Annotated in this window: 202 protein-coding genes and 3 pseudogenes (1 of these 205 cut by a window edge); 83 read left to right on the top strand and 122 right to left on the bottom strand. The window is 63.9% G+C overall.

From position 1 onward, the window contains the following. Positions 1-1,102 precede the first annotated feature (1,102 nt). Positions 1,103-1,552 (top strand): GNAT family N-acetyltransferase, encoded by a 450-nt coding sequence (locus M2427_RS05665; protein ID WP_280705223.1) that lies wholly within the window; start codon positions 1,103-1,105, stop codon positions 1,550-1,552. A gap of 139 nt (positions 1,553-1,691) precedes the next feature. On the opposite strand, the gene M2427_RS05670 is transcribed toward M2427_RS05665, so the two are convergent. From M2427_RS05670 to M2427_RS05690, 5 genes are all read right to left on the bottom strand, one after another. Then, on the bottom strand, positions 1,692-2,096 hold the full coding sequence (locus M2427_RS05670; RefSeq protein WP_280705224.1) for a YccF domain-containing protein: 405 nt from the start codon (positions 2,094-2,096) through the stop codon (positions 1,692-1,694). Positions 2,097-2,159: 63 nt separating this feature from the next. Next, a complete protein-coding gene (locus M2427_RS05675) occupies positions 2,160-3,245 on the bottom strand; it encodes a rhomboid family intramembrane serine protease (RefSeq protein WP_280705225.1) in 1,086 nt (361 codons plus the stop codon). Between the two features lie 88 nt (positions 3,246-3,333). Then, positions 3,334-4,128 (bottom strand): enoyl-CoA hydratase-related protein, encoded by a 795-nt coding sequence (locus M2427_RS05680; RefSeq protein WP_280705226.1) that lies wholly within the window; start codon positions 4,126-4,128, stop codon positions 3,334-3,336. A gap of 18 nt (positions 4,129-4,146) precedes the next feature. Continuing rightward, positions 4,147-5,691, bottom strand: a complete 1,545-nt coding sequence (locus M2427_RS05685; protein ID WP_280705227.1) for an acyl-CoA synthetase — start codon at positions 5,689-5,691, stop codon at positions 4,147-4,149. A 136-nt stretch (positions 5,692-5,827) separates the two neighbouring features. Then, positions 5,828-6,637 carry a crotonase/enoyl-CoA hydratase family protein gene (locus tag M2427_RS05690; RefSeq protein ID WP_280705228.1) on the bottom strand — a complete coding sequence of 270 codons (810 nt, stop codon included), beginning with the start codon at positions 6,635-6,637 and terminating at the stop codon, positions 5,828-5,830. 104 nt (positions 6,638-6,741) lie between these two features. On the opposite strand from M2427_RS05690, the gene M2427_RS05695 reads away from it, so the two are divergent. Further along, entirely contained in the window at positions 6,742-7,614 is an 873-nt protein-coding gene (locus M2427_RS05695; RefSeq protein WP_280705229.1) for an SDR family oxidoreductase, read from the top strand. Positions 7,615-7,876: 262 nt separating this feature from the next. Further along, the gene (locus M2427_RS05700; protein WP_280705230.1) at positions 7,877-9,454 is read left to right on the top strand and encodes a fatty acid--CoA ligase; all 1,578 of its coding nucleotides are present in this window, start codon (positions 7,877-7,879) and stop codon (positions 9,452-9,454) included. Positions 9,455-9,619: 165 nt separating this feature from the next. On the opposite strand, the gene M2427_RS05705 is transcribed toward M2427_RS05700, so the two are convergent. Then, positions 9,620-10,894, bottom strand: coding sequence for an acyl-CoA dehydrogenase family protein (locus M2427_RS05705; RefSeq protein WP_280705231.1), 1,275 nt, complete (start codon positions 10,892-10,894; stop codon positions 9,620-9,622). Positions 10,895-11,105: 211 nt separating this feature from the next. On the opposite strand from M2427_RS05705, the gene M2427_RS05710 reads away from it, so the two are divergent. Then, positions 11,106-11,885: an enoyl-CoA hydratase-related protein gene (locus tag M2427_RS05710; protein ID WP_280705232.1), complete on the top strand. Its 780-nt coding sequence runs from the start codon at positions 11,106-11,108 to the stop codon at positions 11,883-11,885. Positions 11,886-12,022: 137 nt separating this feature from the next. On the opposite strand, the gene M2427_RS05715 is transcribed toward M2427_RS05710, so the two are convergent. From M2427_RS05715 to M2427_RS05725, 3 genes are read right to left on the bottom strand one after another with little or no spacing between them, the layout of a single operon-like run. Beyond that, on the bottom strand, positions 12,023-12,400 hold the full coding sequence (locus M2427_RS05715) for a DUF6285 domain-containing protein (protein WP_280705233.1): 378 nt from the start codon (positions 12,398-12,400) through the stop codon (positions 12,023-12,025). A 2-nt stretch (positions 12,401-12,402) separates the two neighbouring features. Beyond that, positions 12,403-13,389: a phosphotransferase family protein gene (locus M2427_RS05720; protein WP_280705234.1), complete on the bottom strand. Its 987-nt coding sequence runs from the start codon at positions 13,387-13,389 to the stop codon at positions 12,403-12,405. Then, entirely contained in the window at positions 13,386-14,174 is a 789-nt protein-coding gene (locus M2427_RS05725; protein WP_280705235.1) for an enoyl-CoA hydratase/isomerase, read from the bottom strand. Before M2427_RS05725 ends, M2427_RS05720 begins: the two co-directional genes overlap by 4 nt. A gap of 190 nt (positions 14,175-14,364) precedes the next feature. On the opposite strand from M2427_RS05725, the gene M2427_RS05730 reads away from it, so the two are divergent. From M2427_RS05730 to M2427_RS42090, 4 genes are all read left to right on the top strand, one after another. Further along, complete coding sequence (locus M2427_RS05730; protein WP_280705236.1) at positions 14,365-15,144, top strand: SDR family oxidoreductase; 780 nt, start codon at positions 14,365-14,367, stop codon at positions 15,142-15,144. Between the two features lie 110 nt (positions 15,145-15,254). Then, positions 15,255-15,635 (top strand): VOC family protein, encoded by a 381-nt coding sequence (locus M2427_RS05735; RefSeq protein ID WP_280705237.1) that lies wholly within the window; start codon positions 15,255-15,257, stop codon positions 15,633-15,635. Between the two features lie 293 nt (positions 15,636-15,928). After that, positions 15,929-17,206, top strand: a complete 1,278-nt coding sequence (locus M2427_RS05740; RefSeq protein WP_280705238.1) for an acyl-CoA dehydrogenase family protein — start codon at positions 15,929-15,931, stop codon at positions 17,204-17,206. A 146-nt stretch (positions 17,207-17,352) separates the two neighbouring features. Then, positions 17,353-18,078 (top strand): N-acetyltransferase, encoded by a 726-nt coding sequence (locus tag M2427_RS42090; protein ID WP_348521908.1) that lies wholly within the window; start codon positions 17,353-17,355, stop codon positions 18,076-18,078. 47 nt (positions 18,079-18,125) lie between these two features. On the opposite strand, the gene yghU is transcribed toward M2427_RS42090, so the two are convergent. Further along, complete coding sequence (gene yghU, locus M2427_RS05755) at positions 18,126-18,998, bottom strand: glutathione-dependent disulfide-bond oxidoreductase (protein WP_280705239.1); 873 nt, start codon at positions 18,996-18,998, stop codon at positions 18,126-18,128. 369 nt (positions 18,999-19,367) lie between these two features. On the opposite strand from yghU, the pseudogene M2427_RS05765 reads away from it, so the two are divergent. Both M2427_RS05765 and M2427_RS05770 read left to right on the top strand, forming a co-directional pair. After that, positions 19,368-20,501: pseudogene (locus tag M2427_RS05765) on the top strand (nitronate monooxygenase). A gap of 140 nt (positions 20,502-20,641) precedes the next feature. Beyond that, positions 20,642-22,150: an acetyl-CoA acetyltransferase gene (locus M2427_RS05770; protein WP_280705242.1), complete on the top strand. Its 1,509-nt coding sequence runs from the start codon at positions 20,642-20,644 to the stop codon at positions 22,148-22,150. Here the strand turns inward: M2427_RS05770 and M2427_RS05775 are convergent. From M2427_RS05775 to ltnD, 7 genes are all read right to left on the bottom strand, one after another. Continuing rightward, a complete protein-coding gene (locus M2427_RS05775; RefSeq protein ID WP_280705243.1) occupies positions 22,147-23,343 on the bottom strand; it encodes an efflux RND transporter periplasmic adaptor subunit in 1,197 nt (398 codons plus the stop codon). The two genes, M2427_RS05770 and M2427_RS05775, sit on opposite strands and share 4 nt — an antisense overlap. Beyond that, positions 23,330-26,509, bottom strand: coding sequence for an efflux RND transporter permease subunit (locus M2427_RS05780; RefSeq protein ID WP_280705244.1), 3,180 nt, complete (start codon positions 26,507-26,509; stop codon positions 23,330-23,332). Before M2427_RS05780 ends, M2427_RS05775 begins: the two co-directional genes overlap by 14 nt. Positions 26,510-26,677: 168 nt before the next feature. Continuing rightward, entirely contained in the window at positions 26,678-28,372 is a 1,695-nt protein-coding gene (locus M2427_RS05785; protein WP_280705245.1) for a PAS domain-containing methyl-accepting chemotaxis protein, read from the bottom strand. Between the two features lie 232 nt (positions 28,373-28,604). Then, positions 28,605-30,296 carry a methyl-accepting chemotaxis protein gene (locus M2427_RS05790; RefSeq protein WP_280705246.1) on the bottom strand — a complete coding sequence of 564 codons (1,692 nt, stop codon included), beginning with the start codon at positions 30,294-30,296 and terminating at the stop codon, positions 28,605-28,607. 165 nt (positions 30,297-30,461) lie between these two features. Continuing rightward, complete coding sequence (otnK, locus tag M2427_RS05795; RefSeq protein WP_280705247.1) at positions 30,462-31,739, bottom strand: 3-oxo-tetronate kinase; 1,278 nt, start codon at positions 31,737-31,739, stop codon at positions 30,462-30,464. After that, a complete protein-coding gene (otnI, locus tag M2427_RS05800; protein WP_280705248.1) occupies positions 31,736-32,518 on the bottom strand; it encodes a 2-oxo-tetronate isomerase in 783 nt (260 codons plus the stop codon). Before otnI ends, otnK begins: the two co-directional genes overlap by 4 nt. Before the next feature lie 11 nt (positions 32,519-32,529). Further along, complete coding sequence (gene ltnD, locus M2427_RS05805) at positions 32,530-33,447, bottom strand: L-threonate dehydrogenase (protein WP_280705249.1); 918 nt, start codon at positions 33,445-33,447, stop codon at positions 32,530-32,532. A 117-nt stretch (positions 33,448-33,564) separates the two neighbouring features. Here ltnD and M2427_RS05810 point away from each other — a divergent pair, with 117 nt between their 5' ends. After that, positions 33,565-34,251: an aldolase gene (locus M2427_RS05810; protein WP_280705250.1), complete on the top strand. Its 687-nt coding sequence runs from the start codon at positions 33,565-33,567 to the stop codon at positions 34,249-34,251. Positions 34,252-34,353: 102 nt separating this feature from the next. Here the strand turns inward: M2427_RS05810 and M2427_RS05815 are convergent, their stop codons facing one another. The 6 genes from M2427_RS05815 to M2427_RS05840 form a co-directional block, all read right to left on the bottom strand. Further along, a complete protein-coding gene (locus M2427_RS05815; protein WP_280705251.1) occupies positions 34,354-35,058 on the bottom strand; it encodes an ABC transporter ATP-binding protein in 705 nt (234 codons plus the stop codon). Continuing rightward, entirely contained in the window at positions 35,042-35,773 is a 732-nt protein-coding gene (locus M2427_RS05820) for an ABC transporter ATP-binding protein (RefSeq protein ID WP_280705252.1), read from the bottom strand. Before M2427_RS05820 ends, M2427_RS05815 begins: the two co-directional genes overlap by 17 nt. Next, entirely contained in the window at positions 35,770-36,753 is a 984-nt protein-coding gene (locus M2427_RS05825) for a branched-chain amino acid ABC transporter permease (protein ID WP_280705253.1), read from the bottom strand. The genes M2427_RS05820 and M2427_RS05825 overlap by 4 nt, the downstream gene beginning before the upstream one ends. Beyond that, positions 36,753-37,631, bottom strand: a complete 879-nt coding sequence (locus tag M2427_RS05830; protein WP_280705598.1) for a branched-chain amino acid ABC transporter permease — start codon at positions 37,629-37,631, stop codon at positions 36,753-36,755. The genes M2427_RS05825 and M2427_RS05830 overlap by 1 nt, the downstream gene beginning before the upstream one ends. Before the next feature lie 150 nt (positions 37,632-37,781). Next, positions 37,782-39,026: an ABC transporter substrate-binding protein gene (locus M2427_RS05835; protein WP_280705254.1), complete on the bottom strand. Its 1,245-nt coding sequence runs from the start codon at positions 39,024-39,026 to the stop codon at positions 37,782-37,784. Between the two features lie 85 nt (positions 39,027-39,111). Next, positions 39,112-39,927 carry a putative hydro-lyase gene (locus M2427_RS05840; RefSeq protein WP_280705255.1) on the bottom strand — a complete coding sequence of 272 codons (816 nt, stop codon included), beginning with the start codon at positions 39,925-39,927 and terminating at the stop codon, positions 39,112-39,114. 119 nt (positions 39,928-40,046) lie between these two features. Between M2427_RS05840 and M2427_RS05845 the strand changes: the two genes are divergently transcribed. From M2427_RS05845 to M2427_RS05860, 4 genes are all read left to right on the top strand, one after another. Further along, the gene (locus tag M2427_RS05845; RefSeq protein ID WP_280705256.1) at positions 40,047-40,964 is read left to right on the top strand and encodes a LysR family transcriptional regulator; all 918 of its coding nucleotides are present in this window, start codon (positions 40,047-40,049) and stop codon (positions 40,962-40,964) included. Positions 40,965-40,995: 31 nt separating this feature from the next. Further along, complete coding sequence (locus tag M2427_RS05850) at positions 40,996-42,246, top strand: Zn-dependent hydrolase (protein WP_280705257.1); 1,251 nt, start codon at positions 40,996-40,998, stop codon at positions 42,244-42,246. Positions 42,247-42,258: 12 nt separating this feature from the next. Then, on the top strand, positions 42,259-43,170 hold the full coding sequence (locus tag M2427_RS05855) for an NAD(P)-dependent oxidoreductase (RefSeq protein WP_280705258.1): 912 nt from the start codon (positions 42,259-42,261) through the stop codon (positions 43,168-43,170). A gap of 103 nt (positions 43,171-43,273) precedes the next feature. Then, positions 43,274-44,347, top strand: a complete 1,074-nt coding sequence (locus M2427_RS05860; protein ID WP_280705259.1) for a malate/lactate/ureidoglycolate dehydrogenase — start codon at positions 43,274-43,276, stop codon at positions 44,345-44,347. Between the two features lie 65 nt (positions 44,348-44,412). Here the strand turns inward: M2427_RS05860 and M2427_RS05865 are convergent, their stop codons facing one another. After that, entirely contained in the window at positions 44,413-45,486 is a 1,074-nt protein-coding gene (locus M2427_RS05865) for a tartrate dehydrogenase (protein ID WP_280705260.1), read from the bottom strand. A 157-nt stretch (positions 45,487-45,643) separates the two neighbouring features. Here M2427_RS05865 and M2427_RS05870 point away from each other — a divergent pair, with 157 nt between their 5' ends. Both M2427_RS05870 and M2427_RS05875 read left to right on the top strand, forming a co-directional pair. Continuing rightward, positions 45,644-46,420 carry an SDR family oxidoreductase gene (locus tag M2427_RS05870; protein WP_280705261.1) on the top strand — a complete coding sequence of 259 codons (777 nt, stop codon included), beginning with the start codon at positions 45,644-45,646 and terminating at the stop codon, positions 46,418-46,420. Between the two features lie 47 nt (positions 46,421-46,467). Further along, on the top strand, positions 46,468-47,886 hold the full coding sequence (locus M2427_RS05875; RefSeq protein WP_280705262.1) for an amidase family protein: 1,419 nt from the start codon (positions 46,468-46,470) through the stop codon (positions 47,884-47,886). 145 nt (positions 47,887-48,031) lie between these two features. On the opposite strand, the gene M2427_RS05880 is transcribed toward M2427_RS05875, so the two are convergent. Next, positions 48,032-49,138, bottom strand: a complete 1,107-nt coding sequence (locus M2427_RS05880) for an amino acid ABC transporter permease (protein WP_280705263.1) — start codon at positions 49,136-49,138, stop codon at positions 48,032-48,034. A 2-nt stretch (positions 49,139-49,140) separates the two neighbouring features. Continuing rightward, on the bottom strand, positions 49,141-50,328 hold the full coding sequence (locus M2427_RS05885) for an ABC transporter permease subunit (RefSeq protein WP_280705264.1): 1,188 nt from the start codon (positions 50,326-50,328) through the stop codon (positions 49,141-49,143). Between the two features lie 86 nt (positions 50,329-50,414). Here M2427_RS05885 and M2427_RS05890 point away from each other — a divergent pair, with 86 nt between their 5' ends. From M2427_RS05890 to M2427_RS05905, 4 genes are all read left to right on the top strand, one after another. Beyond that, entirely contained in the window at positions 50,415-51,287 is an 873-nt protein-coding gene (locus M2427_RS05890; RefSeq protein ID WP_280705265.1) for a MurR/RpiR family transcriptional regulator, read from the top strand. Positions 51,288-51,290: 3 nt separating this feature from the next. Continuing rightward, entirely contained in the window at positions 51,291-52,640 is a 1,350-nt protein-coding gene (locus tag M2427_RS05895; protein ID WP_280705266.1) for an aspartate aminotransferase family protein, read from the top strand. Positions 52,641-52,652: 12 nt separating this feature from the next. After that, complete coding sequence (locus M2427_RS05900; RefSeq protein ID WP_280705267.1) at positions 52,653-53,666, top strand: amino acid ABC transporter substrate-binding protein; 1,014 nt, start codon at positions 52,653-52,655, stop codon at positions 53,664-53,666. Positions 53,667-53,831: 165 nt separating this feature from the next. After that, positions 53,832-54,482, top strand: a complete 651-nt coding sequence (locus M2427_RS05905) for an aspartate/glutamate racemase family protein (protein WP_280705268.1) — start codon at positions 53,832-53,834, stop codon at positions 54,480-54,482. On the opposite strand, the gene M2427_RS05910 is transcribed toward M2427_RS05905, so the two are convergent. Next, complete coding sequence (locus M2427_RS05910) at positions 54,479-55,126, bottom strand: TetR/AcrR family transcriptional regulator (RefSeq protein ID WP_280705269.1); 648 nt, start codon at positions 55,124-55,126, stop codon at positions 54,479-54,481. The genes M2427_RS05905 and M2427_RS05910 overlap by 4 nt on opposite strands. A 155-nt stretch (positions 55,127-55,281) precedes the next feature. Here M2427_RS05910 and M2427_RS05915 point away from each other — a divergent pair, with 155 nt between their 5' ends. From M2427_RS05915 to M2427_RS05935, 5 genes are all read left to right on the top strand, one after another. After that, a complete protein-coding gene (locus tag M2427_RS05915; RefSeq protein WP_280705270.1) occupies positions 55,282-55,491 on the top strand; it encodes a ferredoxin in 210 nt (69 codons plus the stop codon). 87 nt (positions 55,492-55,578) lie between these two features. Next, a complete protein-coding gene (locus M2427_RS05920) occupies positions 55,579-56,802 on the top strand; it encodes a cytochrome P450 (protein ID WP_280705271.1) in 1,224 nt (407 codons plus the stop codon). A 32-nt stretch (positions 56,803-56,834) separates the two neighbouring features. Beyond that, entirely contained in the window at positions 56,835-58,157 is a 1,323-nt protein-coding gene (locus M2427_RS05925; RefSeq protein ID WP_280705272.1) for an MFS transporter, read from the top strand. A gap of 18 nt (positions 58,158-58,175) precedes the next feature. Then, the gene (locus M2427_RS05930; protein ID WP_280705273.1) at positions 58,176-58,835 is read left to right on the top strand and encodes a sulfite oxidase-like oxidoreductase; all 660 of its coding nucleotides are present in this window, start codon (positions 58,176-58,178) and stop codon (positions 58,833-58,835) included. 25 nt (positions 58,836-58,860) lie between these two features. Then, complete coding sequence (locus tag M2427_RS05935; protein WP_280705274.1) at positions 58,861-60,084, top strand: bifunctional alpha/beta hydrolase/OsmC family protein; 1,224 nt, start codon at positions 58,861-58,863, stop codon at positions 60,082-60,084. Between the two features lie 4 nt (positions 60,085-60,088). Here the strand turns inward: M2427_RS05935 and M2427_RS05940 are convergent, their stop codons facing one another. Further along, positions 60,089-61,519, bottom strand: a complete 1,431-nt coding sequence (locus M2427_RS05940; protein ID WP_280705599.1) for a PLP-dependent aminotransferase family protein — start codon at positions 61,517-61,519, stop codon at positions 60,089-60,091. 100 nt (positions 61,520-61,619) lie between these two features. On the opposite strand from M2427_RS05940, the gene M2427_RS05945 reads away from it, so the two are divergent. Next, positions 61,620-62,537 (top strand): DMT family transporter, encoded by a 918-nt coding sequence (locus M2427_RS05945; RefSeq protein ID WP_280705275.1) that lies wholly within the window; start codon positions 61,620-61,622, stop codon positions 62,535-62,537. On the opposite strand, the gene M2427_RS05950 is transcribed toward M2427_RS05945, so the two are convergent. The 16 genes from M2427_RS05950 to M2427_RS06025 form a co-directional block, all read right to left on the bottom strand. Beyond that, positions 62,516-63,571, bottom strand: coding sequence for a YeeE/YedE family protein (locus tag M2427_RS05950; protein ID WP_280705276.1), 1,056 nt, complete (start codon positions 63,569-63,571; stop codon positions 62,516-62,518). The two genes, M2427_RS05945 and M2427_RS05950, sit on opposite strands and share 22 nt — an antisense overlap. A 2-nt stretch (positions 63,572-63,573) precedes the next feature. Next, on the bottom strand, positions 63,574-64,578 hold the full coding sequence (locus M2427_RS05955) for a zinc-binding alcohol dehydrogenase family protein (RefSeq protein ID WP_280705277.1): 1,005 nt from the start codon (positions 64,576-64,578) through the stop codon (positions 63,574-63,576). A 77-nt stretch (positions 64,579-64,655) separates the two neighbouring features. After that, a complete protein-coding gene (paaK, locus tag M2427_RS05960) occupies positions 64,656-65,987 on the bottom strand; it encodes a phenylacetate--CoA ligase PaaK (RefSeq protein ID WP_280705278.1) in 1,332 nt (443 codons plus the stop codon). A 35-nt stretch (positions 65,988-66,022) separates the two neighbouring features. Further along, positions 66,023-66,463 carry a hydroxyphenylacetyl-CoA thioesterase PaaI gene (gene paaI / locus M2427_RS05965; protein WP_280705279.1) on the bottom strand — a complete coding sequence of 147 codons (441 nt, stop codon included), beginning with the start codon at positions 66,461-66,463 and terminating at the stop codon, positions 66,023-66,025. A gap of 55 nt (positions 66,464-66,518) precedes the next feature. Continuing rightward, positions 66,519-67,601 carry a 1,2-phenylacetyl-CoA epoxidase subunit PaaE gene (gene paaE / locus M2427_RS05970; protein WP_280705280.1) on the bottom strand — a complete coding sequence of 361 codons (1,083 nt, stop codon included), beginning with the start codon at positions 67,599-67,601 and terminating at the stop codon, positions 66,519-66,521. Positions 67,602-67,603: 2 nt separating this feature from the next. After that, complete coding sequence (gene paaD / locus M2427_RS05975) at positions 67,604-68,107, bottom strand: 1,2-phenylacetyl-CoA epoxidase subunit PaaD (RefSeq protein ID WP_280705281.1); 504 nt, start codon at positions 68,105-68,107, stop codon at positions 67,604-67,606. Then, positions 68,101-68,877, bottom strand: a complete 777-nt coding sequence (gene paaC / locus M2427_RS05980) for a 1,2-phenylacetyl-CoA epoxidase subunit PaaC (protein WP_280705282.1) — start codon at positions 68,875-68,877, stop codon at positions 68,101-68,103. Before paaC ends, paaD begins: the two co-directional genes overlap by 7 nt. Positions 68,878-68,890: 13 nt before the next feature. Then, the gene (paaB, locus tag M2427_RS05985; protein ID WP_008136594.1) at positions 68,891-69,178 is read right to left on the bottom strand and encodes a 1,2-phenylacetyl-CoA epoxidase subunit PaaB; all 288 of its coding nucleotides are present in this window, start codon (positions 69,176-69,178) and stop codon (positions 68,891-68,893) included. A 10-nt stretch (positions 69,179-69,188) separates the two neighbouring features. Beyond that, on the bottom strand, positions 69,189-70,181 hold the full coding sequence (gene paaA / locus M2427_RS05990) for a 1,2-phenylacetyl-CoA epoxidase subunit PaaA (protein ID WP_280705283.1): 993 nt from the start codon (positions 70,179-70,181) through the stop codon (positions 69,189-69,191). A 77-nt stretch (positions 70,182-70,258) separates the two neighbouring features. Then, positions 70,259-71,125: a phenylacetic acid degradation operon negative regulatory protein PaaX gene (gene paaX, locus M2427_RS05995; protein ID WP_280705284.1), complete on the bottom strand. Its 867-nt coding sequence runs from the start codon at positions 71,123-71,125 to the stop codon at positions 70,259-70,261. Positions 71,126-71,232: 107 nt separating this feature from the next. Further along, positions 71,233-72,003 carry an alpha/beta hydrolase gene (locus M2427_RS06000; protein WP_280705285.1) on the bottom strand — a complete coding sequence of 257 codons (771 nt, stop codon included), beginning with the start codon at positions 72,001-72,003 and terminating at the stop codon, positions 71,233-71,235. Between the two features lie 201 nt (positions 72,004-72,204). Beyond that, positions 72,205-73,491: a DUF445 domain-containing protein gene (locus tag M2427_RS06005; RefSeq protein WP_280705286.1), complete on the bottom strand. Its 1,287-nt coding sequence runs from the start codon at positions 73,489-73,491 to the stop codon at positions 72,205-72,207. Between the two features lie 247 nt (positions 73,492-73,738). Next, positions 73,739-74,194: a phasin gene (locus tag M2427_RS06010; RefSeq protein ID WP_280705287.1), complete on the bottom strand. Its 456-nt coding sequence runs from the start codon at positions 74,192-74,194 to the stop codon at positions 73,739-73,741. Positions 74,195-74,457: 263 nt separating this feature from the next. Further along, positions 74,458-75,051, bottom strand: coding sequence for a GNAT family N-acetyltransferase (locus M2427_RS06015; protein ID WP_280705288.1), 594 nt, complete (start codon positions 75,049-75,051; stop codon positions 74,458-74,460). Next, positions 75,048-76,130 carry an alpha/beta fold hydrolase gene (locus tag M2427_RS06020; protein WP_280705289.1) on the bottom strand — a complete coding sequence of 361 codons (1,083 nt, stop codon included), beginning with the start codon at positions 76,128-76,130 and terminating at the stop codon, positions 75,048-75,050. The genes M2427_RS06015 and M2427_RS06020 overlap by 4 nt, the downstream gene beginning before the upstream one ends. Further along, the gene (locus M2427_RS06025) at positions 76,127-76,507 is read right to left on the bottom strand and encodes a hypothetical protein (RefSeq protein ID WP_280705290.1); all 381 of its coding nucleotides are present in this window, start codon (positions 76,505-76,507) and stop codon (positions 76,127-76,129) included. The genes M2427_RS06020 and M2427_RS06025 overlap by 4 nt, the downstream gene beginning before the upstream one ends. Before the next feature lie 164 nt (positions 76,508-76,671). Here M2427_RS06025 and M2427_RS06030 point away from each other — a divergent pair, with 164 nt between their 5' ends. Together M2427_RS06030 and M2427_RS06035 are read left to right on the top strand one after the other, a co-directional pair. Then, positions 76,672-77,586, top strand: coding sequence for an alpha/beta hydrolase (locus M2427_RS06030; protein ID WP_280705291.1), 915 nt, complete (start codon positions 76,672-76,674; stop codon positions 77,584-77,586). Positions 77,587-77,718: 132 nt separating this feature from the next. Further along, a complete protein-coding gene (locus M2427_RS06035) occupies positions 77,719-78,183 on the top strand; it encodes a nuclear transport factor 2 family protein (protein ID WP_280705292.1) in 465 nt (154 codons plus the stop codon). On the opposite strand, the gene M2427_RS06040 is transcribed toward M2427_RS06035, so the two are convergent. From M2427_RS06040 to M2427_RS06065, 6 genes are read right to left on the bottom strand one after another with little or no spacing between them, the layout of a single operon-like run. Beyond that, complete coding sequence (locus M2427_RS06040) at positions 78,180-78,854, bottom strand: spermidine synthase (RefSeq protein ID WP_280705293.1); 675 nt, start codon at positions 78,852-78,854, stop codon at positions 78,180-78,182. The genes M2427_RS06035 and M2427_RS06040 overlap by 4 nt on opposite strands. A 30-nt stretch (positions 78,855-78,884) precedes the next feature. Then, a complete protein-coding gene (locus tag M2427_RS06045; RefSeq protein WP_280705294.1) occupies positions 78,885-82,118 on the bottom strand; it encodes a cytochrome P450 in 3,234 nt (1,077 codons plus the stop codon). Between the two features lie 31 nt (positions 82,119-82,149). Then, positions 82,150-83,145 (bottom strand): alpha/beta hydrolase, encoded by a 996-nt coding sequence (locus tag M2427_RS06050; protein WP_280705295.1) that lies wholly within the window; start codon positions 83,143-83,145, stop codon positions 82,150-82,152. 22 nt (positions 83,146-83,167) lie between these two features. Further along, positions 83,168-84,718: a wax ester/triacylglycerol synthase family O-acyltransferase gene (locus tag M2427_RS06055; protein ID WP_280705296.1), complete on the bottom strand. Its 1,551-nt coding sequence runs from the start codon at positions 84,716-84,718 to the stop codon at positions 83,168-83,170. Between the two features lie 44 nt (positions 84,719-84,762). Then, entirely contained in the window at positions 84,763-85,563 is an 801-nt protein-coding gene (locus M2427_RS06060; RefSeq protein ID WP_280705297.1) for an alpha/beta hydrolase, read from the bottom strand. Further along, positions 85,564-85,821: a DUF6489 family protein gene (locus M2427_RS06065; RefSeq protein WP_280705298.1), complete on the bottom strand. Its 258-nt coding sequence runs from the start codon at positions 85,819-85,821 to the stop codon at positions 85,564-85,566. It lies immediately after the preceding gene. Positions 85,822-86,198: 377 nt separating this feature from the next. Here M2427_RS06065 and M2427_RS06070 point away from each other — a divergent pair, with 377 nt between their 5' ends. The 12 genes from M2427_RS06070 to M2427_RS06125 all read left to right on the top strand — a co-directional run bounded on the left by M2427_RS06070 (position 86,199) and on the right by M2427_RS06125 (position 99,920). Then, positions 86,199-87,800 (top strand): ABC transporter substrate-binding protein, encoded by a 1,602-nt coding sequence (locus tag M2427_RS06070; protein WP_280705299.1) that lies wholly within the window; start codon positions 86,199-86,201, stop codon positions 87,798-87,800. A 115-nt stretch (positions 87,801-87,915) separates the two neighbouring features. Continuing rightward, positions 87,916-88,896 carry an ABC transporter permease gene (locus M2427_RS06075; protein WP_280705300.1) on the top strand — a complete coding sequence of 327 codons (981 nt, stop codon included), beginning with the start codon at positions 87,916-87,918 and terminating at the stop codon, positions 88,894-88,896. A 1-nt stretch (position 88,897) separates the two neighbouring features. Next, on the top strand, positions 88,898-89,860 hold the full coding sequence (locus M2427_RS06080; RefSeq protein WP_280705301.1) for an ABC transporter permease: 963 nt from the start codon (positions 88,898-88,900) through the stop codon (positions 89,858-89,860). Between the two features lie 13 nt (positions 89,861-89,873). Further along, positions 89,874-90,860: an ABC transporter ATP-binding protein gene (locus tag M2427_RS06085; protein WP_280705302.1), complete on the top strand. Its 987-nt coding sequence runs from the start codon at positions 89,874-89,876 to the stop codon at positions 90,858-90,860. After that, on the top strand, positions 90,857-91,846 hold the full coding sequence (locus tag M2427_RS06090; protein ID WP_280705303.1) for an oligopeptide/dipeptide ABC transporter ATP-binding protein: 990 nt from the start codon (positions 90,857-90,859) through the stop codon (positions 91,844-91,846). The genes M2427_RS06085 and M2427_RS06090 overlap by 4 nt, the downstream gene beginning before the upstream one ends. An 82-nt stretch (positions 91,847-91,928) precedes the next feature. Beyond that, entirely contained in the window at positions 91,929-93,734 is a 1,806-nt protein-coding gene (locus M2427_RS06095; protein WP_280705304.1) for a gamma-glutamyltransferase family protein, read from the top strand. Between the two features lie 9 nt (positions 93,735-93,743). Next, positions 93,744-94,454, top strand: a complete 711-nt coding sequence (locus M2427_RS06100; RefSeq protein WP_280705305.1) for a DUF1028 domain-containing protein — start codon at positions 93,744-93,746, stop codon at positions 94,452-94,454. Continuing rightward, on the top strand, positions 94,451-95,440 hold the full coding sequence (locus tag M2427_RS06105) for an ABC transporter ATP-binding protein (protein WP_280705306.1): 990 nt from the start codon (positions 94,451-94,453) through the stop codon (positions 95,438-95,440). The genes M2427_RS06100 and M2427_RS06105 overlap by 4 nt, the downstream gene beginning before the upstream one ends. Beyond that, positions 95,440-96,546, top strand: a complete 1,107-nt coding sequence (locus tag M2427_RS06110; protein WP_280705307.1) for a dipeptide ABC transporter ATP-binding protein — start codon at positions 95,440-95,442, stop codon at positions 96,544-96,546. The genes M2427_RS06105 and M2427_RS06110 overlap by 1 nt, the downstream gene beginning before the upstream one ends. A 22-nt stretch (positions 96,547-96,568) precedes the next feature. Continuing rightward, positions 96,569-98,077 carry an ABC transporter substrate-binding protein gene (locus M2427_RS06115; RefSeq protein WP_280705308.1) on the top strand — a complete coding sequence of 503 codons (1,509 nt, stop codon included), beginning with the start codon at positions 96,569-96,571 and terminating at the stop codon, positions 98,075-98,077. A 10-nt stretch (positions 98,078-98,087) separates the two neighbouring features. Further along, positions 98,088-99,029, top strand: a complete 942-nt coding sequence (locus M2427_RS06120; RefSeq protein ID WP_280705309.1) for an ABC transporter permease — start codon at positions 98,088-98,090, stop codon at positions 99,027-99,029. A gap of 3 nt (positions 99,030-99,032) precedes the next feature. Further along, a complete protein-coding gene (locus M2427_RS06125; protein ID WP_280705310.1) occupies positions 99,033-99,920 on the top strand; it encodes an ABC transporter permease in 888 nt (295 codons plus the stop codon). On the opposite strand, the gene M2427_RS06130 is transcribed toward M2427_RS06125, so the two are convergent. From M2427_RS06130 to M2427_RS06175, 10 genes are all read right to left on the bottom strand, one after another. Next, a complete protein-coding gene (locus M2427_RS06130) occupies positions 99,917-100,663 on the bottom strand; it encodes a hypothetical protein (protein WP_280705311.1) in 747 nt (248 codons plus the stop codon). The genes M2427_RS06125 and M2427_RS06130 overlap by 4 nt on opposite strands. An 8-nt stretch (positions 100,664-100,671) precedes the next feature. Continuing rightward, the gene (locus tag M2427_RS06135; RefSeq protein ID WP_280705312.1) at positions 100,672-101,922 is read right to left on the bottom strand and encodes an adenylate/guanylate cyclase domain-containing protein; all 1,251 of its coding nucleotides are present in this window, start codon (positions 101,920-101,922) and stop codon (positions 100,672-100,674) included. Then, positions 101,919-102,308 carry a response regulator gene (locus M2427_RS06140; RefSeq protein WP_280705313.1) on the bottom strand — a complete coding sequence of 130 codons (390 nt, stop codon included), beginning with the start codon at positions 102,306-102,308 and terminating at the stop codon, positions 101,919-101,921. The genes M2427_RS06135 and M2427_RS06140 overlap by 4 nt, the downstream gene beginning before the upstream one ends. Beyond that, a complete protein-coding gene (locus tag M2427_RS06145) occupies positions 102,305-104,884 on the bottom strand; it encodes an ATP-binding protein (RefSeq protein WP_280705314.1) in 2,580 nt (859 codons plus the stop codon). Before M2427_RS06145 ends, M2427_RS06140 begins: the two co-directional genes overlap by 4 nt. 54 nt (positions 104,885-104,938) lie before the next feature. Further along, positions 104,939-105,922 carry an ABC transporter substrate-binding protein gene (locus M2427_RS06150; RefSeq protein ID WP_280705315.1) on the bottom strand — a complete coding sequence of 328 codons (984 nt, stop codon included), beginning with the start codon at positions 105,920-105,922 and terminating at the stop codon, positions 104,939-104,941. A gap of 123 nt (positions 105,923-106,045) precedes the next feature. After that, positions 106,046-109,141 carry a MexW/MexI family multidrug efflux RND transporter permease subunit gene (locus tag M2427_RS06155; RefSeq protein ID WP_280705600.1) on the bottom strand — a complete coding sequence of 1,032 codons (3,096 nt, stop codon included), beginning with the start codon at positions 109,139-109,141 and terminating at the stop codon, positions 106,046-106,048. A gap of 70 nt (positions 109,142-109,211) precedes the next feature. Beyond that, positions 109,212-110,405 carry an efflux RND transporter periplasmic adaptor subunit gene (locus tag M2427_RS06160; protein ID WP_280705316.1) on the bottom strand — a complete coding sequence of 398 codons (1,194 nt, stop codon included), beginning with the start codon at positions 110,403-110,405 and terminating at the stop codon, positions 109,212-109,214. A gap of 1 nt (position 110,406) precedes the next feature. After that, on the bottom strand, positions 110,407-111,108 hold the full coding sequence (locus M2427_RS06165) for a TetR/AcrR family transcriptional regulator (protein WP_280705601.1): 702 nt from the start codon (positions 111,106-111,108) through the stop codon (positions 110,407-110,409). Between the two features lie 142 nt (positions 111,109-111,250). Continuing rightward, the gene (locus tag M2427_RS06170) at positions 111,251-111,841 is read right to left on the bottom strand and encodes a thiamine pyrophosphate-dependent enzyme (protein WP_280705317.1); all 591 of its coding nucleotides are present in this window, start codon (positions 111,839-111,841) and stop codon (positions 111,251-111,253) included. Then, entirely contained in the window at positions 111,838-112,380 is a 543-nt protein-coding gene (locus tag M2427_RS06175; RefSeq protein ID WP_280705318.1) for a phosphonopyruvate decarboxylase, read from the bottom strand. The genes M2427_RS06170 and M2427_RS06175 overlap by 4 nt, the downstream gene beginning before the upstream one ends. Positions 112,381-112,486: 106 nt before the next feature. Here M2427_RS06175 and M2427_RS06180 point away from each other — a divergent pair, with 106 nt between their 5' ends. The 3 genes from M2427_RS06180 (at position 112,487) to rocD (ending at position 115,817) form a co-directional block, all read left to right on the top strand. Continuing rightward, positions 112,487-113,707, top strand: a complete 1,221-nt coding sequence (locus M2427_RS06180) for a cytochrome P450 (protein ID WP_280705319.1) — start codon at positions 112,487-112,489, stop codon at positions 113,705-113,707. Between the two features lie 6 nt (positions 113,708-113,713). After that, positions 113,714-114,391: a potassium channel family protein gene (locus tag M2427_RS06185; protein ID WP_280705320.1), complete on the top strand. Its 678-nt coding sequence runs from the start codon at positions 113,714-113,716 to the stop codon at positions 114,389-114,391. Positions 114,392-114,602: 211 nt separating this feature from the next. After that, entirely contained in the window at positions 114,603-115,817 is a 1,215-nt protein-coding gene (rocD, locus tag M2427_RS06190) for an ornithine--oxo-acid transaminase (RefSeq protein ID WP_280705321.1), read from the top strand. 36 nt (positions 115,818-115,853) lie between these two features. Here the strand turns inward: rocD and M2427_RS06195 are convergent, their stop codons facing one another. The 5 genes from M2427_RS06195 to M2427_RS06215 all read right to left on the bottom strand — a co-directional run bounded on the left by M2427_RS06195 (position 115,854) and on the right by M2427_RS06215 (position 121,109). After that, a complete protein-coding gene (locus tag M2427_RS06195; protein WP_280705322.1) occupies positions 115,854-116,717 on the bottom strand; it encodes a sugar phosphate isomerase/epimerase family protein in 864 nt (287 codons plus the stop codon). Further along, positions 116,717-117,907 carry a dihydrodipicolinate synthase family protein gene (locus M2427_RS06200; protein ID WP_280705323.1) on the bottom strand — a complete coding sequence of 397 codons (1,191 nt, stop codon included), beginning with the start codon at positions 117,905-117,907 and terminating at the stop codon, positions 116,717-116,719. Before M2427_RS06200 ends, M2427_RS06195 begins: the two co-directional genes overlap by 1 nt. 10 nt (positions 117,908-117,917) lie before the next feature. Further along, the gene (locus M2427_RS06205) at positions 117,918-119,069 is read right to left on the bottom strand and encodes a Gfo/Idh/MocA family oxidoreductase (RefSeq protein WP_280705324.1); all 1,152 of its coding nucleotides are present in this window, start codon (positions 119,067-119,069) and stop codon (positions 117,918-117,920) included. 301 nt (positions 119,070-119,370) lie between these two features. Then, positions 119,371-120,030: a TetR/AcrR family transcriptional regulator gene (locus tag M2427_RS06210; protein WP_280705325.1), complete on the bottom strand. Its 660-nt coding sequence runs from the start codon at positions 120,028-120,030 to the stop codon at positions 119,371-119,373. A 230-nt stretch (positions 120,031-120,260) separates the two neighbouring features. Further along, positions 120,261-121,109 carry a VOC family protein gene (locus M2427_RS06215; RefSeq protein ID WP_280705326.1) on the bottom strand — a complete coding sequence of 283 codons (849 nt, stop codon included), beginning with the start codon at positions 121,107-121,109 and terminating at the stop codon, positions 120,261-120,263. A gap of 218 nt (positions 121,110-121,327) precedes the next feature. On the opposite strand from M2427_RS06215, the gene M2427_RS06220 reads away from it, so the two are divergent. Then, entirely contained in the window at positions 121,328-122,221 is an 894-nt protein-coding gene (locus M2427_RS06220; RefSeq protein ID WP_280705327.1) for a sugar kinase, read from the top strand. Between the two features lie 75 nt (positions 122,222-122,296). Beyond that, a complete protein-coding gene (gene rbsK / locus M2427_RS06225) occupies positions 122,297-123,211 on the top strand; it encodes a ribokinase (protein ID WP_280705328.1) in 915 nt (304 codons plus the stop codon). Here rbsK and M2427_RS06230 read toward each other — a convergent pair whose 3' ends face one another. Further along, a complete protein-coding gene (locus M2427_RS06230) occupies positions 123,212-124,432 on the bottom strand; it encodes an FAD-dependent oxidoreductase (protein ID WP_280705329.1) in 1,221 nt (406 codons plus the stop codon). 239 nt (positions 124,433-124,671) lie between these two features. Here M2427_RS06230 and M2427_RS06235 point away from each other — a divergent pair, with 239 nt between their 5' ends. After that, positions 124,672-125,466: an enoyl-CoA hydratase-related protein gene (locus M2427_RS06235; protein WP_280705330.1), complete on the top strand. Its 795-nt coding sequence runs from the start codon at positions 124,672-124,674 to the stop codon at positions 125,464-125,466. Continuing rightward, positions 125,463-126,038, top strand: a complete 576-nt coding sequence (locus M2427_RS06240) for a histidine phosphatase family protein (RefSeq protein ID WP_280705331.1) — start codon at positions 125,463-125,465, stop codon at positions 126,036-126,038. The genes M2427_RS06235 and M2427_RS06240 overlap by 4 nt, the downstream gene beginning before the upstream one ends. On the opposite strand, the gene M2427_RS06245 is transcribed toward M2427_RS06240, so the two are convergent. From M2427_RS06245 to M2427_RS06260, 4 genes are all read right to left on the bottom strand, one after another. Then, on the bottom strand, positions 126,031-127,371 hold the full coding sequence (locus M2427_RS06245; RefSeq protein ID WP_280705332.1) for a TRAP transporter large permease: 1,341 nt from the start codon (positions 127,369-127,371) through the stop codon (positions 126,031-126,033). The genes M2427_RS06240 and M2427_RS06245 overlap by 8 nt on opposite strands. Continuing rightward, positions 127,368-127,946: a TRAP transporter small permease subunit gene (locus tag M2427_RS06250; RefSeq protein WP_280705333.1), complete on the bottom strand. Its 579-nt coding sequence runs from the start codon at positions 127,944-127,946 to the stop codon at positions 127,368-127,370. The genes M2427_RS06245 and M2427_RS06250 overlap by 4 nt, the downstream gene beginning before the upstream one ends. 126 nt (positions 127,947-128,072) lie before the next feature. Further along, entirely contained in the window at positions 128,073-129,080 is a 1,008-nt protein-coding gene (locus M2427_RS06255) for a TRAP transporter substrate-binding protein (protein WP_280705334.1), read from the bottom strand. A gap of 57 nt (positions 129,081-129,137) precedes the next feature. Next, positions 129,138-130,856 (bottom strand): IlvD/Edd family dehydratase, encoded by a 1,719-nt coding sequence (locus M2427_RS06260; protein ID WP_280705335.1) that lies wholly within the window; start codon positions 130,854-130,856, stop codon positions 129,138-129,140. Between the two features lie 174 nt (positions 130,857-131,030). Between M2427_RS06260 and M2427_RS06265 the strand changes: the two genes are divergently transcribed. After that, positions 131,031-131,711, top strand: coding sequence for a GntR family transcriptional regulator (locus M2427_RS06265; RefSeq protein ID WP_280705336.1), 681 nt, complete (start codon positions 131,031-131,033; stop codon positions 131,709-131,711). A gap of 79 nt (positions 131,712-131,790) precedes the next feature. After that, positions 131,791-132,474, top strand: a complete 684-nt coding sequence (locus M2427_RS06270) for a nitroreductase (protein WP_280705602.1) — start codon at positions 131,791-131,793, stop codon at positions 132,472-132,474. A gap of 32 nt (positions 132,475-132,506) precedes the next feature. Here the strand turns inward: M2427_RS06270 and M2427_RS06275 are convergent, their stop codons facing one another. Together M2427_RS06275 and M2427_RS06280 are read right to left on the bottom strand one after the other, a co-directional pair. Continuing rightward, positions 132,507-132,920: a hypothetical protein gene (locus M2427_RS06275; protein ID WP_280705337.1), complete on the bottom strand. Its 414-nt coding sequence runs from the start codon at positions 132,918-132,920 to the stop codon at positions 132,507-132,509. 239 nt (positions 132,921-133,159) lie between these two features. Then, positions 133,160-133,984, bottom strand: a complete 825-nt coding sequence (locus M2427_RS06280) for an NAD(P)-dependent oxidoreductase (protein ID WP_280705338.1) — start codon at positions 133,982-133,984, stop codon at positions 133,160-133,162. A gap of 89 nt (positions 133,985-134,073) precedes the next feature. On the opposite strand from M2427_RS06280, the gene M2427_RS06285 reads away from it, so the two are divergent. Continuing rightward, positions 134,074-135,051, top strand: a complete 978-nt coding sequence (locus tag M2427_RS06285) for an SMP-30/gluconolactonase/LRE family protein (protein ID WP_280705339.1) — start codon at positions 134,074-134,076, stop codon at positions 135,049-135,051. A gap of 195 nt (positions 135,052-135,246) precedes the next feature. Here the strand turns inward: M2427_RS06285 and M2427_RS06290 are convergent, their stop codons facing one another. After that, entirely contained in the window at positions 135,247-136,677 is a 1,431-nt protein-coding gene (locus M2427_RS06290) for an aldehyde dehydrogenase family protein (RefSeq protein ID WP_280705340.1), read from the bottom strand. Positions 136,678-136,959: 282 nt separating this feature from the next. Then, on the bottom strand, positions 136,960-139,323 hold the full coding sequence (locus tag M2427_RS06295) for a transketolase (protein ID WP_280705341.1): 2,364 nt from the start codon (positions 139,321-139,323) through the stop codon (positions 136,960-136,962). Between the two features lie 132 nt (positions 139,324-139,455). On the opposite strand from M2427_RS06295, the gene M2427_RS06300 reads away from it, so the two are divergent. From M2427_RS06300 to M2427_RS06310, 3 genes are all read left to right on the top strand, one after another. After that, a complete protein-coding gene (locus M2427_RS06300) occupies positions 139,456-139,917 on the top strand; it encodes an Lrp/AsnC family transcriptional regulator (RefSeq protein WP_275193333.1) in 462 nt (153 codons plus the stop codon). An 88-nt stretch (positions 139,918-140,005) separates the two neighbouring features. Continuing rightward, positions 140,006-140,926 carry a polyphosphate kinase 2 gene (ppk2, locus tag M2427_RS06305; RefSeq protein WP_280705342.1) on the top strand — a complete coding sequence of 307 codons (921 nt, stop codon included), beginning with the start codon at positions 140,006-140,008 and terminating at the stop codon, positions 140,924-140,926. Between the two features lie 51 nt (positions 140,927-140,977). After that, complete coding sequence (locus M2427_RS06310) at positions 140,978-142,405, top strand: TAXI family TRAP transporter solute-binding subunit (protein WP_280705343.1); 1,428 nt, start codon at positions 140,978-140,980, stop codon at positions 142,403-142,405. Here M2427_RS06310 and M2427_RS06315 read toward each other — a convergent pair. The 11 genes from M2427_RS06315 to M2427_RS06365 all read right to left on the bottom strand — a co-directional run bounded on the left by M2427_RS06315 (position 142,383) and on the right by M2427_RS06365 (position 157,196). Next, a complete protein-coding gene (locus tag M2427_RS06315) occupies positions 142,383-143,462 on the bottom strand; it encodes a zinc-binding dehydrogenase (protein ID WP_280705344.1) in 1,080 nt (359 codons plus the stop codon). The genes M2427_RS06310 and M2427_RS06315 overlap by 23 nt on opposite strands. Positions 143,463-143,522: 60 nt before the next feature. Further along, a complete protein-coding gene (locus M2427_RS06320; protein ID WP_280705345.1) occupies positions 143,523-144,464 on the bottom strand; it encodes a DMT family transporter in 942 nt (313 codons plus the stop codon). 188 nt (positions 144,465-144,652) lie between these two features. Continuing rightward, a complete protein-coding gene (locus M2427_RS06325; RefSeq protein WP_280705603.1) occupies positions 144,653-145,492 on the bottom strand; it encodes an aldo/keto reductase in 840 nt (279 codons plus the stop codon). A gap of 288 nt (positions 145,493-145,780) precedes the next feature. After that, positions 145,781-147,772, bottom strand: a complete 1,992-nt coding sequence (locus M2427_RS06330; RefSeq protein WP_280705346.1) for a methyl-accepting chemotaxis protein — start codon at positions 147,770-147,772, stop codon at positions 145,781-145,783. Between the two features lie 122 nt (positions 147,773-147,894). Beyond that, positions 147,895-150,597 (bottom strand): nitrate reductase, encoded by a 2,703-nt coding sequence (locus M2427_RS06335; RefSeq protein WP_280705347.1) that lies wholly within the window; start codon positions 150,595-150,597, stop codon positions 147,895-147,897. A gap of 15 nt (positions 150,598-150,612) precedes the next feature. Next, positions 150,613-151,830, bottom strand: coding sequence for an FAD-dependent oxidoreductase (locus tag M2427_RS06340; protein ID WP_280705348.1), 1,218 nt, complete (start codon positions 151,828-151,830; stop codon positions 150,613-150,615). 10 nt (positions 151,831-151,840) lie between these two features. After that, positions 151,841-152,269: a globin family protein gene (locus M2427_RS06345; protein WP_280705349.1), complete on the bottom strand. Its 429-nt coding sequence runs from the start codon at positions 152,267-152,269 to the stop codon at positions 151,841-151,843. Between the two features lie 121 nt (positions 152,270-152,390). Further along, positions 152,391-153,782: an MFS transporter gene (locus M2427_RS06350; protein WP_280705350.1), complete on the bottom strand. Its 1,392-nt coding sequence runs from the start codon at positions 153,780-153,782 to the stop codon at positions 152,391-152,393. Between the two features lie 336 nt (positions 153,783-154,118). Next, positions 154,119-154,913: an ABC transporter ATP-binding protein gene (locus M2427_RS06355; protein ID WP_280705351.1), complete on the bottom strand. Its 795-nt coding sequence runs from the start codon at positions 154,911-154,913 to the stop codon at positions 154,119-154,121. A gap of 12 nt (positions 154,914-154,925) precedes the next feature. Further along, positions 154,926-155,822, bottom strand: a complete 897-nt coding sequence (gene ntrB / locus M2427_RS06360) for a nitrate ABC transporter permease (protein WP_280705352.1) — start codon at positions 155,820-155,822, stop codon at positions 154,926-154,928. A gap of 57 nt (positions 155,823-155,879) precedes the next feature. Continuing rightward, positions 155,880-157,196, bottom strand: coding sequence for a CmpA/NrtA family ABC transporter substrate-binding protein (locus tag M2427_RS06365; protein ID WP_280705353.1), 1,317 nt, complete (start codon positions 157,194-157,196; stop codon positions 155,880-155,882). A 677-nt stretch (positions 157,197-157,873) separates the two neighbouring features. Here M2427_RS06365 and M2427_RS06370 point away from each other — a divergent pair. Beyond that, on the top strand, positions 157,874-158,713 hold the full coding sequence (locus M2427_RS06370; protein WP_280705354.1) for a formate/nitrite transporter family protein: 840 nt from the start codon (positions 157,874-157,876) through the stop codon (positions 158,711-158,713). Between the two features lie 67 nt (positions 158,714-158,780). Beyond that, positions 158,781-160,514 (top strand): bifunctional protein-serine/threonine kinase/phosphatase, encoded by a 1,734-nt coding sequence (locus tag M2427_RS06375; protein WP_280705355.1) that lies wholly within the window; start codon positions 158,781-158,783, stop codon positions 160,512-160,514. A gap of 16 nt (positions 160,515-160,530) precedes the next feature. Here M2427_RS06375 and M2427_RS06380 read toward each other — a convergent pair whose 3' ends face one another. Next, complete coding sequence (locus tag M2427_RS06380) at positions 160,531-161,448, bottom strand: dioxygenase (RefSeq protein WP_280705356.1); 918 nt, start codon at positions 161,446-161,448, stop codon at positions 160,531-160,533. A gap of 163 nt (positions 161,449-161,611) precedes the next feature. Between M2427_RS06380 and M2427_RS06385 the strand changes: the two genes are divergently transcribed. Next, positions 161,612-162,886 (top strand): serine hydrolase domain-containing protein, encoded by a 1,275-nt coding sequence (locus M2427_RS06385; protein ID WP_280705357.1) that lies wholly within the window; start codon positions 161,612-161,614, stop codon positions 162,884-162,886. Positions 162,887-163,042: 156 nt separating this feature from the next. Here the strand turns inward: M2427_RS06385 and M2427_RS06390 are convergent, their stop codons facing one another. Then, positions 163,043-163,276, bottom strand: a complete 234-nt coding sequence (locus tag M2427_RS06390) for a hypothetical protein (RefSeq protein ID WP_280705358.1) — start codon at positions 163,274-163,276, stop codon at positions 163,043-163,045. Between the two features lie 421 nt (positions 163,277-163,697). Here M2427_RS06390 and M2427_RS06395 point away from each other — a divergent pair, with 421 nt between their 5' ends. Further along, a complete protein-coding gene (locus M2427_RS06395) occupies positions 163,698-165,155 on the top strand; it encodes a sensor histidine kinase (RefSeq protein ID WP_280705604.1) in 1,458 nt (485 codons plus the stop codon). A 644-nt stretch (positions 165,156-165,799) separates the two neighbouring features. Here M2427_RS06395 and M2427_RS06400 read toward each other — a convergent pair. Both M2427_RS06400 and M2427_RS06405 read right to left on the bottom strand, forming a co-directional pair. Continuing rightward, the gene (locus M2427_RS06400; protein ID WP_280705359.1) at positions 165,800-166,531 is read right to left on the bottom strand and encodes a cytochrome c biogenesis protein CcdA; all 732 of its coding nucleotides are present in this window, start codon (positions 166,529-166,531) and stop codon (positions 165,800-165,802) included. 236 nt (positions 166,532-166,767) lie between these two features. Further along, a complete protein-coding gene (locus tag M2427_RS06405) occupies positions 166,768-167,034 on the bottom strand; it encodes a hypothetical protein (protein WP_027528892.1) in 267 nt (88 codons plus the stop codon). A gap of 471 nt (positions 167,035-167,505) precedes the next feature. Between M2427_RS06405 and M2427_RS06410 the strand changes: the two genes are divergently transcribed. The 5 genes and pseudogenes from M2427_RS06410 to fusA all read left to right on the top strand — a co-directional run. Next, on the top strand, positions 167,506-168,555 hold the full coding sequence (locus tag M2427_RS06410) for a LysR family transcriptional regulator (RefSeq protein WP_280705360.1): 1,050 nt from the start codon (positions 167,506-167,508) through the stop codon (positions 168,553-168,555). Between the two features lie 29 nt (positions 168,556-168,584). Then, positions 168,585-168,956 (top strand): helix-turn-helix transcriptional regulator, encoded by a 372-nt coding sequence (locus tag M2427_RS06415; protein WP_280705361.1) that lies wholly within the window; start codon positions 168,585-168,587, stop codon positions 168,954-168,956. A gap of 446 nt (positions 168,957-169,402) precedes the next feature. Next, positions 169,403-170,767, top strand: a complete 1,365-nt coding sequence (locus M2427_RS06420) for a L,D-transpeptidase family protein (protein WP_280705362.1) — start codon at positions 169,403-169,405, stop codon at positions 170,765-170,767. Positions 170,768-170,876: 109 nt separating this feature from the next. After that, complete coding sequence (locus tag M2427_RS06425; RefSeq protein ID WP_280705363.1) at positions 170,877-171,692, top strand: enoyl-CoA hydratase; 816 nt, start codon at positions 170,877-170,879, stop codon at positions 171,690-171,692. 254 nt (positions 171,693-171,946) lie between these two features. After that, positions 171,947-172,828, top strand: a pseudogene (fusA, locus tag M2427_RS06430) (elongation factor G); the annotation flags it as partial. A 68-nt stretch (positions 172,829-172,896) separates the two neighbouring features. Here fusA and M2427_RS06435 read toward each other — a convergent pair. From M2427_RS06435 to M2427_RS06475, 9 genes are all read right to left on the bottom strand, one after another. Continuing rightward, positions 172,897-173,436, bottom strand: a complete 540-nt coding sequence (locus M2427_RS06435; protein ID WP_280705364.1) for an isochorismatase family protein — start codon at positions 173,434-173,436, stop codon at positions 172,897-172,899. Positions 173,437-173,456: 20 nt separating this feature from the next. Continuing rightward, positions 173,457-174,536 (bottom strand): isocitrate/isopropylmalate dehydrogenase family protein, encoded by a 1,080-nt coding sequence (locus M2427_RS06440; protein WP_280705365.1) that lies wholly within the window; start codon positions 174,534-174,536, stop codon positions 173,457-173,459. 127 nt (positions 174,537-174,663) lie between these two features. Further along, the gene (locus M2427_RS06445) at positions 174,664-175,731 is read right to left on the bottom strand and encodes an alcohol dehydrogenase (protein WP_280705366.1); all 1,068 of its coding nucleotides are present in this window, start codon (positions 175,729-175,731) and stop codon (positions 174,664-174,666) included. Between the two features lie 80 nt (positions 175,732-175,811). Then, positions 175,812-176,783: an oligopeptide/dipeptide ABC transporter ATP-binding protein gene (locus M2427_RS06450; protein WP_280705367.1), complete on the bottom strand. Its 972-nt coding sequence runs from the start codon at positions 176,781-176,783 to the stop codon at positions 175,812-175,814. Further along, positions 176,780-177,772 carry an ABC transporter ATP-binding protein gene (locus M2427_RS06455; RefSeq protein ID WP_280705368.1) on the bottom strand — a complete coding sequence of 331 codons (993 nt, stop codon included), beginning with the start codon at positions 177,770-177,772 and terminating at the stop codon, positions 176,780-176,782. The genes M2427_RS06450 and M2427_RS06455 overlap by 4 nt, the downstream gene beginning before the upstream one ends. Then, positions 177,769-178,638 (bottom strand): ABC transporter permease, encoded by an 870-nt coding sequence (locus M2427_RS06460; protein WP_280705369.1) that lies wholly within the window; start codon positions 178,636-178,638, stop codon positions 177,769-177,771. The genes M2427_RS06455 and M2427_RS06460 overlap by 4 nt, the downstream gene beginning before the upstream one ends. Beyond that, a complete protein-coding gene (locus M2427_RS06465) occupies positions 178,625-179,575 on the bottom strand; it encodes an ABC transporter permease (protein ID WP_280705370.1) in 951 nt (316 codons plus the stop codon). Before M2427_RS06465 ends, M2427_RS06460 begins: the two co-directional genes overlap by 14 nt. Before the next feature lie 7 nt (positions 179,576-179,582). After that, positions 179,583-181,127, bottom strand: coding sequence for an ABC transporter substrate-binding protein (locus M2427_RS06470; RefSeq protein ID WP_280705371.1), 1,545 nt, complete (start codon positions 181,125-181,127; stop codon positions 179,583-179,585). A 127-nt stretch (positions 181,128-181,254) separates the two neighbouring features. After that, positions 181,255-182,451 carry a CoA transferase gene (locus M2427_RS06475; protein WP_280705372.1) on the bottom strand — a complete coding sequence of 399 codons (1,197 nt, stop codon included), beginning with the start codon at positions 182,449-182,451 and terminating at the stop codon, positions 181,255-181,257. Positions 182,452-182,672: 221 nt separating this feature from the next. Here M2427_RS06475 and glgA point away from each other — a divergent pair, with 221 nt between their 5' ends. Beyond that, on the top strand, positions 182,673-184,061 hold the full coding sequence (gene glgA, locus M2427_RS06480) for a glycogen synthase GlgA (protein ID WP_280705373.1): 1,389 nt from the start codon (positions 182,673-182,675) through the stop codon (positions 184,059-184,061). A 58-nt stretch (positions 184,062-184,119) separates the two neighbouring features. Here the strand turns inward: glgA and M2427_RS06485 are convergent, their stop codons facing one another. The 12 genes from M2427_RS06485 to M2427_RS06540 form a co-directional block, all read right to left on the bottom strand. After that, complete coding sequence (locus M2427_RS06485) at positions 184,120-185,070, bottom strand: oxygenase MpaB family protein (protein ID WP_280705374.1); 951 nt, start codon at positions 185,068-185,070, stop codon at positions 184,120-184,122. A gap of 69 nt (positions 185,071-185,139) precedes the next feature. Then, a complete protein-coding gene (locus M2427_RS06490) occupies positions 185,140-186,282 on the bottom strand; it encodes a patatin-like phospholipase family protein (RefSeq protein WP_280705375.1) in 1,143 nt (380 codons plus the stop codon). A 130-nt stretch (positions 186,283-186,412) separates the two neighbouring features. After that, positions 186,413-186,583 (bottom strand): cbb3-type cytochrome oxidase assembly protein CcoS, encoded by a 171-nt coding sequence (gene ccoS / locus M2427_RS06495; protein ID WP_128961986.1) that lies wholly within the window; start codon positions 186,581-186,583, stop codon positions 186,413-186,415. Continuing rightward, positions 186,583-188,772, bottom strand: a complete 2,190-nt coding sequence (locus M2427_RS06500; RefSeq protein ID WP_280705376.1) for a cation-translocating P-type ATPase — start codon at positions 188,770-188,772, stop codon at positions 186,583-186,585. The genes ccoS and M2427_RS06500 overlap by 1 nt, the downstream gene beginning before the upstream one ends. 8 nt (positions 188,773-188,780) lie before the next feature. Further along, entirely contained in the window at positions 188,781-189,266 is a 486-nt protein-coding gene (locus tag M2427_RS06505; RefSeq protein ID WP_280705377.1) for a FixH family protein, read from the bottom strand. Between the two features lie 16 nt (positions 189,267-189,282). Then, positions 189,283-190,749 (bottom strand): cytochrome c oxidase accessory protein CcoG, encoded by a 1,467-nt coding sequence (gene ccoG, locus M2427_RS06510; RefSeq protein ID WP_280705378.1) that lies wholly within the window; start codon positions 190,747-190,749, stop codon positions 189,283-189,285. 121 nt (positions 190,750-190,870) lie between these two features. Next, on the bottom strand, positions 190,871-191,746 hold the full coding sequence (ccoP, locus tag M2427_RS06515) for a cytochrome-c oxidase, cbb3-type subunit III (protein WP_280705379.1): 876 nt from the start codon (positions 191,744-191,746) through the stop codon (positions 190,871-190,873). A 6-nt stretch (positions 191,747-191,752) separates the two neighbouring features. Continuing rightward, the gene (locus tag M2427_RS06520; protein ID WP_280705380.1) at positions 191,753-191,917 is read right to left on the bottom strand and encodes a cbb3-type cytochrome c oxidase subunit 3; all 165 of its coding nucleotides are present in this window, start codon (positions 191,915-191,917) and stop codon (positions 191,753-191,755) included. Between the two features lie 14 nt (positions 191,918-191,931). Beyond that, positions 191,932-192,666 carry a cytochrome-c oxidase, cbb3-type subunit II gene (gene ccoO, locus M2427_RS06525; protein WP_280705381.1) on the bottom strand — a complete coding sequence of 245 codons (735 nt, stop codon included), beginning with the start codon at positions 192,664-192,666 and terminating at the stop codon, positions 191,932-191,934. An 11-nt stretch (positions 192,667-192,677) separates the two neighbouring features. Further along, a complete protein-coding gene (ccoN, locus tag M2427_RS06530; protein WP_280705382.1) occupies positions 192,678-194,327 on the bottom strand; it encodes a cytochrome-c oxidase, cbb3-type subunit I in 1,650 nt (549 codons plus the stop codon). Between the two features lie 207 nt (positions 194,328-194,534). Then, positions 194,535-194,960 carry a CBS domain-containing protein gene (locus M2427_RS06535; protein ID WP_280705383.1) on the bottom strand — a complete coding sequence of 142 codons (426 nt, stop codon included), beginning with the start codon at positions 194,958-194,960 and terminating at the stop codon, positions 194,535-194,537. 34 nt (positions 194,961-194,994) lie between these two features. Continuing rightward, a complete protein-coding gene (locus M2427_RS06540) occupies positions 194,995-195,828 on the bottom strand; it encodes a universal stress protein (protein WP_280705384.1) in 834 nt (277 codons plus the stop codon). A gap of 208 nt (positions 195,829-196,036) precedes the next feature. Between M2427_RS06540 and fixL the strand changes: the two genes are divergently transcribed. The 4 genes from fixL (at position 196,037) to M2427_RS06560 (ending at position 199,816) form a co-directional block, all read left to right on the top strand. Beyond that, positions 196,037-197,554, top strand: a complete 1,518-nt coding sequence (gene fixL / locus M2427_RS06545) for a sensor protein FixL (RefSeq protein WP_280705385.1) — start codon at positions 196,037-196,039, stop codon at positions 197,552-197,554. Positions 197,555-197,557: 3 nt separating this feature from the next. Further along, positions 197,558-198,175 carry a response regulator FixJ gene (gene fixJ / locus M2427_RS06550; RefSeq protein WP_280705386.1) on the top strand — a complete coding sequence of 206 codons (618 nt, stop codon included), beginning with the start codon at positions 197,558-197,560 and terminating at the stop codon, positions 198,173-198,175. Positions 198,176-198,218: 43 nt separating this feature from the next. Beyond that, on the top strand, positions 198,219-198,641 hold the full coding sequence (locus M2427_RS06555) for a response regulator (RefSeq protein WP_280705388.1): 423 nt from the start codon (positions 198,219-198,221) through the stop codon (positions 198,639-198,641). Between the two features lie 476 nt (positions 198,642-199,117). Continuing rightward, a complete protein-coding gene (locus M2427_RS06560; protein WP_280705389.1) occupies positions 199,118-199,816 on the top strand; it encodes a helix-turn-helix domain-containing protein in 699 nt (232 codons plus the stop codon). 37 nt (positions 199,817-199,853) lie between these two features. Here the strand turns inward: M2427_RS06560 and M2427_RS06565 are convergent, their stop codons facing one another. Genes M2427_RS06565 through M2427_RS06580 form a run of 4 tightly spaced genes read right to left on the bottom strand, consistent with a single transcriptional unit; the run spans position 199,854 to position 205,756 of the window. Then, positions 199,854-201,164, bottom strand: coding sequence for an MFS transporter (locus M2427_RS06565; protein WP_280705390.1), 1,311 nt, complete (start codon positions 201,162-201,164; stop codon positions 199,854-199,856). 19 nt (positions 201,165-201,183) lie between these two features. Next, positions 201,184-201,705 carry a PRC-barrel domain-containing protein gene (locus tag M2427_RS06570; protein WP_280705391.1) on the bottom strand — a complete coding sequence of 174 codons (522 nt, stop codon included), beginning with the start codon at positions 201,703-201,705 and terminating at the stop codon, positions 201,184-201,186. Between the two features lie 24 nt (positions 201,706-201,729). Then, positions 201,730-203,934, bottom strand: coding sequence for an amylo-alpha-1,6-glucosidase (locus M2427_RS06575; RefSeq protein ID WP_280705392.1), 2,205 nt, complete (start codon positions 203,932-203,934; stop codon positions 201,730-201,732). Positions 203,935-203,992: 58 nt separating this feature from the next. Beyond that, positions 203,993-205,756: an ABC transporter ATP-binding protein gene (locus M2427_RS06580; protein ID WP_280705393.1), complete on the bottom strand. Its 1,764-nt coding sequence runs from the start codon at positions 205,754-205,756 to the stop codon at positions 203,993-203,995. Positions 205,757-206,031: 275 nt separating this feature from the next. On the opposite strand from M2427_RS06580, the gene M2427_RS06585 reads away from it, so the two are divergent. Next, entirely contained in the window at positions 206,032-207,102 is a 1,071-nt protein-coding gene (locus M2427_RS06585; protein WP_280705394.1) for a glycosyltransferase family 4 protein, read from the top strand. Between the two features lie 185 nt (positions 207,103-207,287). On the opposite strand, the gene M2427_RS06590 is transcribed toward M2427_RS06585, so the two are convergent. The 6 genes and pseudogenes from M2427_RS06590 to M2427_RS06610 form a co-directional block, all read right to left on the bottom strand. After that, on the bottom strand, positions 207,288-209,222 hold the full coding sequence (locus M2427_RS06590; protein ID WP_280705395.1) for an alkyl sulfatase dimerization domain-containing protein: 1,935 nt from the start codon (positions 209,220-209,222) through the stop codon (positions 207,288-207,290). 68 nt (positions 209,223-209,290) lie between these two features. Further along, complete coding sequence (locus M2427_RS06595) at positions 209,291-210,439, bottom strand: GGDEF domain-containing protein (RefSeq protein ID WP_280705396.1); 1,149 nt, start codon at positions 210,437-210,439, stop codon at positions 209,291-209,293. A gap of 121 nt (positions 210,440-210,560) precedes the next feature. After that, positions 210,561-211,844 (bottom strand): TRAP transporter large permease subunit, encoded by a 1,284-nt coding sequence (locus tag M2427_RS42095; protein ID WP_348521914.1) that lies wholly within the window; start codon positions 211,842-211,844, stop codon positions 210,561-210,563. A gap of 243 nt (positions 211,845-212,087) precedes the next feature. Beyond that, positions 212,088-212,513 (bottom strand): annotated as a pseudogene (locus tag M2427_RS42100) (TRAP transporter small permease); the annotation flags it as partial. Between the two features lie 176 nt (positions 212,514-212,689). Then, on the bottom strand, positions 212,690-213,703 hold the full coding sequence (locus M2427_RS06605) for a DctP family TRAP transporter solute-binding subunit (protein ID WP_280705400.1): 1,014 nt from the start codon (positions 213,701-213,703) through the stop codon (positions 212,690-212,692). 229 nt (positions 213,704-213,932) lie between these two features. After that, the gene (locus tag M2427_RS06610; protein ID WP_280705401.1) at positions 213,933-214,703 is read right to left on the bottom strand and encodes a methyltransferase domain-containing protein; all 771 of its coding nucleotides are present in this window, start codon (positions 214,701-214,703) and stop codon (positions 213,933-213,935) included. A gap of 166 nt (positions 214,704-214,869) precedes the next feature. Between M2427_RS06610 and M2427_RS06615 the strand changes: the two genes are divergently transcribed. Together M2427_RS06615 and arr are read left to right on the top strand one after the other, a co-directional pair. Then, positions 214,870-215,613 carry an SDR family oxidoreductase gene (locus M2427_RS06615; RefSeq protein ID WP_280705605.1) on the top strand — a complete coding sequence of 248 codons (744 nt, stop codon included), beginning with the start codon at positions 214,870-214,872 and terminating at the stop codon, positions 215,611-215,613. A 52-nt stretch (positions 215,614-215,665) separates the two neighbouring features. After that, positions 215,666-216,082: an NAD(+)--rifampin ADP-ribosyltransferase gene (gene arr / locus M2427_RS06620; protein WP_280705402.1), complete on the top strand. Its 417-nt coding sequence runs from the start codon at positions 215,666-215,668 to the stop codon at positions 216,080-216,082. A 96-nt stretch (positions 216,083-216,178) separates the two neighbouring features. Here arr and M2427_RS06625 read toward each other — a convergent pair whose 3' ends face one another. Together M2427_RS06625 and M2427_RS06630 are read right to left on the bottom strand one after the other, a co-directional pair. Further along, positions 216,179-216,466, bottom strand: coding sequence for a hypothetical protein (locus M2427_RS06625; protein WP_280705404.1), 288 nt, complete (start codon positions 216,464-216,466; stop codon positions 216,179-216,181). Positions 216,467-216,776: 310 nt separating this feature from the next. After that, entirely contained in the window at positions 216,777-217,838 is a 1,062-nt protein-coding gene (locus tag M2427_RS06630; protein ID WP_280705405.1) for an isocitrate/isopropylmalate family dehydrogenase, read from the bottom strand. A gap of 136 nt (positions 217,839-217,974) precedes the next feature. On the opposite strand from M2427_RS06630, the gene M2427_RS06635 reads away from it, so the two are divergent. From M2427_RS06635 to M2427_RS06690, 12 genes are all read left to right on the top strand, one after another. Then, entirely contained in the window at positions 217,975-219,363 is a 1,389-nt protein-coding gene (locus M2427_RS06635; RefSeq protein WP_280705406.1) for an MFS transporter, read from the top strand. Positions 219,364-219,520: 157 nt separating this feature from the next. Then, positions 219,521-219,970 (top strand): 2Fe-2S iron-sulfur cluster-binding protein, encoded by a 450-nt coding sequence (locus M2427_RS06640; protein ID WP_280705407.1) that lies wholly within the window; start codon positions 219,521-219,523, stop codon positions 219,968-219,970. Between the two features lie 11 nt (positions 219,971-219,981). Next, positions 219,982-222,165, top strand: coding sequence for a molybdopterin cofactor-binding domain-containing protein (locus tag M2427_RS06645; RefSeq protein WP_280705408.1), 2,184 nt, complete (start codon positions 219,982-219,984; stop codon positions 222,163-222,165). 58 nt (positions 222,166-222,223) lie between these two features. Next, positions 222,224-223,489: an NAD(P)/FAD-dependent oxidoreductase gene (locus M2427_RS06650; RefSeq protein ID WP_280705606.1), complete on the top strand. Its 1,266-nt coding sequence runs from the start codon at positions 222,224-222,226 to the stop codon at positions 223,487-223,489. After that, positions 223,482-223,931: a sulfur oxidation c-type cytochrome SoxX gene (gene soxX / locus M2427_RS06655; RefSeq protein ID WP_280705409.1), complete on the top strand. Its 450-nt coding sequence runs from the start codon at positions 223,482-223,484 to the stop codon at positions 223,929-223,931. The genes M2427_RS06650 and soxX overlap by 8 nt, the downstream gene beginning before the upstream one ends. 4 nt (positions 223,932-223,935) lie before the next feature. Then, entirely contained in the window at positions 223,936-224,403 is a 468-nt protein-coding gene (locus tag M2427_RS06660) for a SoxY-related AACIE arm protein (protein ID WP_280705410.1), read from the top strand. Next, positions 224,403-224,720: a thiosulfate oxidation carrier complex protein SoxZ gene (soxZ, locus tag M2427_RS06665; protein WP_280705411.1), complete on the top strand. Its 318-nt coding sequence runs from the start codon at positions 224,403-224,405 to the stop codon at positions 224,718-224,720. The genes M2427_RS06660 and soxZ overlap by 1 nt, the downstream gene beginning before the upstream one ends. Continuing rightward, positions 224,717-225,496 (top strand): sulfur oxidation c-type cytochrome SoxA, encoded by a 780-nt coding sequence (soxA, locus tag M2427_RS06670; protein WP_280705412.1) that lies wholly within the window; start codon positions 224,717-224,719, stop codon positions 225,494-225,496. Before soxZ ends, soxA begins: the two co-directional genes overlap by 4 nt. Before the next feature lie 79 nt (positions 225,497-225,575). Continuing rightward, positions 225,576-226,901: an extracellular solute-binding protein gene (locus M2427_RS06675; protein ID WP_280705414.1), complete on the top strand. Its 1,326-nt coding sequence runs from the start codon at positions 225,576-225,578 to the stop codon at positions 226,899-226,901. Beyond that, entirely contained in the window at positions 226,898-227,836 is a 939-nt protein-coding gene (locus tag M2427_RS06680; protein ID WP_280705415.1) for a sugar ABC transporter permease, read from the top strand. Before M2427_RS06675 ends, M2427_RS06680 begins: the two co-directional genes overlap by 4 nt. After that, entirely contained in the window at positions 227,833-228,657 is an 825-nt protein-coding gene (locus M2427_RS06685) for a carbohydrate ABC transporter permease (protein ID WP_280705416.1), read from the top strand. The genes M2427_RS06680 and M2427_RS06685 overlap by 4 nt, the downstream gene beginning before the upstream one ends. 168 nt (positions 228,658-228,825) lie before the next feature. Then, a protein-coding gene (locus tag M2427_RS06690) for a S9 family peptidase (RefSeq protein ID WP_280705417.1) crosses the window boundary here: on the top strand, positions 228,826-230,686 show its 5' portion. The gene runs 86 nt beyond the window's last position; 1,861 of the gene's 1,947 nt are visible here — the first part of the coding sequence; its start codon is at positions 228,826-228,828; the stop codon falls past the right edge of the window.

The raw sequence follows: 230,686 nt of genomic DNA on the forward strand, positions 1-230,686 counted from the left end.
GGGAGACCGGGCCGGATCACGGCGTCAAGCGCCAAGGACCCAACGGCTTCCCGCCCACCGCCATCATGACAGACTTTCCACACACAGGGACCCAGGCGCTGCAGAGCGCATTGCCGCGATATGGGCCCCGGCTCTGCAGCGCACCACGCCGCGAAGACGCGGCGCGCTGCGCTGCGTCCGGGGCACGAGAATATAACTGGCGTCATCAACAGACACGCGTCATCGGTCTCGCGGCGCAGGCGCCCGAAGCTTTGCTGTCCGTTTCGCACCTCTCGAGAAGAAAGGGCGCAGGGAAGGCCGGGCGCCGGCTGGCACCCAGGGTCCGCATACGAAAAACGCACGCGGGGTGACCACAGGTGACGCCGGGACATCCCGGCCTTCCCTGCGCAATGGTTTTACGGCTTATGGCGCGCTCTCCCCGGGGAGCGATGCACTCTTGCCCCCGTCGCCTCGCGAATGACCGATGCGCGCGGTCCGGTCGGGCCGCCGCATCACCGCAAGGCTTGACGCACAGACTCCGGGCGCCAGGACCACACGCTTTTGCCGTCCGCGGACGCCCCTCCCGGAACATTCGGACGCTCGCGCGTGCTCGCCCCCGAAGCCGAAAGGAACGCTGTGACCGCGCCGTGTCGATCCCGCGGATCGTGATGGCTCACGGGGATTTCCCGCCCTGCCATCCCGTCACGCGCCGGCGCTGCCGCGTCCATCGCGTCCCGGCCTACGTATCGTGACGATCGCGAAACGTCCCTTTGACGGGCCGGGATGGAATGCGGTTTAACCGAAGACATGAATTCGGTCAATCAGAATATTTGCAGCACCGTCGTTGACCCACATGTGGCGTGTTTCGCCCGTCGGTCAACGCGAGGCATAGTGTGCATGGTGGGCTGGCATTGCGTGGCCGTCCCCCGTGAATTGCGCATTGTGCGGCAGAAATGCCGCGGCGTGATCGATGGGTTCAGCGCTCGGAGCAGATCCATTTGAGCGTTCAGCCGTCCCTGGGAAACGTACAGCGGCGGGTTATAAGTGACCTCGACATTCCCGAACCATCAGACAATGATCTCAGTTCTGGATCAGCTCAGTCCACCGCCCGCCAGGATCGCCTATGATGAAGCTCGTATCGAACAATCCTCCAGATTTCGACAGGCTAGGCGCGCTGCTCTTCGATAAGGACGATCTGCTGTTGGTGTGGCCGGAAGCGAGGTTCCCGTTCGATCGAGAGCAATGGGGCGAAAGGCTATCATCGCATCCCGGAAACCGATCGTATTTCGTGGCTTTCGACGGCCAGATAATCGGGCACGTTGCTTTGCTGGAGACTGATGAAGCGGAAACGTTAGCGCTGTCATACGTGTTCATCAAACCGCATTACCGCGGCCGCGGGCTTGGCATTCTGCTAATGACCCTGGTCGAGCTTGAGGCCAAGACACTCGGAGCTCGCGCTCTACGTCTTCGCGTCAGAACCTACAATCCTCGAGCGCGTCGCGTGTATGAGGCCGCTGGATTTGCCCAAAGCGACCAAACTGACACCCTCGTTATCATGCGCAAGCAACTATGAGCGTCACGCTCGGTTCACGGCTGCGCCGACGTCAGTAGCGTGTAGGATGGGTAGAGCGAAGCGAAACCCATCATGCTTCGTCATAGGCAGACGGATTGATGGGTTTCGCTTCGCTCTACCCATCCTACGAGGTCACGCCCTACGCCGGCACGATCACCTTGCCGATCGGCCAGAGCGCGATGCCCGCGAGCTTCAGATGCGCCCAGGCGAAGGGAAGGCCGATGATGGTGATCGCATAGAGCACGGCGGTCAGGAGGTGGCCGAGCGCCAGCCACCAGCCGGCCAGCACGAACCAGATGATGTTGCCGATCACGCCGAGGGCGCCCGTGCCGATATCGCTCATGCCGGTAACCTCGTCGCGGTTGACCGCGCGCGAGCCGAACGGCAGCAGCGTGTAAATGGCGATGTTGAACGCCGCCCGCGCCCAGGGCAGGCCGATGATGGTGATGGCCATGATGACGGACGCCACCAGCCAACCGAATGCCATCCAGGCACCGCCGATGAGAATCCAGATCAGGTTGAGCAAGATGGAAACTGGGGACATGAGTTTGAGAACCTTGGGACCATCCGGAGGGCAATGGGCCCTCTTATAGCACGACCTCCGCAGTCATAGTCCATGACGCCGGTTACGTTCAGCGCGCAGCGATGTTCCGACAAATCCAACATCTGCGATGCCGCGCGACATCTCGTTCGAACAGAGCCAAAGCGTGACCGCCGCGGCACAGATCGCCGCAAGGCCGGAAATGAGAACAAGATTAGGACAGAATGTGACAAGAAAATTATCCAGTGGAACGGACCCCGTCGGCCAGCGCGGTGTGCAAGACGATGCCAGAGTCCAACCGGAAAGCATCACGGCGGCAGCGTTCGCCACGGCCAAAGCCGTCACGACGATCGCAAGACCCTTCTTCATGGAGAGCGCGAGATCGGCCAGTTTCACGACTGCACAACACGCGATCACGGCGACGATGGCCATGCCCCAACCGGATACTCCGGCGGCGATGGCCTGAGCCTGACCGCTCCAGGCCCATAGTGCCGCGACACAGGCAAGCAGGGTCAGATTGACCTTCACGACTTCGGGGAACTTGCAGCGCAGCGCGTAAGGATTCGCCTTTTCGACGAGGTCGAGCAGTGCGCAGGCGATCAGCCCCGCCGCAAAGCCACCGAGATGGACGCCCCAGTCGATCCGCGAATTGCTGAACGCAAATGCGATGTTCAATCCGATATTGATCGCGAAGAAGTCGAAGCTGACGTCGAGCTTGCCGAGAATCCAGAGGCACAACAGCGCGCCCAGGACGCCGGACGTGGCGCCGGATGCGCCGACCGTCAAGTAAGGCGTGGAATGAATGCCGTTGCCAACGATGGCGCCGAATACCATCGCGCAGAGATAGATGATGAGGAAATAGGCCGGCCCCACCCGTCGCTCGAGATGTCCGCCCCACAGCACCAGACACAACATGTTCATGGTAAGGTGGACGAAATTGACGTGCAGGAAGCCGTAGGCGAGCAGGCGCCAATACTCATGACGCGCGATGGCGGTCGAATACATGCCGCCGTAGCGATAGAGCAGCTCCGACGAAGCCGCCGGACCGCCCGCCTGGATGAAGCAAAACCCCGACGCGAGGACCGTCACCGTCATCAGCGCGTAGACGGCCGCATGAGGGGTTTCGAAGAAGCTGGCACGATATGAGGGCATTGGCGATCGCAAGCAGGAGGAGACGTAGATGCCAACCTAGCCGAGCCGATCGATGATTGCTACTCCAGCGGGTGCCAGCCGCTGACGCCTACCGTCCCTCGAATTTCGGCGCGCGCTTCTCCATGAAAGCCTTCATGCCCTCGGCCATGTCCTGCGTCTTGAACAGCGGCAGCAGTTGGAGATAGACGTGATGGACGTGGTCGTGGAAGTTCTCGTTCAGGCCCATCCGCATCATACGCTTGGAGGCCTGCACCGCGAGCGGCGCGTTGGCGGCAATCTCGCGGGCGACGGCGTACGCGCGGGTCATCAGCTCGGCATCCGGCACGACCTCGTTGGCAAGGCCCCAGTCCAGGCACTCGCGCGCGCTCAGCGTGCGGCCGGTAAAAATCAGCTCGGAGGCCTTGGCCCAGCCGAGCATGCGCGGCAACAGCCAGGTGCCGCCGGATTCCGGCACCACGCCGCGCTTGACGAAGGCGGCGGCGAGCTTTGAGGATTCCGCCATGATGCGGATGTCGCAGCCAAGCGCGGTGTCCATGCCGTAACCGGCCGCGCCGCCATTGACGGCGCAGATGGTCGGCTTGTCCATCGCCTGCAACACCGTCGGCGGCGTGTTGCGCAGATTGATCGTCGTCGGCGAGGACGCCGCGCTGAGGCCATTGCCGTCGCGCTCCCTGCGGAGATCGAGGCCGGCGCAGAACGCCCTGCCCCTGCCGGTGAGAATCACCACGCGGACATTCTTGTCCTCATTGGCCTCGGTCAAGAGCCGCGCGAGGTCGTTCAGCATCGGGCCGGAGATCGTATTCATCCGCTCCGGCGCGTTCAGCGTGATGGTCGCGATGTGATCGGCGACCTCGTAAAGGACTTCGTTTTCGGCGTCGGTCATGTGTCGCTCCTCGAATTGTCAGATCCTGCGTCCCGCCTGCTCCCAATAGGGATCGCGGAGCCGGCGCTTGAAGATTTTTCCGGAATCTTCGCGCGGCAGTCCCGTGCGGATCTCGATGTGTTTTGGGACCTTGTAATCGGCGAGCGAGCTCTTGAGCCGCGCACGGATGCCCGCGGCGTCGAGCGTTACGCCCGGCTGCGGCTCGACCACCGCCATCAGCGCCTCGCCGAACTCGGCATCGGGGATGCCGAACACAGCGCAATCATGCACGCCAGGCACCGCGTGCAGCACCGACTCGATCTCGGCCGGATAGATGTTGACGCCGCCAGAGATCACCATGTCGCGCTTGCGGTCGCAGATGAAGACGTAGCCGTCCTCGTCGATATAGCCGACGTCGCCCGAGGTGATGAACCCGTCGCGGTCGATCTCTGCGCGCTTCTCGGGCTTGTTGTGATAGGTGAAGTCGGCCATTGCAGGCATGCGCGAATAGATCTCGCCGATTTCGCCGACACCAAGCACGCGACCGTCATCGCCGATGAAACGTAATTCGGCGCCGGGCGAGATCTTACCGACCGTACCGGGCTTCTTGAGTGCGTCCTCCGACGTCGCGAAGGTGACGGCGCTGGATTCGGTCGAGCCGTAGAATTCGTAGATCACCGGCCCCCACCATTCGATCATGGCGCGCTTGACGTCCGCCGGACAGGGCGCGGCCGCGTGGATGATGTGGCGCAGCGAAGAGACGTCGTATTTCTTGCGGACCTCCTCCGGCAGCTTCATCAGGCGGATGAACATGGTCGGCACCATGAAGATGGTGTCGACCTTGTAGCGCTCGATCAGCTGCAGAAAATCTTCCGCCTCAAAGCGCGGCATCAGCACCAGCACGCCGCCGAGCTTGCCGGCGCGGATGCCGAACGAATTCGGCGCGGAATGGTAGAGCGGCCCCGGCAGGATCGCGCGGGCTCCCGGCTTGAGCCCATAGATCATTGCGCGCATGCGCTCGCCGGCGGCCTGTTGCTCCGGCGTCGGCGCGTTACGCCGCACGCCCTTGGGATGGCCTGTGGTGCCTGAGGTGTAGATCATGTTCATCGGCTGCGGCACGACCGGGCCGTCATAGGGCTGGAATTGCGCGAGCCAGGATTCGAAATCGATCGCGAAGTCCGGCGTCTTCAGGTGATCGGGATCGATCTTGTAGTTTCTCAGGATTTCCGGCGGCGTCGGCACGCTGAGCACGGTCACGCCTTTCGGGATCGCGTCGCGCAAGGCATGCAACATGTCGGCGTGACCGATCAGCACGGATGTGCCGGTATCACCGAGGATGTAGTTGATCTCCTCGGGCTTGAAATGCCAGTTGATCGGCACGCCATAGGCGCCGAGCCGCATCGCGGCGTAGGCAGCCTCGAGGAAGGCGATGTCGTTGCGCATCAGCATGCAGACGCAATCGCCTTGCTGGACGCCGATCCTGGCGAGGCCGGATGCGATACGGTCGGCGCGAGCCGCGACTTCGGAATGGGTGCGGCGGCGATCGCCGGAGACGATGCCGAGGAATGGGGACGTTTCGCTCATTCTTGTTTTTCTTTGTTGTGAGTTGCTGTCATTCCGGGGCGACGCGAAGCATCGAACCCGGAATCCATTTCACAGCGGACGATGAGGCGCGATGGATTCCGGGCCTGCGCCTGCGGCGTATCCCGGAATGACGACCTCAATCCGCATACTTCGCCGCACGTTTCTCCAGATTCGACCGCACAGCCTCGGTCTGGTTCGCGCTGCCGATCAGCTTCTGCTGCTCGACGGACTCAGCCAGCAGCGCCGGACCGGGATCGACCGAGAGATTGTTCAGCAGCCGCTTGGCCGCGCGGATCGCATCGGGGCTCTTGCCGGCGATCTCGCGTGCGACTTCGAGCGCAGCTGCGCGCGGGTCATCGCAAATGCGGGTGGCGAGACCGTAAGTCATCGCCTCCTGCGCGGAGAAGATGCGCCCTGTATAGGTGAGATCGCGCAGGATGTCGTCGCGCACGAGCGAGGCCAGGATCGGCGTGCCTGCCATATCAGGGACGAGGCCCCATTTGATTTCCATGATCGACATCCGCGCATCGGGGCTGAGGAAACGCATGTCGGCGCCGAGCGAGAGCTGGAAGCCGCCGCCGAACGCGACGCCATGCACCGCCGCGATCACGGGAACCGGAAGCTGGCGCCATCCCCACACGGCCTGTTGTGGGAAGTTCGCCTGGCCATGCGTCCGCTTGGTGAGATCGCGATTTTCGCCACCCGGAATTCCGTTACCGCCCTTCTCCTTCATGGCTGCAAAACGTCCCATGTCGAGACCGGCGCAGAAGGCGCGGCCCTCGCCGGACAGCACGACGACGCGCACGCCTTTCTCCGTCGAAAGCCGCTCGGTTGCCGCAACAAGGGCCTCGAACATGGCCTGATCGAGCGCATTCATCTTGTCCGCGCGCACCAGGCGCACGTCGGCGACGCCTTCGGAGATCGAAATCGAGACGCGCTCTTCCATGGATGAATTCTCCCTGTTCTTGTTCGGTGCCGCTTTACAGAAAGCGGGCGGCCAGATTTAGTCAATCGACCAATTAACTGACAATCCGTACGGGAGATACAGCCATGTTCAAGGAAAATCTTCTGGCTGGCCGGCGCATTCTCGTGACCGGCGGCGGCACCGGGCTCGGCAAATCCATGGCAGCCCGCTTCCTCCAGCTCGGCGCCGAGGTGCATATCTGCGGCCGGCGCAAGATCGTCTGCGACGAGACCGCGATCGAGCTGATGGGTGAATATGGCGGCCGCGTCACCAGCCACGGTGTCGACATCCGCAATTCGCTCGCGGTCGAGGAGATGGTCGACAACATCTTTCGCGATGCGCCGCTCACCGATCTCATCAACAACGCCGCCGGCAATTTCATCTCGCGCACGGAAGAGCTCTCGCCGCGCGGTTTCGATGCCGTCGCCAACATCGTCATGCACGGCACGTTCTATGTGACCCATGCCGTCGGCAAGCGCTGGATCGCGCTGAAGCAGCCCGGCAACGTCGTGTCGATCACCGTCACCTGGGTGCGCAACGGCTCGCCCTATGTGGTGCCGTCGGCGATGAGCAAATCGGCGATCCACGCCATGACGATGTCGCTCGCGACCGAATGGGGCCGCTACGGCATCCGCCTCAACACCATCGCGCCAGGCGAGATCCCGACCGAGGGCATGAGCAAGCGCATCAAGCCGGGCGACGAGGCCGGCGCGCGCACCAAGGCGATGAACCCGATGGGCCGCGTCGGCACCATGGAGGAATTGCAGAACCTCGCCGTGTTCCTGATCTCCGGCGGCTGCGACTGGATCACCGGCGAGACCATCGCCATGGACGGCGCGCAGGCGCTCGCCATGGGCGGCAATTTCTACCAGCTCCGCGACTGGAGCGACGACGACTGGAAGACCGCGCGCGAAAGCATCATGGCGCAGAACGAGAAGGATCGCGCGAAGCGGGGGTAATCTCGTGCCCCGGACGCAGCGCAGCACGCCCCCGGCGATGCGAAGCATCGTCCGGTGCGGCGTGGTGCGCTGCTGAGCCGGGGCCCATCTCTCGGCGCACACAAAAGAATGGGTCCCGGCTCTGCGCAGCAGCGCAAAGGGCGCTGCAGCGCGTCCGGGACACGAGACCGCGCTTGTCCGGGACGACGGAGGAGTCCACCTTGTCTTCACCCGCGGATGACGCCACACTCCGCGACATAAGAACAGACGTCACGGGAGAAACATGTCCACACAGCCATTGGCAAACCTCGCCGAGATGGTGCGCCAGCGCGCGACGAGCCGCGGCAACGCCATTGCCTATGAGTTCGAGGGCCGCGTCACCAGCTTTGCCGAATTCGACATCAAGACCAACAAGGTCGCCAATGCGCTGATCGCGATCGGCGTGAAGAAGGGCGACCGCATCGCCTATCTCGGCAAGAACAGCGACATCTATTTCGAATTGCTGATGGGCGCGATCAAGGCCGGCGTGGTGATGGCGCCGGTGAACTGGCGGCTCGCCGGACCCGAGGTCGCCTTCATCGTTGGTGACTGCAGGGCGCCGGTGCTGTTCGTCGGGCCGGAGTTCATCACGCTGGTGCACCAGATCAAGGAAAAGCTGCCGGGCGTGCACACCATTATCACGACTGAAGGCGGCGCACCGGAATGGCAGGATTTTAAGCCCTGGCGCGATGCGCAGAGCGGTGACGACCCGAAGGTTGCGATCGACACCAAAGACATTGCGATCCAGCTCTACACGTCGGGCACCACCGGCAAGCCGAAGGGCGCGATGCTGAGCCACGCGAACTTCCTCAACCTGGTGCAGACGGGCAATGCCGAGGACAAGCCGGAATGGAACCGGTGGTCGACCGACGACGTCTCGCTGGTCGCGATGCCGATCTTCCATATCGGCGGCTCCGGCTGGGGCGTGATGGGGCTGTATCACGGTGCCCGCGGCGTCATTGCGCGCGAATTCGATCCGACCAAGGTGCTGGATTTCTTCGAGCAGTCGGGCATCACGAAACTGTTCATGGTGCCGGCGGCAATGCAGTTCGTGGTGCGGCAGCCGCGCGCCAAGACGGTCGACTTCTCCAGGCTGAAATACATGCTGTACGGCGCCTCGCCGATTCCGGCGGCGCTGCTGAAGGAATGCATCGAGGTCTTCAAGTGCGGCTTCGTGCAGATGTACGGCATGACCGAGACGACGGGCACGATCGTCGCGCTGCCGCCGGAGGATCACGTCGAGGGCCTCGAGCGGATGCGCTCGGCCGGCAAGGCGCTGCCGGGCGTCGAGATCGCCATCCTGGATGCCGACGGCAAGCCGCTGCCGCCGCGTCAGGTCGGCGAGATCGCGACGCGCTCGGGCTCCAACATGGCCGGCTACTGGAACCTACCGGAGGCGACCGCCGCGACGCTGCGCGGCGACGGCTGGCTGCGCACCGGCGATGCCGGCTACATGGACGAGGACGGCTACCTCTACATCCACGATCGCATCAAGGACATGATCATCTCCGGCGGCGAGAACATCTACCCGGCCGAGGTGGAGAGCGCGCTGTGCGACCATCCTGACGTGGCCGAGGCCGCCGTGATCGGCATCCCCGATGACAAATGGGGCGAGGCGGTGAAGGCCGTCGTGGTGATGAAGCCAGGCAAGGAGGCGACCGCCACCGACCTCATCAACTTCACCCGGACGCGCATCGCCGGCTTCAAGACGCCGAAGAGCGTGGAGTTTCTGCCGGCGCTGCCGAGGAATCCGTCAGGCAAGATTCTGCGGCGACAGTTGAGGGAGCCGTATTGGGCGGGGAAGGATCGGCGGGTGAATTGATGCCGCCTCATTCACATCGTCGTCCTGGACAAGCGTAGCGGAGCGAAGCGCAGATCCAGGACCCATTGTCACCGAATTGAGTTTCGCGAAGGCTGATGACTACCCGCCAGCCCCAAACTCCTCCCTGGGGTAATGGGTCCTGGCTTTCGCCAGGACGACATGGGGCTAATGCTTCCCCGGCCCCATATACCCGAACAGGAACCCCGCCACTTTCCGCATCTGGATCTCTTCGCTGCCTTCGGTGATGCGGTAGCGGCGGTGGTGGCGATAGATGTGCTCAAACGGCTTGTGGCGTGAGTAGCCCATGCCGCCGTGGACCTGCATCGCGCGGTCGGCCGATTCACAGCAAAGCCGGTTTGCCCAATAGTTGCACATGGAGACGCGGTCGGAGAGCGTGCGCTCGATCTGCTCCTCGTTGAGCTGGTCCATCTCCCAGGCGGTCTTGCGGATCAACAGGCGCAGCATCTCGGCCTGCGTGGCGAGCTCGACCAGCGGAAACTGGATCGCCTGGTTCTCGGCCAGCGCCTTGCCGAACGGCTTTCGCTCGCGCGCGTATTTCACGCTCTCGTTGATGCAGTAAACCGCAGCTCCCAGCGAGCTTGCGGCCTGGCGGATGCGATTCTGGTGGACGAAACATTGCGCCAAGGACAGGCCGCGGCCGACCTCGCCGAACTGCGCATCCTCGGGCACGAACACGTCGGTAAAGCTGACACGGGGATGATCGGTCGGCATGTTGAAGGTCCACATGTATTCCTCGACCTTCACGCCGAGGCTCTTGGCCGGCACCAGGAAGCAGGTGATGCCGCGGGCATCGCCGTCATTGCCCGACGTGCGCGCAAACAGCGCGCAATGCGTGGCGACATGCATGCCGGTGGTCCACATCTTCTCACCGTTGATGACCCAGCCCTTGACGTTGTCGCGGACAGCGGGCACCGCGCGGGTCTCCATGTGGGTGGCGTCCGAGCCGTGATGCGGCTCGGTCAATCCAAACGTGATGCGGTACTTGCCCTTGATCGAGCCGTCGATCATCGCCTTCTGGTCGTCGCGGCCGTAGCGGTCGAGCATGGTGACGACAGGGAAATTGCCGACGACGGAATGCTCGTTCTGAAGATCGTTGTGCAGGCCGAGGCCCTTCGCAGCAAAATGCTCGCGGATCACGGCCATCCAGAGATTGGAGCCGTCCTTGCCGCCATATTGTTTCGGCACGGGAAAGCGCAGATGACCCGCGGCATCGGCAAGATCCTTGGCCTTGCGCAGCAACGCCTCCCATTCGTGGCGCGGCAGGCCGCCATTCTCGAAATCAGTGCGCGCCCATTCGCGGCGATGATCGAAGAAGCGGATGTTGTCGTCGGCCAGTTCGAGCGGCTTGATCTCGCGTTCGATAAAACGATCGAGCTCTCCGAGATAGGCGACGAGATCGGCAGGCAGTGAGAAATCCACGGTTCTCTCCCGGATGATTTTATCGTTTTGCGTTAAGGCGCTAGGCGCGTTTCTGCTTCGCACGATTAAGGTGAGAAGAGCCGCATGAAGTCAAGCAAGCCGAGGCGTGTGAGGCACGCAAGGCGCATCAGCGCAATTCGATGGTGTCGAACAACGCCGGCGCGCTAGTATGGCCGCAACATTCCTTCACGAGAAAATGCGGGAGCGCGCGATGGAGCTGAAATTCTCAAAGGTGGAACGCAAGGGGCCGATCACGGTCGTCACGCTGTCGCGGCCGGAGGTCTACAACGCGCTGCACATCGATGCGCATTTCGAGCTCCAAAAAGTGTTCGACGATTTTTCGGCCGATCCCGAACAATGGGTCGCAATCGTCACCGGCGCCGGCGACAAGGCGTTCTGCGCCGGCAACGATCTGAAGTGGCAGGCCGCGGGCGGCAAGCGCGGCTGGGACAAGGGCGGCTTCGCCGGCCTCACCTCGCGCTTCGACTGCGACAAGCCGATCATCGCCGCGGTCAACGGCGTCGCGATGGGCGGCGGTTTCGAGATTGCGCTCGCCTGCGACCTGATCATTGCGTCTGACAATGCGACCTTCGCCCTGCCCGAACCGCGCGTCGGCCTTGCCGCACTCGCCGGCGGCCTGCATCGCCTGCCACGCCAGATCGGCCTGAAGCGCGCCATGGGCATGATCCTCACCGCGCGCCATGTCAGCGCCACCGAGGGTTTTGAGCTCGGCTTCGTCAACGAAGTCGTGCCGCAGGGCGAGGCGCTCGCGGGCGCGCTGCGCTGGGCGGAGATGATCACCAAGAACTCGCCGATGTCGATCCGGGCGTCGAAGCAGACCATCCGGAAGGGCCTCGCAGTTTCGCTGGAGCAGGCGATCGAGGAGCAGCGGGAATATCCGGCGGTGAAGGCGATGGTGGCGTCGCAGGACTACATCGAGGGCCCGAAGGCATTCTCGGAGAAGCGGCCGCCGGAGTGGGTGGGGAAGTGACCACGGACTGCGCGGTCATTCCGGGGCGCGCCGAGAGGCGCGAGCCCGGAATCCATCAGGCGGCAGAATGCGTGGATAAATGGATTCCGGGCTCGTCGCTACGCGACGCCCCGGAATGACAGTGGGGGTGGCCTCGCCTACCCGCCCCGCGACAGCTCGCGCTTGTAGGACGCGTAGTTCGGCTGATCGACGGCAAGCTTGTCCATCGTGGTCGCCCACAGATGCTCGGCGAGACCCGGCGTCGTCAGGTCAACCTCACCCTTCGCGATGCGTTCGGCGAGCGCGCGGTTGAGATCGGTTACCGAGCCGTCCATGCCAAGCAGCGCGCGCAGGCGCTCGACCTCCTTCGCATCGCTCCCCTCTTCCCGCGTCAGCTGCCGCGTGACGAGGTCGAGGATGTTGATAGCGACGCGCAGCTTGAACGCCTGGTGGCCCGAGATCAGCGGCGTGATATCGTTACGGAGGAAATCGGCGACGGCCTTGCTCAGCTCGATCGGTGTCGGTTCGTCCTGCATACTTAGCCTCCCCGCGGCGCCAAGAGCCGCAGCAGATCAATCTCGGTCTCGCTAGCGCGGCGGCCGATCATGGCGCGCTCCATGGAATGATCCGGCCCTTCGCGGAACCGCTGCATCATGCCGCCACACATGATGCCCCAGCGCAGCGTGCCCATCACTTCCCAGAATTTCACGCGCGACGGATCGACCTTGCGGCCTGCCGCCTCATAACCAGCGAACAGCTCCTCGCGTGAGCCAAAGCCGCCGACAGGCTTGTCGATCTCGCCAAAGCGCCAGGAGTTGACGCAGACCCAGCCGAGATCCTCCATGGGATCGCCGAGATGGGCGAGCTCCCAATCCAGCACCGCACGGACGCCGTCGGCGCCGATGATGAGATTGCCGTTGCGGAAATCGCCGTGCACCAGCGTGGTCTCGGCCGAGGGGCCGGGATCGTGGTCGCGCAGCCAGCGCAACGCCAGCTCGAACACGGGCTTGGGCCAATTCAGGCTGCGATAGTCGCGATCGAACTCGGAGATTTCCTGCGTCGCGGACCTGCTGCGCAGCTCGGGCAATTTGTCCTGCGGCAATCCATGCAAGCCGGCAAGCACGCCGCCGATCTGCCGCGCGAGCAATGGCCGCGCCGCCGCGAACTCGTCGTCGCGAAGAATCTTGCGCGCGATGGTCTCGCCCTCGACCCGCTGCATGATGAAGCCGGTGCCGAGATCCTCATCCGGCGTCAGCACATGCATCACGCGCGGCGACGGGACACCCGCCTCGTAAGCGAGTTGCATCAGCTGCGCTTCGGCCGCGAGACCGGCAGCGCGCGTCGGCGCCGCGCCATAACCCTTCGGCGAACGCCGCAGGATCGCGCCGATCGGCCCGTCGGGATGCGTGATGTCGAAGCGCCAGGTCTCCTGGCTGGCGCCGCCCGACAGTTTTGCGGCGCCAGTGACGCCGGTCGCACCGGGACACCAGCGCCGGACGCTGCGGGAAAGCTCCCCCTCGATCATTTGCCTTTGAACTGCGCGGGCCGCTTCTCCAGGAATGCGCCAACGCCTTCACGGAAGTCCTGCGTGTCGCCGGCGCGCAGCTGGCTCTGGAATTCGAGATTGAGCTGATCCTCGAAAGAATTTTCGGAGCTATCCCAATAGAGCTTGCGGATCAGCGACAGCGCGACCGTCGGGCCGCTCGCGAGATCACGCGCAAGCTTCATTGCCTCCTCCATCAGCACGCCGTCGTCGTAGACGCGGTTGACGAGGCCCCATTCGAGCGCCTTCTCGGCCGGCAGCCGCTCGCCCATCAGCGATAGCTCGACCGAACGTGCCTTGCCGATCAGGCGTGGCAAGAGCCAGGTCGAGCCGCAATCCGGCACGAGGCCGATGCGGCGGAAGGCCTGCAGGAAGTAGGACGATCGCGCGCACAAAATCATGTCGCCGAGCAACGCGAAGCTCATGCCGGCGCCGGCAGCCGGGCCGTTGACGGCGGTGACGATCGGACAATGCAGGTTGCGGATGCGGCGCAGGAACGGATGAAAGCCGGTCTCGAGCGTCAGGCCGGCCTTGGTCTTCTTCGACTGGTCGTTGCGGCCCTGGAGGTTCGCACCGGTACAGAACGCGCGCCCCGCGCCGGTCAGCACGACGCAGCGGACATCGTCCTTCTTCTCCTCGATCGCGTCGAGCGCATCGGAGAGCCCGCCCAGCATGTCCACGGAGACCGCGTTCATCACCTCCTGATGATCGAGCTTCAGGATCGCGACCGAACCATCGAATTCGAGCGTGACGTGTTTGAACTGCATCGTTTCCTCGTCGGTTGCGGTCCGCGATGTTTCGCAGGCCGGAATTAGTTTTGCCGGGCCGCATATTTGATTTTTGGCGCGCTCTTGTCCATGGTGACGAAAGCATACCCCACCGTCATATCGCACGATCTTGCGCGCACCGGCTGACGCGCGGCACACCGAGAACCTCGCCAAAAAAAGGAAACGCGCCATGAACCTTTTCGACCTCACCGGCCGCGTCGCCGTGATCACCGGCGGCAATGGCGGTATTGGGCTCGGCATCGCGCAGGCGCTCGCGGGCCAGGGCTGCAACGTCTCGATCTGGGGCCGCAATGCTGACAAGAACAAGGCTGCTGCCGCGAGCATGGCCGGGCTATCAGGCAAGGTCGACAGCCGCGTTTGCGACGTCACCGACCCTGCTTCCGTCAACGCCGCGATGAAGGCGACGCTGGACATTTTCGGCCGGGTCGACGGCTGCTTCGCCAATGCCGGCATCGGCGGCGGCGGCCGCAGATCCTTCATCGAGCGCACCGAGGAAGAATGGCGCACGATGTTCGCGACCAATCTCGACGGCGTGTTCCACGCCTTCCAGGCTGCCGCGAAGCACATGACCGAGCGCGCCAATGCCGGCGATCCATTCGGCCGGCTGGTGGCGACCTCGAGCCTCGCCTCGATCTTCGGCACGGCACGCAATGAGCACTATGCCGCGACCAAGGCCGCCATCAATGCGCTGGTGCGCGCGCTCGGTGTCGAGCTCGCCCGCCACGGCGTCACCGCGAATGCGATCCTGCCCGGCTGGATCAAGAGCGACATGACCGCGGGCATCATGGCCAACGAGAAGTTCGTCGCCAATGTGATGCCGCGCATTCCGATGCGCCGCTTCGGCGAGGCATCCGATTTCGGCGGCATCGCGGTGTATCTGATGAGCAAGGCCTCGTCGTATCACACCGCGGATACGTTCGTGATCGACGGCGGCTATACGGCGTTTTGAGATTGTAGGGTGGGCAAAGGCGCCCTTGCGCCGTGCCCACGCCGTCTAGAAGGGGTAGGCACGCTTCGCTTTGCCCACCCTACAGTTCATAACCGGGGAGGAAGAAACCAATGTTTTCGCACATCATGATCGGCACCAACGATCTCGACAAGGCTAAAGCCTTCTACGACAATTTGCTCAGCACGCTCGAGGTGCGGCCGGCAAAGGTCGACGGCCATCGCATCTTCTACTTCACCAGGACAGGCGTGTTCTCGGTGACAAAGCCGATCAACGGCGAGCCGGCGACCTGCGCGAACGGCGGCACGATCGGCTTCGCCGCCAACTCGCCTGAGCAGGTCGACAAATGGCACGCAGCCGGAATCGCCGCCGGCGGAACGCCGATCGAAAATCCGCCCGGCATCCGCGAGGGCGCGGGAAACAAGCTGTATCTCGCATATCTGCGTGATCTCGACGGCAACAAGATCTGCGCAATGCATCGGATGGCGAACTGATTGTTCTGGATGCTGTCATTCCCCGCGAAAGCGGGGAATCCAGTACGCCGCCGGCTTCGCGATTCAATCACCGCCGCCTCTGGAATACTGGATCGCCCGGTCTTCGCCGGGCGATGACAGCGGAGAGTGAGGCGCGCATCTGGCGCCTGCCTCCCCATTCAAACAACATTTCAAACGGCCCCACGATATTCCATCACATGGCATGGCTCACGTGAGAAAATCCGCGCTCGCGCTTTGAGCGCGACGCGACTATTCTCCCGGCCAACACGAACGCAGTGCCCACGGGAGGAACAATGACAAAGCACGCTTACATTCCCCGCACCACCAACTACACGCTCAATCCCGGCGACGAGCTCAATGACCTCAGAATGTCGGACCAGGTCCGGCCGCTCTACGATCACGTCAAGAAATTCATCCGCGACACCGTCGAGCCGATGTCGGTCGAATTCGCCAAGGCCGGCGAAGGCAAAGAGGATCGCTGGAGCTTTACGCCGAAGCAGCTCGAGGTGCTCGAGGTCGCCAAGAACAAGGCGAAGAAGGAAGGCCTCTGGAATTTCTTCCTGCCCGATGACGAGACCGGCCAGGGCCTGAAGAATCTCGACTATGCCTATATCGCGGCCGAGCTCGGCAAGAGCCCGCTGGCATCCGAGACCATGAACTGCTCGGCGCCCGACACCGGCAACATGGAGGTGCTGGAGCGCGTCGGCACCAAGGAGCAGAAAGAGAAGTGGCTGAAGCCGCTGATGAACGGCGAGATCCGTTCGGCCTATGTCATGACCGAGCCGAACGTCGCCTCCTCCGACGCCAAGAACATCTCGACCACCGCAAAGCTGGTCGGCGACGAATGGGTCATCAACGGCGAGAAATATTACATCTCCGGCGTCGGCGATCCGCGCTGCAAGATCCTCATCGTGATGGTGAAGACCAATCCGGATGCAGCGCCGAGCAAGCAGCAGTCGCAGATCCTGGTGCCGCGCGACACGCCCGGCGTCGAGGTGCTCGGTCCGATGTACGTGTTCGGCCAGGACCACGCGCCGCGCGGCCACATGCACATGCGTTTCAACAATGTGCGGGTGCCGAAGGAGAACATGCTGCTCGGCGAAGGCCGCGGCTTCGAGATCTCGCAGCTCCGCTTAGGTCCGGGCCGCATCCATCATTGCATGCGCACCATCGGCAAGGCCGAGAAGGCGCTGGACCTGATGGTGCAGCGTGGCCTCACCCGCGAGGCCTTCGGCAAGAAGATCGCCCATCTCGGCGGCAACATGCAGATCATCGCGCAGGCGCGCTGCGAGATCGAGGCGATGCGCTTGATGGTGCTGAAGGCTGCGAAGGCCATGGACGTGCTCGGCAACAAGGAGGCCCGCGTCTGGGTCTCCATGGTCAAGGCCATGGTGCCGGAGCGCGCCTGCAAAATCATCGACCAGTCGATCCAGATGCACGGCGCAACCGGCATCTCGCACTGGACGCCGCTTGCGGAGATGTACCAGGACGTCCGGCATCTGCGCTTTGCGGATGGTCCGGACGAGGTGCACTGGATGGTCGTTGGGCGCCACGAGCTGAGCATGGCGTAATCCACGAGATTCCGCAGGGTGGGCAAAGGCGCTCTTCGCGCCGCGCCCACCCTCTCGGCCTATGCGAGAGGTGGTGGTCACATGGACCGCCATCATCCGATCGGCCGCATGTTCGCCGATCGCTATTACCGCACCGGAGAGAGACGATGCCGGACGCCTTTCTTGACAATGACGAGCACAGCCGGTTCGAGCTCGATGTCGACGGAGTGATCGCCTTCGTCACCTATCGCAAGGCCGACGGCGCGATCACGCTGGTGCACACCGAGGTGCCGCCCGAACTCGGCGGCCGCGGCATCGGCTCAAAGCTCGGCCGCGCTACGCTGGATGCGGTGCGCGCGCAAGGACGAAAGCTGTCTGTTGAATGCGACTTCATCCGCAATTTCATGGGCAAGAACCCCGGATACAATGATTTGCTTGCGGAGGGCGAGAGCATGCATGCGGAGCCACTCGCGAGCTATCGGGCGGGCTGCTTTTGTGAAGCGGTCGAGGTCGAGGTCACGGGCAAGCCGGTGTTCGCCGGCTATTGCCATTGTGCCGACTGCCAGGCCTGGTCGGCCGCGCCGATCAACGCGTTCAGCCTGTGGAAGTCGGACAGCGTCCGCATCTCCAAGGGAGAGGCAGAGCTCGGGACCTTCAACAAGACCGAGCACTCCTATCGCAAATTCTGCAAGCGCTGCGGCGGTCATGTCATGACCGAGCATCCACGGATGCGTCTGATCGACGTCTACGCCAATCTGCTGAAGGGCTATAAGCACCAACCGACGCTGCATGCGAACTACGCAAGCAAGATGGTGTCGGTCAGGGATGGCCTGCCGAAATATGTTGATCTGCCGGCGGAGTTGGGCGGATCCGGGGAGATGTTGCCGGATTGATCCGTGCGCACCTCACCCCGCTTGCGGGGCGAGGTGAAGGAAGAAATCTACGTCGCAGGCGCGACCTTGTCCTGCGTCTTGGTCTCGAAATCGGATGCGTCGTGGCGCTCGTGGAGCTGGCTGGCGGGATCGCCGGAGACGCGGTTGACCATGCGGCCGCGCTTCACCGCCGGGCGCTTGGCGATCTCATCGGTCCAGCGCTGCACGTTCTTGTAGTCCTGCACCGACAGGAATTCGCCAGCGCCGTAGACCAGTCCTTTGGCGAGCGCTCCGTACCAGGGCCACACCGCCATGTCGGCGATCGTGTACTCCTTGCCGGCGAGGTATTCGTTGTCCGCGAGGCGGCGGTCGAGCACGTCGAGCTGGCGCTTGACCTCCATGGCGAAGCGATCGATGGCGTATTCGATCTTGAACGGCGCGTAGGCGTAGAAATGGCCGAAGCCGCCGCCGAGATAGGGCGCGCTGCCCATCTGCCAGAACAGCCAGGACATCGCCTCGGTGCGGGCCTTGATCTCCTTCGGCAGGAAGGCGCCGAACTTCTCGGCGAGATAGAACAGGATCGAGCCGGACTCGAAAATCCTGATAGGTTCAGGGCCGGAGCGGTCCATCAGCGCCGGGATCTTGGAGTTCGGGTTGATGTCGACAAAGCCGCTGCCGAACTGGTCGCCATTCCCGATCCTGATGAGCCAGGCGTCGTATTCGGCGCCCTTGTAGCCGAGGGCCAGAAGCTCCTCCAGCATGACCGTGACCTTCACCCCGTTCGGCGTCGCCAGCGAGTAGAGCTGGAACGGATGCTTGCCGACCGGCAGCTCCTTGTCGTGGGTGGGTCCGGCAATAGGGCGGTTGATGCTGGCGAACTGACCGCCATTCTCCTTGTTCCAGGTCCAGACTTTGGGCGGCACGTAGGGGGCGTCGGTCATGCGAAGGGCTCCGGCGAAAAGATGCGCCTGCATTAATTAGACCCCGATTTGCCCATGGCAAGCCCTTTGAGATGCATTGCAGGGTGGGGCACCTCACCGTTTCGTCATGGCATCCACTCGCCGTCGTTCCGGGGCGCCCACCGGGCGAGCCCGGAATCCATCGCGCCGCCGGGAATGCTCTGAAAAATGGATTCCGGGTTCTCGCTGACGCGAGCCCCGGAACGACAGCGTGACCTGGGACGCCTGTGGGAAGAGCACGACGTCTACACACAAGATGCCTCGCCAAATCCAGCATGTCATCAATCGGCCAGAGTTGCTTTGCTTCGCGAGCGAAAGCAGCGAGAATGCAGAGGCCGCCGGGAGAAGACCATGAAATCGCCGATCTGCGACATGCTGGGAATTGAGTTCCCGCTGCTCGCCTTCAGCCATTGCCGCGACGTCGTTGCGGCCGTCAGCCGCGCCGGCGGTTTCGGTGTGCTCGGCGCCACCGTGCACACACCCGACACCCTCGAACGCGAGCTGAAATGGATCGACGATCACGTCGACGGCAAGCCCTACGGCATCGATGTGCTGATCCCTGAAAATATCTCCACGGCTGGTGAGAAGCATGTCACGTAGAAGAGCCTCGAGGCGCGGGTGCCGCAGGAGCATCGCAAATACACGCGCGAGCTCCTGAGGAAATACGATATCGAGCTGACCACCACTGAAGTGGACGACAACCAGCCGCAGCCGTTCGACGCAGAGACCGCGCTGGAGCTGCTGAGAGTCTCCTTCAATCATCCGATCCGCCTGATCGCCAATGCGCTCGGCGTGCCGCCGAAGGCCATGATCGAGATGGGCAAGAAGCACAACGTGCCGGTCGCGGCTCTCGTCGGCGCCAAGGAGCACGCGTTGCGCCAGGTTGCGGCCGGTGTCGACATCCTCGTCGTGCAGGGCACCGAAGCCGGCGGCCATTGCGGCGAGGTTTCAACCATGGTGCTGGTGCCTGAAGTGATCAAGGCGATCAAGCCGATCCGCGACGTGCCGGTTCTCGCGGCCGGCGGCATCATGACCGGGCGACAGATGGCGGCCTGCATGGCGATGGGCGCCGCCGGCGCCTGGACCGGCTCAGTGTGGCTTGCCACCGTCGAGTCAGAAACAAGCGAGATATTCCGCGAGAAGATGATCGCGGCGTCCTCGCGCGACGCGATCCGCTCCAAGGGCCGCACCGGCAAGCCGGCGCGCCAGCTCCGCTCGGTCTGGACCGATGCGTGGGACCGCGCGCCGGAGAGCCCGGGCGCGCTGCCGATGCCGTTGCAGAGCATCATCAGCCGCGACGCATTCCACGCGATCGACCGGGCTGCTGCCGCCGGCAACGCCAGGGCACGCGATCTCGTCAGCTATTTCGTCGGCCAGGGCGTCGGCCTGATCGACAGCGTGAAGTCGGCGGGCGCCGTGGTCCAGGAATTCAAGGAAGAGTTTGCCGAAGCTGTCGAGCACATGAATGCGCTGGTGGCGGAGTAATGTGTAGCCCCTCATGGTGAGGAGGCGCGCAAGCGCCGTCTCGAACCATGAGAGCCCGCGGCCCATCCTTCGAGACGCCCGCTTCGCAGGCTCCTCAGGATGAGGTCGGAGATTTCTGAGAGAGTGAAGAAGCAAGAACAATGACGACAATTTCCCCTGACCGCATCCCCGTCATCGTCGGTATCGGCGAGATCGTCGACGGCCCGAAGGAAATCACCGAGGGCCTCGAGCCGCTCGACCTGCTCGAACAGGCGTTGCGGCGCGCGGAAGCTGACGCCGGTGCAAAGCTGCTCGGCGAGGTGCAATCGCTCGACGTCGTCAACTTCTTGAGCTGGCGCTATCGCGATCCGGAGAAACTGTTGGCAAAGCGGCTCGGCGTTACACCTGCGCATTGCTATTACGGCCCGGTCGGCGGCGAGAGCCCGATCCGCTACATCCACGAGGCCGCAAAGCGCATCGCGCGGGGTGAATGTACCGTGGCCGCTGTCTGCGGCGCCGAGGCACAATCGACAGCGACCAAGGCCGAACGCGCCGGCACCACACTGCCATGGACGCCGTTCGCGCACGATGTCGAGGAGCCCAAGCGCGGCGCGGCGTTCCAGAAGCCGCTCGCCGTGAAGCTCGGCGTGTTCCGCCCGGTGACGGTCTATCCATTCTACGAAGCCGCATCCTCCGCGCATTGGGGCCAGACGCCGCGCGAGGCGATGGCAGAATCAGGGACGCTGTGGTCGCGCTATTCGGAAGCCGCCGCGCAAAACCCCAATTCTTGGCTGAAACGGCGTTATGCGCCGGAGGAGATCACGACGCCGACCGCGGACAACCGTCTGATCGCCTGGCCCTACAACAAGCTCATGGTCGCCAACCCCAGCGTCAACATGGGCGGTGCGCTGTTGCTCACCAGCCTCGCCAAGGCGCGCGCGGCCGGGATCGCCGAGGACAGACTGGTCTATCCGCTCGGCGGCACGTCAGCCGAGGAACCGCGCGACTATCTCTTGCGCGACCAGTTCTATGAGAGCCATCCGCAGAATGCCGTGCTGAAGGCGGTGATCGATCTTGCGGGCGGTGACGGGAAAAAATTCGACGCGATCGAACTCTACAGCTGCTTCCCCTGCGTACCCAAGATGGCGCGGCGGACGCTGGGCCTCGGCGCCGACGTGCAGCCGACCGTGACCGGCGGCCTCACCTTCTTCGGCGCGCCGCTCAACACCTACATGACGCACGCAGCCTGCGCGATGGTGCGGCGTGTGCGCGATGGCGCAAAACTCGGCCTGCTCTACGGCCAGGGCGGCTTCGTCACCAAGCATCATGCGCTGGTGGTGTCGAAGACCGCGCCGCGCGAGGCGCTGGCGCAGGAGACGAGCGTGCAGAGCGAGGCTGATCGCAACAAGCGTGTGGTGCCGGAATTCGTCGATCAGGCCAATGGCAGGGGCAAGGTGGAGAGCTTTACCGTGCTCTATGGCCGCGGCGGCGATGTCGAGCACGGTGTGGTGATGCTGCGCACGGCAGATGACCGGCGTACCCTGGCGCGGATTCCGGCGCGCGATAGTGCGACGCTGGCGCACCTGCTGAACATGGATCGTACGCCGGTCGGTTCGCTCGGCGAGATCACGATGGCCGCGGATGGCGTGCCGGAGTGGCGTGTAGCTTAACTCTTCGGCGCCTGCTTCTCCGACGCGGTGGCCGGCTTGCTGCCGGCACCGACGACGCGAACCGCATCTCCGTCGGACAGGCCGTCCGGCGGCGCGGTGATGACGCGGTCGTCGGGCGCAATGCCCGAGGCGAGCTCGATCTCGCGGCCGAGATCGCGAGCGATGGTCACGGTCTTGAACTTCACCTTGTCATCCGCATCGACCGTTGCGACGCGCAGGCCGCTGCCGTTGAAGATCAGCGCGCTGGCGGGAATGCTGAGCGGCGCGGACTCGCGCTGCAGATTGAGTTTTACGCTGGCATAGCCGCCGGGCATCAGCTCGCCCGAGGAATTGTCGAGGCCAAGCTGCATGCGCGTGGTGCCCGAGGCGACGTCGACGGCTTGGGAAGAGGCCTCCACCGTCGCCTGGAACGTCCGGTTCGGGTATTCCGGCATCACCATGGTGGCCTTGGCGCCGATCTTGATCGCCGGCACGTAGTTCTGGGGCACGCTGACGTAGACGCGCAGCTTGGTGATGTCGGAGACCACGAACATCGCCGGGCCCGAACCGCCGCCGGCGTTGATCAGCGCACCGACGTCGGTGTCGCGTGCCGTGACCACGCCATCGAACGGCACGGTGATCTTCTTGTAGCCGGCAAGCGCCTCGAGCCGCTCGACATTGGCCTTGCCCGAATTGACGGCGGCATTCTTGTTGGAGAGATCGGCGGTACGCTCGTCGATCTCCTGCGCCGAGACGAAGTTGGAGGCGACCAGCGTCTTGCGCCGGTTGAGCGTTGCTTCCGACAGCCTGGCGCTGGCCTGCTGGCTGGCGAGGTCGGCTCTAGCCTGCAACAGCTGCTGGTCGAGATCAGGCGCCTCGATCTCGGCGATCACCTGCCCCGCCTTGACGCGCGCGCCGATGTCGGCGCTCCAGCTTTTGAGATAGCCGGAGACACGCGCGAAGATCGGGGCGCGATAATAGGCCTCGAGCCGGCCCGGCAGGTCGATGGTGGAATTGAGCGCCTTGGCGTTGGGCAGCGTCACCGCAACGCTGGGAATGGCCTGGTCGTCGGTCCATTCTTTCAGCTTGGAGCCCTGGTCTTCGCGGGCCCGGATGCCGGTGCCGACCACGAGTCCTGCCGCAATCAGCGCCACCACGCCGAAAATGCCCAGTTTCCGGCGCGACACCGGGGAGCGGGATTCAGTGGGCGACATCAGGAGTCTCCAATGGGGCGGCGACTTTGGCGCCTTGCTTCTTGTGTACCATACTGAACACCACGGGAACAAACATCAGCGTGGCGAAAGTTGCGAAGATCAGGCCGCCGATCACGGCGCGGCCGAGCGGCGCATTCTGCTCGCCGCCCTCGCCCAGCCCGAGCGCCATCGGCGCCATGCCGATGATCATGGCGAGCGCGGTCATCAGCACCGGGCGAAAGCGGACGAAGCCGGCTTCGAGCGCAGCCGCGATGGGGTCGCCGAGCGCCTCATAGCGCTCGCGCGCAAACGAGATCACGAGCACGCTGTTGGCCGTGGCGACGCCCATGCACATGATGGCGCCTGTCAGCGCCGGCACCGACAGCGTCGTCTGCGTCGTGAACAGCATCCAGACGATGCCGGCGAGCGCGGCCGGCAGCGCGGTGATGATCACGAACGGGTCGGACCAGGACTGGAAGTTCACGACGATCAGGAAGTAGATCAGCACGACGGCCCCCAACAGGCCGAACAGCAGGCCCGTGAAGGCGCTGTTCATGGTCTGCACCTGGCCGAGCAGCGCCACGGAGGAACCTTTGGGCACCTCCCTGGCGGTGTCAGCGATGATCTGGCGGATGTCATTGGACACCGCGCCGAGATCGCGACCCGAGGTCGTCGCAAAGATCTGCACCATCGACTGAATGTCGTATTGCGACACCACGGCGCTCGACACCGAGCGCTTGATGTCGGCGATACCGCCGAGGATCGGCGATTGCGAATTGCCGGCCGCGGTGATCGGCAGCGTCTGCAGCGCGCTCAGCGAGTCGATCTGGTATTGCGGCGTCTGCATCACGATCGAATAGGACACGCCGTTGTCGGGGTTGAGATAGTAGGTCGGCGCGACCTGCGATGAACCGGCGAGATTGACCACGAGGCTGTTGGTGACGTCGCGCTCGGTCAGGCCGACATATTGCGCGCGGGTCCGGTCGACATCGATGTTGAAGGTGGGATTGCTCGGCGATTGCTGGATGCGCGCGTCCGCTACGCCGGGGATCCGGCGGACCTTGGCCAGCAGCTTGTTGGCATAGGCGAAGTTGGCTGCGAGATTGGCGCCACGGATCTGCAGGTCGATCGGCGCCGGCGCGCCGAAATTCAGGATCTGGCTGACGATGTCCGCCGGCAGGAAGGCGAAGCTGACGCCGGGGAACAGCCGAGGCAGTTGCTCACGCAGCACGCGCACATGCTCCTCGGTCGGCTTGTGGCCTTCCCTCAGCTTGATCTGGATATCACCGTCTTGCGGACCGATCACGCCGGTGTTGTTGTAGGTCATGTTGATGCCGGAGATCGGCATGCCGATATTGTCGGTCAGGGTCTCGATCTCACCCGGAATCAGCTTTCGGACGGCCTTCTGCACGTCAGCGAGCTGATTGGCGGTCTCCTCGACGCGGGTGCCGACCTGGGTGCGGACATGCATCAGGATGTTGCCGGCGTCGACCGCAGGGAAGAAGTTGCGGCCGAGAAACGGCACCAGCGCGAAGGACGCACCGACCACGCAAAGGAAGCCGGCGACGAACACCATGCGATGCGCCAGCGCGAGTCCCAGGAGGTTGTGATAGCCGCCGCGAATGCGCTCGAACCTGGCCTCGAAACCGCGCTGGAACCACACCAGCGGATTGCGCGACTTCGGCGGCTCGCCCTCATGATGGACATGCGCGTGCAGCAGATAGTTCGCCATGGTCGGCACTAGCGTGCGCGACAGGATGAACGACCACATCATCGCGAACATCACCGCTTCCGCCATCGGCACGAACAGGAAGCGCGCCACGCCGGTGAGGAAGAACATCGGCACGAACACGATGCAGATACAGAGCAGCGAGACGAAGGCCGGCGTCACGATCTGGTTGGCGCCGTCGAGGATCGACTGCTCGACCGGCTTGCCCTGTTCGAGATGGTAATTGATGTTCTCGATGGTCACCGTGGCGTCGTCGACGAGAATGCCGACCGCGAGCGCAAGGCCTCCGAGCGTCATGATGTTCAACGTCTCGCCGATCGCCGACAGCATGACGATGGCGCCAAGCACCGACAGCGGGATCGACACCGCGATGATGATGGTCGAGCGCCAGCTGCCGAGGAACAGCAGGATCATGACGCTGGTGAGCAGGGCCGCGATCACGCCTTCGAAGGCGACACCCTGAATCGCGCCGCGCACGAACACCGACTGGTCGCCGATGAAGCCGATCTTCAGGGCGTCCGGCAGCTGGTCCTTGACGTCGATCACCTTCTGCTTGATGCCGGCGATGATGTCGAGCGTCGAGGTCGCGCCCGCCTTCAGCACCATCATCAGCACCGAGCGGTTGCCGTCGACATGGACGATGTTGGTCTGCGGCGGATTGCCGTCGCGCACGGTGGCGACGTCGCGGACATAGACCATGGCGCCGTTGACGGTCCTGATCGGCAGATTGCCGAGCTCGTCGATCCGAAGCGGCGAATTGTTGAGCTGGATGTTGTACTCGAACTGGCCGATCTTCTGGGTGCCGACCGGTGTGATCAGGTTTTGCGCGGCGAGCGCATTGGCGACGTCCTGGCCGGACAGGCCGCGAGCCTGGAGCGCGGTCGGGTCAAGGTCGATCTGGACCTGGCGCTGCTTGCCGCCGAACGGATACGGGATCGCCGCGCCAGGCACGGTGACCAGCGGCGTGCGCAACTGGTTGATGCCGATATCGGCGAGGTTCTGCTCGGTCAGGCCATCGCCCGACAGCGCCACCTGGAGGATCGGCACGGTCGAGGCGGAGTAATTCAGGATCAACGGAGGCGTTGCGCCCGGCGGCATCTGCTTGATCAGCGTCTGTGAGATCGCCGTCACCTGCGCATTGGCGGTGCGGATATCGACACTCGGCTGGAAGAAGATCTTGATGATGCCAAAGCCGTTGTAGGAATTGGCGGTGATGTGCTCGATGTCGTTGACGGTCGTCGTCAGCGCCCGCTGGAACGGCGTGGTGATGCGGCCGGACATCTGGTCGGGCGGCAGGCCGGTGTACTGCCAGACCACGCCGATCACGGGGATCCGGATATCTGGAAAAATGTCGGTCGGCGTCCGCAGCGCAGCCAACGGTCCAATGATCAGAAGCAGGAGCGCCAGCACGACAAACGTGTAAGGCCGGCTCAGGGCAATACGGACCAGAGCAATCATTCGTCAGGTGATTCCAGGTCAAACGAGAAAGCGGAATCCGCCCCCACGGCGATCCCGTCCTCCCTTTACCTGAGCACCGCCGGAAACGCTAACCTCCGGCGGCATGCCTGAATTCACTTCCCTGCTACCGCACTGCGAAATCTACATCGCAGCTATGCGAAAGTCCGTTCAGGCGGCGCGCACGGAGCCGAGGAACTTGCCGACTTCGAGCTTGAGCCGGTTCGAGTCGCGGGACAGCATTTGCGCAGCCGAAAGCACCTGCGACGAAGCCGCCCCCGTCTCTGAGGCGCCGCGCTGGACGTCACCGACATTGGACGAGACCTGCTCGGTGCCTTGAGCTGCTTGCTGCACGTTGCGCGCGATCTCCTGGGTCGCCGCGCCCTGCTGCTCGACGGCTGCCGCAATCGCGGAAGAGATCTCCGATAGGCGCGCGATGGTGCCGCTGATTTCGCTGATGGCTGTCACCGACTCCTGGGTCGCGGCCTGGATGCCTCCGACCTGCTGGCCGATTTCACCGGTCGCCTTGGCGGTTTGCTCGGCGAGCGCCTTCACTTCGGAGGCAACCACCGCGAAACCGCGGCCGGCCTCGCCCGCCCGCGCGGCCTCGATCGTCGCATTCAGCGCCAGGAGGTTGGTCTGGCCGGCGATGGCATTGATGAGCTCGACGACGTCACCAATGCGCGATGCGGCCCGCGACAGCTCGCTGACCCGCTCGGTGGTGGCCTGGGCCTGGGTGACCGCGTCGCCGGCGATCCTGGAGGAGTCCTGCACCTGCCGGCTGATCTCGCGCACCGAGGACGACATCTCCTCTGCGGCCGTCGCCACCGAATGAACGTTGGAGGAAGCCTCCTCGGAGCCGGCTGCAACGGCGACCGACAATTCCTGCGCACGCCCCGCCGTCGAGGACAGCGTCGATGCAGAAGCCTCGAGCTCGGTTGCCGCCGACGACACGGTCTCGACGATCTCGCCGATCGCGGCCTCGAATCCATCGGCCAGCTTGGTCATGTCGACCTTGCGCTGGCTCTCGGCACGGCGCTGCACCGCCTGCACCTCGTCGCGGCTGAAACGGATGATGGTCTGCACGGTCTGGAGATTGCGCAGCGCCTCGCCGATCTCGTCGTCCCGCGTGATGACGATACGGTTATCGAGCTTGTCCTGGACCAGGTTGACGAGCGTGTCGTTCAGGTGCTGCATGGGCTCCTGGATCGCCCGCATGGTTGCAAGGCCGGCGAAGCCGACGATGCCGGTACCGACGAGGCCCAGCAGCGACAGGATCAGGCTAGCCGAACCACTGGTGGACAACGCACCGCCGACCCCAAGCGCGAGCATGAACAAAGTCTGGAGCGTCATCGTCGTGACGAGCCGCGCCTTGAGCGTCCCGGTGAAGATGGCAAAGCGGTCAAGCCAGGAGCGGCGGCGGATGATGCCGGCATCGACCCGATAGCCGTGCGGCTTCTTTTCGCAGATCGCGGCGTAGACCTCTTCTGCGAGCTTGCGCTGGTCGGCCGGGAGCCTGGTACGTATCGAGGTATAGCCCTTGACCTGGCCGTTTTCGCGGATTGGAGAAGCCGTCGCCAGCACCCAGTAGAAGTCGCCGTTCTTGCGTCGGTTCTTGACAGCGCCGAGCCAGGGCTTGCCGGCCTTCAACGTATCCCAGAGGTTGTCGAACGCCTCCGGCGGCATATCGGGGTGACGGACGATGTTGTGCGGCTGGCCCATGAGCTCCGCCGACGTGAAGCCGGCGGCGGCGAGGAAGTCCTCGTTGAAATAGGTGAGCTTGCCCTTGAGGTCGGTGCGGGAGACGATCAGCGTCTCGTCGCTAACGGGATATTCGACATCGGTAACAGGGAGATTCTTGCGCATCGTGGGCCCCCAATGAATGGATCTGCTATTCCAATTCGGACGGCCGCTATTCGAGTCGCCTTGCCGCGATTTTCATAAACGGACTTTAACTATCCATGAAACGCGCTCCACGTAGGTTTACGGGGCTCCCCACGATGCTACCTGTAAACGACATCGGGTTACCGGCGCTGAAAAGAAAAAGAGCGGCGCCATACGACGCCGCTCTTTTTTGCCGCAACGAGTGTTCGAGACTTTACGCTGCCCGCACGTTGGTCAGGAACTTGCTGACCTCGCTCTTCAACCGGGTCGAGTCGTTCGAGAGCATCTGCGCTGCCGAGAGGACCTGCGAGGACGCGGTACCGGTCTCGGTTGCGCCGCGCTGCACATCGGTGATGTTCGAGGAGACCTGCTGCGTGCCCTGGGCCGCTTGCTGCACGTTGCGGGCGATTTCCTGAGTGGCTGCGCCCTGCTCTTCCACTGCAGCTGCGATCGCCGAGGAGATTTCCGACAGACGCTCGATGGTGGAAGAGATTTCCTTGATGGCGCCGACCGAATCGTTGGTCGCCGCCTGGATGCCGGAAATCTGCTGACCGATCTCGCCGGTCGCCTTTGCGGTCTGCTCGGCAAGCGCCTTCACTTCGGAAGCGACCACCGCGAAGCCGCGGCCGGCTTCACCGGCGCGCGCCGCCTCGATAGTGGCGTTCAGCGCCAGCAAATTGGTCTGGCCGGCGATGGTGTTGATCAGCTCGACGACGTCGCCGATGCGCGAGGCAGCCTTGGAGAGCTCGCTGACCCGCTCGGTGGTGGCCCGGGCCTGGCCGACGGCGTCGCCCGCCATCCGCGCCGATTCCTGCACCTGGCGGCTGATCTCGCCGACCGAGGAGGCCATCTCTTCGGTCGCCGAGGCCACCGACTGCACGTTGGTGGAGGCTTCTTCCGAAGCCGCGGCAACCGTGGTCGCCATCCGCTGGGAGCGGTCGGCGGTCGAGGTCAGCGTCGAGGCCGAGGCTTCGAGCTGGGTCGAGGCCGACGACACGGTCTGGACGATCTCGCCGATCATGGTCTCGAAATCGCGGGTGATGCCGTCGACGCGGCGGCCGCGCTCGATCTTGGCCTCGGCGTCGGCCGCGGCAGCTTCGTCGGCGGCCTTTTTGGCGATCAGCGCCTCCTTGAAGACCTGGAGCACGTCGGCCATCGCGCCGATCTCGGTCTTCTCGCCGCGATGCGGGACTTCGGCGGACAGGTCGCCACGGCCCAGCGCCTGCATCGGCTGAATGATCGAGTTGATGCCGCTGGAGACGTCTTGGACGAGGTAGAAGCCGACGCCGATGCCGACGATGACGGCCGCGCCGAGGATGATCGCGACCAGCATGAACGCGAAGGAATAGCTGTCGGCCGCATCCTGGGCGGCCTGATCGCCGCCCTTGGCGTTGAGCTCAATGTCCTTGGTCAGGACCTCATCCGAGGCAAGACCGATCTTGTTGACCGTCTTGGTGTTCAGCTCCTGTGCGTCGTGCGGGACCTTGCCGGCGTCCTTGCGCGACAGCGCCATCACCTCTTCGGTGCCCTTCTTGTAGTCGTCCCAGAGCTTGGCCCATTCGTTGTAGAGCTTTCGCTCCTCGGGTGAGGTGACCATCGGCTCGTAGGCCTTGCGGGACTTGGCGAGCGCCTCGATGACCGTGCCAGCCGTCTTTTCATTGGCGAGCTTTTCCTCAAGGGTCTCGGAGAGCATGTGCTGGCGGATCACGTTGCGGTAGGTGATGACGCTCGCCCGGATCTCGCCGAGCACCCGCACGCTCGGCATCCAGCTCGTCGTGATGTCCGTGGTGTTGGCGTTCATCGACCGCATCTTCATGACGGCGAGCAGGCCCATGCCAGTCATCGCAACCAGCAGGAACGCCACGACACTGATGATCTTGGCGCGAATGGAGATGGTGGCGAGCATATTCGGGTCTCTTTGCGTTGGCGCGCTGGCGCGTCTTGAAATCGGATCAAACCAAAGGCGCGGCGCCGATATCCAACAACAAAGCGACTCGGCAGTTGTTAACTACGACTCCGCACGAGTACGGAACCCTAAAGAAGTGAATGAGGAACTAAAAATGCTCTGCGCTCAGCGCATGAGCCCAATCGCATCTGCGAAAAACTCCGGCCCACCGAAATTGCCCGACTTCAGAGCGAGCAGCATGTCGCCTGCCTCGGCACCGACGGCACGAAGCACAGGCACACCCGCAGCAATCTCCGCTCCGACGAGGAAGCCAGGAATCCCGAGGCGGTCGACGACGGCGCCGGAGGTCTCACCACCTGCGACGATCAGTCGCCGCACGCCTGATTTTACGAGGTTTTCCGCAATGTCGGCCATCGTCTGCTCGATGGCGTGCCCTGCCGCGTCACGGCCGTGACGCGCCTGCAGTGCGGCGACGTCAGCCGGGGTCGCGCTCGATGCAATCAGCACCGGACCTTGAGCCAATCGCTCCTTGGCCCAGTCCAATGCGCGCTGCGCTTCATTCGCGCCCGTAAGAATACGGTCCGGGTCGACATGCAACACCGGCATGACACGTTCAGCGTTGGCGATCTGCTGCAAGGTGGCGTGCGAGCAGCTTCCGGCGAGACACGCCACCGCTCCGCCGACGGCGGCACCCTGCTCGCTGCTTGCGGCAACCGACTTGACCTTGCCGGTCGACACCAGCGCGCGGGCGAGCCCAAGGCCGATGCCGGAGGCGCCGACCGACAGCCGGTGCTCGGCAGCAACAAGGCCGATGGTCTCGAGGTCGCGATCGAACACGGCGTCGATGATCGCGGCGCCAATGCCCTTGCCTGATAATTCAGCAAGCCGGGCCCGCACAGCCTCGGCCCCGCGCGCGAGCGTCGCTAGGTCCACGAGACCGACCTGCGTCCTGCTCTGGCGCGCCAGCACACGCACCAGGTTGGAATCGTGCATCGGATTGAGCGGGTGATCCTTCAGCGGGCTCTCGTTCAGCGGCACGGCGCCGACGAACAGATTGCCCTGATAGACGGTGCGGCCGGTCTCGGGAAAAGCGGGCGTCACCAATACGATGCCCTCACCGCAATCGGCGCGCAGCGCACCCATGACAGGACCGATATTGCCGGCGTCTGTGGAATCGAAGGTCGAGCAGATCTTGAACAGCACGTGGCTTGCCCCGCGCCCGCGCAGCCATTTCTCCGCTGCACGCGAGCGCGACACCGCAAGCCCGGCTTCGATCGAGCGGCTCTTCAGCGACACCACGACGGCATCGACCTCGGGCAGCTTCAGATCGTCGGCGGGCACGCCGATGGTCTGCACCGTGCGCAGGCCCGCACGCGTCAACGTGTTGGCGAGATCGGAGGCGCCGGTGTAGTCGTCGGCGATACAGCCCAATGCAAGTGTCACGACTTCGCTCCCGCATAGGGCTTGAACCAGGCGAGGCCGTCGGTGGTCTTGCCGCGCGGGTTGTACTCGCAACCGACGAAGCCGGCATAGCCGAGGCGATCGAGCTCCTCGAACAGGAACGGATAGTTCAGCTCCTCGCCATCGGGCTCGTTGCGCGAGGGGATGCTGGCGATCTGGACATGGCCGATGATCGGCATCATCTCGCGCAGCCGCATGGTGACGTCGCCATGGATGATCTGGCAGTGATAGATATCGAACTGGAGTTTCAGGTTGGGAAGCCTCAACTCCTGGATCAGATCGCGCGCGAAGCCGAAATCGTTGAGGAAGTAGCCGGGCACGTTGCGCGGATTGATCGGCTCGAGCACGATGTCGATGCCATGGGGCGCGAAGAACTCCGCGGCCCACGCCACAGATTTGTAGAACGCCTCGATCGCGACCCGTTCGCCACGGTTGGCGATGCCCGCCATCAAATGCAGCCGCTTGACGCCGGTGGCCCTGGCATACGGCAATGCCGTCTCCAGGCTTGCCTTGAGATCGTTGAAACGCGAGGGGAGCGCCGCAAAGCCCTTCTCGCCGGCATTCCAGTCGCCGGGCGGCAGGTTGAACAGCGCCTGGGTCAAGCCATTGCGCTTGAGCCGCTCGCCGATGGCTTCGACCGGATGCTCGTAAGGGAAGAGAAATTCGACGGCGGTGAAGCCGGCCTTTGCTGCTGCATCGAAGCGATCGAGGAACGGCACCTCGGTGAACATCATCGAGAGGTTGGCGGCGAAACGGGGCATTTGAAATCCTCTTACTTGTCGCCTGGAAGTTTGACGCCGGTGACCTGCGCGTACATCCGCGCCACCGAGGCATCATCGTCGCGCCCCATGCCGGCGGCCGATGTCATCAGGAACATCTGGAGTGCGGCGGCGGAAACCGGCACCGGGAATCTGGCACTGCGCGCCATGTCCTGGATGATGCCGAGGTCTTTCACGAAAATCTCGACCGCGCTGCGCGGCGCGTAGTCGCCGTCGAGCACGTGCGGCATACGGTTCTCGAACATCCAGGAATTGCCCGCGGACGCCGTGATCACCTCATAGACCTTGCGGATGTCGAGGCCCTGCTTGGCGGCGAACGCCATCGCTTCGCTGGCGGCGGCGATGTGGACACCAGCCAGCAGCTGGTTGATCATCTTGAATGCGGCGCCCTGCCCTGCGGCATCGCCGAGCTCGTAGAGTTTTGCCGCCATGGCATCGAGCGCCGGACGCGCCTTTGCGAATGCGGCGGAGCTACCGGAAGCAAGGATCGTCAGCTCACCTTGCGCCGCACGCTGCGCGCCGCCGGAGATCGGCGCGTCCAGATAGTGCCGCCCGGTCGCCTCCAACTGCCTGGCGAGGCGCCGTGCCACGTCGGGATCCATGGTCGCAGACGAGATGAAGACGCTATCCTTCGGCAGGGTCTCCGCGACGCCGTCCTTGCCGAACAGGATCGCCTCGGTCTGCGCGGCATTGACGACGACGCTGACAACGATATCAGCGCCCTTGGCCGCCTCGGCTGGCGTTGTCGCGCCGGCACCGCCATCCCCAACGAAGCGCGCGACCGCGTCGGCCGAGACGTCGCAGCCGGTGACGTCATGGCCGGCGCGCTTCAGCGAGGTCGCCATGCCGTACCCCATCGAGCCGAGCCCGATGACGGCGATGCGCTGATTTTGTGACGTGGAGGCGGACATGCAACTCACCCTTCAACTAGACCTTGCGAACGTTTCCCGGACGGCCACCCTTTGCAGCGGCTCGTGACCTCGAATAACACGGCTTGGCCGCGCTGCCAAAGCGTGAGACAAGCGAGCATGACGGCCATGAGAACTGAAACGAGCAATGAGACAAGGCTGCGCGAGGATATCTGCCGGTTCGGACGGTCCCTGTTCGAGCGCGGGCTGACGCCGGGCTCCTCAGGCAATATCAGCGTCCGGCTGGACGGCGGCGGCTGGCTGGTGACGCCGACCAATGCCTCGCTCGGCTTCCTCGATCCGGCCAAGCTGTCGCGGCTGGATGAGCAGGGCCGCCTGGTTTCGGGCGATGCCCCGACCAAGGAAGTTCCGCTGCACACCGCACTCTACGATACGCGCGGAAGCGCGCGCGCGATCGTGCATTTGCACTCCACGCATTCGGTCGCGCTCTCGATGCTGCCCGAGATCGACCCACGCGCCGCGCTGCCGCCAATGACGGCCTATTATCTGATGAAGTGCGGCGCCACCGCACTCGTGCCCTATTACCGCCCCGGCGATCCTGCGGTCGCCGATGCGATCAAGGGGCTAGCGGGCAAGTATTCATCCGTGCTGCTCGCCAATCACGGCCCTGTTGTCGCCGGCGACACGCTCGAAGCGGCGGTGTTTGCGACGGAGGAGCTGGAAGAGACGGCCAAGCTGTATCTGCTGCTGCGCGGGATGAATCCGAGGTATCTGTCACCTGAGCAGGTGAAGGATTTGGTGAAGGTGTTCGGGGTGGCGTTACCGGAGCATGGGCATGAGCATTGAGCCCGACTCTCACCTCGTCATTGCGAGCGTAGCGAAGCAATCCAGAGTCTTTCCGCGGACGGATTCTGGATTGCTTCGCTACGCTCGCAATGACGGGTGGGGCTACAGCCCCAGATAGGCCTTCCGCACGTCCGGATTGCCCTTGATCTCCGCCGAGGGGCCCTGCATCAGCACGCGACCGGTTTGCAGGATGTAGGCACGATCGGCAATCTCCAGACACTCCGCCATGCGCTGTTCGACGATCAGCACGGTCATGCCGGAGTCGCGGATGAGCTTCACGGCCTGAAAAATCTCGTCGACCAGCTTCGGCATGATGCCCTGCGAGGGCTCGTCCAGCATCAAGAGCCGCGGCCGCGTCATCAGCGCGCGGCCGATCGCGAGCATCTGCTGCTCACCGCCGGAGAGCGTCTCGGCGCGTTGCTCCAAGCGTTCGGAAAGACGTGGAAACAGCTTGAAGACCAGATCGAGCGGTGCCTCGCGATCAGCTTCACCGCGGTAGAGGTAGCTACCGAGGCGCAGATTGTCGCGCACCGACAATCGTGGAAACAGGCGGCGGTTCTCCGGCACATAGGCGATGCCGGCCGCGGTGATGTGGTGCTGCGCCATGCCGTTGAGCCGCTTGCCGTCGAACGTCACCGTGCCCGAGCGCGGACGCTCGGCACCGGCGATCGACTTCAGCAGGGTCGACTTGCCCGCACCGTTTGCACCGGCGACACAGACGATCTCGCCCTTGGTGACCTCGATCGAGACCGCGGAGATCGCGACCAGACCCTGATAGGCGGTCGTGACTTCATGCACTGACAGCATGACGATCTCCCAGATATGCCTTGATCACCTTGGGATCGCGGACGACCTCAGTGGGCTTGCCCTCGACCAGCACCTTGCCGAGATCGAGCACGATGGCGCGGTCGACCAGCGGCATCACGATCTCCATGACGTGCTCGACCATCAGCACGGTGATGCCGGCATCGCGCACCTTTCGCACCAGCGCCACGCCGGTCTGCGCCTCGGTCGGCGTGAGGCCGGTGAGGACTTCGTCGAGCAGCAGCAGTTTCGGTTCGGTCGCGAGCGCACGGGCGACTTCGAGGCGCCGCTTTTCGGCCGGCACGAGGTCGCTCGCGAGCACGTCGGCGCGCGCGGCAAGGCCGGTGAACTCCAGCACCTCATAGGCCTTGCGGCGTGCCACGCGCATCACGGTGTTACGCACGAGCGCACCGACGATGACGTTGTCGATAACAGTCATGGTCTCGAAGCTCTTGACCACCTGGAAGGTGCGCCCGATGCCGCGCTGGCAGCGCTCGGCGGCCGGCAGATGGGTGACGTCCTGGCCGTCGAACCAGATCGAGCCTTGCGTCGGCGGCAACACGCCGGCGATGAGATTGAACAGCGTCGACTTGCCGGCGCCGTTGGGGCCGATCAGGCCAACGATCTCGCCCCGGCCAACCGAGATCGAGACATCGCTGTTGGCGACGAGGCCGCCGAACCGCTGCCAGACGCCGCGGGTCTCAAGGAGCGCGGTCATCGCGTGGCTCCTTTCGACTTCGCGCGGGAGAGCAGGCTGACCAGCCCCTGCGGCAGGGCGAGCGATATCAGCACGATCAGCGTGCCGTAGACGATGAGATCGACGCCGCGACCGGAGCCGCCGATATAGGAGCGGGTCAGCTCCGTCATCGGGATCAGGATGGCCGCCCCTAACACGGGCCCCCAGAGGGTGCCGATGCCGCCGAGCACGGCCGGCAGCGCCATCAGCAGCGAGAACTGGAAGCCCATGACGCTTTCAGGATCGATATAGGCCAGAAACTGCGCGTAGAACGCGCCGCCGACGGCAACGAGGAACGCCGACACCGCTGCCGCCCCCATCTTCGAGTTGAACACGACCACGCCAAGGCTCTCGGCCGCTTCCGGATTGTCCTTCACCGCGCGCCACCAGAAGCCCCATTTGGAGTCTTCCAGCCACCAGGTGACGAACCAGGCGATGCAGCACAGCGCCAGCGCGAAATAGAAATATGGCAGCTTGCTGCGCATGAACTGGAATTTCAGCCAGCTGTCGCCGCGCACCTGAATGGTGATCCCCAACGCAGCCCCCGCCCATTCCCAATTCTGGAACAGGAGCAACCCGATCTCGGCGATGACGATGGTCGCGATCACGAAGTAATGGCCGCGCAGACGAAAGAAGGGGTAGCCGAGCCCCATCGCGATAGCAGCCGCGATCCCGCCGCCGGCGAGCATGCCGAACCAGGGCAACACGCCGAACTTCGTGAACAGAAGCTCGGTGGTGTAGGCGCCGATGCCGAAATAGAGCGCATGGCCCAGCGAGATCTGTCCGCAATAGCCGGACAGGATGTTCCAGCTCTGCGACAGCGCCGCATACATCAGGGTCAGGACCAGGATGTTCTGGATGTAGACGTTCTTGACGAACAGCGGCGCGGACGCGGCGATCGCAGTCAGCACGGCGGCAATGATGAGGTCACGGCGGCGCCGCGCGGCAAAATTCTTGTCCATCACATCGACCCGAACAGGCCACGCGGCCGAATGAAGACGACGAGCAAGTACACCGCATAGATGCCGACCGACTTCAGCGACGGCGGCAGCATCAGCGCCGTCACCGCTTCGACCAGGCCGACAATGATTCCGCCGGCAAAAGCGCCGAACACGCTGCCGAAGCCGCCGAGCGCCACCGTGACATAGGCAATCAGCGCAAAGGACGCGCCAACGTCGGGATAGATGTAGAAGAACACCGCCATGATCGCGCCGGCGAGACCGACAAGCGCGGCGCCAAGGCCCCAGCCGAACGCGAACACGCGGTTCTTGTCGATGCCGACAAGCGCGACCGCGCCGGGATCCTCGCGGGTGGCTTCCAACGCGCGGCCGAAATCGGTGCGGTGGATGAAGAGGTAGAGGCCGGCAAAGGCCGCGATCGAGACCAGCGCACCGACCAACTGCGGCTCCGGCAGGAAGATGCCTGCAATCGAGACGGTTTTACCGCCGATCAAGGACGGCGGAATGCTGCGATAGTCTGGCGTGAAGAACAGTTGGGCCAGTCCGCGCATGACGATGGCGAGGCCAAAAGTCGTGAAGATCTGCACCATGCCGGCGTTGGCCTTGGCCCGCATGGCGAAGCGTACGATCAGGAGATAGACGATCGCTCCGAACACGAACAGCGCGGCGGCGACCAATGGCGCCGAGAGCAAGGGGTCGATGGCGAAGTACGAGAACAGGAAGAAGGACGCGTACATCGCGATCATCAGGAACTCGCCATGGGCAAAGTTCGTGACGTCCATCAAGCCGAAGATCAGCGCAAGGCCGACGGCGATCAATCCGTAGAGCAGGCCCATCAGCAGGCCGCTCGCGAGACTTTGGACAATTGTTTCGACTGTCAGCAACTTGTCCCCCAGAGAAATCCCTCAGCCCGAGGGGCATCATCGAACACGCATCGCAAAGAACGAGCCCGCCTTCGTCTTTCGCGACGCGGGCTTCGCCTTACTCTGCAGAATCAGGATCGGGAGCCGACCGAGCTCCCGGCTCCATCCTCACTTCATCGGCCAGACAGCCTCGGCCACCGCCGCCTGCGACGGGAAGATGGTGACGAACTTGCCGCCGATATATTGCAGCAGCACCGGATCGGCGTCGTTGTTCTGGCCCATGTCGTCGAACTTGACCCGCTTCCAGGGCATGATGGTCTGCTCGCCCGGAATGTCGGTTGCGGCCATCGCGTCGCGGATCTTCTCGCCGTCGGTCGACTTGGCGCGGTTGATGGCGTCCGCGATCACGATCATCGCCATGAACTGCCGCGAGGTGTTGTCGTTGAGGTCCTTGCCCGACTTCGCCTTGAACAGATCGTTGATCTTGCCGACCATCGGCCGCTTGGCGGCGAGATCGAGCGAGAAGCTGCCGCGCGTGATCGCGCCTTCGAGCTTGTCGCCGACGGCGTCGTAAAGCGCCTTCTCGGAGAAACCGGCCGCCTGGGCCAGGATCGCGTTCGGCTTGTAGCCGAGCTCGGCCATGGTCTTGACCAGCAGGATGCCGTCCGTGGTGTAGCTCGAGGGCAGCAGCACGTCGGCATTGGCGGCCTTGAGCTGCTGGACTTCGGCGGACAAGGACGGCGAGTTGGCGCGATACTTGATGTCGGAGACGATCTTGTAGCCACGCTCGGTTGCGAGCTTGGTCTGGGCATTGGCGGAATCGGTGCCGAAGATCGTGTCTTCGTGGAACAGCGCCAGCGTATCCGCCTTGACCCCCTTCTTCTTCATCGCGTCGAGGAAATCGAACATCGCGGCCGAGAACATCTCGTCATGCGGCGAAGCGCGGAAATAATACTTCAGTCCGCGGCGATGCAGGCTGGGCGAGGAATTGTCCGCCGACAGGAACGGGATCTGGTAACGCTCGCAGATCTGGCTGACCGTGACCGCGACAGCGCTCTGATAGGAGCCGAGCACGGCGCAGACCTTTTCCTGGGTGATCAATCGCTCGGCTTCGGCCCGACCCTTTTGCGGGTCGCCCTGATGGTCGGCATACACCATGCGGATCTTGGCACCACCAAGACCGGGCAAGCCGACGCCCTTTGCCAGCGGAAGGTCGAAGTCCTGATCATTGTTGATGATGTCGATTGCGGTCTCGAACGCGCGCTGCGCATCGACACCCACCTGGGCACCGGCGCCCGACAGGGGATAGGTCGCGCCGATTACCACCTCGGAAGTCTGTGCGCGTGCGGCTAGCGGCAGCAGCGCGGCAGCGGCGGTGGCTCCGAGCAGAACGTCGCGGCGAGTGATCGTCATTGGCAAAGTCCCCTGTTATTCGCGCGTATCGAATGAAACGATTGACAAACTGCGTAAAGCCCGAAGAAGCAGCAAACGCTGCCTACTAAATCACGGCCATGTTCCTGTTCTTCAGATCCGTCACCAGCATCAAGCCGGGCGAATGCGTGATCGCGAATGGGACCTTGGCGGCGTTGATCACCGATTGCGGCGTCACGCCGCAGGCCCAGAACACCGGGATCTCGTCATCGGCGACTGGTACGGGATCACCATAGTCCGGCTTGGCAATGTCCTTGATGCCGATCAGATGCGGATGGCCGAGATGCACGGGCGCGCCGTGCACGGCGGGATAACGCGAGGTGATCTGCACCGCACGGATCGCATCGGCCGGCTTGAACGGGCGCATCGACACCACCATAGGTCCCGCGAACGGACCGGCCTCACCGCAAGCGATATTGGTGCGGTACATCGGCACGCGCACATTCTCTTCAATATGGCGGATCGGCATGCCCTCGTCGAGCAACGCCTCCTCGAACGAGAACGAGCAGCCCAGCACGAAGGTCACGAGGTCGTCGCGCCAGTAGCTGGTGACGTCAGTCGGCTCGTCGACCACTTCACCATCGCGCCAGACGCGATAGCGCGGCACGTCAGTGCGGATGTCGAGATCGGCGCCGAGCGCGGGAATGTGGGGACTGCCGACGTCGGACATGCCGATGATCGGGCACGGTTTCGGATTGAGCTGGCAGAAGCGGTGGAAAGCGCCGGCGTATTCGGCCGGCAGGATCGCCAGATTGCCCTGGACGAAGCCGGGGGCGACCCCCGCGGTCGAACCGACCTGGCCAGCGCGATAGGCGAGCCGCGCCTGGCGGCTCGGGAGCGTGTCGGGTGTTTCAGTTTGCTGCGCTGCCACCAAAACAGTCATGCGATCGACCTGCCTATAAACTCGACAAAGACAGCCAACACCAAGCGTGCTATAAAGTCTAATCTTCCTTTCTAATCAAGATCGATAAATTCTATTTATCGAACTGGAAAATCTTTCCAATGCTGGACTTCAGGTCGATCGAAACCTTCCTCTGGGTTGTGAAGCTCGGCAGCTTCCGCGGCGCCGCAGCACGGCTCAATACGACCCAGCCTGCGATCTCCCAGCGCATCGCCCAGCTCGAGCGCGAGATGGGCGTAAAGTTGCTGAATCGTGACCATCGTGTGGCCTCGCCCACCCCAAGCGGCCGCCAGATGATGGTCTATGCGGAAAAGCTGATCGGCTTGCGCGCTCAGATGATGGCCGAGATCGGCGACCGCTCGGCGATGCGCGGCGTGATGCGGCTTGGCGTCGCCGAAACCATTGTGCACACTTGGCTGCCGCGGCTGGTGAAGAGCGTCAACGAAATCTATCCGAACCTGTCGCTGGAGATCGAGGTCGACATCACGCCGAACCTCACCGCGCGCCTGCTCGCACAGGAGATCGAGCTCGCCTTCGTGGTCGGACCGCTCTCCGCTTCAGGCGTGCACAACCGCAAGCTCGCCGACTATCCGATCGGCTTTCTCGCAAGCCCCTCACTCGGGCTCGGCCACGGCCCGGTAACCCCGGCAGATATCGCGCGTTTTCCGATCATCACCTTCCCGCGCAAGACCAGGCCCTATGAAGTTGTTCGCGAGGTCTTTGACCGGCCGGAGCTGCCGCCAATCCGCCTGCATGCCTCTGCCTCGCTTGCCACCGTGATCCACATGGCGGTGGAAGGCCTCGGCATCGCCGTGATCCCCGATGCCATCGTCGAGAACGAGCTCGCTGACGGTCGGCTGCAATTGCTCGACACCGACCTCGAGATCGCACCGCTGACCTTCACAGCAAGCTGGCTCGCCTCGCCCGACGTCGTGGCGGTGCAGCGCGTCGCCGAGCTTGCATGTCAGATTGCGCAGAGCAGCCTCGCGGTTGACGCGCCCGCGCTGGCGCGTCATTGAAAAAGGCGCCGGACCAACGAGAGACTGACGCATGAGCCGAGCCGCGACCAACCTGCAAATCGATTCCGCCCGCCTCTGGGGCTCCATCCATGAGACCGCGCAGTTCGGCGGGACGGCCAAAGGCGGTGTGCGGCGGCTGACGCTCAGCAGCGAAGACAAGCAAGTGCGCGACTGGTTCCGAAAGGCTTGTGAGGGCGCGGGGCTTGAGGTGCACACCGATGCGCTCGGCTCGCAATTCGGCCTGCGCAAGGGTCGCGACATGTCGAAGCTGCCCGTCGGCATCGGCTCGCATCTCGACACCCAGCCGACCGGCGGCAAGTATGACGGCATTCTGGGAACGCTCGGCGCGCTCGAAGTGATCCGCACGCTGAACGATGCCGGCATCGAGACCGAGGCACCGATCTGCATCGTCAACTGGACCAACGAGGAGGGCTCGCGCTTCGCGCCGGCGATGATGGCCTCCGCAGCCTATGTCGGCGATTTCACCACCGACGACATCCTCTCGCGCAAGGACATCGACGGCACTACCGTCGGCCAGGCGCTCGACAGCATCGGCTATCGCGGCGACAAGCCCGTCGGCTTCCAGAAGCTCGGCTGCTTTGTCGAACTCCACATCGAGCAGGGCCCGATCCTCGAAGCCGAGGGCAAGACCATCGGCGTGGTCGATTCCGGCCAGGGCGTGCTCTGGTACGACGGCAAGATTTCCGGCTTCGAGAGCCATGCAGGCTCGACCCCGATGCCGCTGCGGCGCGACGCGCTGGCGACGCTCTCCGAGATCGTGCTGGCGATGGAGGCCATCGCGAAGAAGCACGGGCCGAACGCGGTCGGCACCATCGGCGAGGCCGTGATCGCCAACCCCTCGCGCAACGTCATTCCCGGCGAGATCGCATTCACCATGGATTGTCGCAGCGCCGATGGCGCGATCATGGATGCGCTCGATCGCGATCTGCGCGGCGCGATTGCCGAGATCGCCGCGCGTCGCAAGGTCGATGTGAAAATTGACCTCGTCTGGCGCAAGCCGCCGACACATTTCGATCCCAAGCTGATCGCCGCCGTCGAGAATGCGGCCAAGACGCTCGGCTATTCCTCGCGCCGCATCACCTCCGGCGCTGGCCACGATGCCTGCAACCTCAACACAATCATACCAGCCGCCATGGTGTTCGTGCCCTGCAAGGACGGCATCAGCCACAACGAGCTGGAAGACGCGACGCAACCCGACTGCGCCGCGGGCACCAACGTGCTGATGCACACCGTGCTGGCCATCGCCGGCCTCGCGTCCTGATCGGAGACAGACATGCGCGGAGTTTTCGTCGACGCCAATGAGGCGCTTGCCGTGATCATGGAGCGGCTGGAGAAGCCCGGCGACCCCAAGGTGTGGATCCACAGGGATCCCGATATCACGCCCGAGCAATATCCTGAGATCCTCGACGGCGCCGAGATCGCCATCGTCGATCATACGGCGCTACCGACCGAAGTCGCGAAGAAGTGCACGGGCCTCAAGCACGTCGTGTTCCTCGGCACCGGCGCACGCAGCTACATGAACCCGGAGGAGCTCGCCGAGCTCGGCATCTCCGTGCATCTGATCAAGGGCTATGGCGACACGGCGGTGGCGGAGTCAGCAATCGCGCTGATGTGGTCCTCGGCCCGCGTCATCGCCATGATGGACCGCGAGATGCGCGCCGGAAACTGGTTGCGCGAAGACGGCATGCAGCTCACCGGCAAGACGCTGGGCTTGATCGGCTTCGGCGGCATCGCCGCCGAGGTCGCGCGCATCGCATTTGGCAGCGGCATGAAGGTGATTGCCTGGAACCGCTCACCAAAGAGCCATCCGGGGGTCGAGTTCACCGATCTCGACACGCTGCTGGCGCGGAGCGACGTCGTGTCGCTGCATCTGCTGCTCAATGACGAGACGCGCGGCATGATCACGCGGGAGACAATCGCGAAGATGAAGCCGGGCGTTATCTTCGTGAACACCGCCCGCGCCGCCATCGTCGACGAGCAAGCGATGATCGACGCGCTGAAATCGGGCCATATCCGTCACGCCGGCCTCGACGTCTTCAACATCGAGCCGCTGCCGGCGGACCATCCGCTGACCAAGATTCCAAACGTGACGCTGTCGGCGCATTCTGCTTTCCGCACGCCCGAAGCCAGCGAGAACCTGATTGAGGCGGCGTGGGTTCACTGCCGCCGGATCGTGAATTCGTAACCCACCACTGACTATTTCCGCGGAGACAGAAGAGGTGGGTTACGGCTTCGCCTAACCCACCCTACGCGCCCCGCCAGATCGTAAGAGGACAAGAGCAACAACAATGGCCGACACTCGCACCATCAAGGCAGAGCCGCTCACCAACGCCATCCGCGCCATCGTCAAGGCGGGTGGCTCCTCGGACCGCGAGGCAGAGCTCGTGTCCACCAACCTCGTCGAGGCTAATCTTAGGGGACATGACTCCCACGGCGTCGGCATGATCCCGCGCTATGTCCAGAGCGTCGTCAATGGCGGCCTTGCCGTGAACGCGCACGTCAAGACCGTACTCGACACCGGTCCCCTTCTGACCCTCGACGGCCTCACCGGCTACGGCCAGGTCATCGGCTATGAAGCGATGGAGCTGGCGGCCGAGCGCGCCAAGAAGAACGGTGTGTGTCTCGTCGGCCTCTCCAACGCACACCACATCGGCCGCATCGGCCACTGGGCCGAGCAGTGCATCGACCACGGCCTGGTCTCGATCCACTTCGTCAACGTGATCTCGCGCCCGATCGTTGCGCCCTGGGGCGGCAGCGACGCGCGCCACGGCACCAACCCGTTCTGCGTCGGCATCCCGCGCCGGGGCAAGGACCCGATCGTGCTCGACTTCGCCACCAGCCGGATCGCGCAGGGCAAGACCCGCGTCGCCCACAACAAGGGCGTCGAGCTTGAGCCCGGCACCATCATAGACAATGAAGGCAAGCCGACCGTCAACCCGCGCTACACCGTGATCCCGCCATACGGCGCCATCCTGCCGTTCGGCGAGCACAAGGGCTCGGGGCTCGCGCTGGTGTGCGAAATCCTCGGCGGCGCCCTTTCCGGCGGACAGGTCGTCAAGGGTCCGTCCGACGGCAAGTACAACGTCCTCAACGGCATGCTGTCGATCGTCATCGATCCGGGCAAGCTCGGCACCGGCGAGAACCTCGCGAGCGAAGTCGAGAGTTTTGTGGCCTGGCACACCGGCTCGCCGCCCGGCCCCGGCGTCGAGAAAGTGAAGATCGCCGGCGAGCCCGAACGCGAGACCAAGAAGAAGCGGCTCGCTGAAGGCATTCAAGTCGACCCGACCACTTGGCAGGAGATTCTGGAGGCCGGGAAGAAGTTCGGGATGGATCCGGGGGCGATCGAGACAATCGCAGGCTGATGGGCTACAGCATCACCGCGTCGTCCCCTTAAGCTGGGACGGCGCCGGGTGTGTGTTAGCGTCGCTTAGTCCACCATATCCGCAACCGCCTTGCCGCAGGCCGTGGTGTCCGCATTGCCGCCGAGATCCTTCGTCCGCAGCGTGCGCTCGGCGAGCGTACGCTCGATCGCCTCGACGATCGACTTGCCGGCTTCCTTCTCGCCGAGATGCTCGAGCATCATCGCGCCCGACCAGATCATGCCGATCGGATTGGCGATGCCCTGCCCCGCAATGTCGGGCGCCGAGCCGTGCACAGGCTCGAACACGGAGGGGAAATCGCCCTCGGGATTGATGTTGCCTGACGGTGCGATGCCGATGGTGCCGGTGCAGGCCGGGCCGAGATCGGAGAGGATGTCACCGAACAGGTTGGAGCCGACCACGACGTCGAACCAGTCGGGATGCAGCACGAAGTTCGCGGTGAGAATGTCGATGTGGTACTTGTCCCACTTCACGCCCGGGAACTTCTTGGCCATCGCCTCCACGCGCTCGTCCCAATAGGGCATGGTGATGGAGATGCCGTTCGACTTGGTCGCCGAGGTCAGATGCTTCTTCGGCCGCGACTGCGCTAGCTCGAAGGCGAACTTCAGGATGCGGTCGACGCCGGTGCGGGTCATCACCGTCTGCTGCGTGACGAACTCGCGGTCGGTATCGGGGAACATGCGGCCGCCGACGGAGGAATATTCACCTTCGGTGTTTTCGCGCACCACCCAGAAATCGATATCGCCGGGCTTGCGGTTCGCCAACGGCGACGGCACGCCGGGCATCAGACGCACGGGGCGGAGGTTCACATACTGATCAAACTCGCGGCGAAATTTGATCAGCGAGCCCCACAGCGACACGTGATCCGGAATTTTTGCCGGCCAGCCGACGGCACCGAAATAGATCGCGTCGTGCTTGCCGATCTTGTCCTTCCAGTCATCAGGCATCATCTGGCCGTGCTTCTCGTAATAGTCCCAGGACGAGAAGTCGAAATGGTCGAAATGCAGGGAGATCCCGTGCTTCTTCGCGGCTGCCTCCATCACCCGCAGGCCTTCCGGCATCACTTCCTTGCCGATGCCGTCGCCGGGAATGACTGCGATCCGGTATTGTTTCTTGCTCATCGAGAACGTCCCTGGTTGGTCCGGCAGCCGCCGTCTTTTTGACCGCACTGCAATGGACCAAACTCACCGGCAGTGCAACGCTGCACTGCAATGTTGACCGTGGCGCGGCCGACCGCCTACTGATTTCATCCTGGTTCCTCACCCGCGAGTACTTCACATGGATCTGCATCTGCGTGGCAAGCGCGTCCTGATCACAGGCGCGTCCAAGGGCATTGGCGCAGCCGCCGCCGAGGCGTTCGCCGAGGAAGGCGCGAACCTCCTGCTGGCTGCCCGCAGCGGCGATCAGCTCAAGGCGCTGGCCGACCGCCTGCGTTCAGCGCATCAGATCGATGCCGCGACGAGTGTCGTGGATCTGCGCAAGGCCGAGGACCTCGCGCGGCTCGCCAGGGAAGCCGCCGATATCGACGTGCTCGTCAACAATGCCGGCGATATCCCTGGCGGCTCGATCGACAAGATCGACGAGGCCACTTGGCGCCACGCCTGGGATTTGAAGGTGTTCGGCTATATCAACCTGACGCGGCAGGTCTACGCGCAGATGAAGGCCAAGGGCGGTGGCGTCATCGTCAACGACATCGGTGCTGCCGGCGAGAAGTTCGACGCAAATTACATCTGCGGCAGCGCCGGCAATGCCGCGCTGATGGCCTTCACCCGCGCGCTCGGCGGCAAGAGCCTCGCCGATAATATCCGCGTGGTCGGCATCAATCCTGGCCCCGTCGGCACCGACCGTCACGTCACGCTGCTGAAGACGCGGGCGCAGCACCAGTTCGGCGACGAGAACCGTTACAAGGAATTCCAGAAAGGCCTGCCGCTCGGCCGCCCCGCGCATGCGCGCGAGATCGGCGACCTCATGGCGTTCCTGGCGTCGGACCGTGCGGGCTATACGTCCGGCGTGATCTACACGGTGGACGGCGGTATCAGCGCCGGTTGGGGTTAAGTCTGTTTCCGTCGTTGCGAGCGAAGAGTAAGTCAGGAGTAGAATAGTTGTCTCAAGAGTTGATCCGCGAAACCGCCTGTGCTGTCGTCGACAAGCTGCGCTCCGGCGACGTCTCTCCACTCGAACTGCTTGAAGTGGTGGAGCAGCGCGTCAAGGAGGTCGACGGCAAAGTCAACGCACTGCCGACGCTATGCTTCGACCGCGCGCGGACGCACGCGAAGGCGCTGATGCAGAAGCCCGCCGGCGCACGCGGGCTGCTCGCAGGCCTGCCGGTGCCGATCAAGGATCTCACCGATGTCGCGGGCGTGCTGAACACCCAGGGCTCGCTGATCTTCAAAGACAACGTTCCCGCCACGTCCGACCTCATGGTCGAGAACCTCGAAGCCAATGGCGCGGTCGTCTACGCCAAGTCCAACACGCCGGAATTCGGCGCCGGTGCCAACACCTTCAACGAAGTGTTCGGCGCGACACTCAATCCTTGGGACACATCGAAGTCAGCGGCTGGCTCCTCCGGAGGCGCCGCGGCCGCACTTGCGACCGGCATGGCCTGGCTCGCGCAGGGCTCCGACATGGGCGGCTCGTTGCGCAGCCCCGCGGCCTTCTGCGGCGTCGTCGGCATGCGGCCGAGCATCGGCCGCGTCGCGCATACGCCTAAATCAAGCATTGATCGCAATCTCGGCGTCGTCGGCCCGATGGCCCGCAATGTCGAGGATCTCGCATTGCTGTTGGATGCCATGAGCGGCGATTATGCGGATGATCCGCTGTCGCTGCCGGCGCCCGCGACCTCGTTCCTATCCGCGGCAAAATCAGGCAAGAGGCCAAAGCGCATCGCCTATTCGCCCAATCTCGGCATCACACCTGTCGATCCCGAAGTGAAGGCAATCACGCGCAAGGCCGCCGAGCGCTTTGCCGAGGCCGGCGCCATCGTCGAGGAGGCGCATCCGGACTGGCGCGAGGCGCATGAATGCTTCCACGTGCTGCGCGCCTTCGACTTCGCGATCACCAAGGCCAATCTGCTGCGCACCAAGCGCGACCTGCTCAAGCCCGAGGTGATCTGGAACATCGAAGAGGGCCTCAAGCTCACCGTCGACCAGCTCGCGCGTGCCGAAGCGCAGCGCGTCGGCATGACCGCGCGCGCGATCGAGTTCTTCGAGACCTATGATCTGCTGCTAACGCCGACCACGATCGTGCCCCCCTTCCCGATCGAGCACCGCTATGTCGCGGAATGTGCGGGCAAGACATTCGAGAACTACGTCGAATGGCTCGGCATCGTCTACGCCATCACGCTCGCCTGCTGCCCGTCGCTGTCCCTGCCCTGCGGCTTCACCGCCTCGGGCCTGCCGGTCGGCGTGCAGGTGGTCGGCGCACCGCGCGCGGATGCACAGGTGATCGCGGGCGCGAGGGTGCTGGAGGATATTCTGGGGCTCCGCGGACAGACGCCGATTGACCCCAGGGTGAAGAAGTAACGGCTCCTGTGCCCCGGACGCAGCGCCTCTTCGGCGAATGCGCTGCAGAGCCGGGGCCCATCTCTCCGGGACCTCCCGCGCAACTTCTGGGTCCCGGCTCTGCGGCGCAGCACTTACGCGCTGCACCTTGTCCGGGACACAAACCTCACCTTCCGCTCGTGGCCTCCAGGCTCCGGCTGTAGCGCGACATCGCGAAGCAGAAGACGAAATAAATTGCGGCAACGAAGATATAGACCTCGACCGAAAACTGCTGCCAGGCCGGATCGATGATCGCGGTCTTGGCCGTGGTGAGCAGGTCGAAGATGCCGATGATCAGCACCAGGCTGGTGTCCTTGAAGAAGGCGATGAAGGTGTTGACCAGCGGCGGGATGACGTGGCGGATCGCCTGCGGCAGCACGATCAGCCGGTGCTTGCGCCAATAGGACAGCCCCAGCGCGTCGGCGGCCTCGTATTGGCCGCGCGGTACGGCCTGAAGACCGCCGCGGATCACTTCGGCCAAATAAGCACCGGCGAACAGGATGATCGCGATCTGCGCGCGTAGCAGCTTGTCGATGTTGAATCCGCTGGGCATGAACAGCGGAAACATCACGCTCGCCATGAACAGCAGGCTGACCAGCGGCACGCCGCGGATCAGCTCGACATAGAGCACGCTCAACGAACGGATCGCCGGCAGCTTCGAGCGTCGGCCGAGCGCCACCAAAATGCCGAGCGGAAAACCGAACGCCAATCCGAACGTGGCCAGGATCAGCGTCACCGGCAATCCGCCCCAGCGGTCCTGTGAAACGAAGGACAGCCCGAACACACCGCCCCACATCAGCGCGCTGATCAGCGCCAGCGCACCAATCCAGAGCAAGGCGAGCTCGCGCCGCCATAGCGCACGGCGGGTGGACAGATAGTACAGCGCAATGAACAGCGCGACCGACAGTGCCGGCCGCCACTGCTCGTCGAACGGGTAAGTGCCGAACAGGATGAAGCGGTACTTTTCAGGAATGATCGCCCAGCAGGCACCTAGGCCGCGCACCGCCTTGCAGGCGCTGGAATCATTGGCCGGCGTGAGCCAGACCGCGTTGGCAATGCCCCATTGCACGAAGCTGATTACGCCTTTCGCCAGCACCGCCAGCAGGACGACTGTAAGGATGCTGTTGGGGATCGAGGAGAACAGATTGGTGCGCAGCCAGCGCAGCACCGGGTTGCCGATTTGCGGACGGCGGGCAGCGCGCGGCAGGTCGGGCATGTCGGTGATCGCGGTCATGCTCACCGCTCCGCCAGCGCGATGCGCGAATTGTACCAGTTCATGAAGAAGCTGATGCCAAGGCTGATCGTGAGGAAGACCGCCATGATCAGCGAAATCGCCTCGATCGCCTGCCCGGTCTGGTTCAACGTGGTGTTGGCGACCGAGACCACGTCCTGGTAGCCGATCGCGACCGCGAGCGAGGAATTCTTGGTCAAATTGAGATACTGGCTCGTCATCGGCGGCACGATCACGCGCAGCGCCTGTGGCAGGATGATCTGCCGCAGCATGAAGCTGCGGCGCAGGCCCAGCGCACTGGCCGCATCCCACTGGCCGCGCGGCACCGACTGGATGCCGCTGCGCACGATCTCGGCGATGAAGGCCGAGGTGTAGGTCACGAGCGCAATCAGCAGCGCGAAATATTCCGGCGCGAGCGTCAGCCCTCCGACGAAGTTGAAGCCACGCAGCTGCGGCCATTCGATGGTCCAGGATACGCCGAGCAACAGCGACACCGCCGCCGGAAGCACGACAATCAAACCAAGCGCAAACGGCCAGGCCGGCCGCGGCTTGCCATCACGCATCTGCTGCGCCACCAGCCAACGCTGAATGAGATAGAACGCGACGCAGCCAAGAGCGGCCGTGCCGAGCACCCAAAGCTGCGGCGAGCCGAGCGGAATGGCCGGCAGGATGAGGCCACGATTGGAGAGGAACACCCCCTCGACCGGTCGCCACGCAGCCCGCGCGGCCGGCAGCGCCTGCATCAGCACGTACCAGAACAGCAATTGAAGCAGCAGCGGGACGTCGCGCAGGACTTCGACATAGACGGCGGCAAGCCGCGACAGCAGCCAATTCGCCGACAGCCGCGAGATGCCGATCAGCGTGCCCATGATGGTGGCCAGCATGATGCCGATCACGGCAACGCGCAGCGTATTGGCGATGCCGACGACGAAAGCCCAGAGGTAGCTATCTCCAGGATTGTAGGCGAGCAGGCTGTCGGCGATCGGCATGCCGGCCTCTCGGCCGAGAAAGGCAAAGCCGGTGGTGATGCGGCGGGCCGAGAGGTTGGTGACGGTGTTGGACCACAGGAAGACCACGACCGCGACGGCGATGCCGACCACCAGCACCTGCCAGAACAGGCCCTTCAATTCGTTCGGTCCGAGCGCGCCGAAAAGGCTGCGGCTCGGCGGCGGCCTGGGATCATCCGAGGTCACGGCACAAAAATCCTTCCTGAAACAGCGATTTCCGGCGGCGCGCGTCAACTGTTGCACCAATCCAAGAACCGTGCAACAAATGTTTCATGGCCGTATCAGCGAAATCCTCGCCGTTGAGCGAACTGCGCATTGCATTGCCATCGCTCCCCCTGCGCTTGCAGGAGGTCGGGCGTTTTGTCGCAGCCAACGACTACGACGCCACGACGCGCTCGATGCGCGATCTCGCCGCGGAAGCCGGCGCCGACCCTGCCGCGTTCACACGGCTTGCCAAAGCCATCGGCTATTCCGGCTGGGATGAATTGCGCGCCGCGCTGACCGAGGCACGACGCCCGTCGCAGACCTCACCGTTCTCCGGCCGCGCCAAGAACCGACGTCACGGTCCAAACGCCGATGTTGCGCTTATCACCGACAAGCTCGAGGCTGAGGCTGCGGGCCTGCCGCGCATCTCGGCGCAAACGATCGCGGAGGCAGCCCGCGCGCTGCACGAGGCCAAGCGGATCTGGATCACGGGCTATCGCAGCTGCCGGAGCGTCGCGGAATTGCTGAACTACGAGCTGCGGCTGTTCCGGCCCGAGCAGGTGCAGATCGTCGGCAGCTCCGGCCCTGACGATCTCGATCTCGGCGCGTTCCGCCCGGGCGAGGCCGTGATCGTGATCGGCTTCATGCCCTATACAAATGCGAGCGTCCGCGTCGCCCAGGCCGCTTATCGCGCCGGCGCGACGCTGATCGCGATCGCGGATAGCGTCGCCGCACCGATGGCCGAGGGCGCCGACCACGTCCTGCTGTTCGAAGCGGCGTCCTCGCCGGGCTTCTTCCCGAGTCTGACCGGCGCGCTCGCGATCGCCCAGTCGCTGGCCGCGGTGACGTTCTCGCTCGGCGGCGCGGCTGCCAAGAAGCGCCTTCAGGATACCGAGGCCCGGCTCGCCGCAGCCTCCACCTACGTCTCGGAGAAAGGTTGACCCATGAGCACCCGCACCAGCCGCGTGCTACATCGCTCGTTGCGTGAGACGCCACCGAAGGCAATCGGCGGCGAGGGTGTCTATCTCTTTGCCGAGGACGGCCGCCGCGTGATCGACGCCTCCGGCGGCGCAGCCGTCTCCTGCCTCGGGCACCAGCATCCGCGCGTGATCGCGGCGATGGCGAAGCAGGCCTCGACGCTCGCCTATGCCCACACCGCTTTCTTCTCCTCCGAGCCGGCGGAGCGGCTTGCCGAAACGCTGGTCGGGCACGAGCCCGGCGGCCTCGCCTATGCCTATTTCGTCAGCGGCGGATCGGAGGCAATCGAGGCCAGCATCAAGCTCGCGCGACAATATTTCATCGAGCGCGGCGAGCCGCAGCGACAGCATTTCATTGCACGGCGGCAGAGCTATCACGGCAACACGCTCGGCGCGCTCGCTGCGGGCGGCAATGCCTGGCGGCGCGCGCCCTACGCTCCGCTGCTCTCGGCGGCCTTTAGCCATGTGACGCCGGCTTTCGCCTATCACGAGAAGCACGACGGTGAATCCGATACGCAATTCGTGGCACGTCTCGCCGGCGAACTCGAAGCCGAGTTTCAGCGGCTCGGTCCGAATACGGTCGCGGCATTCCTCGCCGAGCCGGTCGTCGGCGCCACTGCCGGCGCAGTCACTGCGCCGGACGGCTACTTCAAGGCCGTGCGCGAGATCTGCGACCGGCATGGCGCACTCCTCATCCTCGACGAGGTCATGAGCGGCATGGGCCGCACCGGCACCACGCACGCCTGGGAGCAGGAAGGCATCGCGCCCGATATCCAGGCCATCGCAAAGGGTCTCGGCGGCGGCTACCAGCCGATCGGTGCGATGCTCGCCAGCGGCAAGATCATCGACACGATTCGCTCAGGCTCCGGCGCGTTCCAGCACGGCCACACTTATCTCGCACACCCCCTCGCCTGCGCGGCGGCGCTCGCGGTGCAGGACGTGATCCGGGAGGACAATCTGCTCGAGCAAATCAAGCTGCGCGGCAAGCAGCTCGAGCAGCGGCTGGTCGAGCGCTTCGGCAATCACCGACATGTCGGCGACATCAGGGGCCGAGGGCTGTTCTGGGCGATCGAGCTCGTCGCCGATCGCGCCAGCCGTGCTTCGTTCGATCCGGCGCTCAAACTCAATCAAAAGATCAAGGCGGAAGCCTTCGCCAACGGGCTCGGCTGCTATCCCGGCGGCGGCACCGTGGATGGCGTCCGCGGCGACCACGTGCTGCTGGCGCCACCCTATATCGTCTCCGCGGACGAGATCGATCAGATCGTCGACAAGCTCGGCACGGCCGTCGACAACGTGTTGCGTAGTTTCAATCACTGAGGGGAGAGTAGCATGACGAGGACAATGGTTATCGCAGCGGGCGTGCTCGCGGCGTCGGCGGTGGTCGCGCAAGCCGCGACGCTCGACACGGTCAAGAGCCGCGGCACGCTGGTGTGCGGCGTCAGTGCCGGCTTTGCCGGCTTCTCTGCGCCGGACTCGCAGGGCAATTACAAGGGCCTCGACGTCGACTATTGCCGCGCGCTCGCGGCCGGCGTGTTAGGGGATCCCAACAAGGTGCGCTACGTCTCGCTGACGGCGCAAAACCGATTCACGGCGCTTCAGTCGGGCGAGATCGATGTGCTCTACCGCAACTCGACCCAGACATATTTGCGCGGCGTCACGCTGGGGCTGCGGCAGGGTCCGATCAACTTCTACGACGGCCAGGGCTTTGTCGTGAAGAAGGACCTCGGCGTGAAGGAGCTGAAGGATCTCAAGGGAGCCACCGTTTGCGTGGCGCAGGGCACCACGCATGAAGTCACGCTCGGCGATTACGGCCGCGCCAACGGCATCGATTGGAGGCCGCTGGTATTCGACCGCGTCGACACCATGTACCAGACCTTCTTCGGCGGCCGCTGCGATGCCATGACCCAGGACGCCTCTGCGCTCGCGGGCGCCGTGACGACCGCGGCACCGAACCCGGCCGATTACGTCGTGCTGCCGCAGACCATCAGCAAGGAGCCGCTCGGCCCCTTCACCCGCAACGGCGACGAAATCTGGAGCGACATCATCACCTGGCTGCATTACGGCCTGATCGAGGCCGAGGAGCTCGGCGTCACCCAGGCCAATGTCGACGAGATGACGAAGTCGCAGACGCCGGCGATCCAGCGCCTGTTAGGTGCCTCCGGCGATCTCGGCTCGCGGCTTGGGCTCGACAACAAATGGCTGGTGACGGCTCTCAAGGCCACCGGCAATTACGGCGAGATCTTTGAGCGCAATGTCGGCAAGGCAAGCCCGCTCAAGCTCGAGCGCGGCCTCAACGGCCTCTGGAGCAAGGGCGGCTTGATGTACGCGGTGCCGTTCAAGTAAACGTCTCCCGTGTCCCGGACGCGCTGCGGCGTGCAACGCCGCTGCGCTGAGCCGGGACCCAGGAAGCCACGGCTTCTGGCGCTCCAAAAGAATGGGCCCCGGCTCAGCAGCGCATCACTTCGTGCTGCGCTGCGTCCGGGGCACGAGACTAGGTAGTTACCTTCAATGACGACACCCCCTCGCATCGCCCTGATCCACGCCCTCAAGCATTCCATCGCCCCGATCGAGGCGGCTTTCGCGGCGGCGTGGCCCGACGCGCGGCTGATGAACCTGCTCGACGACAGCTTGTCGGCAGATCTGGCACGCGACGGCGCGCTCAACGAGGCCATGACCGAGCGCTTCCTCGCACTCAGCGATTATGCAGCGGCGACCGGCGCGAACGCCATTCTGTTCACCTGCTCTGCCTTCGGCCCTTGCATCGAGGCCGTCGCACAGGCTCACGCACCGATGCCGGTGCTCAAGCCGAACGAGGCGATGATCGAGCGCGCGGTGACGATGGGCAAGAAGATCGGCCTGCTCTCCACCTTCCCGCCGACGCTGGTCTCGATGCCGCCGGAGTTTCCGGCCTCCGTCCAGATCGTGCCGAAACTTGCAGAAGGTGCGCTGGCCGCACTCGACCGCGGCGATCGGGCCACGCATGACCGCCTGATTGTCGAAGCGTCAAAGGATTTGCGCAACTGCGACGTCATCGCGCTGGCCCAATTCAGCATCGCAGCGACGGCGCCGATGGTCGCGGAGGCCACCGGCCGCCCCGTTGTGACGACACCGGACAGCGCGGTTGAAAAACTGATGGGGCTGCTGAAACCGAAAGCCTAGGCTCCGACCTTTTTCTGCCGCCGCGCGTCCTTGATCGCGACCGCGAGCGCGGCCTTGGTCTCGTTCACGAAATCCTCAACCAGTTCCTCGCGTGTGGCATGTGCGGCCTCGCCGGTGAACAGGCCCTGCTCGGCGAGCATCACCACGCCGTGCAGCGCCGCCCAGATCTTGAGGGCCTGACGCTCGCGCAAATAGCCGACCGCAGGCGCCTCCAGCGCTTCGATCACGAGCGCAAACGTCTCCCGGGTGGCCTCGTGCAGCTCGCTGCCCTTGGCGGCGCACGAGACGGTGCGGGACGCGAACATCAGACGGTAGACACCATTGCGACGGAGACCGAAGTCGAGGGTGGCCTGCGCCAGCCGAGACAATTTCGATTGCCTTGAGGGCTTCGTCATGGTTTCGCGCAGCATCGCGCTGAACTGCCGAAACGCCTCTGCCGTCACCGCCGTCAGCAAGGCCTCGCGGTCAGCAAAATGGCGGTAGGGCGCCGGTTGCGAGACGCCAAGCTGTCTTGCCAGCGCCTTGATGCTGATCGCCTCTGCCCCGCCCTGCTCCGCATCGCGCAGCGCGGCCTTGATCAGGGCGTCTCGGAGATCGCCATGGTGGTAGGTGTTCCCGGGTTTACGGGCGAGATGTGACCGCATGCTACCGCGAAGCCTATAAGTTTGCGCTTGACAGGGGAAGCCTGTCGCGAATGTAATAGCATATAACTTAGAACAAGCGGCAAATGCCGCAGACAATATTGACAAGAGGAACGCGCCGCCCTTCGGGCCACGCGCATACGACCGAGGGAGCCGCAATGGCCAAACGACTGAGAGTTCACGTCGATCCCGACAAGTGCCAGGGACACGCACGCTGCAAGGCGCTGGCCCCGGAGCTGTTCGAGCTCGACGAATACGGCAATGCCCACGAGGCCGGAGACGGCACGGTTCCGTCGGGACTCGAAGACAAGGCCTGGCTTGCCAAATCCAATTGCCCGGAAATCGCGATCGATGTGATCGAAGAGTAGCGCGGCCCTGCCCGCGCAGCGCCTTGCGTGCCTTCAGCGAACACGAGCCCCAAGGAAATTCAAGGGATATTCGAGGGATTTTTTGCCATGTCCGACGTCAGCCAGCCCGCCGCCGCTCATCCGCCCGTGATCGACTGGGTCAACGACTTCGACCATACCGATCCGCAATGGACTGAGGATCCCTTCCCGATCTGGGAGGAGCTGCGCGCTGCGAGCCCGGTCGTGCACACCGAGCGCTTTCTCGGCTGCTACATGCCGACGACCTATGAGGCCGTGCGCGAGATCGCCAACGACACCGAGCATTTTTCCTCGCGCCGAATCATCGTCCGCGACGTCCGGCCCGAGGTCGCCAGAAACGCGGCCCCGCCGATCACGTCCGACCCGCCCGTGCACAAGCCGGCCAAGCAATTGTTGCTGCCGCCCTTCACGCCGGATGCGATGAAGAAGCTCGAACCGCGGATGCGCGCGATCTGCAACGAGCTGATCGACGGCTTCATCGCCGACGGCAAGGTCGACGCGGCCGCGCGCTACGCCAAATACATCCCGGTTCGGGCGATCGCGCACATGCTCGGCATTCCCGAGAGCGACAGCGATCTCTTCATCAACTGGATCCACATGATCCTGGAGCTCGGCATCAAGGACGAGACCAAGCTGCTCCAGGCGGTGCAGGAGATGAGCGCCTATTTCCGGGACCATATCGAGAAGCGCAAGACGAAACCGACTGACGACCTCATCTCCTATCTGATGAATGCCAGGGACAAGGAAGGCCAGCCGCTGGAAGAGTCGCACGTGCTGGGCTCGCTGCGGCTGCTCCTGATCGCCGGCATCGACACCACCTGGAGCGCGATCGGCTCCTCGCTCTGGCATCTGGCCCGGACGCCCGCCGACCGCGAGCGCCTGATCGCCGAGCCGGGTCTGATCCCCAACGCGGTCGAGGAGCTGCTGCGGGCTTATTCGCCGGTGACGATGGCGCGCGAGGTGGTCAAGGAGACCACGATTTCGGGTTGCCCGGTCAAGGCGGGCAACATGGTGCTGCTGTCCTTCCCGGCTGCGAACCGCGATCCAAAAATGTTTCCGGACGCCGACAAGGTCGTGATCGACCGACGGGAGAACCGCCATGCCGCCTTCGGTCTCGGCATCCACCGCTGCGTCGGTTCCAATCTGGCGCGAATGGAGATGCAGGTAGCTCTCGAGGAATGGCTGAAGCGGATTCCGGACTTCCGGCTCGATCCTGCCGGGACCGTGACCTGGTCGCAGGGCACGGTGCGGGGACCCCGCCAGTTGCCATTTCTGCTGGGAAAGGCGATGTAGGCACCCAGACATGAATTTCTGGGAGGCCGGACGTGACAGAGCAGGCAATTAAACCGGCCTCCGACCATTTCGACATCGCCGACGCCGAGCGGCGAATCAAGGCGATCTTCATCGGCTCCGTCGGCAACCTCGTCGAATGGTATGACTTTTACGCGTATACGGCGTTCGCGCTGTATTTCGCGCCGGCCTTCTTCCCGGGCAACGACCCCGTGGTGCAGCAATTGAATGCCGCCGTGATCTTTGCGGCGACCTTCCTGATGCGCCCGCTGGGCGGCTGGTTCTTCGGCTACCTCGCCGACCACTACGGCCGGCGCATCTCGCTGACACTGTCGGTCGTGTTCATGTGCTTCGGCTCGCTGATCATCGCGCTGACGCCGACCTATGCCACGATCGGCTTTGCCGCGCCGGTGATCCTGGCGCTCGCTCGCGTCATCGAGGGCCTGAGCTTGGGTGGCGAATATGGTGCCAGCGCCACCTACCTGAGCGAGGTCGCCGATCCCAAGCATCGCGGCTTCTACTCGAGCTTCCAGTACGTCACGCTGATCGGTGGCCAGCTGACCGCGATCATCGTGCTGCTGCTCCTGCAAAAGGTCTTCCTCACGCCCGACGAACTGAAGGCCTGGGGCTGGCGTATTCCGTTTGCGATCGGCGCGGCGCTCGCGATCTTTGCCGCGGTGATGCGGCGCAATCTGCACGAGACCGAAGCCTTCGAGGAGGCCAAGAAGGTGGTGAAGCCGACCGGTTCGATCACGAACCTGCTGAAATATCCGCGTGAGCTTCTGCTGGTGGTCGGCCTCACTGCCGGCGGCACCGCGGCGTTCTACACCTTCACCACCTATATGCAGACTTTCGTCAAGCTTTCGGTCGGGCTGACCGAGGACCAGACCACCTTCGTCATCTTCGGCACGCTGATCTTCGCGACCATCCTGCAGCCGATCTACGGCGCGATCTCCGACAAGATCGGCCGCAAGCCGCTTCTGATCTTCTTCGGTGTCGCCGGCACGCTCGCGACCGTGCCGCTGCTGATGACGCTGAAGGAGACCAAGTCGCCATTCGTGGCCTTCGTTCTGATCTGCTGCGCGTGGCTGTTCGTCGCCGGCTACACCTCGATCAACGCGGTGGTGAAGGCCGAGCTGTTTCCGACCAACGTCCGCGCCCTCGGCGTCGGCCTGCCCTATGCGATCACGGTCTCGATCTTCGGCGGCACCGCGCCGGCGATCGCGCTTTATTTCAAGACCATCGGGCACGAGCAGTGGTTCTACTACTATCTCGCCAGCATCATCTTCCTGTCGCTGATCATCTACTCCACCATGCGCGACACCAAGCATGAATCCGCGATGCACCGCCACCAGTAGCTCATTCGCGAGCAGCCTATGGCCGACGAAACGCCATCCGACAGCAAGCTGACCCGCACCAAGGAGAAATGGGCGCGCGAGGGCCGATTCCTCACCGGCAAGATCACGCGGCCTGAGGACCAACGGCTGCCGCCCGGACAGCATCTCACCAAGGACTGGCCGGTGCTCGATCTCGGCGTCTTGCCGCCGGTGTCGCGGGACCGCTGGCGGCTCGACGTCTACGGCGCGATCGAGAATCCCATCTTCTGGACCTACGCCGAGTTCGCCGCGCAGAAGCAGGACCAGTTCACCTCCGACATTCATTGCGTGACGACATGGTCGCGCTACGACAATCACTGGGAAGGGCTCGCGACGCGCGAGCTGCTCGCGGCCTGCCAGCCGCGCGACGATGCCCACTTCGTCGTGCTGCATTCCTATGACGGTTACACCACCAACCTCGCGCTGGAAGACTTTGCCGCCGAGGACGCGCTGCTCGCCCATAGCTGGTCGGGTCAGCCGCTGAGCGAAGAGCACGGCGGCCCGGTGCGGCTGGTCGTGCCGCATCTGTACTTCTGGAAGAGCGCTAAGTGGCTGCAGGCCATCGAATTCCTGACAGAGGATGCACCGGGCTTCTGGGAAGTCCGTGGTTATCATAACCGCGGCGATCCCTGGGCCGAACAGCGCTATTCTGGCGATTAGCGTCAAACAAGAACGGAGCAAGCCAATGCCGACTGAACGCTTTCAATTCACCGGCGAAGGCGGCCATCAGCTTGCCGCCGCGCTGGAACTGCCTGACGGCGAGCCCTTGGCCTACGCGCTGTTCGCGCACTGCTTCACTTGCGGCAAGGACACGCTGGCAGCCAAGCGCATCTCGGTCGCGCTCGCGACCAAAGGCATTGCGGTGCTGCGCTTCGACTTCACCGGCCTCGGGTCGAGCGAAGGCGAGTTTGCGAACTCGACATTCTCATCGAACGTCGCCGATCTTGTGCACGCGGCAGACCATCTGCGCTCGACCCGCAAGGCGCCCTCGATCCTGATCGGCCACAGCCTGGGCGGCGCCGCGATCCTGGCAGCAGCCGGCAAGATTGCGGAGGCGAAAGCCGTCGTCACGATCGCAGCGCCATCCGATCCGGCTCATGTCACGGGCATGTTCAGAGAACATGTGGATGCGATTCGGGCACAGGGCGAGGTTGAAGTCTCGCTCGCAGGGCGGCCGTTCCGGATCAAGCGCGAATTCCTCGACGACATCGCCGAACACGAGCTGATGACCGATATCACCGGCCTGCACAAGGCACTTCTGGTGATGCAATCGCCGGTCGACGACACCGTCGGGATCGACAACGCGACGAAAATCTTCGTTGCCGCGAAACATCCCAAGAGCTTTGTCTCGCTCGACCATGCCGATCACCTTCTGACAAAGCCGGCGGACGCGCTCTACGCGGCCGACGTGATTGCCGCCTGGGCCAGCCGGTACATCGACACGGCCAAGTCCGCGAAGGCCCCGGACATCGCGGAGGAACCGCGCAGGGTCGTGGTGCAGGAGACCCGCAAGAGCAAGTTCAACCAGATCATCACGGTCGGGCCGCATCATCTGGTGGCCGACGAGCCGGTCGCCGCAGGCGGCGAGGATGCCGGGCCCGGCCCCTATGATTTCCTGCTCGCCGGTCTCGGCGCCTGCACGTCCATGACCATGCGCCTCTACGCCGACCGCAAATCGCTGCCGCTCGACCGCGTCACCGTCACGCTGAAGCATTCCAAAATCTACGCCAAGGACTGCGCGGAGTGCGAGACGCGCGACGGTATGCTCGACCAGATCGAACGCGATATCGCAATGGACGGCGCGCTCGATGCCGAGCAGCGCAGGAAGCTGATGGAGATCGCCGACAAGTGCCCGGTGCACCGGACGCTGACCTCGGAGATCCGCATCGTGACACGCGCCGTGAACTAGCGCGCTAGAAGCACGAGGCCATCGTTCGTATCGCCGCGCTGATCTCGCTCTCGCGCCAGGCGGCAAAGCCGAGCAGAAGGCCATGATCGCGTGGCTTCGCCAACGCCAGACTCGACAACGCTCGCGTTTCGACACCTGCCTCGACCAGCCGCTTCACCGCCGCCTGATCGGAGCGCCCTCGTTTCAGGCGCGCAACAAGCTGGATACCGCCCGAGGGCACCTCAACCGCGAGCACCTCGCCGAGATGGCGTTCCAGTCCATCCACGAGATGATCGCGCCGCGCATGGTAGAGCCGGCGCATCCGCCGCAGATGTGCGAGGAAATGTCCGTCGGCGATGAACTCGGCAAGCGCCTCCTGAATGTGGCTGGACGCGATCAGGCCGATGTGCCGCTGCGCGATCTCGAACGTGCCGACGAGCGCCGGTGGCACGACGAGATAGCCAAGCCGGATATCCGACGTCATCGCCTTCGAGAAGGTGCCGACATAAAACACGCGACCATGGGCGTCCAACCCCTGCAAGGCCGGCACCGGCCGGCTGTCATAGTGGAATTCGCCATCGTAATCGTCCTCGACGATCCAGGTCTTGCCGGGCCGGCTTGACCTGAGAAACTCGTTGCGGCGCGCCAGCGACATCAGCCGTCCGGTCGGGTGCTGGTGCGATGGCGTCATGAAGATGAGTTTTGGCGCGACCGTTTCCGGCATCCGTTGCATGCCCTGCTCGTCCAGTCTCATGCCGGTCACGCGCGCCCCAGACGCGCGAAAGGCGGCCGCGGCGCCGGGATAGCCGGGGTCCTCGACCCAGACCTCATCGCCCGGCGTGATGAGCACAGCCGCGATCAAGGTCAGCGCGGCCTGCGCACTCGGCAGGATCAGGATCTGGTCTGCGGTCGCACGAACGCCTCTGCTGGTCGCCAGATAATGCGCCAGCGCCTCGCGCAGGCGCGTACGGTTGACCGGGCCAAGCTCGCGCCTGGCGGCGCGCACGGCACTGCGGCGCAGACAGCGCGCCCAGATCTCGTTCGGAAACTCGCGTGCATCTCCATGCCCAGGCCGCAACGGCTTGAGCGGCGCCTGATAGGACATCGGCCAGTCGGTCTGCTTCAACCTGGAAGCCCAAGGCGAGAACCGAGGCTTGGCAGAGCGGACCCTCGAAGCAGCGGCGCCCGCCCCGTCGGCACGCTCGTTGCCGTCGACCGTCACCACGGGACGGCGGCCGTGCGAGGCCTCGAGATATCCCTCGGCTGCGAGTTGCTCGAACGCGTAGGTGACAGTGTTGCGCGAGACACCGAGATCGTCAGCAAGCTGACGGCTCGACGGCAGCGCACGGCCTTTGGCGAGGCGGCCAGCCGCAATCAGGGCACGGAGCTGGCTCGTGAGTTGTGCCGCCAGCCCCGTATCGTCAGCCCGCTTCAGGTCGATCAGGGCAGAAATCATTGCCTCGGAAACTGGCACCTTGATCTTCTCCAATCTGGCACTTTTTTGGGTACCAGACTGGATGCTATCCACGGGATCGGACTGCTTCAAGGACCTTGCGATGAACTCCTCCCTCTCGCCCCGCACGGCCATCGGCCTGTTCCTCATCGTCGTGCTGGCCTGGGGCGTGAACTGGTCGATGACCAAGCAGCTGGTGCAATTCCTCCCACCGCTATGGACCTCGGCGATCCGGAGCTGGATCGCGCTGGCGGGATTGTTCGTGATCCTTGGACTGAGCAACAATCTGGTGATCCCGGAACGGCGCGACGTTCCGGTGGTGCTCAGCGTGGCGCTGCTGCACATGACGATATTCTCTGTTCTGGTCGCGGCCGGCGTGCGCTTTCTGCCCGCGAGCAAGGCCATCGTGCTCGGCTATACCACGCCGCTCTGGGTCGCGATCGCAGCACCTCTGCTCGGGAAAGACACGTTGACCGCGCCAAAAGTTGCCGGCGCCCTGCTCGGCCTGATCGGCCTTGCCGTGATTCTGAATCCCACATCGATCGATTGGACCAACACAAACGTGCTCGTCGGCGCCGGCATGGTCATCCTGGCCGCGATCTCCTGGGCCGCGAATATCATCTATATCCGCGCGCACCGCTGGATCGCCTCGCCGTTGCAGCTTCTGATCTGGCAGGTGCTCGTGGCAACAATCATCCTGACTGTCTCGGCGCTGGTCACGGATGGCCTGCCGCACGCGGAATGGTCGTGGAAGCTTGTGCTGCTGTTCCTGTATTCCGGCTTGATCGGGACCGCACTCGCCTATTGGGCGATGTCAATGGTGAACAAAAGCATCTCGGCGCTGACCACGGCGCTCGGCACCACCGGGACACCGCTCGTCGGCATCGCCAGTGCGGCGATCCTGCTGGGCGAGCCGATCGACATCAGCCTTGTCATTGCAGCCGCGCTGATCGTGTCCGGCATCGGCCTGGCGACGCTGGGCGACCGGCTGCTGCGCCGTCAGGCCACCGCGAGCGGCTGAACGCGGAGGGCACCGCGCAGGCCGGCCGTCGCGCCGAGCAGGATGCCGGCGACCGCGATGAACGAGCCTAGCGCGAGCGTCGAGATGCCCGTGAGCCCCTGCCCGATCGAGCAGCCGAACGCCATCACACCGCCGATCCCCATCAGCGCGGCACCGCCGGCCGATCGCAGCATGTGGCGTGGCGAAGAATAGCCCTCGAGCTTGAAGCGACCGGTAACGAGCGAGGTCACCAGACTGCCGGCGAAGACCCCGCCAACGGTCGCAATGCCGAAGTTGAGCGTCAGACCGGTCGAGAGCATCGCGTATTGCAGGCTGTCTGCGATCGGCGCGATGAAGGTGAGCGAAGTGACCGGCACCGGATTGAAATCGTCGGCGCCGAGATAGCCGGTGACGTACCAGCCACCGGCGACGAGCAGACCGACGATGGCGCCCGCCGCGATCTGGCCCGGCGAGCGACGGAACGCCGGCTGGGCGAAGGCAAACAGGATCAACGCAACGACGACCACGACGACGGCCAGCGCGCACGAAACAGCCTCAGTCGGACCAAGCATCGCCAGCACCGACGGCAGAGAATTCGCAGCGACAGTCGTTTGCGACGCCTGAACCAACGCAATGCGCGCCGGTGCGATCAGGCCCTTGAGCGCCATCTGCGCGGCAATTGCGAGCACGATCACGACGACGAAGGAGCGGAGATTGCCGCGCCCAAGCAGCACCAGCGCGCGCGAGCCGCAGCCGTTCGACAGCACCATCCCGTAGCCGAACAGCAAGCCGCCGAGGAACAGTACCGGCACCGAAAAGGTCTGCTGCAGGTAGATCGACTTGCCGAGATCGACCATGCCCTTGCCGGCGAGAAACTGGCTCGCCGCAATCGCGACCGCGATCGCCAGTGCATAAGATCGCACCAGCCGCCCGTCTCCCTCCGCCAGCCATCCGCGCATGCTGCTCAGCAGGCAGAAGCCGCTGAGCAGACCGACGGCGCCGTAGACGAGGCCGATGACGAGACCGGCGAGGACGACGAGTTGGGTGGATTCCATGACTACGGCTTCAGGATCACGCGATCGCGTGATGAGCCGGCGACCGCGACGTAGGCGTCCTTGGCGCGCTCCAGCGGATAGACGGCGCTCGCCTTGATCGGGAACGGCTTGAGGTGGCCGCTCGCAAATCCCGGGCTGAGATCGCGCAACACCGCGCCCGTTGCGATCGACGACAGGCCGAGCGTATCGATGCCGACATAAGTGTGCTGGCCCCGATAAAATTCGAGGATGTTGAACTGCACGATGCGGTCGATCGCGGCGATCAGGATCTGGCGACCGCGAAGCGCCAGCGACTTGTGCGCCGCCTGGAAATAGGGATCGCCGACCGTGTTGAAGACGACGTCGGCCCCCTTGCCACCGGTCAGTTCACGCACGCGCGCAGCGACGTCGACAGCAGACGCGTCGATCACCTCGATGGGCGCGTTGCTGTGGCCTTCATAGGCTTCCGCCTTGCGCACGACGCCGACGACGTGCGCGCCCTGCCAGGTTGCGATCTGCACCGCGGCCTGCCCAACCTTGCCGTTGACGCCGAACACCAGCACGGTCTCACCGGCCTTGGGAATGCCAGCGCGACGAAAGCCTTCCATTGCGGTAACAAACGGCACGCCGATGCCTGCGGCCTCTTCCCAGGACAGCGACTTGGGCTTCTCGACCACCGCGTCAGCTTCGACCACGAGATGGCTCGCATGCGTGCCGTCTCGGCGGATGCCGAGATCGCCGGATGAGCCGAACACTTCGCGACCAACGGTGCCAGCCGGGCCGTCGATCACGACGCCAGCGTAGTCACGGCCCGGCGTGCGCGGGAACACGGCATAGGGCATCAGCCCCGTCGCGGCCTTGACGTCCGACGGGTTGACGGCCGCGGCTTTCACTTCAATCAGCAGATCGTTCGGGCCACGCGTGAGGGTCTGACGCTCTACGTCAGGTGCAATCGCAGCGGCGTTCTCGGCCTTGGCATTGAGGCGCACGCAGCGCGCTTCGACGGTCTTGGTATCGGCTGGCGACATGGAAAAACCCGCGATTTCTCGCGGGCCTTGTCGCCTTTGGGGGCGGTCAAGTCAATCCGTCGGGTCAGTCCTTCAAGTCAATCCTTGGGCCGCTTGTCGTAGAGCCGCTTGGCCTTGCCCAGCGAGCGCTCCAGCGTCGCGGGCGCGACCACCTGCACCCTGGAGCTGATGCCGATCGTGTTCTTGATATGGGTCGAAATCCGGTCGGCGTGATCGACAAGGCCCCTTCCGTCCCAGCTCTCCGACCGCGCCTCGGCGATGATCGTCAGCTCGTCCATGCGGCCTTCGCGGGTGAGCTCGAGGATGAAGTGGCCCCCGCACCAGTCGGTTGCGAGCAGCACCTCCTCGATCTGGGTCGGAAACAGATTGACGCCGCGCAGGATGATCATGTCGTCCGAGCGGCCCGTCACCTTCTCCATCCGCCGCATGCCCGGCCGTGCCGTGCCCGGCAGCAGGCGCGTCAGGTCGCGGGTGCGATAGCGGATCACCGGGAAGGCTTCCTTTGTCAACGAGGTGAACACCAGCTCGCCCTTCTCGCCATCGGGGAGCACTGCGCCGGTCTCGGGGTCGATCACTTCAGGATAGAAATGGTCCTCCCAGATGTGCAGGCCGTCCTTGGTCTCGATGCATTCCTGCGCAACGCCGGGGCCGATCACCTCGGACAGGCCGTAGATGTCGGTCGCATCCATATCGAAAGCGTCCTCGATCTCGCCGCGCATCGCGTTGGTCCAGGGCTCGGCGCCGAAGATGCCGACCTTGAGCGAACACTGGCGTGGATCGAGCTTCTGCCGCTTGAACTCGTCGAGGATCGCCAGCATGTAGCTCGGCGTCACCGTGATGATATCAGGCCTGAAGTCGTTGATGAGCTGCACCTGGCGCTCGGTCATGCCACCGGAGATCGGAACCACCGTGCAGCCGAGCTTCTCGGCGCCGTAATGGACACCAAGGCCACCGGTGAAAAGACCATAGCCATAGGCATTGTGGATGATCATGCCAGTGCGACCACCGGCGGCGCGGATCGATCGCGCCATCACGTCCGACCATGTCTCGATATCGCGTTGGGTATAACCGACCACGATCGGCTTGCCCGTCGTGCCCGATGACGCATGCACGCGCACCAGTTTTTCGCGCGGCACGGCGAACATGTTGAAGGGATAATTGTCGCGAAGGTCCGTCTTCACCGTGAACGGAAATTTCGCGAGATCAGAGAGTTCACGAAAATCGGACGGATGCACGCCAGCCTTGTCGAAGGCCTTGCGATAATGTGCGACGTTGTCGTAGGCGTGCTGCAGCGACCAGGCCAGCCGCTGCCTCTGCAGCGCCATGATCTCGTCGCGCGACGCACGCTCATGCGCATCCATCTCGGCCTCATAAACGTGGCCGCCTTCCTTCAGCTTCGTCGAAGCCATTCTCGTTTCCCCACATTGATCTGTTCTTCTGCTTGTTATTCTTGCGCCGGCAGCCACGTGCCGGGAATGACACGCGAATGCCCGCGGAATTCAGCGATGACGGTGTCGCCTGCGGTGACGCGCACATCATAGATGCCGGAGCGGCCACCGCGGGTCACCTCACGCGCCTTCGCAACAAGGCGATCGCCGAGCTTGCCCGGCTTGATGAAGGTAATCTGGCCTTGAGCTGCCACGACACGGTCGTTGTGCGAGTTGCAGGCAAAGGCGAAGGCGGAATCGGCGAGCGTGAAGATGAAGCCGCCATGGGCGATGCGCTGGCCATTGACCATGTCCGGCCGCACCATCATTGCGAGCGTCGCAAAACCCGGGCCGACCTCGACGATCTCCATGCCGAGCCCCTTGGAGGCATCGTCCTCCGCCCACATCGCGTCGGCGCAGGCGCGGGCAACATCCTGAGGGGCGGCTTTGACGTTCACGCACTTCTCCCGGCCAAATGCTCGCCCATGATGTTCTGCTGGTTGGCCGATACTGTCAAACGTGGTCGTAGTCGACCACGACCCGCTCGGACGAAGGCTTGGCCTGACAGGTCAGAACAAAGCCGGCCTTCAGCTCCCAGGGTTCCAGCGAATAGTTGAGGTCCATCGGCGCCTCGCCCTCGACCAGCTTGGCGCGGCAGGTCGAGCACATGCCGCCCTTGCAGGCGAAGGGAAGATCGACTCCGGCGCGCAGCGCGGCATCGAGGATGGCTTCGTCCTCGGCGACCGGTACGTCACGGCGCTTGCCGTCGATGATCAGGGAGGCGACCGCCTTCGGTGGCGCATCGGGAGCCACGACCTTCTTTGCGCGCGGCTTGCCGCCGAATTCGGAGACAAAGCGCTCGACATGAATGCGCTCCTCCGCGATCCCGAGACCTCGGCAAGTCGCCTCGACGTCCTCGCTCATGCCTGATGGCCCGCAGATGAAAACATGGTCGACGCTTTCGGCGGGCACCAGCGAGCGCAGCAGCACCCTCACCTTCTCGCCGTCGAGCCGGCCGTGCAGGATCGGGATGTCCTGCTCCTCGCCGGAGATGACGTGGAAGATCGAAAGACGATCGATGAAGCGGTCCTTCAACTCCTCAAGCGCCTCGAGGAACATGATGTTGTCGGTGGCGCGGTTGCCGTAGAAGAGGAAGAAACGGCTGTCCGGCTCGCGCGCCAGCACGCCCTTGACGATCGACAGGATCGGCGTGATGCCGGATCCTGCGGCAAAGCCGACATGGATGCGTCCGGCTTCAGCAGGCGGAACGACGCCAAAGCGCCCCGTCGGCGTCATCACGTCGAGCTCGTCGCCGTGCTTCAGTTCGTCCGCCGCCCAGCTCGAGAACGCGCCGCCATCGACCTTTTTCACGGCGATGCGGATCTCTCCGTCGTCAGGGCCGGAGCAGATCGAATAGGAGCGGCGCACTTCCTCGCCGTCGAGCGTGGTGCGCAGCGTGAGATACTGACCAGGGCTGAACGCATAATCGTCGGCCAGTTCGCGCGGGATGGCAAAGGTCATCGAAACGGCGTCGGAGGCCTCGCGGCGGAGATCGTTGACGGCCAAGCGGTGGAAGCGCGGTGCGGCTGCTGACATGGTCAATGACACTTGAAGTAATCGAAGGGTTCGCGGCAGGTCTTGCAGCGCCAGAGCGCCTTGCAGGAGGTCGAGCCGAACTCGGACAACAGCTCGGTCTTGTCAGAACCGCATTGCGGGCATGCCACAGCCTGCTCGCCGAACAACGCGCGACGCGAGTGTGAGGCTTGCGGCGGCGCGATGCCGTAGGCACGCAGCTTGCGGCGCCCCTCCTCGCTCATCCAGTCGGTGGTCCAGGCGGGCGACAGCACAGTGCGGATTTTCGGCTTAAGGAAACCGGCGCGCTCCAGCGCGATCTCGATTTCGAGGGCGATCATGTTCATGGCCGGGCACCCCGAATAGGTCGGGGTGATCGCGACCTCGACCTGCTCGCCCTTGAGCGTGACATCGCGCAGCACGCCGAGATCGGCGATGGTCAGCACCGGAATCTCGGGATCGACCACACTCGCCGCGGCGTCCCAGGCGCGCTGACGCAGTTCGCTGTCGCGCTCCAGCACCGTCACCATGTCTGCCCCGGGAAAGTGCGCTGCATCGACTGCAGCTCGGACAGGAGATGGCCGAGATGCTCGCTGTGGCGGCCGCAACGGCCGCCCTGCTGCATCCAGTCGCTTTGCGGGAGCGTGAGCGTTGCTTCATCGACGACGTCGGAAAGCGTCGTCAGCCAGCGGCCGCGCAAGGTGCCGGGATCGATGGCAATGCCGGCATGGATCAGGGCGCGTTCGCCTTCATCGACAGAGAACATCTCCCCCGTGAAGGCCCAGAGATGATCAATCGCGCCTTGTGCGCGCGCATGGCTCTCGTCCGTGCCATCGCCGAGCCGGATGATCCATTCCGAGGCATGCCGGAGATGATACGCGCTTTCCTTCTCGGACTTCGCAGCAATGGCTGCGAGCGTCGGATCGCTTGAGGCCATCATGGCGCGCCAGTAGAGGTCGGCGAAAGCGGAATAGAAGAATTGCCGCACCAGCGTCTGGGCGAAATCGCCGTTCGGCTGCTCGACCAGCAGCAGGTTGCCGTATTGCCTGACATCGCGCAGGTACGCGAGCTTGTCCTCGTCGTTGTCCTTGGCTTCGACCTTGGCGGCGTAGCTGTAGAGCTCGCGTGCCTGGCCGATCAGGTCGAGCGCAATGTTCGAGAGCGCCATGTCCTCTTCCAGCATCGGCGCGTGCCCGCACCATTCCGACAGTCGGTGACCGAGGATCAGCGCATCATCGGCGCGGCGCAGCGCGTAGAGCACCAGCGGCGTCTCGAAGACCTGGATGTTGGCGCAAGACATCACATCAACCCCATCACATGTGCCCCACTTCTTCCGGCACCTCATAGAAGGTCGGGTGCCGGTAGATCTTCGATTCCGCCGGCTCGAACATCATGCCCTTCTCGGCGGGATCGCTTGCAGTGATCGCAGTCGACGGCACCACCCAGATCGACAGACCCTCGCCACGGCGGGTGTAAATGTCACGGGCGGCTTGCAGCGCCATCGTCGCATCGCTCGCATGTAGCGAGCCGACATGCTTGTGCGCGAGCCCGTTGCGGCTGCGAATGAAGACTTCCCACAGCGGCGTATTCGGCGTGGCCATATCGATCTCCCTATTCGGCGGCTTGCGCGGTCTGGCGCTGTGCGCGCTTGGCGGCATAGGCGGCGGCCGCCTCGCGCACCCAAGCCCCCTCTTCGTGCGCCTTGCGGCGCGCAGCCATGCGGTCGCGATTGCACGGGCCGTTGCCGGCGAGCACCTGCTTGAACTCGGTCCAATCGATCTCGCTGTAGCGCCAGTGGCCTTCCGCGTCCTGGGTCATGCCGGGATCGGGAATGGTGAGGCCGAGATATTGCGCCTGCGGCACGGTGGCATCGACGAACTTCTGGCGCAGCTCGTCATTGGAGAAACGCTTGATCTTCCACTTGGTCGAGGTGTCGCTGTGCTGGCTGGTCGCATCCGGCGGGCCGAACATCATCAGCGCCGGCCACCACCATCTATTCAGCGCGTCCTGCGCCATCGCCTTCTGCTCGTCCGAGCCGCGGCACAGCGTCAGCATGATCTCGTAGCCCTGGCGCTGATGGAACGACTCTTCCTTGCAGACGCGGATCATTGCGCGCGCATAGGGGCCATAGGAGCAGCGACACAGCGGGATCTGGTTCATGATGGCGGCGCCATCGACCAGCCAGCCGATGGTACCGATGTCGGCCCAGGTCAGCGTCGGATAGTTGAAGATCGAGGAATACTTTGCTTTCCCCGCGAGCATGGCGTCGACCAGCTCTTCGCGGGAGGCGCCAAGCGTCTCGGCCGCAGCGTAGAGATAGAGCCCGTGACCGCACTCGTCCTGCACCTTGGCGAGCAGCGCGGCCTTGCGGCGCAAGGTCGGCGCGCGCGTGATCCAGTTGCCTTCGGGCAGCATGCCGACGATTTCGGAATGGGCGTGCTGGGAGATCTGGCGGGTGAGCGTCTTGCGATAGGCCGCCGGCATCCAGTCGTTCGGCTCGATGCGCTCTTCGGCATCGATGCGGGCCTGGAACTGCGCCGCCTTGGCCGCATCCTCAAGACCGCGATCGTCGGTCTCAGCCGTATTCAGCGCCTGGGTGTACATGCGCAGTCCTCCCGATTTATTGGGAGGCAATATATAACAAAAATTACGTCATGCAAGATATTTCTGTAACATATGAATCAGGCGCCAAATCTCCTCTCCAGAAGCTTCCGCGCCGGCGGCAAAGGCCCCTTTTCGTTGGTTCCATGGCTATCAAGCCATTGTTCGGATGGAGCAAGCAGCGCGCGATAGATCTCGCCGCAGAGTTCGCGGGCAGCCCTGCCCGGCCAATCCGCGGGCAACAGGCTTTCTGGCAGCAGCGGATCGCGCAGCACGACACGACGGTAGTAGTGGATCAGTAGGATACGAGCCGTGAAGGCGTCGGCCTCGGACAGATCCGTGCCGCGCGCGATCGCGGCGCGCAGCGGCTCGAATGTCTTCATGAACTTCAGATAGGCATCAGCAGTGCGCTCCAGCGGCCAGCTTGCGCTGAGCAGGCGGCGCCCGCTGTCATCCTCGGCCGAGACTTCAAGGCGGATGGCACCCGCAGCTTCCTCCGGCACGGGCACGCCTGATGGCGCGACCCACACGCCGGGCAGCGGACTGCCGAAGCCGGCATTGCGCAGCGCCTCGCGCGAGACGTCACGATCCTCGCCGTTGCCGATCAGCAGCAGCTCGAAGCGGCCAGTCCAATCCGACGGCGGCGGATCGTAGATGTGGCGCGTCGCGGCCTCGAACGTCTCGCGGCCCTTCTCGGCCAGACGATAAAAGCTGTTGCGCCCGACCTTTTCGCGCGAGAGCCAGCCGTCCGCGGCAAGCCGTGACATCGCGGTGCGCACCACGCTGCCATCGATATCGAGGCCCTCGAAGAATTCCAGCAGCGTGCCGAGCCACACCGAGCCGCCGCGCGGAACGATAGCATCGCCGAACATGGTGATGACGATGGAGCCGGTGCGCGACGGCTCGCGCTTGAGCTGTTCGATGATGCGGGAGAGCGGATGCGCCATGCGCGAGGCATAGCGCGTTTTGCGCTGGGCGAACAATGGACGAGAGCGACGGTCTTACTCTTACTCTCCCCGTTCTTACGGTCCGCAGGCGGGGAGAGGCAAAGAAACTAGCGATGCGGGTCGGGATAGACCACGCTGCGCCAGCCGCTGCGGTCGAAGGGGCGCCACTGGCCTTCCTTCTGCGCGAGGCGGTCGGCGACGGCATAGACGACGGCGGGATGGTGACCCATGCCGCAATGGCTGCTCTCCACCTCGATGCTCTCGGTCTGCGCACCCGTCTTCTCCATACAGCCCTGCCAGGCGCAGACGCCATCGGTGCGGCTGAAGATGGCGGTGGTCGGCACCGGCGGCGCCACGGCGAGCTCGCCGCCGAACTCCGGATCGACCTCGTCGGACTTCCGTCCGCTCGCCCATTCGTAGACGCGCCACGCATTGGTCGACCGGGGATCACCGGCGAAGGGGCTGCCGAGCGTGATCACCTGACGCACGCGTTCCGGCATCATCTTGGCGAGCTGGCGCGCGTAAAGGCCGCCAAGGCTCCAGCCGACCAGGCTGATCTTGCTGCCATGCTTGTCGCTGAGCTCCTTGACCAGATCGAGCATCGCATGCTGCACGCCCTCGCGCAGGCCGTAGTTGCGGCCCTGGCGCCAGCCGCTCGCTGCATAGCCCTTACTGTTCAGAAAGCTGCGCAGCGCGCGCGTGGAGACGTCGGAGGCCACGAGACCCGGCAGCACCAGCACCGGATGCCCATCGCCACGCGGCGCAAGGCTCAGCAGCGGCAGCGCGCCGAGGAATGCGCCGAACTCGTGAATCGCGCGCCCTTCCAGAAACATCAGGGTACGGGACGGCGGGCGCAGCGTCTGGGCGGTAGCGGTCATCAATGGATCCCTTGGGCAAGAATTCCTGGAAAGCCACCGGCGGCGGGGCCGGCAATGAGCATGAATTCCAATACGCCGGCTTCTCGATCGTTCCGCAGCGCAACATGAATCAGTTAGGCGGCCGGTTCCGAACATTCAAGCGGGAGAGGCGCGAGCCGACAATAGGCCCGTGCGCTAATGCTGTTGGGAGTGACGCAAAAGTCACAACAATCGGAGCAGGAATTCTACGGAGTAAAGCGCAAGACCGGCGAGCCCTCCGATCAGCGAGCCGTTGAAACGGATGTATTGCAGGTCGCGGCCGATGTTGATTTCGATCAGCGAAATCAGCTGCGCCATGTCCCACGCCTTGACCTGGTCGGAGATGAAGGTCGAGACGCCGCTCTTCTGGTCGGCGACAAAGCTGCGCAGCACTGTCACCAGTCCCCTGTTGATCTCGCCGCGCAGCTCGGCATCGCCGGCGAGCGCATCGCCGGCCGAAACGAACATACCGGCGAGATGATGCTGCAGCACCTGCGTCTCTCCGGACGCGCTGCGCTCGATGAAGGAGCGCGTGTTGGACCAGACGGTGCGGGCGAGATCGGCAAGCTCCGGCCGTGCCAGCAGGTCGCGCTTCAAGCCGTCGATGCGGTTGATATAGGCCTGGTCGGTGCCGAGCCGATCGACGAAGCTCAGCACCATGCGATCGAACTCGCCGCGGAACGGATGCTTGGGATCGCTGCGCACCTCGTTGAAGAAGGCGGTGGCGGACGAAACGATCTTGTTCACCAGAAATTTGTCGGCGCGATAGAGCTTGAGCAGGGTCGGCAATTCCGCGCGCACCTTCTCGCGGATCATCGCCATCGTCTCTTTCTGGTTCAACGTCTCGTGCATCACGCGCAGGAGGTCGTCGAACAGGATCTGGTGCCGCCCCTCCGTCACGAAGCCGCGCAGCGTGCCGGCCGCGAGTGGTGCGAGGTCGATCGCCTGAATTTGCGATGACATGCGGCGGATGATGAAGGTCATCAGGCCGGAGCTTTCGGTCGCGGATACCGCCTCCGGCAGCAGCCGCAGCGCAAAGCGCGCGAGATCATCGCTGCGCTTGCGATCGCGCAGCCAGTCGGCGACGAAGGAACCGAAATCGATTTCGTTGAGCTTGGCCTCAACGGGTCCGGCCTCGAGGAAATGCACCTGGATGAATTCGCCGAGCTTGTCGGCGATGCGGGCCTGATTGCTCTGGATGATGGCCGTATGCGGGATCGGCAGGCCGAGCGGCCGCTTGAACAGCGCGACCACGGCATACCAATCGGCCAACCCACCGATAGTGGCGGCCTCCGCGAAAGCGGCGATGAAGCCGAACACGGGGTGCACCGGCAGCAGCCATTTCGCGACGATGAACAGCAAGAGCGTCGAGGCGAGCACCAGCGTCGCCAGCGCTTTCACGCGGCGCAGCTCCGCCGCGCGTTCGGCATCGCCGGGGGAATCAAAGGAGAAACTGCCTGATGGAGTCATGGCAAATACTTAGCGCGTCATTCTCCGCGTGTCCCGGACGCGGTGCAGCGTGCAACGATGCACCGCAGAGCCGGGACCCAGCAATCAACAAAGACAAGATGGACCCCGGATCAGCAGTGCACCACGCCACTGGACGATGCTTCGCATCGCCAGGGGCGCGCTGCACTGCATCCGGGGAACGCAAGAGACAAAACAAAAGGCCCGCCGAAGCGGGCCTCAAATTTCAGTTTGGTCTCAGGGCGCCAGATCAGGCGGTCTTGTTGTAGACCTTGGCAAAGTTGTCCTGAGCGGACTTGGCACCGTTGGCGGCAAGCTTGCCGAGATAGTCGGTGGTCGCCTTGGCGCGCGAGACGAACGCTTCGCCCTGGGCGCGGAGCAGGCTCGACTGGATCTCGACGGCTTCGCTGAACGACTTGGCGGACGCGAGCTTGTCGATGCCCGAGAAGAACGCCTCTGCGTCCTCGTAGATCGCCTGCTGGATGTTGCGGCTGATCTTGCCGGCTTCAGTGACGGACTCGGTCACCGCGTTCTCGACGGCGGCGGTCACGCGCTCGGAGCCGGCGAACACCTCGGCAGCACGGTCCTTGGCGGTGTTGGCAGACTTCTTGACGAACTCACGGGCCGCCTCGGGAACTTCCAGGTTCTGGATGTTCTTGAAAGCGTCCTTGAAGCCTTCGAAAGTGGCGTTGGTTTCGGTGGTCATGGGGTTCTCTCCATCCTCATTGGGTTGAGCTATGGGCTCACCCCGTCCGCGATGGCCCGGGGCACGGGTTATATGGCATAGTTAATTGTGCGATGCAATATTCATATTGCACTGCGATATCACGAATTCGTGAACAGCCTTAACGGGAGGCAATCTGATGCCTTCTTGGCCCGCCGCCTACTGTGCATGGGGTTGAATTCCAGCTTTTGATTTCTGGATGATGCGTCGGTGCTGGACGGCGCTCTTAATGCTGGACGGCACTCTTAATGCTGGACGGCGCCTGGCAGCCCATAGGCCTCCATCTGGGCCTGGACCTGCGCGATATTGTGCCCCAGCACGACGATGTCGTGGGTCGTGCCACCGACATCCCGGACATGGTCCCGGAGCAGCGCCTCGGCCTTGAAGCCGAGGCTCTCGAACAGCGCGATCGCCGCCTGCTGGTCGACCGTCATCTGGACCGAGAGCTTCTCCAGCCCCGCCCCGAGCGCCAGTGCAAAGGTCTCCTGGGAGAGCGCCTTACCCACCCCCTTCCCGCGGACGTCGGGCGAGACCACCATGCGGATCTCGCCGACATGGGGCGACCAGGAATGCGGGTCGCGCACAAGGGTGCCGCAACCGACGACCTTGCCGTCCCTCACCGCGAGCAGGCTCTGGATCGCGCCGCGCTCGATCTCCTTGACCCAGGCCGACAGCACCTTCGGCTCGCTGATGTTGCGCGGCAGGAACAACAGGTCGTGCGTCGGCAGGCCTTTGCCGAAGGCGAGCACGGCCGCTTCGTCCGCCGGCGACATCAGGCGGATCTCGATATCGCCCGCGTCGGTCTTGAGGTGACGCGGATAGGAGCGCTGCTCACTCATGTCGATCGTGTCCCCAGCCAGGAATCCAGTTTCGGCCACAGCCGCTTCACCGCGTTGGCGCCGGCGACCAGCGAGACGTGACCGCCCTTCAGCATCACCTCTTCCTTGTCCGCGGAGCCGATCTTCGCGATCAGATGTTTGGCCGCCTCATAGGGCACGATGTGATCGTGCTCGGCGACCGCATGAAGGATGGGCACCTTGATGTTCTCGAGCTTCGCGTCGCGACCACCGACCGACATGGTGCCGTTATAGAGCTTGTTGTCCCACATCAGCTCCTTGGTGATACCGCGGAAATATTCGCCAGCCAGCGGCAGCGTGTCGGTCGCCCAGCGATCGAACATCCGGTACGACTTCACGAATTCGTCGTTCCAGATGTTTTCCCAGAGCTGGATCTGGCTCACGGTGCGCGAGGCCGGGCGCAGCATCTCGAACGAGGACAGGATCATCTCCGGCGGCACGTTGCCGACGCTGTCGACGAGACGGTCGACGTCGAAATAGCGGCGGTCGGAGAAATTGGAGAACAGCTTCATCTCGCGGAAGTCGATCGGCGTGGTGAAGCAGATCAAATTCTTCATCGGCCCGTCCGTGAAGATCGAGCCGTAGAGCAGCGACAGCACGCCGCCGAAACAATAGCCGATGACGGAGACATCCTGCTCTCCCGAGTCCGCCTGCACGCGGCGAACGCAATCCGGGATGAAGTCGAGGACATAGTCTTCCATCCTCAAACTCTTCTCCTCCGGCCGCGGCGCGTTCCAGTCGAGCATGTAGACGTCGTAGCCGCGCCGCAGCAGGAACTCGATAAAACTCTGGCCTGGTACGAGGTCGAGGATGTAGCCGCGATTGGTGGTCGCCATCACGATCAGGACCGGAACACGGTAGATCTCGTCCGACATCGGCCGGTAGTGGTAAAGGCTCATCGTGCCGCGCGAATGCAGCACGTCCTTCGGGGTCGATCCGAGCGTCGGACCTGAGGTGGAGAAATATTCGACGCCCTTGATGCTGCGCTGGATGGCGCGCTGCACCTCGGCCTGGATGCGATCCGGGATCGCCGCAAAATCAAGTCCCGCCGGCGCGTTCATTTTGGCCCTCCGCCTTCGGAGGGCGGACGTTTGGTGCGGGGCGGCCGCGGCGCAGCGCCGATATGCGCCTCGCCCGAACTAGCCGACATATGGCTCAGCATCGACTTGATCTCGCCGATCTGACCTTCAATGGCCTGCAGGCGCTCGGCGATGCCGGTCATCTGCTCGCGGCTCGGCAGGTTCATGGAGAGAAGGTACTTCTCCATGAGATCGCCGAACTGCTTCTGAGCACCTGCAGCAGCGCCGCCGGCCCGATTCATGGCCTGCGAGAATTCAGGCGTCTCCATCGCCTTGGTGGCGAAGGAGTTGAACCCCTTCTCCATTTCGCCGACCATCTTCTGCCACAAGGCGACTGGATCGGTGATCTTGTCGGTCATCAGCGTCCTCCCGATGTGGAGGGCTTTTGCCCTTCTTTTCCCGCCATACCACACCGTTGCGGGGTGCCGGTCAACCTGCAAGCGATCTCGTGCCAGCACACGGCTTCTTCGCCGCAGGAAACCGTGCGATACAGCAATGATCAAAAGCTCGAGGGAACACGCCCGTGACCGCCCATCAGCCGCCCCAGACCGTTCGCGCCAACGGCATCGACATCTGCTACGAGATTTTCGGCAACGACAATGCCGAGCCGCTGCTGCTGATCATGGGATTAGGTGCGCAGATGATCCATTGGGACGATGGGTTCTGCGAGCAGCTTGCCTCGCGCGGCTTTCGCGTGATCCGTTTCGACAACCGCGACATCGGCAAGTCGAGCCATCTCAACGGCGGCGCACGGCTGACGCCGCTGGAGCTGTTGAAGCTGCGGTTCCTGAAAATCCCGGTTGCGGCGACCTACAAGCTGATCGACATGGCGAAGGATACGGTCAGCCTGATGGACGCGCTCGGCATCAAGTCCGCGCACCTCGTCGGCGCGTCCATGGGCGGCATGATTGCGCAAGAGGTCACGCTGTCGTTTCCACAGCGTGTGCGCTCGCTGACCTCAATCATGTCGACGACAGGCAATCCGCGCCTGCCGCCTCCGACCCGCGAAGCGACCGCCGTGCTGATGGCACCTCCGCCGCGCAGCAAGGAAGAGTACATCGCGCGATTCTGCCGGAACTGGATCGTGCTGCGCGCCGGCTCGTTCCCTGAAGAGGAAGCACTCGATCCCGGCCGCGCCGAACGCACGTTCGCGCGCGGTCTCAATCCGGCCGGCGTTGGCCGGCAGCTCCGCGCCGTGCTCGCCTCCGGTAGCCGCAAGGAGCGCTTGCACTCGGTCAAGACGCCAGCGCTCGTGATCCACGGCACCGTCGATCCGCTGGTCCGTCCCGAAGGCGGTAAGGATACCGCGGCTTCGATTCCAGGTGCCAAGCTCCTGATGGTCGAGGGAATGGGCCACGCTTTGCCGGCGCGGTTTTGGCCAGAGGTCATCGGCGCAATCGACAAGCACGCGCATGGTGCAGCCGCACAGGCAGCGTAGACCGAAATCGTCGGTCTCCTGACGGTGACCATGTGAGCTGCCGGTTACTCTCTTAACGCGAGCCGGGACGAGAGCTATAGAGGCCTTCCTTAGTCGCAAGAGACAGAGGCCCGCCGCCTCCTGGAGTTCGCCATGCAGTTCGTCTTTCGGTCCGGCGCAATGATCGCCGCCTCGGTTCTCACGCTGGCTTTCGCAAACGGCAGCGCGATCGCCGGCAGCGCACAGGAAGAAGCCAATCGCATAGCCGTGCTGGCTTTCTACGAGAAGGGTCTCAATCAGAAGGACGTCGACGCAGCCCTCGCCTATGTCGGCGACCGGTATACCCAGCACAATCCGAACGCCGCCGACGGCCCGGAGGGTTTTCGAAAGTTCATCGGCTTCCTGCGTGAAAAGTTCCCGAACTCGCACAGCGAGATCAAACGCTCGTTCGTGGATGGTGACTACGTCATCCTGCACGTGAACGCGGTTCGCGAGCCCGGCACCAAGGGCAACGCCATCGTCGACATCTTCAAGCTGGAGAACGGCAAGATCGTCGAACATTGGGATGTCGTTCAGCCAATCCCGGACAATCCGGCGAACAACAACACGATGTTCTAGCTCTTCTTCGCGATCCAGATGACGTGGCGCGCGCCGCCGCCTCGGCCGGTGGCGCGGACAGCGACTTCGTTGACATCGAAGCCGGCGCGGCCAAGGCGCTTGGTGAAGGCAGGATTGGGGCCCGACGACCAGACCGCAAGCACGCCGCCCGGCCGTAGCGCCTTCTTTGCCGCCGTCAATCCGCTCGCACTGTAGAGCGCGTCGTTACCCTTGCGGGTCAGCCCCTCCGGGCCGTTGTCGACATCGAGGAGTATGGCGTCGAAGGCCGAGCTCTTCGCCCGGATAATTTCGCCGACATCGGTTTCGCGGATGCTCACCCTGACATCATCAAGACTGTCACCGAAGACTTCCGCCATCGGACCTCGCGCCCAGGCGACGACCGCCGGCACGAGCTCGGAGACCACGATCCTGGCCTTAGCTCCCAGCACAGTGAGCGCCGCGCGCAGCGTAAAGCCCATGCCAAGGCCGCCGATGAGAACGACGGGCTTTGCCACCGTCTCGATCTGCTTTGCCGCCAGCGTTGCGAGCGCGGCCTCGGAGCCCGACAGGCGGTTGTTCATCAGCTCGTTGGTACCGAGCTTGATGGAAAACTCCTTGCCCCGCCGCATCAGGCGAAGCTCCTCGTCGGAGCCGGGGATTTTGGCGGTGTCGATCTTTTCCCAGCGAATCATGGGAGTGCTTTAGCACGATCGGGCGGACAGTCACCCTCCCGCCCAGACGTCCAGCACGTAGCGGTTCTTCGTGCCCATCTCCTCGATCCAGCGGGCGCCTGCAGCCGCATCACTACCGCTCTTCTCGCGGTAGATCGCAACGAGCGCCGCCTTCACGTCGGGCTCCATCCTGCTGCCGTCGCCGCACACATAAACGATCGCGCCCTGCTCGATCAGCGGCCAAACTTTGTCCTTCTGCGCGGCAAGCACGTGCTGGACATAAGTCTTGGGTCCATCGGCCCGCGAGAACGCGGTGAACAGTTCGGTGATGCCGCTTGCGGCGAGCGCTTTCAGCTCGTCCGCATAGAGAAAATCCTGATCGGGATGGCGGCAGCCGAAGAACAGCATCGCCGGTCCGAGGCTCGCGCCTCTGGCCTTGCGCGCGGCGCGCTCCTGGAGGAAGCCGCGGAACGGCGCGAGTCCCGTGCCCGGTCCTATCATGATGATGGGCACCGATGAATCATCCGGGAGCCGGAAGCCGGCCTTGGTCTCACGCACCGTCGCGTAGATCGTATCGCCCGCCCGCCGGTTGGCGAGGTAGTTCGAGCAGATGCCCTTATAGGTGCCGCGCCCCGAGGCCGCCGGCCCCTCGACCACGCCGACCGTGACGCTGCAGCGCGCCGGGTCCACCGAGGGCGAAGACGATATCGAATAATAGCGCGGCGCCAGCAGCGAGAGCATTTCCAGGTAGACGTGGAATGGCAGCTCGCAGGCGGGATATTCGAGCAGGAGGTCGAACACCGATTTGCGCTTGGCCAGAACCTCGCTGCGGTAACGCTCGAGCGGCTCGCCCTCCTCGCCGACGAAAGCCAGCAGCTTCGGCTTGGTGACGGGGCACCGGGTGTGCTCGGCCATGGTCTGAATCTGCTTGCGCGTCGCCACCTGCTGCAGCTCGACGAACTCGCTGAGCAGACGGCCGACCGACACGGCATTGCCAACAGGCAATTGCGCGCGGCGGCCCTCCGCGACCTGAAGCCTGATCTGGTCGGCCGGCAGGAAGCCGAACCGGCGGGCGACGGAATCCACCAGCGTGGGATCGTTGCGCGGAACGACGCTCAAATGATCGCCGACGCGGTAAGTGATGTTGGCCGGCAGCTGCACCTCGATATGGCGCGTCGAGCGCTCCGACGGATTGGCACCGCCTTTGTTCTGAAGCTCGTCATTAACAAGCACCTTCATCGCCACCGCGCCGCCCTGCGCGACGATGGTGTTAACGGCGGTCACAGCCACCGGCTCGATCGCGTAGAGCGGATCGTCCTCCGCGGTGCGGGTGAAGTTCCAGTCGATGCCGAATTCCTTGGTCGCGACCTGCGCGGCCGCCGGGAACCATTTCTGGAACTGACCATCGAGATCGCTGCGTGCATCGCCTTCACCGCGCGGATAAACTGCGCGCGCGCCATGCCTTGCCAATTGCTCGTCGATAAAGCGCGGCACCGATTGATAGGTGGCGGCCCAATCGCTGTTGCCACAGCCGAACACCGCATAGCGGACATTGGCAAAGGCATCCTTCGGCAGGTCCTCGCCGAGCCATTTCACGAATTGCGACGCATTGTCGGGCGGCGCGCCATTGTAGGAGGCGCAGATGATCAGCACGCCCCCCTCTTGCGGCAGCTTGCCGACGTAATCGTCGAGCGGTCCGAGATGCACGGCGAAGCCGTTGATCTCGGCAAGGTCCGCCATGCGCGTTGCAAGCTCCTCGGCGGTGCCGAGATTGGAGCCGTACAGCACCAGCATCGGCGTGTTGTGACCGGGCCGCGTGGTCGGCTGGCGCGGCGCCCTTGGCGCCGACACCGCGGCTGCAGGTCCGCCATAAGCTCCGCGCTCGCGATCCGCGCGCGGACGCACCTTGATCTTGAAGCCCTCCGGCTTCATCGTCAGCGTCTCTTTCAGATGCATCTGGTAACGCTGATGGTCGATCAGCTTGAAACGCTGGAGCACCATGCCAAGCGCGAGCGCGGCCTCGTGCATCGCAAAACCACGGCCGATGCAGGCGCGCTGGCCGTTGCCGAATGGCTTCCACGCATTAATCGGCCGTTTTGCCTCAGCTTCCTTGCTGAAATTCTCGGGATTGAACGCGTCGGGATTAGGCCCCCAAACGCTGGGGTCGCGATGCAGCGCGGTCACCAGGATCGTGGTGAACGTGCCTTTCCTGAGCTTGTACTTGCCGCCGCCGATGGTCTCGTCGTTCAATGGCGAGATGCCGTAAGCCGGCGCCGGCGGCCACAGCCGGAGCGCCTCTTTCAGGATCTGCGTGATGTAGGTGAGCTGCGTCACCTGCTGATAGGTCGGCTTGGCGTTGACGTCGGGGCCGAAGACGCGATCGACCTCGTTATAGGCCTCCTTGAGAATGTCGGGGTGCTTCAGCAGCGCATAGAGCGTGTAGGACAAGAGGCCGCTGGTGGTCTCGTGGCCCGCAATCAGGAACGTGTTGATCTGGTAGCGGATGTTGACGTCGTCGAGCTGCTCGCCGGTCGAGCGGTCGACGCCGGTCATCATGGCGGCGAGCATGTCCTTCTTGTCGTCGACGCCTTCCGCGCTCTTGCGGCGCTCGGCAATGATCTCGTCGACCATCTTGTTCATGAAGGCGACGTCCTCGCCGAGCGCCTTCCGCCGCTTCTGCATCCAGAGCTGCTCGAACGGCAGACCGCGCGTCATCATGATGGTTTCGAGCGAGCGCACCAGCGACTCGACGAAGGGATGGTAATCGCGCCGGTAGAATGAATTGAAGCGGTAGTCGAAACCGCACAGGCCGATCGTGTCGAGCGTCAGCGCGGTCATGTCGTGGACGACGTCGATCTCGTCGTCGGCGTTGAGCCGCTCCCATTTCTGGACGAGCTGCTCGGCGATGTCGACCATGCTCGGATGGTAGGACTGCATGGCGCGATTGCCGAAGGGCTGCAGCAGGATGTTGTGCGCCTTGCTCCAGTTCGGCTCCTTGGTATCCGCCGTGAACAGGCCGTCGCCGCCGACTGCACGCACGCGGCGCAGCGCACCACGCACCGTCTTGTCGAAGCGCTTTTCGTCCGAGAGCTCGTCGACGAGATCATGGCCGGAAACGACGACGATCGGCGAGCCCATCATGTCGAGCCAGAAGATCGGGCCGAGCTCCTTGGCCAGTCGCGTCAAATGCTGCACAGGCGCAGCCGAGTCCAGCGACAGCATGTTGCCGACCACCGGCTTGGTCGGCGGCTGCGGAATCGGGTCCAGACGGTTCTTCGATGACATTGCTACGCTTCCCCCTGCTCGCAATGACGAGCTAGCCAAACCGCCTTCTGCGCCATTCGATCAAGACGGCGCTGACCTCTTCCGGCTTCTCCTGCTGCGTCCAATGGCCGCTGTCCTTCACCAGGTACTTCTCGAGGTCAGCCACCAGCTTCTCCATGCCGTCGGCCGCCGACGGCGGCAGCACCGCGTCGTTCTCGGCCATGATCATCAGGGACGGCACAGTGATGTGGTGGTCGAGCCCGTTCGATCGTTCCCAGTTGCGGGTGAAATTGCGATACCAGTTGATGCCGCCGGTGAAGCCGGTTGTCGTGAAGGTGTCGACGAACACTTTCTTCTCGTCGGCCGTCAGGATTGGCGTCCGCGGATCGACCTTGGCATCATAGGCCGCGATCATCTGCGGGAACGCCAGATTGGTCTTTGACGAGGCGCCGACGCCGGCGATCGGCTCTTCTCCTGATTTCTCTGCCGGCCGCGCTAGCGGCTTGCGCATGAAGGCGTCAAATGTCTGCTCGACACGGCTGCCGAAAATCCGGTCCGGCTCGCGCGCGGGATCCTGAAACTGGACGATGTACATCTGGTCGCCGAAGCGATGGCGGAACAGTGCGATCGGATCCATCGGCGCACGGTCCCAGTGCGGCGTGTTGACGCCGACGACGCCGGCGACGCGCGTGGGGTGCCGCAGCGGCATCTGCCAGACGACAAAGCCGCCCCAGTCGTGGCCGACGAAGATCGCCTTCTCGATGTCGAGATGATCGAGCAGCCCGACGAGATCGCCCGTCAAATGCTCCATGTCATAGGCCTCGACCGGCTCGGGCCGGTCGGTCGCGCCATAGCCGCGCTGATCGGGAGCGATCACACGGATACCGGCCTCGCTGAGCGCCTTGATCTGGTGACGCCAGGAGAACGCCAGCTCCGGCCAGCCATGGCACAGCACCACCGGCGGCCTGTCAGTGACAGGGCCCGCCTCGTAATAGCCCATTCGGATGCCGTTCGTCTGCGCGAACTTGAGCGGTGGCATTTCAATCATTGCAAATTTCCCGATGCTTTTCTTATTCGGCCGCGCCCTTGATGTCGGCCGCCGGCGGCGCGTAGGCCGCTTCGAGCGCAGCAAACTCCTCCGGCAGCATGTCGCACATCACCTGCACATGCGGAATGATGTTGGCGCCGACGATGAAACCAAAATCGAGCTGGTCGCGATAGCTCTGCACGGTGATGTTGAGCGCCTGCCCGTGCGTCGAGATCGACACCGGGAAGATGTGCAGCAGCTCGGCACCCGCGGCATAGAGCGTCTGCCGCGGTCCCGGCACGTTGGAGACGGTGATGTTCGCTGCCGGCGGCAGCACGTCCGACAGGTCCGAGCGGCTGTAGAGTAGCGCCAGGATCTGGACGATGATCGGCGCCCCCAGCATCGAGATGTTGGAGACCTGCGGCATCAGGGCCCGCAGCGGATGCGACATCTCCTTGGACTTGGTCGATTGGGCGATGATGGCCTCCAGCCGCGCCTTGGGATCCGCGATATTGGTGGCGATCGAGCAGATCATGCCGAACACCTGGTTGTTGGCCTCGGTGTTGCCCTCCTCACGCAGCGAGATCGGTACGGCCGCCGTCAGTGATTTCGCGGGCAGCGTGCCGTGTTGCAGGAGGTAGCGGCGGACGACGCCCGAGGCGAGCGCCAGCACCACGTCGTTGAGCTTGCCGCCGGCCAGCTTGGCCAGCGCCTTGGAACGCGACAGCGAGATCGACACGCCGGCAAAGCTGCGCTCCGACGAAATCGTCTTGTTGAGCATGGTCGGCGGCGACACCATGCTGGCGAGGCTCTCGCGCGACCTCGGATCGGAAATCTTGCCGAGCACGTCGGAGACGCTCTTCACCATGGTCGGGATATTGCCGGCAAATCGCACCGCGCTCTCGATCTGGTACATCGCGTTGTCGAACAGGATCGAGCCGATGTCGCTCTTGCCGGTGCGCGGCAGCTGCAGGTTCTTCGCCGCCGCCGAAGCATCGAGCGGCTGGGTGAAGAGCTGCTGATAGGAATCGAGCAGGTTCGCCGCGATATCGCGCGGCTCCTGCCCGGGCTTGGACCCGCCCGTCGGCGGTTCGACCTGTCGCGGGATCGGCGAGATGTCGTAGATCATGTTGGTCAGGGCCGCGCCGGCGCCGCCGTCGATCGCGGCATGGTGCATCTTGGAATAGAGGCCGACCTCGTTGTCCTTCATGCCCTCGAACACATAGAACTCCCACAGCGGGCGCGCGCGGTTCAGGAGCTTGGCGTGCATCCATCCAACGATGCGCTCGAGCGTGGCGCGGTCGCGCGGCGCCGGAAGGCTGGCGCGGAAGATATGACGGTCGATGTCGAACTGATCGTCCTCGACCCAGGTCGGGTGATCGATGTCGAGCGGCGCCTTCTCCAGGCGCGCTTTCAGGATCGGCGCAATGTGCAGCCGCGACACGATCATCGCCTTGAAGTCTTCAAAGAAGTCGCCCTTGTAGTCGTCGGGCAGGCGAAAGATCGCCATGCTGCCGACATGCATCGGCATTTCAGGCGTTTCGAGATAGAGAAACGACGCGTCCAGCGACGACAGCTTCTTTCCGTCAGCCATAGTTCCCTCCCGAAGAATTTGACGGGCGCCTTTGGCGCTTCTCGTCAGGTCGATACTGCCCGCTCCGGCGGGGCATATGCAATGGCAAACGGCCCTGCCCGGTCAAATGGCCAGAACTGCCCCTCCGGTTGCGCGAGGCGATCGGCGACGGCCCACAATGCAGCTGCGTTCACCCCGAGCCCGATATGGCTCGCGAAATGAACTTCGATGTTCTCGGCCCGCTCGCTGGGGCGCAGCAGGCAAGTCTGCCAGTTCACAACGCCGTCGGTGCGCGAATAGATCGACGTCGCCGGCACCTCGAGATCGCCGGCGATCGCCTCGCGCAGTTCGGCAAAGTCCTCGACTTTCTCACCTGACAGCGCCTCATAGAGCGCCGTCGCATTGGTCGCCCGCACATCATTGGCAAAGGGGCTGCCGAGGGTGATGACGGTGCGGACCATGTCCGGCGCCTGGAGCGCGAGATCGCGGGCGTAGACGCCGCCGAGGCTCCAGCCGACCAGACTGACCTTCCGTCCGCTTGCGGCGTGGATTTCGGCCAAACGCGTGCGCAGGGCTTCCCGCATGCGCGCCAGGCCGCCGAGATTGCGGCCCATCCGCCAGGCATGCGCCTCATAGCCGAGCTCGCCGAGATAGCGCCGCATCGGCGCCATTGACAGGTCGCTGGCGAGAAAGCCCGGCAGCGCCAGCACCGGATGGCCGTCGCCCCTGGGCGCACGCATCAGCAGCGGCGACAGCAGGACGCTGGCATTCAATTCAAGCAGGCCGCGCGCCTCGGCAAGCAGCAGGCCGAAGCTCGGCGGACGAAGCCGGCCAACGCCTGGCGTCCCGTCGCCCGCGGCCGGCATTTATTTCTTCTTGTCGGTGCTGCGTGTTCCGCCGAGGCCGGCCATGGTGACAAACATGTCCTGAAATCGCTCGGCGAGCTTCGGATCGAACGTGAACCAGCTCTGGATCAGCGATTCCGGCGAGACCTTATCGATATTGCTCAGGACCTGCTGCTGCAGCTTGTCCATGACGGCAATCTGCATCGGCGACACATCTGGTAATCCGAAAAACTGGCGGGCTTCGAGGGGGGTGCAGTCGATTTCGATATTAACCTTCATGTCCCCTCCGGATGAGATTCGAGCGGCGTCACACAGTATCGCCGCGACATGGTGGGCGACGCAAGCGACCTGAGACGCAGGGCCGGGCACGGGCTTCCGCAATCGAGGGATATGGTCAATCAAATGGCTCGACGCGGATGGGGCGCCCTCGGGCCTTTTCCACCGCCATTTTCGGGATCCGGCGGGCCGAAAGTCGAATGTCGCCGGCGCGCTTCTCTCCCCTAAAAGGTTGGTCAGCATTGCTGCACAGCGGTGCAACTTGGCGCGTTCCTTGCTGGAATGGCGCTTGCACGGGTCGAGAACTCTGGGCAACATGGATCGATCAGCCCCGCCGAACAATCAAAAATCACGGTCGGGGCGAGTGAAGAGGGTCAAGAATGTCAGTCGGACGAAGTTTGTTTGCGGCGACGCTCGCCGGTGCGCTTGCGTTGGCGGTTTCGCCGGCGTCGAGCCAGACGCTGCGCTACGCCAACCAGGGGGAGCTGAAATCGCTCGACCCCTACACGCTGAACGAGTCGACCACCAGCGCGCATCTCGGTCACGTCTATGAGGGCCTCGTTGCCCGCGGCAAGGACCTGAAGATCATCCCGGCGCTCGCCGAAAGCTGGGAAACGCCCGAGCCAACGCGCTGGCGCTTTCACCTGCGCAAGGGCGTGAAATTCCACAACGGCGACCCCTTCACCGCTGACGATGTGGTGTTCTCGGCCGAGCGCGTGCGGGCGAAAGGTTCGAATTTTCAGAGCCGCGTTCCCGCCGATGCCAAGGTCGTCAAGGTCGACGATTACACCGTCGATTTCATCCTGAGCTCGCCCAATCCCATCCTGACGGCGTTGTGGGCGACCTGGTACATCATGGACAAGAAATGGGCAGAGGCGAACGATGCAGTGGCACCGACGCCGGCCGCGGCGACGACCCCGAGCTATGCCTCGCTCCATGAAAACGGCACCGGCGCCTTCACCATCGAGAGCCATCAGCCGGGCGTGAAGACCGTCTTCAAGCCCAATCCGAATTGGTGGCGCCAGCCGGAGCATAATCTGAAGGAGATCGTCTTCACGCCGATCGCGAACCCGGCGACGCGTGTCGCAGCGCTGTTGTCGGGCGAGGTCGACGTGATCGAGCCGGTTCCTGTCCAGGACATCGAGCGCGTCAAGGCAAGCCCCAACGCCACGGTGCTGACAGGACCCGAACTCCGCACCCTCTTCGTTGGCATGGATCAGGCGCGCGACGAGCTCCTCTATTCCAACATCAAGGGCAAGAACCCGTTCAAGGACGTCCGCGTCCGTGAAGCCGTCTACCGGGCAATTGATATCGACCTGATCAAGAATCGCGTCATGCGCGGCCTCTCCACGCCGTCCGCATTGATGGTCGCACCAGAGATCTTCCCGTTCTCGAAGGACTTCACCCGGCCGAAGCTCGATCCTGATGCCGCCAAGAAGCTCTTGGCAGACGCCGGTTATGCGGAAGGTTTCGAAGTAACGATGGACTGCCCGAACGATCGCTACGTCAATGACGCCGCGATCTGCCAGGCGATCGTCGGCATGCTCGCCCGCATCAACATCAAGGTGGATCTGCTGGCGCAGCCCAAGGCCCAATATTTCGCCAAGGTGCTGAAGCCCGGCGGCTACAAGACCTCGCTGTTCATGCTGGGCTGGACCCCGGATACGCTCGACTCCCAGAACGTGCTGCACGACATCATGGGCTGCCGGGACGATCCCAAGGATCCCAATCGCGGCGAAGCCAATCTCGCCGGCTATTGCAACAAGCAGTTCGACGAGCTCGCCGACAAGGTTCTCCTGGAATCCGATACGACCAAGCGCGATCTCTTGATCAAGCAGGCGTTCGAGCTCTCGATGAAGGACTGGGCCTATATCCCGCTGCACCAGCAGGCGCTCGCCTGGGGCGTTTCGAAGAAGGTGAAGCTGACCCAGCGTGCGGACAACATGGTCATGCTCTACTGGGCGACCAAGCAGGACGAGTAGGTGTCGACATCTTGCGAAGTCCCGGAAGCCATCGCTTTCAAGATCTGGCTTCCGGGACTTGTTATTTCGAGCTAACGCAATGACGCGTGCTGCTGAAGAGATGTGAAAGGAACAGATGCTCGCTTTCACACTACGCCGGGCCATCCAGGCCATCGGCGTCATGATCGCCGTCGGAATCATCTCGTTCTCGATGTTCCGCTTCGCTGGCGATCCCGTGAACCAGATGGTCGGGATGGATACCTCCGGCGCCGAACGTGCCGCGATTCGCAAATCGCTCGGCCTCGACGATCCCGTGCTCGTGCAATTCGGCCGCTATATCGGCAACGCTGCGCAGTTCAAGTTCGGCGTGTCCTACCAGTTCCGCCTGCCAGTCACCAATCTGCTGATGGAGCGGATGCCGGCGACGCTCGAGCTGGCCATCGTTGCCACGATCTTCGCGATGCTCAGCGGCATTCTGATGGGCGTTTATTCGGCGCTTCGCCGCGACAGCTGGCTCACACATATATTCCAGGCCGTCTCGCTGATCGGCATCTCGCTGCCGACCTTCCTGATCGGCATTCTCATGATCTACCTGTTTTCGGTGACTCTCGGCTGGCTACCCTCGTTCGGGCGGGGGGATGTCGTGCATATCGGCTGGTGGACGACCGGGCTGCTGACGCTGTCAGGCCTGAAAGCGCTGATCATGCCTTCGATCACGCTTGGCCTGTTCCAGATGACGCTGATCATGCGGCTCGTCCGCGCGGAAATGCTGGAAGTGATGCGGACCGACTACATCCGATTCGCCCGCGCCCGCGGGCTGACCACACGGGCGATCCATTTCGGCCACGCGCTGCGCAACACGCTGGTACCCGTGATCACCGTCGCCGGTCTGCAATTCGGCTCGGTCATTGCTTTCGCGATCATCACCGAGACCGTGTTTCAATGGCCGGGCATGGGGCTCCTGTTCGTGCAGGCCGTTCAGAACGTCGATATCCCGATCATGGCGGCCTATTTGATGATGGTCTCCCTGATCTTCGTCACCATCAATCTCGTGGTTGATATCCTCTACACCATCGTCGATCCGCGGCTGCGCTCGACGGTCAGCCGGGCGCATTGACATGAGCGAGGCCGTCGTCCCCCACGCAACCGAGAAGCACGCCGCCACCGCACCCGGCTGGTTCAAGCGCGCGCTCGACAGCGACCTGTTCTATTCGTTTCGCCGCTCCAGGATCACCATGATCGCGGCCGGTGTGACGCTGCTGTTCTTCCTAGTCGCGATCTTCGCCTCGGTGTTGTCGGTACAAAATCCGTTCGATCCCGCGCAGCTCCAGCTGATGAATTCGCGCATCTCGCCGCTCTGGACCGCAGACGGCCAGAGCCCGTTCCTGCTCGGCACCGACGAGCAGGGCCGCGACGTGCTGTCCGCAATCCTCTATGGCCTGCGCATCTCTCTGCTCGTCGGCGTCCTCGGCGTGGTCTTGTCCGGCGCAATCGGCATCCTGCTCGGGCTGACGGCCGGCTATTTCGGCGGCGCCGTCGACGGATTGATCATGCGCATCGCCGACGTGCAGCTTTCCTTTCCGGCCATCCTGATCGCGCTGCTGATCAACGGCATCGCCAAATCGGTCTTTGGCAACAAGCTCGACGAGATGAGCATGCTGGCCGTCCTGGTCTTCGCGATAGGCCTGAGCTTCTGGGTTCAGTATGCGCGCACGGTGCGTGGCTCGGTGCTGGTCGAGAAGAACAAGGATTATGTCGCGGCCGCGCAATTGATCGGCCTGCCCGCCCCCGTGATCATGCTGCGCCATGTGCTGCCGAACACCACCGGGCCGATCCTCGTGATCGCCACCATCAACCTCGCACTCGCCATCATCACCGAGGCGACGCTGTCGTTCCTCGGTTCGGGCATGCCCGAAACCATGCCGTCGCTCGGCACGCTGATCCGCATCGGCAACGGCTATTTGTTCGCAGGCGAATGGTGGATCGTCGCCTTCCCCGGAATCGCACTGGCGGCGCTGATCCTGTCGATCAACCTGCTCGGTGACTGGCTGCGCGACGCCCTCAACCCCAAACTTCGATGAGTCTACAGCGTTCATGACCGAACCCGTTCTCTCCGTCCGCAATCTTCAGGTCGAGTTCGCCTCTCGGCGTGGCACGTTGCGCGCCATCGACGGCGTCTCCCTCGATATCGCCAAGGGCGAAGTGCTTGGCGTGGTCGGTGAATCCGGCGCCGGCAAGTCCGTGACCGGGCTCTCGGTGATCGGCCTAATCGATCCGCCCGGCCGTATCGCCGGCGGCGAGATTCGCCTCGCCGGCCTTCGCATCGACAATCTGCCGCCGGAGGAGATGCGCCGCATCCGCGGCAAGCGCATCGGCATGATCTTCCAGGATCCCCTCACCTCGCTCAATCCGCTCTACAAGGTCGGCGACCAGATCATCGAAACGATCCGGACCCACCTCAATCTATCCGAACAGGCAGCGCGCCGACGCGCCATCGATCTGCTCGCCGAAGTCGGCATCCCTGCGCCGGACAAGCGCATCGACGGCTATCCCCACGAATTCTCCGGCGGCATGCGCCAGCGCGTGGTGATTGCGCTAGCGATCTGCGCCGAGCCGGAGCTGATCATCGCGGACGAGCCGACCACCGCGCTCGACGTCTCCGTGCAGGCGCAGATCATCTCGCTGATCAAGCGGCTTGGCCGCGACCACGGCACCGCGGTGATGCTGGTGACCCATGACATGGGTGTCATCGCCGAGACCTCGGACCGCGTCGCAGTGATGTATGCCGGCCGCGTCGCCGAGATCGGACCGGTGCAGGACGTCGTCAAGAACCCGCTGCATCCCTATGCCAAAGGCCTGATGGGCGCGATCCCGACGCTTGCCGGCGACGACAAGCGCCTGGTGCAGATTCCCGGCTCGATGCCCCGGCTCTCGGCGATCCCGCGCGGCTGCTCGTTCAACCCACGCTGCGCCTCCGTCTTCGATCGTTGCCGGGTGGACCGGCCGGAGCCGCTGTCGCGCGGCACGCAATCGGTCGCCTGCCATCTCTATGACCCCGTTTCGGCGGAGACCGCGGCATGAGCCCCCCCTTCGTCCAGGGCACAAATCTGCGCCGCGTCTTCGACGTTTCAAAACCCTGGCTCAACCGCGTGCTCGAGGGCGGCCAGCTCGAATATCTCAAGGCTGTCGACGGCGTCACCTTCGATATCAGGAAGGGCGAGACCTTTGCGCTGGTCGGCGAGTCAGGTTCGGGCAAGACCACTGTGGCGCGGATGGTGGTCGGCCTGTTGCCGCCGAGCTCCGGCGACGTCCTGATCGACGGCGTCTCCATGACGGATCCGCGGCAGAGCCAGACACGCCGAAAGCTGCGCCGCCGCATCCAGATGATCTTCCAGGACCCCTATGCGAGCCTGAACCCGCGCTTCCGGGTCGACGCCATCATCTCCGAGCCGATCCGCGCCTTCGACCTGATCCAGGGCGAGCGCGACATCCAGGCCCGCGTCGGCGAGTTGCTTACCCTCGTCGGCCTGCATCCCGACGATCGACTGAAATTCCCGCATGAATTCTCCGGCGGGCAGCGCCAGCGCATCGCGATCGCGCGGGCGCTCGCCTCCGATGCCGAGTTCATCGTCTGCGACGAGCCGACCTCGGCGCTGGACGTCTCCGTGCAGGCGCAGATCCTGAACCTGATGCGTGACCTTCAGGACAAGTTCGGCCTGACCTACATGTTCATCAGCCACAACCTTGCCGTGGTCCGCCACATGGCGAGCCGGGTCGGCGTGATGTATCTCGGCCGCATCGTCGAGATCGCGGAGGGGCGCGAACTGTTCGCTCAACCTCGCATGCCCTACACCAAGATGCTGCTGGGCGCCGTGCCTGATCTCGCCATGAGCGGCCGCCAGCGCATCCCGGTGAAGGGGGAGATCCCGAACCCGATCAATCCGCCGCCCGGCTGCGCGTTCAATCCGCGTTGTCCGCTGGCGTTCGACCTCTGCCGCAAGGAAGCTCCAAAGCTGATCGACGGCGTCGCCTGCCATGCCGTTAACACCGCGCCGGTCCCGGCATAATGCGCGCGAGCCATGCAGCCTGTGCATTTGGCATCCCAGCACCTGATGTGATCAATTGCGCGCGCCGCAAACGAGGTAGCCCATGGCCAGCAAAGTCAATCCAGATCCCTTCACGACGCGTCCCGAGATTGAGGGCACGTTCGGGGTCGTCGCCTCCACGCACTGGATCGCGACCGCCGTCGGCATGGCCATCCTGGAAAAGGGCGGCAACGCGTTTGATGCTGGCGTCGCAACCGCCTTCACGCTTCAGGTGGTCGAGCCGCATCTGAATGGCCCCGGCGGCGATGTGCCTGTCATCGTGCACGACGTGAAACGCGGCCGCACCGAGGTGATCTGCGGCCAGGGTCCGGCCCCTGCACGCGCCACCATCGCGCATTACAAGAGCGAAGGCCTCGACATGGTGCCCGGCACCGGCCTGCTCGCGGCCTGCGTCCCCGGCACCTTCGAATCCTGGATGATGCTGCTGCGCGACTACGGCACGATGCGCGTGCGCGACGTGCTGGAGCCAGCGATCTCCTATGCGCGCGACGGCTACCCGCTGGTGGAGCGCGCCTGCGCCACGATCCAGACCGTCGAGCAATTATTCCGCAAGCACTGGCCGACCTCCGCCGCGGTCTACCTGCCGAACGGCGAAGTGCCGAGGCCCGGCACGATCTTCACCAACAAGACGCTCGCCGCGACCTACACCCGGATCTTGAACGAAGCCGAAAGCGGCGGTGGCGGCCGCGACGCCGAGATCGAGCGTGCGCGCAAAGCCTGGTCGCAGGGATTTGTCGCGGAGGCCATCGACAAGTTCTGCCGCACCCAGGAGGTCATGGATGTCAGCGGCTCGCCGCATCGCGGCGTGCTTTCCGCCGACGACATGGCGCGCTGGCAGCCGACGGTCGAAGCGCCGCTCACCTACGACTATGGCCGCTATACCGTCTGCAAGGCCGGCGTCTGGAGCCAGGGCCCGGTGACACTGCAACAGCTCGCGCTCTTGAAGGGCTTTGCGCTGGATGGCCTCGATCCGACCGGCCCGGAATTCATCCATCTCCAGATCGAATGCGCCAAGCTTGCCTTCGCCGACCGCGAGAAATTCTACGGCGATCCCAAATTCAGCGAGATCCCGATCGCGACGTTGCTGTCGGACGCCTATAACGACGACCGCCGTAAGCTCGTTACCGACAAGGCGTCGCTCGATTTCGTCCCCGGCACCGTCGAAGGCTTTGGCGGCGTGGTCAAGCTCCGCCGTGCTGAAGGGCAGCGCGAAGCGGTCGGCGCGCTTGGTGCCGGCGAGCCGACCGTGGGGCGCTTCGGCGAGGTGCGCGGCGACACCGTGCATTTCGACATCATCGACAAGGCCGGCAACATGGTGTCCTCGACGCCGTCTGGCGGCTGGCTGCAATCGTCGCCTGTTATTCCCGAGCTTGGTTTCTGCCTCGGGAGCCGCGCGCAGATGTTCTGGCTGGAGGAAAATCATCCTGGCTCGCTCGCACCGGGCAAGCGGCCCCGCACGACGTTGTCGCCGACCATGGCGTTGCGTGACGGCGAGCCTTACCTCGCCTGGGGTTCGCCCGGCGGCGATCAACAGGACCAATGGATCACGCAGTTCTTCCTGCGCCACGTCCATTGCAACCTCAATCTCCAGGAAGCAATCGACGCGCCGGCCTGGCACTCCGAGCATTTCCCGATCTCATTCTGGCCGCGCACCGCGCGCCCCGGCGTGCTCGTGGTCGAGAACCGCGTGCCGAAGGCAACGATCGAGAATTTGCGCGAGCGCGGTCATATCGTCGAGGTCGGCCCCGACTGGTCGGAAGGCCGCCTCACCGCGGCCTCGCGCGTCGGCGTACGCCGCCGCGCTGCCGCCAATCCGCGCGGCATGCAGGGCTACGCCGCTGGGCGCTGAAGGCAGCACATGACCTGGTCGATCATCGCGCGCGATCCTGCCACCGGCCAGTTCGGCATCGCCGTTGCGACCCGCTTCTTTGCCGTCGGCGCGCGGGTGCCCTACATCGCCGCTGGCCTCGGCGCGATCGCGACGCAGGCCTTCGTCAATCCCTACTACGGCATCGACGGCGTCAAGCTGCTGCGCGACGGCCTCAACGCGTATGACGTGCTCGCCGCACTGCTCGCGACCGATGACGGATGCGAAAGCCGCCAGATCCACATCATGGATGCAAGCGGCGCGGTCGCCGCGCACACGGGGCGCGACTGCGTCGACTGGTGCGGACACATCGCAGGCAGCGGCTTCTCGATCGCAGGCAATATGCTCGCGGGCGCCGACGTTCTCGCCGAGACGGCGAAGACCTACATCGCCAATGACAGCCTGCCCTTCCCGCGTCGGCTGCTCGCAGCCATGCGTGCAGGCGAAGCCGCCGGTGGCGACAAGCGCGGCAAGCAGTCTGCGGCGCTGCTGATCCACGGCGAGGAGGAATGGCCGGCGCTGGACATCCGCGCCGACGACCATCCAGACCCGCTCAGCGAGCTCGAGCGGCTCGAACGGGTCAGCCATGAGCTCTGGGTCCATTTCCGCCCGTCCATGCCGACCCGGCAGAACCCGGCCGGCAACACCGATCGCAGCGTCATCGACGCCAGCATCGCTGCGGCGCGGGCGCGACAAGCATGAGCGCGAGTCCTCTCATCGAGATCAGGGACCTGCGCATCCGCTTCCACGGCGACGACGGCCGCATCACCCATGCCGTCGACAGCGTCGACCTCAGCGTCGCCAATGGCGCGACGCTCGGCCTCGTCGGGGAATCCGGCTGCGGCAAGAGCGTGACATCGCTCGCAATCATGGGCCTGCTCCCGAAGCAGACGACGGAGATCTCAGGCGCTATCCGCTTCGACGGCTTCGACCTGCTGAAGACACCCGACCAGACCCTGCGGGACCTCCGCGGCAACCGGCTTGCGATGATCTTCCAGGAGCCGATGACGTCGCTCAATCCGAGCTTCACCATCGGCGACCAGATCATCGAAACGATCCTGCGTCACCGTGGCGGCTCGCGGAAGAGTGCGCGCGAGCGAGCCATCGAGCTGCTGCGCCGCGTCCACATCCCGTCGCCCGAGCGGCGGATCGACGAATATCCGCACAAGCTCTCCGGCGGCATGCGCCAGCGAGTAATGATCGCAATGGCGCTCGCCTGCGACCCGCAACTGCTGATCGCCGATGAGCCGACCACCGCGCTCGATGTCACGCTGCAGGCCCAGATCCTGGAGCTGATGCGCGAGCTGAAAGCCGCGAGTGGCGCCGCCATCATCCTGATCACCCACGATCTCGGCGTCGTCGCCGAGGTCTGCGACGAGGTCGCGGTGATGTATGCCGGCGAGATCGTCGAGCGCGCACCGGTCGATGAGCTGTTCTCCGCGCCACAGCATCCCTACACGGTCGGCCTGCTCGGCTCGATCCCGCGGCTCGACCATCGCGCCGAGCAGCTCGCAACGATCGAAGGCATGGTGCCCAACATGGTGCAGCCACCGGCCGGTTGCCGCTTCGCCGCGCGCTGCCCGTTCGTGCTGGAGGCCTGCACCAAGGCGCCGCCGCCGCTGGTGGAGGTCAGCCCCGGCCACGTCTCGCGCTGCATTCGCGCGCCGCTCGAATTGCTGGTGTCGTGATGGCCCTGCTCGAGGTCAACGGCCTGGTCAAGCATTTCGTCGCCGAGCGCTCACTGTTCGGCCGGGCGCGCGCGCATGTCAAAGCCGTCGATGGCGTGTCGTTCTCGCTCGAGGCCGGCAAGACGCTCGCGCTGGTCGGCGAATCCGGCTGTGGCAAATCCACCGTCAGCCGTCTGATCCTGCGACTGATCGAGCCGGACGCGGGCACGGTGCGTTTTGACGGCCGTGATCTTCTCTCGCTCGATGCGGATACGCTCCGCAAATTCCGCCGCGAGGCGCAGATCATCTTCCAGGACCCCTACGCCTCGCTCAATCCGCGCATGACGGTCGGCCAGATCCTGACCGAGCCGCTGGCGCTGCACGATCTGGTACCGCCGGCACGGCGGAACGAGCGCGTCGCGGAGATCTTGCGGCTGGTCGGGCTGGAACCTCGGCTCGCGCGCCGCTATCCGCACGAATTCTCCGGCGGCCAGCGCCAGCGCATCGCGATCGCCCGTGCACTCGCCGTCGAGCCGAAGCTGATCATCTGCGACGAGCCGGTCTCGGCGCTCGACGTCTCGATCCGCTCGCAGATCCTGAACCTGCTGCGCGAGTTGCAAGACCGGCTAGGCCTCGCCTACATCTTCGTCTCGCACGATCTCGCCGTGGTCAAACACATCGCGGACCGCGTCGCGGTCATGAATCTCGGTTGCATCGTCGAAGAGGCCGATGCGGACGCGTTGTTCGCCCAGCCCCGCCACCCCTATAGCCGCGCCCTGCTCTCCGCGATCCCCCTGCCGCAGCCTCACGCCAAGCGCGCGAAAGTCGTGCTGCAAGGCGAGATCCCGAGCGCGCTCAATCCACCGGCCGGCTGCCGTTTCCATACCCGCTGCCCCTTCGTGATCGACCGCTGCCGCACCGAAGCGCCGGTGCTGGTGGCCGACGCCTCCGGCCACGCTACCGCCTGTCATCGCGTCGACGAACTCCCCCCGGCCGACGGCATCCTGCCCGCTGCGGCCGGGTTTTCGCCGACGCTTGGCAAATTAGTCGCAGCCTTCAGCCGAAAGACGGAAGGCGCGAGCCCTGTCGGGGTTGGTATACAGGGTGCAAGGCCACCAACGACGTAGCCGGAATCATGGGGACTGTCCGATGAAGAAGTTTTGCCTCGCCGCAATGGCGGCTGTGTTCCTGGTCTCGCTTGGCGCCGCCCAGGCCCAGACCACGCTGCGCATCGGTCTTGCCGAGGATCCTGATATCCTCGATCCCTCGATGGCCCGCACCTATGTCGGCCGCATCGTGTTCGCCGCCTTCTGCGACAAGCTGTTCGACATCGATGAGAAGCTCAACATCGTGCCGCAGCTCGCGCTGTCGAGCGAGACGGTCGATGACGGCAAGGGCCTCATCATCAAGCTTCGGCCCAGCGTGAAATTCCACGACGGCGAGCCGTTCGATGCAGAGGCCGCCAAATTCTCGCTGGAGCGCCACCTGACACTCCCCGGCTCGTTCCGCAAGCCGGAGCTCGCCTCCGTCGACCACATCGACATCGTCGATCCCCTCACCATCAAGCTGGTGCTGAAATCGCCGTTCTCGCCGCTGCTGGCCCAGCTCACCGACCGCGCCGGCATGATGGTCGCGCCGAAGGCCGCCAAGGAAGCCGGAGACAAGTTCGGCCTGCACCCGGTCTGCGCCGGCCCCTATAAATTCGTCGAGCGCGTGCAGCAGGACCGCATCGTATTCGAGAAGTTCGCCGACTACTGGAACAAGGACAACGTCTTCATCGACAAGATCGTGTTCCAGCCCATCGTCGATGGCACCGTGCGGCTTGCCAATCTGAAATCCGGCGGGCTCGACTTGATTGAGCGCGTGTTCGCGACTGATCTGAAGGACGTTCGGGCCGACGCGCGGCTGAAGGTCGCGACCGCGATCGAGCTCGGCTATCAGGGCATCACGCTCAACATCGGCAAGGACAAGGCGAAGGGGCCGCTCAGCCAGTCCGCCAAGGTACGGCAGGCACTCGATCTTGCCATCGACCGGGACGCCATTAACCAGGTCGTGTTCAATGGCGAGTTTCAGGTCGGCAACCAATGGGTCAATCCCGACCATCCCTACTATCAAAAAGCCGTTCCGGTACACGCCCGCAATGTGGAGAAGGCCAAGGCGTTGTTGAAGGAGGCCGGCGTGACACCACCTGTCAGCGTCGATTTCCTGGTGCCGAAAGGCGCGGAAAACGAAACCCCGGCGCAGATGATCCAGTCGATGGCCGCGGAAGCCGGGTTCGACATGAAGATCCGCGTCACCGAGTTTGCGACCGGATTGAAGCAGGCCGAGGCCGGCGATTATCAGGCCTTCTGGCTCGCCTGGAGCGGCCGCATCGATCCCGACGGCAATTCCTACATCTTCCTGCACAGCGGCGCGCCTCAGAACTACGGCGATTGGAACAATCCGCAGGCCGACAAGGCGCTGGAAGACGCACGTCTCATCACCGACCCTGCCAAGCGCAAGGCCAGCTACGAAACGCTCGCAAAGCTCGCCCAGGATGAGGAGCCGATCCTCTACCTCTATCACCGCCGCATCATCATCGCGCACACCACCAAGCTCGAAGGCTACAAGCAGATGCCCGACGGCCTCGTGCGCGTCGTCGGCCTCAAGCTGAAGTGACGCTGAGAGGATGCTGAACTTCCTCGCCCGCCGGCTGGTGCAGATCGTACCGACACTGTTCTTCGTGTCGGTTTTGATCTTCTCGCTGCAGCAATTGCTGCCGGGCGATCCTGCTTTGGTGATGGCGGGCGAAGAGCGCGATCCCGCGGTGATCGAGCAGATCAGGCACCAGTACCGGCTCGATCAGCCTATCCCCGTGCAGTACGCCTACTGGATCAAGGGCGTCCTTGTGGGCGACTTCGGCGAGTCCCTGCGCAACAAGATGCCGGTGCGCGAGCTGATCGCGCAGAAGCTGCCGGTCACGCTGCAACTCGGCGGAATGGCGATCATCATCGCCTTCCTGATCGGGATTCCCGCCGGCATCGTTGCGGCCGTCAAGAAAGGGACGGCGTGGGACTACGGCGCCAATTTCTTCGCGCTGTGGGGCATCTCGACGCCGAATTTCTGGCTCGGCATCATGCTGATCTTTCTGTTCTCGATCGAGCTCGGCTGGCTGCCGGCCTCCGGCTATGTGCCGCTCACCGAGAACTGGCGCGCGAGCCTGGCTGCGACCATCATGCCGGCTTTCGTGCTGGGCAACGCGATTGCCGCAATCCTGATGCGGCACACCCGCAGCGCGATGCTGCAGGTTCTGGAAAGCGATTATGTCCGTACCGCGCGCGCCAAGGGCCTGTCCGAGCGTTCGGTGATCCTCAAGCATGCCATGCGCAATGCGCTCACCCCGATCATCACGCTCGGCGCGCTCGAGCTCGGCACGCTGCTGTCAGGCGCCGTGCTGACGGAGCAGATCTTCTCCATTCCCGGCTTCGGCAAGCTGATCGTGGACGCCGTGTTCAACCGCGACTACGCCGTCGTGCAGGGCGTGGTGCTGGTGACGGCTACGGTCTACATCACGCTCAATCTGGTCGCCGATGTCGCCTATATCCTCGTCAATCCGCGGCTGAGGGGCTAGGCCATGACCGACGCCGTGCTCGCGGCCAATCCCGGCACTGATGCCGGCGAACTGGACAGCCCGGCGCGCCGGGCGCGGCGCCGCCTGTTCAAGCGCAAGGCGGCGGTTGCAGGCCTCGTGGTCCTCGCCGTTTTCATCCTGATCGCGCTGCTGGCGCCTCTGATCGTACCCTATGACCCCATCGCGACGAGCTGGAGCCTGGTGCGCAAACCGCCCACCGCGGCACACTGGTTCGGCACCGACGAACTCGGCCGCGACATCCTGAGCCGCGTGATCTACGGCGCGCGCGCTTCGCTGCTCGCAGGCCTGATCTCGGTCGCGATCGCGCTGGGGATCGGCGTGCCGCTCGGCCTTCTCTCCGGCTATCGCGGCGGCTTCGTCGATGCGCTGATCAGCCGGATCACCGATGCGATGCTTGCCTGTCCGTTCCTGATCCTGGCCATTGCGCTGGCGGCATTCCTCGGTCCCAGCCTCGGCAATGCCATGATCGCGATCGGCATCTCGGCAACGCCGGTCTTCATCCGCCTCACTCGCGGCCAGGTGCTGAGCGTCAAGGCGGAAGACTATGTCGAGGCGGCTCGCGCGCTCGGCAATCCGCCCTGGCGGATCGCGGTCTCGCACATCCTGCCGAACATCCTGCCCGCGCTGCTGGTACAGGCGACGCTATCGATCGCCGCTGCCATCATCGCGGAAGCCGCGCTGTCATTCCTTGGGCTCGGCCAACAGCCGCCGTCGCCATCCTGGGGCAGCATGCTCAACGCGGCACAACGCTTCCTGACCCAGGCGCCCTGGATGGCGATCTGGCCGGGGCTTGCGATCTTCCTCGTGGTGCTGTCGCTGAACCTGCTCGGCGACGGCCTGCGCGACGCGCTCGACCCGCGCCAGCGTTAAATCACGCACTCCCGCATCACCCGCCGGCAATCCATCTCATATTCGAGGTCCACCACCGGCGGCCGCGCGAAGTGCCAGGTCAGCCCAGAGCGCAGCGCGCCGCGCCGAACCAGCTCGTCGACCAGCGCGTGGTGGAAGTCGTGCACTGAATAGGCCTGCACGCCGGTCGTGTCCTTCCAGCCGAAACCGAACGCCGTCATCCGGTTTTCCATCTGCGAGGTCGTCGTGAACCGCACCTTTTCGCGCAGGCCTTCCGGACTGAGATCACGGTAGCGCACAGTGCGCTCGACATAGGTGCCGCTGCCTTCGCGCGCTTCGGCGCCGCCAGCGATCACGAAGGACGGTCCCTTCGAAGTTGTTGGGCGCGTGAACGAGAATGCGTAGAACGACGGCTCCGATGGCGGATCGATCTCCGGACAGACATTGCTCCGCGCGACCGGATTGGTGGTACCGTCAAAGATGCCCCATTCGGACAGCGTCTTCACATAGTGCAGGTTGAACGCGCGAAAGCCCTCTTCGCTGAAAGCCGACGGCGAGCGGAGCTCGCAGGCACAGAACGCCGTCAGCGGACGCCCTTGCGCCTGGATGTACTTTGCGGCCAGCGCAAACCCTTCGGCCAGCGGCAACAGACGATCGAACCTGACACGCTCGATCTCATAGCCGTCATCGGCGGCCGCACCCGCAGAGTACTGGAACACGGAGGGGATGAACCGGTAATTCCCGGCGGAGAATTCACGCGTCATATCGAGTCCTAATCCAGCTGGATGCGAATACCCTTGGCGCCATTGAGCAGGCGCCGCAAATGAAAGCCGGCGAGCGGATCGTCGGCGTGCATCCCGACCAGCGCGGCAAAGGCCGGCATCGCGGCGGCATCGCCCGCCTCCACCTTGGCAAACGCCTCGGTATATTGCGTCGTCGCCGGCGCATGAAATTTATCCTGTCGCAGCGGCTCGAACGCGCGCAGCGGTTCGCTGCGGCCGCGCAGCATCAGATCGCCGACGGGACGTCCCTGAAAATTCGCCGCCGCCTCGGCGATACTGGAGCTGACGCAGATGCGGGTGCCCAGTTGCTTGTTGGCGGCCTCCAGCCGGGCCGCGGTGTTGATGGTGTCGCCATAGGCGGTGTAGTCGAAGAAACGATTGCCGCCGAAATTGCCGACGAGTGCGGAGCCGGCGTGAATGCCGATGCGGGTAGTGCCGAAATTCACGCCCTTGGCGTTCTGGCGCGCACAAAACTCCTGTGCCCAGGCGTCCAACTCGTGAGCGCACGCGACCGCACGCGTCGCATAATCCGGCTGATCGCCGGGGGCGTTGAACAGAACCTGGATCGCATCACCGATGATCTTTGCAACGGTCCCGTCATGCGCGAAGACAACTTCGGTCATTCCGCCGACATATTCATTGAGGAGCGCGCCCAGTGTCTCGGGCGGCGCGCTTTCGACCAGCGACGTGAAGCCGGTGATATCAGTGAAGATGACGGCGACATCGCGCCACTGGACCTCGATCCCCTCACCGCCGCTGCCTTCCGCCAAACGCTTGGCGAGCTCTGGCGAGAAGTGGCGCGACAGCGCGGCATGGGCCCGCTCGGCCTCCGCCTGGCGGCGCCGCACCTCGCGCAGCATCTCGATATGGCGAAGGGTCTTCTCGATCGTGGTTTCGAGGTCGGCGAAGTCGATCGGCTTGGTGAGAAAATCGAAAGCGCCGCGGTTCATGGCGGTGCGAATGTTGCTCATGTCGCCATAGGCGGACACGATGATGGTCGATTTCTTGTCTTCTGCTTCCTGCAGCTTTTGCAACAGCGACAGCCCGTCCATCCTGGGCATGTTGATGTCCGAGACCACCATGTCGACATGCGGATTCTGCTCGATCGACTCCAGCGCCTCGAGGCCATCGCGCGCGAACATGATGGTGACGAGCCCGTCACGGATCTGCCTGCGGAACTTCTGCAGGATCAGCGCCTCGAGATCAGGCTCGTCATCGACGAAGAGGATGGTTGGGGTCATGCCGCCTGCTCGAGCCTCGTATCGATCTGCTGGCGCAGCAGCGCGAAATCGATCGGCTTGGTGAGAAGCCCGGTGGCGCCGCGCTCGATCGCCTTGCGGCGCGTCTCGGCATCGCCGTAGGCCGTGATCATGATGACGGGAACGTCGGGACGCTCGGCGCGCACCTTGGGCAGCATGTCGAGCCCGCTCATGCCGGGCATGTTGATGTCGGACAGAATCAGGATCAGCGAGGGGTCGCGCACTTCGGCCGCGCGCTTCAGCGCATCGGGCGCAGAGGGTGCGAATTCCATCTGGAAACGGCCCGATCGCAGGTCGCGCCGGAATTGCTGCCGGAACAGTGCCTCGACATCGGGCTCGTCATCGACGACCAGGATGTAAACGTTCACGTCTTGCCTCCGGAAGTGCCGCCTGCCGCCGCTGCGCGCGGCAGGGTGATGATGAATTCGGTGAATACACCGGGCTCCGTGTTCACGTCGATCGTGCCACCGTGCTGTTTCACGACGATGTCGTGACTCATGGACAGGCCAAGCCCGGTGCCCTCGCCGGCCGGCTTGGTGGTGAAGAAAGGATTGAACATCTTCTCCTTCACCTCCTGCGGAATGCCCGTACCGTTGTCGCGGATCCGGATCTCGACCTTGCTGCCCAGGCTTTTCGTCGCGGCGCTCAAGGTCGGCTCGAATTCGTCCGCAGCACTTTCCTTGCGCTTGGCCGCCGCATAGAAGCCGTTCGAAATCAGATTGAGGAAGACACGGGTGATTTCCTGCGGGTACACATCGATTGCGCCGGCTGCGGGGTCGAAGTCGCGCTTGAGCGTGACGTTGAAGTTGGGCTTCTCTGCGCGCGCACCGTGATAGGCCAGATTGAGGCTCTCCTCCACGATCGCGTTGATGTCGGCGGCCCGATGCTCGCCGGAGCCTTCGCGCGAGTGCAGCAGCATGTTCCTGACGATGGAATCGGCGCGCTTGCCGTGCTGCACCACTTTTTCAAGATTGCCGCGCAGCATGCCGGTCAGCTCGTCCACCTCATCCTTCGTCTTGTCGTCGAGCGATGCGCCTTGCAGGACCTCGTTGAGCTCGTCGATCAGCTCGGTCGAGATCGAGGAGAAATTATTGACGAAGTTGAGCGGGTTCTTGATCTCGTGGGCGATTCCCGCCGTGAGCTGGCCCAGCGAGGCCAGCTTCTCGGTCTGGATCAAGCGGTCCTGAGCCGAGCGAAGATCGTCGAGGGATCGTGAAAGCTCTCTGGTGCGCTCCTGGACTTCCTCGAACAACCGGACATTCTCGATCGCAATAAGGGCCTGGTCTGCAAAGGTCGCGGCGAGCTCGATCTGCTTCTCGCTGAAAGGCCGCACGACGTGCCTCGTCAAGACAAACACCCCGATGGGTGCACCCTCGCGGAGCAGAGGAACACCCAACATCGTACGCACGTTGGAGCGTCTTCGCGCAGACGAAGGAGCATACTCCGGATCGGCCTGCACGTCCGGAACATGAACTGTCTTGCAATCAAGCAGGGTGCGTCCGACGACGCTTCCCCACTCCGGCACGGAAGCAAATGTTCGAAGCTTGTTCTCTTGCTCCGCGTCAAGACCGCAGCTTGCTGCCAGATAGAAGGCGCCATCGCGGGGCCGGAAGATCGTTCCTTCGTCTGCGTCGCACAAACGGGCCGCCGATCCGACCAGCGTGTCGAGCACAGTCTGCAGATCGAACGTCGAGCGGCTGATCACCTTCAGCACATCGGCCGTTGCCGTCTGCTGCTGCAGCGATTCTCTCAATTCGGCAGTCCGCTGCTCGACCTTGTTCTCCAGGTCCGCATAGGATTCCTGCAGACGCGCGCCCATGTCGTTGAACTGGTCCGCCAGCCCCTCGAGCTCGTCGCCGGTTTTGATCGAGATTCGCTGTGAGAAATCGCCGCCGCCGATCCGCTCGGCGCCGCTGCGTAGCGCCTGGATCGGGCCGACCATGCGGCGCGCCAGGAAAATTCCGGCCAGCACCGCAAAGATCGATGCGGCGAGCAACACGATCGCGAGCCGCTGCAACGAGGCGTAGAGCGAGGCGTAGGCCTCTTCGACCGGTAGCTCGACGAACATGGTCCAGTGCAGCGGCTCGATCGGTGCCGAGGCGGTCAGAACTTTCTGGCCCTGGATGTTGACTGCTTCCTGCAGCGCGACGGGCATGTTGCCGCCGCCAGCCTGAGCCGCGCGCACCTGCATGAGCCCCGACATGTCGGTGTTACGCAGCACCAGGCTGATGTCGGGATGCGCGATCAGACGTCCTTGCGGGCCGACCACATAGGCATGTCCGTGCTCACCGACCTTGATCTGGGACACGACGTCCCAGATCAGCTTGAGATTCACCTCCGCGATGCTGACGCCGGCATCCTTCCGCGCCCCGGCCAGCGCCAGCGTCATATAGGGCTCGGACTCGCGACGGAAATAGACTGGCCCGTAATAGACCTTGTGCGCGACCGCTTCCGTGAATTTCGGGTCGCTCGACAAATCAGTACCGCTGTCGATCGCATCCATCGCGAGACGCGAGACGCGCAAGCGCTCCTTGCCGGTCGAATCCACCTGGGCGAGCTCGGTGATCGCAGGCACCTGGCGCAGCAGCCGCAGCGCGTCGAACCGGCGCGGCTCGATCGAACCCGCGGACCACGGCAGCTGCGTGGTCCAACCCAGCTGGCTCTCGATCTCCTTGATGAACTGGCTGATCTTTGCGGCGGCGGCCTCGGCCTGCTCGTGCTGGACCCGGATCAGCGCGGCCTTGTGCTCCCTGTAATAGAAGAAGACCTCGAAGAGACCATTGGCCAGCAGGGCGACCGCGACCACGGCTACGAACAGCGCGACATATTTGGTGAAGAGCCGGCTTCTGATCCCCCGCCCGGCCTTGGCGAACGCGACGCCGCCCCCGGCCGCGCTCGGCAGGGTCCTGGTTTGCGTTGTGTCGGGATGGACGGAAATGCTCATTCCCCCAAGCCTAGCAAGAAGGCCGGACCTTGTCTTTCGCTGCAGTGCACAAGGCTATTCGATAACCTCGTCCGCAAGTGCCAGCAATGTGGGGGGAATTTCAACCCCGGTCGCCTTGGCGGTCTTCAGATTGATCACCAGAGGATAGCGGGTCGGCAGCTCGAACGGCAGATCGCCGGGGTCGGCCCCGTTGAAAATGCGCGCGACCAGCGCGGCCGCCCGCTCAAAGGATTCCGAGGAATCGGCGCCATAGGACATCAGACCGCCGTCACGGGCGAACTGATCGAATTCGTAGATCGCTGGCAGCTTCCGGACGGCCGCAAAGTCGAACACGCGCTCGCGGTTGAGAATGGTCAGCGCATCCGCCACCATCAGGATCCCGTCAGGCAAATCGCTCATCATCACCGAGAAGGCTTCGTCGAAATCGTCAGGCTCGCGCACGCCGAGCGCCTGGACGGTCAGTCCAAGTGCCTGGGCCGCCTTTGCGGAGGCCTGGTAGCGCATGGTCATGCCGAGGTCGTCCTTGTTCCAGAGCATCGCGACCTTGGTCAGCTTTGGCGACACCTCCTTGAGCAGCGACAGCCGCTTGGCGCTGAGGGTCGCGGCGACATCCGAAATCCCGGTGATCTTGCCGCCGGGATGCGCCAGGCTCTCGATCAGCCTGGTTTCGACGGGATCGCCGACGCCGCTGGCCGCGACGGTGGCGATGCCGGCAGCCTTGGCGGCCATCGCCGTCGGGTAGCCAATGATGACGATGACGTCGACGTTCTTGGCCTTCATCTCGGCGATCAACCCGGGCAGCATCGCGACGTCGCCCAGCGCGCCCCGCGCTTCAAAGGCGAGGTTTTCGCCAAGCTTGAAACCGCGTTCTCCAAGCACTTTGATCAGGATCTTGCCGCCGCGGCTCTCTGCCGTGATGGGCACGATCGGCGTCACGGTACCGAGACGATAGATGCGGCCAGACGCATCGGCCGACACCAAGCCGGGCCGAACCAGCGCCGCCCCGCCAAGCATCGCCAGAAATTCACGCCTCTTCATGCGAAGACCCACTTCAAGCGCACACCCACGCCGCTCCAGCCGTCATATTACGAGATATTGCGCGACAAAAAAAAGCGGCAACAGCGATGGCTGTTGCCGCTTCGCACGCAAATGCAGCCTTGGTCAGGTCGCCCGCAGCGCCTTGGCGTTGAGATCGAGCTCGTTCATCTGCTTGTTGCGATCGGAATCGGCGGCCGCACGATGGTCGGTCGCCAGCACGACATAAACTGCGGGCAGGACAAAGAGCGTGAACAGCGTGCCGATCGACATGCCCGCGACGACGACGAGGCCGATCGAGAAGCGGCTGGCCGCACCGGCGCCGGTCGCAGTCAGCAGCGGGATCAGACCGGTCACCATCGCAGCCGTCGTCATCAAAATCGGCCGAAGGCGGATACGAGCCGACATTTCGATGGCCGAGCGGCGGTCGAGCCGTTCGTTGATCTGGAGCTCATTGGCGAACTCCACCATCAGGATGCCGTGCTTGGTGATCAGACCGACCAGGGTCAGCAGGCCGACCTGGGTGTAGATATTCATGGTGGCCGCACCGAAGAACAGCGGGATCAGCGCTCCCACGATCGCCATCGGCACCGAGATCATGATCACGAACGGATCACGCAGGCTCTCGAACTGCGCCGCCAGCACCAGGAAGATGATGATGAGCGCGAAACCGAAGGTGATCGCGAGCTGATTGCCTTCCTGCACGTACTGCCGGGAGTCCGCGAGATAGTCGTGGCTGAAGCCGGCCGGCAGCTTCTTGGCCTCACCCTCAAGGAAGTCCACCGCCGCGCCAACGGTCACGCCGGGCATCGGCACGGCCGAGAAGGTCGCCGAATTGAGCTGATTGTAATGCGTCAGCGAATTCGGGTCGGTCCTGGTCTTGATCGAGATCACGGTCGACAGTGGGAGCTGCTGGCCGGTGCTGGTCGTCACATAATAACCGCCGAGCGAATCCGGCGACAGACGCTCGCTGCGCGGCACCTGCGGGATCACCTGATAGGACCGGCCCTCGAGGTTGAAGCGGTTGATATAGTTGCCGCCGAGCAGAACCGCGAGCGTAGAGCCGAGGTTCTGCATGTTGATGCCGAGATCCTGCGCCTTGCTGCGGTCGATCGTGACCTGCACGCTCGGCTGGTTAAAGGCGAGGTCGCTGTCGGAGACGATGAACATGCCGCTCTTGCGCGCAGCGTCCTTCAGCTTCTCCATCTGCTCGAAGACGGTCTGGTAGCCCGCGGTGGAGTTGATGACCATCTGCACCGGCAGACCACCGGGGCCACCCGGCAACGGCGGCAGGTTGAACGCGAAGGCCTGGACGCCCTCGATCTTCGAGAGCTCGGCCTGGACCAGCGGCTTCAGCGCGATCGACGAGCGCTTGCGCTCGTCCCACGGCTTGAGCAGCATGCCGGCGATACCGCCTTGCGGGCCGTTGATGCCATTCAGCACAAAGCGCAGATCGGTCTCGGGGAAGCTTTGAAACTTCTTGTCGAGCTTGTCGCCGTAGAAATCGACGTAATCGATGTTGGCGTATTTCGGCGCCTTGGTCACCGCAAACACGATGCCCTGGTCCTCCTCAGGCGCCAGCTCCTTCGAGGTGTGCAGATAGAGGAAACCTACCAGCCCGAGGATCGTTACCGCGAACAGGCCGGTGATGGCCTTGTAGTCGAGCGAGCGATCGAGCCTGCGGCCGTACCAGCGCGTCATGGCGCCGAACACACGATTTACCAACTTCGCAAAGCGGCCTTCTTCGGTGTTCTTGAGCAGCACCGAGCACATCATCGGCGACAGCGTCAGCGCGATAACGCCCGATACGATCACCGAGCCGGCGAGCGTAAAGGCGAATTCTCGGAACAGCGAACCGGTCAGACCGCCAAGGAAGCCGATCGGGGCGTACACGGCGGCGAGCGTGATGGTCATCGAGACGACGGGACCGACGATTTCACGCGCACCTTCGAGCGCCGATTGTACCGGCGTCTTTCCTTCCTCGAGATGTCGGTGGATGTTCTCAACTACCACGATAGCGTCGTCGACCACGAGGCCGATTGCGAGCACCATCGCAAGCAGTGTCAGCAGGTTGAAGCTGAACCCCATCGCCAGCATCAGCGTGCAGACGCCGATCATCGACAGCGGGATGGTGACGACAGGAATGATGACCGAGCGCAGCGAGGCCAGGAACAGGAAGATCACCACGATCACGATGATCACGGCTTCGCCCAGCGTCTTCTCCACCTCGTCAATCGAGGATTGGATGAATTTGGTCGAGTCGTAGGCGACCTTCATCTTCATCGACGGCGGCAGGTTACGCTCGAGCTCCGGAAACAGCGCCCGTACGCCCTTGACCAGCGTCAGCGGGTTGCCCTGCGGCGTCGCGTTCACGCCAATGAAGATCGCATGCTCACCGTTGAAGGCGACGCTCGCGTCGGTGCTCTGCGCCGCGAGTTCGACCGTGGCGATATCCTCCATCCGGACGAAGCCACCGTCCTTGGCCTTGACGATCATCTTCCGGAACTGGTTGACGTCGGTCAGGCTGGTGTTCGTCGAGATGTTGGAAACGATAAGATAGCCCTTGGTCTGCCCCGCTGCGGACTGGAAGTTGTTCGCGGCGATCGCGGCCGAGACATCGGCCGGCGACACGTTGCGGCCGGCCATCTTCACGGGATCAAGCCAGAGCCGCATCGCAAAGGTCTGGCCGCCCAGGATATCGGCCGAGGCTACGCCGTCGACGGTCGACAGCACCGGCTGTACCACGCGCGTCAGATAATCCGAGATCGCCGAACCGGACAGTTCCTCGGAGGAGAAGCCGAGATACATCACCGCCGTGGTCTGGCCAGTGGTCTTGGTGACGATAGGGTCGTTCGATTCCTTCGGGATCAGATATTTGACCGAGTTGGTCTTCGCCAGCACCTCGGTGAGCGCCTGGTTCGGATCGAAGTTCAGCTTGATGTAGACCTGAATCGTCGAGGTGCCGAGCACCGAGGACGAGGTCATGTAGTCCACGCCTTCGGCCGAGGCGACCGCCTGCTCGATCGGCGTCGTGATGAAGCCCTGGATCAGATCCGCCGACGCGCCGGGATAAACGGTCGTGATGTTGATGACCGTGTTCGACAGCTTCGGATACTGCCGGATCGGCAGCACCATCGCCGCACGCAGGCCGATCAGCAGGATCAGCAGGCTGACGACGACCGACAGAACCGGGCGCTTGATGAAAATATCAGTAAAGGCCATCGCGGCGATCTCGATCTCGTTTGTCTCAAGAAACGTGACCCGGCCGGGCCGGATCACGTAAGTGTATTCGTCAGTAGCGCGGCGGGTTCGCCGGGATCTGTGGGGCCGGGTCGGTCGAGATCGCAACAGCAGCGCCCGACTGCAGCTTGAGCTGGCCGACGGCAATAACCTTGTCGCCCGCCTTCACGCCCTTGATGATCTCGACACGACCATTGACCCGACTGCCGGTCTGCACGAACGTGCGCACCGCATTGAGGCTGGTCTTGCCGTCTTCACCCTGCTTCTCGGTGATCAAAAACACCGAGTCGCCGTATAGCGTGTAGTCGACGGACGTCTCCGGAACAGTGATCACGGCCGGCTTTTCCGGCAGCACCACCGTGGTGGTCACGAACATGCCCGGCTTCAGGATCTTCTCGGGATTGGCGACAGTCGCCTGCACGCGGATGTTGCGCGTGTCGGTCGCGATCTGCGGCTCGATCGTGGTGATCTTGCCGTCGAAGATACGGCCCGGATAGGCATCGACCTTCAGGCGGACCGGCCGGCCAACCTTGAGGTTGGCCGAGTCCTTTTCCGTCACCGTAAAGTTGGCCCACAGCTCCGACAGATCGGTGAGCGAGACGATTGCGGTGCCCGCCGTCAGATACTGACCGACCTCGACCTTGCGGACGCCGAGATCACCGGAGAAAGGTGCGCGCACCAGCTTCTGCGAGATCAGCGCTTCGGTTTTGGCAATGCCGGCCATGGCCTGGTCATAGGTCGCCTGCGCGGAATCGACGGTCGACTGCGGGCCGAACTGGCGCGACGCCAATTGCTTGGCGCGGTCGAGCGCGAGCTGCGCGCCAGTCGCCTGCGCCTTGTAGTTGGCGAGATCGCCCTGTTCCGGCCCGTCGAACAGCTGCACCAGCGGCATGCCGACCTCGACATGGGCACCGGGCTCGAACTTGATCTCGGTGACGCGGCCGTTGACGTCGGCGGTGACGTCGACCTGGTGCACGGCGGCGAGACCACCGACTGCGGTGAGCAGGTTCGGCACCACCTCGGACTTCGCTTCCGCTGCGCTGACCAGGGTCGGCGGCGGCTTGTTGTTGGCGAAGAACTGCTTGATCATCTGGCCACGGAAATAATTGAACCAGACGAGGCCACCGACGAGCGCCGCCAAGAGCGTGCCGACGATGATGAACCAGAGCACCGGCCGAACCGGACGCTTGGGAGCCTTGCTGTCGATCGGTTCGCCCGAAATCTTGTTTTCGGCTACGATGTTCATGTCATGCGCTTTCTGCAATCGCCGTCTTGTCCGCATCCGCGGCCTGATCGTGGCTCAGATGCGAAGCAATTGCGGCGTCGTTAAGTCCGATGCCCCTCAGGAGAAACTCACAGAGCTGCCGCTCCAAATCGTTCGCCCCGCCATAAGCCAGACAGGGCACGGACGGCAGCCTGGTCAGCGCAGCGGTCATCACCGTATGATGCGCAAACCAGAACAGATTGAGCGGCTCACTGCCGCAAGGCCGCGCATCGCCGGCGGCGACCGCGCGTTCGAGCGAGGCGACGAAGATCGCTCCAATCAGCGTCTCGATCTTGGCATATAGCAAACGAGCAAACTCGCCGTCATCCAGATGACTGGTGGCCATCAGTCGCAGGCGCTGGGCCTCTTCCTGGTCGGGGCCATCGGCGATCTCAAGGAAATGCTGGACCATGCCGCGGATCAGCTCGACCAGGGTGGCGGTCGACGGCTCGCGCTCAAGCAGTTCCATGAGTGCCGGGTCTGCCTCGCATTCGTCGCTGAGGATTTCGGCGTAGAGCGCCGCCTTGGACGGGAAATGCTTGAACAGCAGGGCCTCGGAAATAGCGGCAGCGGCCGCCACGCTCTTGGTCGTGGTGCCGGTAAAGCCATGTCGGGCAAAGCAGCGTTTCGCGGCTCCGAGGATCAATTGACGCCTCAGGTCGCTCGTCATACGCAATGAGCTCATGGTAGTGAGTAACCACTCACCCACGCCAAAGTCAAGTATAATGCTGCATCGCAACCTAAGTGCGTGAGAAACCGTTGAAAATTGGTCACAGGTTACCGCGGCGAGGGTTAGCGCCGCCTGCCGAGCCGGATCGGAACCGGAGTCAGATCGGCTGGAAGCCGAGGTCGCCGCGGATCCGGTTGACGATGTAGGTTCCGTCCCGGCTGGGCAGGATCCGCTCGACGCTGGCGCTGTCGATCTTCAGATTGGCAAAGCGCGGCCCTGCCGAGAGGTCGTGGACGGCTTTGGCGAAGGCCTCGACCTCGGCCATGGTCGTAACAGCCCGGCTGTCGGCGATGCCGCAGGCCCTGGCGACGCCGACGAGGTCGGCGGCGGCGGAGGTGTGGCTGGTCTGGCCGCCGGTCTCGCCATAGGCCTCGTTGTCGAGCACTACGATGGAGAGGTTGGACGGTTTCTGCAGGCCGATGGTGGCAAGGCTGCCCATCCCCATCAGCATCTCGCCGTCGCCGGTGATGACCAGTACGGGCAGCTTTGGCTGCGCCAACGCCAAGCCCAGGCCGATCATCGCGGCGCCGCCCATGCCGCCCCAGAGATAGAAATTGCGGGCGTGGTCGCCGGCGGCGGTGATGTCGTTGGTGGAGGCGCCGAGGCCACCGATCGCAACCACGTCCTTGCGATCAGCCAGCAGCGCGGACACCACCTGACGGCGGTCGAGGAGATTGGCCTTGCTCATTTGGTGAATACCTTCGCACCGATCAGGCGCTGCGACAGCAGAACGGCGGTGGGGGTGAGCGCGTTGTAGGCTTGCGCGGCGGCCGCTTCGAGCACGGCCGGCACCTCGGCCGCGTTCGAAGCGCGCAGCACCTTGATGCCGGAGAGCTCGAGCACGCCCTGCGTGGTCGAACCCATCGGCACCTGCCACGGATTGAACTCGCCCCACTCGCCGCGCATGGTCACGAGCGTGAGGAACGGAAAGCGCAGGATCGGGATCAGCGACAGCATGTTGATGCAATTGCCGACGCCGCTCGACTGCATCAGCAGCACACCGCGCTGACCGCCGGTCCAGGCGCCGGCGAGCAGCGCTACGCCCTCCTCCTCCGTCGTCAGCGGAATGCCGCGCATCGTCGATGAAGCCAGCACGCGCTGGATCAGCTTCGAATGGCCGGCGTCAGGCACGTAAGGCACCTGCCGGACGTCGAAGCGTTCAAGTGTCGCGAAAATATCGTCGGGCCAGTTCGGGGCAGTGTCGGAAGCGTCAGCGCGGGCGTGCATTTTCCTGTCCGGTCGGCTTGCAAATCACGGCACGACTGTAGACGGTGACCAGCAAAGCTCGAAAGAGCGAAAACGGCATATCGGTGTCATCAGGTGGGTATGGCGCATGAACGCAGATGCGAAAGAATTGGCGGCCAGTTTCGATCTGGCGAAGCTAACGAGCGAATTCTACGACGATCCCTACCCGACTTATCGTGCACTGCGGGAGAACGAGCCGATCAAGCGGCTGCCGAGCGGCACCGTGTTCCTGACGCGCTATGACGACCTCGTCACGACTTACAAGAACACCAAGTCGTTCAGCTCGGACAAGAAGCGCGAGTTCGCGCCGAAATACGGCGACACCCCGCTCTACGAGCACCACACCACGAGCCTCGTCTTCAACGATCCGCCCGCCCACACCCGCGTGCGGCGCCTGATCATGGGCGCGCTGTCGCCGCGCGCGATCGCCGGCATGGAGGGCGACATCGTCAAGCTGGTCGACGGCCTGATCGAGGCCATCGCCGCCAAGGGCCATTGCGAACTGATCGAGGATTTCGCCGCGTCCATCCCGATCGAGGTGATCGGCAATCTGCTCGATGTGCCCCACGACGAACGCGCCCCGCTGCGCGACTGGTCGCTTGCAATCCTTGGCGCGCTCGAGCCGGTCGTATCGCCGGAAGCCGCCGCGCGCGGAAACAAGGCGGTCACGGACTTCCTAGCCTATCTCGAAACGCTGGTCGGGCGCCGACGGCAAAAGCCGGGCAACCCTGATCGCGACGTGCTCACGCGCCTGATCCAGGGTGAAGAGAACGGCGAGCGGCTGACCGAGAAGGAGCTGCTGCACAATTGCATCTTCCTGCTCAATGCCGGGCATGAGACTACGACCAACCTGATCGGCAACGGCTTGGTCGAGCTGGATCGGAATCCTGACCAGAAGCAGCGGCTGATCAATCATCCGGATTTGATCAAGACCGCCGTCGAAGAGATCCTACGCTACGAAAGTTCGAACCAGCTCGGCAACCGCATGACCACCGAACAAGTAGAGCTCGGCGGCGTCATGCTCGATGCCGGTACGTCGGTGACGCTGTGCATTGGCGCCGCCAACCGCGACCCCGCGCAATTCCCCCATTCTGAACGCTTCGACGTCGGGCGAACGCCGAACCGGCATCTCGCCTTTGCGACCGGCGCGCATCAATGCGCCGGCATGGCGCTGGCGCGGCTCGAAGGGGCGATCGCGATCTCGCGCTTCCTGGGACGCTTCCCGAACTATGCCGTGAGCGGCCAGCCCGTGCGCGGGGGCCGGGTGCGCTTCCGCGGCTTCCTGAGCGTCCCCTGCTCGATCGGCTGAGGCGTGATGAAGATCGATCAATTGCGCGAACGCTGGGCCGATCCGGCCCTCACGGTACTGACAGTGCTGCTGGTGATCATGATGTTCGTGATCGCGCCGTTGCAGGCGCTGGGGCTGTTCGCGTTCCAGGTGTCCGAGCTCGTGCTGGCACTGCTGCTCGTCGTCGGCATCTTCGTGATCTCAGGCAGCCCGGTCGCGGTCGTCGGCATGCTGATCGCGCTGGGCATGATCGTAACAGGCGCGATCTTGCGGATCAGGTCGCCGTCCATCCTCGACCTCAATCTGTTCGCCGGTTCGTGGTTCATCGTAGGAACGACGATGGCCTGGGCGGTGGCGCGCCAGACCTTTGCGCCTGGGCGCGTGACCTATCATCGCGTGATCGGTGCCGTGCTGCTGTACCTGACGGTCGCGGTGATTTTCTCCGCGCTCTACGTCTTCATCGGCTCGCTGGATCCGGTTGCCTTTGTCAGCATGAAGGTGACAGACAGTCCGAGGCTCGCGAGCGACGTCATCTATTTCAGCTTCGCAACGATGACCACGACCGGCTATGGCGACGTCGCGCCGCTGCATCCCGTCGCGCGCAGCCTGTGCAACATGGAAGCGATTTTCGGCCAGCTCTATCCGGCGACGTTGCTGGCGCGCCTCGTCACGCTCGAGATCGAGCATCGCAGGCAGGACTCCTGACGCCGCTCGTAAACAAAACGATGAAAACAACCCCATGCACAGTAGGAGGTGCTCGGCGGGGATGCCCCCCTGTGGATCCACAGAACCCTTTGGCAGGCCGACGAATATCGCCGGTCCGAAGACTTCCGAGCGGGCAGGCTGATACCCATATCAAATTGAGCGCGGCCGGCGCAGTCGGTCCACGCCGGCGCGCAGCAATGGAGTGACGAAGATGGGCTCTTCGGTCATGGATTTCCTCGCAACGGAACGGCGCCTTGGCACCAATAATTACGAACCCATCGGGGTGGTCCTGTCGCGCGGCGAAGGTGTCTGGATCTGGGATACCGAAGGCAACCGTTATCTCGATTGCCTCTCCGCCTATTCCGCGGTCAGCCAGGGCCACTGCCACCCCAAGATCCTGGCGGCGATGGTGGAACAGGCACACCGGCTGACGCTCACCTCGCGCGCGTTCCACAACGACCAGCTCGCCCCGTTCTACGAAGAGATCGCAGCGCTGACCGGCTCCCACAAGGTGCTGCCAATGAACAGCGGCGCCGAGGCGGTCGAAAGCGCGATCAAATCGGTGCGCAAATGGGGCTATGAGGTGAAGGGCGTGCCGGACGGCCAGGCCGAGATCATCGTCTGCGCCAACAATTTCCACGGACGCACTCTGGGCATCGTCGGCTTTTCGACCGACCCCGAGACACACGGACACTTTGGGCCGTTCGCGCCCGGCTTCAAGATCATCCCGTTCGGCGATGCCGCGGCGCTGGAAGCCGCGATCACGCCAGACACGGTCGCCTTCCTGGTCGAGCCGATCCAGGGCGAAGCCGGTGTCATCATTCCTCCAGCCGGCTATTTCACGAAAGTGCGCCAGCTCTGCACCGCCAACAACCTGATGCTTGTACTGGACGAGATACAGACCGGGCTCGGCCGCACCGGCAAGCTGCTTGCCGAACAACACGAAGGCATAGAGGCGGACGTGACCCTGCTCGGCAAGGCCTTGTCCGGCGGCTTCTATCCGGTGTCGGCCGTGCTCTCGAACAACGAAGTGCTCGGCACGCTGAGGCCCGGGCAGCATGGCTCGACCTTCGGCGGCAACCCGCTGGCCTGCGCGGTGGCGCGCGCCGCAATGCGCGTGCTGGTCGAGGAAGGCATGATCGAGAACGCGGCCAAACAGGGCGCGCGCTTTCTGCAAGGCCTGAAAGACATCCGCGCCAACACGATCCGCGAGGTGCGCGGGCGCGGCTTGATGCTGGCGGTCGAGCTGCATCCCGAAGCCGGTCGCGCCCGCCGCTACTGCGAGGCGCTCCAGGCCAAGGGCATCCTCGCCAAGGACACCCACGAGCACACGATCCGCATCGCGCCGCCGCTGGTGATCACCAGCGACCAGGTCGACTGGGCGCTGGAGCGGTTCGCCGCGACCCTGACGCAGGATTTCTCGTGAGGCTGCTTGCGAGCGCCCGAGCGCTGCACGTGGAAGCTACACCACCGTCTTGTGCCGCTCGATGCAGGTGCGGAGCACCTCGTCCATCGGCCTGCTCCACCACTCGTTCGAGAAGATCTCGATCTCCGAATAGCCGGCAAAGCCCTGCGCCTCGACGGCAGCGCGCACCGATTTGATGTCGATGACGCCATCGCCCATCATGCCGCGGTCGTTGAGGATGTCCTTGGTCGGCACCAGCCAGTCGCAGACGTGGAAGGCGAGCAGGCGATCTTGCCCGGCTCGCGCGATCTGGCCCATCAGCTCCGGGTCCCACCAGATGTGATAGACGTCGAGCGCGACGCCGAGCATGCCGGTGCGACCGGGGTCGAGCCGGTCGCAGATGTCGAGCGCCTGCTTCGTGGTGTTCACACAGGCGCGGTCAGCCGCATAGGCCGGGTGCAGTGGCTCGATCGCGAGCGGCAGTTTTGCCTGCCTGGCATAATCGAGCATATCGGCGAGCGCCTCCTCGACCTGCCCGCGCGCCGCCGCGATGTCCTTCGACGCTTCGTTGCCCGGTCGCGAATATTGCGGCAGGCCGCCGACGACGAGCACGATGCAGGGCGCGCCCAGCGCCTTGGCTTCATCGACGCAGCGCCTGTTGTCGTCACGGACCTCTCCGCGGCGCGATGCGTCCGAGGTGAACATGCCGCCGCGGCAATAGCCTGAGAGATCGAGACCGGCATCGCGCACGGCGCGCACCGCGCGATCGAGGCCAACTGAAGCGACCTGGTCGCGCCAGGGATCGATGGCGCGGATGCCACGCCTGGCGCAGGCCTCGATGATCTCGACGAGATCACCCTGCTTGCGGACCGTCGCCGTGTTGAGCGACAGCCAGCGATGGTCGGACGAGAAGTCGCGCATCAGTCTTCCAGTCCGTGCGAGGCCAGCACCGTCTTCATGCGCCGCGTCGCCAGTTCAGGATTGGCGAGGAGCCCGGCCTGATCGGCGAGCCGGAACAGTTCGGCCAGATGCAGCATCGAGCGTGCACTCTCCTGCCCGCCGACCATGGTGAAATGATCCTGGTGGCCGTTGAGATACGCCATGAAGACGACGCCGGTCTTGTAGAACCGCGTCGGCGCCTTGAAGATGTGACGCGACAGCGGCACGGTCGGCCCCAGCACGTCGTGGAAGCCGGCCTCGTCGCCCGCCGCGAGACGCGACAGCGCATAGGAGGCTGCCGGCGCGATCGCATCGAAAATGCCGAGCAGGGCGTGCGAAAAGCCTTGGTTATCGCCGGCGATCAGCTCCGCATAGTTGAAATCGTCGCCGGTATACATCTTGATGCGCTTGTCGAGGCGCCGGCGCATGTCGATCTCGCGCTGCTTGTCGAGCAGCGAGACCTTGACGCCGTCGACCTTGGCCGCGTTGTTGTTGATAATGGCTACCGCAACGTCCATCGCCTTGTCGAGATTGCTGGTGCCCCAGTAGCCCGTCAGAGCCGGATCGAACATGTCGCCGAGCCAATGGATGATCACGGGCTGCGCTACCCCCGACAGCACACGGTTGTAGACCTTGGCGTAGTCGTCGGCGCCGCGGCCGAGCTTTGCCAGCGCGCGCGAGGCCATCAGGATGATGCGGCCGCCGACCTTCTCGACCGCCGAGATCTGTTCCTCATAGGCGCGGATGACGTCGTCGAGGTTTTCGGCATCCTCGACCGCGAGATGATCCGTGCCGGCACCGGAGAACACCAGCGCGTTGCGGCGCTTGGCGGCGCCGACCGAGCGCGTGATCAGCTCCAGCGAGGTCGGCCAGTCCAGCCCCATGCCGCGCTGCGCAGTGTCCATGGCTTCGGCAACGCCCAGGCCGAGGTCCCAGACGTGCTCGCGGAAGGCGATGGTCTTGTCCCAGTCCACTGCCGCCGAAAGCCAGGGATCGTTGTCGGCGAAGGGATCGGCGACGGTGTGCACGGCCGAGAAGGCGATGCGGTTCAGCGGCCCCTCGAGCTTTGCGGGAAACCTGCGCGAGGCCGAAAGCCGATAGGTCTCGATCGCACGGTCGGCCTTCGGCAGCTTGAGCGACAGTGACGACATCGGCAGAACGGGCTTGTTCATGCGTCCCTCCTCAAACCTTGATCGGGGCGACGTCGATCCAGCGCCGCTCCTTCCAGCTCTTCAGCGCGCATTCGGCAAGTTGCACGCCCTTGGCGCCTTCGAGCAGCGTGAACTTGTAGGGCGCATCCTCGTAGACGTGGCGGATGAACATCTCCCACTGTTCCCTAAAGCCGTTGTCGTAGGTGACGTTGTCGGGCAGCTTCTGCCAGTCGCCGTAAAAATCATGCAGCCGCTTCTCGTCGGGATTCCACACCGGCCGGGGCGTCGCCTGCCGCGCCTGGATCATGCAGTCGGTGAGGCCCGCGACCGCCGAGCCGTGGGTGCCGTCGACCTGAAAGGTGACGAGGTCGTCGCGATAGACGCGCGTGACCCAGGACATGTTGATGTGGGCAATGACACCGCCTTCGAGCTGGAAGGTCGCGTAGGCGGAATCGTCCGCGGTCGCCTTGTACTTCCTGCCCTGCTCGTCAAAGCGCTCGGGGATGTCGGTGTTGCCGATGCAGACCACGCTCTGGACGTTGCCGAAGAGGTTGTCGAGCACGTAGCGCCAGTGGCAGACCATGTCCAAAATGATGCCGCCGCCGTCCTCGCTGCGGTAGTTCCAGGACGGCCGCTGCGCCTCCTGCCAACCGCCCTCGAACACCCAATAGCCGAACTCGCCGCGCACCGAGAGGATGCGGCCGAAGAAGCCGCTATCGCGCAGGAATGCGATCTTCTTCAGGCCCGGCAGGAACAGCTTGTCCTGCACGGTGCCGTGCTTGACGCCCCTGGCATTTGCGAGCTTGACGACTTCGAGCGCTTCCTGAAAATTCGTCGCGATCGGCTTCTCGCAATAGACGTGCTTGCCGGCATTGATGGCCTGGGTCAGCAGGCCCGGCCGCGCCTGCGTGGTCGCGGCATCGAAGAACATGGTGTCGTTCTCATCAGCGAGCGCCGCGTCGAGATCGGTGGTCCAGCGCGTGATGTTGTAGCGCCTGGCGAGCGCCTCGACCTTCTCGGCGCTGCGACCGACCAGGATCGGATCGGGCATGATGCGGTCGCCATTTTTCAGGCGAACACCGCCCTGCTCGCGGATCGCGACGATCGAGCGGATCAGATGCTGGTTGAGCCCCATGCGGCCGGTGACGCCGTTCATGATGAGGCCGAGGCGTTGGGTGGTCATTGTGCTTGCTCCCTTCGCGGCGCGGTCTTCGCCTCGCTCGCGGTTGCTGGATCAAGCAGAAATTAACCCGTTGGATAAATACTGTCCAGAAGAGTTCGCGGTGACGTGTCGCTGGTTCCAACGGTCGGGGATTGAGGCCGCACGACACCTTCGATGTCGTCCTGGCGAACGCCAGGACCCATTACCTCAGGGCGGAGTTTGGCGAAGAGTGCTCGTTTGGGATTGGCACCGCGCGCACTCGATAGATCACGCGGTATGGGTCCTGGCGTTCGCCAGGACGACGATGGCGAAAGTTTGTATCTTACACCGTCTGCACCACGCCAGCGCGCGACTTCGGCGCCTTGGCGATCGCAAACAGCGCGGCTGACCGCCCCGTCAGCGCGGCCAGCACGAGGCCGACCATGTGCGCGAGCCGCTCGTCCTTGGCGTCCTTGGCCATCAAGTCACGACCAAAGATCACGCTGAGTGTCGCCGAGTTCGACAGATAGAAGAAGCTGAGCGCCGCGATCGAGATGTAGAGCTGCACAGGGTCGACTGCGACCTGGAAATCGCCGCTCTCGACGCCGCGCCGCACCACGGTGCGGATCATCTCGACGAAGGGCGAATGCATCGACTTGACCTTGGTCGAGCGCTTCAGATGCTTTGCACGCGCAAGGTTCTCGGTCTGGAGCAGCGAGAGGAATTCCGGGTTGCGCAGGAAGTAGCCCCAGGTGAATTCGATCAGCCGCCGGATGGCCTCGGGCGGTGCGAGATGTTCGAGATCGAGCCCCCGCTCCTCGCTGCGGATCTTGTCATAGGCGCCTTCGAGCACCGCGAGGTAGAGATCGTCCTTGTTGCCGACATGGTAGTACAGCATGCGCTTGTTGGCGCCGGCCTTGGCCGCGATGCGGTCGACACGCGCTCCGGCGAGCCCGTGAGCCGAAAACTCCTGCTTGGCCGCCTCGAGAATGCGCAGCCGCATCCCTTCAGGATCGCGCTGCCATTTCAGAGTTCGCTTTGCGGTTGCCTTCGCCAAACCGGGTGCCCGCTGGATGGTTTCGGTATGCGTGTAACACGCACGAGGGCGTTTGAGAATGTTTCGTCATTCCGGGGCGCGCCGCTTGGGCGCGAGCCCGGAATCCATCGAGCAGCAACGCTAATAGATGAATGGATTCCGGGCTCGTCGCTGCGCGACGCCCCGGAATGACCATCTCACGCCACCGGCTTCGGCGAGCGCTCCAGCAAGACGGTCTGGATGCCGCAGGTGCCGCTGCGCACCGTCATGATCCGCGTGCCCGGCTTGCGGCCGTTGCGCACTTCAGAGACATCGAGGCCGGCTTCCAGCAGGCGGGCGCGGGTGGCGTCGATGTTGGCGACGCGCCAGCTCAGGCCCCAGAGACGGTCATGCCCGACATCCCCGCCCGCGACGGGCCGGCGCACCACTTCGACGATGAGATCGCCGCAGCGGAAGAACATCAGCTGGCCCCAGTCGTGGTGCGAGCGGTCGAGCGCGAGATCGAGCCCGAGCCGTGCGCCATAGAGCGCGGCCGCGCGATCGGAATCCTCCGTGGTGATGACGACGTGATCGAGCCCCTCGATCGGCGCGACGTCCGTTGCGACCGATTTCGGACGCTCCTCGGCAAGCTCGAGGAAGAACATGCGCACGCCGCGCGTGAGCTCGGTCGCCGCTCGGGTGCGCTTCCAGTGCAGGGCCGCGCCTGAGATGTCGTCGCTGCTCTCGACCTCGGCGACGGGATCCGGCTTCAGCGCCACGCGATCCAGCCGCCGGTGCATCTTGCCGATGTCTGCGACACGAAAGCACAGGCTGGCGAGCACGCCTTCCTGATCGTCGAGCAGCACGCGCATGCGGTCGGCCGTGGCGGTGAAGCCGCTCGGCGCCATCAGCTCGATGGTCATGTTGTCGAGGGTGAACAGCACGCGGTCGGCGCCCTCGCCGGAATTCTGCCAGGCCGGCGCGCGGCCGAGGAGCGTCTGATAGGCCGCCTTGGCCGCACCGATATCCTTGACCAGAGCAACGATGTGATCGAGGCCGGTGATCATTTTCCCTCCCTTGGACACGCCCGGAACACCAGGCCAATCCGGCTTGCCTTGTCCCCGGCCTGGGCATTGCACCGGCCCCGCCACGGTCGTATTCCGGCCCCATCTCGACCTCAAGGCTTCGAGTGACAGTTTTGCGAATAATTTCCGCGTCCGCCACGCGGAACCGGTGCTAGAGTAACCGCGCCGGCCGGGACCACCAAGCGCATCACGGACAAGCAATGCAGGCTCTCTTTATCGGACAGACCTATATCGACGTCGTCTTCATCACCGACCACATGCCGACCGGCGACGAAAAGCACGTGGCCTCCGACTACGCAGTCTCCTTCGGCGGCAATGCGGTGACGGCGGCGTTCTGCTGCGCCAAGCTCGGCATCGTGCCCGACCTGATCGCCACCGCGGCCAATGACTGGCTCGGGCGCATGTTCCAGGACATGTGCGCGAAATACGCGATCTCGCTGCACGGGCGGAAAGTGAACCAGTCCTCGCTGTCCTTCATCATGCCGAAGGACGGCAAGCGCGCCATCGTCCGCTGCCGCGACGACGAGCACATCCATCCGTTCCCGATGCTCAATCTCAACGGCTGCCGGGCGCTGCATGTCGACGGCCACCAGCCCGATGCCGCGATCCACTACGCAAAGGTCTGCCGCGAGGCCGGCATTCTGACCTCGCTCGACGGCGGCGGCCTGCGCACCAATACGCATGAGCTGCTGGAATATATCGACGTCGCGATCGTCGCCGAGCGGCTCTGCGAGCAGATGGATTTGACGCCGGAGAAGATGCTCGACTACCTCAAGAGCCGCGGCTGCAAGATCGGCGGCGTCACCATGGGTGAGAAGGGCTTGCTCTGGTACGACGAAACCGGAACGGTGCAGGTGATGCCGGCGATGCCGATTCCGCGCGAGCGCGTGATCGACACCAACGGCGCGGGCGACGTGTTCCACGGCGCCTATGTCTATTCTTATCTCGCCCACCCCGGCAAAAGCTGGCGCGAGCATTTCGATTTTGCCCGCGCTGCCTCGACCTTCAAGATCCAGCGCCTCGGCAACGAGGCGGGACTTCCGACCCTCGTGGACATCGCCAAGGTCAGGCACGAGTTCGAAGTCAGGGTCTAGGGATTCTTTGTTTGAGCATGATCTTTTCGGAAAACCGCTTCACACTTTTCCGGATCATGCTCTAGAGGGCATATCATGGGGCGTGTCTTCGTCGCCGGCAGCATCAACATGGATGTGGTGGCGACCGCCGATCGCCATCCAAAAGTCGGCGAGACCGTCGCGGGTCGCGAGGTACTGTATTTTCCGGGCGGCAAGGGCGCGAACCAGGCGGTGGCGGCGTCACGGCTTGGCGCGAAGACGACGCTGATCGGGCGGCTGGGCAAGGATTCCTTTGGCGCCGAGCTTCGGACGTTCCTTGGCGCGCAGGGCGTCGATCTTGGCTCGGTCCGCGAGGCTGACACGCACAGCGGCACCGCGATCATCACGGTGGCGGCGTCCGACAACACCATCGTCGTCATTCCCGGCAGCAATGCGCTGGTCAGCGCGGATGATGTCGCGAACGTGCCGCTGGCGAAGGAGGACGTCGCCGTCAGCCAGTTCGAGATTCCACTGCCGACGATTGCCGCGTTCTTCCGGCGGGCACGTGCAGCTGGGGCGATGACGGTGCTCAATCCGGCGCCGGCGCAAAAGATGTCGCCCGAGCTGCTCGCGCTGGTCGACATTCTCGTGCTGAACGAGACCGAGCTCGGCTTTCTCGCAGGCCACGAGCTCTCCGACGGCGACGAGGCGGCCAAGCTCATCGCCGTCGCGCGACAACTTCAGGCGCGCGCGGACCAGACCATCTGCATCACGCTCGGCAAGCGCGGCGTGCTCGCGCTCGCCGGTAGCGAGGAATTTGCCGTGCCGGGACGCGCGGTGAAGGCGGTCGACACGACAGGCGCCGGTGACTGTTTTGTCGGCGCGCTGGCTTCGCAACTCGCTGACGGCGTACCCTTGCACACCGCCCTCGCCTTCGCCAATGCCGCCGCCTCGATCAGCGTGCAGCGCATGGGTGCGGGGCCGTCGATGCCGACGGCGGCGGAGGTCGCGGCCGTGCTCAACGCCGCCTGATCAGGCCAGTGCGCTCTTCAGGTCGAAGCTCTCATCGGCGGCCTGTTCCGGCGTGATCGAGCGATCCATCGCCTGCAGACGACGCCCGAACATGTGGTCGCCGGCGCGGTTGATGGACTCAATGCCGAGCAGTCTGTCGCCGTGATAGCAGAATACGGAAAACGCCTTTTTGGCGGGATCGCCGCGCAGCACCACGCGGTCATAGCCGGTGGTGAGGCCTGATATCTGGAGCTTGTCGTCGCCCTGGTCGCTCCAGAACCAGGGATGGCCGTCGTAGACCTTCTTGTCGCCGGTCAGACGGGCCGCGAGACAACGGGCGTGGTCGGTGGCGTTCTGCACGGACTCCAGCCGCAGCGAGCCGCCGAAGCGCGGGCTTGCGAACAGCGCGCAATCGCCGATCGCGGAGATATCGGGATCGGCCGTCGCAAGATATTCGTCGACGATGATGCCGGCTGCGACCGGCAGTCCCGCCTCGGCCGCGAGCTCGATGTTCGGCAGCACGCCGACGCCGACCACGACGAGGTCGGCGGGCAGATGCCGGCCGTCGCTGAGACTGACGCCGGTGACCTTGCCGTTTTCGGCCTCGATCGAGGTTGCCTGCACGCCGAGGTGAATGCGGATGCCGGCCTCGCGATGCCGGGCCTGGAAATATTCCGAGACTTCCGCCGTCACCGCACGCGCCATCACGCGCGGGGCGAGCTCGAGCACATCGACCTCGAGGCCCTTGATCCGCGCGGTAGAGGCGAATTCCAGGCCGATGAAGCCGGCGCCGATGATCACGGCGCGCGTCTTCGTCGGCATGATTTTGCGCAGCGCCTCGCTGTCGTCGAGGATGCGCAGATATTTCACGTCGGGGAGATTGGCGTTGGGCAGATCGAGCAGGCGGTTGCGCGCGCCGGTCGCCAGCACGAGATGGCCGTAAGGCAGCGTCTCGCCGGAGGCGAGCAGCAGCTTGCGGCCGGCGCGGTCGATCGACACGGCGCGGCCGGCAATGAGTTCGATCTTCTGGTCCTGGTAGAATTTTCCGGGACGGAACATCAGGCTCTCGGGCCCGGCCGAGCCCTTGATGTAGGCCTTGGACAAAGGCGGCCGCTGATAGGGCAGATGCGCCTCGTCATTGACGAGGCAGATACGCTCGGCAAAACCCGCCTGCCGCAGCGATGCCGCGACCTGGTAGCCACCATGGCCGGCACCGACAATGATCACAGGACCGCCGGTCATTGGACAGCCCATTTCCGCAAGACACGAGCGTGACCCATGTCGTCTCCTCTCGCTAAGGATGGCTTGGCTAGCCTTGCGAGGAGCCGGCGCTCGTGTCCGTCCAACGAAGGCTCCCCATTTGAGCCGATCATTCCGCGCGACGCAAGGGGCGCCTACAGGGGACTGGCGCCCCGGGGATTGTCACCCCTCGCCTTCTGCGATTTAGTTGCAGCAACGACCTGTCACCGGGGATTTCCAAAATGCCAGCTCCCGTCTCAAAGCCCGACGATCCCGCGCTGTTGCGGATCGATGGCCCGATCGCCACCATCACGCTCAACCGCCCTGCCGCGTTCAACTCGGTCAACCTCGCGATCGCGCAGAAGCTCGAACAGCTCGCGGCGTATATCGAAGGCGATGATGCCATCAAGGTCGTGGTGATCGAGGGCGAAGGCCGCGCGTTTTCCGCCGGCGGCGATTTGCAGACGATTGGTACCGCGGCCGAAGCCAACAATGTGACGCCTGTCGTCGGCGAGTTGCTCAAGCACTATCATGCCTTCATCGAGATCCTCAGGCGTATGCCAAAAATCTCGCTGTCCAGCGTGCACGGCTCGGCCGCCGGCGCCGGCATGGGTCTCGCCTTCGTCACCGATCTCTGCATCGCCGCCGACGATGCCAAGTTCACACCTGCGTACGCCAAGATCGGCGTATCGCCCGACGGCGGCTCGACGGTCGGGATCGTCGGCACGGTCGGCTCGCGCCGCGCGCTGCAGATCTTCCTCACTGAGGACAATTTCACCGCGCAGCAGGCCTATGAATGGGGCCTCGTCGCCAAGACCGTTCCCGCGACCGAATTGAAGGCGGCGACGCGGCAGCTCGCCGAGCGGCTGGCGCAGAACCCGCCCACGGCCATATCAGGCACCAAGTCGCTCGTGTACCAAGCTGCCACCACGCCGGTAAAGCAGCAGCTCGATGCCGAGGAGCACAAGATCATCATGGCGATGAACACGGAAGATTTTCGCGTTGCCGTGAAGAAGTTCACGAGCAAGAGCAAATGAGCCGGCCATCACGCTCGTTCTGCGGCCTGCGTCACGGCGCGACCGACTGGAACCGGCAGGGACTGTTCCAGGGCCGGACCGACAATCCGCTGAACGAGGATGGCCTGAAGCAGGCGCACGAGGCCGCGGATATGCTGCGCGATGTCGGCATCAGCCGCATCGTCGCAAGCCCGCTGGTGCGCGCGGCGCGCACAGCCGAAATCATCGCGGATGCGATTGCGGTGCCGCTGACGATCGACGCCGGTATCATCGAGTTCGATTTCGGCAGCTTTGAGGGCCGCCCCGTCCGCGACCTCATGATCAAGCACGGCGTCAATTCAGCGACGGGCCTCGTCTCGATCCTGCCTGCCGACGGCGAGAACTGGGACGCCATGACCGAACGCGCACTCGCTTGCGTCTCCGCCTGGCTCGACCGTCACCCCGACGACGACCTGTTGTTCGTCTGCCATGACGCGGTGATGCAGGGCATGGCGAAATTGCTGTCAGGAAGTTATTTCAAGAACAGCCACGGCAAGCCGTTTCGCTACATCTGCGACGAATCCGGCTGGCGCATCGAACAGCTCGTCATCTAGGACAGATGTAGCCCGTTCCCGCCGGCGACTTGAAGCAGCCAACCGATTCCGGCAACACCTTCTGCGGCAGCCACAGCACCACGCTGGGAAAATAGATCGCGAACGCAATGGTGGCGAAGAACACCACATAGATCGGCAAGGCCGCGCGTAACGCCTTGGCAAAACTGATGCCGACGAATTTCGAGGCCATCAGCAGCACCAGGCCGTAAGGCGGCGTGATCAGGCCGAAGGCGAGCGTTGCGATCAGCACCACGCCCATGTGGACGCCGTTGATGTCGCCAGCCTCCGTCAGTGCGTTCACCAGCGGCATGAAGATGATGATGGTCGGCACCGGCTCGATGAAATCGCCGACCACGGTGAACAGCAGCACCATCAGCAGCATGATCAGATGCGGATCATTGCCCGCTATGGACGTGATCATGTCGGCGATGTAGCTGGCGCCACGCAAATAAGCGAGCATCCAGCCGAAAGCGTTGGCCGCGCCGATGGTGATCAGCGGCAGCGAGAAGATCAGCCCGGCGAGACAGAAATCGTAAGGGATCTTCCGGAAATGCCCGCGATTGAGCGCGGGGATCACGACCAGGATGATCCAGACCACGGCGACGACGCCAGCCTCGGTCGGCGTGAACCAGCCGGTCAGGATGCCGCCCAGCAATATCACCGGGATCATCAGCGGCAGGGCCGCGTCGCCAGCCGCGAACACCACCTGCCGCAGCGGCGCGCGCGGCTTGCGCAAGCCCGAAGGCCCGAAGAAATAGCAATAGATCATCAGCCCGAAACCGATCATCAGGCCCGGTACCACGCCCGCCATGAACAGGCCGGCGATCGAGACATTGCCGACCGCGCCGTAGACGACGGCGGTGATGCTCGGCGGCACCAGCGCCGCGATCGTCGAGGCAGAGGCGATGATTGCCGCAATGAAGGCAGGCTCGTAGCCCTCGCGCTTCATCGGGCCGCCGAGCGCGCGGCTCATCACGGCGACATCGGCGGTGGTCGAGCCCGACATTTCCGAGAAGAACATGCTGAAGACGACGACGACCTGCGACAACCCGCCCCTGATATGCCCGACCAGCGACACCGAGAGGTTGGCTATTCGCACCACGACATTGGCCGAGCTCATGAGCTCGCCGACCAGCAGGAAGAACGGGATCGCCAGCAGCGCCTCGGAATCGACGCCGTCAAAGATTTTCTGGATGATCGCGGCGAGCGAGACGTCGGACAGGAACGCGCCGATGAAGACGCCGGCCATCAGCGAGAACGGCACGGGCACGCCGAGATAGCCGAACGACAGGAAGCAGATCGACATCAACGCCAGGACGACGGGTGCGCTCACGGCTGCGCCCTCACCTGCGCTTCGGTCACGACAGGCGCGGCGTCCTCATCCGGCGGCTCCGGATGATCGAAGCCATTGCGCAGGCCATTGACGAGCTGCTCGACGGTGAAGAGGCCGATCAGAATGCCGGACAAGGGAATGATGGCGTAAAGCGAGGCGATCGGCGTGCCCGATGGCAGGCGGAAGCTGCCGAACCCGCGCAAGTAATTCTGGTAGCCGTACCGGATCAGGCAGAAGGCGACGCCGAGCACGATCAGGCGGATGATGATTTCGACGATGATCCTGGGCGTACCATGCATCGCCTCGGAGATCGCGGTGAGATAGAGATGATCGTTGCGCCGGGTCGCGACGGCGGTGCCAACGAAGATCGCATAGATGAACAACGTCGAGGTGACCTCCTGCAGCCACAGCCAGGGATGGCCGATGGTGCGGGTAACGATGTCGGCCGTGACCGAGAGCGAGAAGCCGAAGCACAGCACGCCGCACAGAATCATGAGCGCGAGCTCGAGCCAGTCGAGCCAGCGCCATTTCAGGTGGCGCTGGCGTTGCAGTACGAGCTTGTCGGCGATGGGCATTGTTGCTCCCGGCTGCGGCTTTCCGTCATGGCCGGGCTTGTCCCGGCCATCCACGCTCTTGGCGCGGGCTCGAAGGAAGAACGTGGATGCCCGGGACAAGCCCGGGCATGACGAAGTGCTGGGAAACTAATTGATCGACCGGATCAAATTCTTGATCTTCTCGGCGTGCGGGCCGAGCTCCTTGGCGAGCTTGTCGAGATAGGGGTCGGCGATCGCCGTGAAGCTCTTCTTGTCGACGTTGTCCACGATCTTGACGCCCATCTTCTTCAGCTTCTCGGCTGCACTGCGCTCGAGGTCGAACGCCTTCGCCGGCTCCTTGGTGCTGATCTCGTTGGCCGCGGTCTGCACCCAGCCCTTCTGCTCGGCCGAGAGGCTCTGCCAGAGCTTGTCGGAGACGAACACCAGCGCGTTGTTGGCCTCGTGCTCGGTGATGTTCAGCACCGGCGCCACCTCGTAGTGCTTGTTGACGAGATAGACGTTGATGCTGTTCTCGGCGACGTCGACGACGCCGGTTTGCAGGCTGGTGTAGACACTGCCGAACGGCATGTGCACGGTCTGGGCGCCATAGGCCGGGAACATGGTGTCCTCGGTCGCTGTGGCCTGCACGCGGATCTTCAGGCCCTTGATATCGGCCACATTGTGGATCTCCTTCTTGGAGTACATGTGGCGCACGCCCTGCGAACCCGTGGCGATCACGTGCAGGCCCTGCGTGGTCTCGTCGATCATGGTCTTCAGCGCTTCGAACACGCGGGGATCGGCGAGCCCCTTGATCACGTGGCTCTCGTCGCGGAACAGGAAGTGCAGCGACATCACGCCGGCCTGCGGCGAGATCGTCGCGGTGTTGGCGGAGGAGATGATCGCAAACTCGATATCGCCGGCCTTCACGAGCTGCAGCACCTGCGGCTCCTGGCCCAGCTGCGCGCCCGGATACTGGTCGATGATCATGGTGCCTTTGCTCAATTCCTTGAGCTTGTCGGCAAACAGGTCGCCGGCGATGGAGTAGCCGGTGTTGCGGGGCTGGTCATAGGCGAAGCGATAATGCTTGACCTCCTGTGCCCCTGAGCCCGTGACGAACAGCATGGCGGCCGCTGCCGCCAAGCCGTGCAGGAATCCCGGCATGGATCGTACGATCATCGTCTCCCCCTGTTTTTATCGCCGGCCGCGTTTAGCAGTCTCGGCGCTGGTTGGTTGTCAGCCCTTCTCAGTCTTCTTCCCAGTCCTCTGCATAAAATCGAAGTCGCAGCCCTCGTCGGCCTGCATGATGGTCTCGTTGAACAGCCAGGCATAGCCGCGCCGCGCATCACCGGGCGCAGCCGCGGGCTTCAGGACCGCGCGCCGGCGCTCCAGCTCGGCCGCATCGACCAGCAGCTCGATGCTGCGCCTGGCCACATCGAGGCTGATCCTGTCGCCGTTCTTCACCAGCGCCAGCGGCCCGCCGACGGCGGATTCCGGGGTGATGTGGAGCACGATGGTGCCGAAAGCGGTGCCGCTCATGCGCGCATCCGAAATACGCACCATGTCCTTGGTGCCGCCACGCGCGAGCTTCTTGGGGATCGGCAGATAGCCGGCCTCGGGCATACCAGGCGCGCCCTTGGGACCGGCATTGCGCAGCACCAGCACGTCATCGGCGGTCACGTCGAGCTCGGGATCGTCCACGCGCAGCGTCATGTCCTCCACGGATTCGAACACGACGGCGCGCCCCGTATGCTTCAACAATTTGGGGCTCGCCGCAGACTGCTTGATCACGGCGCCGCGCGGCGCGAGGTTGCCGTGCAGGACGGCGAGGCCGCCCTCCTTCTTGATCGGATTGTCACGCGAGCGGATGGCGTCCTGCCCGGGGACGTCCTCGGCATTAGCCACGACATCGCGCAGCGTCTGGCCGGAGATCGTCTTGGCGTCGAGATCGACGAGATCGCCAAGCTGCGCCAGCAATTTCGGCACGCCGCCGGCGTGATGGAAATGCTCCATGTAATGCTCGCCAGAGGGCTTGAGATCGACCAGCACCGGCACCTCACGGCCGATCTGGTCGAACACCGACAGATCGAGGCGGTGCGGCGAGCGATGCGCCATCGCGGTCAGATGGATCAGGCCGTTGGTCGAGCCGCCGATCGCCTGCAGCACCACCTGGGCGTTCTTGAAGGAGGCCGGCGTCAGCAATTCGCTCGGCTTCGGGCCCTTGGTCTTGGCCATCTCGGCGGCAACCTTGCCGCTGGCCTCGGCGAGACGAAAACGCTCGGCATGTGGCGCCGGGATCGTTGCGCTCATCGGCAGCGACAGGCCCATGGCTTCGATCATGCAGGCCATGGTGGACGCCGTGCCCATCACCATGCAGGTGCCGACGGACGGCGCGAGGCGGCCGTTCACCGCCTCAATCTCGGCATCGTCCATTTCGCCCGCGCGATAATTGCCCCAGAGACGGCGGCAATCGGTGCAGGCGCCAAGCACCTCGCCCTTGTGATGGCCGACCACCATGGGACCGACAGGAATGACCACGGTCGGCAGATCGGCGCTGATCGCAGCCATCACCTGCGCGGGCAAGGTCTTATCGCAGCCGCCGATCACGATCACCGAATCCATCGGCTGGGCCCGGATCATCTCCTCGGTGTCCATCGCCATCAGGTTGCGCAGATACATCGAGGTCGGATGCGCGAAGCTCTCCGCGATCGAGATGGTCGGGAACACGAACGGCATGGCGCCGGACAGCATCACGCCGCGCTTGGCGGCTTCGATGATCTGGGGGACGTTGCCGTGGCAGGGATTGTAGTCGCTATAGGTGTTGGTGATGCCGACGATCGGGCGCTCCAGCGCGTCGTCGGAATAGCCCATGGCCTTGATGAACGCCTTGCGCAGGAACAGCGAGAAGCCGGCATCGCCATAGCTCGTCAGACCCTTGCGCAAACCACTCGTCATCATGCCGCTCCTTCTCACTTGCCATTGTGCTACAGCCTGCCCCCTGATTGTCAATAAGACAGGTGCCTAAGGCGGTAGTTTCTGCCTTATGGCACCGCACCAGACACAAATTATTGACAATCGGGGCTCGCCCTGCTCCACAAGGCGGACCGGCAAGAGCCAGAGGCCGAGGGCATGTCCGACATTCGCACCGCAGATGCCATGGCTATCAGGCGCGACGACCCAGACGACGTCGTCGCGCGGCTGGAGGAAGACATCATCTTCGGCCGCCTCGCGCCGGGCGCGCGGCTCACCGAAGACGCGCTGATGTCGGCTTACGGCACCTCGCGGCACTTCGTGCGACAAGCGCTGGTGGATGCCGAGCGGCGCGGCATCGTCCGCCGCGAAAAAAATGTCGGCGCCACCGTGCGGTTCTATTCGGCCGAGGAAGTGCGGCAGATCTACGAGGTCCGGGAGATGCTGACCCGGCAGGCGGCGCTGATGATCCCCCTGCCCGCGCCGCGAGGCCTGATCGACGAACTGATGGCGCTCCAACGCGACTATTGCGCGAAGGCCGATATCCGCGACCTGCGCGGCATTCACGAGGCCAACGACGCCTTCCACGTCGCGCTGTTCGCCGCCTGCGGCAATCCGTATCTGGTGCGCTCGCTCCAGGACTACATGAACCTGACGCTGCCGATGCGCGCAAAAAACCTCGCTGATCCCGACGGGCTCGCGCAATCGCGGCGCCAGCACGAGCTGATGATCGAGCTGCTCAAAGGACGCGACAGTTGGGCGTTGGCGCAGCTGTGCGTGGATCACATGCAGTTCAGCAAATCGGATTATCTGGCGCGGATTGCGGGTGAGGATCGCTAGCGATCGAGCTGGCTGGACTGGACATGACCAAAACTGTGAGCGAAAACGCGGCATCATGCCAATTTCAGGATGCCGCAAAATGGAATTTGATGATGTCATTCTCGGCCGGCGAAGCATTCGCGGTTACAAGCCCGACCCTGTCCCGCCGGAATTGATCAAGGAAATCCTGGCGCTGGCCATGCGCGCGCCATCGTCGATGAATACCCAGCCTTGGAATTTCTACGTCATCACCGGAGCACCGCTGGATCGCATCCGTCAGGGCAACACCGAGCGCAATCTGGCGGGCGTGCCGCACTCGCGCGAGTTTCGAACCGGCCAGGCATTCGAGGGCGTGCATCGCGAACGCCAGATTGGTGTTGCCAAGCAGTTGTTCAGCGCAATGGGAATTGCGCGAGATGACAAGCAGCAGCGGCAGGACTGGGTCCTGCGCGGCTTTCGTCAGTTCGACGCGCCCGTATGCGTGATCATCACATACGATCGCCAGTTGGCCTCCAGCGACGATACCGCCTTCGACTGTGGCGCCGTGGCGACCGCGCTCGTCAACGCGGCCTGGTCGCGCGGGCTTGGCGCCGTGATCAACAGCCAGGGGATCATGCAATCCCCCGTCGTGCGCGAGCATGCCGGGATCGCGGATGATCAGGTGATCATGAAAAGCATCGCGTTGGGCTGGCCGGATCACAGTTTTCCCGCCAATGCCGTCGTGTCCGAGCGCAAGTCGGTCGATGAAGCGACGACGTTCGTGGGATTTGCGAGTGGAGCCTAGACGCAGCCGGAGCAGAGGTTTTCGGCGCCCGTTCAGTACCGCCTGAGCAGGCCGCGATCCACGCTGGCATCGCCATAATTGGCGCAGGCGCTTTTCGGATCCCTGTCCAAATCCGCCAGGACGCGATTGATCGTCTTGCTGGCGGCGTCGAACACCTCGGGGCGGAACTTGCCGGGATCGTAGCTCTCGCCATCGTGGGCCTTTATCGCCGCGGAGAAGGCATCGATCATGGCCATCGCCGCATTGGGGCTGCCGAGCAGCCGGGCACCGAGCTGAACGCCGCCCGCGCCATCGGCTTCGTAGCCGACGCATCGTTGCCCCACCACAGCGGCAGCGGTCACGAGTTGATCGAGGAATGTCGCTTCGGCGTCGCTGAGTGGAGCGGCTCGCGCTGATCCTGACACGATTAACGCGAGTATTGCGACGGCTGACAATTTGAATTTCATTGTCGTGACTCTCGAATTGCGATCGCACAGATCGAGAGACAGATGAGGCCCGTACGCCGTTGATCTAAATCAACGGTCCGTCATGCCCGGGCAGAAGCGCGAAGCGCGTCTTCGCGCTAGACGTCCCGGGCATCCAGGTTTCTTTGTGACGGGGAGAGAGGCGTGGATGGCCGGGACAAGCCCGGCCATGACGACGTGGAAACGCCTGCGCAAATCAGCGAGCCAATTGACGTCAAACCCTATCGCTTGTTCCAATCAATGATTCGGCTCGTGTCGCCATCGAACTCGTTGCTGCAGAACGCGCCGCCCTGATAGTGGTCGCCGACCGGATCGGGCTTCAGCTTGGCCTGCTCGGCCATCGCGTGCGCGACGTGATCCTCGGAGCGGCCGGTCGGGCGGTAGCCGAATTCGTAGGCGCGATGGTTGTCCCACCAGGCGCGCTCGTTCAGGGACACGCCGTAGAAGACCTCGAAATGGATGTCGGGATGCTCGAGCCCGATCTGGCAGAGCTGCACCAGGTCTTCCGGCTTGAGCCAGATCGAGATCCGGCGAAGGTCCAGCGGCACGTCACCGAAATTGCCGATGCGCAGGCACGTCACTTTCAAGCCGTGCTTGTCGGCATAGAGCGCGCCGAGCGCCTCGCCGAACACCTTGCTGACGCCGTAGCGGCCGTCGGGGCGCGGGGTGACGTCGGTGCCGATCCTGTGGTGGCGCGGATAGAAGCCGACGGCGTGGTTCGAGGAGGCGAACACCACGCGCTTGACGCCCTTGCGATACGCCGCCTCGAACAGATTGTAGCCGCCGATGATGTTGGCCTGGAGAATGTCGTCCCACGGGCCTTCGACCGAATAGCCGCCGAAATGGATGATGCCGTCGACGCCCTCGCAGAGCGCCTCGACTTGCGCGAGGTCGGAGAGGTCCGCCGCCTTGAACTGCTCGTTCTGCCCGAGATCCTTCGGCGGGCGGATGTCGCTGAGCAGGAGATCCGGATAGATCGGCGGCAACAATTTGCGCAGGCGCGTTCCGATCCCGCCCGAAGCTCCCGTCATCAAGATGCGCGGCATGTTGTCCCTCGCCGTTGGTGATCGATTTGCCGTCACGTGTCTCCAATGATAGCAGGATTGTCCAGAGGGAACGAAACGAGAGAACCGACATGAATGAGGCATCGTCCCACACCCAGGAGCGGCCGGGCTGGCGGCCGGCGAGCTACTATCCCGATCCGGCCATTCACGCCCTCGATCCCCGCTTCGAAAAATACTGGCTGAAACTGTCGGCGGTGGAGCGGCTGACGACCGGCCTGCGCTGGGCCGAAGGGCCGGTGTGGTTCGGCGACGGGCGTTATCTCTTGTGCAGCGACATCCCGAATCAGCGCATCCTCAAATGGGAGGAGGAGACCGGCGCGGTCTCGGTGTTCAGAAAGCCCTCCAATTTCGCCAACGGCAACACGCGCGACCGGCAGGGGCGGCTCGTCACCTGCGAGCATGGCGGGCGCCGCGTGACGCGCACCGAATACGACGGCAGCATCACCGTGCTGATGGATCAATTCAACGGCAAGCGGTTGAACTCGCCGAACGATGTCGTTGTTAAATCGGACGGCTCGATCTGGTTCACCGATCCGATCTTCGGCATCCTCGGCAATTACGAGGGCTACAAGTCCGAGCCCGAGATCGACATGAACGTCTACCGGCTCGACCCGGAGACCCGCAAAGCCACAATCGTGGCTGAGGGTGTGCTCGGACCGAACGGGCTCGCCTTCTCGCCGGACGAGAAAATCCTCTACCTCATCGAATCCCGCGGCGTGCCGACCCGCAAAATTCTCGCCTATGACGTTTCACCTTCCGGCGACAAGCTTTCGAACAAGCGCGTCTTCGTCGATGCCGGCCCCGGCACGCCGGACGGTTTCCGCGTCGACATCGACGGCAATCTCTGGTGCGGCTGGGGCATGGGCGATCCCGAGCTCGATGGCGTCGTGGTGTTCGCGCCCGACGGCATCATGATCGGGCGTATCGCATTGCCAGAACGATGTGCCAACCTCTGCTTCGGCGGCCTCAAGCGCAACCGCCTGTTCATGGCCGCGAGCCAGTCGATCTACGCGCTGTATGTGAACACGCAGGGCGCGGTGGGGGGATAGACCGTCCTCTCCACCCGTCATTCCGGGGCGTCGCGAAGCGACGAGCCCGGAATCCATTTGTCGGCAGACTCTGCCGCACGATGGATTCCGGGCTCGCGCCGAAGACGGCGCGCCCCGGAATGACGGGAGAGAGGCGAACAAGAAAACGCCGGAGCGGTTTCCCGCTCCGGCGCTGCAATCGTGATGCGACGAAGCTTACGCCGCGTTGAAGCCGGCGACGGCCTTCACTTCGAGGAAGTCTTCGAGGCCGTACTTGCCCCATTCGCGGCCGTTGCCCGACTGCTTGTAGCCGCCGAACGGCGCGGTGCGGTCGTTGGGCACGCCCTGCAGATTGACGTTCCCGGCGCGGATCTGGCGGCCGACGCGCTTGGCGTCCTCGACCGACGGGCCGTAGACATAGCCTGCAAGACCATAGGGCGTGTCGTTGGCGATGTGCACGGCGTCGGCTTCATCCTTGGCGCCGATGATGGTCAGCACCGGTCCGAAGATCTCTTCACGTGCGATCGTCATGTCGGGGGTGACGTCGGCGAAGATGGTCGGGCGGACATAGAAGCCCTTGTTGACACCCTCAGGCAGGCCCGGGCCGCCGGCGACGAGCGTCGCGCCCTCGTCGATGCCCTTCTTGATGAGACCCTGGATCTTGTCCCACTGGCCGCGGTTGACGACGGGGCCGATCGTGGTGCCTTCGGCGCGCGGATCGCCCGCCTTGGTCTTGTCGGCGACGGCCTTCGCGATCGCGGCGACTTCCTTCATCTTGGACAGCGGCACGATCATGCGCGAGGGCGCGTTGCAGGACTGGCCGGAGTTGTTGAACATGTGCATCACGCCGCCGGTCACCGCCTTGGTGAGGTCGGCGCCTTCGAGGATGACGTTCGGCGACTTGCCGCCGAGCTCCTGGCTGACGCGCTTCACCGTCGGCGCCGCACGCTTGGCGACGTCGATGCCGGCGCGGGTCGAGCCGGTGAAGGAGATCATGTCGATGTCGGGGTGCTCGCTCATGGCGGCGCCGACCTCGGGGCCGAGGCCGTTGACGAGGTTGAACACGCCCTTCGGCACGCCGGCTTCATGGAGGATTTCCGCGAAGATCAAGGCCGAGGTCGGCGTGAACTCCGACGGCTTCAAGATCATGGTGCAACCGGCGGCGAGCGCGGGCGCGACCTTGCAGGCGATCTGGTTGAGCGGCCAGTTCCAGGGCGTGATCATGCCGACCACACCGATCGGCTCGCGCAGCACCACGGCGGTGCCGACGGGCTCCTCGAAATGATAGTTCTTGAGCACGTCGAGCGTGGTCATGAGATGGCCAAGGCCGGCGCCGGCCTGAAGCTTCTCGGCCATCGGCAGCGGCGCGCCCATTTCGTCGGAAACGGCGGCGCCGATCTCCTTGAGACGACCCTTGTAGACCTCGATGATTTTGGTGAGCAGCGCGACGCGCTCGTCGCGGCTGGTCTGGGAGAAGGTTGCAAAGGCGCGCTTGGCGGCGGCAACCGCCTTGTCCACGTCGGCCTTGGAGCCCAGCGCAACCTCGTACATCGCCTCTTCCGTCGCCGGGTTGACGACCGGAGTGGACTTCTTGACGGCGGGATCGACCCAGGCGCCGTCGATGTAGAATTGCATGCGATTGACCATCGTTAACCTCTTCTTGGGGGCTTGGGGGGCGTTTCGGCAGGCATCCTTGCACGAAAGCGCCGGCAATTGAACCCGCCATATGCGGGGCCAGCGTTGCGGCGGACGGAGGTTATATGAGCCGATGGCGGGAACGTGGCAAGGTGGCTCTCACCGTCGTCCTGGCGAAAGCCAGGACCCATTACCACCAACCCGCGTTGGTTTGCTCAGGCGTCTACCGCCCGTCGCCTACAATCGCCGCCGCAGCGTATGGGTCCTGGCTTTCGCCAGGACGACGACGGAGAATCACACCGCCATCTTCCGATGCAACACCGGCGCGCCGGTGGTGAGGCTTTCCGCCGCATCGATGATGGCGTTGGCGTCAATGCCGTAGTGACGATAGAGGTCGGCGATGGTGCCGGTCTGGCCGAACTGCTCGACGCCGAGCGCCTCGACGCGATGGCCGCGAACGCTGCCGAGCCAGCCAAGCGCGGACGGATGGCCGTCGATCACGGTTACGATACCGCAGTCGCGCGGCAGTGGCGCCAGCAGCTTTTCGATATGGCTGAGATGCTGCACGCCGCGCCGGTCGCGCCGCGATTTCCGTGCGGCGGTCCATCCCGCGTGGAGGCGATCGGCCGAGGTGATTGCGAGCAGGCCGATGTCGCGCCTGTTCTCACCGACGAAGCCGGTCGCCTCGATCGCCTCAGGCGCAACCGCGCCGGTATAGGCAATCACGAGTTCGGCATTGGGGCCCGGCTTACGTAGCCAGTAGGCACCATCAGTGATGCCCTGCTGGAGCTCCGGCGTCATGATGCGCTGCGCCTGCTCGATGCTGCGCGTCGAGAGCCGCAAGTAAACCGAGCCGCCCTCGCCCGGATCGCGCTGCATGTGCTCGAAACCCCAGCCCATGATGACCGCAAGCTCGTCGACGAAAGCAGGCTCGAACGAGGCGAGGCCATCCTGTGCCATGCCGATCAAAGGCGTTGCGATCGACTGGTGCGCGCCGCCCTCCGGCGCCAGCGTGATACCTGACGGCGTCGCCGCCACCATGAAGCGCGCATCCTGGTAGCAAGCATAGTTCAGCGCATCGAGGCCGCGCTCGATGAAGGGATCGTAGAGCGTGCCGACCGGCAGCAGCCGCGCGCCGTTGATCTGGTGCGACAGGCCGAGCGCCGAAAGCATGATGAACAGGTTCATCTCGGCGATGCCGAGCTCGAGATGCTGGCCCTTGGGCGAGAACTCCCAGTTGAAGGTGGACGGAATTTTCTCGCTGCGGAATAAATCCGCCTTCTCGCCGCGCGCGAACAGGCCGCGCCGGTTTACCCAGGGGCCGAGATTGGTCGAAACGGTCACGTCGGGCGAGGTCGTGACGATGCGCTGGGCCAGTTCGCTGTCACCGCGGGCGATCTCGTTCAGCACGAGGCCAAAACCCTGTTGCGTCGACATCTGCGGCGACGGCTTGAAGGCGAGCTGGGCGGGCACCTCGACGACAGGCGCGGTCAGGCGGCGGCCGTCCTTGTTGAACGGCGCGCGCGCGAGGAACGCGTCGAGCTCGGCGGCACTTTGCGTCAGGCCTTCATACTTGTCCCATTCGTGGCCGGGGCGGATGTTCTGGCTCTCGCGATATTTCTCCATCTGCGCGACCGTCATCAGGCCGGCATGGTTGTCCTTGTGGCCCTGGAACGGCAGGCCGACGCCCTTGATGGTGTAGGCGATGAAGCAGACCGGGCGGTCGTGATCGATGGACTCGAACGCGTCCACCATGCTCGCCATGTCGTGGCCGCCGAGATTCGACATCAGTGCGAGCAGTTCCTCGTCGCTGCGCTTGTCGATCAGTTTTGTGATCGGGCCCTGGTCGCCGATCTCGTCGTGGAGATGCTTGCGGAAGGCAGCGCCGCCCTGGAAGCACAGCGCGGCGTAGAGCGCGTTCGGGCAATTGTCGATCCAGCGCTTCAGCGCCTCGCCGCCGGGATCGGCAAAAGCTTCGCGCATCAGGCGGCCGTATTTCACGATCACCACGTCCCAGCCGAAATTGCGGAACATGGTCTCGAACTTTTCCCACAGGCCCTCGCGCACGACGGCGTCGAGCGACTGCCTGTTATAGTCGACCACCCACCAGGTGTTGCGCAGGCCGTGCTTCCAGCCCTCCGCGAGCGCCTCGAAAATATTGCCCTCGTCCATCTCGGCATCGCCGACCAGCGCAATCATCCGCCCCTCGCGGTGGTCCTTCATCCAGCCATGCGCCTTGACGTAATCCTGCACCAGCGAGGCGAACAGCGTCTGCGCGACACCGAGGCCGACCGAGCCGGTGGAGAAGTCGACGTCGTCGACATCCTTGGTGCGCGAGGGATAGGACTGCGCGCCCTTGAAGGCGCGGAAATTCTCCAGCTTCTCGCGCGACTGCCGACCGAACAGATACTGGATGGCGTGGAACACCGGGCTCGCATGCGGCTTCACCGCGACGCGGTCCTCGGGGCGCAGCACGTGGAAGTACAACGCCGACATGATGGTCGCGAGCGAGGCCGAGGAGGCCTGATGGCCGCCGACCTTCAGGCCGTCCGTGTTCGGCCTGATATGGTTGGCGTGGTGGATGGTCCATGACGACAGCCACAGCGCCTTGCGGGCCAGTGCGGTCAATGTGTCGAGACGGGCGGAATCAACGGGCATGGCAAATGCTCCGGGAAAATAAGGCGGATCATACGCCCGCCGGCGGCGCCAGATTTCTCAAATTTTCGCGTCATACCCGCCAGTATTAGGATAGCATACCAATAAATTCGCCAGGACTATAGGTTTATCCCAATGCCCGAGCTCGACGCCATCGACCGCAAGATCCTTGCTTTGCTTCAGAACGACAGCCGGCTGACCATGCAGGAGCTCGCCGACAGGGTCGGGCTCTCGGTCTCGCCCTGCCATCGCCGGGTCAAGCTGCTGGAGGAGCGCGGCGTGATCTCGCGCTACATCGCAACCGTGGACCAGAAGGCGCTGGGGCTGCATGTCAGCGTGTTCATCTCGATCAAGCTGGCGCGGCAGAAGGAGGAAGATCTCAACCGCTTTGCCCGCGCCATCTCGAAATGGGATGAGGTGCTGGAGTGCTATCTGATGACCGGCAACCGCGACTATCTCCTGCGCGTCGTCGCGGCCGACCTCGCCTCCTATGAAACGTTCCTGAAGACCAAGCTGACCCGGCTCGACGGCATCGCCTCGATCGAGTCGAGCTTTGCGCTCAGCCAGGTCAAATATTCGATCGCGCTGCCGGTGTGACTGCCTACCCGGCCACCGTTGTCACATGGCCGCAACAAACCCCGCCGATGGTCACGGGCGACAGGCAGCCCGCCGAAAGAAAGACCCCATGACCGCATCCGACCGCACCCCTGAAATGGCCAAGCGCGAGCGCATTATCCGGGAAATGACTGACGATCTCGACGAAGAGCTGGAGATGGAGCTGGATGACGCCCGTCTCGACGAGCTCCTGGACGAGACCGATGCAATCGGCCCGACGGTCGACCGCAGGGTCTATTTCCGCGAGCTGCTCCGCCTCCAGGGCGAGCTGGTCAAGCTGCAGGACTGGGTGCAAGCCGAGAAGAAGAAGGTCGTGGTGCTGTTCGAGGGCCGCGACTCCGCCGGCAAGGGCGGCGTCATCAAGCGCATCACCCAGCGGCTCAATCCCCGCATCTGCCGCGTCGCGGCGCTTCCCGCCCCGAACGAGCGCGAGCGCACGCAATGGTATTTCCAGCGCTACGTGGCGCACCTGCCGGCGGGCGGCGAGATCGTGCTGTTCGACCGCAGCTGGTACAACCGCGCCGGCGTCGAGCGCGTGATGGGCTTCTGCACGGAGGAGCAGTACGAGGAGTTCTTCAAGACGGTGCCCGAGTTCGAGCGGATGCTGATCCGCTCCGGCATCATCCTCGTCAAATACTGGTTCTCGATCACCGATGACGAGCAGCAATTCCGCTTCACCATGCGCATCAAGGATCCGCTCAAGCAGTGGAAGCTGAGCCCGATGGACGTCGAGGCCCGCAGCCGCTGGGAAGCCTACACCAAGGCCAAGGAAACGATGCTGGAGCACACGCATCTGCCTGATAGCCCGTGGTGGATCGTCGATGCCGTGGACAAGAAGCGCGCGCGCCTCAACTGCATCTCGCATTTTTTGAGCCAGATCCCCTACCAGGAGATCGGCCACACGCCCGTGGTGCTGCCGCCGCGCGTCCGCAATCCCGACTATCACCGCGGCCCGATTCCGCCGGACATGTACGTGCCTTCGAAATACTGACGGCACCCGCCGCATCCGCCGGCGGGCGAGCTTGCCGATAGGGACAGCCAGATGCCCATGCCGAGCGATCTGAGCATCAGCAGCGGCGGCGCGTCCCGCCGCCGCAATCGCTTCGGCCCGTGGCTCGCGGTGGCGAGCCTGCTCTCGCTCCTGACGGTTGCGCTCGCGCTCGCCTATTGGTTCTGGCAACCGGCGACGCTGCGCATCGCCGTCGGGCCTGCCGGCAGCGACGACCAGACGCTGGTGCTCGCGATCGCAAAGGCGATCGAGACGAAGAGCAATGCCGTGCGGCTGACGCCGATCGAGACCGACGGTACGCTGCAGAGCCTCAATCTGCTCGGTGGCGGCAAGGCCGACCTTGCGATTGCGCGCGGCGATCTCACGATGCCGCCCGACGCCAATTCCGTCGCGATCCTGCGCCGGAACTTCGTGGTGCTGTGGGCACCGACCGGGCGCAAGGGCGCGCCGAAGTCGAAGGTCACCGACATCGCCTCACTCAGCGGCCGGCGCATCGGCATCGTCGGCCTAGGCGACGCCAATCCCAATCTGCTGCGCGTCATCCTCGCCGAGTCAGGCGTCAATCCGCAGAGGGTGACGACCAGCCAGTTCGGCACTGACCACATCTCCGACATGACCCAGGACGCCACGCTCGACGCGTTCATGATGGTGGGCGCGCTCGACGACAAGATCATCGCAGACACGATTGCCGCCACCACGCGAGTTCGCGGCGAGCCCAAATTCCTCTCCGTCGACGTCTCCGATGCGATCGCCGAGCGGCACCCGCTGTACGAATCCGAAGAGATCCCCGCCGGCGCATTCGCGGCCTCACCGCAGCGGCCCGACGACAAGATCGAGACCATCGCCGTCAATCACCTGATCGTGGCGCCCAGCTCATTGTCGGACGACACGGTTGACGCCTTTACTCGCGAACTCTTCGCGATCAAGCCAACGCTGGTCAAGGATCTGCCCGGCGCTCGCCACATCCAGAAGCCCGACACCGACAAGGACGCCGCGCTGCCCGCGCATCCCGGCGCTGCCGCCTATATCGACGGCAATGAACGCAGCTTCATGGACAAGTACAGCGACTACATCTGGGGCGTCGTGCTGCTGCTCTCCGGTCTCGGCTCGGTCGCCGCATGGCTGCGGCATTACCTGCGGCGCGAAGAGCGCAGCGAGAATGCGCTGCATCGCGATCGCCTGCTGAAGGCGATCTCCCGCGTGCGCGAGACCACCTCGCTCGACGATCTCGCCTCCATGCAGAGCGCCGCCGACGAGATCCTGCGCGAAACGCTGGTCTGCCACGAAGACGGCGCCATCGAGGACGGCGATCTCGCAGCCTTCGGCCTCGTGCTGGCGCAGTTCCATCAGGCGATCATCGACCGCCGTGCCGCGATCGCCGAGACCGGCCATGCCAACGCCGCGCAGAAATCCGACGGCGCCGTGCTCCAGCCCTTCCCTATTTCCACGGCTGCACGATGATCTTGGTGTGCGCCTCAGGATTGGCGAGATCGGCGAACGCCTTTGCGACCCCGTCGATGCCGACTTCTGCCGTCACCATAGCCGCGGCATCCACCTGTCCTTCGGCGATCAGGCGCAGCGACGCCGCAAACTCCTCCGGGGTATAGCCAAGCACGTACTGAACATTCAGCTCCTTCATGATGCCGAGCATGGGCTCGTTTTTGTCGTTCTCCATGCAGACGCCGACCACGACGATTTTGGCATCGCGCGGCGCACCTTCGAACACCTGCTGCAGCAGGCCCGGCACGCCGACGCATTCGAAGATGATAGCGGGCTTCAGCGCCGGCAGCATGGCCTGGAACGGCGGCCGCGCCGCCTTCTCCGCCTCCGACATCTGCGCGTGCTCGGCCCAGGTCGTATAGGGCTGCGTCACCCTGGGATCGACGACGACGTCGGCGCCGAGCTTGGCCGCGAGCGCACGCCGCGCCGGCGAATAGTCGGCGGCGACGATCGGATGCAGGCCCTTGATCTTGAGCGCTGCGATCACGGCGAGCCCGACGGGCCCGCAGCCGATCACCAGCGGCACCTCGCCGCCGCCAATGTTGGCTTTCGCGACGGCGTGAACGCCGACCGCGAGCGGCTCGGTCAGTGCGGCATGTTCGGGCGCAAGGCCATCAGGCACTTCCAGCAGCAGCGGTTCGCTGAGCAGCATCTGCTCCGCATAGCCACCAACAAGATCGTTGGAGTAGCCGATGCCCTTGATCCCCTCGGGCGTCAGCAGCGCCGGCAGCGAGCACACATGCGTGCCCGGCTTGAGCTTGCGCGTCGTGCCCGGACCGTAGTCGAGAATTTCGCAGCAGAACTCGTGGCCGAAGACGACGTCGCGCGACAGGTCCATCGGCGTACGCCCGGTCTTCTTGGCCATCTCCACCATCCGCGGGGCATGCTGGCGCGCATGCAGGTCGGAGCCGCAGATGCCGCAGGCGAGCGTCCTGACCAGCACCTGGCCGGGGCCGGGCTTCGGCTCGGCCATGTGGCCAACGACAATCTCACCGTTCCTGAAAATCGCAGCGCGCATCCGGCTCCTCCCATCTCGTTGGAGCCGTTGATAGCACGAAGATGGACGCGTGAACTTGCGTCAGGGGTTCGGGGAACGCTCTTCCAGCACCAGGAGCTGGGCGCGGCGGACGCGCTCGCGATGGGCGATGTAGAGCCCGCTGGCGACGATGAAGGCCGCGCCCGTGACGGTCCAGACATCAGGCAGCTCGCCGAACAGGAAGAAGCCGAGAATGCTGACCCAAAGCAATTGCGTGTAGGAGAACGGCGCCAGCACCGAGGCATCGCCATAGCGATAAGCGAGCACGATGATCCACTGGCCGATCGTGGAGGCGAGACCAATCACGATGCCGAGCCCGATCCCGGTCCATGTCGGCGAGACCCAGACGAACGGCACCATGATGCTGAGGATCGCCACACCCGTCAGCGCGGAATACGCCATCGTGGTGAGTACGGCTTCGCGGCCGCTCATCAGGCGCGTCATGATCAGCGCGGCAGCCCAGCAGAACGCCGAGACGATCGGAAAAAATGCGGCGACGTGGAACGCGTTTGATCCCGGGCGCAGGATGATCATCACGCCCACGAGGCCGACCGCGGTGGCGATCCAGCGGCGTACACCGACCTTCTCGCTGAGGAAGATGATCGAGAGCGCGGTGACGAACAGCGGCGAGACGAAACCTGTGGCGGAGGCTTCCGCGATCGGGAGGAAGCGCAGACCCGTGATGAAGAACAGCGAGGAGCCGAGCAGCGCGACGCCACGCATCAATTGCAGCCCGAGACGCTGGGTGCGCATCGCATGCAGCGGCGAGCCCGGCAGCATCACCGGCGTGAACATCAGGGCGAAGGTGACGAAGCGGATCCAGGTGATCTCGATCGACGGCAGGCTCGACGAAAGATATTTCGCGGTGACGTCGGAGCAGCCGAGAAACACCGTCGAGAGCAGAACCAGTGCGATGCCCTTGAAGGGATGATCGACGCGCGCAGGCGCGCGACGAACCTCCTGCTTCTTCTGAGGCATGGGCATGGAGATACTGTCGAGCCTTGCGGCTGCAGCGGGCGGCGGTGTCACTGTGGGAACCCGGCAAGAATTCGAATCGAGAAGAGCCTATAAAAACGACAAATGCGCCGCCTTCACAACTTCCGAAAACAGGATGCCGATATGCGCTCAGGTCCGCGCGCGTCAATGCTCCGTTAACAATAGGAGTTTGTGCACTACAGCATGGGCAGGCCACGCGGTTTCGGACCGCGCGGAAACGCCGCATCCAGCGCCGAAATCTCCTCTTTCGTCAGCACGAGATCGCCCGCTGCCGCATTTTCGCCAGCATGTTCGGCGGACGACGCCTTGGGGATCGCGAAGACCGTAGTCGCACGGGTGAGAAAGCTCAGCGCGACCTGACGCGGCGTCGCACGACGCGCCTCTGCAATGCGCGCCAGCACGGCGCCGCCCTTGCTGCGTTCATCCGGAAAATCGTCGTGTCCGAACGGCGAATAGGCAACGACTGCGACGCCATGCCGCTCGCACCACGGGACGACCGCATGCTCGATCGCGCGCTCCTTGAGATGATAGAGCACCTGATTGCAGGCGATCTTGCCTTCACCTGATACTTCGAGAATCTCGTCGAGATCGTCTGCATCGAAATTGGAGACGCCCCAGGATTTGATCTTGCCTGATTTCACCAGCTCCTCGAACGCGGCGACCGTGTCTTCAAGGTCGTACGAGCCGCGCCAGTGCAACAGATAGCAATCGAGCCGGTCGGTCTTCAGCCGCTTCAGCGAGCGCTCACAAGCCGTGATGGTGCCGCGGCGCGAGGCGTTGCTCGGCAGCACCTTCGACACGAGGAACACGTCGTCGCGACGACCCGCGATGGCATCGGCAATGACGAGCTCGGCGTCGCCATACATCTCGGCGGTGTCGATATGGGTCATACCGAGATCGAGCCCGCGTTGAAGCGCCACGATCGCGCGTTTGCGATCGCCGTGGTCGAGATACCAGGTGCCTTGCCCGATGATTGAGACGTTGGCGCCGGTCTTGCCGAAGGGATGCTTGTTCATGTCTGTTCCTACAGGAGCGCTACGGTCCGCCGAGAAGATCTTGGTGTCGATCAGGCGCGGCGGCGCTTTCAGGCACAAGATGGTTGTTATGGTTGTTGGCTGAGGTACCGCAGCATAGGCGACAACGCCGAGCGCGTCGACCGGTACGCCGGTCATGCCAGTCCACCGCTATTGCCATGATCGTCATTGCGAGCGCAGCGAAGCAATCCAGAGTCCCCCCCGCGGAACGCGTCTGGATTGCTTCGCTGCGCTCGCAATGACGGTGGAGAGAGCCTGCCTTCCACTAGACTAAGCCGCGCGAACGGTCGCCAGGAACTGCTCGACTTCGCCGCCCAGGCGCTTGCTCTCATCGAGGAGCGCCAGCGCTGCGCCATGCACCTGGCCGGCGGCGGCGCCGGTTTCGGATGCACCGCGCCTGACATTCTCGACGCTGGTCGAGACCTCGGTTGCTCCTTGAGCTGCCTGCTGAACGTCGCGTGCGATCGTTTTGGCGGCAGCGCCTTGCTGTTCGACCGCAGCCGCGATCGAGGACGCGATATCAGCCATCGATTCGATGGTGCCGCCGATCTCCTTGATCGAGTCCACCGACTGCCGGGTCGCCAACTGGATCTGCGCGACCTGACGGCCGATCTCCTCGGTGGCTTTCGCGGTTTGACCGGCGAGCGCCTTCACCTCCGAGGCGACGACCGCAAAGCCCCGGCCTGCATCGCCGGCGCGTGCCGCCTCGATCGTCGCATTCAGCGCCAGCAGATTGGTCTGCCCGGCCACGGCCGAGATCATCCGCACGACCTCGTCGATGCGGTCGGCCGTCTGCGAGAGCGCATCGATCTGGCTGTTGGTCCGGTTGGCCTGGGCGACGGCGGCGAGCGCAACTTCGTGCGATTGCGCGACCTGGCGGCCGACTTCGCCAACCGACGTCACCATCTCCCGGCATGCAGCAGCGGCGGACTGAACGCTTGCGGACGATTGGCCCGATGCCGCAGCAACCGTCGCCGACAGAGCATTGGTTCCTTCCGCGGTATTCGTCAATCCATTCGCAGCCAGCTCGATTTCTGAAGACGCAGCGGTGACGGCATTGACGATGTTGCCGACCGCGGCTTCAAAACGATCGGCGATCTCGAGCATCCCCTGCTTGCGCTGGACTTCCGCATCGCGCTTGGCCTGCTCGCGAGCCTCTGACAATTGCCGGTTCTCGAGCAGCTTGTGGTGGAAGACCGAGAGCGAGGACGAGATCTTGCCGATCTCATCGTGACGATCGATCTGTTCGATTGGACGATCGAGATCGCCGTCGGCCAGATGCTGCATCGCCCGTACCATGCGGGTCAGTGGCGCGGTAAGCCTGCGTCCATACCAGAACGCAATCGCGATCATCACGGCGATGGTGATGCCGATGGACCAGACCACATAACGCTGCACGACCAGAAGCTCGTCCCTGACCACGTCGAGGCGCTTGCCGGCAGCATGTCGAACGGCTTCGAGATTGGGCCGCAGCCGGTCGTAGATCTGCGCCAGATCTTCCGCCTCTTCGTTCAACGTGCTCTGGCCTGCCGCGAAGGCAAGGAAGCTGTTCTTGTAGCTGTCGATCAGCTTCCTGATCTCGATCTTGGCGTCGTCAGGCAGATCGGCTTTCGCAAGCTCGGGGAGAAACTCGCCGACGCGCTTGACCAGCTCATCGCTATATTTGTCGTCACCACGCAGCATGAAATCCTTTTCATGCCGCCGCATCATCAGCATCAGGACAGCAAGCCGCGGCTGGTCGAATGCCTTGAGCTTGCTCTCGACTGAATGCACGGCGGCACGGAGCTTGCCCTGCAGGCCGTCATTCTCGTTGAAGCCAACGAGCTTCTGGGCCGCGACGACGTTGGAGAAGCGGGTGGCATAGCTGCTGATAACAGGACGAAACGACAGCGCCTTGCGCAGCGGATCATCCTCGGACAGTGCACCGGCGATCTCCTCGACTGCGCTCAAATGCGAGGTTGCTGCCCGCAACGTCTCGTCATGCGCGGCCACCTTCTTGTCGTTGGGCTTCTGCAGGAATCCGGTCGCGATCTCGCGTCCCTGCAGCAGGCTTTCAGACAGGCGCGCCGTCTCGGACTCAAGCTTCGTGAAGCGTTCGGCAACGGCGCGACTCTGGTCCTCGATCTGCCGGCCGGCAAGATAGATCATGCCGACGACAAGCACGCCGGTGACACCGAGCAGAAGCACCTGTGTACGCAGACCAAGATGGAATTTACTCGTGCCGGATCTCAACCAGCGCACCAACCGAAATGTGCTCAGCATGCGTTCCTGCCCTAACGATTATCAATTCGTAAAAATTAATGCACGTTAGCGGGAATTGCTTAAAATTCCGGCAACCGTCAGCCGGGCCTACACCCGGCGCATACCCAAAATGGGGGAGCGACCTACCCGGCCGCACCCGCGAGCTTTGCCTCCTTCACCGGCAGCTCCGTTGTCGCGATCAATCGCTTCAACTCGGGGATACACGAGCCGCAATTGGTGCCGGCCTTCAGCTTTACGCCGATCTCGGCGGCGGTGCGCGCGCCTGATACGATGGTGTCGCAGATGGTGCCGCGGCCGACGCCGAAGCAGGCGCAGACGATCGGGCCGGTTGAGGCGGCACCTTCGCTGGACTTGCCGGACAGCAGCATGCGGCGCTGATCGTCGGTGACGCGATCGGCCGCAAACACGCTCTTCACCACCTCCCAGTCGCCGGCATCGTGTGCGGGGCCGACGAACAGACACGTCTCGATACGATCGTTGGCAAACGAAGCCGCGCGATAAACGCCGCCGCCAAAATCGCAGTAGTCGGCGACGTCCTCGCCGGCGAGACCCTCGAGCCAGACCGGCCAGCGCGACAGATCCGCATTGTCGGCGAAAAGATAACCGAAGCCGCCGGCGACCGTGACGCGGGTCCACAACAGGTTCGGCGGCAGATCGAGCTGTTTTCGCGACAGCGCAAAGCCGCGGAAGACGTACTCATAGGGTGCGATCGCGGCCGGCGTCGCCTTGGATTCAGGCTGGCCGGAGAACGGATCGGTGAACGAGGCGACCAGCGCGCCGACGCGGCCATGCGATGCGTTCATCGCGCTCCAGTGAATAGGCGCGAACAGCGTGCCGCGCTGCTGCCGGTCGCTGACGACCACCTTCAAGATGCATTGACCGTAATCGGTGGTGATGCGGGCATAGCCGTCATGGGCAATGCCGTATTTGCTGGCGTCAGCAGGATGGATCTCGACGAAGGGCTCGGGCAGATGCGCGCCGAGCCGCTTGCTGAGGCCCGTGCGCGTCATGGTGTGCCACTGATCGCGGATGCGCCCGGTGTTGAGCCGCAGCGGACGCGACGGTCCTATCTCGCTGCGCAGCGCGGGCACCTCGGGCGCGACGAAGCGGCCCTTGCCGTCATTGGTGTAGAATCCGCCGCTCGCGAAGAAGCGCTCGCCCGGCCCCGCGCCTTCGCGCGCCGGCCATTGCACCGGCGTCAAGGCATCGAAGGCCTCGTCGGACAGCGACGTCAGCGCGCCGATGTCGAAATCGCGGCTGCCATTGTTCTCGAAGGAAGAGAGCGCGGCGTGCTCGCGGAAAATGTCCGCGGCGGATTTGTAATTGAAGCTGTCGCCGAAGCCGAGACGTTTTGCGGTCTCGCTCACGATCCACCAGTCCGGCCGCGCCTCGCCGGGCGCCGGCAGGAACGACCGCTGGCGCGAGATGCGCCGTTCGGAGTTGGTCACCGTGCCGGACTTCTCGCCCCAGGCGAGCGCCGGCAGCAGCACATGCGGGCCGGCCTCGACGGTATCGTTGGACAGCACGTTCTCGGACACCACGAACAGCTCGAGCTTCTTCAGCGCCTCGCGCACGACATCCGCATCGGGCAGCGACACCGCGGGATTGGTGCCCATCACCCAGAGCGCCTTGACCTCGCCGCGGTTGATGGCCTCGAACAGCTGCACCGCCTTCAACCCTTCATGGGTCGCAATGCGCGGCGCCTTCCAGAACCGCCTGACGCGGTCGATGTCCGGCGGCGTGAAGCCCATGTGCGCGGCGAGCATATTGGCAAGGCCGCCGACCTCGCGGCCGCCCATCGCATTGGGCTGGCCTGTGAGCGAGAATGGCGACGCACCCGGCTTGCCGATGCGTCCCGTCGCGAGATGACAGTTCAGGATCGCGTTGACCTTGTCGGTGCCCTGCGCCGACTGGTTGACACCCTGCGAGTAGAGCGTGACGACGCGCTCGGTGTCGCGGAACATCCTGAAGAAGGTCGCGACGTCCTGTTCCGTGAGGCCGGTGGCCAGCGCAGTCGCGGTGACACTGCCGGCGATGTTGCGGGCGCGCGCCAGCGCATCGTCGAAGCCAGACGTGTTCTGCGTGATGTAATCCTGATCGAGCGCGCCATTGTCAGCGAGATGGACGAACAGGCCGGAGAACAGCGCGGTGTCAGTACCGGGCTTGAGCCCGAGGAACAGATCGACGTCGCTTGCGGTGTCGGTGCGGCGCGGATCAATCACGATCATGCGCGCGCCGCGCTCCCCACGGTTCTTCAGCATGCGCTGGAACAGCACCGGATGGCACCAGGCCGCATTCGAGCCGACGAAGACGAGCAGATCGGCCTGGTCGAGATCCTCATAGTTCCCCGGCACGGTGTCGGCGCCGAAGGCGCGGCGATGGCCTGCGACCGAGGACGACATGCAGAGCCGTGAATTGGTGTCGACGTTGGCCGTACCAACGAAGCCCTTCATCAGCTTGTTGGCCACGTAATAGTCTTCGGTCAGGAGCTGGCCTGACAGATAGAGCGCGACCGCGTCGGCGCCGTCGCGCGCGACGATGTGCTTCATGCGATGCGCGACATGGTCGAGCGCATCGCTCCAGGCGACGCGCTCGAGCACGCCCTTGCAGCGGATCATCGGATGGAGCAGCCGGCCCTCGAGCCCGACGGTCTCGCCGAGCGCAGCGCCCTTCGAGCACAGCCGGCCGAAATTGGCGGGATGGTCAGGATCGCCCGCGATAGCCGCACCGCCTGCGCCGTCGGGCGTTGCGAGCACGCCGCAGCCGACGCCGCAATAGGGACAGGTCGTCTTGGTGGTGCGAAGCGTCGGATCGATCGCGGTCATATCAAGCCGCCTCCTTCAAGCCGCTTTGGAAGGAAGCGCGAGCGCGCGTCCGAACATCATGTCGGCGCGGATGCCAGCGATCTTCTCGCGGGTTCGGATCAGTTCGAGATACCAGAGGGCATCAGCAGTATCGCCGACCAGCACCGCGCCGGTGAGACATCCGCCCGAAATCACCAGCTTCTTGTAGGTGCCGCGCCTGCGGTCGGACAGCACGAGGCTCTCGCTGCCCTCGCCGCCCATGAAGTCGCCCGCCGAGAACACGCTCACACCCGACACTTTCAGATTGGTCGAGACGACGCTGCCCTGATAGGCCGCAGGGCGGCCACCAAGATGCCGGGCCAGCACGCGCGCCTGCTCATAGGCGGGCTCGACCAGGCCATAGCAGGTGCCGCGATGCTCGGCGCATTCGCCGAGCGCGTAGATGTCTGATGACGCCGTCTGCATCACGTCGTCGACGACGATGCCGCGATTGACCGCGATGCCGGCCTCCCTGGCCAGCGCAATATTGGGCCTGATGCCGGCGGCGAAGATCACGGCATCGGCCTCGATGCGGCTGCCGTCGGCGAGTTCGACGGCTTCGACGCGCTCGTCGCCATGGATGCGGGCGGTGGAGGCATTGAGCATGATGCGGATGCCCTTGCGCTCGACCAGCGTCTTGAGCAGATCGGCAGCCGGCCCATCGAGCTGACGCTCCATCAGCCGATCCATCAGATGCAGCAAGGTTACGGGCGCGCCGGCTTTCGCCAGGCCATAGGCCGCCTCCAGGCCGAGCAGGCCGCCGCCGACCACGACGACGCGCTTCTTCGCCGCCGCCAGCGTCAGCAGCAGATCGACATCGCGGGTGTCGCGAAAGGTGTGCACGCCGGCGAGATCGGCGCCAGGCACGTTGAGACGCAGCGGCGTCGAACCCGTCGCGAGCACGAGCTTGGAATATTCCATGCTCTCTTCGCCGGATATCTTGAGCTCGCGGCGGCCAGTGTCGACCTCGGTGACGCGATAGCCATAGCGCACGGTGACGCCGCGGTCGCGCCACCAGTCCGCGGGCTTGAGCTCGATCTCGTGCGAGCCGGTCTCGCCGGCCAGCACGGATGAGAGCAGCACTCTGTTGTAAGCGAGCCGCGGCTCCTCGCCGATCACAGCGACCGCGTAGCGGCCGAGCGCGGTCTTGGCAAGCTCGTCGACCAGACGCGCGGCTGCCATACCGTTACCGACGATGACGAGCGGTTCACTCACAAGGCATCTCCTATTCGGCGGCCTGCGGCTGCGCGCCGTAGGCCTCGGAAATCATGTAGCCGGACAGCACGCCGTAGGCGTCGGTCCAGGCGGTTGCGAGTTCGGGCGTCCAGGCTTCACCGAGCCCCTTCTCCAGGGTCCACAGCAAGGTCGCGCCGACCACGGGATAGTGCTCGGCCCTGGCGCCATAGGCGACGTGACGCTTGGCCAACGACGACGCCGCGGGAAGAATCGTTTCAAGATTCGACAGGCCCGAGACGACAGCAGCGAGCATGCCCATCAGCTTCTTGCGCTGCTCGGTCATGTCTTCGGGAAACATCGCGCGCACGGACGGCGCCACTTCGAACAAGCGGTCGTAGAACAGCTGCGAGGCTGCTTCTGAAATCGGTGCGACCTTGGCAAAGCTCTGCTGCACGAGGGCGATCTGTTGGGGCGTCATGATGGTCTCCAGTCTGTTTCGGTCTGCTTTTGTCCGCGCCGTTGCGGAAAAAGTTCATGGGTCAAACGTCATCAGAGCAGCTTCTCCCCGCGTACGGGGAGAAGCGAGTTGTGCGCCAAGTTCAGACCCGCGCTCCGGCCAGGCTTGGTGCGCCTTCACTTTGCGGGCTGCGACGCAGATAGAACCACCAGGTGATCGCGAGACATGAGGCGTAGAAGGCGAGATAGATCGCGAGCGCGAGCTGCGGACCGCCGGTCATTGCGATCGACTTGCCGAAGCCGCTCGGGATCAGATAGCCACCCACCGCACCCACCGCGCCGATGAAGCCGACCGCCGCGCCACTCTCGATGCTCGCCGTCTTCAGCGCCGCTATGCGGGCCGCATCTCCCTGCCCGCGCGCCCTGAACAAATTCTGCTCGCGGAAGATCGAGGGGATCATGCGATAGGTCGAGCCGTTTCCGATGCCTGTCGTCACGAACAGGATCAGGAACATCGACAGGAAGCCCATAAAGTCCTTGTGCCCGACGAAATAGAGCACGCCGACTGTGGCAGCAGCCATCGCTATGAAATTCCAGAAGGTGAGGATCGAGCCGCCAATCTTGTCGGCGAGCAGACCGCCGAGCGGCCGCGACAAAGAGCCGACCAGAGGCCCGAGGAACGCGATTCCGATCGTCACCGTCGGAAACTGCGTCTTGATCAGCAACGGGAACGCTGCGGAGTAGCCGATGAAGGATCCGAACGTGCCGATATAAAGATAGGCCATGATCCAGGTGTGCTTGCGCTTCACCACAGCGAGCTGGTTCTTGATCGACGACTTCGCCGAGGTGAGGTTGTTCATGAAGAACACCGCACCGAACACCGCGATCGCGATCGGTAGCACCCACATCAGGCCCGCGTTCTGGAGGAAGATGCCGTCGACGGGCGTTGCCTGGAACAGGTTGATGACGGCGAGCGTCATCAGGATCGGGGTCATCAGCTGCACGCTGGAGACACCGATATTGCCGCCGGCCGCGTTGAGGCCAAGCGCCCAGCCCTTCATCCGGTCAGGGAAGAAGAACGAGATATTGGTCATGCTGGAGGCGAAATTGCCGCCGCCGAGACCGGCGGTCGAAGCCACCAGCAGCATCAGCCAGAACGGCGTGTCGGGCTGGCTCACGAAATAGGCGAGCGACAGCGTCGGGATGAACAGCACGGCTGCGCTGAAGATGGTCCAGTTGCGGCCGCCGAACGTCGTGACCGCGAAGGTGTAGGGAAAGCGCATCAATGCGCCGATCAGCCCCGGCACCGCGACGAGCTGGAACAGTTGGTCGGTGGTGTAGTGGAAGCCCGCCTGCGGCAGCTTGGTGGTGACGATGCTCCAGATCAGCCAGACCGAGAAGCCGATATGTTCGGCAACGATCGACCAGATCAGGTTACGCCTTGCGATGGTCTTGCCAGTCGCATTCCAGAACGCCTCGTCTTCGGGGCGCCAGTCTGAAATCCAAGTCGGATTTCGAGTCGGATTCTTCGTCATTACAAATCCCTTCTAGGCTCACCGCTGCGTCGTTGCAGGCTCTGCCTCCGCATGGAGGCGCGCTCCGAGGCCAGGCCCCGGTGGCGAGATCACGATGCTGATTGATGATGTTGAGGGACGTCGTCGTTGGCGTCGAAGAAGGTAATTCAACTTCCGTGCCAACTGTCCGCCATCAGGAAATACAGGGAATTCAGCGGCTTATTCGAATTGCCCGAAATTTTTGCAAGCACTTTTCGCACGCAAATTTTGCGATTCGCTCAATCCCTGTGCGGCGCACAAGGATTGAGCTTGATGATTCAAAAATGGGCGCAGGCTTTTCACGCGTTAACCACGGGTTTACGCGGCCTCGACGAAGCGATGGCGTTCATAGAGGAATTCGAGCACGCGCTGACGGCACTTCAGATAGGTGGCGTTGGTCGCAAGCTCGAGTCGCTTGCGTGGCCGCGCCAGCGGCACGTCCAAGACCTCGCCGATGCGCGCGGAAGGGCCATTCGTCATCATCACGATACGGTCGGAGAGCAGCACGGCTTCGTCGACATCGTGGGTGATCATCAGAATGGTGTTGCCGAGCTTCTGATGCAGCGCCATCACGGAGTCCTGGAGATGGGCACGGGTGAGCGCGTCGAGCGCGCCGAAGGGCTCATCCAGCAACAGCACCTTCGGCTCCATTGCCAGCGCCCGGGCAATGCCGACGCGCTGCTTCATGCCGCCGGAGATTTCGGACGGACGCTTGTCCCGGGCGTGCGCCATCTGCACCAGATTGAGATTGTACATCACCCAGGCATCGCGCTCGGCCTTTGTCTTGGTCTTGGCAAAGACCTTGTCGACGCCGAGCCTGACGTTCTCATACACGGTGAGCCACGGCAGCAGGCTGTGGTTCTGGAACACCACGGCACGATCGGGTCCCGGCGAGTTGACCTCACGGTTCTCCAGCAGCACGCCGCCGGTGGTGGCGCCCGTCAGCCCCGCGATGATGTTGAGCAGGGTCGACTTGCCGCAGCCGGAATGGCCGATGATCGAGACATATTCACCCTTCTCGATCGTCAGGTTGATGTCCTTCAACACCTCGGTCGTCGCGGCGCCGCGGGTGAAGATCTTGTCGATGTGGTCGAGCTTCAGATAGGCGGTCATGTGCCCTCTCTCTCAGTTCTGCGCGGTGCCGCGGGTGACGATTTTGCCGAGGCCCGCGATCAGGCGATCGAGCACGAAGCCGATGATGCCGACATAGAACAGCGCCAGGATGATCTCGCTGATATGTGAGGAGTTCCAGGCGTCCCAGATGAAGAAGCCAATGCCGACGCCACCGATCAGCATTTCGGCGGCAATGATGGCGAGCCAGGACAGGCCGATGCCGATGCGAAGCCCGGTGAAGATGTAAGGCGCCGCCGCCGGGATCATGATCTTGGCAAAGAACTCGAGCGGGTTGAGCTGCACCACCGCAGCGACGTTGCGATAGTCCTGCGGGATGTTGCGGACACCGACCGCGGTGTTGATGATGATCGGCCAGATCGAGGTGATGAAGATGACGAAGATCGCCGACGGCTGGCCGTCGCGGAATGCTGCGAGCGAGAGCGGCAGCCAGGCCAGCGGCGGAATTGTACGCAACACCTGGAACAGCGGGTCAAGCCCGCGCATCGCCCAGACCGACTGCCCGACCAAGACGCCGAGCGCGATGCCGGCAATCGCGGACAACGAGTAGCCGAGGGCCACGCGCTGGAGGCTGGCGGAGAGATGCCAGAAAAGACCCTTGTCGATGCCGCCATGGTCAAAGAACGGATCGAAGATCAGCTCCTTGGTGTCCTTGAATACCTTTGATGGCGGCGGCAGCGCCGAGCCGGCGCGGCGGCAGACGAGTTCCCACACCAGCGTCAACAAGGCGATCACAACCAGCGGCGGGATGACGCGCACAGCTAGCTCCCGAGCCATTCGCGCGTAGGTCTCTGCGCGCGGCGGGCGCTTCGGCGTCATCGCGACAACAGGCGCGGCAACGACCGCAGGCGCTGCAGTCTCAACCTCAATCTTCGTGGCAGGCATGTTCATCGCAATTTCTCCGGCATTAAGACGATGCGGCCGCCCAAAGGCGGCCGCGACGCTCCATCAGACTTCGACGCGCTTGATTGCGAGCGACTTCAGATAGGCCGCCGGATTTTCGGGATCGAACACCTTGCCGTCGAAGAAGGTCTCCTTGCCGCGCGAGGTCGATGCTGGAATGTCGGAGGCGGCGACGCCGAGCGCCTTGGCTGCATCCTTCCAGAGGTCCTCGCGGTTGACCTTGGCGATCAGCGCCTTGGTATCGAAGCCGGGCTCATACTTGCCCCAACGGATGTCCTCGGTGAGGAACCAGAGGTCGTGGCTCTGGAAGGGATAGGAGGCCTGGTCCTTCCAGAAGCGCATCTGCTGCGGCGAGTTGTCGACGACGCGGCCGGTGCCGTAGTCGAACTTGCCCTTCATGCGATCGGTGACGTCCTCAACCGGGCAGTTGATCCACTGGCGCTTAGCGCAGATGACGGCGGCCTCTTCGCGGTTCTCCGCCTTCTCGGCCCATTGCTGGGCTTCCATCACCGCCATCAGCAGCGCCTTCGCCGCCTTCGGATATTTGTCGACCCAGGCCGCGCGCATGCCGAAGGATTTTTCGGGATGCTTGTCCCAGAGCTCGCCGGTGGTGATCGCAGTGTAGCCGATCTCCTGATGGATCAATTGCAGATTCCAGGGCTCGCAGACGCAGAAGCAATCCATGGTGCCAACCTTCATGTTGGCAACCATCTGCGGCGGCGGCACCACGATGGTTTCGATATCCTTGTCCGGATCGATGCCGCCGGCGGCGAGCCAGTAGCGGATCCACAGATCATGTGTGCCACCGGGGAAGGTCATCGCCGCCTTCACGGCCTTGCCGCCCGCCTTCTTCCTCTCCAGCGCCGCCTTGAAGGGCGCGGTGTCGATGCCGACCTTGATGTCGGCATATTCCTTGGAGACCGAGATGCACTGACCGTTCAGGTTCAGCCGCGCCAGGATGTACATCGGCGTGGGCTGGTTGTTCTGCGTCACCTTGCCTGAGGAGATCAGATACGGCATCGGAGTGAGGATATGCGCGCCGTCGATGCCGTTGCCTTCGGAGCCGAGCACGAGGTTGTCGCGCGTGGTACCCCAGGAGGCCTGCTTCTGCACCTCGACGTCGGGCATGCCGTATTTGGCGAAGATGCCCTTTTCCTTGGCGACGAACAGCGGGGTTGCATCGGTCAGCGCGATGAAGCCGAGCTTGGCACCCTTGACCTCTGGGCCCGCATCCTGCGCGAACGCACCGGCGGGGAAATTCAGCTTGGCGGCGGCGAGGAGAGCGGCGGTAGAGCCGGCGGCCTTCAGCAACCGGCGGCGGCTGATGCCATTGTCGGAGGGCCGGCGAATGCGCTTGGTCATGTCTGGTGTCGTCCTTTGCGTCGTTGCGAATGATTGCATCAGTGCGCACGAGCAGCCCGTCCGTCCGTCACGCCCGAAAATGGCGCATGCGAACGCGCGACGGGGAGACCCCCGCCTGGGTGGCGTCAGCAAATTCGGATGAGAAGTCTCGCGGGACGGCTTCAATGGCGTCGGCTTGGAACCATTCAAGCTTCATGCCAAGGCCGCGATCAACAAAACAGCAGCATAATCAAACAATTATGCAGCCCGCGCCCTTCTGTCGCGGGCTTGCCGCGCACGCGAAATTTGCTGATTGCTCATTCCGTGTGCGCCGCACAAATCTTATGCAGCCGCCTATGCAACGGGCCGCGGACCCAGTCAAAGAAGGCTCGGGCCAAGCACTATCCAACTGATATTACTTCTATTTTATCGCGCGCTTACGCGGCACGCAACTTGCTTATCTATCGGTGTCAACGAAGACTGCGGCTTGCCGCATCGTTGCAGCCTCTGGCGGCTGCATCAGGAAGCTCCACTGCTTCGCAGCCTTCCCGGCTCAGTCCTCGTGACGCGATTCCCAAGGCTTCCAGACCTCCCATAGCCCTCGTGCGGGGCAGAACCGTCCGCACGGCCCATGACGCTCAGCCACGCTCTCTCCCGAGGGCGTGTCGGTCTCACCTACGAAGCAAAAGGAACCATTGATGTCGTATCTCGCGCCTTCGGAATTCGTCACCAAGATGGTGGACGCAGGCGAATCCAAGATCTTCATGTCCACCCGGGATACGGTCATCCGCGCCTATATGGCCGGCGCCATCCTGGCACTCGCGGCCTGGTTCGCAGTCACCATCAACGTCAACACCGGCCAGCCGCTCGTCGGCGCGCTGCTGTTTCCGGTCGGCTTCAGCATGCTTTATCTGCTGGGCTTCGACCTCCTGACCGGCGTGTTCGTGCTCGCCCCGCTCGCGCTGATCGACAAGCGGCCCGGCGTCACGCTCGGTGGCGTCCTGCGCAACTGGGGCCTCGTCTTCGCCGGCAATTTCGCCGGCGCCCTCACCGTCGCCTTCATGATGGCCTTCGTCACGACCTTCGGCTTCACCCAGGAGCCCGACAAGGTCGGCACGGCCATCGGCAATATCGGCGAAGGCCGCACGCTCGGCTATGCCGCCCATGGCGCGGCCGGAATGGCGACGCTGTTCATCCGCGGCATGCTCTGCAACTGGATGGTCTCGACCGGCGTGGTCGGCGCGATGATCTCGACCACCGTCCCCGGCAAGGTGATCGCGATGTGGATGCCGATCCTGGTGTTTTTCTACATGGTGTTCGAGCATTCGGTGGTGAACATGTTCCTGTTTCCGTCGGGGCTGATGCTGCACGCCAAGTTCTCGATCCTGGACTATTTCATCTGGAACGAGATCCCGACCGTGCTCGGCAACCTCGTCGGCGGCCTCGCCTTCACCGGCCTGACCCTCTACGCCACGCACGTGCTGACGAAGCCGAAGCGCGAAGTGGCGGCGAAGGCACAGTCACGCGCGGCGGCCTGAGCGATCGCTGTTCAAAAGAGGGAGCTTCGCCTGCTAGGGTGAAGCTCCCTTTGCATTGGTGGCGAGGATGGGCCGCGGGCTGAAGATGTCGATCGGGCAGCACTCCGACAAGGGGCGCAAGCCGGTCAACCAGGATTTTCACGGCGCGCTGATCCCCAGCGAGCCGCTGCTCGGCCTGAAGGGCATTGCGGTGGTGCTCGCCGACGGCATCTCGAGCAGTGCGGTGAGCCAGGTCGCGAGCGAGTCGGCGGTCAAGAGCTTCCTGACCGACTATTACTGCACCTCCGAATCCTGGACCGTGAAGACTTCGGCGCGTCGCGTTCTGGAAGCGACCAATTCGTGGCTGCACGCGCAAACGCGGCGCAGCCAATACGCTTACGATCGCGACAAGGGCTACGTCTGCACCCTCACGGCCATGGTCGTGAAATCCACAACAGCTCATATCTTCCACGTCGGCGATTGCCGGGTCTACCGTGTCGCCGGCAAGGCCCTCGAGCAACTCACCGAGGATCACCGGATCATCGTCTCGTCCGAGCAGACCTATCTCGGCCGCGCGCTCGGGATCAATCCGCAGGTCGAGATCGATTACCAGGCCCTTCAGGTCGAGCCGGGCGACATCTTCCTGCTGGCAACGGACGGGGCCTACGAATTCGTCGATCATCGCTTCGTCACGGGTGCGCTCGAAACGTATGCAGACGATCTCGACGCTGCGGCAAGAGCCATCGTCGAGGAAGCCTATCGGCGCGGCAGCGACGACAACATCACCGTGCAGATCCTGCGCATCGACGAGGTGCCGCAAACAGGCTCAGTCGATATTTTCGGCGGCGCGGCCGAACTGCCGCTACCGCCCCTGCTGGAGCCACGCGCATTGTTTGACGGCTATCGCATCGTCCGCGAAGTGCATGCCTCTAGCCGCAGTCACATCTACCTTGCCGTCGACACCGAGACCGAGGAGATGGTCGCGCTGAAAATTCCGTCGGTCGACCTGCGCGACGATCCCGCCTATCTGAAGCGTTTCCTGATGGAGGAGTGGATCGCACGCCGGATCGACAGCCCGCACGTGCTGAAGCCGCGCGCGCGGTCCAAACGACACAACTATCTCTATGTCGCCACCGAATTCATCGAGGGACAAACGCTGAGGCAATGGATGCTGGACAATCCACGTCCCGATCTCGAGACGGTGCGCGGCATCGTCGACCAGGTCGCGGCGGGCTTGCGCGCCTTCCATCGCATGGAAATGCTGCATCAGGACCTAAGGCCCGACAACATCCTGATCGACAAGACAGGCACGGCGAAGATCATCGACTTCGGCGCGGTCAAGGTCGCCGGCGTCGCCGAGGCAGCCCCCAATCCTGGTGATGCCGAGATGCTCGGCACGGTCCAGTACACAGCGCCGGAATATTTTCTCGGCGAAGGCGGCTCGCCGCGATCGGACATGTTTTCGCTCGCGAGCATCTGCTACCAGATGCTGACCGGGACCTTGCCCTATGGCGCCCAGCTTGCCCGCATCAGGGGGCGATCGGACGCCTGGAAGCTGAGATATCGTCCGGCCAGCCACGATGACCGTGCGGTGCCGATCTGGATCGATGGCGCGTTGCGGAAAGCGCTACATCCCGACCCGAACAAGCGCCACGAGGACCTGTTCGAGTTCACCTACGAACTCCGCAACCCCAACTCAGCTTATCTCAGCACGCGCACCACGCCGTTGATCGAGCGCAACCCGCTGCTGTTCTGGAAGCTGACGACAGTAACGCTGGCCTGCGTCGTCGTGGCCCTGCTCGCGCTGCTGCACGCGCGCTAAGCGGGGCCTGCGCCCCTTACGCCGGTTCGGCGGCCTTCGTCCCCAGCGGCTTCGGCGCGATGCCACCGCCAGGCTTGAGGTGAAATTCGTAGGTCATCAGGTGCCACCGTCCATTCGCCTTGCTGCCGTCGGGCATCTCAGCGTCGTTCCGCGGCTCGACCTTGGCGATCAGATCGTCCTTGACCCCGAACACCACGTCGGAATCGAGATATTTGTCGCCATCCATGAAGACGTGGGTGATCAGCGGCTCATAACCCTTGGCATTGACCAGGAAGTGCACATGTGCCGGGCGCATCGCATGGCGCTTGGTCTGCACGATCATCTCGCCCACCGGCCCGTCCGTCGGAATCGGGTAGCTGCAAGGTAAAATCGTGCGGAAAAAGAAGCGGCCGTCGCCGTCGGTGATGAAGCGCGCTCGCGCGGAAGCACCGACCTCGTCATAGTTTGCCTTCTGGGAATCATAGAAGCCGTCGTCGTCGGCATGCCAGACATCGACGGGCACGTTCGCGAGCGGCTTGCCATGGAGATCAGTGACGCGGCTCTGCACGAACATCCGCTCGCCGGTGAGATTGTTCGGCGAGATATCGGTGCCATGGGCGGTGACCTTGTGCTCCCCGACATAGAACGGGCCGAGCACCGTGGTCTGGGTCGCACCACCCCGGTCGCGATGGTTGACCGCGTCGACCAGCATGGAGACGCCGAGCACATCGGAGAGCAGGATGAATTCCTGGCGGGTGTCGGTGCATTTCTGGCCGGTCCGGGTCAGGAAATCGATGGCGTATTCCCATTCCTCGAAGGTTAGACCCGTCTTGCTCACGTAATCGTGCAGCGACTTCACTAATTCCTGGAGCAGGAATTTCGCGCGCGGGTTGGGCGCGTTGTCGAAACTCTTGACGACGGCCTCGGTGAGTTCGGTCTCATTGAACTGGGTCATGGTGCGTTTGCCCTGGATTTTCTCGTTGGCCCGGCCGGGCTGTTTTGGAGGCATTCCAGCCTGGAGCCTACACCATCGGGCAGCCTCGCGTTAAGCGCGACCCGCTTGGATTAAGGTCGTCATTTCGGCTATCAACGTCCAACAAATCTGCCCGGAGGAACTGATGCTCGCCCCTACCCCCGCCTCGCCCGAATCCGTGGGCATGTCCAAGGCCGCGCTCGACCGCGTCGATGCCCATCTGAAAGTCAGGTACATCGATGCCGGCCGTTTCCCGGGCACGCATCTCCTGGTCTACCGCCGCGGCAAGATCGCCCACAACTCGGTGCAGGGTTTCGCCGACGTCGAGCGCAAGGCGCCGATCAAGGACGACACCATCTACCGCATCTATTCCATGACCAAGCCGCTCACCAGCGTCGCCTTCATGATGCTGGTCGAGGAAGGCCTGGTCGCGATCGACGAGCCTGTCGCAAAGTACATTCCGGAATGGAAGAATCTCGGCGTGTTCGTCGCCGGCACCCACCCCAACTTTCTGACCCGGCCGCCGTCCCGGCCGATGCTGATCGTCGATCTCCTGCGCCACACGTCAGGACTGACCTACGGTTTCCAGCAGCGCTCCAATGTCGATGCCGCCTATCGCGCCGAGAAGATCGGCGAGGTCGAGAAATCAGGCACGCTCGAAGGCATGATCGAGAGCCTGGCAAAGATCCCGCTGGAATTCTCGCCGGGCGAGTCCTGGAACTACTCGGTCGCGACCGACGTGATCGGCTATCTCGTCGGCAAGATCTCGGGGATGCCGTTCGAGCAGTTCCTTAAAGCACGCATCCTCGATCCGCTCGGCATGACCGATACTGACTTCTACGTCCCGGCCTCGAAGGCGCATCGCTTCGCCGCCTGCTACAACGCCGATCCCGGCGGCGGATTCACCATGCATGCCGGCCAGCGCCGCGAGGGCCTGACCCTCCAGGACGACCCGACCAAGAGCTCGTTCCTCTCGCCGCCCTCCCTCATTTCCGGTGGCGGGGGGCTCTGCTCGACCATGGCGGACTATCTCACCTTCTGCCGTGCGCTGCTCAACGGCGGCGAGCTTGGCGGTGTCAGGCTGATCGGGCCGAAGACGCTGGCGCTGATGACGACCAACCACATTCCTGGCGGACAGGCACTGCCTGACGTGTCGCGCTCGCTGTTCTCCGAGGCGACCTACAACGGCATTGGCTTCGGTCTCGGCTTTGCGGTGACGATGCGCCCCGCGGAGACGCTGATCGCAGGCAGCCCCGGCGAATATAATTGGGGCGGCGCAGCCACGACCTCGTTCTGGATCGACCCGGCCGAGGAACTCATCACCATCTTCATGACCCAGGTGCTGCCGTCGAGCGCCTATCCACTCCGGCGCGAGCTGCGCAGCATGGTCTACGCCGCGATCACCGAGAGCAATCTCTGACGCTCCTGACATTTGTTGCATCGGGCTCCGCGCGCAATCGCGGAGCCCGATCGATTTTTGCTGCTCAGTGGAAGTGGCCGATCAGATAGATGCCGCCGCCGATCACAAGCACGGCCGGTACGGCCCATAGGATCAAGACTGGCATTTGCATCCTCCTCAGTTTGACGTGCAGACCTTGACGGTCTTCATGCCGCTCTCGGCCTCAGTGCGCGATTTGTAGACCGTGCCCGACGGGCTGACGACGGTCATGCTCGTCTCCGTCGGCTTCTTGTCGACGACCGTGCACTTCTTGGTCTTGACGTCCTGCACGACGTAGAACTCGTCGGCCGCGAACGCCGGCAACGAAAATGCAGCAATCATCACTGCCGCGGTTGCGATCCTCAGCTTCATTCTCTCCTCCTCCAATTGCCGGGTGTTCCTCACCCGGTCGAATTGCAAACGGGAAAAACTAGCAATTAGTTCCTATCCGCCGGGAACGTCACTTTTCAGGGATGTTGAAGGAGCGATCGTTTCTCGAAGTTGATCACATGACATCGCATCGAGAGGCCTGGATCGCCGGGCTCAGCCTGGCGGCCGTGTACGCGGTATGCCTGCTGCTCACCGCCATCAACATGAGCTGAGGCGTTAGCAACCGCGCCGCAAAAACTCCGTTCGGCCTGCTGGAGCCATCCGAAAATCGTGGCGCCGTGCGCGTCCTGTCCGTATGGTTCTCTCAAAATCATACACCGGCGCACAAGCGCTGGAACCGGGACGCCCGCGTTTGTCAAAGCTCACCCTGCCGGTCCGGCTCGCTCTCCTGGTCACGGGAACGATGTTGCCGCTGATCGTCTTCGCGGTCGGCATCGCGTTCTACAACTACAAGCAGGACCGCGGCGACGCGACCCGCCGCGTGCTGGAGAACGTGCGCAGCATGCGCCTGGTGCTGGATTCCGAAGTGCAGCGGATGACCGGCGGGTTGCAGGTGCTGGCGCTCACGAACTCGCTGCGCGACGACGACTTTGCCAATTTTCGCCGTATCGCGCTCGGCTTCCTCGAACAGTATGGCAAGGGCGGCCTGCTGCTGATCTCGGACAGCAAGGGACGCATCCTGTTTTCTTCCACATCGGAAGACACCGCGAGCCTGCCGCCACGCAGCAATATGACGATCGTGGAGAAGTTGTTCGCGACCAAGGCACCGCAATATTCCGACCTGTTCAACGGCGCCTACAACCATCGGCAGGTGCTCACCGTCGAGGTTCCGGTGTTCCGCGACGGTGAAGTGGTCTACGACCTCTGCTTCAGTCCGCCCATCGGTATTTTCCAGAACCTCGTCGAGAAGCAGCGGCCAGACCCGGAATGGACGGTCTCCCTGCTCGACACCACGGGCACCGTGTTCGCCCGCGTGCCCAATCCAGGCGAAACCTTCGGCAAGCGCGCTTCGCCCTCGCTCTACACCGAGATGTTTCGCAGCAACGAGGCTGCGCTCTCATCGGTGTCGCTCGACGGTACTCCACTCGCGTCCGCCTATACGCGATCGCATCTGACCGGCTGGACGGTCGCCGCCGGCGTCCCCGAAAGCTCGCTGATCGCCCCGCTCTGGCGCAACATCGCGATCACCAGCCTGATCGGCGGCGTGCTGCTGCTGGTCGGCCTCACCTTCGCCGTCAGGATGGCCACCACGATCGCGCGCGGCGAGATGCTGCACAATCTCTTGGTCGAGGAGCTCAACCACCGCGTCAAGAACACGCTGGCGTTGATGCAGGCGATCGCGGTGCAGACTTTTCGCAGCGCCAGCCGGGACGAGCGGACCAAGTTCGAGGGACGCCTCGGTGCGCTCGCGGAAGCGCATAATCTGCTCAGCCAGGAGAAATGGGCGGGCTCGGAGCTGCGGGACGTGATTGCCCGTGCGCTCCAGCCGTTCCTGTTGGCCAATCCCGACCGGATCCGGATGGCCGGTCCGGCCGTGCCGCTGTCGCCGCGGCTTGCCGTCGTGCTGTCGATGATCGTGCACGAGATCGCGACCAACGCCGCGAAATACGGCGCACTCTCCAACGAGACCGGCCGGGTGACGCTGGACTGGGAGGTCATGGCCGATGCACCGAAGCCGCGGCTGCGGCTGATCTGGACCGAGATCGGCGGCCCGTTGGTGACGGCGCCCGTGCAGCGCGGCTTTGGCTCACGCCTGATCGAACGCAGCGCGCGCGACCAGCTCGGCGGCGAGGCGACGGTGGACTTTTTGCCGCGCGGCGTGGTTTGCACCGTGATCTGCGCGCTGGACGAGACGCGGTGAACGCACCCGCACCGCGTGCGGAGACTATGCCTATTGGTTCTCCATGGGCCGACTCTGGTCGCGCAGCAGGAGCACTCCCCGAGGGAACTGAACCCATTGAAGCCTAGACTCGCACCAAGCGGCTACCTTGGGTTCAGGAAACGTCGGATCGGCAAAGCATCCAACCGGAATGCCGATGAGGTCCGGCAAGAGCTCAAGAGCTGTGCTCACGGTCGAACCACATAACGGGCAGAAAATGCATTCGACGTTCCCGCCTGACTCGCCTTTTCGGGCATAGGTCAAGCTGCTGCCGGAGCGTCCCTTTACTTGGCTCTTGCTCCATCGCGAGGTTAGGGCAAATGCGCTTCCTGAGCGCCTTTGACACCGTGTACAGTTGCAAGCTGAAACCAATGCCGGCTCGCCCTCGACGCTTAGACTTAGCTGTCCGCAATGGCAGCTCGCCGTGCGCATCATGCGGTCACCCTTCCAGCTCTTTCGAGAGCAGTTCAAGCCCGGGCGCAATACAATCTTAGATCATTGTTGTGCGTCAATAGCATTCGCGTGCGAGGACTTCGGCAAAAGGGCTATTAGGCGACAACGACGATCGAAAGAAGCGACTTTCGTTTTCATTCCCGACACCCCCACCATGTGGAGAGTCCGCCGCCCTACCCGATCGTCTGTAGCGCCGGAAACGTCTCGAGCAGCCAGATGCTGACATTCGACACCGCGCCGGTGAGGAAGCCGATGCCGGTGATCACCATCAGCACGCCCATGGCGCGCTCGACATTGACGAGGTGGCCCTTCATGCGCGCGAACAACGTCGAGAACTGCTCGATCATCAGCGCCGCGATCAGAAAGGGAATGCCGAGGCCCGCGGAATAGACTGCAAGCAGCCCTGCGCCCCTCGTCATCGTCGCCTCAGCTGCGGCAATCGAGAGGATCGCAGCGAGGATCGGACCGATGCAGGGCGTCCAGCCGAACGCGAAGGCGAGTCCCATGATATAGGCGCCCCAGAGCCCGACGGGCTTGGGGATCGGGAGCCGGCCTTCACGCATCAGGATGCCGATGCGCGTCAGCCCGAGGAAGTGCAGGCCCATGATGATGATGACGATGCCGGCAAGGATCGACAGCTCGGCCGACCAGGCGCGGATCAACCCGCCGACAAGCGAGGCGCTGGCGCCGAGCGCCACGAACACCGTAGAGAAGCCCAGCACGAAAAGCAGCGCCGCCATCATGATCGCGCGCTTGGAGGCCGTTTCAGGCTCGCCGCTCTCGACATGCTCGATCGTGGCGCCGGTGAGATAGATCAGATAGGGCGGAACCAGCGGCAGCACGCAAGGAGAGAGGAAGCTGACAAGGCCGGCGATCATCGCCGCCGTAATCGAGACATTTTGCATGATGCAGTCGGAGCCATCCCGGGCTCTCGGGCCAGCGCGCGGGGATTGCGCTCATGACCGGAGCCGAACCGGCTCTGGTGTAGCCGATGCCGGGGAATGCGCAACAGAGGCGCGATCAAACAGACGCGATCAAACTGGCGCGATCAAACTGGGCTCCTCCCGATGCCGCCTGTGATCACAGATGCGGCATCGGGACGCGCACAAAGCTCGCCAAAAAGCGAGATCAGGCGGCGCGGCTACTTCACCACGCGGAGCAGCGGACGCCGGGGCTGGTCCTGCGTCTGCTTGGAGGGGGGCAGCGGCTCGCTGGCAGCGCTCCGCAGCATTTCGTCGCACAGCGCCTTGAGGTCGGCACTGTCAATTCCTTTGAGCTTCATCCTGACATCGAGGATGACGATCGAGAGTAGCTCAGCCGATTCACGGCTATTGCTCTCGTTGAGAACCTTGCGGCACTCCTCGAGCGTCTCGAGCACCGATTGCAATTGTTCGTCTGAATGCGACACCGGAGTTCTTTCCGTTAATTCGGGCTGCGAGACGTGCTTGTAACAATGCCCTCGGCCCTCAAAGCGAATGAAGGATAGCACGAGGAGTCCGAGCCCTCGAAGACGATTTCAATATGTTTCCGCGTCGAAACTTGGGTTCCGGACAGCATCGCTCCGCGGCGTAAGCCGGAACGGTCAAAGCAAAAATGCTTGGACCAACGCGCTTGATCCATCCCACGCGAACGCGCGACATCTCGCACGTCAGCTTGCGGTCCGCATGGACCCTGCAATCCCGCAGCCATGGTAAGGCTCGCAACGGAACGCACGTGTACCCCTCTTCCAGGCAAAAACGAGCCCGATTCCCAACCCTTAGCACACTCAAATACCACTGCGGGCGCGGTAAGTATGGCGTTCAAAACTCACCGTTCCCCAACCCGTCGTGGTTGTGGTTTGCGCTAGATTCTGCCAGTTTACCGGCCCGAAGGGACTTGTATGCACTCCTTGGCGGAAAGGGGCGTTCCACTGGAGGAACGCCTAAAGACAAACATCAGCGGCCTGTCCGATTGGGACGCGGCCCGCATTTTCCTGGAAGTCGTTCGATGCGGCAGTTTCCGCTCGGCGGCTGAACGCTTGTCGCTGTCGATCAACGCTGTCCGCCGCCGAATCGACGATTTCGAGCGCCAGACCGGCACTACCCTGTTTACCCGCGACGTCCACGGAACTCATCTGACCGATGAAGGCGCGCTGGTGGTCTCCGCCGTCGAGCGCATGGAGGCGGCCGCCTTCGACGTGCTGCGCACCAGCGATTCGACCGCCAATGCCCTCACCGGCGAGGTCCGCGTCGCGGTCACGGAAGGTTTGGGCACGTTCTGGCTCGCGCCGCGGCTGGTGGAATTCCAGCAAGCCTATCCGAATGTGCTGGTCGATTTGCATTGCGCGATGCGCTCGGCCGACGTCTCACGTCACGAGGCCGACGTCGCCATCCATCTGTCGCGTCCGTCGGCGCTCGACGTCAAGCTGGTGCGGCTCGGCCGCATGCACCTGATGTTCTGGGCCTCCAAGAGCTACATCGAGAAATACGGCGCGCCGCGCTCGGCTGCGGAGTTGATCAAGCACCGCCTGGTGCTGCAATTCGCCGACCAGATCGCCGCCAAGGAAACCTTTGAGAGCTTCTTCCCGGGCGTTCCGGAACGTGACCTTCTGGTCATGAAGACCAACGTCTCAAGCGCCAACTACTGGGCGGTCGCGAATGGCGCCGGCATCGGCGTCTTCCCGAGCTATGCCATTGCGCTTGGCGGGAAGTTGATTCCACTGGAGGTCGAGTTGAACCGACCGCTGGATATCTGGTTGTCCTACCACGCTGGTAGCGGCCGGATTCCCCGCGTGCGGCACATGATTGACTGGCTGATCGAGGCTTTCAATCCGGCTCGCTTCCCGTGGTTTAAGGAGGAGTTCGTGCACCCGCATGAATTCAAGGACTCGTATATGGGCGAACCCCTGACCCAGCTCTTCGGGGGATTTTCAACCGAAGAACAAAGGTGAAAACGAAGATGAAAGCAGCGGCGAAGAGAATGAAGCAGCGCAGTGCCGGCAAGCCGGACATCGAGCTTGGCAAGCGCATCCGTCTGCGGCGCGTCGAGATGAAGATCTCGCAGGCTGAGCTCGGCGAAAAGCTCGGGGTCAGCTTCCAGCAGGTCCAGAAATACGAGAAGGGCGTCAATCGCGTCGGCGCGGCTCGGCTTCAGCAGATCGCCACCGCCCTCGATGTGCCCGTGACCTTCTTCTATGACGGCGACAACAAGGCCCGCGAAGTCGAAAGCCTCCTGTTCCTGGACTCGGCTTTCAGCCTCCGCCTGCTGCGCGCCTACAGCAAGATCAAGGATCAGACGGTGCAGCGTCAGCTCGTCTCGCTGATGGAATCGATCGCAGCGAACGAAGACTGAGCCGGTCGACGGCCTGGCCTTCACGGCCAATGTTCAATCCGCCGCGTCGCGGGGACGCGGCTGGATTGGGCGGGTGCCTGGCAGGCCGGAATTGACGAGATCAGATGGGGTCTGCGCGCCGCCAGCGCGCGGCCTTTGTCTCTTGGGGCGGCGTGGCCGCCCCTTTTTCTTTGTGCTCCAGCGGCGTTTGACCGCCATCGATCGCGATTTTTCGCGAACCCCTCCCGGCCTTGCTGCGACCAAACCGAGAGCCTTGGCGCCGGCGCGTGGGGGCTCGATGCGCCATGCTTAGTGGGACCGTAACCCTGTTACCCTAGGGTCCCGCCGATTTCAGCGAATCGGCACACACAGCTTGGGTGGCCGGGAATTGCCAATGCGAGTGCCCGTTCGGGCCTCGTTCTCTCGCCTAGTTCTCTCGCCTAGTTCTCTTGGGGAAAACCAGACAAATGTCGAAACGCCATGCCGTGATCGTTGCCATGAACCTGTTCGCGGCGGGCCTCCTCGCCAGCGCCACCGCATTCGCGCAGACAGAGACGACCGGTCAGGCCAGCCCCAAACCCGCCGCACCGTCCGGTACGGTGCCCACGGCCGCCAACCCGGCTCACGCCCCTGCCCCCAAAACCGCTGTCGCGGCACCGGCGTCAACCGCCGAGAGCCGCTCGGCCGCCGCGCTCGCGCTGACGCACGAGCCGACCTATGACGAGGGCACCGCCCAGCGGATCAAGGACGCGGCGCTGAGCTATTCCGATCTCGCGGTGCGCGGCGGCTGGCCGACGATCCCCGCTGACGCCAAGTTCGCGCTCGGCGTTCCGGGCGCCAATGACGATCTCCTTCGCAAGCGCCTGATCCTGACCGACGACCTCGCCGCCGACAAGACGACCGGCGCGTTCGACCAGGACCTCGCCGACGGCGTGAAACGCTTCCAGGCCCGCCACGGTCTCGCGCCGACCGGCACGATGACGCCGCGCACGCTCACCGCCATGAACGTCCCCGTGCAGAAGCGCATCCGCCAACTCGAGGCCTCGCTCGAGCGGCTCGAGAACACCAATTTCAGCTTCGGCCAGCGCTATGTCGTGGTCAACATCCCGGCCGCCTTTGCCGAGGCGGTCGAGAACGACGTCGTGGTGCGGCGTTATCGCGTCATCGTCGGCAAGACCGAAAAGCCCTCCCCGACGCTGACGGCCCAGATCACCGGCGTCGTGCTCAATCCAACCTGGACGGTGCCCTCCTCGATCGCCAAGACCGAGATATCAGCGCATATGCGCAAGGACCCGACCTATCTGTCCCGCATGCACATGGAGGTGCTCGACGGCCACGACAATCCGATCGATCCGCATTCGGTCGACTGGTCGGGCACGCACGCGCCGAACTTCACCGTGCGCCAGCAGAACGGCACGTTCAACGCGCTCGGCGCGGTGAAGATCGACATGCCGAACTCATATTCCGTCTACATGCACGACACCAACCAGCGCAGCCTGTTCAGCGACGATTACCGCTTCGATTCCCACGGCTGCTCGCGCGTCGACAATGTGCGCGATCTCGCCGCCTGGCTGCTCAAGGACCAGCCGAAATGGACCCGCGCCGAGATCGACGCGGCGATCGCCACCGGCCAGCACCAGGAGGTCGCCATGGCCAGGAAGGTGCCGGTGGCCTGGATCTATCTCACGGCCTGGATGACCAAGGACCAGACCGTCCAGTTCCGCAACGACGTCTATAACCAGGACGAGCAGTTGCTCGAGGCGACCGCCGAGGAAGCTGCGTTCTTCAGCAATGCCGGCAACCATCCGCTGACCGCGCACATGGCGCAGTAGGCATGCAATCCCGCTACGGGCGGATGCAGGACCGCATCCCCCGCCGCGGTTGACCCGGGCCTTCGCCCGGCCGCACATTGCGCCTCGCCCAACGAGAAGCGAGCGCGCGATGCCTGATCTGTCCCAAGCTACTCCCTACGCCGACGGCAAGATCCTCAAGCAGATCACAGACGGCGTCGGCGTGATCACCTTCAACAATCCCGACAAGCGCAACGCGATGTCGCTGGAGATGTGGGAGGGATTTGGCGAGGCGTTGACGGCCTTGCGCGACGACGATTCAGTGCGCGTCGTGATCCTGCGCGGTGCCGGCGGCAAGGCTTTCGTGTCGGGCGCCGACATCAGCCAGTTCGAAAAGGTCAGGCACAACGCGGCTGCGTCCGAAGAATACGGCAAACGCAGCGCCGCCCAGCGCGCGCTGCTCGCCGATTACCCCAAGCCGACGATCGCTTGCATCCAGGGTTTTTGCCTTGGCGGCGGCATGCAGGTTGCGATGCTGACCGACATGCGCATCGCGGCGCATGACAGTCAGTTCGGTATTCCGGCGGCGAAGCTCGGCATCGCCTATGGCTTTGACGGATTGCGCCACCTGGTGTCGCTGGTCGGCCCGTCCTGGGCGCGGCTGTTGATGTACACGGGCATGCGCATTGATTCCGCCGAGGCGCTGCGCATCGGCCTCGTCGAACGCGTGATCCCGGACGACCAGCTCTGGGGCGAGACCATGGCGATCGCCGAGACGATCTCGCACAACGCGCCGCTCGCGATCAAGGCCGCCAAGATCACCATCGCCGAAGTGCTGAAGGATGAGAGCGCCCGCGACATGAACGCGATCAAGGCGATCGGCACGGCTTGCATGGACAGCGCGGATTTTCGCGAAGGCCGGCAGGCTTTCATGGAAAAGCGCAGGCCGCAGTTTAGAGGGAAGTAGTCCCGGCGTTCGGTCACGCCGGAGACCGGAATAGATCCTGTTGAGGATTGATACGTCAAATGCCCGACCTGCCCGTGGAATCCTTCATTATCGATCGCCTTCAAGAAGGCGGCTGGCGCGTCATTCAACGCCGGGCCAACCTAACCGATCTGCCGATCGCCGACTTTGTTTCGTACCGTGACGCTAAGGAATGGGTGAACTGGAAGTCCGGCCAACCCAGAACCAATCTGTATGTCACGACGAAAGAAACGTCGCCGCAGCCGAGGCTGGTCGAAGTCGCGATCGAGCCGCGGTCGAAGGCCGACGCAGAGACGCTCAGCATTGCGCTGGCGGAGCTCGCGGCTGAAGATCCTGCGTTTGAAATGTCGATCGACCCCGAATCCGGGCAGATCATCTTGAAGGGCGCGAACGAACTTCATCTCGACGCCAAGCTCGAAATCCTCAGGCGCACCTACCGCATCGATCCCAGAGTTGGGGCGCTGCAGGTCGCATTCCGTGAGTGCATCACGCGACCGGCCGAGGTGGAATATGCCTACAAGAAGCAGTCGGACGGCTCAGGCCAGTTCGCGGCCGTCAAGCTGCGTGTCGAGCCGAACCAGCCTGGCGAGGGCTACCGGTTCGAGTCCAGGATCACCGGCGGCGCGGTGCCGAAAAACTACATCCCCGGCATCGAAAAAGGAATCGAGAGTGTGCTTCCCGCAGGCGTGGTGGCCGGCTACCCCGTGGTCGACATCAAGGTCGAGCTGATCGACGGCAAATATCATGACACCGACTCTTCCGCACTCGCCTTCGAGATCGCCGCACGTGCGGCGCTCCGAGAGGCGCTTCAGAAGGCAGGATCGTTGCTGCTCGAGCCGATCATGACGGTGGAGGTGGTGGCCCCGGAGGAGTGTATCGGCCTCCTCATCGGAGACTTGAATTTGCGGCGCGGACAGATCCGGGGGCAAGACATTCGCAGCGGCGCCGCCGTCATCAGCGCGATGGTGCCGCTGATCAACATGTTTGGCTACGCGAATAACCTGCGCTCGATGAGCAAGGGCCGCGCAACCTTCACGATGCAATTCGATCACTATGCCCCGGCGCCCTCGCCCGGGAGCGACCCGCCGTTTCGGCCTGCGATCGGAATGCGGGCCTGAACGACGCTTTGCGGACGATCGGAGAGACAATAGCCGCTCGTGCCCTGGAGCGGACCAGGCACATGTTTCTAGGAAGCGGCTTCGTCGAGAATCTGGCCGGTTGTTACGATGCGAACAGAGCAATTTGTTAAGAGGTCGCTCCAGACCCAATGATGATGCCTGATTACGGCAGTGGCATCCATGTGCGGCCGATCGCTCACTGTATGAGCGTCGCTGGCGACAACGACGTGGTGGTCGTTTGATATGGCCGAACGGACCGTTGAGTCGACGCAGGAATCGGTCGCCCAGCCGCTGACGATGACCCGATCCGGCGCAATTCGGGCGAGGGTGCCTTGCAGCCCGGTTCGAACAAACGGATCATTCAATGTCTTCTCGATCACAGCGTCGTCTGGGTGACCAGCTAGTTCGGGCAGAAATGACCACCCTTCGGTGTCCCGCTCAAAACTATCGCCCGGTTTGCCGCAGTGCCTAATCCATATGACCTTGCCAGATCTCTCACGCACCATCGCGGTCAGCAAATTGATGCGTTGAACCACGCCCTGAAGATCGTGCTTTGGCGGACCATTCAAGAGACCCACCTGCATGTCGACCACAATGATAGCATCCATCGGCCTTGCTCGTACCTTCCTCAGAGCGCCGCGAGCACCGCCTTGGTGATATCGGCCGTGCCGTTGCTGCCGCCGAATTCCATCGGCTTGAGCCCGCCGGCATAGACCTGATCCACTGCGCGCTCGATTCTTTCGCCGGCTTCAGCGGCGCTCTCAAGACCGTGCTTGTCGGCAAGCCAGTCGAGCATCATCGCCGCAGACAGGATCATGCCGGTAGGGTTGGCCTTGCCCTGCCCCATGATGTCAGGCGCGGTGCCGTGGCATGGCTGGAACACGGCATATTTGTCGCCGATGTCGGCCGACGGCGCCATGCCGAGACCGCCGATGAGGCTGGCCGTGATGTCGGAGACGATGTCGCCGAACATGTTCTCCATCACCATCACGTCGAAGTCCCAGGGGCGCTTGACCAGCATCGCCGAGCAGGCATCGACATAGAGATGATCCGTCTTCACGTCCGGATGACGCTTGGCGGCCTCGTCGAAGATCCGGCGGAAGAAGGCGAACGCCTTGAACACGTTCGCTTTGTCGACGCAGGCAAGCGACCCCGGCTTGCCGCGCGCCTTGCGCCGCTCCGCGAGGCGGAAAGAGAACTCGAACAGCCGTTCCGAGGTCTTGCGCGTGATGACCAGCGTCTCGCGCGCGTCTTCATGCGTGACCACGCCCTTGCCCATCGATGCGAACAGGCCTTCGGTGGACTCGCGGATCACGACGAGATCGATGCCGCGCTTGTCGGCACCGACGATCGGGCTCGGCACGCCCGGAATGAGGCGTGCAGGCCGCACGCCGGCGTAGAGATCGAAAATGAATCGCAGCTCGATCTGCGGCGCGATCTCGGTGTTGTCGGGGTAGCGCACCGACGGCAGGCCGCAGGCACCGAGCAGGATCGCGTCGGCCTCCTCGCACAGCTTGACGGTGGATTCAGGCATCGACTTGCCGGTGGCGAGATAGTTGGTGGCGCCGGCCGGCGCCTCGGTGAAGCGGAAGCGCAAGTCCGATTTCGTCTCGATCTTGCGCAACACTTCGAGTGCTGGCGCCATGACTTCGGGACCGATGCCGTCACCGGCGAGCACGGCAATGTGGAAGGCGTTATTTGCGGACATGAATGATTCCTGCTCTCTCAACGTCATGCCCGGGCTTGACCCGGGCATCCACGTCTAAGTACCGTTTCCGCGCCAAGACGTGGATGGCCGGGACAAGCCCGGCCATGACGAGAAACAAAAACGCTGGCTACGGCATCAGCACCGTGCGCCCGACCACCGCGCCCCGTTGCAATTGCACCAGCGCCTCGTTGGCCTTGTTGAGCGGCGCCTTCGTCACCGGAATCGGGGCGACGTTCTTGCTGCGAACGAGATCAAGCAGCTCCTGCGTCTCACGCAGATTGCCGACATAGCTGCCCTGGATCGTCACCGCCTTGATCGGGATCAGCGGCAAGGCCCAGGTCGCGCCGCCGCCGAACAGGCCGACGATGACAAGCTTGCCACCCTTGGTCAGGCAGTCGAAGCCGAGCTGCGTCGTCGCGGGGTTGCCGACGAGGTCGATCACGGCGTGGATCGGGCCGCCCGCTTTCTTCGCTAGCTGCTCCAGCGCATCCGGAGCCTTGGGATCGACGGTCGCAAGCGCACCGGCCTTCTCCGCCGCTTCGCGCTTCCTGGCGTCGATGTCCACCATGATCGCGCCCTTGCCGCCCATGGCCTTCAAGAGCGACAGCGCCATCAGCCCGAGGCCGCCGGCGCCGAACATCACGATCGGCTTGTCAAAATGCTGCTCGACCTTCTTCAGTGCGCTGTAGGTGGTGACGCCCGAGCAGGCATAGGGCGCGGTCGTGGCGGGATCTAGTCCCTTCAGATTGAGCAGATAGCGTGGATGCGGCACCAGCATGTGGTCGGAATAGCCGCCGTCGCAATAGACGCCGAGCGAACGCGGCGTCAGGCACATGTTCTCATCGCCGGCGTGGCACGTCGCGCATTTGCCGCAGCCGATCCAGGGATAGACGAGGCCGACATCGCCGAGCTTGAGACCGGCCTGATCGGTCGGCTTCACATCAGGACCGAAGGCCAGAACCTCGCCGACGGTCTCATGCCCCATGGTGAGCGGCAGATTGATGCCGCGGTCCTTCAGCGACAACGGCTTGCGGCCGTGGCCGAGATCGTAGCCGCCTTCCCAGATGTGGAGATCGCTGTGGCAGACGCCGGCGGCCTTGACCTTGATCAGCACCTGCGTGCCCGTGGGCTGCGGCGTCGCCTCGTCGAACTCCTGCAGCGGCGCCTTGAAATCGGCGACCTTGAAACTCTTCATCGGAATCCTCCCGGCATGCTTTTCGTCGCGCCACCATGCCATGGGCGGCGCGGCGAGACAAACCCGGAAGGTGTGTTAGTTCAGACCAACGGATGATGACAAGCCGCGGAATGACCGGGCGCGACCTCGCGCAACTCCGGTATCTCCGCGCTGCATCGCTGATCCGCGCGCGGGCAGCGGGTGCGGAAGCGGCAGCCGGACGGCGGCGCAATCGGCGACGGCGGCTCGCCGGTCGCCACACTCTCGATGGGACGCACATCCGGATCCGGCACCGGGATCGCCTGCAGCAACAGTGCGGTATAGGGATGAGCGGGTTTTGCAAACAATTGCTCGGACGGACCAACCTCGCAGAGCCGGCCGAGATACATCACCGCGACGCGGTCGCTGACCGCTTTGACCACGGCGAGGTCATGCGCGATGAACAGCAGCGTCAGGCCAAAGCGCGCCTTCATCTCCTCCAGCAGATTGAGAATCTGCGCGCGAATGGAGACGTCGAGCGCCGAGACCGGCTCGTCGCAAACGATAAATTCCGGATTGAGCACCAGCGCCCGCGCGATACAGATACGCTGGCACTGGCCGCCGGAGAATTCGTGCGGCAGGCGGCCAGATACCAGATCAGGATCGAGTCCGACCGCGGACAGGACCTCGTGCACGAGCGCCTTCCGCTTCTCCGCATCCTTGAAGCCGGCGATGATCAGCGGCTCGGCCACGATGTCGCCGATGCGCCGACGCGGATTGAGCGAGGCGATCGGGTCCTGGAAGATCAGCTGCACGCGACGGCGCATTTTGCGCAGCGCCTCGCCCTCCATCGCGGTGAGGTCTTCGCCGTCGAACAGCACCCGGCCGCTCTTTGCGCGGCGCAATTGCAGCACGGCCCGCCCCAGCGTCGACTTGCCGCAACCGGATTCGCCGACCAGTCCCAGCGTCTCGCCGCGGGCAACGTGAAGGCTGACGCCGGAGACGGCATGCACGGTCCGGTTGCCGAGGCCATATTCGACCACGAGATTATCGACGTTCAACAGCGGCTCGTTGCGCTCGGCCAACTGCGTCACGCGCCAACTCCCTCGGCCATCTGAATAGGATGGAAGCAGGCATAGAGATGCTCTGGCACCTCGGCCACCTTCAGCTCGGGCTTGGCCTGCTGACAGCGGGCCGTGGCATAGCGGCAGCGCGGCGCAAAGGAGCAGCCTTTCAGCGGCCGCGTCGGATCGGGCGGACGTCCCGAGATGGCCGGCAGCGGCGTATGCGGAGCGGTCTCGAGCTTCGGGATCGCGGCCAACAGCGCCTCGGTGTAGGGCATGTGCATCCGCTTGAACAGCGTGGGGGTCGGCGCATGCTCCACCACCCTGCCCGCATACATCACCGCGACCTCGTCGGCGCGACCCGCGACGACGCCGAGATCGTGCGTGATCAGGATCATCGCCATGTGGCGGCGGCGCTGCTCGCGCGCGAGCAGGTCGAGGATCTGCGCCTGGATGGTAACGTCGAGCGCGGTCGTCGGCTCGTCCGCGATCAGGAGCTTCGGCTCGCAGGACAGCGCGATGGCGATCGCGACGCGCTGGCGCATGCCGCCGGAGCATTGATGCGGGTACTGCACAAGCCGCTGCTCCGGCGCCGGAATGCCGACGGCCGCAAGCAGCTCGACGCTGCGCTGCCACGCCGCCGCAGCATCGAGCTCGAGATGCTCCTGGATCGTCTCCATCAGCTGGGTGCCGATGGTGAGCACCGGATTGAGCGAGGTCATGGGATCCTGGAACACGACCGCGAGATCGCGTCCACGCAACTGCCGCAGCTTCTCAGGGTCGAGACGCGCCAGATCCTGGCCGTCGAACATGACCCGCCCGGAGAGCTTCGCCTTCTTCGGCAGCAGTTGAAGGATCGCGCGCGACAGCATGGTCTTGCCGCAGCCGGATTCACCGACGATGCCGAGCGTGCGGCCCGGCTCCAGCGACAGGTCGACATGATCGACTGCCCGCAGGGTCCCGCGCGGCGTCGGCAGCTCGACGGCGACGTCCTCGACGATCAGAAGGGGCACGCTCATAGTGCCCCCTGACGCGGGTCGGTCAGCGCCCGCATGGTGTCGCCGACGAGGTTGAAAGCCAGCACGGTCAGGAACAGGCCCGCCGCCGGCAGGAAGGCCAGCCGCGGCGCGAGGTCGAGGCTGTCGCGCCCCTCGCCGATCATGCTGCCCCAGCTCGCCATCGGCGGTGGCACGCCGAGGCCGAGGAATGACAGCGCGCCTTCGACCACGATGGTCACGGCGACGCCGAGCAGGAAGAAGGCGAGCAGCGGCAGGATCACGTTGGGCAGGAGCTCGCGCAGCAGGATGCGTGCATGGCTAGCGCCCAAGGCTTCGGCCGCGATCACGAACTCACGCCGCGCCAGCGACAGCGTCGCCGCGCGCGACACCCGCATGAAGGCAGGAATGCCGAGCACGCCCAGGATCATGGTGAGATTGGGAATGGACTGGCCGAGATAGGCGGTCACTGCGAGCGCGAAGATCAGCGGCGGAAAGGCCAGCAGCACATCCATGCTGCCGACCATCAGCGTCTCGAACCGGCCACGGAAATAGCCGGCGAGCAGGCCCAGCGCACCGCCGATGCCAAGGCCGATCAAGGGAGCGATCAGTCCAACCGTCAGCGAGACGCGCGCGCCAAAAATCAGCCGGGCGAGCTCGTCGCGGCCAAGGCCGTCGGTCCCGAGCCAGTGCTCGCTCGAGAACGCGGCGCGACGCTCCAGCATGTCCATGTCGACGGGGTTCTGCAGCGGCAGCAACGGCGCGAGGATCGCGAGCGACAGGATGACGGCGAGCCAGGCGCTCGCAATCCAGAACAGCAGCCCGAGCTTGCGCTTGCGCCCTGCCGGCGTCGCCACCTCCTCCGGCATCGAAAGCTCAAGCGTGGCCATGGCGGATCCTCGGATCGAGCACGGCGTAGAGCATGTCGACGATGAAGTTCACGATGACGAAGCCGCAGGCGACCAGCAGGACGACGCCCTGGAGGATGATGAGGTCGCGGGTGTAGATCGCGGCGACCAGCAGCCGGCCGATGCCCGGCAGCGCGAAGATCGATTCCACGATCAGCGTGCCGCCAAGCAGGCGGCCGATATTGATGCCCGTGACCGTCACCAGCGTCAGCGACGAGGGTTTGAGCGCATGCACGAACAGGATGCGCGAAGGTTTTAACCCCTTGGCCTTTGCGAGCGCGATGTAGTCTTCCTGCAGGGTCGCGATCATGTCGGAGCGCAGCACGCGCATGATGCCCGGCCATTCGGCGAGAGCCAGCGTCAGCGCCGGCAGCACGAAGAAACGCAAATTGGCGAGCGGCTCCTCGGTGAACGGCACGTAGCCGGTCGCCGGCAGCCAGCGCAGCTCGACCGCGAACAGATAGATCAACAGGATCGCCACCAGAAAGGACGGCATTGACAGCATTGCAAAGGCGCTGCCGGTCATGAAACGGTCGAACGCGCCACCGGCGCGCGCGGCACAGGCGATCGCAATCGGCACGCCAATCAGGAGCCCGATGAATTCGGCCATCAGCATCAGCTGGAGCGAGACCGGAAAGCGCTCGCTGACAGCCTGCAGCACCGTCTGTCCGGTGCGGAACGAGCGGCCGAGATCACCCTGCACGACGTGACCGAGCCAGCTCAGGTAGCGCCACCACAGCGGCTGGTCGAGCCCCAGGTCGTGGCGGAGCGCCGCAACATTCTCAGGCGTCGCCTGATCGCCGAGAATGACGAAAGCGAGATCGCCCGGCAGCAGCGAGGCAATCAGGAAAGTGAGCAGCGAGACGGCAAGCAGCACCGGCAAGATGCCAAGCAACCGCCGCGCGACGAACATCAGCATCGCGCGGTCATTCCAGCCAGGTGGTCGAGACGTCGATCACGCTGTTGTAGATCTTTGGAAAACCCTTCAGCCTGGCGCTCGACAGCGCGTAATAGGTGTTCTGGAAAGTCCAGAACCAGATCGCCTCCTTGTTGATCAGGCGGCTGATCGCACAATAGTCCTCGATGCGCTGGCCGACGTCGGCGGTGACGCGGGCATGGTCGAGCAGCCGGTCGAGCTCCGGATCGGCGAAGCCCGCGAGCGCCAGCGGGCTGCCGCTGCGGAAGTTCGCATACATCTGCGGATCGGGATCGGCGAGATCGACGATGCGCCAGGGCACGAGCTGGAATTGACGCGTGAAGGCGCGGGGCGGAATGGTGGCCTGGTCGACCTGCTCGATCTCCATGTTGGCACCGGCGCGCTTCCAGAACTGCTGGAGCACCTGGCCGATCATACGGCCGCGCGGCGTTGCGGTCACCAGCATCTTGAAATCGACCGGCTTGCCGTAGTCCTTCAGCAGCGCCTTGGCCTTCTCGAGGTCGAATGGCAATGCGCCGTCGTCCTTGCACTTGACCCAGGAGCCCTCGCCGTAAGGATTGCTCGCGGGCCGGCTCAGGCCATTGCTGATCGCCTGCGACATTTTTGGACGGTCGATCGACATCACCAGCGCCTGCCGCACGCGGACGTCGTCGAACGGCGCCACCTTGGTGTTGAAGGCATAGACCGCGGCGCCCGAACCCTTGTAGGTGTGCACGGCGAGCTTGGGATCCTTCTGCGCCTTCATGATGTTGTCGGCGTCGTTCTCGTCGTCCCAGATGATGTCGGCCTCGCCCGATTGCAGCGAGGCAAAGCGCGACTGCGCGTCGGGCAGCGGCTTCAGGATGATACGATCGAGATAGGGGCGGCCCTTGTCCCAGTAATTGGGATTCTTCTCCAGCACCATGCGGTCGCCGGCGGTCCATGATTTCAGGATGTAGGGTCCGGTGCCGACGGGGTTGCGGTTGTAATCGTCGCCCTTGGTCTTCCAGGCGGTCGGAGAGTGCACCGCATTGTTCTGGCTCTGGATGGTGATCACCGCCGGCAGGTTCACGCTGGGATCGGTGAGATTGTAGACGACCGTATATTCGTCCGGCGCCAGCACCTCCTTGACGTTGGTGATGTAGAAGGCGCAGCGGCACTTGTTGGCGGGGTCCTTCTGCCGGTCGAAGTTTTCCTTGAAGGCCTGCGCGTTGAACGGCGTGCCGTCGTGGAACTTGACGCCCTCGCGCAGCTTGAAGGTCCACGTCTTGTAATCGTCGGAATGCGTCCACGACACCGCGAGTTTTGGCGCGGCCTCACCCTTGTCGTCGAGCGTGGTCAGCGTGTCGAAGATCGCGGCCGCCGCCGTGAAGGTCGAGGTGTCGTAGACGCCGACCTTGAGCGGATCGAAGCCGGGAATGTCGAGCTCCTGGCCCACGGTAATGCTGCCACCAGACTTCTGCGCCTGCGCGGGCTCAGCCAGCGGAAGGAGCGCAAATGCCGCGACAAGGAAAATCGGCGCGCGCTTGCACGCCGCGGCAGCAGGGTTCGTCATGGTTCCTCCCGGGATCCTCGTCCGATGTTTCGGATCGCTGATGACGGAGGCGAGATTGGCGACAAATGCTCGCGACGGCAAGAGGAACACACGGGTTTCCATGCCGCATGTGCGCGGCACAATGTGTTCAGCGCGCCGCTTCTGTTTTGCCTGACGGAATTGGCGCCGCATGGTCGAGGCCGATCTCCTCGCGCAGTTCGCGCGTGTGCTCGCCGAGCATGGCCACGGTCTCGCCCGGCTTGGTATCGGCGCCCGTCATCCGGAACGGCAGGTTGATCACCCTGAACGAACCGCCTCCATCTTGCACCGAGGAAAGCGCCTGCCGATGCGCGAGCTGCGGATCATCAAGCGCTTCCCTGATGGTGCGGTAGGCCGAGGCCGGCACGCCGGCTGCGCTCAAGGCCGCAAGACATGCATCGGTGGTGAGCCGCTTGGACCAGGCCTCGACGCCGTCCATCATGTCGGCCCAGTTCTCGCGCCGCGGCGCATAGGACGAGAAGCGTGGATCCGAGACCCATTCAGGCCGGCCGATCACGCCCATCAAGGCCTGGAATGTCTTTTCGCTCGCGACCGTGATCATGACATAGCCGTTGGCCGTCTCGGTCGGGCCGAACATCGGACGCGGCGGCGGCTTCACCGCGAATTGCGAGCTCTGCAATTCGATCACCGTCAGCGTCAGCATCGACTCCAGCATGGAGACGTCGATGTGCTGGCCGAGCCCGGTCACGGTGCGCTGATAGAGCGCAGACGCAATCGCGCCAAAACCGTAGGTACCGGTGACGACGTCGGCATGGTAGATACCGCAATAGTCCGGACGGTTACGACCCGGCTGATGGGCGAGATGCGCCATGTCGTAGCCCGAGGCCGCGTGGATCACCGGTGCGTAGGCCGGCAGCTCGGCCGAAGGACCAGTCTGGCCGTAGCCCGAGATCGAGCAGTAGATCAGCCTCTCGTTGACCGGGCGCAGGCTGTCATAGTCGAGCCGCAGCCGGCGCATCACACCCGGACGAAAATTCTCGACCAGGATATCGGCGGTCGCGACCAGGCGTCGGACCACCTCCCTGCCGTCCTCGGACTTGAGGTCGAGCACCACGCTCTTCTTGCCGACATTGAGCTGGCCGAACACCGTGCTGCAGCCGTTGCGCAGCGGGGGCCGGGTCCGCATCGTCTCGCCCTCGTCGGTCTCGATCTTGATGACCTCGGCGCCCATGTCGGCCAGCATCCGCGCGCAATGCGGGCCGGCAATGGTGGTCGAAAAATCCAGGACGCGCAAACCCGCCATGACCTTTGTCAACGTTCCCTCATGCTTATCTGCTACCTGCATGGCCTGCGCATGTCCTTGGGTCTCTTAGGAACCGTCAAAGTTCTCGGTTGTTGATGCAGCGACCCTAGAGGGCGGCGGCTGAGTAGGAAAGTCTTTACCGAACGAACGCGTCTCGTGGGCAGGCTGAGATTTCCAGGGGCAACTGGACCCGATCTTGCATAGCAGCAATCGGGATCGGATGAGGGCAATCGTTCTTGAGGGTCTTATTCGTTACGACAGAGATGGACGACTTCGTCCGCGTCGGCGGACTTGGAGCCGTTTCCGCTGCACTCCCCAGAGCCCTCCGCCCCTTCGCCGATATCCGGATCATGCTGCCCGGCTATCGCGACATCATCGAGCAACTCACGCATATTCAGATCGTCGGACGCTGCCCGGCTTTTGCGGAAATGCCGGCCTGCTCGCTAGGCCGGGCCGCAACCAAGGACGGACTGCCGGTCTATGTGCTATTGTGCTCGCAGCTCTACGATCGCCCCGGCAATCCCTATGGCGATGAGTCCGGCCGCGACTGGCCTGACAACGACATCCGCTTCGCGCGCTTTGCTTCGGCTGCCGCTGAGCTTGCCATGGGCAAGCTGGACAAGAATTGGGCAGCAGACCTGATCCATGCCAACGACTGGCAAGCCTCGCTCGTGCCGGCCTATCTCGCTTGGCGCGGCAGCAAGCTTCCATCGATCCTCACCATCCACAACCTCGCCTATCAGGGTCTCTTCCCGAAGGAGTCGCTGCGCCGGATCGGCGTCCCCGAAAGCTCCTTCCACATCGACGGCGTCGAGTTCTACGACCAGCTCTCCTTCCTCAAGGCAGGCCTCGTCTATGCCTCGCATCTCACCACCGTCAGCGGCACCTATGCGCGCGAGATCACGACCGAGGAATTCGGCTGCGGCCTTGAGGGCCTGCTCCGCGTCCGCTCGGATGCATCCGAGCTGACCGGCATCCTCAACGGCATCGATGAGAGCTGGGACCCGCGCTCCTGCGCCCAGCTCGCGCAGCAATTCGGCGCCGGGGACTGGGTCGGCAAGAAGGCCAACGGGGACTATGTCCGCAAGCAGTTCGGCCTTGCGGTCTCACGCGGGCCGATGTTCGCGATCGTCGCCCGCCTCGTGCACCAGAAGGGCATCGACCTCGTGCTGTCGGCCGCCGACGAGATCATCGATGCCGGCGGGCAGATCGTGGTAACAGGCTCCGGCGAGCCGGCGCTCGAGCAGGCGCTGATCGACGCCCATCGCCGCCGCCCCGACGCCATCGGGGTCACCATCGGCTTCAACGACGCCCAGGCCCGGCGCATTTTTGCCGGCAGCGATTTCACCTTGATGCCGTCGCGCTTCGAACCGTGCGGCCTCAGCCAGATGTACGCCCAGCGCTTCGGCTCGCTGCCGATCGGCCACCAGACCGGCGGCCTCGCCGAGACCATCACCGACGGCGAGACCGGCTTCCTGTTCTCAAGGCCGTCGCACGAGTCCTTCCTCGGCGGCGTCCGTCGCGCCTTCGAGGCATTCATGGCCCAGGACCAGCTCGACACCATGCGCCGCAGCGCCATGGGACGATCGTTCTCCTGGAGCATCTCGGCAGGCAGCTACAGCGCGCTGTACCGGAGGCTGGCGGCGGTGTGAGGCTGCGACGTTTCCGCATACTCCGTCATTGCGAGCGCAGCGAAGCAATCTAGAATCTTCATCCCCTCCCGCGCACATCCATCTGCGGCCGGCCGATCCAGACGCGGTTGAGGCAGCGGGTCATCCAGTCGGGCTGGGCCTCGCCCCGCAATCGCGCCTGTGCTTCATGGTAAGGGCTGGCATAGCGCAGCCTGTCGGGCAGTTTCGGATAGACGCGCCGGATCCATCGCAGCGCGGTGTCGGCAGACCTTGCGTCCCGCTCGTCGAGCGCGATGCCGAAGCCGGCGCGCAGGCGCTCCGGCAGCATCGTTGCGGTGTGCGCCCGATACCAGCGCGGCGGCCGCAGCCAGGGCCGCGCGCCGTCAAGGATCTGCGCCGCGATCTTGCGCGCGGCCGCACTGACGGTCAGCGTCTCCGACTGCATCATCTCCGCCGTATAAGCCGCAAAGCCAGCCCAGTCCGCCGGCAGGTCATCGCCCGTCAGTCCGAACAGCGCGCCATAGGTCCGGCTCTCGGCCCAGTAGCGCTCGCGCTCCTCGATCGAGAGCGGCGGCAGGAGCAGGTCGTGCGCCATCAGCGCGGACTCGACCAGCGTCGCATGAACCCAGCGGAGCGACGGGATGTCATTGGCGCAATAGCGCGAGCCAGCCGCGAACGGGCCGACGGTCTCGGGCATCTCGCCGACGATCATGGTGTGGCGCCGGTGCAGTTGCCGGGCCGACAGCAGCGCCCGATCCAGCGAGCCGAAAACCATGGCGAAGACGACGTCGAAGGTGCGGTGGAAGCGGCCGATCGGATCGACAAAGGTCGTCGAGTGCTCGGCGATGGCGGCCGCGACCCAGGGATGCGCCAGTTGAAGCAGCAGCGCGCGGCCGGCACCGAGAAAGACGGCGGCTTCGCGGTCGACCCGCCACGTCACGGAGTCAGGGCCGAACACACCGGCAACCGGCCCTGCCGCATCGGCGCGGACCTTGTCGAGAGCAGATTCCAGATCGTTCTCGGATACCAAGGCCGGACCTTTCGATTGCGGACCGCCGACGATCCACAAGGCCTGTGGCAATTCGATGAAGCGAACGTGCTATTCCGCCGCCAACGGCATCTGATCGATATGCTCATGCAGCACCACGCCCGACAACGGATCGAATTCGCCGATCCACGGCGCGCGCGCCAGCACCGACCGTGTATGCGCGTAACCGGCATCCCAACGCTGCTTGATGCCGGACGGGCTGAAGTCGATGTCCTTGGTATAGGTCTCGCAATCGAGCTGCGGCGCCAGCAGGCGCACCACATGCATGCGCGTCGAGCAGCCATAGCCGATCAGCTCTCTCACCGCGGGATCATCGCGCTCGCCCTCGGGCAATCGCGCCGCAAGCTGGTTGATGACGTGACGCAGGCGATGGGCCTGTTGCTGGCGTTCGATCTGGCTCGCGATCCGGCTGGAATATTGCACGTCCTTGTGCCGGGTCAGGACCTCTCTCATCGTCGCCGGTTCGGCGCCGGCCGGATTCCACAGATGCACGGAGAAGATCAGCGAATCCCGGCGCGGATTGTCGTCGAACACGGCTTCCGTCGGCGAGTTGGAGAGAATGCCGCCGTCCCAATAGAGCTCGCCGTCGATCCGCACCGCCGGGAAGGCTGGCGGCAGCGCACCCGAGGCCATGATATGCTTCGCTGTCAGGGCGCAGTCGCGGCTGTCGAAATAGCGCATCTGGCTGCTGCCGACATGCGCCGCACCGACGGTGAGACGCGGCGTGCCGCAATTGGCAAGGCTGAAATCGACGAGCTCGCGCAGCGTGCTCTCCAGCGGCGCGGTCGAATAATAGCCGGCGCGATCGGCACCGAGCGGAAAGGACTCGCCGGCATGCGCCAGCGGATTGGGCTGGAAGAAGCCGGCAATGCCGCCCGTGACGGTCGACCAATAGCCGAGCATGTCGTCGAAGCCGGGAACGCCTGTCAGCAGTGGCCAGGCCGGCTTCTGCTCCATCCGTCTCCAGAACTCCTTGAGGCGTGAAAGCCTGACCTCCGGCGCATTGCCGGCGATCAGGCTGGCGTTGATGGCGCCGATCGAGGTGCCGATCACCCAGTCCGGCTCGATGCCGGCCTCGTGCAGGGCCTGGTAGACGCCGGCCTGATACGCGCCGAGCGCGCCGCCGCCCTGCAGCACCAGCACGATCTGTCCCGGCAGGTCGCTCGGCCTGCACATTTCGGCACTTCCCTGCATGCCCGTCGCACTCCTGCTCCGAAAGAGCCTTACGCAAATTCCTCCTTCATTGTTACGCCCGACGACCATCGGCCGTCCAGCAACCATCGTCCAGAAGGGGGTGCAGAGGGCTTGCGGAACCAGGGATGCGTTAACGCTTTGCTGGCGCTTCCTGCGGCGGCGGGTCGTCGTCGGCAATGGCGCGCCAGGCGGCGCCGTCGAGGTCGTCATACTGGCCGCTGCGCAGCGACCACAGGAAAGCGGCAAGGCCGGCACCTCCGAGCATCAGCGCCAGCGGCACCAGGATCACCAGGATCTCCATCACACGATCTCCCGCGTGCGGCTGCGGGCCCGCAGCGAGTTCAGCATCACCAGGATCGATGATCCGCTCATGGCCGCCGCCGCAATCAGGGGCGTCACCACCCCGCTGATCGCGACCGGCACGGCCAGCACATTGTAGCCAATCGCAAGCCAGAGGTTCTGCCGCATCAGATGCAGTGCCTTGCGCGCGGAATCGATGGCTGCGACCACCGGTGCCAGCGGCCGGCCGAGGAAGACCAGATCCGCGGTGGCCTGGCTGAGATGCGCGGCCGAGATCGGCGACATCGACACGTGAGCTGCCGCCAGTGACGGTGCATCGTTCATGCCATCGCCGACCATCAGCACCTTGGCGCCCCGCCGCTTCAGCTCCTCGATCCGCGCGATCTTGTCGGCCGGCGTGACGCCGGCACGCCATTCGGCGACGCCGAGCGCACGGGCCGCCGCGATCACCGCGGGCTCGCGGTCGCCGGAGAGAATCTCGATGCCGATGCTGCGATTCTTCAGCGCGGCGATCACAGCCTGTGCATCCGGACGCAGGCCCTGACGCACCGAGAGGATGAATTTTTCGCTCCCCTTGCTAAAGGCCACGATCGAGGCTTCAGGGTCAAGATCCGCGCCGACGATCAAAGCTTCAGCGCCGCAAAAGGACGGACGGCCGAGGCGGATCTCGACGCCATCGACCACGGCACGGACGCCCTGCCCGGCTTCCTCGACCGCGCCCACGATCGGCGACTTCGCATCCGCAGCCTGCGCGACCGCGGCAGCGACCGGGTGATGGCTCGACAGCGCGAGCCGGCCGGCGAGCTCAAAGATGTCGGCGGGAATGTCGGCCGCATTGGTCACGTCGAGATCTGGCAGCGTCAACGTGCCGGTCTTGTCGAAGATAATGTGATCCGCCTCGGCAAGACGCTCGATGGCGTCGCCGGAATTGAGCAGCACGCCGGCCTTGAACATCGCACCCGAGGCCACGGTCTGCACGGTCGGAATCGCAAGCCCGAGCGCACAGGGACAGGTGATGATCAGCACCGCAACGCCCGTCACGATCGCATCATGCCAGCTCGCGCCCGCGATGACCCAGCCCAGAACGGTGATCAGCGCCGTCGCATGCACCACCGGCGCATAGAGGCGCGAGGCACGATCGGCGAGCCGCATGTAGCGCGAGCGCGCGGCAAGCGCGTTGTCGAGCAGACGGGTGATCTCGGCGAGCAGCGTTGCCTCCGACGCGGCCGAAACCCTCACCCGCAGCGTGCCGGAGATGTTCATGGAACCGGCGTAGACCGGCGTGCCGTGCTCGGCCGTGACATAGAGCGTCTCGCCGGTGATGAGGCTCTGGTCGATTTCGGAGCGCCCCTCGATCACGGTGCCGTCGACGGCGCAGCGCTCGCCGGGCCGCAGCAGCACGATGTCGCCGGGATGGATCGCGGCAACCGGCACCTGGGTTATCTCATCAGGCCCGACGAACTTCGCCGCGGTCTCCGCCTTCAGCGCCGCGAGATTGCCGGCGACTGCGCGGGTCCGCCGCCGCATGTTCTGGTCGAGGAAGCGGCCGACCAGCAGGAATGTCAGCAGCATGATCGCCGCGTCGAAATAGGCGTGCTCGGCATGGTTGATGGTCTCGACCACGGACATGCCGAGCGCAAGGCACACGCCGATCGAGATCGGCACGTCCATGTTGGTGGTCTTGTTCGACAGCGCGCGCCAGGCCGAGCGGAAAAACGGCTGGCCGGCATAGGCCGCGGCCGGCAGCGCGATCAGCGCCGACAGCCAGTGGAAGAAGTCGCGCTGCTCGGGCAGCATGTCCGAGACGTTGCCCGACCACACCGGGATCGACAGCATCATCACGTTCATGGTGGCGAACGCAGCGACGCCGAGACAGCGCAGCAGGAAGCGCGATTCCGCGACCTCGCTCGCTTCAGCGCTCTCGGTCTCGTAGGGATAAGCCTTGTAGCCGAGTTCCTCGAGACGATCGATGAAGCGGGCGGGATCGAGCGTGCCCTCCTTCCATTCCAGCGCGACGCGCTTGTCAGTCAGGTTCACACGCGCCAGCGTGACGTCGGGAATGGCCGAGAGACCGCGCTCGATCTTGGCCATGCAGCCGGCGCAGTGGACGCCCTCGACGGCGAGGTCGATATGCTGGAGGCCCGCACCCGCGGCGCGGACGTAGTGGGAGAAATCGCGCGACACCTGCATGGCAGACCTCAGTTCAGGATCACGCGGTTACGCGACAGGAACACGCGCTCGCCTTTGGCATCGCCCTCGATGACGAGGTCCCACTGACCCGGCGCGACGGAGGCGGCATCACCGCGATAGATCCCGCCGCCGGCTTCCGCGAGCTCGACAGCGAGATCGGCGCGCTTGTCGGTCGGCCGCTCCAGGCGGCCGCCGAACTTCAATCCGCTGACTGGCTGGCCCGCCGCATCGCGCGCCTCCACCTGAAGCACGGCATTGCCGTCGGCGCGTCGCTCAATATGCGCACTCACCTTCCATTTGCGCGCGGCCTGGTCCTGCGCCGCCGAGATCTCGCGGTCATAGGCGAGGCCCGCGGCATAGGGGCTGTCGACGTCAGTACCGGGCAGCGTCGCGATCGCGAGCTTCATCATGGTGACGTTGACGCCGATCACGACGCCGAAGAAGGCGACCAGGATCAGGAACACTTTGGTGCCGGTCAGCGGCTTGGCGGCCATGGGTAGTCTCCTGAACTTACGGCGCGACGAAATTGTCGGTGGTGGATGCGGCCTCGCCGAGCCCGATATCGGTGACGTGGAAGTGGACCGGTATCGACTTCTCCGGATTGTTCTCCGCCGGCGCGGTGACGAGCAGGCGCAGCTCGCTGGTGGAGTCGCGCGGGATGACGATCATCGGCCGATCCGGAGTCACGGAATCGGCACCGACGACATGGATCGTCGAATTGACCGGCCCGTCGATATCGATCGCGATGACACGGTCATGTCCGCTCTTGTTCAGAAGCCGGGCGGTATAGGCATTGCGGATCGAGCCGTCGCTGAGCGCGACCGCAACCGGGTTGCGGTCGTGCAGCACGTTGATGTCGAGCAAGGTGCGGGTCGCCAGCGTATAGATCATGAAACCGCCGATGACCGCAATGATCGCACTGTAGGCCACGGTACGGGCGCGCACGATCTTGTAGATCGGCGCCTTGCCCTCCTGGCGGCGGTGGATGTTGATGTCGTTGTCGTATCCGATCAGCCGCTTCGGACGACCGACCTTGGTCATCACCGCGTCGCAGGCGTCGATGCAGAGGCCGCACTGGATGCATTCCATCTGCGGTCCGTTGCGGATGTCGATGCCGGTCGGGCAGACCGCCACGCACTGATAGCAATCGATACAATCGCCGACGGACTGACCGAGCGCGCGCAGCTCCGCCGCCTTCTTCACCGACGTGCGGCTTTCGCCACGGTCGTAGCGATAGGTGACGTTGAGCGCCCATTCGTCGGTGAGCGCGGCCTGGATCCGGGGCCAAGGGCACATATAGGTGCAGACCTGCTCACGCATATGACCAGCGAGTACGTAAGTCGTGGCGGTCAGGATGCAGATCCAGATATAGGCGATGACAGGCGCCTGGAAGGTGACGAGCTGTTTCACCAGCGTCGGAGCGTCGTTGAAGTAGAGCACCCAGGCGCCGCCGGTCCACCACGCGATCATGAGCCAGATCGAATGCTTGAGCACGATCTCGGAGATGCGCTCGAGCTTCATCGGGTCGGACGACTTGTCCTTCTTCATCCGCTCGCGCCGGTCGCCCTCGATCAGGCGCTCGACGGCGTAGAACAAATCGGTCCACACCGTCTGCGGGCAGAGATAGCCGCACCAGATGCGGCCGCCGACGGAGTTCATCAGGAACAGCGCGACCGCGGCCACGATCAACAGGCCGGTGAAGTAATAGACCTCCTGCGGCCAGAGCTCGATGAAGAAGAAATAGAAGCGGCTGTTGGGCAGATCGATCAGCACCGCCTGGCTGGGGGCGCCGACGCCGCGGTTCCAGCGCACGAAGGGCAGGAAGTAATAGACGCCGAGGCAGAACGCCATCAGGCCCCATTTGATCCGACGGAAAGTTCCCGAGACGCTCTGGGGATAGACCTTCTTGCGGGCTGCGTAGAGTGGCCCAACGTCATCATCCGATGTGAGATCTTTCGGGTTCACGGTCTTGTTCATCGCTCAGGTCGCCTCAAGAGGTGCGATTAAACCTAGACCCGACGTCGCTGGGTCAGTTGATCCAGCGCAAACGGGGGCGATTTTGTTCGCCCCCGCCGGCCGCCGATCGCCGCTTTTGAGGCTATTTTCCACCGCCGAGCGAGTGGACGTAGACCGCCATCGCCTTGATGGTGGAAGGATCGAGCCGCCCTTCCCAGGCCGGCATGACGCCGGCGCGGCCCTGGCTGATGGTCTCGATCAGGGTCGCCTCATCCGAGCCATAGAGCCAGATCTTGTCGGTCAGATTGGGCGCACCGAGCTCCTGGTTGCCCTTGCCGCCATCGCCATGGCAGGCGACGCAATTGTCGACGAAGATCCTCTCGCCCTTGGCCTTGTCGTAGCCCGGCCGGGTCGAAAGGCCCGAGAGCGAGCGCACATAATTGGCGACCGTGACGATCTCGTCCGGCTTCAGCACGCCGTCCTTGCCGAAGGCGAGCATCTGGCCCTCATGGGTCTTGGCATGACCCGAGCGTGCGCCAAACTGGATGGTCTGCATGATCTGGTCGAGCGTGCCGCCCCACAGCCAGTCGTCGTCGTTCAGGTTCGGAAAGCCCTTGGCGCCGGCGGCACCGGAGCCGTGGCACGGCGCGCAATTGTCGCCGAACACGGTCTTGCCCTTGGCGCGCGCGAGCGCCAGCAAGGCCGGGTCCTTCTCGATGTCGGCGAGCGAGGCTGCACCGAGCGCCACCATCTTGTCGCCCCTGATCTTGTCCAGATTCGCAAGCTCGACCGCAACGTCTGCCCGCGAGGAGTAACCGAGCATGCCGTGCGTGTTGCTGGAGATCAGCGGCCAGGCCGGATAGACGATCCAGTAGCCGATCGCCCAGATGATGGTCAGATAGAACGTAATCACCCACCAGCGCGGCAGCGGCGTGTTGAGCTCCTTGATACCGTCCCACTCGTGCCCGGTCGTGGCCCTGCCACTGACGGAATCGATTTCATTTTGATGATCGGTCATGGTCTCTTACTCCTCCCGCAACGGCAGACTGGCTGCTTTGTCGAAGCCGGCCTTGTTGCGAGGCCAAAATGCGTAGGCGATGATCGCGAGAAAGATCGCGACGAAGACCGGCGTCCAGATCGTGGTCACGAGGCTGGATGCGAGATTGTCGAGTGTCAGGATGGCTTTCATCGGTGGATGCCTTCTCAGCGAAGATTGGCTTTCTCGTTGTAGAGCTTGAAGTCGACGAGCGTGCCGAGCATCTGCAGGTAGGCGATCAGCGCGTCCATCTCGGTCGGGGTGCCGGCCTTGCCGTCGAAGTTGCGCACGACAGCCTTGGCATAGCGCTTGGTGAAGGCATCCGAGCCGGCATTGTCCGGATCGGCCTGGGCCTTCATGTCGGCCGCCGCGTTGGCGATCTGGTCGTCGGTATAGGGAACCCCGACGGTCCGCAGCGTCCGCATATGGTCGGCGATAGCCCCGGTATCGACCTCGGTTGAACTGAGGAAGGGATACCCCGGCATCACCGACTGCGGCACGATCGCGCGCGGGTTGGTCAGATGCGTGACGTGCCAATCGTCGGAATATTTGGCGCCGACGCGCGCCAGATCAGGACCGGTTCGCTTCGAACCCCACTGGAACGGGTGGTCGAACATGCTTTCTGCAGCCAGCGAGAAGTGGCCGTAACGCTCGACCTCGTCGCGCAAGGGACGGATCATCTGCGAATGGCAGAGGTAGCATCCTTCGCGGACGTAGATGTTGCGGCCGGCGAGCTCCAGCGGCGTGTAGGGCCTCACCCCGTCGACCACCTCGATCGTGCTCTTGAGGTAGAACAGCGGGGTGATCTCGACGAGACCGCCGATCGCGACCACCAGCAGGATGCCGACGACCAGGATGATCGAGTTCTTTTCGAAGACTTGATGACGTGTCCAGAACGACATGGTGTTGCTCCTCATTCCGCCGGCTGAAGAGCGACGGGCATCTGAACTTCCTGCTCGCCGACGCGAACCGTCATCCAGAGGTTATAGGCCATGATCAGCGCACCGATCAGGAACAGCGCGCCGCCGGCGGCACGAATGACGTAGAAGGGATGCATCGCCTCGACGGTCTCGATGAAGGAATATTCAAGGAAGCCGAGCGAGGTGTAGGCGCGCCACATCAGACCCTGCAGGATGCCGGACACCCACATCGCCGAGATGTAGAGAACGATGCCAAGCGTCGCGATCCAGAAGTGCCAGTTGACGAGCTTCAGGCTGTAGAGACCCTTGCGATTCCACGCCCACGGCACCAGGCAGTACAGTGCGCCGAAGGAGACGAAGCCGACCCAGCCGAGCGCGCCGGAATGCACGTGGCCGATCGTCCAGTCGGTGTAGTGGCTGAGCGAGTTGACTACCTTGATCGACATCATCGGGCCTTCGAAGGTCGACATGCCGTAGAAGGCGACGGAGACGACCAGCATGCGCAGCACCGGATCGGTGCGCAGCTTGTCCCAGGCGCCCGACAGCGTCATCAGGCCGTTGATCATGCCGCCCCAGGAGGGCATCCACAGCATGATGGAGAAGGTCATGCCCAGCGTCTGCGTCCAGTCCGGCAGCGCCGTATAGTGCAGGTGGTGAGGACCTGCCCAGATGTAGAGGAAGATCAGCGCCCAGAAGTGGATGATCGAGAGGCGGTAGGAATAGATCGGCCGCTCCGCGCGCTTCGGAATGAAGTAGTACATGATGGCGAGGAAGCCGGCGGTCAGGAAGAAACCGACCGCATTGTGACCGTACCACCACTGGAACATGGCATCCTGGATGCCGCCCCAGGCGATGTAGGACTTGGAGCCGAAGAACGACACCGGCAGCGCGGGATTGTTGCCGAGATGCAGGACCGCGATCGTCACGATGAAAGCGAGATAGAACCAGTTCGCGACGAAAATGTGCGGTTCCTTGCGCTTGATGATCGTGACAAGGAAGACCAGCAGATAAGTCACCCACACGATGGTGAGCCAGAGATCGGAGTACCATTCCGGCTCTGCATATTCCTTCCCCTGCGTGACGCCGAGCAGATAGCCCGTGCCGGCGATCAGGATGAAGAAATTGTAGCCGACGACGACGAACCAGGGCGCGAGGTAGCCCGCGAGCCGCACATGGCAGCTCTTCTGCACCACATAGAAGGACGTCGCGAGCAGCACGTTGCCGCCGAAAGCGAAGATCACGGCTGAGGTGTGCAGCGGCCGGAGACGACCGAACTGAATCCAGGGCAAATCAAAATTCAGCGCCGGCCAGGCCAGCTGGGAGGCAATGATCAGGCCCACCAGGAAGCCCGCAATGCCCCAGAACATTGCCATGAAGGAAGAGAACTTGATCGGGCCCATGTTGTAATTGGGCCGGCCGTTGATCTCCCCGGAGGGCAACGCCGCCGGGCGGTCGTAGTAATTGTTGATGATGAAGAACACGGCGGCAATGCTCGCCGCTGCGCCAAGCGCGGCGTGGAAAGCGAAGGGCGCGTCGAGCGCCTTGGCAGCGGCGATCACACAGAGGAAGGCCGTGACCGCGAATACGAGCGCCAGGCCGCTTTCGCCGACGGATATGGATTTGGTGATGGAGGGCTGAGGCATCGCGGATTCTCTCTGAAAGAACACGAAACCAAGAACCACATTCACCCTCGCGAGGAATTGATTGAAATCAACATAGATGGATTTCTAGTCATGTGGGCGTGTCGCCGATCGACAAGCCATGCGCCTGCGCACCCGGCCGTGCCCGGCGCGCGCCGCTGTTTCCGGGACATTACGGAGGCCGGGAGCGCAGATCCCAGCGACAATTCGTCAATCGTTCGCGGTCGCCTTCAGCGCCGCGATGACGTCCTCGCGCGCGATGATTCCGACCAGCTTCTGGGCGGCATCGAGCACGATGATACTGCGGATGCGATGCTCAACCATGATCTGGAGCACGCGTGTCAGCCGCGTATCGGGGCTGACATAGATGAACTCCGGCGTCATGACGTCGCCGACCTTCCGACCCATCAGCTCGTGATAGCGCGGCAGCATCTGGCTCGGCGTGAAGGCAAAGCACTTCAGAATGTCGAACTTGGTGACGATGCCGACGACCTGACCGTCGTCCTCGACCGGGTAGGAGTTGAAATCGTCCTGCTCGAACATCTCGCTGAGCGCAAACAGATCCTGTCCAGGCTGCACCGTCTTGACGTTGCGCGTCATGTAGCCTTCGACTGTCTGCTCAAGGAATTTGTACACGGCGCATCCTCATCGATTTGTCTTCGTCTTTCCGTCAGTGTGAGAGCAGCACGCAGCGGGCAGTTTGCGTGACCAGATACTGAGTGACGCCGCCGAGGATCAGTTCGCGGAAGCGCGAATGACCGTAGGCGCCGGCGACGATCAGGCCGGCGCCGACATCGCCCGCGATTCTCTCCAGTTGCACGGCAGCGGTCTCGTGTCCGGCCAGTTCCGACACGCGCGCCGTTGCGGCGACGCCATGGCGGGCGAGCCAGGCGGCGACGTCGCTGACACGCGTCGCCACGGCTGCGCGGTCGTCGCCTTCCTCCGGAATCTCGACGATGGTGATTTCCTTCGCCTTGCGCAGCATCGGCAGCGCGTCGACCACCGCTCGGCGCGATTCCGACGTGTCCTTCCAAGCCACCAGCACGCTACGCAGGTCGAGCCAATCGGCTCGATCCGGCACGACCAGCAGCGGCCGACCGGCCTGCATCACCAGATCCTTCGGGCTTGCCAGCGAAAAGGCATCGGAGAAGGCCGGGCTCTCTCCCCCACTGACGATGATGTCGGCGCAGCGCGCCTGCGACAGCACGAACCGGGCCGGAAAATCCAGGGCGCTGCGCCACTCCACGCGCCCGCCGCGCATCTTCGTCGCGGCGCGGAATTCCGCCTCGAGATCGGCAAGGCGCCGCTTGACGGAGGTCTCCTCCTGGTCGATCAGGCGCTGGGCCTCGGCGCCATCGGTGAAATAAAGCGGCGAGGCGAACTGCGCTGCCGCAACCCCGACGATTGTGGCCTCGAATCGGTCGGCAAGCTCGCCTGCGGCCTGGAGACGCGCATGATTGGGCTGATTCAACGCCAGGCTGACCATCACAGTTGCGTATGTCATCGGGGGTCTCCGGGCCAATAACCAATAAACTGTCACGAAATCTAACCTCGCTGGTGGGGAGCAAGATGAGATAGATCAAATCGCCTCCCGCGATTGCAAATCCGCCAATGGAATCAGACATCCGAACTTGCCTCCGGCCCGCCCTTGGGCGAAATTGCCTGCACCTTCGCAGCACCTCGCCGACCGGAACAGAAATGGGAGCCCTTACTTGTCGCCGACCCGCGTCACACATCCGCCAGACGATCATCGCGGCGAGCATTTCCGGGGCCGGATCGAGGGGTTCGGCGTCGGCACCTGGGATCTCGACCTCGCGACCCGGGAGCTTGAATGGTCGGAAACCGCGCGGATGCTGCTGGGTATCGAACGGGGCAAGCCTGCGAGCTACGATCTGTTGCTGTCGCGCCTCCAGCCCGAGGATCGCGCACGCGTCGAGGCGGCGATCAGCCAGGTCACCGAGCGCGGCGGCGGCTTCGACGTCTCCTTCAGGATTGCCGGCACGTCCGACCGGGGCAAATGGATCAGGGCCCGCGCCGGCCTGATCAGGGACGATGCAGGCGTCGCCCGCCACCTGAGCGGCATCTTCCTCGACATCGACGAGGAAAAGCAGGTCGAGGAAGCGCTGCGCACGCGCGAGACCCACCTCCGCTCCATCCTGCACACCATTCCCGATGCCATGATCGTCATCGACGGCCATGGCGTCATCCAGCTCTTCAGTACGGCGGCCGAACGCCTGTTCGGCTGGTCCGAGCAGGAGGCGATCGGCCAGAATGTTGCGATCCTGATGCCGGAGCCGGACCGCACCCGCCACGACAGCTACATTGCGCGCTACCGCTCCACCAAAGATCCCCACATCATCGGCATCGGCCGCATCGTCACCGGCAAGCGCCGCGACGGCACGACGTTCCCGATGCACCTGTCGATCGGGGAGATGCAGTCGGGCGGCGAGCCCTATTTCACCGGCTTCGTCCGCGACCTCACCGAGCATCAGCAGACCCAGGCGCGGCTGCAGGAATTGCAGTCCGAGCTCGTCCATGTTTCGCGACTGAGCGCCATGGGCGAGATGGCATCCGCGCTGGCTCACGAGTTGAACCAGCCGCTTGCCGCCATCAGCAACTACATGAAGGGATCGCGGCGACTGCTCGCCGGCAGCGCTGATCCGAATCTGACGAAGATCGAAAGCGCGCTGGACCGCGCCGCCGAGCAGGCCGTACGTGCAGGCCAGATCATTCGGCGCCTTCGCGATTTCGTCGCACGCGGCGAGTCCGAAAAGCGGGTTGAAAGCCTCTCCAAGCTGATCGAGGAGGCCGGCGCGCTCGGGCTCGCCGGTGCGCGTGAGCAGAACATCCAGCTTCGGTTCAGTCTGGATCAGAATTCCGACTTCGTCCTCGCCGACCGGGTCCAGATCCAGCAGGTCCTGGTCAATCTGTTCCGCAACGCGCTGGAGGCGATGGCGCAGTCGCCGCGGCGGGAGTTGGTCGTCACCAACACCCGCGTCGGTGACGACACGATCGAGGTCGAGGTTTCCGACACCGGCTCCGGCTTCCAGGACGACGTCATTCCGAATCTGTTTCAGACCTTCTTCACCACCAAGGAAACCGGTATGGGGGTGGGACTTTCGATCAGCCGCTCGATCATCGAGGCTCATGGCGGGCGCATGTGGGCCGAGAACAACACATCGGGCGGCGCGACATTCCGCTTCACGCTGCCTGCAGCCGATGAGAGCTGAACCATGACGACCAACGGAATAGTCTACGTTATCGACGACGATGAGGCGATGCGCGATTCGCTGAATTTTCTGCTCGATTCATCGGGTTACAGCGTAACCATGTTCGATGACGCGCAACGTTTCCTCGATGCCCTGCCCGGCCTCGCGTTCGGCTGCATCCTCTCCGACGTGCGCATGCCTGGCATCGATGGGATCGAGCTTCTGAAGCTGATGAAGGCGCAGCACTCGCCGTTTCCGATCTTGATCATGACCGGCCACGGCGACGTGCCGCTCGCAGTCGAGGCGATGAAGCTCGGCGCCGTCGACTTCCTGGAAAAACCGTTCGAGGACGACCGCCTCCTCACGATGATCGAATCGGCTATCCGGCAGGCTGAGCCAGCCGCCAAGATCGAAGCCATATCCCAGGACATTGCCGCCCGCGTCGCATCCCTCAGCCCGCGCGAGCGCCAGGTCATGGAAGGACTGGTCGCAGGCCTGTCCAACAAGCTGATCGCCCGCGAATACGACATCAGCCCGCGCACCATCGAGGTGTACCGGGCCAATGTCATGACCAAGATGCAGGCCAACAGCCTCTCTGAGCTGGTCCGGCTGGCGATGCGCGCCGGCATGCTGAAGGATTGAGGCAAGTCAAGGCAGTTGGCTCGCCCTGTGCTAGCCAATCCCAATGATCGAAATCGGCTCGCACCCTGCGCGGTTCTCCATGGTGTCATCGGTAAAGCACACCGTCTACGTGGTCGACGACGATGACGCCGTGCTCGGGTCCCTGCGTTTTCTCCTGGAAAGCGACGGCTTTGCCGTGCGGACGTTCAGGAACGCCACGGCGCTGCTCAACGCGACGAGCCTGTCTGGCGCAGACTGCTACGTGATCGACTACAAGATGCCCGACATCAATGGCATCGAGCTCGCCGGCCGCTTGCGCCAGTCCGGCGGCAATACCCCGGTGATTCTGATCACCGGCTATCCCGACGGCAATATCTCGGCCCGGGCGGCGGCGGCTGGCGTGAAGGACGTGATTTTGAAGCCGCTTCTCGACGAAAACTTGGTCAAGCACATCCGCCGCGCCATCCAGGATCGACGCGGAAACTAGGCGTCGCCTCAGAACGCGCTCCTGTACTGCGACATCTCGTTGCGGGGACCGTAAATCCACATCGGCTCGCCGCACTCGCTGGGGCCGTGATCGGTCATGCAGGCCGCGCTCCATGGGGGAGCCGCGATCCGGCGGCCCTCAACCGGATTTGAATACGAATGGCCGGCGACGGTATGGAGTCGAGGCCCAGCTGTCGTTGCCGTAGCCAGCGAGGGCAGGACCAACAAGGCTGCCAGTAGAGCTGCAGCAGATTGGGCTAACATCGGGCATCTCCGTTGTTGTGAACGCTTTCGATGACCCGATTCGCGCTGAAGCCTCGTTATTTCCAGCACACCGAATAGTGAGAGCAGCGGTATCCTGCCCCTGCGGGCGACCTACGGAGATCTACGTAGGTAACCCTCCTTAAGATATCGCGCGAAATTTTCGCAGCACCCGATACCGCGTAGGAAAGCGTCATCACAACGGAGATGGCGCAAATGCTGACGCAGACCCTCAACACCCAGGCGATCAACACCCAAATCGGTGGCAAGATTGCTCCGCCCCGTCCCGTCTCGGACCAGTTCGGCGCGATCACCGGCCATGTCGGCCTGATCGCCACCGAGTTCTCCTACCGCAAGGACGAGGAGATCTACGGCGAGGATGAGCCGGCCGAATATGTCTACCAGGTCGTCTCCGGCGCAGTCCGCACCTACAAGCTTCTCTCCGACGGCCGTCGCCAGATCGGCACCTTCCATCTTCCCGGCGACGTGTTCGGCCTCGAATCCGGCGCCACCCACCGCCTCGCCGCCGAAGCCATCATCGACACCAGCGTGCGTCTTGTGAAGCGTGCAAGCCTGGAGAAGGCTGCCGGTACCGACGTGCAGGTCGCTCGCAAGCTCTGGGCCATGACGGCTGGCGAACTGCGCCATGCCGAAGATCACATGCTGTTGCTCGGCCGCAAGACCGCGATGGAGCGCGTCGCAACCTTCCTGCTGGAAATGGATCGTCGTCTTGCGGTCGCCGGCATGATGGCGCTTCCGATGTGCCGCCGCGACATCGGCGACTATCTCGGCCTCACCCTTGAGACCGTGTCGCGCGCGCTGTCCCAGCTTCACAGCCAGGGCATCCTCGGCTTCTCCGGCGCCCGCCAGATCGTGCTGCGCAACCGTCAGCGGCTGCACAATCTCGACGCCTGAACGTTTCCCCTCCCACCCCCTGGCCGGCTGACTTCGTTCAGCCGGCCATTTCTTTTGCCTCGACGCCGGTGCGCCGGGTCTCCGGCATCACAAAGAGGATCAGCAGAAGTCCTGTCGCGGCGATGCTCGCGAGCCCTAGGAAGGCGATGGCATTGCCGAACTTGTCGCTGACATAGCCGCCGAGCGCAGTGCTCAAGGACGCACCAATTCCGGTTGCGGTGCCGACGATGCCCTGCGCCAGATTGAAGTGGCCCGTGCCAAAGGCGACGTCCGCCACGATGAGCGGAATCATCACCGCGAACACCGCGGCCGTGAAGCCGTCGAACAGTTGCACCAGCACCAGCAGATAGGGATCGTGCACCGTCGCGAACAGCACGCCGCGGATCGTCAGCGCGCCGAACCCGATCAGCAGCACCGGGCGCCGGCCCCACGCCTGCGCCTTGCGTCCGACCGAAGGTGACAACAGCGCGACGATCGCCTGCGGCACAACGATGCAGAAAGCGACCAGAACCGTCGCCCATTGGCTCGAACGCGCCGTCACCGTGCTTGCCATCAGCGGCATCATCGAGGCGTTTGCGAGCTGCAACAGCAGCACGCTCAGCGCAAAGACGATCAGCGGCTTCTGCCGGATCAAATGCCAGATATTGGTGTCGCCCGGAACCGGAGCCTCGCGCGGCATCTCGCCGTGACAGCGCGCGATGTCGACCTCCTCCTCGCGGATACGCGACAGTGCAATCAGCGTCGGAATCGCGAGCACGAAGGTGACCAGGAAGACCGAGCGGCTCGAGAGCAGATATCCGGCCGTCCCCATCACAGCGGCGGCAACGCCATTGCCGAGCGAGGCGAATCGGGCGTTGCGGCCGAGCCGCTCGCCGATCTTGAGCGGACCAACCAGGCCCAGGCTGATCGCCGCAATCGCGGGACCGAGCACGCAGCTCGCCGCCGCGTGCAACGTCGCGGCGGCCACCACCACCGGAAAGATCGGCATCGCCGCATAAGCGAGCGCGCAGCAGCCGATGGTCCCAATCGCAAGCCCCGCGACCAGCCGCTCGGATCTCGCTGCATCGATGATGGCGCCGCCCGGCATCTGCCCGATCAGCGCGACGATGCCGCCGATCGACAGCACCAGGCCGATTTCGACCTGGGTCCATTTCTGCGTCGTCAGGTAAACCGCGATGAAGGGGCCGAAGCCGGTCTGCACATCGGCGAGGAAGAAGATGAACCAGTCGAGGCCGCGCAGGCTGCGGCGCGACGGCTCCGGAATGGCCGCGAGAACGGGTACGGCGACGTTGTCCTGTTCGACACGTCCCGCGCGCTTCTCATGATCAGGCTTCCTCGACAACAGCACCGTCAGCCATCCCCTCCCCTCACTGAATTTCCTGGAGCGGTTGGAGGCTGCCGGACGCACCGAGCACGACCATCGGCGTGTCTTCCTTGAATTCCGGCGCGGCCGCGACCTGTGCCTTGGTCAATTCCAGCGTGATGCTGTCCCTCTTGTTGGTGATCTTGCCGAACCGAAGTGCGTTCCAGTCGACGACGATCTTGCGGCTGCCGACGCCGAGGAAGCCGCCGAAATCGATCACGGCGGCGCGCACATGGCCGGCGAGATCGACGATGACGTCGACGATGTGGCCCATATCCTCGTCCGCTGCGCTGCGCACGTCGCGCCCAAGTACACCATGGGCGTCGCTGGCGCCGATGATGGTCACCGAGGGCGGCGGTGCGGCGTCTTTCGGCGTGACGGGCACGACCGAGGCCGGCGGCGGCGTGTTGGCCTCGGTCGGGGCTGCATTGGCGGACGCGGGCCGGTCCTCCGCGGCGCGCGACACGGCAACCGTCACTCCCGCGACGATCGCAACGCTTAAGGCGAACCATCCGGCAGTACGCATGACACCCTCCTTGCCGCAGCGCCGCTAGCGCGCCAGCACGATCGACACCTGGATCCGGCCGCGCGTCCGCAGCACCTCCAACGCCACGTCATCGCCGTGGCGGCTGACGCGAAGATCGACGCTGGATTCGCCGAGGTGCAGATCGCGCAGGGTGATCTCGTTCAGAAAGGACGGAAGGTGCGGATTGCGCAGACGGATCTCGCAGCGGGCGACGTCGAACTCGATCCCGAGCGCCGCCTCCAGCAGCGTGAACGGCGTGGCGCTAGCCCAGGCCTGCGGCGCACAGGCGACCGGATAGAGCGTAGGCCCACGCCGCTTCTCGCGGCGGAAGCCGCAGAACAATTCCGGCAGCCGGCGCAGGTCCATGTAAGTGGCGGCGTCGAACAGCCCCTTGAACACCTGCGCCACCGCGTGCTTGAGCCCGTAATGCGCAAGGCCCAAGGCAATCAGCGCGTTGTCGTGCGGCCAGATCGATCCGTCGTGATACGACATCGGATTGTAGCGCACCTCGCCCTGCGCGACGGTACGGATGCCCCAGCCTGAGAAAAAATGCGGCCGCATCAGATCGGCGGCGACGAGACGGGCACGATCCTGCCGGATCATGCCGCTGAACAGCACCTGCCCGGCATTCGAGGTGCGCACCTCGCATCGCCGCTTGTTGCCGTCGAGCGCAACTGCATAGGTGCCCAGCTCCTCGCACCAGAACGCTTCTTCGAAGCGTTCGGCGAGCGCCTCGGCTTCCGCCTCGAGCTTCCCAGCACGATCGGGCTTGCCCAGCCGCAGCGCACATCGCGCGGCGAGCAGCTTGGCGGCGTAGACATAGCCCTGGACCTCGGCGAGCGCGATATTGCCCTCCGCGAGCTTGCCGTCGGCGTGGAAGATCGCGTCGAAGGAATCCTTCCAGCCCTGGTTGGCGAGCCCTTTTTCGGTAGCCCGCTGATATTCGACAAACCCGTCATTATCAGGGTCACCGGGCCCATCGATCCAGGCGAGGCCGGCCTCGATCGCGGGCCACAGCTCGGTCAGCGTCGTCTCGTCGCCGGTGCGCTCGAAATAGCGGCCCGCGAGCAGGACGAACAACGCGGTCGAATCCACGCTGCCGTAATATTGCGAGAACGGCACCTCGCGCAGCGCCGCCATCTCGCCGCCGCGCATCTCGTGCAGGATCTTTCCGGGCGCCGCATCTGCTAGCGGATCGACCGCCTTGGCCTGGAAATGCGCCAGCCGCCGCAGCACGCCCTTGGCCACCCGCGGGTCGACCCACAGCATCTGCAGCGCGGTGATCAATCCGTCGCGGCCGAACGTCGTCGAGTACCAGGGAATGCCGGCATAGGGATAGCGCCCCTGCGGCGTCTCCGTCATCAGCATGTTGAGGTCCGCCATTGCCTGGCACAGCACCTCGTTGAAGATGTTGTTGGAGGTCTCGATGCTGGCGGCGCCGATCGTGGACTGCCGCATCTCGCGGCGATGCGCGAGCAGCCCCCGGAAGAAGCGTGCCGGCTTCTCTGCGACCGGCCGGTTGCAGGAGACGGCCACGAACAGCGACTTGGCCTCATGCGGATCCAGCTCGAGCTGCCAGGTCGCGGCGTTCACCGAGAGCCGCGTCGGGCGCGGATCGAAATGCAGGCCGGTGGTGCGCTCGGCATCGTCGAGGCCGCGGTATTCGAACAGAACATCGGTCGGTCCGACGAGCTTGCTGGTGCCGGTCCCGCGGCGCGGCCGCCGCTCGCCGCGGACCTCGAACAGATCGGCAAAATCGTTATCGAACAGCAGCGTCAGCTCGAAGGCGGCCGGTTGCTCGCCATGGTTCTGCAGGCCGATCCGCTGATACGCAGTGCCGCGCCACAGGAAGATCGTGCGCACGATGTGCAGCAGATCCTTCTGCAGCACGATGCGACCCTGCCTGTAGATGTCTGGATTGGTGAGGTCGACGGTCAATCCCGAATTGTCGTCGCGCAGGTTCGAGCCGAGCAACAGCGGCTGGAGATCATCGAGCACGAGCTCCAGCCGGGCGAGGTAACGCGTATCATGGTTGAACAGGCCATCCGGCCCGCCGGCCGACGCACCGATGTCGCCATGGCTGTCCAGCACGATAAACGTGTCGTCGTGTTTGAGCGAGCGACGGGGCCGCGCGGCGGGCCCCGTCATCGGAATATAGAATGCCTGTTCGGCGACGGTCTCGATCGTCTGCGGCACCGAGATGATCCTGGTTGCGGCCTCAGTTGCCATGAGCTGCTCCCCTGCGGCATGTGTTTCGAACGCGACCAACGCAACGCAACTGTTGGGTTTACGCGGCGAACTTCGCGAGCCGACCCATTTCCTGCGTCACCAGCTCACGGTACGGACCGTGGCCCTGCATCAGCCGGTCGGGCGCACCATCCTCGATGATCTTGCCGTTCCTGAGCACGACCACGCGGTCGAAATTACGCAGCGTTGCCAGGCGATGTGCGATCGCGATCACGGTGCGGCCTCGCATCAGCCGTGTCAGCGCCTCGCGGATCGCCTCCTCGGATTCGCTGTCGAGCGCGGCAGTCGCCTCGTCGAGCAGCAGGATCGGCGCGTCCTTGACGAAGGCGCGCGCGATTGCAATGCGCTGGCGCTGGCCGCCGGACATCTTGACACCGCGGTCACCGACCATGGTGTCCAGGCCTTCCGGCAGGCTGTCGATGAAGTCGCAACGCGCCGCGATCGCCGCGCGCAGCACCTCGTCGTCGGTCGCATTCGGCCGGCCATAGCGGATGTTCTCCCGGATGGAGCGATGGAACAGGGAGATATCCTGCGGCACGACGGAGATGGCCTCACGCAGGCTCTGCTGGGTCACCTTGGAGATGTCCTGGCCGTCGATGCTGATGTTGCCTTCGTCCACGTCATAGAAGCGCTGAAGCAGCGTGAACAGGGTGGACTTGCCGCCGCCGGACTGGCCGACCAGGCCGACGCGCTGGCCGGGCTGCAGCCGCAGGCTGAAGCGCTCGAAGATCTTTTCGCCGCCGGGATAGCCGAAGGTGACGTTGTTGTACATGATCGCGGCGCCGCTCTTGACCAGCGGCCCGGCCTCGGGATGATCGCGCAGCTCATGCGGCACCAGCAGCGTCGCGATCGCCTCGGTCAGACGCGCCACGTGCTGTGTGACATCCACCAGCGCCACCGCGAGATCGCGCGTCGCATTGAGAATGGAAAGGCCGAGCGTACAGACCAGCACGACGTCGCCGGTGGTCGCCTCGCCCTGCTGCCACAGCGTGATCGCCCAGGCCATCAGCGCCACGGTCAAGATCACGGTGACGCCGGCATGAGTGAGCCGCAGCTTCTCGAGATAGCGCAGGCTACGCCCGCGCGCGTTGAGTTCCCGGTTCACCGTCGCGTCGAAACGTTCGTGCTCGTGACCAATGCCGCAGAAGGCACGGACCAAGGGCATGTTGCTGATGACGTCGATCATCTCGCCGTCGACCACCGCGGCCTTATCCGCGAAATCGTCATGCAGCGGCTTGCCGGCCGCGGCAAGACGGAACATCGCGATCACCATACCGCCCGCGATCACGATCAGGCCTGCCGCCATGTATGGGCTCACGGTTCCAATCAGCAGGATCGCCGCAACTGTGGCAATGCACGGCGGCAACACATTCCAGACGAACATGTTCTCGACCGTGAACACCGCGTTGGATGTCGCCGTGATGCGGCTGGTCAGCATGCCGGGCATCCGGTCCGAGAAATAGCTCGGTGCGTGTCCGGTCAGATGACGAAATATGTCACGGCGTAAATCGCCGGTAACACGAACGAAGGTGAAGCTCGCGGTCCAGCTCGCGATCCGCCACAGAAAGTTGTCGGCCGCGATCAGCGACATGAGCAGGATGAATGCCAGCCATACGCTGCCACCATGCGAGGTTCCCGCCGACAAACCGTCGACGAGGGATTTAACGCCGTACTGCGTGCCTACGGAGCAGGCAACCGCCGCGACCACAGCGCCCAGGATCACCAGATGCGACGCCAATCGTCGCCGCAGATAGCGCAAGACAAAGGCAAATGGCCTGCGCGCGTATCCAGAAAGTTGATCCATGTGACACTGACCCCGTCGTGATGATTTCAATTGTTCTTGGTTGTCGACTGAACATCGACCGGTTCGCCTCGGTTCCCGGGCAAGGCGATCACGACATGCGGATGCGGACGATCTGAGAAGATCAGATGGCAGCATCGAGACACGCGCGCGATGTGTCGAATAAGTAACGTTTGCTAGGAGGAACTTCGCAACTGCGGGAACGTTCCCTTGGCTGGCATAGCCGGTGCCGACGCGCTGGGGGTTTCGACGTTCTTGATCGCAGAGGAGATGGTGAGATGCGCATCGCGCAGGTAGCTCCGTTGACGGAGGCTGTTCCACCCAAGCTGTATGGCGGCACCGAGCGGGTGGTGCATTGGTTGACGGAAGAGTTGGTTGCCCTTGGACATGACGTCACGCTGTTCGCCAGCGGCGACTCGCAGACGTCGGCGAAGCTCGATGCACTATGGCCGCGGGCACTTCGCCTCGACGGTTCCGTGCGCGATCCCAACTCGTTGCACATGGTGCTGCTGGAGCGCGTGCGGCAGAAATGTGACGACGAGGAGTTCGACTTCCTCCACTTCCATCTCGATTATTATCCATGGTCGCTGTTCTACCGGCAGCCGACACCGTTCCTGACCACGCTGCACGGCCGCCTCGATCTGCCGGAGCATCAGCCGGTCTTCAACACTTTCTCCAAGATGCCCGTGATCTCGATCTCGAACGCGCAGCGGCGGCCCGTGCCGCAGGCGAACTGGGTGAGAACGATCCATCATGGCTTGCCCGAGACTCTGCTGACGCCGAAGCCGGTGAAGCAGGAATATCTCGCCGTGCTCGGCCGCATCGCGCCGGAGAAAGGTGTCGATCGCGCCATCAAGATCGCGACGCATTGCGGCGTCCCGCTGAAAATCGCGGCCAAGGTCGACCGCGCCGACCAGGACTATTTTGACGAGCTGATCAGGCCCATGATCGAGAACAATCCGCTGGTGGATTTCATCGGCGAGATCGGCGATCACGAGAAGTCGGACTTCCTCAGCGGCGCGATCGGCCTGCTGCTGCCGATCGACTGGCCGGAGCCGTTTGGCCTGGTGATGATTGAAGCGATGGCCTGCGGCACACCGGTGGTCGCCTTCAACCGCGGCTCGGTGTCGGAGATCATCGACGAAGGCCTCACCGGCTTCGTGGTCGAGGACGTCATCAGCGCGGCGGGCGTCGTGAGCCGCCTCGCGCAGCTCGACCGCAACGCCATCCGCAAGCAGTTCGAAAAGCGCTTCACCGCGCGGCGCATGGCGCTCGACTATCTCGCCGCGTACCGCAGCCTGACCGAAGAACAGGCGCCGCGGATCAAGCTGGTAAGCAGCGCGGAGTAAGTAGCCAAGACCTCAGCTGTCGTCCCGGACAAGCGCGCCCAAAGCGCGCGCCGATCCGGGACCCATACTCCGCAACAATAGTTTAGCGATGACTCGGAGTGACCTGTCTCGCACACGACCTCTCCCTGGGGTTATGGGTCCCCGCGTTCGCGGGGACGACACCGAGTGTGTGGCAACGGCGGCGGCTAGCTCACCACCGCCCGCTTCGGCTCCACAATCTCGAACATGCGCGGAAACTCATCCATCAGCCCCATCAGCTCCGCAAGCTTCATCGGATTACCCGACAGCTTGACCTTGCCCGCAGCCACCGCTTCCGGAAAGCTCGTCAGCTTCGCAATCACTTCATCCAGCGTCGCGCGCGCCAGCGTGAAGCTGGCGTCGGCATTTTCGGCTTGCACATTTTCGGTGTAGGTCAGTGCGCAGTTCTCGAGATTGAGCACGAATGTCTCACCGGTGTCCGAAAAACGCCAGTTCAGAACGATGTGCTTGCCTTCCGCCTTCGGGCCATTCAGGCGAATGCCGAGCACGTCCCAGAGCTGCGAGGTGCGCAGCGCCGCCAGCGTCTCGCGCGGCATTGGCGCGCGCGGCGGCGTCTTCGGCATGCCCTGGCGCAATTCCTGCGCGCCGAACAGATAGGCGTTGCGCCAGGTCGAGCTCTCGGCGGCATAGCCGAGCTGCTCCAGCGTGTCGGCCAGCAGCGCGCGCGCCGCCTGATTGTCCGGCTCGGCAAAGACGAGATGGCCGAGCGCCTGCGCAACGAAGCGGAATTCGCCCTTGTCAAAATCCGCGCGAGCCCGCGTCAGGATCGCGTCGGCGCCGCCCATGTATTCGACGTACTTCTTGCCTGATGCCACCGGCGGCAGCGGATCGAGATTGACCGGATTGGCATCGTACCAGCCGAGATACTTTTGGTAGATGGCCTTCACATTATGCCTGATATGGCCGTAATAGCCGCGGCCGTGCCAGGCGCCGTCGAGGCTCTTCGGCAGCTGGATCGCCTCGGCGATCTCGGCCGCATTGAGGCCGTGATTCATCAGGCGGATGGTCTGGTCATGCGCGAACTTGTAGAGGTCGCGCTGCTCGCGGATCATGGTGTCGATGCGCGCAGCTCCCCACACCGGCCAATGATGCTGGCCGCACATCGCCTCGGCCTTGCCGCCCCACAGCTGCAGCGCCTCGTTGAGGTACTTTGACCACGCCAGCGCATCGCGCACATCGGCGCCGCGGAACGGCAGCAGATTGTGGAAATTATGCGTGCAGTTCTCAGCTAAGTTCAGCAACTTGTAGCGCGGCAGGAAGAAGTGCATCTCCGCCGGAGCTTCGCTGTTCGGCGCCATCTGGAATTCGAATTCGACGCCGTCGATCAGCCGCTTGTCGCCGGTCGCCATGATCAAATCGGTCGGCCGCAGCAGCGCCACCGCACCCGCCGCCATGGTCTTGCCGAGACCGCAATCGACTTGCCCTTGCACGCCCTTGGCAAGGAAAGGCCCGAACTGATACTGCGCCCGCCGCAGCATCGCCGGCCCCGCAATGATGTTCTCGGAGACGGCGTGCTCCATGAACAGGTTCGGCGCGATGATCGGCACGCGCCCCGTCGCCAGCGCATCCTCTTCCAGCACGCCGCGCGCGCCACCCCAGTGATCGGTATGGGTATGCGTGAAGATGACGGCCGCAACCGGCTTCATGCCGCGGTGCCTGAAGTAAAGATCGAGCGCGGCGCGCGCGCCTTCGATCGAGGTCAGTGTGTCGACGACAATGACGCCGCTGTCGCCCTCGATCAGCGTCATGTTGGCAATGTCGAGCCCACGCACCTGGTAGACGCCGGGCACCACTTCGAACAATCCATGCTGCATGTTGAGCCGCGACTGCCGCCACAGGCTGGGATTGACCGTCGGCGGTGCCTGCTCGTTGGACAGAAAGCCATAGGGCTCGAGGCTCCAGACAGTCCGTCCTTGCGCGTTTGTAATCTTCGCGTTGTCGATCGTGCCGAGGAAGCCGCGCGCAGCGTCGTCGAAATCCCGCGTGTCGGAAAATGGCAACGCATTCAGCATCGCCTGATGGTGCGCGACGACCGATGGCATCGCGTCCTTCGGCGTGTTGGCTGCTTCGGTACTGGTCATGAGGCTCCTCCCCGGCGTCTTGTCTGGGAGGCATCTAACCGCATCTCGATTGCGGTTCCAACCGCTCCTTACGCGGCCAGTCCTTCGGAAACAGTCTGGCCCGCCTCCGGCATCCGCAGCTGCCGCGCCAGCACATAGCCGCCGCGGCTTTCCTTGGCGCGGTAGAGCGCCCTGTCGGAGCGCGACAACAGCGCCTCTGCAGTCCGGCCGTCGTCCGGCGCGACGGCAACCCCGACGCTGACGCCAAGCTCGATGGTCTGGCCGTCGACGTCGTAGGGCGCACTGATCGCGTTCACGATACGCATCGCCATCGCTTCCGCATCATCAACCGCGCGCTGCACCAGGACGAATTCATCGCCGCCCATCCGCACCAGGAGATCGTCGGCGGCGGCAATCGCCCTGAGTCGCCCGGCGACCTGCTTCAGCAGCGCGTCGCCAACCGGGTGGCCGAAGCGATCATTCGCTTCCTTGAAACGGTCGAGATCGAGCGTATGGACGGCGATCGTCCCGGCCGCGAGCATTGCGGGCAAGTCCGTCGCCAGCGCCGAGCGATTGGCAAGGCCCGTCATCGGGTCCACGCGCGACAGCTGCTCGAACTGGCGTTTGAGCGTGATCTGCTTGATCGAGGCGTTGAAGCTCAGCCGCACCATCTCGAAGCTCGCGACCACATACATCAGGATCAGGAGCCCGAGGCCGACATGACGCAGATCCGGCTGCATCAATGTCACGATCGCGGCCGGTGCGGCGATGGCGATCAGATCGAGCAGCGCCGCGACAGGGCGCAGCGCGAGCCGCGCCACCACGCCGGCACCAAAGCCGAAGCCGATGCCGACCGCCATGACGCAGCACAACGCATCACCCAGCACGATGCTGCGCGCTGCGAACAGGCCGAGGATGAGGGCCGTCACGATGGTGCCGGTCACATAGCGCCGCTCCCAGCGCACGGCCTCCGCGCGGCCGAGCTGCGGCGCACGGGTGAGGCGGCGGCGGAATGCAAACATTTCGATGAGACGAACGATGGCCACAACGACACCGGCGGCCGTCAGGCCCGCCGTCACCCTGTCACCGGTCTCGTAGGTCGTGATGGCGCCGACCATCGCCAGACAGGCGGCCGCAAGAATGTTGGGCAACATCGTGCCGTGAAGGCCCGTGATGACTTCCAGATAGACGGCGTCGGAGATAGACGCCCGCCCCGACTCCATTCTGTTGAACAACATGCCCGCACCCATACGCTGGCATGTTTGTACCGCACATCCGTAAAAATGCATGCACTGCACAGCAATGGCATTTGAACGAGCGGGTTTACCGCGCGTTAGCCATGTCCCGCCCGCCTGCGGGCTAATGCATCCCCAGTACCCGCGGCAGCCACAACGTCAGATCGGGCCAGTAGGTCACGATGACGAGGAAGCCGAGCATGGTGAACAGCCACGGCATCACCGCCACGGCGAGATCGGTGATGCGCATGCGCGCGATCATCGACGCCACATAGAGGTTCAGGCCGACAGGCGGATGGCAGAGGCCGACCTCCATGTTGACGTCCATGACGATGCCGAAATGGACGAGGTCGATGCCGAGCTTCTTGGCCGCCGGCGCCAGGATCGGCGCCATGATCAGGATGATCGAGTTCGGCTCCATGAAATTGCCGGCAAGCAGCAGCAGCACGTTGACGACCAGCAGGAAGCCGACCCAGCCGAGATTCTGCGCTGCGATCCAGTCGGCGAGCGTCGCCGGCAGGTTCTCGTTGGAGAGCACGAAGGAGAACAGCACCGCGTTGGTGACGATGTAGAGCAGCATCGCGCTGGTGTTGGCGGCACGCAGCAGCACGCGCGGCACGTCCGCGATCCTGATCGCCTTGTAGACGAACACCGCGATGATGAAGGAATAGACCGCGGCCATTGCGGCTGCTTCGGTCGCCGTGAACAGGCCGCTATAGATGCCGCCGATGATGATGACGACCAGCATCAGGCCCCAGATGCTCTCGCGGAAGGCGTGGACGGTCTCGCCCCAGGTCGCCTTCTTCAACCGCGGATAGTCGCGGTTGCGCGCCAACCACCAGGTGACGATGCAGAGCATCGTCGTCAGCAGCATGCCGGGCAACAGGCCCGCGACGAACAGCGCGCCGATCGAGGTGTTGGTGGAGACCGCGTAGACGATCTTCGGGATCGACGGCAGCATCAGGATGCCGAGCGAGCCGGCAACGGTGATGATGCCGGCACCGAAGCGCATGGGATAGCCGTGGCGGACCATCTCCGGCAGCACGATGGCGCCGATCGCCGCGACCGTCGCGACGCTCGAGCCGCAGACCAGCGCGAACATGGCGCAGGCGACGATGCCGGCAAGGCCAAGGCCGCCGTGCCAGTGCCCGATCAGCGAGGTCGCGAAATTGATCATGCGCCGCGCGACGCCGCCATGGGTGAGGAAATTGCCGGCGAGGATGAAGAACGGGATCGCCATGATCTCGAAGCCTTCGATGCCGGTGAAGAGCTTCATCGAGACGGCTTCGATCGGCACCGCCGTGAGCGTGAACAGGAACGTCATCACGGTGAGGCCGAGCGCGATCGACACCGGGATGCCGGTCAGCATCAGCGCGATCAAAAGCCCAAACACCGTCGCAGCCCGCATCCATTGCGGCAGCGCGAACACGCCGAACTTTTCGGCAAGGCACATCGCGAAAATCAGGATCGGCGCCATGATCAGGATCACGCCGAGCGGCGAGACTTTTCGCGCGGCGGCTTTCGTTGCGGCACCGGCGGGCTGCGGATGCAGCGCCGGCGAGACGTCGGCCTCCACGCCCTCGACACGGGTCTCGTCATGGTGCGGCAGCTCGCCGGTCCAGTAGTAGAACCAGGAGACCTGGAGGAAGCGGAAGCACATCAGGCCCGAGCCGAGCGGGATCGCCAGATAGACGAACCACATCGGCGCTTCCAGATCGTTGGACTGCTGCCCGGTCTTGAACATCTCGGAAACAAACGAGGCGCCGAAGGCGGCGATCATGCCGGTGAACAGCGCGCCGCAGAGCAGCGAGAACAGGATCACGTGCTTGCGCGAATGTTCGGGCAGACGGTTGACGAGCAGATCGACGCCGACATGGATGCCGGTGCGCACGCCATAGGCCGCGCCGAACTTCGCCATCCAGATGAACATGTAGATGCAGAGCTCCTGCGCCCAGGACAGGTCGAGCTCGGACAGGAAGGTGAACACGGCCTGCGAAAGGGCGGCGAGCCAGGTCAGGCCGTGCGTGGCGGCCCATCGCGACAGCTTGATCGATTCGCCCGCACCGTAACGGTGCACGACGGCGATGAAGATCAGTCCGGTTGCAGCGGCAATGAGCGTCGCGATCAACCATTCTTCGAGATGATTGAGCAACTGGTTGAGCGCGCGAAGCAAAGCGTAGTCCCCCTATCGATGCGAAACGGTCGGGAGTGCACTCACTCCCGACCGTTGGTATTACTTTCCCGAAAACCGCGTCAGTTCATCTTGACGTCGAGTTCCTTGGCGACGAGATCGAGCACTTCCTGCCCGACCCGGCCTTTGGCCCAGGCATAGGTCGGCTGCATCGCTTCGTGCCACGCCTTGCGGTCTGCGTCGCTCAGATAATGCAGCGTGGTCTTGCCCGTCTTCTTGATCTCGGCCAGCGCGTCCTCGTTTTCCTGATGCGCGATCTGGTTGGTGTATTCGGTCGCGTCCGCCATCGCCTTCTCGAGCTGGGTGCGGATGTCGGGCGGCAGGCCGGACCAGAACTTCGAATTCACGATGACGGCGTATTGCAGATGCGCGTGATAGGACACGGTGATGTCCTTCTGCACCTCGTAGAACTTCTGCGTCAGATAGTTGGATGCGGTGTTCTCGCAGCCGTCGACCACGCCGGTCTGCAGCGCCTGGTAGACTTCCGAGAACGCCATGATCTGCGGGATCGACCCCATCAGGCGGAAATACTGGTCGGCGATCTTCGATCCGGAGATGCGGAATTTCAGGCCCTTGAAATCCTCCGGCTTCATCAGCGGACGATTCGACGACACCATGTGGAAGCCGTTATCCCAATAAGCGAGGCCGGTGATGCCTTTGGATTCAAGTTTCTGAAACAGCCATTTGCCGACCGTGCCCTTCATGGCGGCGGAATAGGTCGCGTCGTCCTTGAACAGCCAGGGCAGGTCGAGCGCCTCGAACTCCTTGATGCCGAGCGGCGCGAATTTCGCGGTCGAGGGCGCGAGCATCTGCACCGAGCCGAGCTGCAGCGCCTCGATCTCCTCCTTGTCCTTGTAGAGCGAGGAGTTCGGATAGATTTCGATCTTGACCTTGCCGTCGGTGTACTTCTCGGCAAGCTCCTTGAACTTCAGCGCGCCCTTGCCCTTCGGCGTATCGTTGGCGACGACGTGGCTGAACTTGACAATGATCGGGCTCTGGGCCTGAGCCAAATCCGAAGACAAGGCCGGAGCCAAAGCAAACGCGGCCGCAGCGACCGCAAACAGCAGTTTGCGCATGAAGGACCTCCCAAACAACCTCGATAACCGGGTTCTTTTTTTGTTTTGCAGATCGGTTTTACAGGTCAGTAGTGGCAGCAATCCTCACCCCGAACAACTAGACCTAAGCCCAATTTGCCGCAGCGAAGCTTTGCCGCGGGCAAGCTATCTCGACGGCGCTCGCATGCGCAACCTGGCGCCCGCTCCACGCCGCGAAGCGAGCGCTTATGTCGCATCGCCGAAAGGCGCGTTAACCCTTGCGCTGGGCGACCATGAACAGCCGCCGGAACGGGAACAGCGTCTGGCCCGCTTCGTTCTTCGGGTAGGCCTTTGCGACCCGCTCGCCATAAGCCGCCTCGAACGCGGCCTTCTCATCGCCCTGCAGCACGTCGAGATAGCGCGTCAGCCAGGTGCCCTTGGTCCATTCCTTCACAGGATTCTCGCCCTCGAGGACCTGGAGATATTCGGTCTCCCAGATGTCGATGTTCTCAGACAACGGCGCCAGCAAATCGTGATAGAAGGCCGGCCCCTCCACCGGCGGCGGCGTGACGAGGTGCTCGACCTTGGACCGCCAGGGCCCGTTCAGCGCGGTCTCGCCGATCAGCACGTGCGACGGCGCGAGGAAATTGCGCGGCATCTGCACCGCAAGGATGCCGCCGGGCGCGACCTTCTCCATCACCGAGGGGAAGAGTGCCGCATGATTGGGCAACCAGTGCAGTGCGGCATTGGAATAGACCACGTCATATTGTTTGCCGGGACGCCAATGACCGAGGTCTTCATGTGACCATTCGACGTCGGGCGCGGCCTTGCGCCCGGCGGCCACCATCTCAGCCGAGCCTTCGACGCCTGTCACCGCGGCCGAAGGCCAGCGCTCCTTGATCAGTTTTGTCACGTTGCCGGCGCCTGCGCCAAGGTCCGCGACCGTGCGCGGGCCGACATCGGGAATGCGCATCAACAGGTCGACTGCGGGCCGGAGCCGGTGACCGGAGAATTTCAGATATTGCTGCGGATCCCATACCATCGTTGAAGCCTTTTCTTTTTCGTATTTCCTTCGCCGTCGCCCTTGGTTACCACTGCTCGTCCCGGTCGGGCAAATCGCCGCACCCGGGACAGGGCAGGAAACCTAAAACCAAACGAACGCCAAACGAAAATCCAAACGCGAAAAGCGAACAAGAGAGCGTGTGACCATGGATCTCGGGCTGAAATCGAAAACCGCAGTTGTCACCGGAGCCAGCATCGGCATCGGTCGCGCCATCGCCAAGGGCCTGGCCGCCGAAGGCGTGCGCGTGGTCGGCGTCGCGCGCCGCACCGACCTGCTGGCCGAACTGGCGACGGAGGTCGGCGGCGGGTTGATCACACCGTTCGAGCAGGACGTGATGGCGAAAGACGCAGCCGAAAGGATTTCAGCCTTCGCCGTCAGCAAGCTCGGCCATGTCGACATCCTCATCAACAATGCCGGCGGCAGCCGCCCGCTGCCGGTCGATGCGCCAGACAGCAAATGGGACGAAGCGATTGCGCTCAACTTCACCAGCTACCGCCGTATCGCGCATGCGCTGTTGCCGCAGATGATCGAGCGCAAATGGGGCCGCATCGTCAACATCACCGGCAAGTCCGAGCCGGAAGGCCTCAACGCTGCCTTCGCGGCCAAGGCCGCGGTTCATGCCTGGGCCAAGGGCCTGTCGCGCGAGATCGGCGAGCACGGCATCACCATCAACTGCATCCCGCCCGGCCGCATCATGAGCGAGCAGATCCGGCGCAACTATCCGCCTGACTATCGCGAGCGCTTTGCCGAGGAAGAAATTCCGGTGGGCTATTGGGGCGAACCGGAAGACCTCGCCGCACTCGCGGTGTTTTTGGCTTCGCCCGTGGCACGCTACATCACGGGAACGGTGATCCCGGTGGATGGCGGGTTGAGAAGGTATCAGTTCTGACATTTCGTCATTGCGACATCCTCGCGCAGCCAAACGAGTCCAGAACCGTCTCATGTCATCCGCCGCAACCACATTCGCGCAATCGTTCTTCCACGGCACGCGCGCTGATCTGAAACCCGGCGATCTGATCGTCGTCGGCTATCAATCCAACTTCACCGATATCAAGCCGCTGTCCTGGGTCTATTTCACCGCCACGCTGGATGCGGCGATCTGGGGCGCGGAGCTTGCCGCAGGCAGCGGACCCGGACGGATCTACGTTGTGGAGCCGACCGGGCCGATCGTGGACGATCCGAACGTGACGGACAAGAAGTTTCCCGGCAATCCGACGCTGTCTTATCGCTCCATCGATCCATTGCGGGTCATTGCCGAAGTGTTGCAATGGCAAGGCCATGCGCCTGAACGTCTGCAGCAGATGAGGGACAATATTGCTCGCCTGAAGGCGGCGGGTGTCGACAATATCATCGACTAGGTCGACGATGATCAGCCCGTAGGATGGTAGAGCGCAGTGAAACCCGTCGAGGGGTTTCGCTAAATGCTCTACCCATCCTGCGAAACTTGCGCCGTCTCAATAGCAAGGCGGATACGGATAATATCCGCAGGCCCTCCGGTAGCCGTACGCACCGTAAGCCCCGGCGGCTCCCACTGCCGCTGCGCCGTAGTAGGCGCGCCGATGCACCCTGCGGTTCACGCCCGCAACGCTCATCGGCGTCAGCGGTCGCCCCACTCTCGCTTCAGCGCGATCCATTGATACGGACGGAAGCGTCGATGACGAGAAATGCAGCGACAAAGGAGCGGCGGTCGACGACAGGGCCACAGCCACCAGCAAACCAAGATGCTTTACGTTGAAGGTCATGATGTTTCCTCCCATGCAAACGCTGATCTAGTTCAATGTGAGGCAACCACGCAGCCCGACCCTTGATCAGGGTCAACACCAGGCGCAGATATTGCGACGGGGCGCTTACGTGTCGGGCATAGCCGACTCCGTCATTGCGCTACATTCGAGCCCGCGCAATCAGAACCTTCAACCACGACGAACGCTTCGCGCCGGAGATCGTAACCGAACCGGCTGAAAAACCCCTTGTCGATCAAGGGGCTTTCTACTGTGCATGGGGTTGTTTTCGGCGTCTTGTTGCGAGCATGAACAAAAAGATGCAGGCGAAAGCTCACTCCGTCTGCAGGATCTCCGCGATCGCGGCCCCCGCCGCGATGGTGCCGAGCCCGCCGCCGACGTCGCGCGTCGCCCTGCCCTCGCGAAGCGCCTTCGCCACCGCCGCCTCGATCGCTCGCGCCGCTTCCTCGTAGCGGACCGCGCCGCTTCTCTCGCCGTGCCAGCCGAGCAGCAGCGCGGTCGACAGGATCAGCGACACCGGGTTGGCGACATCCTGACCGGCAATGTCCGGCGCCGAGCCGTGCGCGGCCTGCGCCATGGCGTAGCTGTCACCGACATTGAGCGAGCCCCCGAGGCCGAGGCTGCCCGAGAGCTCCGCGGTCAGGTCCGAGAGAATATCGCCGAACATGTTGGTGGCGACGACGACATCGAAACGATCGGGGTTGCGCACCACATGCGCCATCATCGCGTCGACCAGGATGTCGTCGACCGCGAGGCCGGGATAGGCCTTCGCCGCCTCGCGGCAGATGTCGAGGAACATGCCGTCGCCGATCTTGAGCACATTGGCCTTGTGGACGATGGTGAGGTGTTTTCGTCGTTTCATCGCGAGACGACAGGCCGCATGCGCGATGCGCTCGCAGCAGAGGCGCGTGATCCGGCGCAGCGAGATCACGACATCCGATGTGACCAGCAGTTCGCCATTGCCCTGCTCCATGTTGCGGTCGGCGTAAAACCCTTCGGTGTTCTCGCGCACCACGACGAGGTCGAAATCGCCGAGCCGGCCGGGGCGACCCGCATAGGTGCGCGCGGGCCTGATGTTGGCGTAGAGGTCGAGGTTCTTGCGGAAGTGGCGCGAGGGGTTGATCTCGCCATGCGCCTCGTCCTTGAAGTCGAAGGTGGCAGTCGGCCCGAGGATCAGGCCATCGGCGGCGCGAACGGTGTCGAGCAGCTCTGGGCGCACCGTCGTGCCTGATAGCCTGAGGCTCGCATGTCCGACCGCATGCTCCTCCAGCCGCAGATTGAGCTGGAAGCGCTCGGAGGCCACGCGCAGCAAGCCTGATGTCGCGGCCGTGATCTCCGGTCCGATGCCGTCCCCCGGCAGAACGACGATATGCATGGTGGTCCCCTTTCGAGAGCGGCGCCCGACCTTCGCGCATACAATGCATGCAAGCATGTGCCTGTGGAAGCAGCCTCAAGCGTAGTACATGCCGGAGACCATCGAAGCCAGATCGCCGGAGCAAAGCGCTGAGGCAATGACATCAACGTTACCTGCCGCTGCGCGCGAGCCCGATCATCCCAAAGCCGATGGCCTGCCGGCCGAACAGCGGCGCTGGGCGGTCGCTGCGATTTTCACCGCGCTGGCGATGGCCTCGCTCGACACCGCGATCGCCAACATCGCGCTGCCCGCCATTGCCGCCGATCTGCATGTCAGTCCGGAGCAATCGGTCTGGGTGGTCAACGTCTACCAGATCGCGCTGGTGGCGACGCTCTTGCCGTTAGGCGCGCTCGGCGAGATCGTCGGGCACCAGCGCATCTATCTCGGCGGCCTGATCCTGTTCACCATCGCCTCGCTGTTCTGCGCGGTCGCCTGGTCGCTGGACAGCCTGCTGGTCGCGCGCACGCTGCAGGGCCTCGGCGCCAGCGGCATCATGAGCGTCAACACCGCCCTGGTGCGCTTCGTTTATCCGGGGCGGATGCAGGGCCGCGGCTTCGGCCACAACGCGCTGGTGGTCGCAACCGCCTTCACCTTCGGTCCCTCGATCGCATCTGCGATCCTGGCGATCGGCCCGTGGCCGTGGCTGTTCGCCGTCAATATCCCGTTCGGCCTCATCGCCACCGGCATCGGCTTTGCGATGCTGCCGAAGACGCCGCGCGCCGATCATGGCTTTGATTTTCTCGGCGCGCTGCTCGCTGCCATGTGCCTCGGCCTGTTCATCACCGGTATCGGCAGCGCCGCACATAATTTGTCGCCGGTCATCGTGGGCGTCGAGCTGGTCACAGCGCTGGCGCTCGGCTTCATCCTGACGCGCCGCCATGCAGATCATCCCGCGCCGATGTTGCCGATCGATTTGTTCAGCCGGCCGATGTTCGCGCTCTCGGCGGCGACCGCGGTGTGCTCCTTCGCGGTGCAGGGCCTCGCCTTCGTCTCGCTGCCGTTCTATTTCGAGGACGTGCTCGGACGCTCGCAGGTCGAGACCGGCTTCTTCATGACGCCGTGGCCGCTGGTGGTCGGCATCATGGCGCCGATCGCCGGCCGCCTCTCGGACCGCCATCCGGTCGGTCTGCTCGGCGGCATCGGTCTCATCCTGCTCGGCCTCGGCATGGCGCTGCTCGCACTGCTACCGGCGAGCCCGAGCATTCCCGATATCGTCTGGCGGATCATGATCTGCGGCATGGGCTTCGGCTTCTTCCAGGCGCCGAACATGAAGGCGATCATGGGGAGCGCTCCGCCGCATCGCGGCGGCAGCGCCTCGGGCATCGTCGCCACCGCGCGGCTGACGGGACAGACCACCGGCGCGGCGCTGGCGGCAGCATGCTTTGCGCTCGCCGGTCACAACGGCGCCACTGTGGCACTGGCCCTAGGGGCAGGCTTCGCCGCGCTCGGCAGCGTGATGAGCTTCCTGCGGCTGGCGGTGAAGTAGCCGACACGCGCACACAACACCGCCCGGTCCATAATCTTCCCGCGACCGCGTAAATCTTCATGGCCACCCCTCGGACTATTGATTTGAACAGTTCCAGTTTGCCGGACACATTGCGCCCCTGAGTCCATCGGTGGATGGGCCAATCAGGGGACTTGCGATGGCAAACCTAACAATCAACGGAAAAACCCTCACGCTCGACGTCGAGCCGGATACGCCGCTGCTCTGGGCGATCCGCGAAAATGCCGGCCTGACCGGCACCAAATACGGCTGCGGCATTGCACAATGCGGCGCCTGCACGGTCCACATGGACGGTGTCGCCACCCGCTCCTGCGGGATCTCGGTCGGCGAGGCCGAGGGCAAGAAGATCACCACCATCGAAGGGCTCGCGTCCGGCAGCACGCTGCACAAGGTGCAGGAAGCCTGGATCGCCCAGGACGTCCCGCAATGCGGCTATTGCCAGAGCGGCATGATCATGGCCGTGGCGGCGCTGCTGAGCGAGAAGCCGAAGCCGACCGACGCAGACATCGACGATGCCATCACCAATATCTGCCGCTGCGGCACCTTCCAGCAGGTGCGCGAAGCGATCCACACGATTGCAAGCGCGTAAGGGAGCGGCACATGAACAAGCATGTTTCTCCCAGGATGAATCGCCGTGCCTTCGTCATCGGCAGCGCAACGCTCGGCGCAGGTCTCGCCATCGGCCTCGATCTCCCCTTCGGCGGTCCCGCCGTGGTCCGCGCGGCCGACGGCTCGCCAGAGATCAATGCCTGGGTCGTCATCAAGCCCGATGACACCGTGGTGATCCGCGTCGCCCGCTCCGAGATGGGCCAGGGCTCGCTTACCGGCCTCGCCCAGCTCGTCGCCGAGGAACTCGAATGCGACTGGACCAAGGTCACGACCGAATTCCCCTCGCCCGGGCAGAACGTCGCCCGCAAGCGCGTCTGGGGCGACTACTCGACCGGCGGCAGCCGCGGCATTCGCACCTCGCACGATTATGTGCGCAGGGGCGGCGCCACCGCGCGCACGATGCTGATCCAGGCCGCAGCCAATGAGTGGAAGGTGCCGGCCTCCGAATGCACGGCCGCCAATAGCGTCATCACCCATACACCGTCAGGCAAGACGACAACCTACGGCAAGGTCGCCGAGGCCGCGGCCAAGCTCACGCCGCCGGCCGACGTCAAGCTGAAGGATCCCAAGGATTGGCGGCTGGTCGGTAAGGGCGTGAAGCGCCTCGACACCCCGGACAAGGTCACCGGCACGACCGTCTACGGCATCGACGTCAAGCTGCCGGGCATGCTCAATGCCGCGATCAAGGATTGCCCGGTCACCGGCGGCAAGCTGAAGAGCTATGACGAGGCCAAGATCGCCGGCATGAAAGGCGTGAAGAAGGTGGTGAAGGTCGGCGACACCGCGGTTGCGGTCGTGGCCGACACCTTCTGGCACGCCAAGACCGCGCTCGATGCTTTGCCGATCGTCTGGGACGAAGGCGAGAACAAGAAGGTCAGCAGCGCTTCGATCGGAAAATGGCTGGCCGAAGGCCTCGACAGCGGTCCGGCCTATGTCGGCAATTCCAACGGCGACACCAAGGCCGCACTCGCGGGCGCGGCGAAGACGATCGAAGCCGTCTACAATTATCCCTACCAGAACCACGCCACGATGGAGCCGATGAACGCCACCGCGCTCTACACGGCCGACAAATGCGAGGTCTGGTGCGGCACGCAGAATGGCGAGGCGGCGTTCGCCGCCGCGCTGGAAGCCTCAGAGCTTCCCGCCGAGAAATGCGACGTCAACAAAATGCTGCTCGGTGGCGGCTTCGGCCGTCGCGGTCAGACCGATTATGTGCGGCAGGCCGTGCTGATCGCCAAGCAGATGCCGGGCACGCCGATCAAGCTGCTATGGACGCGCGAAGAGGACATGACGCACGGCCGCTACCATCCGATCACGCAGTGCAAGCTGACCGCGGGCTTCGATGCCGACAACAATCTCACGGCATTCCACATGCGGATCTCCGGCCAATCGATCTTGGCAAGCCTGAGGCCGGACGCACTCGTCAACGGCATGGATCCGGCGACCTTCGCCGGCCTCAATGCCAAAGGCGATGCGCCGTTCGGATACTCGGTGCCCAATCTCCTGATCGAGCACTCGATGCGCAACCCGCACATCATTCCGGGCTTCTGGCGCGGGGTGAACGTCAATCAGAACGCGATCTATGTCGAATGCTTCATGGATGAGCTGGCGCACGCGGCAGGCCAGGACCCGCTGGAGTTCCGGCGCAAGCTGATGAAGGACCACCCGAAGAATCTCGCGGTGCTGGAAGCCGTGGCCGAGAAGATCGGCTGGGGCACCGCGCCGCCGCAAGGCATCTACCGTGGGCTCGCGCATTTCGCTTCCTACGGCAGCTATGTCGCGGCCGCTGCGGAGATCTCGGTGACCGAAGGTACCAAGGTCAAGGTGCATCGCATCGTCGCGGCGACCGACCCCGGCTATGCCGTGAACCCCGCCCAGATCGAGCGGCAGATTGCCGGCTCGTTCGTCTACGGGCTGAGCGGACTGTTCTATGGCGGCATCACGGTCAAGGACGGCGCCATCGAGCAGACCAACTTCGACACCTACGATTCGATGCGCATCGCGGCGATGCCGAAGGTGGAGTCGATCGTGATGCCGAGCGGGGGTTTCTGGGGCGGCGTCGGCGAACCGACCATCGGCGTCGCGGGACCTGCGGTGCTCAACGCCTATTTCGCGGCAACGGGCAAGCGCATCCGCTCGGTGCCGCTGCGCGACCAGAACATCACCTTCGCCTAACGAAACGCCGCGGCGGCCACGGTGGCCGCCGCGGCATCTTGCCTGGATGATCTCAATGATCACGCGACCGGTGACACGTCGGAGCGCCGTGCTCGGCATCACGGCCGCTGCATTGGCGCGGCCAACAGTCTTGCATGCGCAATCGACGGGCCGCGTTGTCGTGGTCGGCGGCGGCTTCGGCGGAGCGGCCTGCGCCCGCGCGCTCAAGCGCGCGCAAGCCGACCTGCAAGTCATCCTGATCGAGCCCAATACGGTCTTCACCTCCTGCCCCTTCAGCAACGAGGTGATCGCCGGCCTGCGCGAGATCGAGGCACAGCAATTTGGCCATGACAAGCTCGCCGCCGAAGGCGTTACAGTGATCGGCCAGACCGTGACCACGATCGCGCCGGAACAGCGCAGCGTCATGACGGCCGACGGCGTCGCGCTGCCCTATGACCGCCTCGTGCTCTCGCCCGGCATCGACTTCCATTTCGAGGCTCTGCCTGGTTACGACGAGGCCACATCGGAAAAGATGCCCCACGCCTGGAAGGCCGGCGCGCAGACACTGCTGCTGCGCAGGCAGTTGGAGGCGATGGACGATGGCGGCACGGTCGCGATCGCCATCCCCGCCAATCCCTCGCGCTGTCCGCCCGCACCCTATGAGCGCGCCAGCCTGATCGCGCACTATTTGAAAACGAAGAAGCCGCGCTCGAAAGTGCTGATCCTCGATGCCAAAGACACTTTCTCACAGCAGCGGCTGTTCGAGAAGGCGTGGAAGGAGCTCTACGGCGACATGATCGAGCGCATCAGCCTCTCGCAAGGCGGCCGCGTCACCTCGGTCGATCCGGCTACCAAGACCATCGTCACCGAATTCGGCAATTACACCCCTGATGTCGCCAACGTCATCCCGCCGCAGCGTGCCGGTCACATCGCGGAGATCGCCGGCGCAGCTGATACCACCGGCTGGTGCCCGATCGATCCTGTGAGCTTCGAGTCGAAGCTTGTCAAAAACGTCCACGTCATCGGCGACGCCTGCCTCGGCGGCGGCATTCCCAAATCGGCTTCGGCCGCCAGCGCGCAAGGCAAGGCCTGCGCTGCTGCCATCGTCAACCTGCTCGCCGGACGCGCGCCGGAAATCCCGCGGCTGACCGGCGTCTGCTACAACACCGTCGCGCCCGGTTACGGCTTCTCGCTGTCAGGCAACTACCAGCCCAAGGGCGACATCTTTGCCGAGGTCGAAGGCGGCGCCACAAGCCCGCTCGATGCGCCACGTGAGCTGCGCGCGCGCGAGGCGGCCGAGGCGGAACGCTGGTTTCAAACCATCACGGCGGACACCTTTGGCTAAGTCGACATTCTACATCGCTGCGTTATTTGCCGGCATCGCGTTCGTTGCCGGCGCACGCGCACAGGGACTTGCGCCCTATGAGGTCGCCGGCGATGGCATCGCGAAATCGCTCACGGGCGCCCCCGGCGATGCCGCGCGCGGGCGCGCGCTGGTGCTGGCGCGAACGACGACCTGCATTCTCTGCCATTCCGGCCCCTTCCCGGAAACGCGTTTCCAGGGTGACCTCGCGCCCGATCTCGCCGGCACGGGGACCCGCTGGACGATGAGCCAGTTGCGGCTTCGGCTGGTGGATGCTTCACGCTTCAACGCGGACACCATCATGCCGTCCTATTATCGCAACGAGGGCCTCGTGCGTGTGGGACGCAATTTCGTGGAGAGACCGATATTGTCGGCCGAGGAAATCGAGGACATCGTGGCCTTTCTCGCAACCCTTCGAGACTAAGTTCATGCCCACGACGCGACGACAGTTCCTGAGCTTTGCCGGAGGCGTCACCGTCGCCGGGACGATCCCGATCGTCACGCTGCGGCCGGTCGAAGCAACGCCGGCGATGCTCACTACTGCGATCCGCAACGTCGTCGGTGAGGGCCCCATTCGCACCGGCAAGGTCAAGCTCAATATTCCGCCGCTGGTCGAGAACGGCAACACGGTGCCGATGACGGTGAGCGTCGCAAGCCCGATGACGGCGGATGACTATGTCAAGAGCATCCACGTCTTCAACGAGAAGAACCCGCAGCCGAACATCGGCAACTTCTACCTCAACCCGTCCTCCGGCCGCGCCCAGATCTCGACGCGGATCCGCTTGGCCGACACCCAGAAGGTGGTCGCGATCGCCCGTCTCTCCGACGACAGTTTCTGGCAGGTCACAGCCGACATCGTCGTGACGCTGGCCGCCTGCACCGAGGAGGTGAACTGATGGCCGCGCTGATCAACGTTCCCGCGAAAGCCAAACGCGGCGACATCATCGAGATCCGCACGCTGACCTCGCACATCATGGAAACCGGCTTCCGGCGTACGATGGATGGCGCGCTGGTGCCGCGCGACATCATCACGAGCTTCACCTGCCGCTACAATGGCACCGAGATATTTCGCGCCGATCTGTTTCCGGCGATCGCGGCCAATCCTTATCTATCCTTCTTCACCGTCGCCAAGGAAAGCGGCAAGCTCGAGTTCGAATGGATCGGCGATAACGGCTATTCGTCCACCGCATCGGCATCGATCACCGTCGAATGATTTTTTGGCGCGCGATAGCGGTGGTGGCGCTTGTCACCACGGGCCCTGCGCTGCTCGCCGGGGGAATCCCGCCCGATGCGCGCCGCTCCGGCTATTCCTTCATGGGCCCCGATACGCGCGCCATGCAGGATGACGACTCGTCCAATCCGGGGATGCTGTTCGTGCTCGACGGCGAGGCGCTGTGGATGAAGAAGGCCGGCAGCGCGAACAAAGCCTGCGCGGACTGCCATGGCGATGCCAGGAGCAGCATGAAGGGCGTCGCGGCGCGCTATCCAGCCTTCGACAAGACACTCGCGCGCCCGGTCACACTCGACCAGCGCATCAATCTCTGCCGCGCCAATCATCAACAGGCAGCACCGCTGCCCTATGAGAGCCGCGACATCCTGGCGCTATCCGCCTTCGTTGCTCATCAGTCGCGCGGCGTCGCCATCAGCGCAGGCGATGATCCACAGCTTAAACTTTTCGTCGAACAGGGGCGCATGCTGTTCATGCAGCGCGAAGGGCAGCTCAACCTGGCCTGCACCAATTGCCACGACGACAACTTTGACAGGCGCCTCGCAGGCTCGCCGATCACGCAAGGGCAGCCGACCGGCTATCCGCTCTATCGGCTGGAATGGCAGACGCTGGGATCCCTGGAGCGGCGCTTGCGCAGCTGTATGACCGGCGTCCGCGCCCAGGCCTATGACTACGGCGCGCCCGAGCTGGTCGCGCTCGAGCTCTATCTGATGTCGCGGGCCCGCGGAATGCCCATGGAAACGCCGGCGGTGCGACCGTAACGCCCAAATTAGGGCTAGGCAGGCGTGGAACGGTCGCTAGTATCCCTCCCAAAGACTTGAATCACAGGGAGGGACTAAAGTGGCTGACCATAAAATCTCGCGTCGCACGCTGTTGACGGGTACCGCTGCGGCTGGCGCGCTCAGCCTCACCGGGCTGCCGGCTCGCGCCGAGGTGAATTGGAAGAAATATGCGGGCACCAAGCTGGAGGTCATCCTCGCCAAGGGCCCGCGCGGCGACAACTTACAGAAATACGTCAAGGAATTTACCGAGCTCACCGGCATCCAGGTCGAATCCGAGCAGATTCCCGAGCAGCAGCAGCGCCAGAAATGCGTCATCGAGCTGACCTCGGGCCGGCCGAGCTTCGACGTGGTACATGTCAGCTATCACGTGCAGAAGCGGCAGTTCGAGAAGGCCGGCTGGCTCGCCGATCTCACACCCTACATGAAGGATCCGACGCTGACCGCGCCCGATCTCGTCGAGAGCGATTTCTCGGCCGCCGGCCTGCAATACGCCAAGAACGACAAGGGCCAGATGCTGTCGCTGCCCTGGTCGGTCGATTATTTCATCCTCTATTACAACAAGGAGCTCTTCCAGAAGAAGGGCGTCGCCGTTCCCAAGACCCTCGACGAGATGGTCGCGGCCGCGGAAAAGCTCACCGACCCGAAGGAAGGCACCTACGGCTTCGTCGGGCGCGGCTTGCGCAACGCCAACATGACGTTGTGGACCAATTTCTTCCTCAACTATGGCGGCGAATTCCTCGATGCCAAGGGCAACATCCTGACCGACGGTCCTGAAGCGATCGCGGCAACAAAGCTCTATCAAACGCTGCTGACGAAAGTCGCGCCGCCCGGCGTTGCCGGCTTCAACTGGATGGAGTCGATGGCCTCGTTCACACAGGGACGTTCGGCGATGTGGATCGACGGCGTCGGCTGGGCGCCGCCGCTGGAAGATCCGGCCGCATCGCGTGTCGTCGGCAAGGTCGGCTACACTGTCGTGCCCGCCGGACCGAAGGGGCAGTATTCGGCCACTTATGGCGACGGCGTCGGCATTGCCGCGGCGAGCAAGAACAAGGAAGCTGCCTATCTGCTCTGCCAGTGGATCGTCTCCAAGCAGCAGGGCGCACGGCTGTTGCAGGCCGGCGGCGGCGTGCCGTTCCGCAACTCGATCCTGAACGATGCGGAGGTCCAGAGCGGCGTCAAGATGCCGAAGGAGTGGCTGCAGTCGGTGATCGATTCCGGCAAGATCAGCAAGCTCGGCCTGCCAGTTGTAATTCCGGTCGCCGAATTCCGCGACATCGTCGGCGCGGCGCTGACCGCGACATTATCAGGTGCCGATCCCGCAACCGAACTGAAGAAGGCCAACGATCAGTACCGGCCGATCCTGGAGCGTAGCGAAAAGGCGTGAGTGCGTTGACACAATCGACTCCGGTCGCGGCACAGTCTGATGCCGCGCTGGAGAAGGAATTGCGGCCGCCATCCTACTGGCCCTTTGTGGTGCCGGCGCTGGTGGTCGTGCTCGCCATCATCATCTTCCCGTGGGTCTTCACGATCTGGATGAGCCTGAACGAGTGGAAGGTCGGCTCGCCGACTACCTTCGTCGGGTTCTCCAACTATCTGCGGCTGACCAGCGATCCGCGCTTCATCGAGGCGATCGGACACACGCTGGTCTACACCGTGCTGTCGGTGCTGCTGCCGCTCGTGTTCGGGACATTCGCGGCCGTGGTGTTTCACCAGAAATTCGCCGGCCGCGGCTTCCTGCGCGGCATCTTCATCATGCCGATGATGGCGACGCCGGTCGCCATTGCGCTGGTCTGGACCATGATGTTCCACCCGCAGCTGGGTGTGCTGAACTACCTGCTGTCGCTGGTCGGCATCCCGGCGCAGCTCTGGGTATTTCATCCGGCAACGGTGATCCCCTCGCTGGTGCTGGTCGAGACCTGGCAATGGACGCCGCTGGTGATGCTGATCGTGCTCGGCGGCCTCGCCGCGATCCCCACCGAGCCCTATGAGAGCGCGCAGATCGACGGCGCCAATCTCTGGCAAGTGTTCCGCTTCATCACCCTGCCGCTGATCATGCCGTTTCTGTTCATCGCCGGAATGATCCGCATGATCGACGCGGTGAAGAGCTTTGACATCATTTTCGCGATCACGCAGGGCGGACCCGGCTCGGCGTCGGAAACCATCAACCTCTATCTCTACAGCGTCGCCTTCGTCTATTACGACCTCGGCTACGGCTCGGCGATCGCGGTCGTGTTCTTTCTGCTGATCGTGGCGCTCGCTGCGGTCATGCTTTACGCACGTCAGCGCATGCTGTGGACCGAAATCGCGAGCGACGCATGAGCATGCGACAGATCATGGGCAGGATCGGACTGTGGCTCGCGGTGTTCGTCATCGTGTCACCGGCGATCCTGTTTTTTCTTTGGATGGCCTCGCTGTCGCTCAAATTCGAGGTCGATAACGCCGCCTACCCGCCGGTGTTCTTCCCGGAGCACATCGCGTGGAAGAACTACGCCGATGTGCTGGGCTCCAACCGCTTCGTGACCTACTTCATCAACAGCCTGGTGGTGACCGGCAGCGCAACCCTGCTTGCCCTCGTGGTCGGCGTCCCCGCCGGCTACGGCATCGCGCGCATGGCGGCGCACAAATCCGCGATCGTGATCCTGATCGCCCGCATCACGCCCGGCCTGTCCTATCTGATTCCGCTGTTCCTGCTGTTCCAGTGGCTCGGATTGCTCGGCACGCTGGTGCCGCAGATCATCATTCATCTCGTGGTCACGGTGCCGATCGTGATCTGGATCATGATCGGCTATTTCGAGACGACGCCGATGGAGCTGGAGGAGGCCGCCCTCATCGACGGTGCGGGCCGCTGGCAGGTGTTCCGCCACGTTGCGCTGCCGATCGCCAAGCCCGGCATCGCGGTTGCCTTCATTCTCGCGGTGATCTTCTCCTGGAACAACTTTGTGTTCGGCATCGTGCTGGCGGGACGCGAGACCCGCACCCTGCCTGTCGCCGTCTACAACATGATCTCGTTCGACCAGCTGAGCTGGGGCCCGCTCGCCGCGGCCGCGCTGATCGTCACGCTTCCGGTGCTGCTGCTGACGGTTTTCGCGCAACGGCAGATCGTGGCCGGCCTCACCGCGGGGGCCGTGAAGGGCGGGTAATCACGCCGTTCTCAAGCCTCTCAGCGTGCGCTCCTGCGCCTAGTCGCTTGACGCGCCGAAACTCTACTTGGAGTTGACGCAAAGTCTTCACGCACATATGCTACAAATCGTAGCATTCCGCAGCGTGACGAAGGTCGCGCGTGCGCACAACCGCCAGCGAGACGCCAAATGTCAGCTCGCCCCCTGATCCCGCGCCGAAAACTGTTTGGTAACCCGACTTACGTCGGCGCCAAACTATCGCCGGATGGCCAATGGCTATCCTGGCTCGCGCCTGTCGACGGCGTTCTGAATGTCTGGGTGTCGCCGTTCGATCATATTGCCGCGGGACAGCCCGTGACGCGCACCAGAGGTAGACCCATCAATTGGCAGGATTGGAGCCCGGACGGGCGCTACATCATGTTTCTCAACGACGAGAACGGCGATGAGAATCTGCACCTGTTCGTCGTCGATCCCCAAAGTCTGGAACTCCGGGATCTCACACCATTCCCCAACGTCCGCGCGATGCCGACGCACTGGTCGCACATCGTTCCCGACAAGATTGCGGTCAGCCTCAACGATCGCGATCCTCGCTGGCACGATGTCTACGTGCTCGACCTCGCAACCGGCGAACGCACGCTCGTCTGGGAAAATCGTCAGGAATTCGTCTTCGTCTTACTCGACTGGCAATTGAACCCGCGCCATGCGCGCGGCAACGCGCCTGACGGAGGTTCGCGCCATTGGCGCCTCGAAGACGGCAAGGTCACACACTGGTTCGACGTTCCATTCGAGGCAAATATGAGCACTTGGCCATGGAGGTTTGATGCCGCGGGCAATCACCTGCACATGAACTCAAGCCTGCAGAACGACAAAGCTACGCTGCACCAGATCAACTGGGCGACCGGAGAAAACCGCGTCCTGTTCAAGAGCGACCGCGCCGACGTGACGGGCGCCATATTCAGTACCCGAACCTTTGAACCGGAAGCGGTTTGCATCGACCCCGGTCGGCAGGAATGGACGGCTCTGACACCGGCGGTCGCAAGTGAGCTCGAGCTGATCGAGGCGCAACTGCCGGGGCACACGTTTTTTGTCGAAAGCCAAAGTGACGATGACCGCCGATGGATCGTGGCGAGCCACGCGCCCGATCAACCCGTCACTTATCATCTCCTCGATCGCGACAAGCAGAGTCTTACCGAACTGTTCACGGCGCGCCCCGAACTCAAGCCATACCGGCTTGCGCCGATGCAGGCAGTGCAAGGCAAGTCGCGCGACGGACTCACGCTCGTCTCTTATCTGACGTTGCCGGCGGATATCGCGGGCGATCGTCCACCCCAGCCGCTGCCGATGGTCCTCGTCGTCCACGGCGGACCGTGGGGCCGCGATATCTACGGCTATCGCAGGGATCACCAGTGGCTGGCTGATCGGGGCTATGCCGTGCTTTCGGTCAACTATCGGGGCTCGACGGGCTTCGGCAAGGCGTTCGTTGCTGCCAGCGAGAAAGAGCACGCGCGAAAGATGCACGATGATCTCATCGACATGGTCGATTGGGCGATCGCCGAAGGTATCGCGCAAAAGGACAAGGTCGCGATCTTCGGCATATCCTATGGCGGCCTTGCCTCGTTCATCGGCGCGACCTTCACGCCGGAGGTGTTCTGTTGCTCGGTGCCGGTGGTCGGCATCTCCAATTTGCAAACGCTGCTCGAATCGATGCCGCCCTACTGGGCCGGCTTCGCTGAATTCATGTATCGCAGCTACGGCGATCCCCGCACCGAGGAAGGGCGCAAGCTGCTCGCCGAGCGCTCACCGATCAACAAGGTCGACAACATCAAGAAGCCGATGCTGATCTTTCATGGCGCCAACGACGTTCGCTGCAAGATCGCGGAGAGCGACACCATCGCCGCCGCCATGCAGGCCAGAGATATTCCGGTGACTTACATCGTCTATCCCGACGAGGGGCACGGATTCCAGAGACCGCCCAACCAGTTCTCCCACCTCGCCATTGCCGAAGCGTTCTTCGCGCGGCATCTGGGTGGAGCGTGTGAGCCTGTCGGCG

This window comes from Bradyrhizobium sp. BR13661 (assembly GCF_029892425.1).
Lineage (GTDB): Bacteria > Pseudomonadota > Alphaproteobacteria > Rhizobiales > Xanthobacteraceae > Bradyrhizobium.

Bases quoted from the DNA above. Each gene is read 5' to 3' on its own strand.
- M2427_RS05665 (WP_280705223.1), top strand. From the start codon at position 1,103: ATGATGAAGCTCGTATCGAACAATCCTCCAGATTTCGACAGGCTAGGC.
- M2427_RS05670 (WP_280705224.1), bottom strand. From the start codon at position 2,096: ATGTCCCCAGTTTCCATCTTGCTCAACCTGATCTGGATTCTCATCGGC.
- M2427_RS05675 (WP_280705225.1), bottom strand. From the start codon at position 3,245: ATGCCCTCATATCGTGCCAGCTTCTTCGAAACCCCTCATGCGGCCGTC.
- M2427_RS05680 (WP_280705226.1), bottom strand. From the start codon at position 4,128: ATGACCGACGCCGAAAACGAAGTCCTTTACGAGGTCGCCGATCACATC.
- M2427_RS05685 (WP_280705227.1), bottom strand. From the start codon at position 5,691: ATGAGCGAAACGTCCCCATTCCTCGGCATCGTCTCCGGCGATCGCCGC.
- M2427_RS05690 (WP_280705228.1), bottom strand. From the start codon at position 6,637: ATGGAAGAGCGCGTCTCGATTTCGATCTCCGAAGGCGTCGCCGACGTG.
- M2427_RS05695 (WP_280705229.1), top strand. From the start codon at position 6,742: ATGTTCAAGGAAAATCTTCTGGCTGGCCGGCGCATTCTCGTGACCGGC.
- M2427_RS05700 (WP_280705230.1), top strand. From the start codon at position 7,877: ATGTCCACACAGCCATTGGCAAACCTCGCCGAGATGGTGCGCCAGCGC.
- M2427_RS05710 (WP_280705232.1), top strand. From the start codon at position 11,106: ATGGAGCTGAAATTCTCAAAGGTGGAACGCAAGGGGCCGATCACGGTC.
- M2427_RS05715 (WP_280705233.1), bottom strand. From the start codon at position 12,400: ATGCAGGACGAACCGACACCGATCGAGCTGAGCAAGGCCGTCGCCGAT.
- M2427_RS05720 (WP_280705234.1), bottom strand. From the start codon at position 13,389: ATGATCGAGGGGGAGCTTTCCCGCAGCGTCCGGCGCTGGTGTCCCGGT.
- M2427_RS05725 (WP_280705235.1), bottom strand. From the start codon at position 14,174: ATGCAGTTCAAACACGTCACGCTCGAATTCGATGGTTCGGTCGCGATC.
- M2427_RS05730 (WP_280705236.1), top strand. From the start codon at position 14,365: ATGAACCTTTTCGACCTCACCGGCCGCGTCGCCGTGATCACCGGCGGC.
- M2427_RS05735 (WP_280705237.1), top strand. From the start codon at position 15,255: ATGTTTTCGCACATCATGATCGGCACCAACGATCTCGACAAGGCTAAA.
- M2427_RS05740 (WP_280705238.1), top strand. From the start codon at position 15,929: ATGACAAAGCACGCTTACATTCCCCGCACCACCAACTACACGCTCAAT.
- M2427_RS42090 (WP_348521908.1), top strand. From the start codon at position 17,353: ATGCCGGACGCCTTTCTTGACAATGACGAGCACAGCCGGTTCGAGCTC.
- yghU (WP_280705239.1), bottom strand. From the start codon at position 18,998: ATGACCGACGCCCCCTACGTGCCGCCCAAAGTCTGGACCTGGAACAAG.
- M2427_RS05770 (WP_280705242.1), top strand. From the start codon at position 20,642: ATGACGACAATTTCCCCTGACCGCATCCCCGTCATCGTCGGTATCGGC.
- M2427_RS05775 (WP_280705243.1), bottom strand. From the start codon at position 23,343: ATGTCGCCCACTGAATCCCGCTCCCCGGTGTCGCGCCGGAAACTGGGC.
- M2427_RS05780 (WP_280705244.1), bottom strand. From the start codon at position 26,509: ATGATTGCTCTGGTCCGTATTGCCCTGAGCCGGCCTTACACGTTTGTC.
- M2427_RS05785 (WP_280705245.1), bottom strand. From the start codon at position 28,372: ATGCGCAAGAATCTCCCTGTTACCGATGTCGAATATCCCGTTAGCGAC.
- M2427_RS05790 (WP_280705246.1), bottom strand. From the start codon at position 30,296: ATGCTCGCCACCATCTCCATTCGCGCCAAGATCATCAGTGTCGTGGCG.
- otnI (WP_280705248.1), bottom strand. From the start codon at position 32,518: ATGCCCCGTTTCGCCGCCAACCTCTCGATGATGTTCACCGAGGTGCCG.
- ltnD (WP_280705249.1), bottom strand. From the start codon at position 33,447: ATGTCCGCCTCCACGTCACAAAATCAGCGCATCGCCGTCATCGGGCTC.
- M2427_RS05810 (WP_280705250.1), top strand. From the start codon at position 33,565: ATGACGGCCATGAGAACTGAAACGAGCAATGAGACAAGGCTGCGCGAG.
- M2427_RS05815 (WP_280705251.1), bottom strand. From the start codon at position 35,058: ATGCTGTCAGTGCATGAAGTCACGACCGCCTATCAGGGTCTGGTCGCG.
- M2427_RS05820 (WP_280705252.1), bottom strand. From the start codon at position 35,773: ATGACCGCGCTCCTTGAGACCCGCGGCGTCTGGCAGCGGTTCGGCGGC.
- M2427_RS05825 (WP_280705253.1), bottom strand. From the start codon at position 36,753: ATGGACAAGAATTTTGCCGCGCGGCGCCGCCGTGACCTCATCATTGCC.
- M2427_RS05835 (WP_280705254.1), bottom strand. From the start codon at position 39,026: ATGACGATCACTCGCCGCGACGTTCTGCTCGGAGCCACCGCCGCTGCC.
- M2427_RS05840 (WP_280705255.1), bottom strand. From the start codon at position 39,927: ATGACTGTTTTGGTGGCAGCGCAGCAAACTGAAACACCCGACACGCTC.
- M2427_RS05845 (WP_280705256.1), top strand. From the start codon at position 40,047: ATGCTGGACTTCAGGTCGATCGAAACCTTCCTCTGGGTTGTGAAGCTC.
- M2427_RS05850 (WP_280705257.1), top strand. From the start codon at position 40,996: ATGAGCCGAGCCGCGACCAACCTGCAAATCGATTCCGCCCGCCTCTGG.
- M2427_RS05855 (WP_280705258.1), top strand. From the start codon at position 42,259: ATGCGCGGAGTTTTCGTCGACGCCAATGAGGCGCTTGCCGTGATCATG.
- M2427_RS05860 (WP_280705259.1), top strand. From the start codon at position 43,274: ATGGCCGACACTCGCACCATCAAGGCAGAGCCGCTCACCAACGCCATC.
- M2427_RS05865 (WP_280705260.1), bottom strand. From the start codon at position 45,486: ATGAGCAAGAAACAATACCGGATCGCAGTCATTCCCGGCGACGGCATC.
- M2427_RS05870 (WP_280705261.1), top strand. From the start codon at position 45,644: ATGGATCTGCATCTGCGTGGCAAGCGCGTCCTGATCACAGGCGCGTCC.
- M2427_RS05880 (WP_280705263.1), bottom strand. From the start codon at position 49,138: ATGACCGCGATCACCGACATGCCCGACCTGCCGCGCGCTGCCCGCCGT.
- M2427_RS05890 (WP_280705265.1), top strand. From the start codon at position 50,415: ATGGCCGTATCAGCGAAATCCTCGCCGTTGAGCGAACTGCGCATTGCA.
- M2427_RS05895 (WP_280705266.1), top strand. From the start codon at position 51,291: ATGAGCACCCGCACCAGCCGCGTGCTACATCGCTCGTTGCGTGAGACG.
- M2427_RS05900 (WP_280705267.1), top strand. From the start codon at position 52,653: ATGACGAGGACAATGGTTATCGCAGCGGGCGTGCTCGCGGCGTCGGCG.
- M2427_RS05905 (WP_280705268.1), top strand. From the start codon at position 53,832: ATGACGACACCCCCTCGCATCGCCCTGATCCACGCCCTCAAGCATTCC.
- M2427_RS05910 (WP_280705269.1), bottom strand. From the start codon at position 55,126: ATGCGGTCACATCTCGCCCGTAAACCCGGGAACACCTACCACCATGGC.
- M2427_RS05915 (WP_280705270.1), top strand. From the start codon at position 55,282: ATGGCCAAACGACTGAGAGTTCACGTCGATCCCGACAAGTGCCAGGGA.
- M2427_RS05920 (WP_280705271.1), top strand. From the start codon at position 55,579: ATGTCCGACGTCAGCCAGCCCGCCGCCGCTCATCCGCCCGTGATCGAC.
- M2427_RS05930 (WP_280705273.1), top strand. From the start codon at position 58,176: ATGGCCGACGAAACGCCATCCGACAGCAAGCTGACCCGCACCAAGGAG.
- M2427_RS05935 (WP_280705274.1), top strand. From the start codon at position 58,861: ATGCCGACTGAACGCTTTCAATTCACCGGCGAAGGCGGCCATCAGCTT.
- M2427_RS05940 (WP_280705599.1), bottom strand. From the start codon at position 61,519: ATGATTTCTGCCCTGATCGACCTGAAGCGGGCTGACGATACGGGGCTG.
- M2427_RS05945 (WP_280705275.1), top strand. From the start codon at position 61,620: ATGAACTCCTCCCTCTCGCCCCGCACGGCCATCGGCCTGTTCCTCATC.
- M2427_RS05950 (WP_280705276.1), bottom strand. From the start codon at position 63,571: ATGGAATCCACCCAACTCGTCGTCCTCGCCGGTCTCGTCATCGGCCTC.
- M2427_RS05955 (WP_280705277.1), bottom strand. From the start codon at position 64,578: ATGTCGCCAGCCGATACCAAGACCGTCGAAGCGCGCTGCGTGCGCCTC.
- paaK (WP_280705278.1), bottom strand. From the start codon at position 65,987: ATGGCTTCGACGAAGCTGAAGGAAGGCGGCCACGTTTATGAGGCCGAG.
- paaE (WP_280705280.1), bottom strand. From the start codon at position 67,601: ATGTCAGCAGCCGCACCGCGCTTCCACCGCTTGGCCGTCAACGATCTC.
- paaD (WP_280705281.1), bottom strand. From the start codon at position 68,107: ATGGTGACGGTGCTGGAGCGCGACAGCGAACTGCGTCAGCGCGCCTGG.
- paaC (WP_280705282.1), bottom strand. From the start codon at position 68,877: ATGTCTTGCGCCAACATCCAGGTCTTCGAGACGCCGCTGGTGCTCTAC.
- paaB (WP_008136594.1), bottom strand. From the start codon at position 69,178: ATGGCCACGCCGAATACGCCGCTGTGGGAAGTCTTCATTCGCAGCCGC.
- paaA (WP_280705283.1), bottom strand. From the start codon at position 70,181: ATGTACACCCAGGCGCTGAATACGGCTGAGACCGACGATCGCGGTCTT.
- paaX (WP_280705284.1), bottom strand. From the start codon at position 71,125: ATGGCGCATCCGCTCTCCCGCATCATCGAACAGCTCAAGCGCGAGCCG.
- M2427_RS06000 (WP_280705285.1), bottom strand. From the start codon at position 72,003: ATGACCGCTACCGCCCAGACGCTGCGCCCGCCGTCCCGTACCCTGATG.
- M2427_RS06005 (WP_280705286.1), bottom strand. From the start codon at position 73,491: ATGACTCCATCAGGCAGTTTCTCCTTTGATTCCCCCGGCGATGCCGAA.
- M2427_RS06010 (WP_280705287.1), bottom strand. From the start codon at position 74,194: ATGACCACCGAAACCAACGCCACTTTCGAAGGCTTCAAGGACGCTTTC.
- M2427_RS06015 (WP_280705288.1), bottom strand. From the start codon at position 75,051: ATGAGTGAGCAGCGCTCCTATCCGCGTCACCTCAAGACCGACGCGGGC.
- M2427_RS06020 (WP_280705289.1), bottom strand. From the start codon at position 76,130: ATGAACGCGCCGGCGGGACTTGATTTTGCGGCGATCCCGGATCGCATC.
- M2427_RS06025 (WP_280705290.1), bottom strand. From the start codon at position 76,507: ATGACCGACAAGATCACCGATCCAGTCGCCTTGTGGCAGAAGATGGTC.
- M2427_RS06035 (WP_280705292.1), top strand. From the start codon at position 77,719: ATGCAGTTCGTCTTTCGGTCCGGCGCAATGATCGCCGCCTCGGTTCTC.
- M2427_RS06040 (WP_280705293.1), bottom strand. From the start codon at position 78,854: ATGATTCGCTGGGAAAAGATCGACACCGCCAAAATCCCCGGCTCCGAC.
- M2427_RS06045 (WP_280705294.1), bottom strand. From the start codon at position 82,118: ATGTCATCGAAGAACCGTCTGGACCCGATTCCGCAGCCGCCGACCAAG.
- M2427_RS06050 (WP_280705295.1), bottom strand. From the start codon at position 83,145: ATGATTGAAATGCCACCGCTCAAGTTCGCGCAGACGAACGGCATCCGA.
- M2427_RS06055 (WP_280705296.1), bottom strand. From the start codon at position 84,718: ATGGCTGACGGAAAGAAGCTGTCGTCGCTGGACGCGTCGTTTCTCTAT.
- M2427_RS06060 (WP_280705297.1), bottom strand. From the start codon at position 85,563: ATGCCGGCCGCGGGCGACGGGACGCCAGGCGTTGGCCGGCTTCGTCCG.
- M2427_RS06065 (WP_280705298.1), bottom strand. From the start codon at position 85,821: ATGAAGGTTAATATCGAAATCGACTGCACCCCCCTCGAAGCCCGCCAG.
- M2427_RS06070 (WP_280705299.1), top strand. From the start codon at position 86,199: ATGTCAGTCGGACGAAGTTTGTTTGCGGCGACGCTCGCCGGTGCGCTT.
- M2427_RS06075 (WP_280705300.1), top strand. From the start codon at position 87,916: ATGCTCGCTTTCACACTACGCCGGGCCATCCAGGCCATCGGCGTCATG.
- M2427_RS06080 (WP_280705301.1), top strand. From the start codon at position 88,898: ATGAGCGAGGCCGTCGTCCCCCACGCAACCGAGAAGCACGCCGCCACC.
- M2427_RS06085 (WP_280705302.1), top strand. From the start codon at position 89,874: ATGACCGAACCCGTTCTCTCCGTCCGCAATCTTCAGGTCGAGTTCGCC.
- M2427_RS06090 (WP_280705303.1), top strand. From the start codon at position 90,857: ATGAGCCCCCCCTTCGTCCAGGGCACAAATCTGCGCCGCGTCTTCGAC.
- M2427_RS06095 (WP_280705304.1), top strand. From the start codon at position 91,929: ATGGCCAGCAAAGTCAATCCAGATCCCTTCACGACGCGTCCCGAGATT.
- M2427_RS06100 (WP_280705305.1), top strand. From the start codon at position 93,744: ATGACCTGGTCGATCATCGCGCGCGATCCTGCCACCGGCCAGTTCGGC.
- M2427_RS06105 (WP_280705306.1), top strand. From the start codon at position 94,451: ATGAGCGCGAGTCCTCTCATCGAGATCAGGGACCTGCGCATCCGCTTC.
- M2427_RS06110 (WP_280705307.1), top strand. From the start codon at position 95,440: ATGGCCCTGCTCGAGGTCAACGGCCTGGTCAAGCATTTCGTCGCCGAG.
- M2427_RS06115 (WP_280705308.1), top strand. From the start codon at position 96,569: ATGAAGAAGTTTTGCCTCGCCGCAATGGCGGCTGTGTTCCTGGTCTCG.
- M2427_RS06120 (WP_280705309.1), top strand. From the start codon at position 98,088: ATGCTGAACTTCCTCGCCCGCCGGCTGGTGCAGATCGTACCGACACTG.
- M2427_RS06125 (WP_280705310.1), top strand. From the start codon at position 99,033: ATGACCGACGCCGTGCTCGCGGCCAATCCCGGCACTGATGCCGGCGAA.
- M2427_RS06130 (WP_280705311.1), bottom strand. From the start codon at position 100,663: ATGACGCGTGAATTCTCCGCCGGGAATTACCGGTTCATCCCCTCCGTG.
- M2427_RS06135 (WP_280705312.1), bottom strand. From the start codon at position 101,922: ATGACCCCAACCATCCTCTTCGTCGATGACGAGCCTGATCTCGAGGCG.
- M2427_RS06145 (WP_280705314.1), bottom strand. From the start codon at position 104,884: ATGAGCATTTCCGTCCATCCCGACACAACGCAAACCAGGACCCTGCCG.
- M2427_RS06150 (WP_280705315.1), bottom strand. From the start codon at position 105,922: ATGAAGAGGCGTGAATTTCTGGCGATGCTTGGCGGGGCGGCGCTGGTT.
- M2427_RS06155 (WP_280705600.1), bottom strand. From the start codon at position 109,141: ATGGCCTTTACTGATATTTTCATCAAGCGCCCGGTTCTGTCGGTCGTC.
- M2427_RS06160 (WP_280705316.1), bottom strand. From the start codon at position 110,405: ATGAACATCGTAGCCGAAAACAAGATTTCGGGCGAACCGATCGACAGC.
- M2427_RS06165 (WP_280705601.1), bottom strand. From the start codon at position 111,108: ATGAGCTCATTGCGTATGACGAGCGACCTGAGGCGTCAATTGATCCTC.
- M2427_RS06170 (WP_280705317.1), bottom strand. From the start codon at position 111,841: ATGAGCAAGGCCAATCTCCTCGACCGCCGTCAGGTGGTGTCCGCGCTG.
- M2427_RS06175 (WP_280705318.1), bottom strand. From the start codon at position 112,380: ATGCACGCCCGCGCTGACGCTTCCGACACTGCCCCGAACTGGCCCGAC.
- M2427_RS06180 (WP_280705319.1), top strand. From the start codon at position 112,487: ATGAACGCAGATGCGAAAGAATTGGCGGCCAGTTTCGATCTGGCGAAG.
- M2427_RS06185 (WP_280705320.1), top strand. From the start codon at position 113,714: ATGAAGATCGATCAATTGCGCGAACGCTGGGCCGATCCGGCCCTCACG.
- rocD (WP_280705321.1), top strand. From the start codon at position 114,603: ATGGGCTCTTCGGTCATGGATTTCCTCGCAACGGAACGGCGCCTTGGC.
- M2427_RS06195 (WP_280705322.1), bottom strand. From the start codon at position 116,717: ATGCGCGACTTCTCGTCCGACCATCGCTGGCTGTCGCTCAACACGGCG.
- M2427_RS06200 (WP_280705323.1), bottom strand. From the start codon at position 117,907: ATGAACAAGCCCGTTCTGCCGATGTCGTCACTGTCGCTCAAGCTGCCG.
- M2427_RS06205 (WP_280705324.1), bottom strand. From the start codon at position 119,069: ATGACCACCCAACGCCTCGGCCTCATCATGAACGGCGTCACCGGCCGC.
- M2427_RS06210 (WP_280705325.1), bottom strand. From the start codon at position 120,030: ATGCGGCTGCGCATTCTCGAGGCGGCCAAGCAGGAGTTTTCGGCTCAC.
- M2427_RS06215 (WP_280705326.1), bottom strand. From the start codon at position 121,109: ATGATCACCGGCCTCGATCACATCGTTGCTCTGGTCAAGGATATCGGT.
- M2427_RS06220 (WP_280705327.1), top strand. From the start codon at position 121,328: ATGCAGGCTCTCTTTATCGGACAGACCTATATCGACGTCGTCTTCATC.
- rbsK (WP_280705328.1), top strand. From the start codon at position 122,297: ATGGGGCGTGTCTTCGTCGCCGGCAGCATCAACATGGATGTGGTGGCG.
- M2427_RS06230 (WP_280705329.1), bottom strand. From the start codon at position 124,432: ATGACCGGCGGTCCTGTGATCATTGTCGGTGCCGGCCATGGTGGCTAC.
- M2427_RS06235 (WP_280705330.1), top strand. From the start codon at position 124,672: ATGCCAGCTCCCGTCTCAAAGCCCGACGATCCCGCGCTGTTGCGGATC.
- M2427_RS06240 (WP_280705331.1), top strand. From the start codon at position 125,463: ATGAGCCGGCCATCACGCTCGTTCTGCGGCCTGCGTCACGGCGCGACC.
- M2427_RS06250 (WP_280705333.1), bottom strand. From the start codon at position 127,946: ATGCCCATCGCCGACAAGCTCGTACTGCAACGCCAGCGCCACCTGAAA.
- M2427_RS06255 (WP_280705334.1), bottom strand. From the start codon at position 129,080: ATGATCGTACGATCCATGCCGGGATTCCTGCACGGCTTGGCGGCAGCG.
- M2427_RS06260 (WP_280705335.1), bottom strand. From the start codon at position 130,856: ATGACGAGTGGTTTGCGCAAGGGTCTGACGAGCTATGGCGATGCCGGC.
- M2427_RS06265 (WP_280705336.1), top strand. From the start codon at position 131,031: ATGTCCGACATTCGCACCGCAGATGCCATGGCTATCAGGCGCGACGAC.
- M2427_RS06270 (WP_280705602.1), top strand. From the start codon at position 131,791: ATGGAATTTGATGATGTCATTCTCGGCCGGCGAAGCATTCGCGGTTAC.
- M2427_RS06275 (WP_280705337.1), bottom strand. From the start codon at position 132,920: ATGAAATTCAAATTGTCAGCCGTCGCAATACTCGCGTTAATCGTGTCA.
- M2427_RS06280 (WP_280705338.1), bottom strand. From the start codon at position 133,984: ATGCCGCGCATCTTGATGACGGGAGCTTCGGGCGGGATCGGAACGCGC.
- M2427_RS06285 (WP_280705339.1), top strand. From the start codon at position 134,074: ATGAATGAGGCATCGTCCCACACCCAGGAGCGGCCGGGCTGGCGGCCG.
- M2427_RS06290 (WP_280705340.1), bottom strand. From the start codon at position 136,677: ATGGTCAATCGCATGCAATTCTACATCGACGGCGCCTGGGTCGATCCC.
- M2427_RS06295 (WP_280705341.1), bottom strand. From the start codon at position 139,323: ATGCCCGTTGATTCCGCCCGTCTCGACACATTGACCGCACTGGCCCGC.
- M2427_RS06300 (WP_275193333.1), top strand. From the start codon at position 139,456: ATGCCCGAGCTCGACGCCATCGACCGCAAGATCCTTGCTTTGCTTCAG.
- ppk2 (WP_280705342.1), top strand. From the start codon at position 140,006: ATGACCGCATCCGACCGCACCCCTGAAATGGCCAAGCGCGAGCGCATT.
- M2427_RS06310 (WP_280705343.1), top strand. From the start codon at position 140,978: ATGCCCATGCCGAGCGATCTGAGCATCAGCAGCGGCGGCGCGTCCCGC.
- M2427_RS06315 (WP_280705344.1), bottom strand. From the start codon at position 143,462: ATGCGCGCTGCGATTTTCAGGAACGGTGAGATTGTCGTTGGCCACATG.
- M2427_RS06320 (WP_280705345.1), bottom strand. From the start codon at position 144,464: ATGCCCATGCCTCAGAAGAAGCAGGAGGTTCGTCGCGCGCCTGCGCGC.
- M2427_RS06325 (WP_280705603.1), bottom strand. From the start codon at position 145,492: ATGAACAAGCATCCCTTCGGCAAGACCGGCGCCAACGTCTCAATCATC.
- M2427_RS06330 (WP_280705346.1), bottom strand. From the start codon at position 147,772: ATGCTGAGCACATTTCGGTTGGTGCGCTGGTTGAGATCCGGCACGAGT.
- M2427_RS06335 (WP_280705347.1), bottom strand. From the start codon at position 150,597: ATGACCGCGATCGATCCGACGCTTCGCACCACCAAGACGACCTGTCCC.
- M2427_RS06345 (WP_280705349.1), bottom strand. From the start codon at position 152,269: ATGACGCCCCAACAGATCGCCCTCGTGCAGCAGAGCTTTGCCAAGGTC.
- M2427_RS06350 (WP_280705350.1), bottom strand. From the start codon at position 153,782: ATGACGAAGAATCCGACTCGAAATCCGACTTGGATTTCAGACTGGCGC.
- M2427_RS06355 (WP_280705351.1), bottom strand. From the start codon at position 154,913: ATGACCGCCTATCTGAAGCTCGACCACATCGACAAGATCTTCACCCGC.
- ntrB (WP_280705352.1), bottom strand. From the start codon at position 155,822: ATGAACATGCCTGCCACGAAGATTGAGGTTGAGACTGCAGCGCCTGCG.
- M2427_RS06365 (WP_280705353.1), bottom strand. From the start codon at position 157,196: ATGACCAAGCGCATTCGCCGGCCCTCCGACAATGGCATCAGCCGCCGC.
- M2427_RS06370 (WP_280705354.1), top strand. From the start codon at position 157,874: ATGTCGTATCTCGCGCCTTCGGAATTCGTCACCAAGATGGTGGACGCA.
- M2427_RS06375 (WP_280705355.1), top strand. From the start codon at position 158,781: ATGGGCCGCGGGCTGAAGATGTCGATCGGGCAGCACTCCGACAAGGGG.
- M2427_RS06380 (WP_280705356.1), bottom strand. From the start codon at position 161,448: ATGACCCAGTTCAATGAGACCGAACTCACCGAGGCCGTCGTCAAGAGT.
- M2427_RS06385 (WP_280705357.1), top strand. From the start codon at position 161,612: ATGCTCGCCCCTACCCCCGCCTCGCCCGAATCCGTGGGCATGTCCAAG.
- M2427_RS06390 (WP_280705358.1), bottom strand. From the start codon at position 163,276: ATGAAGCTGAGGATCGCAACCGCGGCAGTGATGATTGCTGCATTTTCG.
- M2427_RS06395 (WP_280705604.1), top strand. From the start codon at position 163,698: ATGTTGCCGCTGATCGTCTTCGCGGTCGGCATCGCGTTCTACAACTAC.
- M2427_RS06400 (WP_280705359.1), bottom strand. From the start codon at position 166,531: ATGCAAAATGTCTCGATTACGGCGGCGATGATCGCCGGCCTTGTCAGC.
- M2427_RS06410 (WP_280705360.1), top strand. From the start codon at position 167,506: ATGCACTCCTTGGCGGAAAGGGGCGTTCCACTGGAGGAACGCCTAAAG.
- M2427_RS06415 (WP_280705361.1), top strand. From the start codon at position 168,585: ATGAAGCAGCGCAGTGCCGGCAAGCCGGACATCGAGCTTGGCAAGCGC.
- M2427_RS06420 (WP_280705362.1), top strand. From the start codon at position 169,403: ATGTCGAAACGCCATGCCGTGATCGTTGCCATGAACCTGTTCGCGGCG.
- M2427_RS06425 (WP_280705363.1), top strand. From the start codon at position 170,877: ATGCCTGATCTGTCCCAAGCTACTCCCTACGCCGACGGCAAGATCCTC.
- M2427_RS06435 (WP_280705364.1), bottom strand. From the start codon at position 173,436: ATGGATGCTATCATTGTGGTCGACATGCAGGTGGGTCTCTTGAATGGT.
- M2427_RS06440 (WP_280705365.1), bottom strand. From the start codon at position 174,536: ATGTCCGCAAATAACGCCTTCCACATTGCCGTGCTCGCCGGTGACGGC.
- M2427_RS06445 (WP_280705366.1), bottom strand. From the start codon at position 175,731: ATGAAGAGTTTCAAGGTCGCCGATTTCAAGGCGCCGCTGCAGGAGTTC.
- M2427_RS06455 (WP_280705368.1), bottom strand. From the start codon at position 177,772: ATGAGCGTGCCCCTTCTGATCGTCGAGGACGTCGCCGTCGAGCTGCCG.
- M2427_RS06460 (WP_280705369.1), bottom strand. From the start codon at position 178,638: ATGGCCACGCTTGAGCTTTCGATGCCGGAGGAGGTGGCGACGCCGGCA.
- M2427_RS06465 (WP_280705370.1), bottom strand. From the start codon at position 179,575: ATGCTGATGTTCGTCGCGCGGCGGTTGCTTGGCATCTTGCCGGTGCTG.
- M2427_RS06470 (WP_280705371.1), bottom strand. From the start codon at position 181,127: ATGACGAACCCTGCTGCCGCGGCGTGCAAGCGCGCGCCGATTTTCCTT.
- M2427_RS06475 (WP_280705372.1), bottom strand. From the start codon at position 182,451: ATGCAGGTAGCAGATAAGCATGAGGGAACGTTGACAAAGGTCATGGCG.
- glgA (WP_280705373.1), top strand. From the start codon at position 182,673: ATGGACGACTTCGTCCGCGTCGGCGGACTTGGAGCCGTTTCCGCTGCA.
- M2427_RS06490 (WP_280705375.1), bottom strand. From the start codon at position 186,282: ATGCAGGGAAGTGCCGAAATGTGCAGGCCGAGCGACCTGCCGGGACAG.
- ccoS (WP_128961986.1), bottom strand. From the start codon at position 186,583: ATGGAGATCCTGGTGATCCTGGTGCCGCTGGCGCTGATGCTCGGAGGT.
- M2427_RS06500 (WP_280705376.1), bottom strand. From the start codon at position 188,772: ATGCAGGTGTCGCGCGATTTCTCCCACTACGTCCGCGCCGCGGGTGCG.
- M2427_RS06505 (WP_280705377.1), bottom strand. From the start codon at position 189,266: ATGGCCGCCAAGCCGCTGACCGGCACCAAAGTGTTCCTGATCCTGGTC.
- ccoG (WP_280705378.1), bottom strand. From the start codon at position 190,749: ATGAACAAGACCGTGAACCCGAAAGATCTCACATCGGATGATGACGTT.
- ccoP (WP_280705379.1), bottom strand. From the start codon at position 191,746: ATGACCGATCATCAAAATGAAATCGATTCCGTCAGTGGCAGGGCCACG.
- M2427_RS06520 (WP_280705380.1), bottom strand. From the start codon at position 191,917: ATGAAAGCCATCCTGACACTCGACAATCTCGCATCCAGCCTCGTGACC.
- ccoO (WP_280705381.1), bottom strand. From the start codon at position 192,666: ATGTCGTTCTGGACACGTCATCAAGTCTTCGAAAAGAACTCGATCATC.
- ccoN (WP_280705382.1), bottom strand. From the start codon at position 194,327: ATGCCTCAGCCCTCCATCACCAAATCCATATCCGTCGGCGAAAGCGGC.
- M2427_RS06540 (WP_280705384.1), bottom strand. From the start codon at position 195,828: ATGACATACGCAACTGTGATGGTCAGCCTGGCGTTGAATCAGCCCAAT.
- fixJ (WP_280705386.1), top strand. From the start codon at position 197,558: ATGACGACCAACGGAATAGTCTACGTTATCGACGACGATGAGGCGATG.
- M2427_RS06555 (WP_280705388.1), top strand. From the start codon at position 198,219: ATGATCGAAATCGGCTCGCACCCTGCGCGGTTCTCCATGGTGTCATCG.
- M2427_RS06560 (WP_280705389.1), top strand. From the start codon at position 199,118: ATGCTGACGCAGACCCTCAACACCCAGGCGATCAACACCCAAATCGGT.
- M2427_RS06570 (WP_280705391.1), bottom strand. From the start codon at position 201,705: ATGCGTACTGCCGGATGGTTCGCCTTAAGCGTTGCGATCGTCGCGGGA.
- M2427_RS06575 (WP_280705392.1), bottom strand. From the start codon at position 203,934: ATGGCAACTGAGGCCGCAACCAGGATCATCTCGGTGCCGCAGACGATC.
- M2427_RS06580 (WP_280705393.1), bottom strand. From the start codon at position 205,756: ATGGATCAACTTTCTGGATACGCGCGCAGGCCATTTGCCTTTGTCTTG.
- M2427_RS06585 (WP_280705394.1), top strand. From the start codon at position 206,032: ATGCGCATCGCGCAGGTAGCTCCGTTGACGGAGGCTGTTCCACCCAAG.
- M2427_RS06590 (WP_280705395.1), bottom strand. From the start codon at position 209,222: ATGACCAGTACCGAAGCAGCCAACACGCCGAAGGACGCGATGCCATCG.
- M2427_RS06595 (WP_280705396.1), bottom strand. From the start codon at position 210,439: ATGTTGTTCAACAGAATGGAGTCGGGGCGGGCGTCTATCTCCGACGCC.
- M2427_RS42095 (WP_348521914.1), bottom strand. From the start codon at position 211,844: ATGCGGGCTGCGACGGTGTTTGGGCTTTTGATCGCGCTGATGCTGACC.
- M2427_RS06605 (WP_280705400.1), bottom strand. From the start codon at position 213,703: ATGCGCAAACTGCTGTTTGCGGTCGCTGCGGCCGCGTTTGCTTTGGCT.
- M2427_RS06610 (WP_280705401.1), bottom strand. From the start codon at position 214,703: ATGGTATGGGATCCGCAGCAATATCTGAAATTCTCCGGTCACCGGCTC.
- M2427_RS06615 (WP_280705605.1), top strand. From the start codon at position 214,870: ATGGATCTCGGGCTGAAATCGAAAACCGCAGTTGTCACCGGAGCCAGC.
- arr (WP_280705402.1), top strand. From the start codon at position 215,666: ATGTCATCCGCCGCAACCACATTCGCGCAATCGTTCTTCCACGGCACG.
- M2427_RS06625 (WP_280705404.1), bottom strand. From the start codon at position 216,466: ATGACCTTCAACGTAAAGCATCTTGGTTTGCTGGTGGCTGTGGCCCTG.
- M2427_RS06630 (WP_280705405.1), bottom strand. From the start codon at position 217,838: ATGCATATCGTCGTTCTGCCGGGGGACGGCATCGGACCGGAGATCACG.
- M2427_RS06635 (WP_280705406.1), top strand. From the start codon at position 217,975: ATGACATCAACGTTACCTGCCGCTGCGCGCGAGCCCGATCATCCCAAA.
- M2427_RS06640 (WP_280705407.1), top strand. From the start codon at position 219,521: ATGGCAAACCTAACAATCAACGGAAAAACCCTCACGCTCGACGTCGAG.
- M2427_RS06645 (WP_280705408.1), top strand. From the start codon at position 219,982: ATGAACAAGCATGTTTCTCCCAGGATGAATCGCCGTGCCTTCGTCATC.
- M2427_RS06660 (WP_280705410.1), top strand. From the start codon at position 223,936: ATGCCCACGACGCGACGACAGTTCCTGAGCTTTGCCGGAGGCGTCACC.
- soxZ (WP_280705411.1), top strand. From the start codon at position 224,403: ATGGCCGCGCTGATCAACGTTCCCGCGAAAGCCAAACGCGGCGACATC.
- soxA (WP_280705412.1), top strand. From the start codon at position 224,717: ATGATTTTTTGGCGCGCGATAGCGGTGGTGGCGCTTGTCACCACGGGC.
- M2427_RS06685 (WP_280705416.1), top strand. From the start codon at position 227,833: ATGAGCATGCGACAGATCATGGGCAGGATCGGACTGTGGCTCGCGGTG.